The organism is Clostridium thermobutyricum (assembly GCF_000371465.1).
GTDB lineage: Bacteria > Bacillota > Clostridia > Clostridiales > Clostridiaceae > Clostridium > Clostridium thermobutyricum.
Map to the genome: position 1 here is coordinate 2,341,321 of NZ_KB850956.1, position 226,780 is coordinate 2,568,100.

Annotated in this window: 227 protein-coding genes, 9 tRNA genes, 2 riboswitches and 5 other annotated features; of the genes, 30 read left to right on the forward strand and 206 right to left on the reverse strand. The window is 28.6% G+C overall.

The window, feature by feature from the left end; translation table 11 throughout:
• From HMPREF1092_RS10925 to rph, 9 genes are all read right to left on the reverse strand, one after another.
• Positions 1-74, reverse strand: a tRNA-Gly gene (locus tag HMPREF1092_RS10925).
• Positions 75-94: 20 nt separating this feature from the next.
• Positions 95-170, reverse strand: a tRNA-Pro gene (locus tag HMPREF1092_RS10930).
• A gap of 3 nt (positions 171-173) precedes the next feature.
• Positions 174-250: transfer RNA gene (locus HMPREF1092_RS10935), tRNA-Arg, on the reverse strand.
• A gap of 3 nt (positions 251-253) precedes the next feature.
• Positions 254-327 (reverse strand) — tRNA-Gly (locus tag HMPREF1092_RS10940).
• Between the two features lie 45 nt (positions 328-372).
• A tRNA-Gly gene (locus tag HMPREF1092_RS10945) sits at positions 373-446 on the reverse strand.
• 96 nt (positions 447-542) lie between these two features.
• A tRNA-Pro gene (locus tag HMPREF1092_RS10950) sits at positions 543-618 on the reverse strand.
• Positions 619-1,044: 426 nt separating this feature from the next.
• Positions 1,045-1,524: a metallophosphoesterase gene (locus HMPREF1092_RS10955; RefSeq protein WP_002598732.1), complete on the reverse strand. Its 480-nt coding sequence runs from the start codon at positions 1,522-1,524 to the stop codon at positions 1,045-1,047.
• Between the two features lie 50 nt (positions 1,525-1,574).
• Entirely contained in the window at positions 1,575-2,186 is a 612-nt protein-coding gene (locus HMPREF1092_RS10960; RefSeq protein ID WP_002598733.1) for an XTP/dITP diphosphatase, read from the reverse strand.
• Between the two features lie 2 nt (positions 2,187-2,188).
• Positions 2,189-2,932 carry a ribonuclease PH gene (gene rph / locus HMPREF1092_RS10965; RefSeq protein WP_002598734.1) on the reverse strand — a complete coding sequence of 248 codons (744 nt, stop codon included), beginning with the start codon at positions 2,930-2,932 and terminating at the stop codon, positions 2,189-2,191.
• Positions 2,933-3,117: 185 nt separating this feature from the next.
• On the opposite strand from rph, the gene HMPREF1092_RS10970 reads away from it, so the two are divergent.
• Entirely contained in the window at positions 3,118-4,608 is a 1,491-nt protein-coding gene (locus HMPREF1092_RS10970; protein WP_002598735.1) for a hypothetical protein, read from the forward strand.
• 32 nt (positions 4,609-4,640) lie between these two features.
• On the opposite strand, the gene HMPREF1092_RS10975 is transcribed toward HMPREF1092_RS10970, so the two are convergent.
• On the reverse strand, positions 4,641-6,137 hold the full coding sequence (locus tag HMPREF1092_RS10975) for an ABC transporter substrate-binding protein (RefSeq protein WP_002598736.1): 1,497 nt from the start codon (positions 6,135-6,137) through the stop codon (positions 4,641-4,643).
• Between the two features lie 144 nt (positions 6,138-6,281).
• On the opposite strand from HMPREF1092_RS10975, the gene HMPREF1092_RS10980 reads away from it, so the two are divergent.
• Positions 6,282-6,557 carry a hypothetical protein gene (locus tag HMPREF1092_RS10980; RefSeq protein ID WP_002598737.1) on the forward strand — a complete coding sequence of 92 codons (276 nt, stop codon included), beginning with the start codon at positions 6,282-6,284 and terminating at the stop codon, positions 6,555-6,557.
• 21 nt (positions 6,558-6,578) lie between these two features.
• Here the strand turns inward: HMPREF1092_RS10980 and HMPREF1092_RS10985 are convergent, their stop codons facing one another.
• From HMPREF1092_RS10985 to HMPREF1092_RS11005, 5 genes are all read right to left on the reverse strand, one after another.
• The gene (locus HMPREF1092_RS10985) at positions 6,579-6,851 is read right to left on the reverse strand and encodes a hypothetical protein (RefSeq protein ID WP_002598738.1); all 273 of its coding nucleotides are present in this window, start codon (positions 6,849-6,851) and stop codon (positions 6,579-6,581) included.
• Between the two features lie 11 nt (positions 6,852-6,862).
• Positions 6,863-8,830 (reverse strand): NAD-dependent DNA ligase LigA, encoded by a 1,968-nt coding sequence (gene ligA / locus HMPREF1092_RS10990; RefSeq protein WP_186003721.1) that lies wholly within the window; start codon positions 8,828-8,830, stop codon positions 6,863-6,865.
• Between the two features lie 93 nt (positions 8,831-8,923).
• On the reverse strand, positions 8,924-11,200 hold the full coding sequence (pcrA, locus tag HMPREF1092_RS10995; protein WP_002598740.1) for a DNA helicase PcrA: 2,277 nt from the start codon (positions 11,198-11,200) through the stop codon (positions 8,924-8,926).
• A 173-nt stretch (positions 11,201-11,373) separates the two neighbouring features.
• Positions 11,374-12,186 carry an AAC(3) family N-acetyltransferase gene (locus tag HMPREF1092_RS11000; RefSeq protein WP_002598741.1) on the reverse strand — a complete coding sequence of 271 codons (813 nt, stop codon included), beginning with the start codon at positions 12,184-12,186 and terminating at the stop codon, positions 11,374-11,376.
• A gap of 10 nt (positions 12,187-12,196) precedes the next feature.
• Positions 12,197-12,781 carry a pentapeptide repeat-containing protein gene (locus tag HMPREF1092_RS11005; RefSeq protein WP_002598742.1) on the reverse strand — a complete coding sequence of 195 codons (585 nt, stop codon included), beginning with the start codon at positions 12,779-12,781 and terminating at the stop codon, positions 12,197-12,199.
• A 142-nt stretch (positions 12,782-12,923) separates the two neighbouring features.
• On the opposite strand from HMPREF1092_RS11005, the gene HMPREF1092_RS11010 reads away from it, so the two are divergent.
• From HMPREF1092_RS11010 to HMPREF1092_RS17235, 4 genes are all read left to right on the forward strand, one after another.
• Positions 12,924-13,835, forward strand: coding sequence for a radical SAM protein (locus HMPREF1092_RS11010; RefSeq protein WP_002598743.1), 912 nt, complete (start codon positions 12,924-12,926; stop codon positions 13,833-13,835).
• 57 nt (positions 13,836-13,892) lie between these two features.
• A complete protein-coding gene (locus HMPREF1092_RS11015; RefSeq protein WP_002598744.1) occupies positions 13,893-14,516 on the forward strand; it encodes a superoxide dismutase in 624 nt (207 codons plus the stop codon).
• A 186-nt stretch (positions 14,517-14,702) separates the two neighbouring features.
• Positions 14,703-16,367, forward strand: coding sequence for a glutamine--tRNA ligase/YqeY domain fusion protein (locus tag HMPREF1092_RS11020; protein ID WP_002598745.1), 1,665 nt, complete (start codon positions 14,703-14,705; stop codon positions 16,365-16,367).
• Between the two features lie 122 nt (positions 16,368-16,489).
• Positions 16,490-16,639 (forward strand): hypothetical protein, encoded by a 150-nt coding sequence (locus tag HMPREF1092_RS17235; RefSeq protein ID WP_002598746.1) that lies wholly within the window; start codon positions 16,490-16,492, stop codon positions 16,637-16,639.
• A 37-nt stretch (positions 16,640-16,676) separates the two neighbouring features.
• Here the strand turns inward: HMPREF1092_RS17235 and HMPREF1092_RS11025 are convergent, their stop codons facing one another.
• From HMPREF1092_RS11025 to HMPREF1092_RS11160, 29 genes are all read right to left on the reverse strand, one after another.
• Entirely contained in the window at positions 16,677-16,913 is a 237-nt protein-coding gene (locus tag HMPREF1092_RS11025; protein ID WP_002598747.1) for a hypothetical protein, read from the reverse strand.
• Between the two features lie 181 nt (positions 16,914-17,094).
• The gene (gltX, locus tag HMPREF1092_RS11030) at positions 17,095-18,753 is read right to left on the reverse strand and encodes a glutamate--tRNA ligase (RefSeq protein WP_002598748.1); all 1,659 of its coding nucleotides are present in this window, start codon (positions 18,751-18,753) and stop codon (positions 17,095-17,097) included.
• A gap of 86 nt (positions 18,754-18,839) precedes the next feature.
• Positions 18,840-19,069 (reverse strand) — a binding site (T-box leader).
• A gap of 362 nt (positions 19,070-19,431) precedes the next feature.
• Positions 19,432-20,148, reverse strand: a complete 717-nt coding sequence (locus HMPREF1092_RS11035; RefSeq protein ID WP_002598749.1) for a pseudouridine synthase — start codon at positions 20,146-20,148, stop codon at positions 19,432-19,434.
• 122 nt (positions 20,149-20,270) lie between these two features.
• Positions 20,271-21,008, reverse strand: a complete 738-nt coding sequence (locus tag HMPREF1092_RS11040) for a lytic transglycosylase domain-containing protein (protein ID WP_002598750.1) — start codon at positions 21,006-21,008, stop codon at positions 20,271-20,273.
• 17 nt (positions 21,009-21,025) lie between these two features.
• The gene (locus tag HMPREF1092_RS11045) at positions 21,026-23,038 is read right to left on the reverse strand and encodes a triple tyrosine motif-containing protein (RefSeq protein ID WP_002598751.1); all 2,013 of its coding nucleotides are present in this window, start codon (positions 23,036-23,038) and stop codon (positions 21,026-21,028) included.
• Between the two features lie 152 nt (positions 23,039-23,190).
• Complete coding sequence (locus HMPREF1092_RS11050) at positions 23,191-23,634, reverse strand: YaiI/YqxD family protein (protein WP_002598752.1); 444 nt, start codon at positions 23,632-23,634, stop codon at positions 23,191-23,193.
• 8 nt (positions 23,635-23,642) lie between these two features.
• Positions 23,643-24,992, reverse strand: a complete 1,350-nt coding sequence (locus tag HMPREF1092_RS11055; protein ID WP_002598753.1) for a glucose-6-phosphate isomerase — start codon at positions 24,990-24,992, stop codon at positions 23,643-23,645.
• Positions 24,993-25,327: 335 nt separating this feature from the next.
• A complete protein-coding gene (locus HMPREF1092_RS11060; RefSeq protein WP_002598754.1) occupies positions 25,328-25,663 on the reverse strand; it encodes an ATP-binding protein in 336 nt (111 codons plus the stop codon).
• Positions 25,664-26,095: 432 nt separating this feature from the next.
• The gene (locus HMPREF1092_RS11065) at positions 26,096-27,514 is read right to left on the reverse strand and encodes an ApeA N-terminal domain 1-containing protein (protein WP_002598755.1); all 1,419 of its coding nucleotides are present in this window, start codon (positions 27,512-27,514) and stop codon (positions 26,096-26,098) included.
• Positions 27,515-28,033: 519 nt separating this feature from the next.
• Positions 28,034-29,566, reverse strand: coding sequence for a glutamine-hydrolyzing GMP synthase (gene guaA, locus HMPREF1092_RS11070; protein ID WP_002598756.1), 1,533 nt, complete (start codon positions 29,564-29,566; stop codon positions 28,034-28,036).
• Positions 29,567-29,660: 94 nt separating this feature from the next.
• On the reverse strand, positions 29,661-31,115 hold the full coding sequence (gene guaB, locus HMPREF1092_RS11075; protein WP_002598757.1) for an IMP dehydrogenase: 1,455 nt from the start codon (positions 31,113-31,115) through the stop codon (positions 29,661-29,663).
• A 262-nt stretch (positions 31,116-31,377) separates the two neighbouring features.
• Positions 31,378-31,475, reverse strand: a riboswitch (purine riboswitch).
• Positions 31,476-31,704: 229 nt separating this feature from the next.
• Positions 31,705-31,878, reverse strand: coding sequence for a hypothetical protein (locus HMPREF1092_RS17240; protein ID WP_002598758.1), 174 nt, complete (start codon positions 31,876-31,878; stop codon positions 31,705-31,707).
• Between the two features lie 66 nt (positions 31,879-31,944).
• Positions 31,945-33,162, reverse strand: a complete 1,218-nt coding sequence (locus tag HMPREF1092_RS11080) for a hypothetical protein (RefSeq protein WP_002598759.1) — start codon at positions 33,160-33,162, stop codon at positions 31,945-31,947.
• Between the two features lie 18 nt (positions 33,163-33,180).
• Positions 33,181-33,666 (reverse strand): PilW family protein, encoded by a 486-nt coding sequence (locus tag HMPREF1092_RS11085; protein WP_002598760.1) that lies wholly within the window; start codon positions 33,664-33,666, stop codon positions 33,181-33,183.
• An 11-nt stretch (positions 33,667-33,677) separates the two neighbouring features.
• Positions 33,678-34,292 (reverse strand): type II secretion system protein, encoded by a 615-nt coding sequence (locus tag HMPREF1092_RS11090; RefSeq protein WP_002598761.1) that lies wholly within the window; start codon positions 34,290-34,292, stop codon positions 33,678-33,680.
• A gap of 16 nt (positions 34,293-34,308) precedes the next feature.
• The gene (gene pilO, locus HMPREF1092_RS11095; protein ID WP_002598762.1) at positions 34,309-35,295 is read right to left on the reverse strand and encodes a type 4a pilus biogenesis protein PilO; all 987 of its coding nucleotides are present in this window, start codon (positions 35,293-35,295) and stop codon (positions 34,309-34,311) included.
• A gap of 4 nt (positions 35,296-35,299) precedes the next feature.
• Entirely contained in the window at positions 35,300-35,887 is a 588-nt protein-coding gene (locus HMPREF1092_RS11100; protein WP_002598763.1) for a PilN domain-containing protein, read from the reverse strand.
• Between the two features lie 4 nt (positions 35,888-35,891).
• Positions 35,892-36,902, reverse strand: coding sequence for a pilus assembly protein PilM (gene pilM / locus HMPREF1092_RS11105; RefSeq protein ID WP_002598764.1), 1,011 nt, complete (start codon positions 36,900-36,902; stop codon positions 35,892-35,894).
• A gap of 15 nt (positions 36,903-36,917) precedes the next feature.
• Positions 36,918-37,670 (reverse strand): prepilin peptidase, encoded by a 753-nt coding sequence (locus HMPREF1092_RS16560; RefSeq protein ID WP_002598765.1) that lies wholly within the window; start codon positions 37,668-37,670, stop codon positions 36,918-36,920.
• Between the two features lie 62 nt (positions 37,671-37,732).
• Positions 37,733-38,179 carry a type II secretion system protein gene (locus HMPREF1092_RS17695; RefSeq protein WP_002598766.1) on the reverse strand — a complete coding sequence of 149 codons (447 nt, stop codon included), beginning with the start codon at positions 38,177-38,179 and terminating at the stop codon, positions 37,733-37,735.
• Between the two features lie 16 nt (positions 38,180-38,195).
• Positions 38,196-38,672, reverse strand: coding sequence for a type II secretion system protein (locus tag HMPREF1092_RS17700; RefSeq protein ID WP_002598767.1), 477 nt, complete (start codon positions 38,670-38,672; stop codon positions 38,196-38,198).
• A 59-nt stretch (positions 38,673-38,731) separates the two neighbouring features.
• Positions 38,732-39,940: a type II secretion system F family protein gene (locus tag HMPREF1092_RS11125; protein WP_002598768.1), complete on the reverse strand. Its 1,209-nt coding sequence runs from the start codon at positions 39,938-39,940 to the stop codon at positions 38,732-38,734.
• 17 nt (positions 39,941-39,957) lie between these two features.
• Complete coding sequence (locus HMPREF1092_RS11130) at positions 39,958-41,631, reverse strand: GspE/PulE family protein (protein WP_002598769.1); 1,674 nt, start codon at positions 41,629-41,631, stop codon at positions 39,958-39,960.
• 187 nt (positions 41,632-41,818) lie between these two features.
• Positions 41,819-43,441, reverse strand: coding sequence for a chaperonin GroEL (gene groL, locus HMPREF1092_RS11135; RefSeq protein WP_002598770.1), 1,623 nt, complete (start codon positions 43,439-43,441; stop codon positions 41,819-41,821).
• Positions 43,442-43,453: 12 nt separating this feature from the next.
• Complete coding sequence (locus HMPREF1092_RS11140; RefSeq protein ID WP_040413706.1) at positions 43,454-43,726, reverse strand: co-chaperone GroES; 273 nt, start codon at positions 43,724-43,726, stop codon at positions 43,454-43,456.
• A 198-nt stretch (positions 43,727-43,924) separates the two neighbouring features.
• Positions 43,925-45,223: an O-antigen ligase family protein gene (locus HMPREF1092_RS11145; protein ID WP_002598772.1), complete on the reverse strand. Its 1,299-nt coding sequence runs from the start codon at positions 45,221-45,223 to the stop codon at positions 43,925-43,927.
• A 188-nt stretch (positions 45,224-45,411) separates the two neighbouring features.
• Positions 45,412-46,308 carry a DNA-3-methyladenine glycosylase family protein gene (locus HMPREF1092_RS11150; protein WP_002598773.1) on the reverse strand — a complete coding sequence of 299 codons (897 nt, stop codon included), beginning with the start codon at positions 46,306-46,308 and terminating at the stop codon, positions 45,412-45,414.
• 330 nt (positions 46,309-46,638) lie between these two features.
• Positions 46,639-48,033 (reverse strand): NADPH-dependent glutamate synthase, encoded by a 1,395-nt coding sequence (gene gltA / locus HMPREF1092_RS11155; protein WP_002598774.1) that lies wholly within the window; start codon positions 48,031-48,033, stop codon positions 46,639-46,641.
• Positions 48,033-48,923, reverse strand: a complete 891-nt coding sequence (locus tag HMPREF1092_RS11160) for a sulfide/dihydroorotate dehydrogenase-like FAD/NAD-binding protein (RefSeq protein WP_002598775.1) — start codon at positions 48,921-48,923, stop codon at positions 48,033-48,035. The genes gltA and HMPREF1092_RS11160 overlap by 1 nt, the downstream gene beginning before the upstream one ends.
• A gap of 174 nt (positions 48,924-49,097) precedes the next feature.
• Between HMPREF1092_RS11160 and HMPREF1092_RS11165 the strand changes: the two genes are divergently transcribed.
• Positions 49,098-49,556 (forward strand): hypothetical protein, encoded by a 459-nt coding sequence (locus HMPREF1092_RS11165; protein WP_002598776.1) that lies wholly within the window; start codon positions 49,098-49,100, stop codon positions 49,554-49,556.
• 82 nt (positions 49,557-49,638) lie between these two features.
• Here HMPREF1092_RS11165 and HMPREF1092_RS11170 read toward each other — a convergent pair whose 3' ends face one another.
• The 10 genes from HMPREF1092_RS11170 to HMPREF1092_RS11215 all read right to left on the reverse strand — a co-directional run bounded on the left by HMPREF1092_RS11170 (position 49,639) and on the right by HMPREF1092_RS11215 (position 60,526).
• On the reverse strand, positions 49,639-50,487 hold the full coding sequence (locus HMPREF1092_RS11170; RefSeq protein WP_002598777.1) for a 3-hydroxybutyryl-CoA dehydrogenase: 849 nt from the start codon (positions 50,485-50,487) through the stop codon (positions 49,639-49,641).
• A gap of 96 nt (positions 50,488-50,583) precedes the next feature.
• Positions 50,584-51,588 (reverse strand): electron transfer flavoprotein subunit alpha/FixB family protein, encoded by a 1,005-nt coding sequence (locus HMPREF1092_RS11175; RefSeq protein ID WP_002598778.1) that lies wholly within the window; start codon positions 51,586-51,588, stop codon positions 50,584-50,586.
• Positions 51,589-51,611: 23 nt separating this feature from the next.
• Entirely contained in the window at positions 51,612-52,391 is a 780-nt protein-coding gene (locus HMPREF1092_RS11180) for an electron transfer flavoprotein subunit beta/FixA family protein (protein WP_002598779.1), read from the reverse strand.
• Positions 52,392-52,408: 17 nt separating this feature from the next.
• Positions 52,409-53,548 carry an acyl-CoA dehydrogenase gene (locus HMPREF1092_RS11185; RefSeq protein WP_002598780.1) on the reverse strand — a complete coding sequence of 380 codons (1,140 nt, stop codon included), beginning with the start codon at positions 53,546-53,548 and terminating at the stop codon, positions 52,409-52,411.
• 76 nt (positions 53,549-53,624) lie between these two features.
• Entirely contained in the window at positions 53,625-54,407 is a 783-nt protein-coding gene (locus HMPREF1092_RS11190; protein ID WP_002598781.1) for a short-chain-enoyl-CoA hydratase, read from the reverse strand.
• Between the two features lie 251 nt (positions 54,408-54,658).
• On the reverse strand, positions 54,659-55,288 hold the full coding sequence (locus HMPREF1092_RS11195) for a redox-sensing transcriptional repressor Rex (RefSeq protein WP_002598782.1): 630 nt from the start codon (positions 55,286-55,288) through the stop codon (positions 54,659-54,661).
• Positions 55,289-55,642: 354 nt separating this feature from the next.
• Entirely contained in the window at positions 55,643-58,108 is a 2,466-nt protein-coding gene (locus HMPREF1092_RS11200; RefSeq protein WP_002598783.1) for a heavy metal translocating P-type ATPase, read from the reverse strand.
• 11 nt (positions 58,109-58,119) lie between these two features.
• On the reverse strand, positions 58,120-58,485 hold the full coding sequence (locus HMPREF1092_RS11205) for an ArsR/SmtB family transcription factor (protein WP_002598784.1): 366 nt from the start codon (positions 58,483-58,485) through the stop codon (positions 58,120-58,122).
• 230 nt (positions 58,486-58,715) lie between these two features.
• A complete protein-coding gene (locus tag HMPREF1092_RS11210; protein ID WP_040414195.1) occupies positions 58,716-59,303 on the reverse strand; it encodes a zinc dependent phospholipase C family protein in 588 nt (195 codons plus the stop codon).
• A gap of 155 nt (positions 59,304-59,458) precedes the next feature.
• On the reverse strand, positions 59,459-60,526 hold the full coding sequence (locus HMPREF1092_RS11215) for a mannose-1-phosphate guanylyltransferase (RefSeq protein ID WP_002598786.1): 1,068 nt from the start codon (positions 60,524-60,526) through the stop codon (positions 59,459-59,461).
• 378 nt (positions 60,527-60,904) lie between these two features.
• Between HMPREF1092_RS11215 and HMPREF1092_RS11220 the strand changes: the two genes are divergently transcribed.
• Positions 60,905-63,511: a cation-translocating P-type ATPase gene (locus HMPREF1092_RS11220; RefSeq protein ID WP_002598787.1), complete on the forward strand. Its 2,607-nt coding sequence runs from the start codon at positions 60,905-60,907 to the stop codon at positions 63,509-63,511.
• 118 nt (positions 63,512-63,629) lie between these two features.
• On the opposite strand, the gene HMPREF1092_RS11225 is transcribed toward HMPREF1092_RS11220, so the two are convergent.
• The 5 genes from HMPREF1092_RS11225 to HMPREF1092_RS11245 form a co-directional block, all read right to left on the reverse strand.
• Complete coding sequence (locus HMPREF1092_RS11225) at positions 63,630-64,514, reverse strand: ROK family protein (protein ID WP_002598788.1); 885 nt, start codon at positions 64,512-64,514, stop codon at positions 63,630-63,632.
• Positions 64,515-64,534: 20 nt separating this feature from the next.
• Complete coding sequence (locus tag HMPREF1092_RS11230) at positions 64,535-65,911, reverse strand: aldehyde dehydrogenase (RefSeq protein ID WP_002598789.1); 1,377 nt, start codon at positions 65,909-65,911, stop codon at positions 64,535-64,537.
• 22 nt (positions 65,912-65,933) lie between these two features.
• Complete coding sequence (locus HMPREF1092_RS11235) at positions 65,934-66,644, reverse strand: DUF3298 and DUF4163 domain-containing protein (protein WP_002598790.1); 711 nt, start codon at positions 66,642-66,644, stop codon at positions 65,934-65,936.
• 234 nt (positions 66,645-66,878) lie between these two features.
• Positions 66,879-67,685: a 23S rRNA pseudouridine(2604) synthase RluF gene (gene rluF / locus HMPREF1092_RS11240; protein ID WP_002598791.1), complete on the reverse strand. Its 807-nt coding sequence runs from the start codon at positions 67,683-67,685 to the stop codon at positions 66,879-66,881.
• The gene (locus HMPREF1092_RS11245; protein WP_002598792.1) at positions 67,685-68,704 is read right to left on the reverse strand and encodes an anti-sigma-I factor RsgI family protein; all 1,020 of its coding nucleotides are present in this window, start codon (positions 68,702-68,704) and stop codon (positions 67,685-67,687) included. The genes rluF and HMPREF1092_RS11245 overlap by 1 nt, the downstream gene beginning before the upstream one ends.
• A 280-nt stretch (positions 68,705-68,984) precedes the next feature.
• Between HMPREF1092_RS11245 and ispF the strand changes: the two genes are divergently transcribed.
• The 3 genes from ispF (at position 68,985) to thrS (ending at position 72,232) form a co-directional block, all read left to right on the forward strand.
• Complete coding sequence (ispF, locus tag HMPREF1092_RS11250; protein WP_002598793.1) at positions 68,985-69,452, forward strand: 2-C-methyl-D-erythritol 2,4-cyclodiphosphate synthase; 468 nt, start codon at positions 68,985-68,987, stop codon at positions 69,450-69,452.
• A gap of 87 nt (positions 69,453-69,539) precedes the next feature.
• Positions 69,540-69,953 (forward strand): HNH endonuclease signature motif containing protein, encoded by a 414-nt coding sequence (locus HMPREF1092_RS11255; protein WP_002598794.1) that lies wholly within the window; start codon positions 69,540-69,542, stop codon positions 69,951-69,953.
• A 65-nt stretch (positions 69,954-70,018) separates the two neighbouring features.
• Positions 70,019-70,230, forward strand: a binding site (T-box leader).
• A gap of 70 nt (positions 70,231-70,300) precedes the next feature.
• A complete protein-coding gene (gene thrS / locus HMPREF1092_RS11260; RefSeq protein WP_002598795.1) occupies positions 70,301-72,232 on the forward strand; it encodes a threonine--tRNA ligase in 1,932 nt (643 codons plus the stop codon).
• A gap of 127 nt (positions 72,233-72,359) precedes the next feature.
• Here thrS and HMPREF1092_RS11265 read toward each other — a convergent pair whose 3' ends face one another.
• The 9 genes from HMPREF1092_RS11265 to HMPREF1092_RS11300 all read right to left on the reverse strand — a co-directional run bounded on the left by HMPREF1092_RS11265 (position 72,360) and on the right by HMPREF1092_RS11300 (position 79,736).
• Positions 72,360-73,241 carry a hypothetical protein gene (locus HMPREF1092_RS11265; RefSeq protein WP_002598796.1) on the reverse strand — a complete coding sequence of 294 codons (882 nt, stop codon included), beginning with the start codon at positions 73,239-73,241 and terminating at the stop codon, positions 72,360-72,362.
• A 107-nt stretch (positions 73,242-73,348) separates the two neighbouring features.
• Positions 73,349-73,813: a PLP-dependent transferase gene (locus tag HMPREF1092_RS16805; protein ID WP_341349172.1), complete on the reverse strand. Its 465-nt coding sequence runs from the start codon at positions 73,811-73,813 to the stop codon at positions 73,349-73,351.
• Between the two features lie 129 nt (positions 73,814-73,942).
• A complete protein-coding gene (locus HMPREF1092_RS11275) occupies positions 73,943-74,494 on the reverse strand; it encodes a 5-formyltetrahydrofolate cyclo-ligase (protein ID WP_002598798.1) in 552 nt (183 codons plus the stop codon).
• Between the two features lie 153 nt (positions 74,495-74,647).
• Positions 74,648-75,022, reverse strand: a complete 375-nt coding sequence (locus HMPREF1092_RS11280; protein ID WP_002598799.1) for a RidA family protein — start codon at positions 75,020-75,022, stop codon at positions 74,648-74,650.
• A gap of 99 nt (positions 75,023-75,121) precedes the next feature.
• Positions 75,122-75,277 carry a hypothetical protein gene (locus HMPREF1092_RS17250; RefSeq protein WP_002598800.1) on the reverse strand — a complete coding sequence of 52 codons (156 nt, stop codon included), beginning with the start codon at positions 75,275-75,277 and terminating at the stop codon, positions 75,122-75,124.
• A 489-nt stretch (positions 75,278-75,766) separates the two neighbouring features.
• The gene (locus HMPREF1092_RS11285) at positions 75,767-77,167 is read right to left on the reverse strand and encodes an FAD-binding oxidoreductase (protein ID WP_002598801.1); all 1,401 of its coding nucleotides are present in this window, start codon (positions 77,165-77,167) and stop codon (positions 75,767-75,769) included.
• Position 77,168: 1 nt separating this feature from the next.
• Positions 77,169-78,188, reverse strand: coding sequence for an electron transfer flavoprotein subunit alpha/FixB family protein (locus HMPREF1092_RS11290; RefSeq protein WP_002598802.1), 1,020 nt, complete (start codon positions 78,186-78,188; stop codon positions 77,169-77,171).
• 12 nt (positions 78,189-78,200) lie between these two features.
• On the reverse strand, positions 78,201-78,989 hold the full coding sequence (locus HMPREF1092_RS11295; protein WP_002598803.1) for an electron transfer flavoprotein subunit beta/FixA family protein: 789 nt from the start codon (positions 78,987-78,989) through the stop codon (positions 78,201-78,203).
• A gap of 279 nt (positions 78,990-79,268) precedes the next feature.
• Positions 79,269-79,736 (reverse strand): pyridoxamine 5'-phosphate oxidase family protein, encoded by a 468-nt coding sequence (locus HMPREF1092_RS11300; RefSeq protein WP_002598804.1) that lies wholly within the window; start codon positions 79,734-79,736, stop codon positions 79,269-79,271.
• A 119-nt stretch (positions 79,737-79,855) separates the two neighbouring features.
• Here HMPREF1092_RS11300 and HMPREF1092_RS11305 point away from each other — a divergent pair, with 119 nt between their 5' ends.
• Positions 79,856-81,232 carry an APC family permease gene (locus tag HMPREF1092_RS11305; protein WP_002598805.1) on the forward strand — a complete coding sequence of 459 codons (1,377 nt, stop codon included), beginning with the start codon at positions 79,856-79,858 and terminating at the stop codon, positions 81,230-81,232.
• A 201-nt stretch (positions 81,233-81,433) separates the two neighbouring features.
• Here the strand turns inward: HMPREF1092_RS11305 and HMPREF1092_RS11310 are convergent, their stop codons facing one another.
• The 9 genes from HMPREF1092_RS11310 to HMPREF1092_RS11345 all read right to left on the reverse strand — a co-directional run bounded on the left by HMPREF1092_RS11310 (position 81,434) and on the right by HMPREF1092_RS11345 (position 92,335).
• Entirely contained in the window at positions 81,434-81,964 is a 531-nt protein-coding gene (locus tag HMPREF1092_RS11310; protein WP_002598806.1) for a DUF4829 domain-containing protein, read from the reverse strand.
• 229 nt (positions 81,965-82,193) lie between these two features.
• Positions 82,194-83,141 carry a glycyl-radical enzyme activating protein gene (locus HMPREF1092_RS11315; RefSeq protein ID WP_002598807.1) on the reverse strand — a complete coding sequence of 316 codons (948 nt, stop codon included), beginning with the start codon at positions 83,139-83,141 and terminating at the stop codon, positions 82,194-82,196.
• The gene (locus tag HMPREF1092_RS11320) at positions 83,107-85,506 is read right to left on the reverse strand and encodes a glycyl radical protein (protein ID WP_002598808.1); all 2,400 of its coding nucleotides are present in this window, start codon (positions 85,504-85,506) and stop codon (positions 83,107-83,109) included. The genes HMPREF1092_RS11315 and HMPREF1092_RS11320 overlap by 35 nt, the downstream gene beginning before the upstream one ends.
• 101 nt (positions 85,507-85,607) lie before the next feature.
• Positions 85,608-87,008 carry an FAD-binding oxidoreductase gene (locus HMPREF1092_RS11325; RefSeq protein ID WP_002598809.1) on the reverse strand — a complete coding sequence of 467 codons (1,401 nt, stop codon included), beginning with the start codon at positions 87,006-87,008 and terminating at the stop codon, positions 85,608-85,610.
• 2 nt (positions 87,009-87,010) lie between these two features.
• Complete coding sequence (locus HMPREF1092_RS11330; protein WP_002598810.1) at positions 87,011-88,201, reverse strand: electron transfer flavoprotein subunit alpha; 1,191 nt, start codon at positions 88,199-88,201, stop codon at positions 87,011-87,013.
• 12 nt (positions 88,202-88,213) lie between these two features.
• The gene (locus tag HMPREF1092_RS11335) at positions 88,214-89,002 is read right to left on the reverse strand and encodes an electron transfer flavoprotein subunit beta/FixA family protein (RefSeq protein WP_002598811.1); all 789 of its coding nucleotides are present in this window, start codon (positions 89,000-89,002) and stop codon (positions 88,214-88,216) included.
• 625 nt (positions 89,003-89,627) lie between these two features.
• Positions 89,628-89,783: a hypothetical protein gene (locus HMPREF1092_RS17255; protein ID WP_002598812.1), complete on the reverse strand. Its 156-nt coding sequence runs from the start codon at positions 89,781-89,783 to the stop codon at positions 89,628-89,630.
• Positions 89,784-89,829: 46 nt separating this feature from the next.
• Positions 89,830-91,656 carry a glutamine--fructose-6-phosphate transaminase (isomerizing) gene (glmS, locus tag HMPREF1092_RS11340; RefSeq protein ID WP_002598813.1) on the reverse strand — a complete coding sequence of 609 codons (1,827 nt, stop codon included), beginning with the start codon at positions 91,654-91,656 and terminating at the stop codon, positions 89,830-89,832.
• A 433-nt stretch (positions 91,657-92,089) separates the two neighbouring features.
• Positions 92,090-92,335, reverse strand: coding sequence for a GIY-YIG nuclease family protein (locus HMPREF1092_RS11345; RefSeq protein WP_002598814.1), 246 nt, complete (start codon positions 92,333-92,335; stop codon positions 92,090-92,092).
• A 147-nt stretch (positions 92,336-92,482) separates the two neighbouring features.
• On the opposite strand from HMPREF1092_RS11345, the gene HMPREF1092_RS11350 reads away from it, so the two are divergent.
• Genes HMPREF1092_RS11350 through HMPREF1092_RS11360 form a run of 3 tightly spaced genes read left to right on the forward strand, consistent with a single transcriptional unit; the run spans position 92,483 to position 96,520 of the window.
• Positions 92,483-92,938, forward strand: coding sequence for a MarR family winged helix-turn-helix transcriptional regulator (locus HMPREF1092_RS11350; RefSeq protein WP_002598815.1), 456 nt, complete (start codon positions 92,483-92,485; stop codon positions 92,936-92,938).
• Positions 92,932-94,665 carry an ABC transporter ATP-binding protein gene (locus tag HMPREF1092_RS11355; RefSeq protein WP_002598816.1) on the forward strand — a complete coding sequence of 578 codons (1,734 nt, stop codon included), beginning with the start codon at positions 92,932-92,934 and terminating at the stop codon, positions 94,663-94,665. The genes HMPREF1092_RS11350 and HMPREF1092_RS11355 overlap by 7 nt, the downstream gene beginning before the upstream one ends.
• Complete coding sequence (locus HMPREF1092_RS11360; RefSeq protein WP_002598817.1) at positions 94,658-96,520, forward strand: ABC transporter ATP-binding protein; 1,863 nt, start codon at positions 94,658-94,660, stop codon at positions 96,518-96,520. The genes HMPREF1092_RS11355 and HMPREF1092_RS11360 overlap by 8 nt, the downstream gene beginning before the upstream one ends.
• 40 nt (positions 96,521-96,560) lie before the next feature.
• Here the strand turns inward: HMPREF1092_RS11360 and HMPREF1092_RS16580 are convergent, their stop codons facing one another.
• Complete coding sequence (locus tag HMPREF1092_RS16580) at positions 96,561-98,285, reverse strand: collagen-like protein (RefSeq protein WP_002598818.1); 1,725 nt, start codon at positions 98,283-98,285, stop codon at positions 96,561-96,563.
• 239 nt (positions 98,286-98,524) lie between these two features.
• Here HMPREF1092_RS16580 and HMPREF1092_RS11370 point away from each other — a divergent pair, with 239 nt between their 5' ends.
• On the forward strand, positions 98,525-99,322 hold the full coding sequence (locus tag HMPREF1092_RS11370; protein ID WP_051070326.1) for a M15 family metallopeptidase: 798 nt from the start codon (positions 98,525-98,527) through the stop codon (positions 99,320-99,322).
• A gap of 3 nt (positions 99,323-99,325) precedes the next feature.
• Positions 99,326-100,633, forward strand: coding sequence for a CapA family protein (locus HMPREF1092_RS11375; protein ID WP_002598820.1), 1,308 nt, complete (start codon positions 99,326-99,328; stop codon positions 100,631-100,633).
• 88 nt (positions 100,634-100,721) lie between these two features.
• On the opposite strand, the gene HMPREF1092_RS11380 is transcribed toward HMPREF1092_RS11375, so the two are convergent.
• Positions 100,722-101,354: a cyclase family protein gene (locus HMPREF1092_RS11380; RefSeq protein ID WP_002598821.1), complete on the reverse strand. Its 633-nt coding sequence runs from the start codon at positions 101,352-101,354 to the stop codon at positions 100,722-100,724.
• Between the two features lie 168 nt (positions 101,355-101,522).
• Positions 101,523-101,623: riboswitch (TPP riboswitch) on the forward strand.
• Positions 101,624-101,678: 55 nt separating this feature from the next.
• Here HMPREF1092_RS11380 and thiT point away from each other — a divergent pair.
• Entirely contained in the window at positions 101,679-102,377 is a 699-nt protein-coding gene (gene thiT, locus HMPREF1092_RS11385; RefSeq protein WP_002598822.1) for an energy-coupled thiamine transporter ThiT, read from the forward strand.
• 9 nt (positions 102,378-102,386) lie between these two features.
• Here the strand turns inward: thiT and HMPREF1092_RS11390 are convergent, their stop codons facing one another.
• The 21 genes from HMPREF1092_RS11390 to cdaA form a co-directional block, all read right to left on the reverse strand.
• On the reverse strand, positions 102,387-103,049 hold the full coding sequence (locus HMPREF1092_RS11390) for a M48 family metallopeptidase (RefSeq protein ID WP_002598823.1): 663 nt from the start codon (positions 103,047-103,049) through the stop codon (positions 102,387-102,389).
• Between the two features lie 63 nt (positions 103,050-103,112).
• Positions 103,113-103,298, reverse strand: coding sequence for a hypothetical protein (locus HMPREF1092_RS11395; protein WP_040413711.1), 186 nt, complete (start codon positions 103,296-103,298; stop codon positions 103,113-103,115).
• Between the two features lie 127 nt (positions 103,299-103,425).
• A complete protein-coding gene (ilvC, locus tag HMPREF1092_RS11400; RefSeq protein ID WP_002598825.1) occupies positions 103,426-104,430 on the reverse strand; it encodes a ketol-acid reductoisomerase in 1,005 nt (334 codons plus the stop codon).
• Positions 104,431-104,459: 29 nt separating this feature from the next.
• On the reverse strand, positions 104,460-106,115 hold the full coding sequence (gene ilvB / locus HMPREF1092_RS11405) for a biosynthetic-type acetolactate synthase large subunit (protein WP_002598826.1): 1,656 nt from the start codon (positions 106,113-106,115) through the stop codon (positions 104,460-104,462).
• A 31-nt stretch (positions 106,116-106,146) separates the two neighbouring features.
• A complete protein-coding gene (ilvD, locus tag HMPREF1092_RS11410; protein WP_002598827.1) occupies positions 106,147-107,805 on the reverse strand; it encodes a dihydroxy-acid dehydratase in 1,659 nt (552 codons plus the stop codon).
• Between the two features lie 2 nt (positions 107,806-107,807).
• Entirely contained in the window at positions 107,808-108,887 is a 1,080-nt protein-coding gene (gene leuB / locus HMPREF1092_RS11415; protein WP_002598828.1) for a 3-isopropylmalate dehydrogenase, read from the reverse strand.
• Positions 108,888-108,967: 80 nt separating this feature from the next.
• Complete coding sequence (gene leuD, locus HMPREF1092_RS11420) at positions 108,968-109,459, reverse strand: 3-isopropylmalate dehydratase small subunit (RefSeq protein WP_002598829.1); 492 nt, start codon at positions 109,457-109,459, stop codon at positions 108,968-108,970.
• Positions 109,460-109,470: 11 nt separating this feature from the next.
• Positions 109,471-110,730: a 3-isopropylmalate dehydratase large subunit gene (gene leuC / locus HMPREF1092_RS11425; protein ID WP_002598830.1), complete on the reverse strand. Its 1,260-nt coding sequence runs from the start codon at positions 110,728-110,730 to the stop codon at positions 109,471-109,473.
• 22 nt (positions 110,731-110,752) lie between these two features.
• Positions 110,753-111,265, reverse strand: a complete 513-nt coding sequence (ilvN, locus tag HMPREF1092_RS11430) for an acetolactate synthase small subunit (RefSeq protein ID WP_002598831.1) — start codon at positions 111,263-111,265, stop codon at positions 110,753-110,755.
• A 320-nt stretch (positions 111,266-111,585) separates the two neighbouring features.
• Positions 111,586-112,743, reverse strand: coding sequence for a universal stress protein (locus HMPREF1092_RS11435; RefSeq protein WP_002598832.1), 1,158 nt, complete (start codon positions 112,741-112,743; stop codon positions 111,586-111,588).
• A 43-nt stretch (positions 112,744-112,786) separates the two neighbouring features.
• A complete protein-coding gene (locus tag HMPREF1092_RS11440) occupies positions 112,787-113,383 on the reverse strand; it encodes a potassium-transporting ATPase subunit C (RefSeq protein WP_002598833.1) in 597 nt (198 codons plus the stop codon).
• A gap of 10 nt (positions 113,384-113,393) precedes the next feature.
• Positions 113,394-115,463, reverse strand: coding sequence for a potassium-transporting ATPase subunit KdpB (gene kdpB / locus HMPREF1092_RS11445; protein ID WP_002598834.1), 2,070 nt, complete (start codon positions 115,461-115,463; stop codon positions 113,394-113,396).
• Positions 115,464-115,476: 13 nt separating this feature from the next.
• Positions 115,477-117,162 (reverse strand): potassium-transporting ATPase subunit KdpA, encoded by a 1,686-nt coding sequence (gene kdpA, locus HMPREF1092_RS11450; RefSeq protein WP_002598835.1) that lies wholly within the window; start codon positions 117,160-117,162, stop codon positions 115,477-115,479.
• 18 nt (positions 117,163-117,180) lie between these two features.
• Complete coding sequence (kdpF, locus tag HMPREF1092_RS17815) at positions 117,181-117,258, reverse strand: K(+)-transporting ATPase subunit F (RefSeq protein ID WP_080023863.1); 78 nt, start codon at positions 117,256-117,258, stop codon at positions 117,181-117,183.
• Positions 117,259-117,772: 514 nt separating this feature from the next.
• The gene (gene glmM / locus HMPREF1092_RS11455; RefSeq protein ID WP_002598836.1) at positions 117,773-119,119 is read right to left on the reverse strand and encodes a phosphoglucosamine mutase; all 1,347 of its coding nucleotides are present in this window, start codon (positions 119,117-119,119) and stop codon (positions 117,773-117,775) included.
• A 61-nt stretch (positions 119,120-119,180) separates the two neighbouring features.
• A complete protein-coding gene (locus tag HMPREF1092_RS11460) occupies positions 119,181-119,492 on the reverse strand; it encodes a YerC/YecD family TrpR-related protein (RefSeq protein ID WP_002598837.1) in 312 nt (103 codons plus the stop codon).
• 195 nt (positions 119,493-119,687) lie between these two features.
• Positions 119,688-120,755: a butyrate kinase gene (gene buk / locus HMPREF1092_RS11465; RefSeq protein ID WP_002598838.1), complete on the reverse strand. Its 1,068-nt coding sequence runs from the start codon at positions 120,753-120,755 to the stop codon at positions 119,688-119,690.
• Positions 120,756-120,779: 24 nt separating this feature from the next.
• Positions 120,780-121,688 carry a phosphate butyryltransferase gene (gene ptb, locus HMPREF1092_RS11470; RefSeq protein WP_002598839.1) on the reverse strand — a complete coding sequence of 303 codons (909 nt, stop codon included), beginning with the start codon at positions 121,686-121,688 and terminating at the stop codon, positions 120,780-120,782.
• Between the two features lie 294 nt (positions 121,689-121,982).
• Positions 121,983-123,578, reverse strand: coding sequence for an NAD(P)/FAD-dependent oxidoreductase (locus HMPREF1092_RS11475; protein WP_002598840.1), 1,596 nt, complete (start codon positions 123,576-123,578; stop codon positions 121,983-121,985).
• A gap of 15 nt (positions 123,579-123,593) precedes the next feature.
• Positions 123,594-124,952 (reverse strand): CdaR family protein, encoded by a 1,359-nt coding sequence (locus HMPREF1092_RS11480; protein ID WP_002598841.1) that lies wholly within the window; start codon positions 124,950-124,952, stop codon positions 123,594-123,596.
• Positions 124,922-125,773 carry a diadenylate cyclase CdaA gene (gene cdaA / locus HMPREF1092_RS11485; RefSeq protein WP_002598842.1) on the reverse strand — a complete coding sequence of 284 codons (852 nt, stop codon included), beginning with the start codon at positions 125,771-125,773 and terminating at the stop codon, positions 124,922-124,924. Before cdaA ends, HMPREF1092_RS11480 begins: the two co-directional genes overlap by 31 nt.
• A 161-nt stretch (positions 125,774-125,934) precedes the next feature.
• On the opposite strand from cdaA, the gene HMPREF1092_RS11490 reads away from it, so the two are divergent.
• A complete protein-coding gene (locus HMPREF1092_RS11490) occupies positions 125,935-126,924 on the forward strand; it encodes a hypothetical protein (RefSeq protein WP_002598843.1) in 990 nt (329 codons plus the stop codon).
• A 62-nt stretch (positions 126,925-126,986) separates the two neighbouring features.
• Positions 126,987-127,610, forward strand: a complete 624-nt coding sequence (locus HMPREF1092_RS11495; protein ID WP_002598844.1) for a cell wall hydrolase — start codon at positions 126,987-126,989, stop codon at positions 127,608-127,610.
• A 396-nt stretch (positions 127,611-128,006) separates the two neighbouring features.
• On the opposite strand, the gene HMPREF1092_RS11500 is transcribed toward HMPREF1092_RS11495, so the two are convergent.
• The 4 genes from HMPREF1092_RS11500 to pulA form a co-directional block, all read right to left on the reverse strand.
• The gene (locus HMPREF1092_RS11500; protein ID WP_002598845.1) at positions 128,007-129,452 is read right to left on the reverse strand and encodes an NADP-dependent glyceraldehyde-3-phosphate dehydrogenase; all 1,446 of its coding nucleotides are present in this window, start codon (positions 129,450-129,452) and stop codon (positions 128,007-128,009) included.
• Positions 129,453-129,690: 238 nt separating this feature from the next.
• Positions 129,691-131,259: a nitrite/sulfite reductase gene (locus HMPREF1092_RS11505; RefSeq protein ID WP_002598846.1), complete on the reverse strand. Its 1,569-nt coding sequence runs from the start codon at positions 131,257-131,259 to the stop codon at positions 129,691-129,693.
• Between the two features lie 299 nt (positions 131,260-131,558).
• The gene (locus HMPREF1092_RS11510) at positions 131,559-132,539 is read right to left on the reverse strand and encodes an ROK family protein (RefSeq protein ID WP_002598847.1); all 981 of its coding nucleotides are present in this window, start codon (positions 132,537-132,539) and stop codon (positions 131,559-131,561) included.
• A gap of 24 nt (positions 132,540-132,563) precedes the next feature.
• Complete coding sequence (gene pulA, locus HMPREF1092_RS11515; RefSeq protein WP_002598848.1) at positions 132,564-134,543, reverse strand: type I pullulanase; 1,980 nt, start codon at positions 134,541-134,543, stop codon at positions 132,564-132,566.
• A 295-nt stretch (positions 134,544-134,838) separates the two neighbouring features.
• On the opposite strand from pulA, the gene HMPREF1092_RS11520 reads away from it, so the two are divergent.
• Together HMPREF1092_RS11520 and HMPREF1092_RS11525 are read left to right on the forward strand one after the other, a co-directional pair.
• The gene (locus HMPREF1092_RS11520; RefSeq protein WP_002598849.1) at positions 134,839-135,807 is read left to right on the forward strand and encodes a DUF4003 family protein; all 969 of its coding nucleotides are present in this window, start codon (positions 134,839-134,841) and stop codon (positions 135,805-135,807) included.
• A 66-nt stretch (positions 135,808-135,873) separates the two neighbouring features.
• Positions 135,874-136,296, forward strand: a complete 423-nt coding sequence (locus HMPREF1092_RS11525; RefSeq protein ID WP_002598850.1) for a zinc ribbon domain-containing protein — start codon at positions 135,874-135,876, stop codon at positions 136,294-136,296.
• Between the two features lie 54 nt (positions 136,297-136,350).
• On the opposite strand, the gene iadA is transcribed toward HMPREF1092_RS11525, so the two are convergent.
• From iadA to HMPREF1092_RS17260, 11 genes are all read right to left on the reverse strand, one after another.
• Complete coding sequence (gene iadA / locus HMPREF1092_RS11530; protein ID WP_002598851.1) at positions 136,351-137,523, reverse strand: beta-aspartyl-peptidase; 1,173 nt, start codon at positions 137,521-137,523, stop codon at positions 136,351-136,353.
• An 18-nt stretch (positions 137,524-137,541) separates the two neighbouring features.
• Entirely contained in the window at positions 137,542-138,756 is a 1,215-nt protein-coding gene (locus tag HMPREF1092_RS11535) for a tetratricopeptide repeat protein (RefSeq protein WP_002598852.1), read from the reverse strand.
• Between the two features lie 6 nt (positions 138,757-138,762).
• The gene (locus HMPREF1092_RS11540; RefSeq protein WP_002598853.1) at positions 138,763-139,290 is read right to left on the reverse strand and encodes a chromate transporter; all 528 of its coding nucleotides are present in this window, start codon (positions 139,288-139,290) and stop codon (positions 138,763-138,765) included.
• 19 nt (positions 139,291-139,309) lie between these two features.
• Positions 139,310-139,825 (reverse strand): chromate transporter, encoded by a 516-nt coding sequence (locus tag HMPREF1092_RS11545; protein WP_002598854.1) that lies wholly within the window; start codon positions 139,823-139,825, stop codon positions 139,310-139,312.
• Positions 139,826-139,968: 143 nt separating this feature from the next.
• Entirely contained in the window at positions 139,969-141,585 is a 1,617-nt protein-coding gene (gene ptsP, locus HMPREF1092_RS11550) for a phosphoenolpyruvate--protein phosphotransferase (protein ID WP_002598855.1), read from the reverse strand.
• 556 nt (positions 141,586-142,141) lie between these two features.
• Positions 142,142-143,185, reverse strand: a complete 1,044-nt coding sequence (locus HMPREF1092_RS11555) for a ribonucleotide-diphosphate reductase subunit beta (RefSeq protein WP_002598856.1) — start codon at positions 143,183-143,185, stop codon at positions 142,142-142,144.
• 13 nt (positions 143,186-143,198) lie between these two features.
• Positions 143,199-145,421, reverse strand: a complete 2,223-nt coding sequence (locus HMPREF1092_RS11560; RefSeq protein ID WP_002598857.1) for a ribonucleoside-diphosphate reductase subunit alpha — start codon at positions 145,419-145,421, stop codon at positions 143,199-143,201.
• Positions 145,422-145,791: 370 nt separating this feature from the next.
• Positions 145,792-146,148, reverse strand: a complete 357-nt coding sequence (locus HMPREF1092_RS11565) for an arsenate reductase family protein (protein ID WP_002598858.1) — start codon at positions 146,146-146,148, stop codon at positions 145,792-145,794.
• Positions 146,148-148,076 carry a sensor histidine kinase gene (locus HMPREF1092_RS17000; RefSeq protein ID WP_002598859.1) on the reverse strand — a complete coding sequence of 643 codons (1,929 nt, stop codon included), beginning with the start codon at positions 148,074-148,076 and terminating at the stop codon, positions 146,148-146,150. Before HMPREF1092_RS17000 ends, HMPREF1092_RS11565 begins: the two co-directional genes overlap by 1 nt.
• Positions 148,054-148,737, reverse strand: coding sequence for a response regulator transcription factor (locus HMPREF1092_RS11575; RefSeq protein WP_002598860.1), 684 nt, complete (start codon positions 148,735-148,737; stop codon positions 148,054-148,056). Before HMPREF1092_RS11575 ends, HMPREF1092_RS17000 begins: the two co-directional genes overlap by 23 nt.
• Positions 148,738-148,851: 114 nt before the next feature.
• The gene (locus tag HMPREF1092_RS17260; protein ID WP_002598861.1) at positions 148,852-149,016 is read right to left on the reverse strand and encodes a hypothetical protein; all 165 of its coding nucleotides are present in this window, start codon (positions 149,014-149,016) and stop codon (positions 148,852-148,854) included.
• A 221-nt stretch (positions 149,017-149,237) separates the two neighbouring features.
• Here HMPREF1092_RS17260 and HMPREF1092_RS11580 point away from each other — a divergent pair, with 221 nt between their 5' ends.
• Positions 149,238-150,095 (forward strand): YitT family protein, encoded by an 858-nt coding sequence (locus tag HMPREF1092_RS11580; RefSeq protein ID WP_002598862.1) that lies wholly within the window; start codon positions 149,238-149,240, stop codon positions 150,093-150,095.
• Positions 150,096-150,137: 42 nt separating this feature from the next.
• Here HMPREF1092_RS11580 and HMPREF1092_RS11585 read toward each other — a convergent pair whose 3' ends face one another.
• From HMPREF1092_RS11585 to HMPREF1092_RS11905, 65 genes are all read right to left on the reverse strand, one after another.
• Positions 150,138-150,695: a Fe-S-containing hydro-lyase gene (locus tag HMPREF1092_RS11585; RefSeq protein ID WP_002598863.1), complete on the reverse strand. Its 558-nt coding sequence runs from the start codon at positions 150,693-150,695 to the stop codon at positions 150,138-150,140.
• An 11-nt stretch (positions 150,696-150,706) separates the two neighbouring features.
• Positions 150,707-151,549, reverse strand: coding sequence for a fumarate hydratase (locus tag HMPREF1092_RS11590; RefSeq protein WP_002598864.1), 843 nt, complete (start codon positions 151,547-151,549; stop codon positions 150,707-150,709).
• 130 nt (positions 151,550-151,679) lie between these two features.
• Positions 151,680-152,363, reverse strand: coding sequence for an N-acetylmuramoyl-L-alanine amidase (locus HMPREF1092_RS11595; protein WP_002598865.1), 684 nt, complete (start codon positions 152,361-152,363; stop codon positions 151,680-151,682).
• Positions 152,364-152,470: 107 nt separating this feature from the next.
• A complete protein-coding gene (locus HMPREF1092_RS11600) occupies positions 152,471-154,090 on the reverse strand; it encodes a Na/Pi cotransporter family protein (protein ID WP_002598866.1) in 1,620 nt (539 codons plus the stop codon).
• Between the two features lie 302 nt (positions 154,091-154,392).
• Entirely contained in the window at positions 154,393-154,785 is a 393-nt protein-coding gene (gene rpsI / locus HMPREF1092_RS11605) for a 30S ribosomal protein S9 (RefSeq protein ID WP_002598867.1), read from the reverse strand.
• A 30-nt stretch (positions 154,786-154,815) separates the two neighbouring features.
• Entirely contained in the window at positions 154,816-155,250 is a 435-nt protein-coding gene (rplM, locus tag HMPREF1092_RS11610) for a 50S ribosomal protein L13 (RefSeq protein ID WP_002598868.1), read from the reverse strand.
• A gap of 168 nt (positions 155,251-155,418) precedes the next feature.
• Entirely contained in the window at positions 155,419-156,153 is a 735-nt protein-coding gene (gene truA, locus HMPREF1092_RS11615) for a tRNA pseudouridine(38-40) synthase TruA (RefSeq protein WP_002598869.1), read from the reverse strand.
• Entirely contained in the window at positions 156,153-156,953 is an 801-nt protein-coding gene (locus HMPREF1092_RS11620; RefSeq protein ID WP_002598870.1) for an energy-coupling factor transporter transmembrane component T family protein, read from the reverse strand. The genes truA and HMPREF1092_RS11620 overlap by 1 nt, the downstream gene beginning before the upstream one ends.
• Before the next feature lie 15 nt (positions 156,954-156,968).
• Positions 156,969-157,829, reverse strand: coding sequence for an energy-coupling factor transporter ATPase (locus HMPREF1092_RS11625; RefSeq protein WP_002598871.1), 861 nt, complete (start codon positions 157,827-157,829; stop codon positions 156,969-156,971).
• The gene (locus HMPREF1092_RS11630) at positions 157,814-158,668 is read right to left on the reverse strand and encodes an energy-coupling factor transporter ATPase (RefSeq protein WP_002598872.1); all 855 of its coding nucleotides are present in this window, start codon (positions 158,666-158,668) and stop codon (positions 157,814-157,816) included. Before HMPREF1092_RS11630 ends, HMPREF1092_RS11625 begins: the two co-directional genes overlap by 16 nt.
• 292 nt (positions 158,669-158,960) lie before the next feature.
• Complete coding sequence (gene rplQ, locus HMPREF1092_RS11635; RefSeq protein ID WP_002598873.1) at positions 158,961-159,302, reverse strand: 50S ribosomal protein L17; 342 nt, start codon at positions 159,300-159,302, stop codon at positions 158,961-158,963.
• 12 nt (positions 159,303-159,314) lie between these two features.
• Positions 159,315-160,262, reverse strand: coding sequence for a DNA-directed RNA polymerase subunit alpha (locus HMPREF1092_RS11640; protein ID WP_002598874.1), 948 nt, complete (start codon positions 160,260-160,262; stop codon positions 159,315-159,317).
• A 78-nt stretch (positions 160,263-160,340) separates the two neighbouring features.
• Positions 160,341-160,961: a 30S ribosomal protein S4 gene (gene rpsD / locus HMPREF1092_RS11645; RefSeq protein ID WP_002598875.1), complete on the reverse strand. Its 621-nt coding sequence runs from the start codon at positions 160,959-160,961 to the stop codon at positions 160,341-160,343.
• 29 nt (positions 160,962-160,990) lie between these two features.
• A complete protein-coding gene (gene rpsK / locus HMPREF1092_RS11650) occupies positions 160,991-161,380 on the reverse strand; it encodes a 30S ribosomal protein S11 (protein WP_002598876.1) in 390 nt (129 codons plus the stop codon).
• A gap of 16 nt (positions 161,381-161,396) precedes the next feature.
• A complete protein-coding gene (gene rpsM / locus HMPREF1092_RS11655) occupies positions 161,397-161,762 on the reverse strand; it encodes a 30S ribosomal protein S13 (protein ID WP_002598877.1) in 366 nt (121 codons plus the stop codon).
• 224 nt (positions 161,763-161,986) lie between these two features.
• Positions 161,987-162,100, reverse strand: a complete 114-nt coding sequence (gene rpmJ / locus HMPREF1092_RS11660; protein ID WP_003373491.1) for a 50S ribosomal protein L36 — start codon at positions 162,098-162,100, stop codon at positions 161,987-161,989.
• 42 nt (positions 162,101-162,142) lie between these two features.
• A complete protein-coding gene (infA, locus tag HMPREF1092_RS11665) occupies positions 162,143-162,361 on the reverse strand; it encodes a translation initiation factor IF-1 (protein WP_002598878.1) in 219 nt (72 codons plus the stop codon).
• Between the two features lie 7 nt (positions 162,362-162,368).
• A complete protein-coding gene (locus HMPREF1092_RS11670) occupies positions 162,369-162,650 on the reverse strand; it encodes a KOW domain-containing RNA-binding protein (protein WP_002598879.1) in 282 nt (93 codons plus the stop codon).
• Between the two features lie 76 nt (positions 162,651-162,726).
• Positions 162,727-163,473, reverse strand: coding sequence for a type I methionyl aminopeptidase (map, locus tag HMPREF1092_RS11675; RefSeq protein WP_002598880.1), 747 nt, complete (start codon positions 163,471-163,473; stop codon positions 162,727-162,729).
• Between the two features lies 1 nt (position 163,474).
• Entirely contained in the window at positions 163,475-164,119 is a 645-nt protein-coding gene (locus tag HMPREF1092_RS11680) for an adenylate kinase (RefSeq protein WP_002598881.1), read from the reverse strand.
• A gap of 24 nt (positions 164,120-164,143) precedes the next feature.
• Positions 164,144-165,424, reverse strand: coding sequence for a preprotein translocase subunit SecY (gene secY, locus HMPREF1092_RS11685; protein WP_002598882.1), 1,281 nt, complete (start codon positions 165,422-165,424; stop codon positions 164,144-164,146).
• A gap of 2 nt (positions 165,425-165,426) precedes the next feature.
• Complete coding sequence (rplO, locus tag HMPREF1092_RS11690; RefSeq protein ID WP_002598883.1) at positions 165,427-165,867, reverse strand: 50S ribosomal protein L15; 441 nt, start codon at positions 165,865-165,867, stop codon at positions 165,427-165,429.
• Positions 165,868-165,884: 17 nt separating this feature from the next.
• Positions 165,885-166,064: a 50S ribosomal protein L30 gene (gene rpmD / locus HMPREF1092_RS11695; RefSeq protein WP_002598884.1), complete on the reverse strand. Its 180-nt coding sequence runs from the start codon at positions 166,062-166,064 to the stop codon at positions 165,885-165,887.
• A 12-nt stretch (positions 166,065-166,076) separates the two neighbouring features.
• On the reverse strand, positions 166,077-166,574 hold the full coding sequence (gene rpsE, locus HMPREF1092_RS11700) for a 30S ribosomal protein S5 (protein ID WP_002598885.1): 498 nt from the start codon (positions 166,572-166,574) through the stop codon (positions 166,077-166,079).
• Positions 166,575-166,594: 20 nt separating this feature from the next.
• Positions 166,595-166,954 carry a 50S ribosomal protein L18 gene (gene rplR, locus HMPREF1092_RS11705; RefSeq protein WP_002598886.1) on the reverse strand — a complete coding sequence of 120 codons (360 nt, stop codon included), beginning with the start codon at positions 166,952-166,954 and terminating at the stop codon, positions 166,595-166,597.
• 21 nt (positions 166,955-166,975) lie between these two features.
• Complete coding sequence (gene rplF / locus HMPREF1092_RS11710; protein ID WP_002598887.1) at positions 166,976-167,515, reverse strand: 50S ribosomal protein L6; 540 nt, start codon at positions 167,513-167,515, stop codon at positions 166,976-166,978.
• A 61-nt stretch (positions 167,516-167,576) separates the two neighbouring features.
• Complete coding sequence (gene rpsH, locus HMPREF1092_RS11715; RefSeq protein WP_002598888.1) at positions 167,577-167,975, reverse strand: 30S ribosomal protein S8; 399 nt, start codon at positions 167,973-167,975, stop codon at positions 167,577-167,579.
• 32 nt (positions 167,976-168,007) lie between these two features.
• Positions 168,008-168,193 (reverse strand): type Z 30S ribosomal protein S14, encoded by a 186-nt coding sequence (locus HMPREF1092_RS11720; RefSeq protein WP_002598889.1) that lies wholly within the window; start codon positions 168,191-168,193, stop codon positions 168,008-168,010.
• A gap of 15 nt (positions 168,194-168,208) precedes the next feature.
• Entirely contained in the window at positions 168,209-168,748 is a 540-nt protein-coding gene (gene rplE, locus HMPREF1092_RS11725; protein ID WP_002598890.1) for a 50S ribosomal protein L5, read from the reverse strand.
• Positions 168,749-168,770: 22 nt separating this feature from the next.
• Positions 168,771-169,085 (reverse strand): 50S ribosomal protein L24, encoded by a 315-nt coding sequence (rplX, locus tag HMPREF1092_RS11730; protein ID WP_002598891.1) that lies wholly within the window; start codon positions 169,083-169,085, stop codon positions 168,771-168,773.
• A gap of 15 nt (positions 169,086-169,100) precedes the next feature.
• Positions 169,101-169,469 (reverse strand): 50S ribosomal protein L14, encoded by a 369-nt coding sequence (gene rplN / locus HMPREF1092_RS11735; RefSeq protein ID WP_002598892.1) that lies wholly within the window; start codon positions 169,467-169,469, stop codon positions 169,101-169,103.
• Between the two features lie 30 nt (positions 169,470-169,499).
• Complete coding sequence (rpsQ, locus tag HMPREF1092_RS11740; RefSeq protein ID WP_002598893.1) at positions 169,500-169,754, reverse strand: 30S ribosomal protein S17; 255 nt, start codon at positions 169,752-169,754, stop codon at positions 169,500-169,502.
• 23 nt (positions 169,755-169,777) lie between these two features.
• Positions 169,778-169,993 (reverse strand): 50S ribosomal protein L29, encoded by a 216-nt coding sequence (rpmC, locus tag HMPREF1092_RS11745; protein WP_002598894.1) that lies wholly within the window; start codon positions 169,991-169,993, stop codon positions 169,778-169,780.
• Complete coding sequence (rplP, locus tag HMPREF1092_RS11750; RefSeq protein ID WP_002598895.1) at positions 169,993-170,427, reverse strand: 50S ribosomal protein L16; 435 nt, start codon at positions 170,425-170,427, stop codon at positions 169,993-169,995. The genes rpmC and rplP overlap by 1 nt, the downstream gene beginning before the upstream one ends.
• A 26-nt stretch (positions 170,428-170,453) precedes the next feature.
• Positions 170,454-171,122, reverse strand: a complete 669-nt coding sequence (gene rpsC / locus HMPREF1092_RS11755) for a 30S ribosomal protein S3 (protein ID WP_002598896.1) — start codon at positions 171,120-171,122, stop codon at positions 170,454-170,456.
• A gap of 18 nt (positions 171,123-171,140) precedes the next feature.
• The gene (gene rplV / locus HMPREF1092_RS11760; protein WP_002598897.1) at positions 171,141-171,476 is read right to left on the reverse strand and encodes a 50S ribosomal protein L22; all 336 of its coding nucleotides are present in this window, start codon (positions 171,474-171,476) and stop codon (positions 171,141-171,143) included.
• 23 nt (positions 171,477-171,499) lie between these two features.
• The gene (rpsS, locus tag HMPREF1092_RS11765; protein WP_002598898.1) at positions 171,500-171,775 is read right to left on the reverse strand and encodes a 30S ribosomal protein S19; all 276 of its coding nucleotides are present in this window, start codon (positions 171,773-171,775) and stop codon (positions 171,500-171,502) included.
• Positions 171,776-171,841: 66 nt separating this feature from the next.
• Entirely contained in the window at positions 171,842-172,675 is an 834-nt protein-coding gene (gene rplB, locus HMPREF1092_RS11770; protein WP_002598899.1) for a 50S ribosomal protein L2, read from the reverse strand.
• Between the two features lie 64 nt (positions 172,676-172,739).
• The gene (gene rplW, locus HMPREF1092_RS11775; RefSeq protein ID WP_002598900.1) at positions 172,740-173,033 is read right to left on the reverse strand and encodes a 50S ribosomal protein L23; all 294 of its coding nucleotides are present in this window, start codon (positions 173,031-173,033) and stop codon (positions 172,740-172,742) included.
• Positions 173,033-173,653 (reverse strand): 50S ribosomal protein L4, encoded by a 621-nt coding sequence (gene rplD / locus HMPREF1092_RS11780; RefSeq protein WP_002598901.1) that lies wholly within the window; start codon positions 173,651-173,653, stop codon positions 173,033-173,035. Before rplD ends, rplW begins: the two co-directional genes overlap by 1 nt.
• 25 nt (positions 173,654-173,678) lie before the next feature.
• Entirely contained in the window at positions 173,679-174,308 is a 630-nt protein-coding gene (rplC, locus tag HMPREF1092_RS11785) for a 50S ribosomal protein L3 (RefSeq protein ID WP_002598902.1), read from the reverse strand.
• Positions 174,309-174,385: 77 nt separating this feature from the next.
• The gene (gene rpsJ, locus HMPREF1092_RS11790) at positions 174,386-174,694 is read right to left on the reverse strand and encodes a 30S ribosomal protein S10 (protein WP_002598903.1); all 309 of its coding nucleotides are present in this window, start codon (positions 174,692-174,694) and stop codon (positions 174,386-174,388) included.
• Between the two features lie 748 nt (positions 174,695-175,442).
• Positions 175,443-176,636, reverse strand: a complete 1,194-nt coding sequence (gene tuf, locus HMPREF1092_RS11795) for an elongation factor Tu (RefSeq protein ID WP_002598904.1) — start codon at positions 176,634-176,636, stop codon at positions 175,443-175,445.
• A 155-nt stretch (positions 176,637-176,791) separates the two neighbouring features.
• Positions 176,792-178,864: an elongation factor G gene (fusA, locus tag HMPREF1092_RS11800; RefSeq protein WP_002598905.1), complete on the reverse strand. Its 2,073-nt coding sequence runs from the start codon at positions 178,862-178,864 to the stop codon at positions 176,792-176,794.
• Positions 178,865-178,938: 74 nt separating this feature from the next.
• On the reverse strand, positions 178,939-179,409 hold the full coding sequence (rpsG, locus tag HMPREF1092_RS11805; RefSeq protein WP_002598906.1) for a 30S ribosomal protein S7: 471 nt from the start codon (positions 179,407-179,409) through the stop codon (positions 178,939-178,941).
• Between the two features lie 157 nt (positions 179,410-179,566).
• On the reverse strand, positions 179,567-179,941 hold the full coding sequence (gene rpsL / locus HMPREF1092_RS11810) for a 30S ribosomal protein S12 (RefSeq protein WP_002598907.1): 375 nt from the start codon (positions 179,939-179,941) through the stop codon (positions 179,567-179,569).
• 280 nt (positions 179,942-180,221) lie between these two features.
• Positions 180,222-183,758, reverse strand: a complete 3,537-nt coding sequence (gene rpoC / locus HMPREF1092_RS11815; RefSeq protein ID WP_002598908.1) for a DNA-directed RNA polymerase subunit beta' — start codon at positions 183,756-183,758, stop codon at positions 180,222-180,224.
• A gap of 20 nt (positions 183,759-183,778) precedes the next feature.
• Positions 183,779-187,480, reverse strand: coding sequence for a DNA-directed RNA polymerase subunit beta (rpoB, locus tag HMPREF1092_RS11820; RefSeq protein WP_002598909.1), 3,702 nt, complete (start codon positions 187,478-187,480; stop codon positions 183,779-183,781).
• 356 nt (positions 187,481-187,836) lie between these two features.
• Positions 187,837-188,202 (reverse strand): 50S ribosomal protein L7/L12, encoded by a 366-nt coding sequence (rplL, locus tag HMPREF1092_RS11825; RefSeq protein WP_002598910.1) that lies wholly within the window; start codon positions 188,200-188,202, stop codon positions 187,837-187,839.
• Between the two features lie 55 nt (positions 188,203-188,257).
• Complete coding sequence (gene rplJ / locus HMPREF1092_RS11830; RefSeq protein WP_002598911.1) at positions 188,258-188,761, reverse strand: 50S ribosomal protein L10; 504 nt, start codon at positions 188,759-188,761, stop codon at positions 188,258-188,260.
• Between the two features lie 33 nt (positions 188,762-188,794).
• Positions 188,795-188,918: a sequence feature (ribosomal protein L10 leader region), on the reverse strand.
• Between the two features lie 43 nt (positions 188,919-188,961).
• Complete coding sequence (gene rplA, locus HMPREF1092_RS11835; protein WP_002598912.1) at positions 188,962-189,651, reverse strand: 50S ribosomal protein L1; 690 nt, start codon at positions 189,649-189,651, stop codon at positions 188,962-188,964.
• 53 nt (positions 189,652-189,704) lie between these two features.
• Positions 189,705-190,130 carry a 50S ribosomal protein L11 gene (rplK, locus tag HMPREF1092_RS11840; protein ID WP_002598913.1) on the reverse strand — a complete coding sequence of 142 codons (426 nt, stop codon included), beginning with the start codon at positions 190,128-190,130 and terminating at the stop codon, positions 189,705-189,707.
• Positions 190,131-190,212: 82 nt separating this feature from the next.
• Positions 190,213-190,746: a transcription termination/antitermination protein NusG gene (gene nusG / locus HMPREF1092_RS11845; protein ID WP_040414221.1), complete on the reverse strand. Its 534-nt coding sequence runs from the start codon at positions 190,744-190,746 to the stop codon at positions 190,213-190,215.
• A gap of 29 nt (positions 190,747-190,775) precedes the next feature.
• On the reverse strand, positions 190,776-191,000 hold the full coding sequence (secE, locus tag HMPREF1092_RS11850) for a preprotein translocase subunit SecE (protein ID WP_002598915.1): 225 nt from the start codon (positions 190,998-191,000) through the stop codon (positions 190,776-190,778).
• 51 nt (positions 191,001-191,051) lie between these two features.
• A complete protein-coding gene (rpmG, locus tag HMPREF1092_RS11855; protein ID WP_040413720.1) occupies positions 191,052-191,201 on the reverse strand; it encodes a 50S ribosomal protein L33 in 150 nt (49 codons plus the stop codon).
• A gap of 194 nt (positions 191,202-191,395) precedes the next feature.
• Positions 191,396-192,589, reverse strand: coding sequence for an elongation factor Tu (gene tuf, locus HMPREF1092_RS11860; RefSeq protein ID WP_002598904.1), 1,194 nt, complete (start codon positions 192,587-192,589; stop codon positions 191,396-191,398).
• A gap of 60 nt (positions 192,590-192,649) precedes the next feature.
• Positions 192,650-192,725 (reverse strand) — tRNA-Thr (locus HMPREF1092_RS11865).
• Positions 192,726-192,804: 79 nt separating this feature from the next.
• Positions 192,805-193,425 (reverse strand): RNA polymerase sporulation sigma factor SigH, encoded by a 621-nt coding sequence (sigH, locus tag HMPREF1092_RS11870; protein WP_002598916.1) that lies wholly within the window; start codon positions 193,423-193,425, stop codon positions 192,805-192,807.
• Between the two features lie 104 nt (positions 193,426-193,529).
• Complete coding sequence (locus HMPREF1092_RS11875; RefSeq protein WP_002598917.1) at positions 193,530-194,042, reverse strand: NYN domain-containing protein; 513 nt, start codon at positions 194,040-194,042, stop codon at positions 193,530-193,532.
• A 14-nt stretch (positions 194,043-194,056) separates the two neighbouring features.
• Positions 194,057-194,959 carry a 23S rRNA (guanosine(2251)-2'-O)-methyltransferase RlmB gene (rlmB, locus tag HMPREF1092_RS11880; RefSeq protein WP_051070346.1) on the reverse strand — a complete coding sequence of 301 codons (903 nt, stop codon included), beginning with the start codon at positions 194,957-194,959 and terminating at the stop codon, positions 194,057-194,059.
• Positions 194,960-195,046: 87 nt separating this feature from the next.
• Positions 195,047-195,463: a Mini-ribonuclease 3 gene (locus HMPREF1092_RS11885; RefSeq protein WP_002598919.1), complete on the reverse strand. Its 417-nt coding sequence runs from the start codon at positions 195,461-195,463 to the stop codon at positions 195,047-195,049.
• A 71-nt stretch (positions 195,464-195,534) separates the two neighbouring features.
• Positions 195,535-196,938 (reverse strand): cysteine--tRNA ligase, encoded by a 1,404-nt coding sequence (gene cysS / locus HMPREF1092_RS11890; RefSeq protein WP_002598920.1) that lies wholly within the window; start codon positions 196,936-196,938, stop codon positions 195,535-195,537.
• An 18-nt stretch (positions 196,939-196,956) separates the two neighbouring features.
• Complete coding sequence (locus tag HMPREF1092_RS11895; RefSeq protein ID WP_002598921.1) at positions 196,957-198,672, reverse strand: proline--tRNA ligase; 1,716 nt, start codon at positions 198,670-198,672, stop codon at positions 196,957-196,959.
• Between the two features lie 76 nt (positions 198,673-198,748).
• Positions 198,749-198,929 (reverse strand) — a binding site (T-box leader).
• Positions 198,930-198,981: 52 nt separating this feature from the next.
• Positions 198,982-199,662: a 2-C-methyl-D-erythritol 4-phosphate cytidylyltransferase gene (gene ispD / locus HMPREF1092_RS11900; protein ID WP_002598922.1), complete on the reverse strand. Its 681-nt coding sequence runs from the start codon at positions 199,660-199,662 to the stop codon at positions 198,982-198,984.
• 13 nt (positions 199,663-199,675) lie between these two features.
• Positions 199,676-200,794, reverse strand: coding sequence for a PIN/TRAM domain-containing protein (locus HMPREF1092_RS11905; protein WP_002598923.1), 1,119 nt, complete (start codon positions 200,792-200,794; stop codon positions 199,676-199,678).
• Between the two features lie 289 nt (positions 200,795-201,083).
• On the opposite strand from HMPREF1092_RS11905, the gene HMPREF1092_RS11910 reads away from it, so the two are divergent.
• Positions 201,084-201,482 carry a nucleoside triphosphate pyrophosphohydrolase family protein gene (locus HMPREF1092_RS11910; RefSeq protein WP_002598924.1) on the forward strand — a complete coding sequence of 133 codons (399 nt, stop codon included), beginning with the start codon at positions 201,084-201,086 and terminating at the stop codon, positions 201,480-201,482.
• Positions 201,483-201,542: 60 nt separating this feature from the next.
• On the opposite strand, the gene disA is transcribed toward HMPREF1092_RS11910, so the two are convergent.
• From disA to HMPREF1092_RS11930, 4 genes are all read right to left on the reverse strand, one after another.
• Positions 201,543-202,607 carry a DNA integrity scanning diadenylate cyclase DisA gene (gene disA, locus HMPREF1092_RS11915; protein ID WP_002598925.1) on the reverse strand — a complete coding sequence of 355 codons (1,065 nt, stop codon included), beginning with the start codon at positions 202,605-202,607 and terminating at the stop codon, positions 201,543-201,545.
• A gap of 18 nt (positions 202,608-202,625) precedes the next feature.
• On the reverse strand, positions 202,626-203,993 hold the full coding sequence (radA, locus tag HMPREF1092_RS11920) for a DNA repair protein RadA (RefSeq protein WP_002598926.1): 1,368 nt from the start codon (positions 203,991-203,993) through the stop codon (positions 202,626-202,628).
• Between the two features lie 210 nt (positions 203,994-204,203).
• On the reverse strand, positions 204,204-204,932 hold the full coding sequence (gene nagB, locus HMPREF1092_RS11925; protein ID WP_002598927.1) for a glucosamine-6-phosphate deaminase: 729 nt from the start codon (positions 204,930-204,932) through the stop codon (positions 204,204-204,206).
• Entirely contained in the window at positions 204,929-205,651 is a 723-nt protein-coding gene (locus tag HMPREF1092_RS11930) for a GntR family transcriptional regulator (RefSeq protein ID WP_002598928.1), read from the reverse strand. The genes nagB and HMPREF1092_RS11930 overlap by 4 nt, the downstream gene beginning before the upstream one ends.
• A 134-nt stretch (positions 205,652-205,785) precedes the next feature.
• Between HMPREF1092_RS11930 and HMPREF1092_RS17265 the strand changes: the two genes are divergently transcribed.
• The gene (locus tag HMPREF1092_RS17265; protein WP_002598929.1) at positions 205,786-205,956 is read left to right on the forward strand and encodes a hypothetical protein; all 171 of its coding nucleotides are present in this window, start codon (positions 205,786-205,788) and stop codon (positions 205,954-205,956) included.
• Positions 205,957-206,034: 78 nt separating this feature from the next.
• On the forward strand, positions 206,035-206,265 hold the full coding sequence (locus HMPREF1092_RS11935) for a glutaredoxin family protein (protein ID WP_002598930.1): 231 nt from the start codon (positions 206,035-206,037) through the stop codon (positions 206,263-206,265).
• Positions 206,266-206,356: 91 nt separating this feature from the next.
• On the opposite strand, the gene HMPREF1092_RS11940 is transcribed toward HMPREF1092_RS11935, so the two are convergent.
• From HMPREF1092_RS11940 to HMPREF1092_RS11995, 12 genes are all read right to left on the reverse strand, one after another.
• Positions 206,357-207,484, reverse strand: a complete 1,128-nt coding sequence (locus tag HMPREF1092_RS11940) for an SLC13 family permease (protein WP_002598931.1) — start codon at positions 207,482-207,484, stop codon at positions 206,357-206,359.
• Positions 207,485-207,639: 155 nt separating this feature from the next.
• Positions 207,640-208,296, reverse strand: coding sequence for a phosphate signaling complex protein PhoU (gene phoU, locus HMPREF1092_RS11945; RefSeq protein WP_002598932.1), 657 nt, complete (start codon positions 208,294-208,296; stop codon positions 207,640-207,642).
• Positions 208,297-208,310: 14 nt separating this feature from the next.
• Entirely contained in the window at positions 208,311-209,060 is a 750-nt protein-coding gene (gene pstB / locus HMPREF1092_RS11950) for a phosphate ABC transporter ATP-binding protein PstB (RefSeq protein WP_002598933.1), read from the reverse strand.
• Positions 209,061-209,072: 12 nt separating this feature from the next.
• Positions 209,073-209,954 (reverse strand): phosphate ABC transporter permease PstA, encoded by an 882-nt coding sequence (pstA, locus tag HMPREF1092_RS11955; protein WP_040414226.1) that lies wholly within the window; start codon positions 209,952-209,954, stop codon positions 209,073-209,075.
• A complete protein-coding gene (gene pstC / locus HMPREF1092_RS11960) occupies positions 209,954-210,847 on the reverse strand; it encodes a phosphate ABC transporter permease subunit PstC (RefSeq protein WP_002598935.1) in 894 nt (297 codons plus the stop codon). The genes pstA and pstC overlap by 1 nt, the downstream gene beginning before the upstream one ends.
• Positions 210,848-210,873: 26 nt before the next feature.
• Positions 210,874-211,764, reverse strand: coding sequence for a phosphate ABC transporter substrate-binding protein (locus HMPREF1092_RS11965; RefSeq protein WP_002598936.1), 891 nt, complete (start codon positions 211,762-211,764; stop codon positions 210,874-210,876).
• Positions 211,765-212,004: 240 nt separating this feature from the next.
• Positions 212,005-212,232, reverse strand: a complete 228-nt coding sequence (locus HMPREF1092_RS11970) for a glutaredoxin family protein (RefSeq protein ID WP_002598937.1) — start codon at positions 212,230-212,232, stop codon at positions 212,005-212,007.
• Positions 212,233-212,254: 22 nt separating this feature from the next.
• A complete protein-coding gene (trxB, locus tag HMPREF1092_RS11975) occupies positions 212,255-213,190 on the reverse strand; it encodes a thioredoxin-disulfide reductase (RefSeq protein WP_002598938.1) in 936 nt (311 codons plus the stop codon).
• A 155-nt stretch (positions 213,191-213,345) separates the two neighbouring features.
• Positions 213,346-215,775: an ATP-dependent Clp protease ATP-binding subunit gene (locus HMPREF1092_RS11980; RefSeq protein ID WP_002598939.1), complete on the reverse strand. Its 2,430-nt coding sequence runs from the start codon at positions 215,773-215,775 to the stop codon at positions 213,346-213,348.
• 54 nt (positions 215,776-215,829) lie between these two features.
• Entirely contained in the window at positions 215,830-216,834 is a 1,005-nt protein-coding gene (locus HMPREF1092_RS11985; RefSeq protein WP_002598940.1) for a hypothetical protein, read from the reverse strand.
• Position 216,835: 1 nt separating this feature from the next.
• The gene (locus HMPREF1092_RS11990) at positions 216,836-217,366 is read right to left on the reverse strand and encodes a UvrB/UvrC motif-containing protein (RefSeq protein ID WP_002598941.1); all 531 of its coding nucleotides are present in this window, start codon (positions 217,364-217,366) and stop codon (positions 216,836-216,838) included.
• 11 nt (positions 217,367-217,377) lie between these two features.
• On the reverse strand, positions 217,378-217,833 hold the full coding sequence (locus HMPREF1092_RS11995) for a CtsR family transcriptional regulator (RefSeq protein WP_002598942.1): 456 nt from the start codon (positions 217,831-217,833) through the stop codon (positions 217,378-217,380).
• 140 nt (positions 217,834-217,973) lie between these two features.
• On the opposite strand from HMPREF1092_RS11995, the gene HMPREF1092_RS12000 reads away from it, so the two are divergent.
• Positions 217,974-218,651: an MBL fold metallo-hydrolase gene (locus tag HMPREF1092_RS12000; protein WP_002598943.1), complete on the forward strand. Its 678-nt coding sequence runs from the start codon at positions 217,974-217,976 to the stop codon at positions 218,649-218,651.
• 35 nt (positions 218,652-218,686) lie between these two features.
• Here HMPREF1092_RS12000 and HMPREF1092_RS12005 read toward each other — a convergent pair whose 3' ends face one another.
• The 7 genes from HMPREF1092_RS12005 to HMPREF1092_RS16590 all read right to left on the reverse strand — a co-directional run bounded on the left by HMPREF1092_RS12005 (position 218,687) and on the right by HMPREF1092_RS16590 (position 222,277).
• Positions 218,687-218,857, reverse strand: coding sequence for a DUF362 domain-containing protein (locus HMPREF1092_RS12005; protein ID WP_002598944.1), 171 nt, complete (start codon positions 218,855-218,857; stop codon positions 218,687-218,689).
• Positions 218,858-218,956: 99 nt separating this feature from the next.
• Positions 218,957-219,160, reverse strand: a complete 204-nt coding sequence (locus HMPREF1092_RS12010) for a heavy-metal-associated domain-containing protein (protein WP_002598945.1) — start codon at positions 219,158-219,160, stop codon at positions 218,957-218,959.
• Positions 219,161-219,171: 11 nt separating this feature from the next.
• Positions 219,172-220,077, reverse strand: a complete 906-nt coding sequence (locus HMPREF1092_RS12015; protein ID WP_002598946.1) for a PSP1 domain-containing protein — start codon at positions 220,075-220,077, stop codon at positions 219,172-219,174.
• Between the two features lie 3 nt (positions 220,078-220,080).
• On the reverse strand, positions 220,081-221,013 hold the full coding sequence (locus tag HMPREF1092_RS12020; protein WP_002598947.1) for a DNA polymerase III subunit delta': 933 nt from the start codon (positions 221,011-221,013) through the stop codon (positions 220,081-220,083).
• Between the two features lie 13 nt (positions 221,014-221,026).
• Entirely contained in the window at positions 221,027-221,356 is a 330-nt protein-coding gene (locus HMPREF1092_RS12025; protein WP_002598948.1) for a cyclic-di-AMP receptor, read from the reverse strand.
• A 75-nt stretch (positions 221,357-221,431) separates the two neighbouring features.
• Positions 221,432-222,058 (reverse strand): dTMP kinase, encoded by a 627-nt coding sequence (gene tmk, locus HMPREF1092_RS12030; RefSeq protein WP_002598949.1) that lies wholly within the window; start codon positions 222,056-222,058, stop codon positions 221,432-221,434.
• A 12-nt stretch (positions 222,059-222,070) separates the two neighbouring features.
• Positions 222,071-222,277, reverse strand: a complete 207-nt coding sequence (locus tag HMPREF1092_RS16590) for a sigma factor G inhibitor Gin (RefSeq protein ID WP_002598950.1) — start codon at positions 222,275-222,277, stop codon at positions 222,071-222,073.
• A 128-nt stretch (positions 222,278-222,405) separates the two neighbouring features.
• Here HMPREF1092_RS16590 and HMPREF1092_RS12040 point away from each other — a divergent pair, with 128 nt between their 5' ends.
• Positions 222,406-223,569 (forward strand): zinc-binding metallopeptidase family protein, encoded by a 1,164-nt coding sequence (locus tag HMPREF1092_RS12040; protein WP_002598951.1) that lies wholly within the window; start codon positions 222,406-222,408, stop codon positions 223,567-223,569.
• Positions 223,570-223,615: 46 nt separating this feature from the next.
• Here the strand turns inward: HMPREF1092_RS12040 and HMPREF1092_RS12045 are convergent, their stop codons facing one another.
• A complete protein-coding gene (locus tag HMPREF1092_RS12045; protein ID WP_002598952.1) occupies positions 223,616-224,098 on the reverse strand; it encodes a hypothetical protein in 483 nt (160 codons plus the stop codon).
• A 275-nt stretch (positions 224,099-224,373) separates the two neighbouring features.
• Between HMPREF1092_RS12045 and HMPREF1092_RS12050 the strand changes: the two genes are divergently transcribed.
• Positions 224,374-225,321, forward strand: coding sequence for a magnesium transporter CorA family protein (locus HMPREF1092_RS12050; protein ID WP_002598953.1), 948 nt, complete (start codon positions 224,374-224,376; stop codon positions 225,319-225,321).
• 117 nt (positions 225,322-225,438) lie between these two features.
• Positions 225,439-226,344: a S66 peptidase family protein gene (locus HMPREF1092_RS12055; protein WP_002598954.1), complete on the forward strand. Its 906-nt coding sequence runs from the start codon at positions 225,439-225,441 to the stop codon at positions 226,342-226,344.
• 174 nt (positions 226,345-226,518) lie between these two features.
• On the opposite strand, the gene HMPREF1092_RS12060 is transcribed toward HMPREF1092_RS12055, so the two are convergent.
• Both HMPREF1092_RS12060 and HMPREF1092_RS12065 read right to left on the reverse strand, forming a co-directional pair.
• Positions 226,519-226,592: transfer RNA gene (locus tag HMPREF1092_RS12060), tRNA-Cys, on the reverse strand.
• Between the two features lie 6 nt (positions 226,593-226,598).
• A tRNA-Phe gene (locus tag HMPREF1092_RS12065) sits at positions 226,599-226,674 on the reverse strand.
• A gap of 17 nt (positions 226,675-226,691) precedes the next feature.
• Positions 226,692-226,780 (reverse strand) — a sequence feature (5S ribosomal RNA rRNA prediction is too short).

Consider the following 226,780-nt stretch of genomic DNA (forward strand, 5'->3'; position numbering starts at 1 on the left):
TGGAGCGGGTAGTGGGAATCGAACCCACCTTTCCAGCTTGGAAGGCTGGAGTATTACCGATATACGATACCCGCATATTATATTTATTTTTAAATGGTCGGGGTGACAGGTCTCGAACCTGCGACCTCATGGTCCCAAACCATGCGCGCTACCATCTGCGCCACACCCCGAAATGGTGCGTCTTAAGAGATTCGAACTCCTGGCCCACGCCTTAGAAGGGCGTTGCTCTATCCAGCTGAGCTAAAGACGCGTGTGGAGCGGGTAGTGGGAATCGAACCCACCTTTCCAGCTTGGAAGGCTGGAGTATTACCGATATACGATACCCGCATATTATTCTGTTAAGTATATTGTCTTATCAATATTAAATTGATATGGAGCGGGTAGTGGGAATCGAACCCACCTTTCCAGCTTGGAAGGCTGGAGTATTACCGATATACGATACCCGCATATGTCTTTAACAATATAACTTGAAGTTGTCTGCCTTATTAATTATACAACCTTTTATTTTTTTGTCAACCTCTTTTTTAAGAAGTTAATTTAAATGGTCGGGGTGACAGGTCTCGAACCTGCGACCTCATGGTCCCAAACCATGCGCGCTACCATCTGCGCCACACCCCGTTTTCATTTCATCGCTTCGTTCCCTCAACGACAAGGACTATTCTACATTATCATTTGATAAGAGTCAATAGTTTTTTTGCATTTTTTTATATTTTTTATTTTATTTTATTCTTTATCACTTCTTAACTTTTCTTTTTAACAATTTAATCATAATATATTGTAATTAGTTATTAATTTATTAATACAACTTTTGTTTTATATTGTATATAACTTTAGTTTATTCTATATTTATTGAAAATTTTCATAAAAATAAATTATATAGCAAATTAATTAATACTAAATTCTATTATAAATGAATCTATTTTTAATTTATTTAAATAAAAGTCTCTAAATAAATAATAATTTTTTAGAGACTTTTTATCTATTATTTAATTTTTATTTTACTAATAAACTTTATTTTAATATATATAATTATTATGGGTAATTTTATTTTAGCAGGTATTCAATTTTAGCATCTATATTTCCACTATCATCTATTTCTATAAAGCCAATTGAATGACCTTTCCCTTTTGGAATAGATGTACTACCTGGATTCATTATAAGTATATCCTCTACTCTTTCTATGCCCTCTATGTGGCTATGCCCATATAAAACTATATCTGCTCCTACTTCTTTACCTTTATAGAATATATTATTTAATCCACTCTTAACTCCATATAAATCGCCATGAGTTAAAAATATTTTTTTACTATTCACATCTATAATTAATTCTTTAGGATATTCTCCTCTATAATCACAATTTCCATCTACAACATATATTTCTCCATTAAAAACCTTTTCAAATTGTTCTATATCACTAGAATTATCACCTAAATGTATTAATATATCTGCATTCTTTATTTTCTCTGCTGCTAATTGTATGTATTTATTTATACAATGTGTATCACTAACTACTCCTATTAACATCCTTTCCCTTAAAGTATATATACTTTAAGGTTATTCACCTCCTCTACCTCTTATAAAACTTTTTGTATTTCTTCTTTTAATATTTTTAAAGCTTTTCCTCTATGACTTACCTTATTTTTTTCTTCTTTAGTAGCTTCTCCAAAAGTTTTATTTATTTCTTCGTTAAAAAATAATGGATCATATCCAAATCCACCTTTTCCATTTAACTCTTTTATTATTCTTCCATTTACTGTTCCAGCAAAATCTGTAGATTTACCTAAATCATTTATTAATGTTATATGGCAAACAAATCTTGCTCCTCTATCTTTGTCTTCTACTCCTTCTAGTTCTTTTAAAAGCTTTTTATTATTTTTATCATCATTTCCATGTTCTCCTGCATATCTTGCTGAATATACTCCTGGTTCTCCATTTAAATAATCTACTTCTAATCCTGAATCATCTGCCATTACTACAAAATCTTTTTCACCTTTTTTTAATAAATATTCCTTTATTTCATTTGCTTTTTTGAATGAATTTTCTTTAAATGTCTTGCCATCTTCTTCTACTTCTATATTTATACCTTCATCTTTTAAAGATTTAATCTCTAAATTTAAATCTTCTAATATTCCTTTTATTTCTTCTATCTTTTTTTTATTATTACTAGCTAATATTAATTTTTTCATTACTACTCTCCTGTTCCTATCCATAATGCATCCATCTTTAATGCATTTTTTTGTATAGTAATCATTTGCTTTAATCCTTTTTCTCCTAGATTTAAAAGTTCATTTAGTTCTTGTCTTGTCATTGGACTTTCTTCTCCAGTTCCTTGAACTTCAACAAACTCACCATCTTCAGTTCCAATTATATTCATATCAACTTTTGCTGTTGAATCTTCTTCATAACATAGATCAATAACTTTTTCCCCATTAACTATTCCTACACTTGTTGCTGCAACAAAATTTCTTATTGGATAAACTTTAAATGGTTTTTCTTTGTGAATCTTATTTACTGCATCAACTAATGCTATAAAAGCTCCTGAAATTGAAGTAGTTCTTGTTCCTCCATCTGCTTGTATTACATCACAGTCAACCCATAATGTTTTTTCTCCTAGAGCTTTTAAATCTACTACTGATCTTAAAGCTCTTCCTATAAGTCTTTGTATTTCCATTGTTCTTCCATCTACTTTAAGTCTTGCAATATCTCTTACTTTTCTTACTCCTGTAGATCTTGGAAGCATATTATATTCTGCTGTTATCCATCCTTCACCTTTTCCTTTTAAAAATGGTGGAACTTTATCTTCTATTGATACATTACATAATACCTTTGTATCTCCAACTTCTATATATACAGAACCTTCAGCATACTTAGTGTATCCTCTAGTTACTTTTACATTTCTTATTTGCTCATTTTTTCTTCCATCAATTCGCACTAAATTCACCATCCTAATCTATATCTTTTATTATTTTCTGCCTAATATCTTATATGATATCACTTCTACAAAAGATTATGTATATATCTCCTATAATTTAACACTAATTATTTTTTAAATTAATTCACATTTTGAAATTTTATTTCATATTATTAATATGAGAATTATATACGAGGTGAAATGTTTTGAAATATATAGGACCATTTTTTAGAATGAATAGTCTATCCCAAGAAGAAATCTGTGGACAGCTTTTTCATTTTTCTAAAGAATCAATAAAAAGTCTTGTTTTAAATTCTAGATGTGGATGTATATCTCCTCTTAGAAACTCAAAAAAAGATTCTTCTTTAGAAAAATTAGGCATACAAAAGTATTCTCCACTTTTATGTATCTATAAAAAAGCTTCACCAGTTTTTATACACAATAAAGCTTCTCAAGGATTTGATTCTTCTTCTTTTAAAAGAGAAATAAATCCTTCAACTAATGCTTTAATGACTATGTCAGTATTAGAGCTTTCAGATTATTATTCAAGATTTAATGATGACTCAAATGAGAAAGCTTTAGATAAATTCTTTAAAAACATATCTAAAGAACAATTAGAATTCTATTATAACAATCTTAGAAATAATGAAGGTATTTTTGTTACGAAAAAAAATATTTTTTCAGCTAGTAATAAAGATGCAAATTTAATAGATAAAGATAGAAAATTTGTTTTTAGTGACCAAGCATTTATGATGACTGCTTATTATATGCATTCATTGGTTACTTCAGATGATGAAACTAAAAAAGATTACGAAAACTTTTCAAATCAAATATTGCAAATGTTTATTGACTATAAGGATGCTTTATATGATTTATCATTTGATGAAGGTTGTAAAACTTTAATAGCTTTTAATATTTTCTTTTCATACTCTAATAATCAAACTATAATTCCTTTAATAACTGATTTATGTGAGTTTTTAACAAATAAGTTTAATGAAAAAGATTATTATGTTAATTCATTTGATTCTTGCTGTATTTTTGCAATTAATTTAATGTATTCCTATGAACATACTGGATTATTTATGTTTAAAGAAAAATGTGATGAAATAATGGAAAAACTTATATCTCTTTATAATGAAGAAGAAAATATAATCCAAAAGCTTACTGACAAAAAAGAAATAAAATATTCTTCTTTTGATATAACATTTTATTTCTTAGCTATTGTTTTATATTCAACTAAAACTGCCAAGTCAAAAGAATATAAAAATATGATTTCAAACATTTATAAAAAATATATATTAAACTCTGGAATTATAACTAGTTGGCCAAAAGCTCCAACTTTAGATGACAAAGAGCGATATAAGAAATTTACAACTCTTTCTAAGGATATGCTAGATGAAACATTTTTCTCTATGCCAAACTTAACTAGCCCTGAGGAAAATGGAATTGCTTCTATCATTTTAAAAGGAATCACTTACTCTCCTAAAAAAGATAAATTTGAAACACCTAAAAAAACATTTGATAGTAGCAAAAATATGTTTATATTATTCTTATTCTTATTTATGTTAAAAGATAATTTCTATGATTGTTTATCTTTAAATGAAGAAGAAAGCCAAGTATCAAGTGAACCTGTCACTGATGAAGATGAAACTGAATACGTTAATGCTGAAATAGTTACTGAAACTATTCCTAATTAAAAAAACCCACAGTTTTTTCTGTGGGCTTTTTTTTATTTATTTTTTAATTTCGTAAATTGAATATTGCCATAATAGTCAAAGTTGATTTCTTTTACTTTATTTGATATAGCTACATTTTTATTTTCGAAGAATAAAGGTAATATCCTGTAATTCGAAAATAAAGTATTTTCTAACTCTCTAAACTCTGAATTATTTTTGCTATTTTCTTTATCGAATAATTTTTTTTCATTATCATTATACCAATATTCTAAATCACAAAATGTTTTTTCTCTATTATTTGCTGATAAATCTATATCTATTAAAGTTATATCATATCTATCTCTCAAAGCTATATTTTTATATTCATCTTCATTTACTAACGTATATCTTAATGATGTTTTAGTATTATTTTTAAACCATTCTCCTATATATGCACATAAACTTCTATTTTCTTGAGTATCTAATGCTAATAAAGTAACTATTTTAGGTAATTCTTTATTTATCTTTGCGGTTTGAACTTTTCTCTCTTGTATACTATTTAAATTCTTTTTATCTTCTAAAAAGTAACTATATTCTGCTACTTCAATATAATGCTCATTTTCTTTATGATAAGTTTCTATAACATTATTTAAAGTCTTATAAACTGCTTTTCTTGATTCAAAGTCTAATCCTTTATCATTTGAATTTAAATATATATATTTTCCTTTATTAGCATTAAAGGTTTTTAATCTTCCTTCTGCTTCTAACCTATTTAACTGCTTAGATGGTGGATTAACAACAACATCAACTTCTCCTGTTTCAAACTTTGCCATTGAAACCTCTTCACTCATATTCCTTATAACATTAATTTCTTGTGGAATATTCTCATTTAAATAATTTACTCTTTTTAATATTATCTCTTCATCTGAAACAGTATCTATTACATAATCTCCTGAATAAACTATATTATCATGATATGATTTTATATCTTTCCACATATCTAAGTTTTTTCTTAATTTATAAACAGGATTTGTAAGTTTCTCTAAAAAATCTTTATCTTTAGAATTCAATCTAATTATTATAGAGTTGTCTCCTTCAATTAAAGCAAGTTTACTATTATCATTTCCATTAGACTCTCTAAATTCTCTTGCTCCATATATATTTAAAATAGGTTCTATATTTTTTTCTTCTTCTGTTATTAATAACTCCTTAAAAAAATCTATTATTTGAACTGGGAGTATTTGAGTACCATCGCTCCATTTAATATCATCTTTAAGAATAAATTCATACTCAATATTATCATCTTTTATTTTAACTTCTTGTGAAAGTTCATTTTCTATTTTTCCATCACTATTTTTACTTACTAATGATTTACTTGTGGCTGTTATAATATCTTTCTCTCTCATAGAAAGATTTGTAACATCTCTTAAATCATTATTTATATTGCCTAAAGCATATGTAAATGCACTTACTTCTTTTGTATCTTGCTCTTGATATACATCTATAAAACTTAACAAAACTAGTCCTAATATTGTTGACCCTAAAACTGTTAATATTATCTTTTTTATCATAATATCTCCTCACTCTTCTTAATTATTATGATTATTAACATTTTTCTAAAATTGTAAACATATAGGTGAATAATATAGATTTATTTTGTTAAAGTTATATAATATTTATGATATAATTAATTATCACATAGGGGAGGTCTAGCGATGACTTTTTTAGTAGTCACAATTGCAATTATAGGTATAGTGTTTATGCTAACATTTATGTTTATTGGCATTTGGCTTTTCATAGTTGCATTAAAATCATACAATCAATTAAGATATAAAAATTATATACTTGAAAAGATAAATCAAAAATTAAGCATAATTGCTAATTCAAAAAAACATAGAGAAGAAAATGATTTTGTAGAAGATGTATCAGAACTTTTAGATATTTCAGAATTTGAAAACATTCAAGATTTTGAAAAAAGAGAGCCACGTTAATTAAACGTAGCTCTCTTTTATTTATCTAACAGCACTTAATATAAAAAATACTGAAGAAAAACTTATTCCTAAGCAAATAAGTGGATATATATATTTTTTAGTTCCAAGTTCCTCTAGCCAAAATTTTATTGCCCATAATCCCATAGTTATTCCTAGACATACTTGTAATGTAAAGTAGGTAGTAAACATATCTCCTAAGTATATAAATTGATATGAAGTTAAAAATGTGCATATTATTACTACTCCTGATGCTATACTCATAGCAATTCCTAATGCATTAACTAATTTCTTCATTCTTCAATCTCCTAAATCATGTTTTCAAATTCTTCTTCTGAAATAGTTTTTACTCCTAATTCCTCTGCTTTAGTTAATTTTGAACCTGCTTCTGCTCCATAAACAACAAAATCTGTTTTCTTGCTTACGCTTCCAGCAACCTTTGCTCCTAATGACTCTAATTTTTCTTTTATTTCTTTTCTTGAATATTTCTCCATAGTACCTGTAACTACTACAGTCTTTCCGGAGAATGCACTTTCTGTTATTTCTTTCTCTTCAAAATGAGGATTTACACCAAGTGCTAAAAGCTCATCAATTGTTTGAATTACTTTTTCTTCTTTAAAGAAGTCCATAACATTTTGTGCTACTATATCTCCTATATCAGGTACAAGAACTAAATCTTCAAATTTAGCATTTTTTAATCCCTCTATTGATTTAAATGTATTTACTAAATCCCTTGCTGTTTTAGCTCCTACATTTTGTATTCCTAAAGCATATATAAATGCTTCTAATGAACAATCTTTACTATTTTCTATTGCATCTAAAAGATTTTGTGCTTTTTTAGGACCAAACTTTTCTAATCCTATTAAATCTTCTTTATTTAATTTATAAAGGTCACATATTGATTTTATATCTAACTTTTCAAATAATTGTTCTGCTGTTCTTTCTGAAAAGCCTGCTATATTCATTGCTTCTCTTGAACCATAGTGAACTATTGTTTTAACCATTTGAGGTTTACAAGATAATGTATTTTCACAGAAATAATGTGCTCCGATTAAACTTAAATGGCTTCCACAAGCTGGACAAGTTTCAGGTGGTAATATTTCCTTTGATCCATCTATACTCTCTTGAACTGTCCCCATTATTTCAGGAATAACATCATTAGATCTTCTTACAAATACTTTTGAACCAATTCTTACTCCTTTTTTCTTTATGTCATCCATATTATTAAGAGTAGCTCTCTTTACAGTAACTCCTGCAAGTTCTACTGGTTCTAATATTGCAGTAGGTGAAACTCTACCACTTCTTCCAACATTCCATTCAACATCTAATAACTCTGTAGTTGCTTCTTGTGCTTCAAATTTATATGCAATTGCCCATTTAGGAAATTTTACTGTATATCCTAAAAGTTCTCTTGTTCTCATATCATCAATTGCTATTACAAGACCATCAATATCATAGTTTAAAGAAAATCTTATATTTTTTATATAATCAATTTCTTTTTGAATATCTTCAATTTTTGAACATTCAACAACATAATCATCCATTGGAAATCCTTTTTCTCTTATAAAATCTAACATTTCAACATAAGTTTTAAAAGGTTCACCTTCTTTGTAGCCTATATCATAAAAGAATGCTGAAAGATTTCTTCTAGCAGTTTCTTTAACATTAAGATTTCTTAATGCTCCTGCTGCCCCATTTCTAAGATTTTTCAATGGAGTAGTCGCTGTTTCATTATACTTTTCAAAAGCTTCTGTTGTCATAACAGCTTCACCATGGATTTCAAAAACATCATTTGAATTTATTTTTAATGGAATACTTTTTATAGTTTTAACTTGAGCTGTTACATTTTCTCCAACTGCTCCTGTTCCTCTTGTTGCTCCTATTTCTAATATTCCTTCTTCATTATAAGTAAGATTTACTGTAAGTCCATCAAATTTCTTAGTAACTATATATTTTAAATCGGGTAAATCTTCTCCTTTAGCTCTCATTTCATTTACGAATTTTAAATTTCTATTATGCCATTCTACTATACCTTCAATGCTTTGTGCTTTATCTAAACTCCAAAGTTTAGCTTTGTGAGTATATTTTGAAAATCCTTCTAAGATTGTATCTCCTACTCTCACTGTTGGAGAATATGGTAAAACTATTCCTAGCTCTTTTTCAAGACTTACTAATTCATCATATTTTAAATCATATTCTTTATCACTAACAGTTGGATTATCTAAGGAATAGTATTCATATGCATATCTATTTAACTCTTCTACTAGAGCTTCCATTAATTCTCTTTTATCCAAAGCTAATTACCTCCACTTTATAATCCTATAAATTTATTATACATTTTTATATTATTATTTATAAGAATATTTTTATTAAATTAATTCTAATTTAGCCATTGATAACATTAAATTCTTAACCCCTTGTTTATCAAATGCTATAGTAAGTTTTTTATCTCCATTAGATTCAGATACTGAAACTACAGTTCCAGTTCCAAACTTTTCATGTCTAACTTTTTTACCCAATGAAATATTATTAGCATTTGCTAAATTTCCTTTATTATTAGAATTTGAAGTGCTATATGAAATACTTGTTTTTCTTCCAATAGTATTTTGATTTCTTCCCATTATTTGATTTCTTAAACTATGTGGATTTGAATTTAATTTTGTAGGCGAATTATAATAATTTTCCCCTGTACTTCCACCAGTTATACTTCTTCCATTAACAAATTCTTTTAAATCAAATCTTATTTCGTTTATAAAATCTGATTGACTATATGAAGTTATTCTACCAAAAAGAAGTCTTTTTTCAGCTGAAGTCATATAAAGAACTTCTTTTGCTCTTGTTATTCCAACATAACAAAGTCTTCTTGATTCTTCCATTTGGCTTGGATCATTTATATCACTTGCACTTGGGAATAATCCATTTTCCATTCCAACCATAAATACATATGGAAATTCTAATCCCTTTGCACTATGAAGAGTCATTAAAACAACACTATCTGCTTCTTCATCAGCTTTATCTGCATCTTGAACAAGTGCCACTTGCTCTAAGTAATCTGCAAGTGTATTATTTTCTGGATTACTCTTTTCAAAATCAACAGCATCTGATACAAGTTCTTTAAGGTTTTCTATTCTACTCTTATCTTCTATTTCATTTGATTTTTCTAATTCTGCTAAATATCCACTTTCCTTTAATATGTTTTCTATTAACATTGAAGGTGGCATAGTTTCTGCAAGAATCATAAAATTATCCATAAGACTAGTAAACTTTTCAATTGAAGTACAATTTCTAGCTGTTAAAGTACTAATTGTTCTAACTTCACTTAATGCATCCCAAAGATTTAATCCAAACTCCTCAGCAAAAGTTTGCACTTTATCAATTGTTGCTGCTCCTATACTTCTCTTTGGAACATTTATTATTCTCTTTATACTTACATCATCTTGAGGGTTAACTAATACTTTTAAATATGCAAGCATATCCTTAATTTCTTTTCTGTCATAGAATTTAGTTCCCCCAATAATTTTATATGGTATTCCTCTTCTTCTAAAACATTCCTCAAATGTACGTGATTGAGCATTTGTTCTGTAAAGTACTGCAAAATCTCTATAATTTGCATTTTCTTCTTTTGAAATAATATCCTTTATTTCTCTAGCAGCAAAATCTCCTTCTTCTTTATCTGAAAAAGCTCTATATATTTTTATTTTACTTCCTGACTCTTGCTCTGTTCTTAATGCTTTATCTTTTCTTCTAGAGTTATTAACTATAACCTCATTTGCAGCATGTAAAATATTTCCTTTTGAACGATAATTTTGTTCAAGTTTTATAACTTTACAATCTGGATAGTCTTTTTCAAAATCAAGTATATTTTGAATATCTGCACCTCTCCATTGGTAAATACATTGGTCATCATCTCCAACAACACAAATATTCTTATATTTCTTAGCTAACATTTTAACTAATTCATATTGAGCACCATTTGTATCTTGGTACTCATCTACCATAATATATTGGAATTTATTTTGATAAAACTCTAATGTTTCTTCACTTGTTTTAAATAATTCAACTGTTTTAAATATTAAATCATCAAAATCTAAAGAATTATTTTCTTTTAATCTCTTTTGATACATTTGATAAATATCTGCTATTTTCTTTTCTCTAAAATTTTGTTCATGTTCTCTCATAAAGCTTGCAGGTGTTTGCATAGTATCTTTTGCTCTTCCTATTTTACCCATAACCTCTTGAAGTGTTATATCTTTTTCATTTATATTAAGTGCCTTCATACATTCTTTTAAAAGAACTTTTTGATCTGATGTATCATAAATAGTAAAACTTGATTTATAACCTAATTTTTCTATATCTCTTCTTAATATACGAACACAAGTTGAGTGGAAAGTTGATATCCACATTGAATCTGCTTTTTCTCCAATTATTGAACGTACTCTATCTCTCATTTCTTTTGCTGCTTTATTTGTAAATGTAATAGCTAATATCTTCCATGGGAATATTCCTAAATCATCTATCATATGTGCCATTCTATAAGTTAAAACTCTAGTTTTTCCTGAACCCGCTCCTGCAAGAATAAGTACTTGCCCTTCTACTGTACTCGCTCCCTCATATTGCTCTTTATTTAAAAGTGATTTTAAATCCAAATTTAAATCCTCCCTTCAAGGTATCTCTTATAATTAAGAAAGGTAAAAGCCCAGGATAACCTCCTAGACTCATACTAAATAATTTTTTATTATATAAACCTATAATTAATTACAAGCTTTATTTTTCTTATTTTAAAGTATAGCATATTTACTATCTAATACAAACATACATTCTAATAAATATTTACGTTTTTAAAATATTCAACACCAAAATCAACACATTCTCTTGCAGAAAATAATTTTATATTTGAAAGTCCTATTTTATCTTTTACTACATTATATTTTTCTTCAAAGTCTTCACCTGCAAACATAAATAATTCTGTTTTAAATTCAATATCTTCATAAGACTTAAATACTCTTTCTCCATTTTCAATTATTGGAGAAGCATTTATTGTTTTTTTCGCATTTCCTGCTCTATATTCACTTAAATGGAACATAGTATTTACGTCATAATCTACTCCTAATAATAAAATCTTAAAATCTAAATCATACATTTTTCTAAGTGGACTTCCTTCTCCTAAAGAATTCTCTAATGTATGTTCTTTTGTTATTTCTTCTGCTTCTTTTCCCCATGAAGTAAAGGAAACAGTTGGATGATAACTTCTTAAAACATCTAATCTTGTTCTAAAGTTTTCAGCTATTAATCCCATACCATATGTTTTTGTATTTTCTCTATCAAATGCAGGCATTTCTGCTCTTATCTTTTCAAACCATTCTTTTGGTACAGGAGGATTTCCCCAAAATATTGGATCACAAATGTCCCCACTATGAGCTGGCATAGAAATAGTTCCTTCTTTTGTTATAACTTCCATTAATGCTTCTACAACTGTTCTTTCCCCACCGCAAACAAATCCAAAAGAGCTTAATTTTGAATGAACAAGTATTTTATCTCCTGCTTTTAAACCTATTCTTTTAAATTCTTTTACTAAAAATGACTTTGTAACTACATCATTACTCTTATTAATTATCTCTTCTAATCTACTCATAATTTGTTACCTACTTTACTATAATATTAAATTCCTTTAAAAGTCCTAAAACCTCTGGCATAGAAAATTTTGCTTTCTTTATTTTATTTCTTTCTGGATTAATTGTATAATCTATTGCTTCTGAAAAGTCCGCCTTTGTTAAATTAGTATTTTCAAAAATTGATTCCTCTAAAGATGATTTAGTAAATTGTGCTTCTCTTAAATCACAATTCATAAAATCTGAACCTGCAACATTACAGCTTATAAATTTTGTTTTTGGAATTTTAAGACCAGTAAAATTACAACTTTGAACTAAAGAATTTTTAAATTCAAAATCTAATATAAAAGTATCGCATTTAGTAAAATCTACTCCAACTATTTTACAATCATTAAATAAGACTCCTCTAAGCTTTGAATTATCTAATTTAGAAAGTGTAAAATTACATTCTTTAAAAGTACATCCATCAAAAGTTGCTTCTATAAAAATCGCTCCTGTAAAATCACATCTATTAAAAGTGCAATTTTCAAAAACTAAATCACTAAATTCGTTATTTCTGCCTTCTATTTTATTAAAAACTTCACCATTATACTCTAATTCATTAAAATTACTTTCCATAAACTAACCCACTCTCTTTTTATTATTTTATCCTATTATTTTACCTCTTACTCTCATTTTTTTCCACATTTATTATTATAAATTGCTCTATTTTATAATTAGATATATAATTTATAAAAACATATAGAAAGGTCGTAATATAATGGACTATTATAAAGCTTTTGAAAAATGTAATCTTTGTATACGAAGATGTAATATAGATAGAACAAAAGGAAAAATTGGAGCTTGTAACTCTTCTGATAAAATAACTGCTGCTCGAGCTGAATTGCATTTTTGGGAAGAACCTCCTATTTCTTTAGAAACAGGTTCTGGAACAGTTTTCTTTTCTAATTGCAATTTAAAATGTGTTTTTTGTCAAAACTATGAAATAAGTCAAGAACATAAAGGAATTGAAATAACCACAGATAGACTTTCTGAAATATTTTTAGAACTTCAAGACAAAGGAGCTAATAATATAAATCTTGTTACTCCTACTCACTATGTTCCTAAAATAATAGAAGCAATAAAAAAAGCTAAAGCTAATGGTTTAACTCTTCCAATACTTTATAATACAAATGGATATGATTCTTTAGAAACAATAAAAATGTTAAATGGACTTATAGATGTTTATCTTCCTGACTTTAAATATTTTGATGATAAATATGCTATAAAATATTCAAATGCTAAAGGTTATAAAGATAATGTAATTGAAATTTTAAAAGAAATGTTCAAGCAAGTTGGAAAAAATAAATTTGATTCTAATGGAAGAATGATTAAAGGAATTATAGTAAGACATCTCATGCTTCCTGGACTTCTTTTTGATTCAAAAAAAGTAATTGACTGTATATACTCTACATTTGGTGATAATGTTTATATAAGTATTATGAATCAATATACTCCAATGTTTAAAGCTTTAGAATATAAAGAAATTTCTAAGCCTTTAAATCCTAAAATGTATGATTCATTAATTAGTTATGCTGCTGAACTGGGAATTACAAATGCTTTTATTCAAGATAGTGGTTCAAGTACAACTGATTTTGTACCTGATTTTAATTTTCAAGGTCTAAAAAAATAATGTTTTTATGTATCTTTTTATCAATTTATTTATATACTAAATTCTGAGGTGATAAATATGACAGAATTTAAACTTAAACCATTAAAATTTGCTTATGATGCATTAGAACCTGTAATAGATAAGGCAACAGTTACTATTCATCATGATAAACATCAACAAACTTATACTGATAATTTAAATAATGCTTTAAAGGATTATACTGGTCCTTTAAAAAATGCTAGTTTAGTTGATATTTTAAAAAACTTAGACGAACTTCCAGAAGATAAAAGACTTCCTGTTATTAATAATGGTGGTGGAGTTTTTAATCATGAATTTTATTGGGATGGACTTAATAAACCAAATAGTACTTCTCCACACGGAAATGTTTTAGAAGCAATAAATAAACGTTTTGGTTCTTTTGAAAACTTTAAAACTGAATTTACTAAAGCTGGAACAAGTCAATTTGGTTCAGGATGGGCTTGGTTAATACTTGATGAACAAAATGAACTTCAAGTAATTAATACACCAAATCAAATTTGTCCTATATCAGAAAATAATATCCCTCTTCTTACTATGGATGTTTGGGAACATGCTTATTATTTAAAATATCAAAATAAAAGACCTGAATATATAAATAATTACTATGAAATTATTGATTGGAATGTAGTTGAAGATAGATTTAATTCAGCTAAAAATTGTTAGTTAATTTAATAAATAATGTACAATTATGACTCTTAAAAGTGAAATATGCTATTTTTATTAGCTTATTCACCTTTAAGAGTCTTTTTAAATGCCTTTTTTCTCTAGATTTTTTTGTTATATTGGATTAAAATTAAAGGTAATTGTGTATTATATAAACATAAATTTTAACAGGAGGTGTAAGCTTTTATGTCAAATGAAAATATTTCATCTAACTTCATTAGAAATATTATTAAAGAAGACTTAGAAACAGGAAAGCACGATAGTATAATAACAAGATTTCCACCAGAGCCAAACGGATACTTACACATTGGTCATGCGAAATCTATACTTTTAAACTTCGGATTATCAGAAGAGTTTAAAGGTAGAACAAATCTTAGATTTGATGATACAAATCCAACTAAAGAGGATACTGAATACGTTCAGTCTATAGAAGAGGATGTTAAATGGCTTGGCTGTCAGTGGAATGAGCTTCACTTTGCATCAAATTATTTTGATACAATGTATGAAAAAGCTCTACTATTAATAAAAAAAGGCTTAGCATACGTTTGTGATTTAACTCCAGATGAAATTAAAGAATATAGAGGAAGTTTAACAGCTCCTGGTAAGGAAAGTCCTTATAGAAATAGAACTGTTGAAGAAAACCTTGAATTATTCGAAAAAATGAAAAATGGTGAATTTAAAGATGGAGAAAAAGTTCTTAGAGCTAAAATAGATATGGCTTCTCCAAATCTTAATATGAGAGATCCTATAATCTATAGAATTGCTCATTCAACACACCATAATACTGGAGATAAATGGTGCATCTATCCAATGTATGATTTTGCTCATCCATTAGAAGATGCAATTGAACATATAACTCATTCAATTTGTACTCTTGAGTTTGCAGACCACAGACCTCTGTATGATTGGTTTGTTCGTGAATGTGAAATGGAAGCTACTCCAAGACAAATAGAATTTGCTAGACTTAACATGACTAATACAGTTATGAGTAAAAGAAAGCTTAAACAATTAGTTGATGAAGGTGTAGTTGATGGTTGGGATGATCCAAGAATGCCAACTATATCAGGTCTTAGAAGAAGAGGATATACTCCAGAAGCTATTAGAAACTTCTGCTCTGCTATAGGAGTTGCAAAATCAAACTCTACTGTAGATTCTCAAATGCTTGATTACTTCTTAAGAGAAGATCTTCAACCAAAAGTTCCTACAGCTATGGCAGTAATTAATCCATTAAAAGTAGTTATAACAAACTACCCAGAAGGTCAAAGTGAAACACTTTCCCTAGATATTCATCCTAAAGATGAATCATTTGGTAAGAGAGAAATAACTTTCTCAAGAGAAATCTATGTTGAAAGAGATGACTTCATGGAAGTTCCAGCTAAAAAATATTTTAGATTATTCCCTGGTAACGAAGTTAGACTTAGAGGAGCTTACTTCATTAAATGTAATGAAATTATAAAAGATGAAAATGGAGAAGTTATTGAACTTAACTGTACTTATGATCCAGAAACTAAGAGTGGTTCAGGATTTACAGGAAGAAAAGTTAAAGGAACAATTCACTGGGTTGATGCAAATTCTTCAATTCCAGCAGAATTTAGATTATATGAACCTTTAATTTTAGATGATGCTCCTGAAAATGAAGGAAAACATTTCTTAGAACAAATAAATCCACACTCAATGGAAGTTTTCCAAGGATTTATAGAACCAAATGCAGTACCTGGTCTTAAGCCACTAGATAAACTACAATTAGTTAGAAATGGTTTCTTCTCAATAGATACTAAAAATACTACTGATGAAAAATTAGTATTTAATAGAATCGTTCCATTAAAATCATCATTTAAATTACAAAAATAATCCACAAATTTTGTAACTAATACTCCATAATAAATTTTTATTGTGGAGTATTTTTAATCTTTGATAAACAAATAAATTTATTAATATATTTTACTAAAGATAAATAAAAAGGAGTTTTTTTTTTGAGCTGTGATAATACTGTTGAATGTCCATGTAAGAATTTAAAATGTGAAAATAGAGGTATATGTTGTAAATGTGTTGCAAGACACTCTAATACTGATGTTCTTCCTGCTTGCTTAAGACATATTTCAAATATTCCCTTAAATAAATAAAAAATTTAATGCCACCTTATTAATAAGGTGGCTTCAATTATTTTTTAGGTTCCTTTGTAAGATCTTCAATTTTTGAAAGATTATTTTCTTTTTGGTTCAATTCATTTAATTTTGTATTATATGTATTTGTATCTTTATTAATGTTATTTCCAACTTGTACTTTGCTAACAATGCTAAGTCCATCAAAAAGTTTATTCCATTCAAAAATACCAAATGCTATTACTCCTATAACTACTAAACAACTAATTACCAAAATTATAGCTTGTTTTTTCATACTAATATCCTTTCAAAATTTTATTCTTATCTAAATTTTACCCTATAGAATCAAATAATAAATTTCTATATACTTAAAATTTTATTTCAATAAATAATTATTTTTACATATAAAAAATGACTTTTCAAAATTTGAAAAGTCATTTTTGTTTAAATAATAAAATTAATTTATATTACTCTAATTATAAGTTCATAAATTTTTGGAATCTTTCTCTAACTACATCTTCACCTAAAATTTGCATTATTGTATAAAGATCTGGTGTGTTAGCTCTGTGAGTTATTGCTGCTCTAACTGCTCCTGCAACATCTGATACCATTCCTTTGAATTTTTCTGGTTCTGCTTTAAATTCTTTTCTATTTGTAGCATAACCAAGTTCTATTGCTAATGCTTTTAAGTGTTCAAACCAAGCTTCTTGACTTTCTAAATTATGATTATAAGCTTTTGAATAGCTTTCTATAACTTCTTTAGCTGCTTCTAATGTTAAAGTTTTTGGTAACTCTATATCTTCTTTTCCTTCTTTATCAAACTCTTCGTCAAAGAAGTAGAATATTTTAGCTTTAACTTCATTCCATTTACCAAAGTCTTTTCTTGGTTTTGGTCCTTCTTTATCTATGTTAAATACTTCTTTCATCATATCTTCTTTAGCTGTTACTAAAGCGTACATTTCTGGGTCAAATTCTTTAGCCCATTCTGTATATCTTGAATAAACTTCATCAGCTTTCATTTTACAAATTAAGTTTTTACTTACGTCATGTAACTTAACTATATCAAAAAGTGCTCCTGATTTACTCATTTTTTCTAATGATACTTTAAACTCATGATAATCTACATCTGGATTTTCTGCTCTCCACTCTTCAAAGCTTGAATTGATTATGTTTAATAGATATTCTATAACACAAACTTGTGGATATCCTTCTTCTCTATAGTAGCTTACTGCACTTTCAGGGTCTTTTCTTTTTGAAAGTTTTCTTTTTGAACCATTTTCTGATTTCATTATAGTAGGAACATGAGCATAGTTTGGTCTCTTAAATCCTAAAACATCAAATAATTGAAGGTGAATTGGTAATGATGAAAGCCATTCTTCTCCTCTTATTACATCTGTTGTGTGCATTAAAGCATCATCTATAGCATGAGCAAAATGATAAGTTGGAAGTCCATCTGATTTTATTAAAACTATGTCTTGAACATTTTCAGGTAATGATAATTCACCTTTTATTAAATCAACTATTTCTACTCTATTTTCTTCTTTTCCTGGTGATTTTAATCTTAAAATATACTCTTCTCCAGCTTCAATTTTCTTTATAGCTTCTTCATCTGAAAGATTTCTATAAACTGCATATTTTCCATAGTAACCTGGAGTAATTTTTTCTGCCATTTGTTTTTCTCTTATTTCATTTAATTCTTCAGCAGTACAGAAACATGGGTATGCAAGACCTTTTAATATTAAATCTTTTGCAAAAGTATGATATATTTCTTTTCTTAAGCTTTGTCTATATGGTCCATAAGCCCCTTTTGACTCTTCTTCTCCTATCATACCTTCATCAAATTCCATACCAAAATTGTACATAGTTTGAATAGTATCTTCTATTGCACCTTTTACTTCCCTTTTTTGGTCAGTATCTTCTATTCTTAAATAGAAAATTCCTTCACTTTGATGTGCTAATCTTTCATTTATTAAAGCTGCATATACTCCTCCAATATGTTGGAAACCAGTTGGACTTGGAGCATATCTTACAACATGTGCTCCTTCTTTTAAATCTCTTGGCTTATAAGTATTGATGTATTCTTCTACTGTCTTATCCACATTTGGAAATATTAAATTTGCTAATCTTTCTTTCATCTTTAACACCTTTCTTTATATATTATGGGATTAATTATACCCTATTTTTTAGAAATTATTAAAATAAAAAAAGCCCTGTCATCCATATTTAGGACGAAAAGACTAACTTCACGCGGTACCACCTAATTTAGCTAAATTTTTAGCTCTCTTAATATCTCTATAAGGTGAGATTCTACCTAAGATTTACTACTTATAAAATAATTTCAATCTTATACTCCAAAGCTTCTTTCTATGATCTTAAATATTCTTCTCTCAGCAAATGAAGAACTCTCTTTAAAATAAGTTGTCATATACTCTTCTTTTTCATTGCATTTTAATATTAATTTATCTTAGGTAATTATACATCATTAATAATACTATTGTAAATACAGATTTAGTTCTGTTTAAAATAGCTATATAGACAAAAAAGATATTAAATTATTTAATTTAATATCTTTTTTATCATTTAAAATTCAAATAATAAAGCACAACCCTTGGGGCCAGGTTGTGCTAGCAATAAGCAATAAATAAAAAGGGGGCTATATATCCTTTTATTTATCCTCGGATACTATTATATGTTAACAAATTTACATTTGCAATATGTTAACTTATTTATTATTAATTTGCGAAATTTACTTTGATAATTTTTGTTATTTATATTTTTAAACCTTCTTAATATTTACATTTTATTAACAATTGCTAGAATTTTTTAAGATGTTCTATTTCTTCATCTGTTAATTCTCTATACTCTCCTTCTTCTAAATCTCTATCTAAAGGAAGCCCTCCAAATTCTATTCTTTGAAGATAAACAACCTTTTTATCTCTAGCTTCAAACATTCTCTTAACTTGATGGAATTTTCCTTCTTGAATAGTTACATTAATTTCTGAACCTTCATCAGTAGCTGATAAAATTTCAAGCTTTGCTTCTTTACATACATAACCATCATCTAAAGTTATTCCTTCTTTAAAAGCTTTAACATCTTCTTCTGTAACCTTTTTATCTATCTTGGCAAAATATACTTTATCAACATGCCATTTAGGAGATATAAGTCTATGATTTAACTCTCCATCATTTGTTAAAAGTAATAATCCTACTGTATCTTTATCTAATCTTCCAACAGGGAATGGCTCAAATGCTTGATAATCTACATGTAAAAGATCAATTACTGTCATATCTCTATTATCATATGTAGCTGAAATAACTCCATCTGGCTTATTCATCATTAAATAAATATATTCTCTATAATATAATTCTTCTCCATTAACTTTTATAATTGAAGTATCTGGATCAATTTTCATATTACTATCTTTAACTATTTCACCATCTACTTCAACAAACCCCTTTTTTACAAGTGATTTAACTTCTTTTCTACTTCCATACCCTAAATTAGAAATAATTTTATCTAATCTTTCCATTTTAGCACCTCCGTACTTTTTCTCAGTTCATTTTAACCTAAAAGAATTATAGTATCAACTTAATTAAATAAATAAGCTATGTAAAAAACATATATGATAATTTTCTTACATAGCTTTAATAATTATACTTTAAACTCTCTATAATATTTTAAAACCTTTGGAACATAATTTTGAGTTTCCTTAGGCATTTTATAAATGTCAGAAGGTGTTTTTACACCTCTTCTTTGTACTGTTCCATCTCCTGCATTATATCCCATAAGTGCCATTTCAACATTTCCATTATATCTTTTTAAATGCTTTCTAAGCTGTGAAACTCCACCTCTAATATTTTGATCTATATTATAAGGGTCTGTAACACCTTCTTCTTTAGCTGTTACAGGCATAAGCTGCATAACTCCCATTGCTCCTACACTTGAGGTACATTTAGGATTAAAATTAGATTCTGCTTTTATTACTGCAAGAACTAAATTTTTATCTACTCCATACGTTTTTGAATATTTATCAACAGATTTATATATTTCTTTTTTTACATCTGTCATATTACTATAATCAACTTTATTAGTATTTTCAACTTTTGTAGTTTCTTTATTGTTAGAGCTTGTCTCTAACTTTGAATTCCAATATTTATTATTATATGATTCCTTATTATTTAAAACTAATTTTAAATTTTCTAATTTTTCACCAACTGAAGTAGTCATTATTTTATTATTAATTTTGTCATCTTCTACTTTTCCCATAGATTCTAACATTGTTTGAAGCATAATTTGAAATTCAATCCCATCTCCTGATTGCTTTTTAACAATGTTATTCATAAGACCCATTTTCATAATTAGATCTGAATTTATCTCATTTAATTTCACCCTAATATTCCCCCATATTAAACTGTAAATTCAACTTCACAGTAATCTTCATAATTAACTCTTTTATAATAGCTCTTTGCAAGAACTAAAACTCTAAAAGTTCCTTCTGAATAAGGTATAAATGTGTAATAATTTTTCTTACTATAACTTTGTGCTTTAATCCAATTTCCTTTTTCCATTAAATAAAATTCGTAACAAACATCTTTTCCACCTGTACTTCTAGCTTTAAAAGTTATTTCTTTATTGTCACCAATTTTATTTTCACTTATGTTAACCTTTGTTCCTATTACAGGAGTTGCTTCTTCTACAAATATAGTTATTTCTTTTTTACTATCAAATTCTTCTTCACATTTAATATTTTTTGCGTATATTTCAAAACCATATTTTCCTGAACATTTTGGCTTTATGCATATTTTTTTATTAGTCATAAAGTCTGTTTCTTCAACTACATTTCCATTTATCTTAGTTACAATATTTATAAGTGTATTTCTAGTGTCTTGAACTATTGTTTCTATATCAATAGGTTCATTCACAAGATAATGCTCTCTCTTTGGAATTAATATATGCTCAATAGTTCCAGGCATATATTCTCTTACAGTTAAATAATAACTAGTTTGAATATCATATTCAGCTCTAGTATATTTATCTTTTATTTTTATATCTATTTCATATTTTCCCTTTTCTTTTGGAGTAAAGTTTATATAATTAGATTTATTAAATGCTATTTTATCTAAAACTTTACCATCTTTATATATTGTAAAGGCATATAATAAGACTGTTCCACCTTCTGCTATAACTCTCAAATTAACAGGTTTATTTATAACTGTTTCTTTTTTAACATCTGTTATTATATCAGTTATTCTTACTGGTAATTCTCCTTTTTTATCTACTTCAAAGATTATAGTTTTCTTATCTTCAAAATCTCCTCTAAAAGAAGAATCTTTTGCATAAGCTGTTATCTTATATTTTCCTTCCTCTTTAGGTCTCCAAACATATTCATCACTTCTTGTATAACAAGAATCATCACAAACAGGTCCATCTATAATATATCTATAAACCTTTTCTCTTCCACCTTCTACTTCTAACTTAAATGTTATATCTGTTTCTGTTTTTTGTGGAGATTTTACATCAGGCTCAAACTTATTTATTCTTATTTTATTATAAGGTCTAACTTTATAATACATAACAGCTCTGTCATCATATTCTCTATTTGAAAGAATATCTTTCATAAGACAAAGAAGCTTATATTGTCCTGGAGTATTTTCTTGATAAGTTACTATTTGTCTTGATGAAAAATCTTGTAAACAAATAGAATGACCTTCATCATCTATTTTTACAAATTTATAAAGAAGTGTTCTAGTATTACTTTGAGATGATTCAACTTTAAAAACTAATTCTTCATTAATTAATCTTTCTTCAGTTAAACATCTAAATCCTGTAATCTCTAGCTTGCCCATCTTTTTTATATTAAACTTTATAGTTTTATAGTCATCAAAATTTTCTTTTGAATCAATTCTTTTACATTCAATTAAAAGCTCTTCTTGCCCAGCATTAAGTGCTGTATATTCTATTTTATTTTCTTTTCTATAATCTCTTAAAATTTCCCAACCTGCTAGTCCCTTTTTCCAAAATCTAAAAAGAAGATTATCTTCTTCTACAATTCCAGTAACTTCTACTTTATCACCTTCTGTATATTCATTTTTATTTATTTCTATATCTTTTAATAAATTTTCTTCTTTTTTTTCATTTGTTATAACATACTCTTCTCTTTCCAAAACGTCATATGGCTTTTCAGAATTTCTGCTTTTTCCTTGTACCATAACTATGTAATTCCCTTCTTCTTTTGGATTCCAAATACAATCTCCTGCATCTGAAAAATCTTTAACTATATTCCATATCCCATCATTCCCAACTAAAACTTTATAATCCATTATAATATCTGAATCTATATTTATTAATATTTTAGAATCAACCCTTTGAGGGCTTTTTTTACTAAATAAAATATTCATTTTAACTGCACTTTTGACCATTTAATTCACCCTTTTTTCCTAAATAACTATTTATTCAACCATTTATTCTATTATACAGTAAAATGCGCTTACATTTAATACATTTTTTAACAATTATTAATTTAATTTTATCTTAAAGTACACTAAAAAAAATCTAACAGTCTTTTTATATTTTAGTAACTGTTAGATTTATTTATAATTTTCTCTATATTTTCTAAAAGCTTTTTATCATCTGAAGATTTTCTTTTTTTAGGACCTTTCATTCTACCTCCAGCTCTTCGTATTTTTTGAGAAATATGCCTTTTCTCTAAAAGCATATCAATATTATCATTAGTATAAATTTGTCCATTTGTATTAACAACTTTTGCTCCTTTAGGAAGGCAAAGTGCAGCTACACCAAAATCTTGAGTTACAACAATATCATCTTTTTTTGTATTATTTATAACATACATATCAACACTTTGAAAACCACTATCTACGACACTTACTTTCGCATAATCGCTAATTATATAATGATTTATATCACAAAATATCTCTACTAGCATTCCATACTTTTTACCTATTAATTCAATTTTGGAGATGCTTGGGCAAGCATCTCCATCAATTATTATTTTCATATATTTAATTAAAGCCTCTTTTCAAGATCAGCTTTCATGTCTTCATATCCTGGTTTTCCAAGAAGAGCAAACATGTTTTTCTTGTAAGCTTCAACCCCTGGTTGGTTAAATGGATTTACTCCTAAAAGATATCCACTTATACCACATGCTTTTTCAAAGAAGTAAACTAATTGTCCAAAGTAGTATGGAGTTAATTCTGGTACATTAACTATTAAGTTTGGAACTCCTCCATCATTGTGTGCAAGTAAAGTTCCTTCAAATGCTTTGTGGTTAACAAAATCCATATCTTTTCCTGCTAAGAAGTTTAATCCATCAAGATTGTCTTCTGTTGATTCAATTATTACAGATTCTTGTGGAGTTTTTACATTAATTACAGTTTCGAAAAGATCTCTTCTTCCTTCTTGGATGTATTGACCCATTGAGTGAAGATCTGTTGAGAAATCAACAGCTGCTGGGAATAATCCTTTATTATCTTTTCCTTCTGATTCTCCATATAATTGTTTCCACCATTCACCAAAGAAGTGTAATTGTGGTTCGTAGTTAACTAATATTTCTATAGCTTTACCTTTATTGTAAAGAGCATTTCTAGCTGCAGCATATTGATAACAAATGTTTTCTTTTATATTTTCATTTGCAAATTCATCTCTTGCATCAGCTGCACCTTGCATCATTTCATCAATGTTTATTCCAGAAGCTGCAATTGGAAGTAATCCAACTGGAGTTAAAACTGAGAATCTTCCACCAACATCATCAGGAATTACAAAAGTTTCATATCCTTCTGCATCTGCTAATGATTTTAATGCTCCTCTTGCTTTATCAGTAGTTGCATATATTCTCTTTTTAGCTTCTTCTTTTCCATATTTCTTTTCTAATAAATCTTTAAAGATTCTAAATGCTATAGCAGGTTCAGTTGTAGTTCCTGATTTTGATATAACATTTACTGATATTTCTTTATCTTTAACAGCATTTACAAGTTGGTGCATATATGTTGAACTAATATTATTTCCTACATAGAATATTTGTGGTGCTTTTCTTTCTTCTTTTGGTAAAACATTATAGAAATTGTTGTTTAACATTTCTATAGCAGCTCTAGCACCTAAATATGATCCTCCAATTCCTATTACTATTAATACATCAGAATCATTTTTTATTTTTTCAGCTGCTTTTTTAATTCTTGCAAATTCATCTTTATCATAATTAACTGGTAAATCAATCCATCCTAAAAAGTCATTTCCAGCACCTGTTTTTTCATGTAATTTTTTGTGAGCTGAAAGAGTTAAATCTCCTAAGAAATCAATTTCTTCCATGCTTAGATATGGTGCTGCTTTTGATAAGTCTAATGATAATCCTTTGCTCATACTAAACTCCTCCTTTAATTAATCAATTAGTTTAATTAACATAACCTTATATTATGCTATATAATCTGTATTTATAACCTGATATAAATTTTCATTAATAAATTTAAATAATACTTTATTCTTTATTGATAAAAATTTATCCATACAGTTATTGTACAACATTTAACTAACTATTGAAAGGTTTCAAAGAAGGATTTATACTCATAAAAATAAGTAGTTTTATCAAAGTTTTTAAGTATTATATTAAACGTTTTTAAGAAACATATAAATACAATGAAAATTGAATAATTTTAAATTTTTAAAATAAATAAAAAAAGCAGTTATTTCTTTAATAACTACTTTTTATTATATATATCAAATAATATTTTTATTCTAAAAATATTATTTTCTAAACTTGATGATATACTTCCTTCCATTTTTTCTACAAGCATTTTTGAAATACATAATCCTAATCCAGTTGTTTGTCTTGTTTTAGATTTATCTGAAGTAAAAAATCTTTCAAATACCATTTCAACATCTTTTTTCTCTATAGAATTTGTATAATTTGAAAAAGAAATTTCAATAAAATCTCTTTCATCTCTTAACTCTATTTTATAATCTTTTTCTCCATGAATTAATGAATTATATATTATGTTACTAAAAACTCTTTTTAATGCATTTTTATCTCCCATAATATTTATGTTTTATCAGGTATTATTATTTTTGGTTCGGCATCTTTTCCTTTATTTAAGAAATCATAATAATATATAGCAAGTGTACCCCTTAATACTACATCATATACACTTATTTTTTCTTTTTCTAACAGTAATTTTTTTTATTCAAACTATCTTTATATAAATTTATTAACCCTTTAATAAATTTATACAAAATAAAAGTTCTCATGATAAGTTTTATTCTTATCACAAAAACTTTTAATTTATATATTAATTTAAATAACTAAAACTCTATTCCCATTCAATAAATTTATTATTATTTGAACCTACATATAATCAAGACTTACAAAATTTTTCTTATTTTGGTGTGATTTATAGTGGGAAATTCTTAATTATTATAATAATATTTTTCATAAAATATAACAATGCTATTTAACTAATTCTATATCATTATTTTATCTCTTTCTTTATATTTTCATTTGAACATTTAATAATTGAAAGAGTTTCAGAAATTCTCCCCCATCTCTCATTTAATTTTTTTATTATCTTCAATATATCAGTAAAACCTAATTCTACTAAAATATAATATTCTAATATATAAAGTAAACTTCTATTGTATATAGATAGTTCACTTTCTGTTAAAACTCTACTTCTTTCTTTAATTGCTTCATCATAATGTATATAGTAATTTCTAGTATTAGCAATAACCTTTGGAAAATCATAATATTTAATATCTCCTGTATCGAAGTGTATTTGAAATTCAGCTAATAATAAATCTGCTAATCTACTTTCTAACGTAATAAACTTATAAGAATTTGCTATCAAAAAAGTTGTATCATCTTCAATCCATTCTTTAGGTCTATTATTTAAAATTTTTGTTTTTATTCTTTCTTTAAAATCACTTAAATTATTTGTTTTAAATCTAGAATGATATGTCTCTAATGCTTGAACTATATTTAAGAAAACTCGTCTATTAGAAATTGTTTTAGAGTATATAATTTCTAAATATAATTCTATTACTGGTTCAAACATATCGTACTTTAAAAAATACTTTGAAAAACTATCGTTATCAATTAACTCAGAAAGATTAATCCATTTCATAGTTTCTATATAATCTACTTTACTCTCCTCATTATTTAAATCACAACTAATAATTTCAATTGGTCTTTCTACTTTCTTTTTATCATACATATAATAAACGTTATTTGACACTCCTGTTAATTTGCTCGGATATATATTCCTTAATGTAGAAAGTTCCATTAATCTTTTTATCTTATTAAATATTTCTGTAAACTTATCAATTGATTCTTCATTTTTAAAAGTAATCTCTATATTACCACTCTGATTTAAAACTATATTTTCTTTTAAAAGACGATGAGAAACAACTGGTAACCTACTATTACTCACCCAATATTCTATAACAAATTCATCATTTTTATAAACTTCTTTTTTTACATCACTATTATGTGACAATTTAAAATTATCGCTAATTCTATATGCAGAAATTCCTCCCCATGCTAATATATTAGCCACTCTAAAATTCATCCTACTAAGTTCTAACCTTTTATCCGTTTTTTCTCCTAAACCTTTAACCAAATATTTAGAATGATATGTATAAACGCTTCTACCTTCCGATATATTATTACTCATACCTTGTCTTTCACAATTAATTAATGAAAACTTAAATCCTGTACTAAGCTCTCCTACTAAAAAATCAATATTTATAGGTAAATCAAAAAAACTTGCTAATGCTTTTGGTATATTAATATTTATTAATATACCACCTTCATTTTCATTTATATAAAGATCACATCTATACTCTTGGGAATTGAAATATACCTTACCACTTCCCGTATAATTTAATTCCATGTTTACACCTCAATCTTTTCATTAAATTAATTAAAATAATTACCATTAATTAATAACTTTTTAGTCCAATATGGAACTATATTTTTTCCTTTTGATATAGCTTTAACTTTTTCTAAAACATCTTTTTTCAAATATTGTATTTTGATTACTTTATCTAAACTTTTTCTTAAAGTCCCAAATCTCTAATCCCTACTCCTCTATTAATTAAATTTCTCATATCTTCTATTTTAAAATTTATAATACATTCAATAATCCTTTTAATACTACTATCTAATATATTTATATTCTATAATAAACACTTTTTTAAGTATATATTATAGATCAATTTTGCTTTAAACTTTTTAATTTAATGCTTAAAAGCCCCCAAAATTTTATCATCTTTCACTATCACTACTAAATATTTTAAATAAATTTTGATAAGGAATTTAGGGATAATTATATAAAATTAAGCCTATTTTATAGGTTATTAATTAAAATAAACTCTATAAAACAGGCTTTTTTACTTAAATTAATATTTTATTATTCCCATTCAATAGTTGCTGGTGGCTTAGAAGTTATATCATAAACAATTCTGTTTACTCCTGGAACTTCATTAACAATTCTTCTTGATACTAAATCTAATATTTCATAAGGAATTCTTGCCCATTCTGAAGTCATAGCATCACTTGAAGTAACTGCTCTAAGTGCAATTGTATGACAGTAAGTTCTTTCATCTCCCATAACTCCAACTGATTTTATGTTTGGAAGACAAGCGAAGTATTGCCATATAGTTTCATCAAGATTTGCATTAGCAATTTCTTCTCTGAATATTGCATCAGCTTCTCTTGTTATGTGAAGTTTTTCTTCAGTTATTTCTCCAAGAACTCTAATTGCAAGTCCTGGTCCTGGGAATGGCTGTCTCCATACTAATTTATGAGGAATTCCAAGCTCTTCTCCAACTGCTCTAACTTCATCTTTAAATAATTCTCTTAAAGGTTCTATTAAATCAAATTCCATATCTTCTGGAAGTCCTCCAACATTATGGTGTGATTTAATTACTGCTGAAGTATCTGTTCCACTTTCAACGATATCTGGATAAATAGTTCCTTGAACTAAGTAATCTATTTCTCCAACTTTTTTAGCTTCTTCTTCAAATACTCTTATGAATTCTTCACCAATAATTTTTCTCTTAGTTTCTGGATCAGATACACCTTTAAGTTTTCCTAAGAATCTATCTTGAGCATTAACTCTTATAATGTTCATATCAAATTCTTTTTTGAATACTCTTTCAACTGTATCCCCTTCATCTTTTCTTAAAAGACCGTGGTCTACGAATATACAAGTTAAGTTATGTCCTATAGCTTTGTGTACTATCATAGCTGCAACTGATGAATCAACCCCACCTGATAAAGCACAAAGTACTTTTTTATCTCCAACTAAATTTTTAATTTCTTTTATTTTATCTTCTGCAAAGGAAGCCATAGTCCATGTTTTTTCTAATTTACAAACATTATATAAGAAGTTTTGTAACATTTTTTGACCAAATGGTGTATGTTCAACTTCTGGGTGGAATTGAACTCCATAAAGATTTTTATCTGTATTTTCTATAGCTGCAACAGGACAAACTTCTGAATGTGCTATAACTTTAAATCCTTCTGGTGACTCAGATATGTAATCTGTATGACTCATCCAACAAATATCTTTGCTTTCTATACCTTCAAATAATCTTGAAGTATTATCTATGTTTAATTCTGTTTTTCCGTATTCTCTAACTGGTGCAGTTGCAACTTTTCCCCCTAAAAGATGTGACATAAGTTGAACTCCATAACATATTCCAAGTACAGGAACTCCTAATTCAAATATTTCTTTTGAAACCTTTGGAGTATTTTCACCGTAAACACTATTAGGTCCACCTGTAAATATTATTCCTCTTGGATTTTTTTCTTTTATTTTTTCTATTGAATATGAGTAAGGAATTATTTCGCAATATACTCCACATTCTCTAACTCTTCTTGCTATAAGTTGGTTATACTGTCCACCAAAGTCAACAATTAAAACTAAATCTTTTTTCATGGTTTCCTCCTAGATAATTATTCCTTTATTTTACATAATAAATTATAACATACAAAGAGAGGAAAATATCCTCTCTTAATTAAAACTAATCAAACTATTTTGTTATGCTATAGTTTGGAGCTTCTTTAGTTATATTTATATCATGTGGATGACTTTCTCTAAGTCCTGCTGATGTTTGAACAACAAATGTAGCTGTTTCATATAAAGTATCTAAATCTTTTGATCCTAAATATCCCATTCCAGCTCTTATTCCTCCAAGCATTTGGAATATAGTATCTGTAACAGATCCTTTAAATGCAATTCTTCCTTCTACTCCTTCTGGAACTAATTTTTTATTTCCATCTTGGAAGTATCTATCTTTAGAACCATTTGCCATAGCTCCAAGTGAACCCATTCCTCTATATACTTTGTAGCTTCTTCCTTGGAATATTTCTATTTCTCCTGGTGCTTCTTCACATCCTGCAAATAATGAACCCATCATAGCAGCACAAGCCCCAGCAGCTAAAGCTTTAACAACATCTCCTGAATATTTGATTCCTCCATCAGCAATAACAGGAATTCCATATTTTTTACCTATTTCTACACAATCCATAACAGCAGTTAATTGAGGAACCCCAACTCCAGCAACAACTCTTGTAGTACAAATTGAACCAGGTCCTATACCAACTTTAACACAATCTGCTCCAGCTTTTATTAAATCTTCAGTAGCAGCTGCTGTTGCAACATTTCCTGCTATAACTTGAAGTTCTGGATATTTTTCTTTAACTTTTTTAACAGCTTCTAGTACTCCTCTAGAATGTCCGTGCGCTGTATCAATAGTTATTATATCTACTTTTGAGTTCACAAGAGCATCAACTCTTTCCATCATATCAGCAGTTACACCTACTGCTGCTCCACATAAAAGTCTTCCTTTTGAATCTTTTGCAGCATTTGGATAAATTCTTGCTTTTTCTATATCTTTTATAGTTATAAGTCCTTTTAAATTTCCTTCGCTATCAACAAGTGGTAATTTTTCTATTTTGTGAGTTTTTAATAACTCTTTTGCTTCTTCAATTGAAGTATTTTCTGGTGCAGTTACTAAGTTTTCTTTAGTCATTACTTCACCAATTTTCTTTGAATAATCATTTTCAAAAGTAACATCTCTATTAGTTAATATACCAACTAATTTTCCATCAACAGTTATTGGCACACCTGAAATTCTATATTGTCCCATTAACTCTTCAGCATCATTTAAAGTATGTTCTGGTGATAAGAATATTGGATCTGTTATAACACCATTTTCTTGTCTTTTAACTTTATCAACTTCTTTAGCTTGTTGCTCAATAGTCATGTTTTTGTGGATTATTCCAAGTCCGCCTTCTCTTGCCATAGCGATAGCCATTTTAGAATCAGTTACAGTATCCATACTTGCACTGATTAAAGGAATATTTAATTGAATTTTCTTTGTTACATGTGTTTTTAAAGATACCTGATTTGGTAAGATTTCAGATTTGTTTGGAACTAAAAGTACGTCGTCGAATGTATAAGCTTGCTTTAATATTTTTGCCATTTTAAAAATGTCTCCCCTCTTCAAAAAAATTATTATTTATAGATTGTGTAATTATTTGAATATTTATTACTCTACTTGTCCTTTTAATAAATAAAGTAAATTTAATTTATGTATTTTCTATTACAACAAATGTATTATATTGTAAGTTTTATCAGGTAACTCCCATAAAAAAGTACAAAAAAAGCACATTAGCTTCAATAAGTGAAGATAATATGCTTAAATCTACAATAAAAAATACTATAAGTATGTATTTATAGAAATAGTCTATATTATATTCACTCATAGTCAGAAATTTAAGGTTTCCGGTAGATACTCCCTGCCATATTCAGGGGATATACGAGTAATAAATGTGCAAATTCAATTTTAAATTATCATCATTATAAATTACAAAAAAATTATTGTCAATAAAACTTTATCAATACTTTCAAAAAAAAATAATTACATTAATAAAAATAAGACTTAAAAATTTTTAAGTCCTATTATATATCAATTACAATTTATAGTTTTTTTTTAAATAAGTCTCAGTTTTTTTATTTTTTAAGAAATATTTCTATGATTCAAAAGAACATTTTATAATATCTACTCCGTCTTATGATTGATTTGTTACATCATTCCAACTAGTCATTATAGCTTCTATAATTTTATTTAAATTATCTTCTTTTTCATCACTTAATCCATTTTTTAATGATCCTATGACTTCAAAAGAGGTTTTTAAATTTGCTTTTATATCTTCACCATAAACTGTTGAATTTACTAATTTCACTGAACCTGTTCCAGCAAATTATATTAAAAATGTATTCAATTTTATGAATCCATTTTTGTTTTTTATTTAATAATTATTGAATGTATTTTCTATAAATTCTATTTTTTCTGAATTACTCCCTTCTTGTCCACCAGAACTCCAATTTGAAAGCAATGCTCCTAACATGTCATTTATCAAATTCTCTTCATCTTCCTCTAAAAGTCCAAATCCATTATCTTTTGAAGGTTGATAGGCCATATGAATTGATGATCCTTTATCAATTGTAACTTTTTCTCCAAAAATTGTAGAATTAGATAAATGTAAAGCTCCATCATAATAAACTCCATTTGTTGCTTTAGCTCCAGTTACACTTATTTCTCCATCACATATTATTGCAGTATTATTTATCATCATCGATGCTGCTGAGTTTATATTTAGATTATTTGCATTAACTAAATAAATAGTCATTTCATGTTTTATTTTTAATCCTTTTATTTGTATTTTAACAACTGGTCCTTTTTCTAAAATTTTTTTAATATAAGTTTTAACCTCCTCACTGCTACCATCAACTTGAAGTTCATTATTACTAAATGTTAATTCAACATTTGTTATATTAATTTTTTCCCCATTTTCATAGTTACCATTATAAAAATTCCAATCTTCTCTTAAAGTTATAGTATCTTTTTTGTTATTCCAATTTTGAAAGCTCAAAGAACCTATTGTGTTTTCTTCTATAGAACCAAGCTGTGTATTTCCAGTTCCACCATTAACTAATGGTTTCCCAGTAGATATACTAGAAGTTGTTCCATTTAATGCCCCACCATTATTTATAACAACTCCTCCAGAACCTGCAACTAATCCATGATCAAAAATATCAGTATTATGTCCACTAACTATCTTTCTATAATTTATCATAGATAATTCTGTAGTTGTTCCATTTACATGTTTTGCTACACTTTTAATAATGTCTTTACCATTTTTAATATCCATATATATATCTACTTTATCTACTATACCACCTGAATCTTTTGTACTTAATATATTATCTAAATTTTTTTCTTCTTGACTGGCTGAACTTGAATCCCTTGTATCTATAGACATGTTTCCTGATTCAAAATAACTTCTAGCAAGTTCTAACCCTGCTTCAGCTGCATATCTCAAATCTTCAATTTCTTTTTGATTTGTATTTAATTTCATAGTACTTGATATAGATTTTAATATAACCCCACTTAAAGCCATAAATATTAGAGATACTGCAAGAACGGTTACGAGTGTGCTACCTTTCTTTTTCCGATTTTTCACCATAACTCTCTCCTCTCATATTTAATTTCCATTCATAGGATATATACTGTTTTCATAATCATAATTACTTTTTCCATTCTCAAATTTAAATCTTATTTTATATAACCCTTCTTTTTCTGATATTTCGAACTCTTTTACATTTTTTGAAGGTGCAACTATAAAATCATCTGCATTATCAATTCCATTATCAGGCGTATTATCTTTATATTTTTTAAATTCAGTTCCTTCTATTTTATAAACATATCTTGTACCATTTCTAGTTAAAGATAGTACATTCCCTGTACCAGAAGTTCTTGGTTTTATCTTTGAACCATATCTAATATCTTCTTCAAGAACATCTATTATATTTCTACTCTCATTTTGTATAACATTATCATTTTCTGCCATTACAAGCATTGATGTAGATGAAGAAAATAATGAAAATATAAGAGTTGAAAAAATACCTAATATGGCTATTACAGACATCAACTCAACAAGAGTAAATCCTTTTTTCTTTTTATTTTTCATTACTACCTCCTTTATGCTATACTTGATATTGCAAATTTTCTTGTAGTTACTGTTGTTAATCCACCTTTTACATCTATTGTATCTGTATCAAATAAATATACTTTTTCTGTATCCTTTTTTTGAACTGTTATTTTAATCCCATATTTATAATTAATCGCATATGATTCTTTAGATAGTTCTTCGACTTTATCTATTTCATTTAAATAATTTCCATTTTCTTTTGTTTTTCTAATAATATACTTTATTCCATCTCTATTTTTTTCATCTGATGATTTACTATTATCATTTATGAAAGTACTATCCAATAATTTAGTTTTAATTGAATCATTTAAATCATCAATAGTATTAAATCCTATATAATATGTCTTTTTAGGTCCATCAACATTAGATGTTTCTTCATCCCAGGTAGCTGGATAAGGATTGTCTTTCGGTCTTTTATTTTTTATAGCTTCATTAAAAGCTCTAGACATAGAACTCGTATCAAATTGATTTTTATTTTCCGCATTATACTTATTAACATCTAATATCATTTTCATTATTACTGATGATACTATTGCAAACATTGCTAATCCTGCCACTACTTCTATAAGAGTAAATCCTTTTTTCTTTTTTATTTTTTTTCTCATAATTTACCTCTTAAAATTACTTGAATAAATCATTTTTACCATATTTATTATTATTAAATTTATGATTTTCTTGTTTTATTTCTCCTCTAGTGTAGTAATCAAAAGTTATTGTTCCGCCTGTTACAGTATATTTTTCTCCACTTATATTTCCTTCTCTTATATTTTTAATCCTATCTTTCAAGTTTTCTCTCTCAACTTGATATGTTTGAATTTCTCCTTGTAACTCAACTTTTCTTATTGCATCAAGTTCAATTGTTCTTTTTGCTATAAGATCAGTTATCTTATCTGTTATTTTAGCGATTTCTTCATTTAAACTATCAATTTCTTTTTCTTTATCTATTTCTTCAGTTTCTTGTTTCTCACTTAAAGTTATATTCGTTAGCTCTAAAATTTGTTCCTGTCTTTCCATAGCTTTTACAAAATTTAAAGCATGATTATATGCTCCTTCATAATTTACTGTTATTGTATACTTATAAAATCCATCTTTAGCCTGTCTAAGTTTATTATATTTTTCCTCATTATTAACCTTTGCCTCTGAGTTTTCTGTTTTTTCCTCTTCTGAAGTCTGTGATGCATTTGCTTCAGTAGCTTCCCCATAATTTATAACAGTAGGTTGTCCAAATGTTACAGAATTTATTTTTATATTATTGTTTAATGCTAAAGTATGAAGATCCTTAGAAATTTCAGGATATTTATCTGTTTCAGGAATTTTTATCACTACTTGTTTATATTCTTTCTCTTTTTCTGAAAGAATTTTTTTTGTTTCTATTAATTGCTCATCTATATTTTTTCTACTATTTACTGTTGCTTGAAGAGATTTAACTTCTTGTTCTAGAGGCTTAATTTTTTCTGATATAGGTTCAAATAAAAAAGCATAAACTCCATATCCTATAACTCCAGCAGCTACTAATCCTAATAAAATTTTTTCATTTTTGCTTACTTCAAATTTAGGCAAACTTTTTTTAACTTTTAATTTATTATTATCTTTTTTCTTACTAAACATAATATTAATTCTCCTTAACTTTCATAGTTAAATCAAAATTATAAAGACTTGTTCCTGTCTCTTTATCTTCTGTCTTCGTAATGCCTGAAATATGTGATATATAATATCTCTTATCTTCTCTTAAGTTAGCCCAAAATTCTTCTATTTCATTTCTTTTAGTTGAACTACCACTCATAGTTATGCTACCTAAATATCCATCTTTTACATCTTGTTCTGTATTTACAAAATTTAAAGTTTTTAATTTCAATCCACTAGGGAATTTTTTACTAAGATTAGTTAAGACTGCTTTAGTATCTTTTTGTTTTAAAACAGAAAGACTATAAATTTTATTTATTTTAGAATTTAACTCTTGAACTTTAGTATTCATTTCACTATTTTCATTAAATCTTTCTTGTGTCTTTTGTATTTCTTGTTGAAGATGTGCTTTTTGTTTTTCTAAATCTGACACTTTTGTATTTAGATAAATAGCTGCTCCGCCTACTGCACAACAAATAATAACTCCACTTGCTATATATTTAGATAATTTCTCTCTATTCTCTTTTTCATGCTTTATATGTTGAGGTACTAAATTTAATTCTCTAATTTTACTCATACTTCTATTCCCTTCTTAATAACAATCCATATGTGTATAAATAATCTTTTAAATTAATATCTTTTGGTCTTTTAACAACTATCTTTAGATCATCAAAATTTGGAACTTCACCAACTTTAACTTCAAAATTATTTTCTAAATACTCATGAATACCATTTATTCTATTAGCACTTCCAACTAAATAAATTTTATCTAAATTCTTTTTAAGCTTTCCTGTTGAATAAAACTGAATTAAAAGTTTATATTGAGTTACAAGAGATTTAAAAAATCTATCATATTTTCTCTCATTTTCTTCATCAACTTCTCTATTTAAATCTATACTATCAAGAAATTTATTGTACTCATGATCATTTTTAAGTTCTTCCTCATTTGCACCATAAATTCCATATCCTTGATATTTTTCTATAACTACTTTTCCAAGTTCAGTAATAACCATTGAATTAGAATGACCTTCTATACTTAAAACTCCTGCAAGCCTAACACTTTGATTAGTACTTGTTTTTAGCATCTTAAATACTCTTCCAATATTATTTGCAAAAATATCAATAGCTTTAACTTGAAGATTTAATTCTTCAGCCATTTCTAAATACTTATCAATTTTTCCTTTTTTAACTCCAACAACCATTATATTTGCAATATTATTATCTTCTTTATCATAGCCTAGTATTTCAAAATCACTATAATACTCTTCTATTTTTTCTCCTATAAACTGCTTAAGTTCAAAATATACATTTTCTCTCATTAGTTTCTCATCAGTATTAGGTACACTTAAATGTCTAATTATTATGTCCTGACCTCTTATAGAAAACATAATTTCTTTAGCTTTCTTTTTCTTTTTCGTTATATAAGGTTCAATAACATCTAAAATAGCATCTAAGTCAACAATATCATCATTTTTAAAAGAACCTTTTGGAGTCTTAAACGTTGCTCCTTCTCTAATATTATGCTTGTACCCAATTAATATAGTTATGTTTTCTTCATTTATGTCTAATGCAACTGCTTCTTTATCAAACAAAACTATTTCCCCCTTTTAAATAAAATTAATATACCAATTTAAAATTTGTTCCCCCAAAAGAACTGTTACCCCTGTTCCAAGTGCAATATAAGGTCCAAAGGCAATTGATGTTTTCCCCTTTTTTTTCTTAAAAATAATTAAATATATTGAATATAATCCTCCTAAAAGAATCCCCATAAAAAGATTTACTAGAGACATTTTAAAATCTAAAAATAATCCACACATAAATATAATTTCAACATCTCCCCATCCCATTCCACCAGCTAAGGCAAGAGCACCTATAACTAAGCTTGGAATAATACAGGCAGAAAAAATATTTATAAAATTTAGATTTCCTTTTAAGACGAAATATAATAAATAAATACATATCATAGAGACATAAATCCATTTTTCTTCATTAGCTCTAATATCAGAAATACCAATAATAATTATGGAAACAATAAATAAAGTAAAAGATAATATAGTATCTAAACTAATCCCTTTACTTATGAAAAATTCTATTCCTATAAAAATTAATCCTATTAAACATCCAATTATTATATGAAGTGTATAAACATCTTGAGTTTTAAAATCAATCCATCCAATAATAGCTAAAACTAAAGCTAAAATCGAAAATTTTAAAAATTCAATTGATAAACCAAACTTAAAAAATATTCCCGTTGATAAAATTGAAATACCTAAAGCTAAAACTATATTTTTTTCTTTTAATATACATTTATTTACTATATTCATAATGAAAAAACTCATTATAAAAACTAAAAAAATCATTTTTAATACCTCTTGTTTTTAAAAAAGCTCCTATTTAAAGGAGCCTCTCATATTGCTTCATATTACTTACTTACAGTATCTACCACATCACCTTGATAATACCCATCTGAATCTACAGTAAATTCGCCTCCTGCAACTATATCAAAGCAATCTGCTATAGTTGCAATTTTCCCTGTCTTACATAAATTTTTTAATGTTGTTGCTATTGGTGTATTAGAATCATCTAGTAAGCTTAACATTGTTGGATCTGAAATAGCATTTACTGCTGTGCTTGTTTCAATTACTACTTTACCACTTGAGTCCACAGTTTTTCCTTTCATTTCTGCTGTCTCATAAGCTTGTGTAACTTTTCTTGCTTGATCTATAACTGCTGTTTTCTTTGCTTCTTTCATATATCCTGTTATCTTTGGTACTAAAATAGCTGCTAATATTCCTATAATAGCTACTACTGCTACCATTTCAATAAGTGTAAATCCTTTTTTCTTTTTATTCTTTGCTATATCTTTCATAAATTTTCTCCTTTTATTATGGTGTAGCTGGTTTTTCTGGTATTCCTGATGGATCTAAGTTCCCACTTGAGTCAACATTGAATTCTGCTCTATCTTCAACTATTGATTGACACTGTGATATTTTCAATCCTGTATTTTGAGCAACTCCATTTTTAGTATTTAGTAACTTAGGCAATGCATTAGCTAAATTTTTCTTTTTTTCAGCATCATCTGCTCCTTTTACATCTAATAAACTTAACATAGTAGGATCTAATATTTCCGCAACTTCTTTGCTGTTATCTGTTTTAGCTAATTTTCCTTTCATAACTGCTGTTTCAAAAGCTTGTGTTACTTTTCTAGCTTGATCGATAACTCCCGTTTTCTTAGCTTCTTTCATATATCCTGTTATCTTTGGTACTAAAATAGCCGCAAGTATACCTATAATAGCTACTACTGCTACCATTTCAATAAGTGTGAAACCTTTTTTCTTTTTGCTTTTGATTAGATTTCTCATAAATTATCCCCCCTGATTTTTATTATTTATATAAAATTTTATTTTATATCTTTAAATTTCTATACCATAACAGTATCTATCATATTCATAAGTGGTAGCATTATAGCTAAAACTATAAATAATACTACAAATGCTAAACTTATTATAAGAATTGGCTCTATCATTGAAATAAGCTTTTCTATGGCAACTTCTACCTCATTTTCATAAAATTCTGATGTTTTTATCATTATTTCATCAAGGACACCTGTTTCTTCTCCAACTGTTATCATTTGAGTTAACATCAATGGAAATACATTTAATTCTTGAATTGTAGTTCCTATAGGTTGACCTTTTTGAATCTCTTCTCTTCCTTCTGCAAGTTTTTTTTGAACATAATCATTTTCAAGAACTTGTCCTAATATATCTATAGTTTCAATAACACTTACACCTGAAGCCATAAGTATTGAAAATGTACTTGCAAATCTTCCTGCTATTATTTGTTTATTTAGTGGTCCAAAGCCTTTTGCAGTTATAACTAATTTCCCCATAAAAATTCTAAAGTTTTCATTTTTATCTAATACAAATTTCTTTGCTAACACTATTCCTACTACAAAACCTGCAATATAAATAATATTATTTTTTATAAGATCTCCTATAACTACAAGTGCTTTTGTTACAACTGGAATTTCTCCACCACCTGAAATTAAGTTATTAACAAATTCAGGCACAACAAATGCTAATAAGAATGTTACTACTAATATTGAAAATCCAACTAATATTTTTGGATATATCGTTGCTTGTGAAATTTTTTGTTTTTGTTTATATAATTTTTTATAGTATTCAGAAAGCTCTAGCATTACTGTGTCTAATCTTCCCGATATTTCTCCTGCCTTTATAAGATTTATCATAAGCTTTGGAAAATCTTTTTCATCACTTAAGCACTCTGATAAACTTCTTCCTTTATTAACTTCTTCTAAACACTTTGCCAAAATCTCTTTCATTCTTTTATTTTGACTTTGGTCATGTGCAATTTCTAATGATTTTGTTATTGATACCCCAGAGCGCATTAAAAATCCTAACTGTCTAGCAAGTATTGATAGCTCTTTTAAATTTATTTTCTTTTTAAATAAATCTATTTCTATGTCATTGCCTTTTTCTATTTCTATTTTTGTTGGAAAATAACCTTTACTTCTTATATTTTCCATTAATAATTCTTTACTAGCTACTTCAAGAGAACCTTCTATAACATCACCTTGCATATTTTTTGCTTTATATTTGTAGATAGCCATATAAATTTAACCCCTCTTTACTCCCTTAAATATGCCACTCTCATAAATTCATCTATAGTTGTTACTCCTTGTATAACTTTTTCTATACAAGCTTTGTTAAGCGTTTTCATTCCATTTTTTATTCCTACCTCTTTTAATGAATCAGAATCTTCATTATTTATAATACTTTCTCTAAGCTCACGATTTATATTTAATATTTCGTATATTCCTGTACGCCCTTTATAGCCTGTATTATTGCAATATGAACATCCTTCTCCTTTTTTTAATAGTAGTTTTTCTTCTTTTTCTATATTCAATAATTTTTTTTCATAATCACTTGCTTCATATTTTTTTGCACAACGTTTGCAAACTTTTCTTACAAGTCTTTGTGCAATAACTCCAACAAGAGATGTTGATATAAGATATGGTTCTATTCCCATATCTATAAGTCTAACTATTGTTGATGCTGCATCATTTGTATGAAGTGTGCTTAAAACAATATGTCCAGTTATAGCTGCTCTTGCTGCTATTTCTGCTGTTTCTGCATCTCTAATTTCTCCAATCATTATTACGTCAGGATCTTGTCTTAAAATTGACTTAAGCCCTGATGCAAAAGTCATTCCTGCTTTTGGATTTACATTTACTTGATTTATTCCATCTACTGTAAACTCAACTGGATCTTCTACTGTAATTATGTTTTTATCTATACTATTTAATTCTCCTAATACAGAGTAAAGTGTTGTGGATTTTCCACTTCCTGTAGGTCCAGTTACTAAAACTATTCCATATGTATTAGAAAGTATTTTTACAAGCTTATTTATATCTTCTTCATCCATACCTAAAGCACTCTTATCTTTAAGTTCATTTGAAGATTTAAGAATTCTTATAACTACTTTTTCTCCATGTACTGTGGGAAGAGTTGATACTCTTAAATCTACTCTTATTCCATCTACTTCTTGAAGTATTCTTCCATCTTGCGGAACTCTTTTTTCTGCTATATTTAAATTTGCTAAAATCTTTATTCTTGTAATAAGCATTGATTTAGATTGAATTGGTGCAGTAAGCATAGTTGTAAGCTCACCATCAACTCTAACTCTAACTCTTATTTCTTTTTCCATTGGCTCTATGTGAATATCACTAGCTTCCATTCTTATTGCATTTTGTATTATTGTATTAACAAATTTTATTATTGGAGCTTCATCTTCTAAATTTTCAAGTTTATCTTTATCATCTTCTATTATTTGCTCTTTTTCTAAATCCTTTGCAACTTCTTTTGCATACTGAGTTCTATAATATTTAGCTATTGCCGAATCTATTGAAGTCTTTGTATCTAATACCTTTAATACACTTAATCCTGTAACAATGTTTATATCATCATCAGCAAAAAGATCTAAAGGATCTGATGTTACTATACAAATATTGTACTCATCAGCTTGTAAAGGTATTATGTGATGTTTTTTACAAAGTGTTTCCGGAACTTTGTTTATTATATCCATATCTATATCTATAAACTCTAAATTAACTCTTTTTATTCCAAGTTGCATTTCTAGAGTAGTTATTATATCTTCTTCTGTAACATACTTATTTTCTATTAATATTTCTCCAAGTCTTCTTCCTGACATTGCTTGCTTTGCAAGTGCAGTTCTAAGCTGACTTTCTGTAATTTTTCCATTTTGAATTAATAAATCCCCAAGTCTCTTTTTTATCCCCATAGTTTTCCTCCTATATTACATAATAAAATTATACAATATTTACCTTTAATTTAAAATATTGTTTTGTCAAAATTAGTAATTTTCATCAAAAAAAGTTTTGGAATGTTGGTCATATTACTTTATATGAAAAAAATCAGACCTGTATTACTACAAGTCTGATTTTACTATAGAATATTTCTTATTTTTATTAATACATTCCTTCCATTCCTGGTGCACTTGGCATTGGATCAGTTTCTTTCTCTGGAAGGTCAACTACTGCTGCTTCAGTTGTTAAGAAAGTTGATGCAACTGATGCTGCATTTTGAAGAGCTGATCTTGTAACTTTAGTTGGATCTACAATACCTGCTTTTATCATGTTTTTGTATTCTCCTTTTAAAGCATCATAACCAATTAATTCTTCACTATTTCTTACTTTATCTACAATTACTGAAGCTTCAACTCCTGCATTAGTTGCAATTTGTCTCATTGGCTCTTCTAAAGCTCTAACTATTATATCTATTCCAACCTTTATATCATAAACATCTGATGTTAAGTTAGCAACTTTATTTAATATGCTAACATAAGCTGTTCCACCACCTGGAACAATACCTTCTTCTACTGCTGCCTTTGTAGCTGCAAGAGCATCTTCTATTCTAAGTTTTCTTTCTTTAAGCTCTGTTTCTGTTGCTGCTCCAACTTTTACTACTGCTACTCCACCAGCTAATTTAGCAAGTCTTTCTTGAAGTTTTTCTGAATCAAATTCTGAAGTTGTTTCTTCTAATTGAGCTTTTATTTGATTTATTCTTCCTTTTATATCTTCTGCATTTCCTTTACCATTAACAATAGTTGTATTGTCTTTAGTAATTTTTACGCTTTCAGCTTCTCCAAGTTCTTGTAATTGAACTTCTTTTAAATCTCTTCCAAGTTCTTCAGAGATAACTTCTCCACCTGTAAGAACTGCAATATCTTTAAGCATTTCTTTTCTTCTATCACCAAATCCAGGAGCTTTAACTGCAACACAAGTAAATGTTCCTCTTAATTTATTAACTACAAGAGTTCCCATTGCTTCTCCTTCAATATCTTCTGCTATTATAAGAAGCTTTCTTCCTGATTGAACAATTTGCTCTAATATTGGGAGAATTTCTTGGATATTAGATATTTTTTTATCAGTTATAAGTATATATGGATTATCAAGAACTGCTTCCATTTTTTCTGTATCAGTAACCATATAAGCTGAAACATATCCTCTATCAAACTGCATTCCTTCAACTACATCAAGTTCAGTTCCCATAGATTTTGATTCTTCTACAGTTATAACACCTTCATTTCCGACTTTTTCCATAGCATCAGCAATAAGCTTTCCTATGTTTTCATCTGCTGCTGAAATAGCTGCAACTCTTGCTATGTCTTCTTTTCCTTCTACTTGTTTAGAAATATTTTTTATTTCTTCTACTGCTTTATCAACAGCCATATTTATTCCTTGTCTTATAAGCATAGGATTTGTACCAGCTGTTACATTTTTAAGTCCTTCTCTTATAATTGCTTGAGCTAAAAGTGTAGCTGTTGTAGTTCCGTCTCCTGCTACATCATTTGTTTTAGTTGCAACTTCTTTTACAAGTTGTGCTCCCATATTTTCATATGGATCTTCTAATTCTATTTCTCTTGCAATTGATACACCATCATTTGTTATTAAAGGTGAACCAAACTTCTTATCTAATATAACATTTCTTCCTTTTGGTCCTAAAGTTACTTTAACTGTATCAGCAAGCTTATCTACTCCAACTTGCATAGCTCTTCTTGATTCTTCACCAAATTTAATAATTTTAGCCATTTAAATCCCCTCCTACTCAACAATAGCAAGTATATCTTCTTGCTTAACTATAATAAATTCTTCTCCATCTACCTTAACTTCCGTTCCAGTATATTTAGCATAAAGAACTTTGTCTCCTATTTTAACTTCCATTTTCACTTCATTTGTTCCTGGTCCTACTGCTACAACCTCTGCTTCTTGTGGTCTTTCTTTAGCTGTACCTGTTAAAAGAATTCCGCTTTTAGTTTTTTCTTCTGCTTCTAATCTTTTAATTACAACTCTATCACCTAATGGTTTAATCATAATAAAACCCTCCCTTTTAATATTTAATATAAAAATTTAATTTTCTGATTATTAGCACTCTACCTGTTCGAGTGCTAATCCTTAATTATTATAATAGCTTTTCTAAAAATTAAATTCAAATATTTCCTTAAATATTATTGCCTTATTTTTTGTTTTTATAATTAATTATAGTAATATATTTCTATATTACTTTAATTCTCATTACATTATAACATTTTTCTCTTTATCTTCCATTTTTAAATTTTTAATAATTTCTATATTTGATCCTATCCCAAGTATAATCCAAAATAAGGGTGCAACTGGTACTACACTTATATTCAAATTAGCTTGTACTACATATCCAAATAAAATTATTAATATAGTTCTAACTCTATCATCTTCTTTATTCTTCCATAGCCTATAGAAAACTAAAAAAATTAAAATTATATATAATATAGCTGCTGGAACTCCGCTAGTCGCAGCATAATTTAATATTTCATTATGTGCTTTATCAACCATACTCTTTTTAGACTTCCATGAATCTAAAACATCTTTTGGAGCATCTAATTGAAAGCCTTTCCAGAAGCAAGATACTCCTGTTCCTAAAAATGGTCTTTCTTTTATCATATTTATAGCACCTTTATATATTCCTATTCGCCCACTTCCTGAACTAGAATCTTTTATATTTATTGCATCTTCTTTTACAGTTTCTAATCTTTCCATAAACTCTCCACTATTAAATAAATTCACTACAAAAAATATTAGAGTAAACGAAATAACTATTATTGTTGCTCTCTTTAATCTATTTCTATCTTTTATTATGAAATATAAACCTAGTAAACTAAAAATCCCTAAACTTATCCATCCACCTCTTGTCTTAGAATATATAAGAGCTAAAAAATATATTAAAGAATATATAAAGCATTTTTTGTTTTTGTAAAAGATAAAACCACACATTGATAAAGCTAAAAATATAAGTAGATAACTACTTAAAAAGTTTCTATTTCCTATTGTTGAGTTCATTTTTTCCGCATTTTTAAGCAAAAAATTTAAAGGTTCATAACCTAAATTTTGAATTATATAATATATGGCAACTATTAATCCACTAAATAAAAATAAGTTTATCCCTAACTTACTTAACTTAAAATATTTACTTGCAGATATAAAAATAACTCCATACATAAACAAAGTTATTATCCCTTCATATCTCCAAGTTCCTCCTGTTATAGATCTACTTATATCCATAGAATTTATAGTAGATAAAACAAGTAATATAAAAAATAAAATAAATATTTTATCTGTCCTCATATTTAATTTTGTTCTTTCTTTTATCATTAATATAAATATTAAAATTCCTATTCCATACAAAAATAAAGCTTTTGGATAATAATATCTATCATTTCCTTTACTAGACAATATTAAAGGCATTACACATAAAATCATATGTAATAATATATTTATAACCTCATCATTATCAAAATTTCTTTTATTTAACTCTAAAAACTTTTCTTTTATCTCCATAATCTCCCTCATAAAAATTTTCTTCTCTAATTTCTATACTCGTTTAATCATTTATTTACTTAATATTTAACATATAAGTCATTTAGTCACATAAACAATATATTTTCTATTACTACTCATACTAAAAAAATAAAAAGAGCATAATTTTAAAAATCATACTCTAATTTACTATGCTATAACTTATTTTATTATAACTTTATTCCATTTTCTCTAGCATAATAGAATAAATATTGTTGTGCAAATCCAGCATATTGTCCGAATTTTGTTCTACCAAAAATTCTTATTTTATTTAATGAACCTTCTTCTGCATTATAGAAATGCATCATTGCTCTTTTTACCCATACATCAACTGGAAATGCTGATTGTTTTCCCATTGAGAATAACATTATACAATCTGCAACTTTAGCTCCTACTCCTTTAAAAGCTTGAAGTGCAGTATGACATTCATCATCACTTAAACTAATAATTCTTTCTAAATTATAAGTTCCATCTGGATTATTTAAATCATCATTTACATTTTTCACAGTATCAACTATATATTTACTTCTAAAAGAAGCTCCTGTTTCTCTTATTTCATCTTCAGTTGCATCTTTTAACATTTCTGGTGTTGGGAAAGTATAATATATGTTTCCTTTATATTGTATTTCATTTCCCCATCTTTGACTTATTTTAAGTATTGTCTTTTTAATTGAAGGAATACTATTTCTTGCTGATATTATAAAGCTTATTAATAATTCAAAGGCTTCTTGATTTATAAGTCTTATTCCGTAACCATACTCAACACTACTTTTTAATGTATCATCAAAACTTAAAGCTGCTTTTATTGCATCATAATCTCTATCTAAATCAAAATACTTAAACCAAATTTTTTCAAAATCTTCTTTATTAGTATTTAAGAATGTAACTTTATCTTCTTCTTGAAGAATTTCTAAAACTTTTCCAAAAGCAACTATTATATAGTTCATTTCTCCAACTTTATCCCATCTAAAACATTGTCCACACTCTAATATTTGCTTTATGTTAAAATTTTTAACTCCTTCTAAAATTACTTTATCTTCTAAATATTTTATATCTTTGTAATCCATATTTTTTCTCCAATCTATTAAAATATTTTATCATTCTAAAAAACTATTTATTTTAGTTTAACCATATCTTTTTTAATAATGCTTTAGAATAATAATTATTTAATAATGTTTTTTGTTAATTATACCACACTTAATTATTTATAACTATATTCCAACTCTTCTCTTATTATTTTTTTAATTATTCAGTTGTTATTTTTAAATACTAAAACTATTATTTCATATAAATTATTAATTTTACCTATATATTTAAATAACAAAATAAAAACACTCATGAATTATAATTTTCATGAGTGTTTTTATAATAAATCCTATAAAATACCTTTTTAAGTTTTATACTGTTTTTAAATATTCATGTATACCTTTTGCTGCCTTTTTTCCAGCTCCCATTGCAAGAATTACTGTTGCAGCTCCTGTTACTGCATCTCCTCCTGCAAAAACACCATTTCTTGATGTTTCTCCAAACTCTTCTGTAGCAATTATACATCCTCTTTTATTTTTATCTAACCCCTTAGTTGTAGAAGTTATAAGTGGATTTGGTGAAGTACCAAGAGACATTATTACAGTATCTACATCTAATATAAATTCTGAACCTTTTATCTCTACTGGTCTTCTTCTTCCTGATTCATCCGGTTCTCCAAGCTCCATTTTTACACATTTCATTCCTTTAACCCATCCATTTTCATCACTTAATATTTCTGTTGGATTTGTTAAAATATCAAAAATTACTCCTTCTTCTTTTGCATGATGAATTTCTTCTACTCTTGCTGGAAGTTCAGCTTCACTCCTTCTATAAACTATATGAGTTTCTGCTCCAAGCCTTAAAGCGGTTCTCGCTGCATCCATTGCAACATTTCCTCCTCCTACTACCGCAACTTTTGAACCTGCTCTTATAGGAGTTCTATAACCATCTTTAAAAGCTTTCATTAAATTACTTCTAGTCAATATCTCATTTGCTGAGAATACACCATTTGAGTTTTCTCCTTTTATCCCCATAAATCTTGGAAGTCCTGCTCCTGAACCTATAAATACAGCATCAAATTTTTCATCTTCTATAAGCTCATCTATAGTAACAGTCTTACCTACAACTATATTAGTCTCTATTTTAACTCCTAATTTTTTTACATTTTCTACTTCACTTTTAACAACTGTATCTTTAGGAAGTCTGAATTCAGGAATACCATAAACAAGTACTCCACCTGCTTCATGAAGAGCTTCAAATATAGTTACATCATATCCAAGTTTAGCTAAATCTCCAGCACAAGTAAGTCCAGCTGGTCCACTTCCTATAACTGCAACTCTTTTACCATTTAATTCTTCTCTGTCAGAAAGATCTATATTATGCTCTCTTGACCAATCTGCTACGAATCTCTCTAGTTTTCCTATTGAAACAGAATCTCCCTTAATTCCTAAAACACAATTACCTTCACATTGTGTTTCTTGTGGACATACTCTTCCACAAACTGCTGGAAGAGCTGAAGATTCTGCAATAATTTTTGCTGCATCTTCAAAATTTCCTTCTTTTACTTTGCTAATAAAACCAGGTATGTTTATACTTACTGGGCATTTTTGAATACATCTTGCATTTTTACAATTTAAACATCTAATTGCCTCTTTAATTGCTTCTTCTTCATTATATCCAATACAAACTTCATCAAAATTTTTAGCTCTAATACTTGCTTCTTGCTCTCTTACAGGTATTCTCTTCATTCTATCTTCCATATTCATTATTCTTCACCCCCACAATTACCACATCCTCCATGATGTGTATCCCCTTCTTTTTTCTTTAAGAAAGCCCTACCTTCCTCTGTTTTATAAATTTGCTGTCTTCTCATTGCTTCATCAAAATTAACTAAGTGACCATCAAATTCTGGTCCATCAACACAAGCAAATTTAACCTCATCTCCAACAGTTACTCTACAAGCCCCACACATTCCTGTGCCATCAACCATAATAGGATTTAAACTAACTGTTGTAGGAATATTAAGTTCTTTTGTTAACATACACATAAATTTCATCATTATCATAGGCCCTATAACTATTGCATGATCATATTTTTTCCCTTTATTTTTTATTAAATCAGATAAACAATCAGTAACTCTACCATTGAACCCATATGAACCATCATCTGTAGAAACATAATAGTTTTTAGCTACTTTTTTCATTTCTTCTTCAAAAATTAAAAGATCTTTTGTTCTAGTTCCTACTATTACATCAACATCTATTCCATGCTCTTTCATCCATTTAACTTGAGGATAAACTGGTGCTGCTCCAACTCCACCAGCAATAAAAATAAATTTTTTATGTTTAAGTTCATTTATATCTTCTAAAACAAATTCACTTTCTCTTCCTAATGGACCAACAAAGTCTGATACACTTTCTCCCGCATTAAGTTCTGAAAGTTCTTTTGTTCCTTCCCCTACAGTTTGAAATACTATAGTTACAGTTCCTTTTCCTTTATTAAAATCAGCTATTGTTAGTGGAATTCTTTCTCCCTTTTCACCATTTTTTATTATTATAAATTGACCTGGCTTTGCTGATTTTGCAACTCTTGGTGCTTCAATATCCATTAAAAATAAATTATCTGCTAAAACTTTTTTCCCAATAATTTTAAACACAAACATCCCCCTCTTTACCCTTAACCTATTTTTATATATTATACCATTTATTGTAATAAAGATTCAATATTGTGTATATTCTTAAAAATTTTAAATATAACAATATTTATAAAACTTTTATTTTGTATTTATGGTAAAATATTACTATAAAATATCATAAAAGGGGGAATTTTCTTGATAGAGGTTTTAAAAATATTAGTTGATATTATGAATTCAATTCATCATAAATCTGTTGAAATTCTTGGTTCTAATGGATATGGATTTACAGACAAACAATTACATTTTATTTTTATTGGTGCTTTAGGAATAATAATATTTGCTCTATCACATTTTTTATTTAAAATAGTTGCTAAATATTCTCTTACTGCTGTTTCTTTTATTTATACTTTTACTATACTTATTTTTATAACAGTTGCTATAGAAATCCAACAAAAACTAACTGGACAAGGTCAAGCCGAATTTGGTGATGTTTTTTGGGGATTATATGGATTTATATATGTATTCTTTATATATGTAGCAATAAAATTATCTTACATAGGTATAAAAATAGGAATTAAAAAATTTAAAAATAAAAATCGACCACCTAAAAGATTAGCTAAAAAAAGAAAACCACCAAAATCTGTTTACTATTAATAAAAGAGGAGTGAATAAATAAATTCACTCCTCTTTATATAAAAAGAACTGCCAAATTGGCAGTTCTATAAAATCTATAAGATTACTTGCTGTAATCGTAGAAACCTTTACCTGTTTTTCTTCCAAGCCATCCAGCTCTAACATATTTTCTTAATATGTTTGAAGCTCTATATTTATTATCTCCTGTTTCATTGAATAAAACATCCATGATTGCTAAACAAACATCTAATCCTATTAAGTCTCCTAAAGCTAATGGTCCCATTGGGTGGTTAGCTCCATATTTCATAGCTGTGTCAATATCTTCAACTGTAGCTATTCCTTCTTGAAGAATAAATGAAGCTTCATTAATCATTGGAATTAAGATTCTATTTACTACGAATCCTGGAGCTTCTGCAACTTCTACTGGTTCTTTACCAATTGCTACTGATAATTCTTTTACAGCATCAAAAGTTTCTTGGCTTGTAGCTATTCCTCTTATAATTTCAACTAGCTTCATTACTGGAGCTGGGTTAAAGAAATGCATTCCTATAACTTTTTCTGGTCTTGATGTAGCTGAAGCAACTTCAGTTATTGATAATGATGAAGTGTTTGAAGCTAAAATAGTTTCTGGTTTGCAGATTTTATCTAATTCAGCGAAAATTTCTTTTTTGATTTTCATGTTTTCAACTGCTGCTTCTACTACTAAATCACAATCAGCTGCCATATTCATGTCAGTTGTTCCTGAAATTCTTCCTAGTATTTCTTCTTTAACTTCTTCAGTCATTTTTCCTTTAGAAACTAATCTAGTAAGACTTTTATCTATTCCAGCAATTCCTCTTTGAACAAATTCATCTTTTATATCTCTAACAATAACTTCATATCCTTTTTGTGCGAAAGCTTGAACTATACCAGCTCCCATTGTTCCTGCACCTAATACAAATACTTTTTTCATAATGGTCCGCCTCCTAATTTCAATTTAAATTCATTTATACCTATACATTTTTTAAATTCAGGTGATGATTTGTTCATCACCTGACAATTTTAAGTTCTATTCTACTACTGCTTTAAATTGTGCAACTAATTCTGGTAATACTTTATTTACATCACCAACTATTGCATAATCAGCAATTTTCATAATTGGAGCAGATTCATCTTTATTGATTGCTATAATCATATCTGAATCTTGCATACCAGCTGTATGTTGAATAGCTCCTGAAATACCACAAGCAATATAAATACTTGGTCTTACAGTTTTACCAGTTTGACCAACTTGGTAATCTCTTTCTATCCATCCTTTGTCTATAGCACCTCTTGATGCGGCTACTGTTCCACCTAAAACTTCAGCTAATTCTTTTAATTTATTAAAGTTTTCTTGGCTTCCCATTCCTCTTCCACCAGCAACTAAAACTTTAGCTTCACCGATATCTACTACATCTTTGGCATCTTTAACTACTTCTATAACTTTAGTTCTTATATCAGCACTTGTTAAAGCTACTTCAATTTTTTCTATTTCAAATTTTTCATTTTTTTCTTCTACCTTTGAGAATACTCCAGGTCTTACTGTAGCCATTTGTGGTCTATGATCTGGACAAGCAATTGTTGCCATTAAGTTTCCACCAAATGCAGGTCTTGTAGCTAAAAGAGCTCCGTTCTCTTCTGGAACTACATCTAATTGAGTACAATCAGCAGTTAATCCAGTTGTTAATCTAGCTGCAACTCTTGGTCCTAAATCTCTTCCTATGAAAGTTGCTCCTATGAATAATATTCCTGGTTTTCTTTCTGTTGCTAAATCACAAATTACTTTTGTATATCCATCAGTAGTGTAATTAGCTAATTCTTCATGATCTGCTAATATAACTTTATCAGCTCCGTGCTCACCTAAAGTAGTAGCTAATCCTTCTACATTGTGTCCTAATAATAGAGCTGTTAATTCAACTCCTAATTTATCTGCAATTTTTCTACCTTCGCCTAATAATTCTAATGATACTTTTTGTAGTTCTCCGCCTCTTTGTTCAGCGAATACCCATACGCCTTTAAAATCTGCTAAATTCATTTCAAGTTACCTCCCTATTCCTATTAGATGTAGTGCTTTTCTTTTAATTTTCCAACAACATATGCTGCAGCGTCTTTAGGTCCTTCTTTAACTAATTCTCCGGCACCTTTAGCTTCTTTAGTCATTGATTTTTTAACCTTTGTAGGTGAACCTTTTAATCCAAGAACTGCTTTATCTACATCTATGTCATCAGCTGACCAAATAGTGATTTCTTTGTCTTTTGTATCGAAGATTAATCCAACATTCATATATCTTGGAACATTTAATTCTTCAATTGCAGTTAAAAGACATGGAGTTTGAACTTTTATCATTTCGTGTCCGTCTTCTAATGCTCTGTTTACTAATAATCCATCAGCTTCAACTTTAACATCTTGAACATAAGTTACTTGAGGAATATTTAAATGTTCAGCAATTTCTGGTCCTACTTGTGCAGTATCTCCATCAATTGCTTGTCTTCCAGCAAATACAATATCATATTCTAATTTTCTTATAGCTCCTGCTAAAGCGTTTGAAGTAGCTAATGTATCTGCTCCAGCAAATGCTCTATCAGTTATAAGAACTGCTTCATCAGCTCCCATACATAAAGCTTCTCTTAAAGCTTCTTTAGCTTGTGGAGGTCCCATACTTATTACTGTTATTTTTGCTCCACTATTTTCTTTTATTTGTAAAGCTGCTTCTAATGCATGCTTATCTTCTGGGTTAATTATTGATGGAACTCCATCTCTTATAAGTGTTCCTGTTTTAGGATCAATCTTTACTGCTGTTGTATCTGGAACTTGTTTTAAACAAACTACTATATTCATTTTTAAGCCTCCCCTTTTTATCTTAACTTGCTTCCTGCGATAACCATTTTTTGAACTTCTGAAGTACCTTCATAAATTTCAGTTATCTTAGCATCTCTCATCATTCTTTCTACTGGGTACTCTTTAGTGTATCCATATCCACCGAATATTTGTACTGCTTTAGTAGTAACTTCCATTGCTACATCTGCAGCAAAAAGTTTAGCTCTTGCAGCATCTACTGTGTATGGAAGACCTGCTTCTTTTAAGAATGCTGCTTTATATACTAAATGTCTAGCTGCTTCAACTTTAGTATCCATTTCTGCAATCATCCATTGTAATCCTTGGAATGCTGCTAATGGTCTATTAAATTGTTTTCTTTCTTTCATGTATGCTACTGCTTCTTCTAATGCACCTTCTGCAATTCCTAAAGCTTGAGCTGCTATACCAATTCTTCCTCCATCAAGAGTTTTCATTGCTATTGCAAATCCTTTTCCTTCTTTACCAATTAAGTTTTCTTTTGGTACTACACAGTTTTCCATTATAAGTTCTGTAGTTGATGAAGCTCTAATTCCTAATTTATCTTCTACTTTACCTACTGAGAAACCTGGGAATGATTTTTCAACTATGAAAGCTGAAATTCCTTTTGTTCCTTTACTCTTATCTGTCATAGCAAATATAACGAAAGTTTCTGCAACTCCACCATTTGTTATGAATATTTTTGATCCATTTAAGATATAATTATCTCCTTCTAAAACTGCAGTAGTTTGTTGACCTGCTGCATCTGTACCAGCTCCTGGTTCAGTTAATCCAAAAGCACCTATTTTTTTACCTGTTGCAAGGTCTCTTAAGTATTTTTCTTTTTGTGCTGGATTACCAAATTGGTTGATAAGTGAAGCACAAAGAGAAGTGTGAGCTGAAAGTATAACTCCAGTTGTACCACATACTTTTGATAATTCTTCTACTGCTAATATATATGAAAGAGTGTCTCCGCCAGCTCCTCCGAATTCTTTAGGAAATGGAATACCCATCATTCCTAATTTAGCCATTTTTTCAACGTTTTCCATTGGAAATCTTTCTGTTTCATCGATTTCAGCTGCAATTGGCTTTACTTCGTTTATAGCGAATTCTCTAACCATTTGTCTTACTAATTCTTGTTCTCTAGTTAATTGGAAATTCATTTAAATTGCCCTCCTATTCATTACACCCTGATTTTTTATATAAAATAATCTTTGTTTTTATTATCTAATTTACTAATTATTTATTTTGGAAATTCTTTTCTCTTCTCTCCATGAAAGCAGTCATTCCTTCAGTTTGATCTTCTGTTGAGAAACATTTTCCAAAGTCTTCTGCTTCTATCATTATGGCTTCATCCATTCCAACTTGCATTCCTCTGTTAATTGCATCTTTACAAAGTCTAACTGCTATTGGAGCATTAACCATTATTTTATTTGCCATAGCTTTAGCTTCATTCATAAGCTCTTCTAAAGCTACTACTTTATTAACTAATCCTATTCTTAAAGCTTCATCTGCCTTTATAATTTCTCCTGTATAAATAAGTTCTTTAGCTTTTCCAAGACCAACTATTCTAGGTAGTCTTTGAGTTCCACCAAATCCTGGTGTTATTCCAAGTCCTGATTCAGGTTGAGCGAATTTAGCTTTTTCTGATGCTATTCTTATATCACAACTCATTGCAAGTTCGCATCCTCCACCTAAAGCAAATCCTGATATAGCAGCAATTACAGGCTTGTCCAAAGTTTCTAATCTTCTAAAAACTTTATTTCCTAAGATTCCAAATTCTCTTCCTTGTTCTTCATTTAGATCTTTCATTTCTGATATATCTGCACCTGCAACAAATGACTTTTCTCCAGCCCCTGTTAAGATTACAGCATAGATATTATTATCTTTTTCTAAATCATCAATTACTGTATTTAAATCTTTTAAAGTTTCTGAATTTAAAGCATTTAATGCTTTTGGTCTATTGATAGTTACAATAGCTAAGTTTCCTTCCTTTTCAAGAAGTACATTTTTTAATTCCATACTAAAGTCCTCCTTAATACAACCCTCTTTATTTTAAATAGCAAATTTTATACTTTATTGTTTATTGTTAACATTTTATAGTAAATTTTATCTGTTTGTTAATAATATAACAAACAAAAACAAAAAAATAATTGAAGTCTTTCAACTTCAATTACAATTATAATACTTCGTTAAATTTTTTGCAATATCCTTTGTGAAAAATTATACAAATTTTTTACCTTCATCCAATCAATAATTAAATTTATATTTTTTTATTTGTTATGTAAAAGATAAATAAGTGTAAGTAAACTTTCACTTAAATGTACATTTTCAACAATAACATCATCTGGAACTACTAAATCTACAGGTGCAAAGTTCCAAATAGCTTTAATGCCACCTGCTACAAGTACATCACAAACTTTTTGTGCATTTATTCTTGGAACGCAAACAACTCCAATATCTATTTTATTGTTTGCTAAAAATTTATCTAAATCATCAATATCTTCAATTGATATATCTCTTATTTTTATTCCTATAAGCTTTGGATTTGCATCAAAAATCCCCTTTAAATCAAAGCTCATTTTTCCAAATCTAGTATAATTAGCAATTGCTTGACCTATATTCCCAGCTCCAACAATAACTCCATTATGCACATTATCCAATCCTAAAATAGTACTTATTTTACTACTTAATTCTCTTACATTATAGCCGTATCCTTGTTGCCCAAAGTCACCAAAGCAATTTAAATCCTGTCTTATTTGTGATGCAGTGAATCCTATCTTTTCCCCTAATTCTTTTGAAGATATTCTATCAACATCATTTTTTAATAATTCATTTAAATATCTATGATATTTAGGCAATCTTTTTATAACAGCCATAGAAATATTTTTTTTCTTTTCCATCTCTATGTCTCCTTACTCTACTAATTCTCTCCCAAAATCTTGAGATGTGAAATTTTTAACTATTATTTTTTATTCTACCATATTTATATGTATTTAATCCATTTTTTTAAAATTACTTTTTCTATTAACTTTTTACTATGTGTATTTATTATTTAATATGTATTGCTAAATTTAAAGAAAAAATAAAGTTTATGCATAAATATATTTACACATAAACTTCATCCCAGTTTTATAATAAAGCATTAAGCTTTATAAGATGAGAATAAAATTATTCTCTAATGCCTTTTCCCTCTCGCCTGAAAGTTCATTTAGAATTATACTTACTTAATGAACTTTTGTCAATGGAATTAGTTGTTATTTAAGCGCTCTCATTGAATTTAAAACTGCTATTAAAGTAACTCCTACATCAGCAAAAACTGCTTCCCACATATTAGCAAGTCCAAATACTGCCATTAATAAAACTAAAAATTTAACTCCTAATGAAAAAATTATATTTTGCCATAGAATTTTATTTGTTTTTCTTGCAAGTAATATTGCTTCTTTTAATGCTAAAGGATTATCTTTCATTAAAACTACATCCGCTGCTTCTATAGCTGCGTCTGAACCTATTCCTCCCATAGCAACTCCTAAGTCAGCTCTAGCAAGTACTGGAGCATCATTTATTCCATCTCCTATAAATGCTACACGATTAACTTCTTTAGATTCTATTATATTTTCTAGTTTTTCAACTTTATTTACAGGTAAAAGCTCTGAATGTACTTCATCTAATCCAAGTTCTTTACCAACTGCCTCTCCAACCTTTTTATTATCACCAGTTAGCATTACAACTTTCTTAACCCCAATTTCTTTTAGAGCTTCTATTGCTTCTTTTGAATCTTTCTTTATTTTATCTGATATAGTTATATAACCTTTAAAAATATTATTAACTGCTACATATACTATTGTTCCTAAACTTTCTATTTCATTTACTTTTATATTATTTTCTTTCATAAGCTTAAAGTTACCTACTAGCACATTATTACCTTCAATATCTCCGCTTATTCCCATTCCTGAGATTTCTTTATGATTTGTAACTTCTATTTCGTCTATATCTTTTTGTTTGCTTAACTTGTATTCATCAACAATTGATTTTCCTATTGGATGGTTAGAAAACTTCTCACAAGCTGCTGCATATTGAAGAACTTGCTCTTTTTTAAATTCATCAAATGATTCAATTTTAGTAACTCTAAATACACCTTCTGTTAAAGTTCCTGTTTTATCAAAAACAACTGCATCTAGATCTTTTAATATTTCTAAATAATTTCCACCTTTAACTAATATACCTTTTTTAGATGCACTACCTATTCCAGCAAATAGTCCTAATGGAACAGAAATTACTAATGCACATGGACAAGATACTACTAAGAATATAAGTGCTCTTGAAATCCATTGTCTTATATTTGCATCAGGTAATATTAATGATGGTATTACTGCTAAAGCTATAGCTGAAAAAACAACTACTGGAGTATAGTATCTTGAAAATTTAGTTATAAATTTTTCTGTTTTTGCTTTTTTACTACTTGCATTTTGAACTAACTCTAATATTCTAGCAACTGTTGATTCTTCAAATTCGCTTTTTACTCTAATTTTTATTGTACCAGTTATATTTATACTTCCAGCTAAAAGTTCTTCCCCAACTTTCTTTTCCATAGGAATTGATTCCCCAGTTAAAGCTGAAGTATCTACACTTGTATTTCCTTCTATTATTTCTCCATCTAAAGGAACTCTTTCACCTGGTTTAACTAAAATTATTTGATCTATCTTAACTTCTTCTGGACTAACTTTTGTTATATTTCCATTTTCAAATAAATTCGCATATTCAGCTTTTATATCCATAAGAGAACTTATAGATTTTCTTGATTTGTTTACTGCATAACTTTGGAACATTTCTCCTATTTCATAAAATACCATAACTGCAACACCTTCTGGGTATTGTCCAACTGCGAATGCTCCTAAAGTTGCTATAGTCATTAAGAAATTTTCATCAAAAAAGTTTCCTTTAAATATATTTTTAACTGCAATTCCTATTACTTTATATCCTACTAATAAATAAGAAATTATAAAGAAGTATATAGAAATATTACTTTTTTCTCCTAAGAAAATTCCTACAATATATATGAATATTCCTACTATTAATTGTATATTTTCAAGTATCCTATTCATAAATTTATTTTCTTTTTTCTCATCTTCTTTATGACTGTGTCCATGCTCATGTCCTGTACAACAACCATCTTTGCAACCATGTCCACTATCACTTCTTTGCATATCATTTCCACTTGTCATTGAATATTTTTCAACAACTACGTTAGGTTCTAATTTATTTACAGATTCTTTTATTTTATTTATCATTTTCTCTTCATTTAAACCACTATATTCAACTATTAATAATTTAAATGAAAAGTTTAAAGTACAACTTTTTACTTCATCAAATTCTGAAACTATATTTTCAATTTTCCCAGCACAATGTGCACAGTCTAGTCCTTTAAGTGATAATTTAATTTTATTACTGTTCCCATGTCCACTTTCTGTTCTTGGGTTATTTTTTCCACCTGACATTGAATATTTTTCAACAACTACATTAGGTTCTAACTTATTTACAGTTTCTTTTATTTTATTTATCATTTCTTCTTCATTTAAATCACTATATTCAACTATTAGTAATTTAAATGCAAAGTTTAAAGTACAACTTTTTACTTCTTTAAACTCTGAAACTATATTTTCAATTTTTCCTGCACAATGTGCACAATCTAGTCCTTTAAGTGATAATTTAATTTTACTCATAATTTCACCTCCTATTCATTTACGTGGTTAAGACCTTCATTAAATATTCTCATTATGTGTTCATCATCTAGAGAATAATAAACCACTTTTCCTACACGCTTAAACTTAACTAATCTATTTACTTTTAATGTTCTAAGTTGATGTGATATAGCTGATTGTGTCATATTTAAAAGTGCTGCTAAATCACATACACACATCTCTGACTCATATAAAGCGCATATTATCTTTATTCTTGTTGTATCTCCAAATACTTTAAAAAGCTCTGCCAAATCATATAGAGTTTCTTCTTTAGGCAATTTATCTTTAACTTTTGTTATTGTATCCTCATGAATTATTGTACAATTGCATTTATCTATCTTTATTTCATTGGACCCCATCTTTCATCCTCTCTTTCATATGAGTAATTGTTCATATGTTCATTATATGAATGTGAAGTGTTTTTGTCAACTTTATTTTTAAAGTTTGTTTTTTTTAATTTTTATACGTCATTATAAATAAATATGTTACTATACTTAATAAATATTACTGTAAAATAAAAAATATTTTTATAAAGACTAAGAGGCTTGAATTCATGAATTCAAGCCTCTTAGTCTTTTAATTATTTTAATTAATTTACTATTGTTTTATTATTTAAGTTATTTATATTTTCACTGTTAGACATAATTGTTTTCAATATCATATGCACTATACTGTTACATATATAATATGCAAAATTTAAATCATTTAAAAAACTTTCTTTTTTCCTATACATTTCCTGAGTTTTATCTATAAATTCTCTAATATCTTTTACTTCTAGCCTATCAAGTCTCATTAAAGATACATCATAATTCTTTGCAATTTTAGCAAGTTCTCTTTCATAATTAACATGTTGCCTCATTGCATTCTTAAATTCCCATCTTTGAGCATGTGGTATACAATAGTAATCACATAGAAAATGACATATAACTCCAAGTTCTGCACTAAATTTACCAGTTCCATTTTGAATAACCTCATCTGGAGTCATATTTGCTAAATCTTCTATCATCTCTAATATCATATCACTGCTTTCATCAAAATAGTGCTTTGTAAATTTATACTTTGATGCACAATCTGGCTTTATTGTTCCCCATATAAATCTATTCTTACTTATTAAAAATTTCTTATTATCATCTATATTATCGTATAATATGTTAGCTACTAACTTATGAGTATTCATTAACACTTAAGGTCACATCCTTATTTTTTTAATTATATATCTAAACCCTATTAATAATTATACCTCATAATAAAGTATTTTATGTGGAAAAATTTATTAAATTTTTAATTAATTTAAAAAGCTATCTCAAAAATTAGAGATAGCTTAGTTATATTTTATAAGTATTTTTTATATTTTTCTTCTGATTCTAATTTTGTAAGTAAATGTTTTATCTCTTGATCACGTTTTTTATCCATAACTAGTAATACATCTCCGGCATCTACAATAACTAAATCTTTCACACCAAGACCTATAATTAAATTTTTTCCTCCAAAAACTGCACAATTTTCACAATCATCTAAATAAGAATTTTTGGATATAAAATTACTTTCCTTTCTATCTAAAAATCTGCTTAAAGCTGTAAAACTTCCAATATCATCCCAATGGAAATTGCATTTTATAACATAAGCTTTTCTTGTTCTTTGCATTACTCCAAAATCAATAGAAATGCCATTTATACTATCATATTCTTTTAAAATAACTTCATCTTCATCTTCTGCTCCAATGTGTCTATATATTTCCATTAAAGATTTGTATACATTAGGAAGATACTTTTCTATTTCTCTTAAAATTATATCTGCTCTAAATACAAACATCCCTGAATTCCAAAGGTAGTTTCCAGTAAAAATAAATTCTTTCGCTACATCTAGATTTGGCTTTTCTGTAAACCTTGCTACCTTATAAGTGGCTATATCCCCACTAACCTGCTCGCCCATTTCTATATAACCATAGCCAATCTCTGGTCTAGTAGGTTCTATCCCTAAAGTTACTATAGCTTTTCTTCTATTTGCTAATTCTATAGCTTGGGCTAAAGTATTTACATATTCTTTTTCATCTTCAATGTAATGATCTGAAGGCAATACTATCATAACAGCATCTTGATCTTTTTTTAAAAGTTTTACTGCAGACAAGCCTATACATGTTGCAGTTTCTTTATTCATAGGTTCTGTTATAATATTTTCTTTATTGATGTCTTTTAATTCATCTTTTATCTGATCTTCATAATCCTTATTTGTTACAATATACATATTATCCTTTTCTATTAAAGGAGCTATTCTTTCTACAGTATTTACTAGAAAGCTTTTTTCATTTATAACATCTAAGAATTGTTTTGGGCGATTCATCCTTGATAATGGATATAATCTACTTCCTTTTCCTCCAGCTAATATAAGTCCGTATATCATTATTTCCAACTCCATTTAGCGTTATATTTTAGTCTATGTTTTTTAATAAATTTTGTGAATTTAAACATTACTTATATATATTTGACTTCATATTTCGTATCCAATTATTACAATTTAATTTAATATATTTTTCTTTTATTAATAAATCTTGACAATTATATGAATTTAAATTAATATTATACTAATAATAAATTTAATCCAATCTTATTAAGAGGGAGTAGTACTAAATATAGCATCAACAATCTCGACTAAACGTCTGGTGTTATATACCTATATAATTAGGTTACGAGACTTTTAATATAAATTCCGAAATTTTTTCGTAATTTATATTAAAAGTCTTTTTTATTGGAAATATTAATTTTGAAAGGAGTTTTTTTTATGAATAATTTTTTTAACAAGTCTATTGTAGATATCTTAAAATTTTTTAATTCTACAAAAAATGGTCTATCAAAAGATGGATTACACAAAAATTCTGATTTATATGGAAAGAATATTTTAAATGAAAAGAAAAAGAAAAGTACAGTTCAAGTTTTCTTTGAACAATTTAAAGACTTACTTGTAATTATACTTATCATTGCTGGTATTGTTTCTATGTTTGCTAAAAATGTTGAAAGTACTATTGTTATATTTGCAGTTATTATATTAAATGCAATTCTTGGTACTATCCAACATGTAAAAGCTGAACAATCTTTAAATAGTTTAAAGGCACTCTCTGCTCCAAATGCTAAAGTTATGAGAGATGGAGTAAAATTAGAAATTCCATCTTCTGAAGTAGTTCCTGGAGATATTTTAATTCTAGAAGCTGGTGACTTAGTTTGTGCTGATGGTAGAATAATAGAAAATTATTCTTTACAAGTTAATGAAAGTGCATTAACTGGTGAATCTGAAAGTGTTACTAAAATATCTGACTTAATTGATAAAGATGAAGTTGCTCTTGGTGACCAAAAAAATATGGTTTTCTCAAGTTCATTGGTAACTTATGGACGTGCTTTAGTAGTTGTTACTGCTACTGGTATGAATACTGAGCTTGGTAAAATTGCTACCTTAATGGAGCAAACACAAGAGAAGAAAACTCCATTACAAATTACTCTTGATGATTTTTCTAAAAAATTAGCTATTATAATTCTTGTTATATGTGCTATTGTTTTTGGATTAAGTATTTATAGAAAAATGCCAATAATTGAATCTTTAATGTTTGCTGTTGCTCTTGCAGTTGCTGCTATTCCTGAAGCTTTAAGTTCTATTGTTACTATAGTTCTTGCAATAGGAACTCAAAAAATGGCTAAAGAAAATGCTATCATCAAATCTTTAAAAGCTGTTGAAGGTCTTGGTTCTGTATCAATTATATGTTCTGATAAAACTGGTACATTAACTCAAAATAAAATGACTACTAAACAACTTTATGTTGATGGAAAACTTATTAATTCAGAAGATTTAGATTTAACTAATGAAGTACACAATTATTTATTAACTAGCTCTATTCTTTGTAATGATTCTACTTCAGTAGATGGAAATGAAATAGGTGATCCAACTGAAGTTGCTCTTGTAAATCTTGGTCATATATATAACATAAAAGAAATAGAATTTAGAGAAAAAATTGAGCGTTTAAGGGAAATACCATTTGATTCTGATAGAAAGCTTATGAGTACTCTTCACGATTTTAATGATAAAACAACTTTATTTACTAAAGGAGCTTTTGATGTTCTTTTAGATAGATTAAAATATATTAAAACTTCTTCTGGAATTAGAGAAATAACTTCTGAAGATAAGCAAAACATTATAGATGTTAATATGGAACTTTCTCAAAATGGTTTAAGAGTTCTTGCTTTTGCTTATAAAGAACTTCCTTCTGTTAAAGATATTACTATTGAAGATGAATTTGGGTATACATTTATAGGTTTAATTTCAATGATTGACCCACCAAGAGTTGAATCTGCTGAAGCTGTTAAAGATTGTATATCTGCTGGAATTAAACCAATTATGATTACTGGTGACCATAAAATAACAGCATCTGCTATTGCAAAACAAATTGGTATACTTAGAGAAGGTGACATGGCTATTGAAGGTTTAGAGCTTAATAGAATGTCTGAAGATGAACTTATGGAAAAACTTGAACATATTTCAGTTTATGCAAGAGTTTCTCCAGAACACAAAATAAGAATAGTTAATGCATGGCAAAACAAAGGAAAAATTGTAGCTATGACTGGTGATGGTGTAAATGATGCTCCTGCTCTTAAGCAAGCAGATATTGGTATAGCAATGGGTATTACAGGAACTGAAGTTTCTAAAGATGCTTCTTCAATGATATTAACTGATGATAACTTTGCTACAATTGTAAAATCTGTTGCTAATGGTAGAAATGTTTATGCTAATATAAAGAATTCAATTAAATTCCTTTTATCAGGTAACACTTCTGCTATAATTGCTGTACTTTATGCATCTTTAGCTGCTCTTCCAGCTCCATTTGCTCCAGTACACTTATTATTTATCAATCTTGTAACTGATAGTTTACCTGCTATTGCAATTGGAGTTGAAAAAGGAAGAAAAGATATATTAAAAGAAAAACCAAGAGATAGTAAGGAATCTATTCTTACAAAAGGATTTATAAAAGAAATTGCTTTTGAAGGTATTGTAATTACTATATTTACTCTTTTTGCATTTTATATTGGTCTTAAATCTGGAAAAGAAGCTGCTAGCACAATGGCATTCTCAACACTTTGTTTAGCAAGATTATTCCATGGATTTAACTGTAGAGGAAAACAATCTATATTTAAACTTGGATTATTTACTAATAAATATAGTTGGTATGCATTTATAACTGGTGTAGTTTTAGTTAATATTGTTTTATTTGTTCCTGGAGTTACTGACTTATTCGAAGTTGCACCACTTAGTGCTAGTAATGTTGGATTAATATACTTATTTGCTTTCCTACCAACAGTTATAATTCAAATTTCTAAAATGATACGTGAAAGTATAAATAAATAATTTAAAGGACTAATCTTAAAGATTAGTCCTTTCTTTTATAATAATTAATTGTATAGAGTGTAAGTTTTCTATTTTTTATAAAACTCTTATTTAAATTTGTTAATATCAAAATATGTCTTTATAAATTTAAATAATTATATACAGCTCCAATAAGTCCTGCATCATTTTTATGTTTACAAACTTCTATTTTCGCATTAACATCATTCCACCAAAGAATTTTATTTAATGCTTTTTCAATACCTTCTACAAAATTTTCTCTTTCACTTATTCCTCCACCTATAATTATTTTTTCTGGATTAATTATAGCTGATAGATTTGCTATTCCAATTGCTAATGAAGTATACCACTCCTCTATAAGTTCTTTAACTTTAGTATCTCTTTCTCCTTCTAAAAATACCTCTTTACCTTCAATCTCTACATTAGAATCTATTCCTTTATATTTTTTGTATTTATCTATCAATGCTATAGTAGAAGCTTTTTTACTCATAATACTGTCATTTACATCATCTTTTTCTAGCCCTTCACAAACCATAAAACCAAATTCTCCACCTCTAAAGGAGTGTCCACGAACTATTTTTCCATTTACAAATAATCCTCCACCAATTCCTGTTCCAACAGTTATGCAAATAAAATTATCGCATTCTACAGCATTTCCATTAAATTTTTCTGCAAGTGCTACACATTTTCCATCATTCTCTATAGTAGTATTTAATCCTGTCCTATTTTTAATAATTTCAGTTATATTTTTATTTACCATACATTGAATAGCATAACAAGCTGTTGGCATCCCTTTTTCTACATTTATGAATCCAGGCATACTTAAAGCTACACCTTCAATTTCATTTTTCTTTTCTTCAATTATTTCTATTAAACTGTTTATAAAAACTTCTTCTGATTCTACTCTTGTCTTTATTTTCCCTTTTTCTAAAACTTCACCTAATTCATTTAATATTCCAAACTTTATATTAGTCCCTCCAATATCAAATGCTAATATTTTTCTCATATAAACTCCCCCATTTCCTTTTACTTCATAACTTTTTTAAGTAATCTTATTTTATCTTTAAAAGGTGCAAATCTTATATTAAATTCAATAAATGTACCTCTTTTTACAACTGATCTACTATGTGAAAAAGTTTCAAAACTTGCTTTTCCATGATAATCACCCATTCCACTATTTCCTACTCCTCCAAAAGGTAATGATGTTTGTGCTACATGAATAACAGTATCATTTATAGTAACTCCTCCTGAAGTTGTATCTTTTAATACTTTTTCTATATTACTAGAACTTTCTGAAAAGTAATATAAAGCTAATGGTTTTGGTCTACTATTCACAAAATTAATAGCTTCATCAATATCTGAAAATTCTATTACTGGTAATATTGGTCCAAATATTTCATTTTCCATAACAGGGCTATTAGCTTGTACATCTGTAAGTATAGTTGGATGTATAAATCTATCACTTATATCATACTCTCCACCATAATATATTTTCCCATCATTAAAATATTCTTTTAACTTTTCAGTATCACGCTCTCTTATTATTCTTGGATACTCTTCATTATTTTTTATATCTTTTCCATATTGTTTTTCTATCTCTTCAACTAATTTCTTTAAAAGTTCATCTTTTATATCTTTATGAACCATTAAATAATCTGGAGCCACACAAGTTTGTCCAGCATTTAATAGTTTTCCCCAAACTATTCTTTTAGCAGCTAATTCTATTTTACTATCTTTATCAACTATACATGGACTTTTTCCCCCAAGCTCAAGTGTTAATGGAGTTAAATTTTTAGATGCTGCCTCCATAACTATCTTTCCTACACCTACACTTCCAGTAAAGAATATATAATCATAAGGTGTATTTATAAGTTCAGTTACTGCTTCCTTTCCTTCTGTTGGGGCAACTACTTTTATATAATTTCCTTGAAAAGTTTTATTAATTACTTTTTCAAGTAATAAGGCTGTATTAAGAGAACTTTCTGATGGCTTTATAACTGTGCAATTACCAGCACTAATTGCACCTATTAATGGAGCAATAACTAATTGAAATGGATAATTAAATGGTCCTATTATAAGAGCAACTCCATAAGGTTCCTTATAAATATAATTTTTACTTGGAAAATATATAATTGAGCTCTTAACTTTTTTCTTTCTTACCCAATATCTTAAATTTTTTATGTGTATATTTATTTCATCATATACTATACCTATCTCTGTTGCATACCCTTCAAATTTACTTTTCCCTAAATCTTTATTTAAAGCTATCAAAAAATCCTCTTCATTTTCTTTAATTGCTTTTTTTAATTTTTTTAATGCATCTATTCTAAAATCAATATTTTTTGTCTTCCCTGTCTTAAAAAATTCTTTTTGATCTAAAAATACTTTTTTTAAATCCCCCATCTCTTCACCTCATTTACTATCTTTAAATTTTATTATAATTTAAACCATCTTTTAAATCATTTAAATTTATTTTAAATTGAATTATTCCTCCTGCATAAGGAGCTAATTCATATAATCCATAATATATTATTAAGTTTGTAGAACCTAGATAAAAAGCTGTGCTATTATCTATTCCTTTAAACTTTGAACCTTTATCAAAATATTTATCTTTATTGCTTGCTATTTGTTCTCTTATAATATTATCTATTTTACTCTTATAATCATAATTAATGTTAAACAAATCACTTAAATTTAAAATTTGTCCAGTTTTCTTATCTATATTATATGCTTTTCTATATGTCATACCATGAGCTCCACCAAAATATTGATAATAATCTATAAACAAACTTATAATATTTTCTGTTTCTCTTGTTTTAGAATATACTGAACTTAATTCATAATTCGAACAAGTATTACCTCCAGCTTGTGCATCTTCTTCAGCTCTTTTTGCTTCTGCTATATAAACATTTGTATTATTATCTATAATTTCATTTGCAATTATCCCCATACTCCCCTTTATATATGGAATATTCATATTTACATTTAAACATTTAGTTTTTTGATTTATTTTTTTATCAATTATATTCCCATCCTCTAGAGCATATGAAGTTATCCACATACATTGTGTGGAAACTGTTAATAAAATTATTATCCACAAACTCTTTAAGTTAAGTCTATAAGCCCTTTTTACCATACTAATTTTTCTCCTTTTGTATATTTTTTTACATAGAATCTCATATTTTTCACTTATTCTGCATTAAAAAACATTTTATCTACAGGAATATCAACAAACTTGTAACAAGTTATCCACAGGTACCTGTGGACACTGTTAGTAATTTTTTGTATTAACATACTTTTTTTGATAATTGTATAATTTATTAAAAAAATAGCCCACAGATATTATTTATCTGTAGACTATTTATTATTCCTATTTTCTAGAATTTTTTATTAATTCATTTAAATCTCTAAGCTCTTTATAAGTTAAATTTCTCCATTCCCCTATTTTCAAATTACCTAAATTAATATTCATTATTCTAATTCTTTCTAATTTAGTAACTTCATATCCTAAGGCTTCACACATTCTTCTAATTTGTCTATTTAATCCTTGAGTAAGTATTATTCTAAATACTTTCTCACCTTCTTTTTTTACAAAACATTTATTAGTTATAGTATCTAATATCTCAACTCCATTGCTCATTCTATTTATGAATTCTTGAGTTATCTTTTTATTTACAGTTACTATATATTCTTTCTCATGATAGTTGCCAGCTCTAAGTATCTTATTTACTATATCTCCATCATTAGTCATTAATATAAGACCTTGTGAATCTTTATCTAATCGCCCAATATTATATATTCTTTTTTCATGATTTACAAAATCAACTATATTTCCTTTTACTTTTTTTTCTGAAGTACAAGTTATTCCAACTGGTTTATTTAAAGCTATATAAACTAGTTCTTCCTCTTTACTAACAACCTTCCCATTAACTTCTACTTTTTGACCTTTTTTTATTTTCTGACCCATTAATGCTTTTTCACCATCAACGTAAACTTTACCTTCTTCAACTAATTTATCTGCTTCTCTTCTTGAGCAATATCCAGTTTCAGCTATATATTTATTTAATCTAATCTCTTCTGGTCTATCCTCATGAATTATAACCTTTTGATTAACCTTTTTGCTAGTTTCCTTTTCTTTTCCTCTTTTGTTTATATATTTGTATCTAGTTCTATTCATTAATCTTCTTCCTTTTGGTTTTTTATTATTGTGTATAACTTATGTTGTATACCATTATTATTTATATCTACATTTATCTTATTCTTATAAATATATTCACCTGTTTTCTTTAATGTTTTTATATTAACAGATGTTCCATTTATAGTTATTAACAATCCCTTTTCAGGCATCATTTTATTTTTTTCCGCATATTTTATTGTATCCAAAATTGCTGTATCTAAATTTTCTCCATTAGGTTTTATTTCATTTAATAAAGCTTCTCCCTTTTCAGTTTTTGAATATGAATATAAAACTTTATTAAATCTATTTGTTTCCATTTTAATTTGAGATGTTGTGTGAATCATTATAGTTGTTATTTTTTTATTATACTGATAAAAGAACCCTCCTACTAGTACCACAATTATAATAAATCCTAAAAAAAGCTTTAATTTATTCTTTTTAAAAAAGCTTTTACCACTGCTATAATGCTCTTGTCCTATTTCTACATCTACTTTTTTTGTCTTTATAATTTCACCTGTACTAGTTAAAAGATTAATCGAATGCTCATTTTTCTTTATAACTAGTCCTTTACTATTCTGCTCTTCTTCCATAACACTTAAACTTGTTGAAGAATTTGTTTTTTCTAAATCTACTATTCTAAAATAATCCTGAATAAATTTATATTTTGGATTTGAAAATAAAATAGTATAAAAAATTATGTACTTTGACCATTTATCTATAAAATTTTTTCCTATTCTTGTTTTTCTACTAAGAAGACTTATATTAAGTTTTCTTCTTTCATTTAAAATTTCTAAAAGCTCTACATCATTAATTATAAAAAAAGCTAAATTCAAAATTAAATTCCTTACATCATATGTTGGATTTAATTTTGATAATTCTTTTATGTGCACATCATAAAGATATACTTCTTTTCTCAGTAAAGAAAGTTGTTCCCCTCTCTTCTTATCAAATTCTTTTCCTACAGATAATAAACTTGCTGCTTTTGAAAAAGCATATTTATTCCTCTTAAATTTTATCACAATACCCCATCCTCATATTTCTTTTATATATTTACAATTATACCCTAAAAATAAAAAATTTTTAACTAATATAGTTAATAAAAAACTATATGTTATCAATATTATACTTATTTTAATATACTATACTATAAATTATTTTTATCAGGATTAATTATGAGGAGAAAAAACGTGATTTATGTAGATTTTAAATACAAAAAAGCTAAAGTACCATACCCTTTCTTCTTTGTTACAAATATTTATGTTAAAATTAAAGAAGATTTTTTAAAGAGGTGATATTTTTATGCGTATTGGACTTGGATATGATGTTCATCGTTTAGTAAAAGATAGAGATTTAATATTAGGTGGAGTTAAAATAGACCATACTCTTGGACTTTTAGGTCATTCTGATGCTGATGTTTTAATTCATGCAATAATGGATGCTTTATTAGGTGCCTCAGCTCTTGGAGATATTGGTAAGCATTTCCCTGATACTGATCCAAAATATAAAGGTATTTCTAGCATAAAGCTTTTAGAAGCTGTTGGAAAACTTTTATATGATAATGGATTTACAATTGGAAATATTGACTCCACAATAATAGCCCAAAAACCTAAAATGGCTCCTCATATTCAAATTATGAGAGAAAATATATCAAATGCTTTGAATATAAATATAGACCAAATAAATATAAAAGCTACAACTGAAGAAAAACTTGGTTTTACTGGTGAAGAACTTGGAATATCATCACAAGCAATTTGCCTTCTTTTATAATAATTGGATTTGATTCTTCCTGTTTATTAATTTATAATTTTTCTATAAAGTTATTAAACATAATTTTATAATAAAGGAGGATATCTATTGTACTTTTGTGAGATTTGTAAAAAACCAGCTGATATACATCACATAGTTCATCGCTCTGAAGGTGGATTTGATATAGAAATTAACTATATGCACTTATGTAATGAACATCATAGAGGCAAAAATGGACCACATCATAATATTGAAAAAGATATAGAATATAAGATAAATCTTCAAAAGAAACTTTATAAAATATTAAATAAACCTTATTATTCAATTAAAGAATTAATGACTATTTTAAATGCATCTAAAAACATTGTTAAACGAATTACAAAAGATCTTAAACTTTATAAAGAAGGATATAAAAAAGATCATATAATTTTTTCAATAATGGGAAATTCTTATTATCCTGAAGATTTACTTCAAACTTTGGAATTACAAAATATTTGTAATGAAATATACAAAATAGAATAATTATATTTACAGTTTATATGTTGACATATAGAATTGTAATTACTATAATATATACAAAATCAATAATTAACGCATTGACGAGAAAGAGTATGTTATATAACTCACTTCCAGAGAGAAAATACATTAGCTGAAAGTATTTTTATTTGAGCATAACAGAAAACCACCTCCGAGCGACTTTAATACAGTCCGGTTTTATCACGTTACGATAATAAAAGTGATTCATATAATTTTATATGAATAATTAGAGTGGAACCACGGATATTACTTCGTCTCTATAGTTTTCTATAGAGTCGAAGTTTTTTTATTTTGAAATCAATTAAGAATATACAACGAGAGGAGTTTTAAAAATGATAAAAGTTACTTTAAAAGACGGTTCAGTTAAAGAATTTGAAGCTGGAGTTTCTATATTAGACATAGCAAAAGGAATAAGCGAAGGATTAGCAAGAAATGCACTTTGCGGAATGGTTAATGATAAAGTTGTTGACCTTAGATATATTTTAAATGAAGATGCAGAGGTTGCTATCTGCACTTTTGATTCTCAAGAAGGAAAAGATGCTTTAAGACATACAGCTTCACATGTTTTAGCTTATGCTGTTAAAAGACTTTTTCCAGAAGCTAAAATTGCTATAGGACCTGCTATAGAAAATGGATTCTACTATGATTTTGATAAAGAAAATGCTTTCTCTGCAGAAGATTTAGAAAAAATTGAAGCAGAAATGAAAAAAATAGTAAAAGAAAATCCTCAAATTGAAAGATTTGAACTTCCAAGAAATGAAGCTTTAGAGCTTATGAAGGATGAACCTTATAAAGTTGAGCTTATAAATGATTTACCAGAAGGAGAAATAATTTCCTTCTATAAAATAGGTGATTTTACTGATCTTTGTGCTGGTCCACACATAATGGCTTTAAAACCAATTAAGGCTATTAAACTTCTTAGAAGTGCTGGTGCTTACTGGAAAGGTGACGAAAAAAATAAAATGCTTTCAAGAATATATGGAACTGCATTCTTAAAAGCTAAAGACTTAGAAGAACACTTAGAAGCTTTAGAAGAAGCTAAAAAGAGAGACCACAATAAATTAGGAAGAGAATTAAAATTATTTATGACTGATGAAAAAGTAGGTCAAGGTCTTCCATTATTAATGCCAAAAGGAGCTAAAATAGTTCAAGTACTTCAAAGATGGATTGAAGATGAAGAAGAAAAAAGAGGATATATTTTAACTAAAACTCCTCTAATGGCTAAAAGTGACCTTTACAAAGTTTCAGGACACTGGGATCACTATAAAGATGGTATGTTTGTTTTAGGTGATGAAGAAAAAGATGATGAAGTTCTTGCTTTAAGACCTATGACTTGTCCATTCCAATATACAATATACAATGCTGAACAACACAGCTACAGAGATCTTCCATTAAGATATGCTGAAACTTCTACTCTATTTAGAAATGAAGCTTCAGGTGAAATGCATGGTCTTATAAGAGTTAGACAATTTACTCTTGCTGATGGACATTTAGTTGTTACTCCAGAACAATTAGAAGATGAATTTAGAGGAGTTGTCGATCTTATAAACTACGTTATGACTACTCTAGGAATAGAAAAAGATATAACTTACAGATTCTCAAAATGGGATCCAAAAAATAAAGAAAAATATATTGATAATCCAGAAGCTTGGGAATCAACTCAAGATATAATGAGAAATATATTAAATCACTTAGGAATAAACTATGTTGAAGCTGATGATGAAGCTGCATTCTATGGACCAAAACTTGATATCCAATTTAAAAATGTTCACGGAAAAGAAGATACAATAATCACTGTTCAAATAGATTTTGCTCTTGCTGAAAGATTTAATATGACTTATGTAGATAAAAATGGAGATAAAAAATTACCTTATATAATTCACAGATCTTCAATTGGATGTTATGAAAGAACTCTTGCAATGCTTATTGAAAAATATGCTGGAGCACTTCCAACTTGGCTTGCACCAGTACAAGTTAAATTGCTTCCAATCTCAGATAAATATAATGATTATGCTGATGAAGTAATAAGAAGCTTAAGAAATAGTGGTGTTAGAGTTGAAGGTGATTTCAGAGCTGAAAAAATCGGATATAAAATTAGAGAAGCTAGACTTGAAAGAGCTCCTTATATCATAGTTGTTGGTGAAAAGGAAGCTAATGAAAAATCAGTTTCTGTAAGAAGTAGAAAAAATGGTGATGAAGGATCAATGAATTTTGAAGAATTCAAAGCTAGATTATTAAAAGAAATAGAAACTAAAGAAATCTAATAGAAAAAGAAATTTTTCTTTCCACAATATTTTATAAATTTGTGGATTAATTCTCTCATTACTCTAAAGAATGTGTAAATAATTAATATTTTAATATAAAAAGACAGCTTATTTTAAGCTGTCTTTTTTATATTCCAGTTATAATATCTACTTTTTTTATTTTTATGTCTTTTTCTTCTGACACCACACATTTCTTTAAAAACTTTTTAAATATCTTACTTGTATCTTTTATGAAAAACTCATTTAAATCAAACTCAAATTCTTTTGTAGTTCCATTTATAGGACAGAAATAAATAACTTCATCTGAATAATTATCTGACATATATTCAACTATTTTTTCATCTAATACAGGTGAAATAACAACATATCCAGCCTCTAAATTTTTCTTCTTATTAGTTAGTGAATACATAGATATTCCTAAGTCTTTATCCTCAACCTTTTCTTCTTCTAAATTATATTTATTTCCATAGAACTCTAAAATCGATTTTAATTTTGCATCAAAAGAATTCCCATCAAATTTTTCTAATCTAAATTCCACATTTTCATTGTACTCTTTTATTATTCTTAAAATATCATCATATTCTAATTCAGCACCATTTATGCTATTTATATCAAGAGGTTGTTCTTCAATTATTATGTTATTAGCAAAATTTATTTTTTTTGCTTTTGAATCTTTTTTAATAGTTTCATTTTTATTTACTATAGGCTCTTCAATTTCCTTTTCTATCTCTTCTACTTTTTCTTCACTCTCTTTTTTAACTACTTTTTTATTTTCATTAAAATCACCGTTTTCTATATCCTCTATTTTTCTTTTAAGTTCTTCTTCATATATCTCTTCATAAGTTTTTATCCTTACATATTCACCTTCAAATTTAAATTTATTTGATTCTCTTAATACTTTTAAAATCTCTTCTTTATCTAAATGTGGAAACCATAAATTTAACATATTTATATTCATTTTCTGTAACTTAGATAACATAACCTCTAGTTTTCTTGATACATATTCCATTTTAACTTCCTCCTAAAAAATACCCTTGTTTATTATCGTATATATTAAAAAAAATTTTTATACAATACATAAAAATTTTCATAAACTATATTTTTAAAAACTCATTCTCAAAATCTATAATTATGTCGTTTATATCTTCTATTCCACCTTTTATTCCAAAGTTTAATATGCCACTGGTTCCATTTTGCTAAATTTAATGCATTATATAAATGTCTTCCCATTTTTAAATGTAATGTTTCCAATCCTAAATTCGTTAAATAAGCATTACATGGGTTAAGCCCATTTCCTAAATCTCTAATAAGTGTAACTCTAAGTTTGACACTATAAGCTTCCTCTTTAAAAGTCTCTACATATATCATTCCATGATAACTTAGATCTGGCTCTGTAAGTTCAGGAAACTTTCCATTATTCCAATTAAAATTTCCACCATCTATTATAATTCCTCCTATAATTTTGGCATGTCCATCAGAATACTTTATTGTAGAGTGAATAACAATATTTTCTCCATGCTTTATTGGATTACAATGTATTGGAGTTACAACTGTATTATCTACAATTAATGGAACTCCTATGTTTTTTGCTAATTTTTAAAACTTGTCTATATCAAGTATATTTAAACTTGGATTTTCTATAGTTTCTCCATATATAAGACAAACTGTTCCTCCCTCATAATTCCCCATAAATTCCGCCATCATAAAATATTATTTTCTTTTTAAAGCCCTATTTTCTGTAATTAAATAATCGTATTCTATATCATGTTCTTCCATTGGTATTTTATCTATTATCTGAACTTCATAACATAAAGATATTTTTAAAACTTCATTTCTATCCATTAAATATCTATCATAATATCCCCCACCATATCCTATTCTTCCACCATTTAAATCAAATGCTAACCCTGGTAATATCATTAAATCTATTTTATCTGGTTTTTTATTAAAATTATCTTTTGGTTCTAAAATCCCCATTTTATTTTCTTCTAAATCTTCTAATGAATTTATCTTTATAAAATCCATTTTTCTATTTTTCTTAATTCTTGGAACAAAAACACTTTTTCCTTTTTCTAAGCTTATTTTTATTATCTCTTTTGTATTTATTTCTGATTTATAATTAACATAAATACATATATTTTCTGCTTCTTTATATTCTTTTAGATTAATAAATTTTTTAATTATTTTGTTATCTAAGGTTTCTCTTTCTATTAAATTATCTCTTTTTTCTGAAATATTTTTTCTAATTATCTTTTTATCCATATGTATCACCTATTTTTTTTAATGAAATTTATATAATTATACTATAACATAAATTATTTAAATTTTAACATAATTATAATTTTTTCCCAATATTATTATATCAAAAAAAGCAGCCTATAAAAGGTTGCTTTTTATATAGTAATTAAATTAAATTTATAGATATGCAATTACCTCTACTTCACATAGCACATTTTTAGGTAATTCTTTAACAGCTACACATGATCTTGCAGGTGCATTAGTTATGTATTTTCCATACACTTCATTAAAAGCTACAAAATCTCCCATATTAGCTAAAAAACAAGTTGTTTTTATTACATGATCAAAATTTGCTCCAGCTTCTTCTAAAACAGCTTGTAAATTTTTCATTACTCTTTCAGCTTGAATTTTTACATCACCTTCAACAACTTCCATTGTTTCTGGATCTAAAGCTATTTGTCCTGATGTAAACAACATGTTATTAAATTTTATAGCTTGTGAATATGGTCCTATAGCTTGTGGTGCCTTATGTGTGCTTATTTTTTCTATCATTAAATCCTTCCTCCTATGAATACCAAAATTTCTAATTTTACTTATATAATAATTATAAAATCATTCCAATTATTAGTCAATTCATAAGATTTTATCTAACTACTTTATTGATTCTTCTAAATCCATTATTACCATTCTTAAAACTTCTAATTTTGCTCTAGCATTTTGATTTTGTGGTAATTGTTGTAGCCCTAAAGTTAAACATTGTTCTGTATCTTTATACTCATCTATAAGATTTAATATTTTTTCGTTCATCTATATCACCCCTAACTTTTGTTTATATCTTATATTATTAATGAGTTAACTTATTTTATTCATAATATTGTATTTTTTCCAAATACTTAATAAAAATTTAAATCATAATCATAAATTTTAAGAATCAAAAAAATAACACAATCTATAAAATAATATTTTTGAAAACTCAAAATAACATTTATTTAAAAATGACTTCTAAAATATTAAAAGTTCTATTTTTTATAAAATAAAATTAATAAATAAAATATTTAGTCATTTTCTAAATATCTAATCATTGATATTACAGTTAAATAAATTAAAATTAATGCAATTATCCCAATAATAAATGGTGTCTTATTATAAATCATAATATTAAAATTTTCCTTTACATAATTATTTTTCTTAATATATTATCGTAAATTATTTTAAATACTTAAAATAAAAATATAATAAAAAAAATAAGACTTTTCTACTAAAAAGTCTTATTTTATATTAATTATAAAATTATTTTTATTTAACTACTTTTCCCGGATTTAAAATATTTTTAGGATCTAAAGCTAATTTTATAGCCTTCATTGCTTGATAACTAGCTTCTCCTATTGATTCTCTCATGAAATCAATTTTATCATAACCTATTCCATGTTCTCCTGATACTTGACCTTTCATTTCTTTAGCCATAGCATACATATCATTCATAGCTTTTCTCATTCTATCTTCCCATGCTTCTTGATCTAATTCGTCTCTTAATATATAAATATGAAGATTTCCGTCTCCAGCATGTCCAAATGATCTTATTCTTATTTCATATTTTTCTTCTAATTCATGAGTGTAGTTAACAAATTCAGCAATTTTATTTCTTGGAACTACTACATCAACTTCATCCATTTGAGTAGTTGAAGCTTTAATAGCTTCTAAGAAAGCTCCTCTTGCTGACCAAATAGCAACATTTCTTTCAGCAGTATCTGAAACAAGTACATCAAGAGCTCCTTCTTCTAAACATATTTCAGCTACATTTTCAAAGTTCTTTATTATTTCATCTCTTGTATTTCCATCAAAAGATAAAATTAAGTATGCATCTGCTTTACTATCTGGGAATTTCTTTCCTAAAAATTCTTCTGAAGCAGTTATTACGGCTCTTTGCATAAACTCAATAGCAGTTGGAATATTTTTTGATTTTATTATTTTAGGAACTGTTCCAATTGCTTTATCTAAATTAGGAAATGGTACTAAAAGACTAATTGTTTTCTTTGGTAATGGAAGAAGTTTTAATATAGCTTTTGTTACTATTCCTAAAGTTCCTTCTGAGCCTATCATTAAATCTTTTAATGCATATCCTGTACTATTTTTAACTACTTTTCCTCCAAGTTCTACTACTTCACCATTTGGTAAAACAACTTCAAGTCCTCTTACATAGTCTCTTGTAACTCCATACTTAACTGCTCTCATTCCTCCAGCATTTGTACTTATGTTACCACCTATTGTAGCTGTTTTTTCTCCTGGATCTGGTGGATAAAAAAGGTCATGTTCTTCAACATATTTAGTTAAATCCATTAATAAAACTCCCGTTTCAACAGTAACAGTTAAGTTTTCTTCATCAATTTCAACTATTTTATTCATTGTTGAAAGATCTAATAAAATTCCTCCATGAATTGGAACTGCAGCTCCTACAAGTCCTGTTCCTGTTCCTCTTGGAGTTACAGAAATATTATTTTCATTAGCATATTTCATTACTTCTGAAACTTCTCTTGTTTCTTTAATTTTAAGAACAACTTCTGGATACTTTTGAATTCCACATAATTCATCATGGCTATATTCTTCTCTTATATCTCCATCTATAAGAACTCTTTTATCATCATTAATTATTTTATTTAAAAAATTTATATCATTTGTATCTAATACTTTATAACTCATATTATTGTTCCTCTTTTTCCCTCTTTATATTTTCTATTAATCTAGGAATAACCTTATAAAGATCTCCAACTATTCCATAGTTAGCAATTTGGAATATTGGTGCGTCTGGGTCACTATTTATTGCAAATATATAATCTGATTTATCTATTCCCGCTGAGAACTGAACATCTCCTGAAATACCACAAGTTATTATAAGTTTTGGTCTAACCATTCTTCCACTTATTCCAATTTGAAGCTTTTCATCTGCCCATCCTTTTTCAATTAGAGGTCTAGTTACTCCAACTTGTCCTCCTAAAAGATTTGCAAGCTCATTAATCATTTGCATATCTTCTTCGCTTCTAACACCTCTACCAGCAACAACAATAACATCTGCCTCTGTTAAATCATTTGATTTTTCTTCTGTTTTTGTTTCTAATATTTCTATTTTTGATTCTAAATCTTCTTTATCTATAGTACATTTTACTACTTTACCAAAAGCTTCTTCTTTTCTTTCAGCTGGGGTCATTGCTTTATATCTAACTGTTACCATTTGAGGTCTATTATTAGGAGTTAACATATCAGCCATTATGTTTCCTCCAAAAGCTGGTCTAGTTTGAACTAAATCTCCATTTTCATTAATATTAAGAATTGTACAGTTTGCTGTTAAACCTGTTTTAAACTTAGCTGCAACTGTTGGTGCTAATGAAAGTCCTGTTGAAGTTGCTGGAGCTAATATAACTGAAGGTTTAACCCAAGTTACAAAATCCTCAAAAGCTTTTTCATATGGCTCTATTTTAAAATCTTTTAACTCTTCATTATCATAGATATGTACTTCATCTACTCCATAGTGAAGTAATTCTTCTGCTTTTTCTTCTAAATTATGTCCTATCATTAAGCAATATACTTTTTCATTTACTTTATCTGCTAACTCTCTAGCTTTTCCTATAAGTTCAAATGTTATTGGATGTATTTTATCTTCTAAATAATCAACGTAAACTAATATACCTTTCCAAAGGCTTTTATCTAATATTTTTTTATTCATTACTCTTCTCCTCTAAATAAACTTTAGTTCCTTTAGTTTTTCTGAGAACTTGTCCCCAAGTACTTCTCCATCACCAGTCCAAAGTTCTTGTTCTTTTTCACTTGTTGCTTTAAAAATATTTTCAACCTTTGTTGGTGAACCTTGTAAACCATAATTCATTTCATTTGTATCTTCTAAATCGTTCATGCTGAATATTTTTATTTCTCTATCTCTGCTTTCCTTCATTTTTATATAAGAAGGAAGTCTTGGTTCTGAAGCTTCTTTATCTATAGTTAAAAGACAAGGGAACTTAACTTCCACTATTTGTGTTCCATTTTCCATTTCTCTTTCTACTACTATTGAATCTTCTTTACATTCAACAATTTCTTTAACTGCTATTATATGAGGAATGTTTAAAAGAGTTGCAAGTTCTGGTCCTACTTGTGCTGTATCACCATCAACTGTTAATTTTCCACATAAAATAAGATCTAAACCTCCAATTTTCTTAATTCCTTCTGCAAGTGCATGACTTGTTGCAAGAACATCTGCTCCAGCAAATTTTCTATCAGATAAAAGATATCCATTATCTGCTCCAATTGAATAAGCTTCTTTTATAATTTCTGTAGCTTGTGGTGGTCCCATACTTATAACAGAAACTTCCCCACCTACATTTTCTTTTATATTAACACCTACTTCTAATGCATGTAAGTCTAATGGATTCATTTTATTTTCTAAATTATTTCTTATTAAAATACCTTTTTCTGTATCAACATCAACATGTTCACTACTTGGTACTTGTTTTATACATACTGCTATTTTCAAAATTTCTTCCTCCTGAAGTTTTTCTATATCTCATTTAACTAAAGCTAATTATAGTTTCACTTTAAATAATATAAAAGAACCACTTTATAATCTATTTCATTAAACTGTGGTTCTTTTTTATTATTGTAACAATAACTTTATTAAATTTACAATTACAAATTTATTTCAATTTTATAATTTTTATACTTTATATAATATACTAACAGATGTGCAGAAAAAAATATCATAACTATAAAAGTATTAAAATAACTTTTATAGTTATGATATTCTTTAATAGAACTATTCTTTATAAGTTTTACCTGTAACATAGTCAAAGCTTATTTTCATAATTCTAACCTTATCTTGAGCTCTATCTATATATGCCTTTCCTGATTCCACATATTCTGGTGAATACTTATAAACTAATCCTAAAAGCCCATCAATTTTTTCTTTATCAAAAACTTCTTCAGCTTTTCCAAATATAACTACACTTTCATATTCACTATCAAATTTTTCAGATAATACTTTTGAATATGGAACTAATGTAAATGAAACTTTATTATTAAATGAAATATTATCTAGCTTATGTCCTTCTCTAGCACAGTGAAAATAAATATTTCCATTTATATAAGCATAATTTACTGGAACTGCATATGGATAACCATCTTCTCCAACTGTTGATAAAACTCCATATTCTGTTGTTTTTATTAATTCTTCTACTCTCTCTTTTGGTATTTCATAATTTATCTTTCTAAGCTTTCTAAACATAATAAAATTTCCTCCTTTTTTTTCTAATATTAACATAATTATATTAATGCTATATGACTCATTAATGAATATTTTTGTCCTTATCACTAATACTAACTAAAGAGAGGGAGGTTGTTTTAATGAATATTTTCAGAAAGCAAAATGTAAATGATGTAATATCAGACTCTAATAAGAGTAATAAAAAAAGAACTTTAAAAACTCTTGATTTAACACTTATGAGTATTGGTGCAGTAATTGGAACTGGAGTATTAGTTCTTCCTGGTGTTGTTGCTGCTACTCTTGCTGGACCTGGAGAAATTCTATCTTTTATAATTGCAGGTATTGCATCTATATTTGTAGTTTTATGTTATAGCGAATTTGCTTCATCCATTCCAAGTTCTGGTGGTTCTTATACCTATGTATATGTGTCTCTCGGAGAAATTTTTGGATATATAGTTGGAGTTTCAGTTATTTTTGGATATGTATTAGCCTTGGGATTGGTCTCTAATGGTTGGTCTGACTATTTAAATTCTTTCTTGGAAATATTTAATATAAGTTTACCAATCGCTATTTCTAAAATTCCAAGTAATGGTGGAATTATAAATTTACCAGCTGTTTTAATAACTCTTTTTATAATGTACATATTATCTTTAGGCGGAAATGAAAGTAAATTATTTAATAATATAATAGTTATATTAAAAGTTTTAGTAATAGTAATTTTTGTATTAGTTGGTGTGTTTTATATTGATATTGATAATTTAACTCCTTTTTTTCCTATGGGAATCTCTGGCGTAATAAGTGGTGCTTCTGTATTATTTCTCGCTTATACAGGGTTTGATGTTACAGCATCTGCTGCTGAAGAAACTATAAATCCTCAAAAAACTTTACCACGAGCATTAATTTTATCAATAATTGCTTGTGCAATAATATATTGCATAGTTTCCTTTGTATTAACTGGAATGGTTCCATATAAAGATTTAAATCAAGGTGATGCTTTAGCTTATGCATTACTCCAAGTTGGACATCATTTAGCTTCAAGCATATTATCAATAGGAGCTATTTTAGGAATTCTTGCTATAATATTTGCTATTGGATTTGGAAATTCTCGTATTTTATCTGCACTTTCAAGTGATGGATTAATTCCAAAAGTATTTTCTAAACAAAATAAACATGCAGTTCCTAATGTTTCTCTATGGACTATTGGAATAATTGGAGCAATACTATCTGGATTTGTTCAATTAGATAGCCTTGCTAATGCTTCTACTTTAGCATTATTATTTGTATATCTAATGGTTTCTTTATCAGTTATAGTTTTTAGAAAAACTAATCCAGATTTTAAAAGAGGATTTAGAACACCATTCGTTCCTTTAATACCTATTTTAGCTATATTAAGTTGTGGATTTTTGATGGTTAGCTTACCATTTTCAACATGGATTTATTTTATTATCTTTATTGTTTTAGCTATTATATTTTATTTCATATATTCAATAAAAAATTCTAATTTAAATAAAAAATAATGTTTTATCTTAATTCTGATAAATACAAATTAATATTTATACATAATAAAAGTTGATTTTTATTAATATAAAAATCAACTTTTTACTATTTATATAACTTTTTAATTTTACCGTTTAAGCATATTTTTTCTTATATATTCTTCTAATAATAAACTATAGTTTTTCTATTTGACCATCAAAATTAATTTTTATTTATAGATTCTACCATTCTCCAACCTGATGAATTTTCCAATCACCAGTTTCTTCTTTAATAAGTGTGTAATATTTCATATCTTCTCCATTACCAACTGGTTCTTTAAGCTCATCAATATATTGTGCATCATAAGTAACTAAGTAAATTTTTAAATCTTCTATATTTATTTTCTTAACTAATATCCAGTCTTTTATATACTGTTTATACATGTTTATATCATCAATAAACTCAATTTTCTTTAATTTAATACTTTTCAGATTCTCCAATCTAAAGTCGGAGTCTCTATATCTCTCTTCATAATATCTTTTTACTTGTTTTTCATCTTTATTATTTTTAGATTCTATAGCTCTTCTAATAGTATTTTCTGCTTCTATATCACTTTTAAGTTCTCTATTTTCATATAACTCATTTAAAGCTTCATTTATATGATGATATTCATATTCTGTTTTGTCTAAATTTTTATCATTAGTGTTACATTGAGTTAAACTTAAAGGTAATAACATAATTGTAATTAAACCTAAAAAAATATACTTTCTCATAACACTTCTCCTAATCCCTAAATCTTTATTCCATTATATGTTAATAAATTGACTTTCACAATATAATATTAATAGATATCTATATTAATATTCCAAAATTTTATTCATTCTCTTACTCTCTTTATGTTTTTAATTTAAATTTATAATCAAATAATAGTACCTTCTCTAAATACAAATGAAACATTTAAAACTAAAAAGGACACCTCAAATTTTGAGATGCCCTTTTCTGCTAAACTGCTCCTATATTACACATTAATCCTTCTTTTAAAACTTCTTCTCTTAAATCATCCATTAATTTTTCACTTGGTGTTTCTAAATCTAAAAGCTCATAATCTCTTCCTAAACATTCATATTTATTGACACCCATTTTATGATATGGAAGAAGATGAATTTCATCTATTGTTTCTAATGATCTAACAAACTTTGCTATCTCTCTTATACTTTTCTTATCTGCATTAAATCCTTGTATTACAGGAACTCTTATTATTAATTCTTTTGCTAATTCAGCTATTCTCTTTGTATTTTCTAATATAATTTTATTATCTACTCCTGTAAACTTTTTATGTTTTTCAGAATTCAGATTTTTTATATCTAATAAAATTACATCTATTAAAGGAATTATTTCTTCAATAGATTTTTCATTTCCATATCCAGTAGTCTCTATTGCAGTATTTATTCCATTTCTTTTTGCTTCAATTAATAATTGTTTTGTAAACTCCTCTTGCATTAAAGGTTCTCCCCCAGAGATAGTTAAACCACCTTTTGAGCGTCTAAATTGGGCTGAATCTTTTTTAACTTCTTTTATGACTTCTTCTACAGTCATATTTTTTCCTGACATTACAAGTGCTTCAGAATAACACTTTTCAACACACTTTCCACAATCATCACATATATTTCTATTTATTTTTAATTTTTTTCCACTATTATTTTTTTCGATTGCACATTTTCCACATGTTTGTACACACTTATAACATTCAATACAATTTTGATTATTATACATTAATTGAAATTCTTTATTTTGAGACTCTGGATTACTACACCATTTACATCTTAATGGACATCCTTTTAAAAATACAATTGTTCTTATTCCTGGTCCATCATTTACAGAAAATTTTTGTATATTAAAAACTCTTCCTGTAATATTACATTGTTTGTTCTGTTCTCTTGATAATATCATCTTGAACTCCTTTATCTAAACATACAAACTGTGCACTATATCCAGCAACACGAACTATTAAATCTCTATAATCTTCTGGATGTTTTTGTGCCTTTAATAATGTTTCTTTATCAATTACATTAAATTGCATATGCATTCCTTTTTGATCAAAATAACTTCTTATTATAGAACCCAAATTTTCTAAACCATTATCTCCTTTTAAAGAACCAGTATTAAATTTTTGATTAAATAAAGTTCCACTTGGAGCACTGAAATGATCTAATTTTGCAACTGAATTTGCGGCTGCTGTTGGACCATTAACATCAAATCCTCTACTTGGAGAAACTCCATCAGCTAAAGTTGAAAAAGCAAGTCTTCCATCAGGTGTTGCTCCAACTAATTCTCCTAAGTGAACATTATTTGATACTGGATAAAGTCCTGGTATAAATTTACCACCTCTTTGATTTTTATGTTTCATTACCTCTTTACAATATATTAATGCTCCTTCACGAGTAAATTCATCAACTTCATCCAAATCATTTCCATATTTATCTGCTTTATGAATTAGCATATATCTTATTTCTTCATATCTTTCTTTTTTAACTTTATCTTTTTCATATTCTCCAAAATTTGTTTTTAATGCATTATATAATTCTTCTAAAGTTATCTGTTTTTGATCAAATACAAGAGTTTTTATAGCCATTAATGAATCTCCAACATTAGCCACTCCTACTCCTAAAGGACCTGAAAATCTATAATGTCCTCCACCTTGTTGTATTGCTAATCCTTTGCTTATACAATCATCTAAAAGGCATGATAAGAAAGGAAGTGGTGCTCTTTCTGCATGAGCTATATCAACACAATTATCAGCTGATATCATTTTAGAAACAAAGTATTCTGTTTGTTTCTTATAAGCTTCTAATATTTCATCTGTATTTTTAAATTCTGTAAATTTACCTGTTGTAGGACCATATTGAATTCCATTTATATTACCATTATTTATAGTCATTTCTAATACTTTTGCAAGATTAAAGAATGCTGCATCATACCAACCATCAGTTTTTGCTGGAACTTGAGGTTCAACACATCCAACAATTCCATAATCTCTTGCATCTTCAAGAGTTATTCCATTATTAACTAACATAGGAATTATAACTTCATCATTATAATAAGCTGGAAGTCCAAGTCCAATTCTTGTTACTTCACAAGTTCTTATTAAGAATTCATAAGGAGTTTTACTCCATATTCTAACTGATAGAGATGGCTGTGGTGTTTTTAAGCTTCCTGTTGCTTCTAAACACATATAACTTAATTCATTTGTTGCATCTTTTCCTTCTTTTGTTTGTCCACCTACAATTAAATTTTGGAACATTGAATATCCACTAAATGCTTTTGTAGTAACAGCATCCCTAACTTTATTAGGATCATTAAATTTTATCCATAAACAATGTAAAATTTCTCTTTTTTCTTCTTCACTCAATGTATCATTTTTAAAATATGGATACATATATTGATCAAACCTTGATGGTGATATAGCATGTCCATTAGACTCTAAACTGATTATAATTTGAGTAAACCAGAATAACTGACAAGCTTCTTGGAATGTTTTAGCTGGTTCTTCTGAGATTATTTCACAAACTTCTGATATTTGTAACAATTCACCTTTTCTTATACTGTCATTTTCTATTTCTGCCATTCCTCTTGCTAATTCCGCATATCTATGAACAAATTTTTTACTTGCTTCTAATGAAATAATTATAGAATTCCAAAATGCAATTTTTTTAACATTTTCTGCTGCATTCTCATCAACCTCATTAATTTTTAATTTTACTTCTTCTATTATTCCATTAAATCCTTTTTCTAATATTTTTTTATAATCAACTGATAAATGTCCAAGCCCGTTATAATGATAATTAGATACTGTAAATACATCTGATTTCATTGCTTTTTTAGTTTCTTCTGACATGTAAGAAGTAGCAAGTTCACTTACTGTTTTACCTTCCCAATACTTAAAAATTTCTTTTAATTCTTTTTTAGTTTCTTCTGATATATAAAATGCATCTGAGGTTCTACTTGCTAAAGTGTCAAACTCTTGTTCAAGCCATTTGTTTGAAAACTCAGGAAAAACTTGAGAAGATCTTGGATTTACAGTCATACTTCCAACAATAAGTTCTCCTGGTCTTATTGTTATTGGCAAGTTTTCTAAAATGTTTTTTAGCGCTTTAGCTTTTCTTATTAATATTGGTTCATTTTCTGTTTCTTTAAAAGATTCTGTTATTAGTCTAGCTCTATCTACTTCTATAACTGGCTTTGCACTAAAAATTTCATCTTTTAATCTTAGTATCCTTTCTGATGGTTTAACGAAACCTTTTTCTAAAAAACTCATTTTATCACCTTCATTATAAAATTTATATAAAATGAGGCTAGTCTAAATCACCTGTGGTATGATTTAAATTAACCTCATTTATTTTTAATTATCTAAAATTTTTATTCGCAAACTTTTCCTGGATTTAATATATTATTTGGATCAAATACACCTTTAATACCTCTCATTATATCTATACTATCTTTTGGTAAAGATTTTTTAATATAAGGTACTTTTGCAAATCCAATTCCATGTTCACCTGAAACTTGTCCTTCAAGTTCATTTGCTTTTTCATACATATATCCCATAGCTTTCTCTAATTTTTTATGCCATTCTGATTCATTTAAATTATCTCTTAATATATAAACATGTAAGTTACCATCTCCAGCATGTCCAAATGATCTAATTCTTATTCCAACTTTTTCTTGTAATTCATCTGTAAATTTAACAAAAGTTGAAACTTTATTTCTAGGAACAACTACATCAACTTCATCCATTTCTGTAGTAGATGCTTTAATAGCTTCAAGGAATGCACCTCTAGCTGTCCAAATTGATTCTTGTCTTTCATCAGTATCTGAAATTAATACATCTATTGCCCCTTCTTCTAAACAAATCTTAGCAACTCTATCATAAGTTCTTTCTATTTCCTCTTTACTATCTCCGTCAAAAGTTAATAAAAGATATGCATCTGATTGATTGTCTGGGAATTTTTTACCTAGATACTCTTCTGATGATACAATTGCTGCTCTTTGCATAAATTCTATTGCTGTTGGTATTGATTTTGATTTTATTATTTTAGGAACTGTTCCTATAGCCTTATCTAAATCTGGGAAAGGTACTAAAAGACTAATTGCTTTTTTAGGTAAAGGTATAAGTTTTAATATAGCTTTTGTTATTATTCCTAAAGTTCCTTCTGAACCTACCATTAAATCTTTTAATGAATATCCTGAACTATTTTTAACTACTTTTCCACCAAAATTAACTATATCCCCATTTGGTAGAACAACTTCTAGTCCTCTTACATAATCTCTTGTAACTCCATACTTAACTGCTCTCATTCCTCCAGCATTTGTACTTATGTTACCACCTATTGTAGCTGTTTTTTCTCCTGGATCTGGTGGGTAGAAAAGATCATGTTCTTCTACATATTTAGAGATTTCCATTAATAGAACACCTGGTTCAACTGTTAAAGTTAAATTTTCTTCATCAAGTTCTAAAATATGATTCATCAAAGTTAAATCTAAAACTATTCCTCCAAAAACCGGAACTGCAGCACCAACTAAACCTGTTCCTGCTCCTCTTCCTGTAATTACTATATTATGTTCATTTGCATATTTAACTATCTCTGAAACTTCTTCTGTTGATGATACTTTTACTACTAATTCTGGTGATTTATTTACTCCAGAAAGTTCATCATGACTATATTCCTCACTTATATTTTCACCTATTAAAACTCTATCTTCATCTTTTATTATTTCAATTATATTTTTAATATCTTTTGAATCAATAATTTTATAACTCATGATTATGCCCCCTTAGAAACTTTTATTTTCTCAATTAATTTTGGTACTACATCATATATATCTCCTACGACTCCATAGTTCGCAACCTTAAATATAGGAGCTTTTTCATCAGTATTAACTGCGAAAATATAATCTGAATTATCCATTCCAGCTGTAAATTGTACTGCTCCTGATACTCCAAGTGTTATTATAAGTTTTGGTCTTACAGTTCTACCACTTAATCCAACTTGCTTTTTAGCATCTTCCCATCCACATTCTATTAATGGTCTTGTAACTGCTACTTGTCCTCCAAGTAAATCAGCTAATTCTTTAACCATATTCATATCTTTTTCTGCTTTTATTCCTCTACCTGCAACAACAAGTACTTCTGCATCTGCTATTCCTGTTTCTTTTTCTTTAGGAATAACTCCTTTAACTTCCATATTAGAAATTAATTTTGAAGAAGAAATTTCACAATTTATGATTTTTCCACTTTCTTTTTCATTTCTTTCTGGTGCAGACATAACTTTATATCTAACAGTTGCCATTTGAGGTCTTGAATTTGGAGTTACTATTTGCGCCATTATATTACCACCAAATGCTGGTCTTATTTGTATTAAATCTGTATTTTCTTTTATATCTAAAATTGTACAATCTGCTGTTAATCCTGTTCTAAATCTTGCAGCAACTCTTGGTGCAAGTGATCTTCCAACTGTAGTTGCCCCAACTAATAAAACTGCTGGTTTTATTTTATTTGTAAAATCTTCAAATACTGCTGTATATGGTTCTATTCTAAAGTTTCTAAGTTCTTTTTTATCATATACAAAAACTTCATCTACTCCATAATGAAGTAATTCTTTAGCTTTTTCCCCAATATTTTCTCCCATAAATAAACAGTATACTTTTTGATTAACTTTATCAGCTAGTTCTCTTGCCTTTCCTATAAGTTCAAATGTTACAGGATGAATATCTCCTTCTACGTGATCAACATAAACTGTTATTCCATTCCAAAGTGTTTTATCTATTTCAGGAACTTTTTCTTCTATATACTCAACTGCACCTTTTGGTCCTTTTTTAACACAAAGTCTACACATTTTACATGCAGCGCCAATCTCAACTTTTCCATCAACTACTTCCATTGCTCCAAATGGACATATTTTTATAAGTTCTTCTATGTTAATTATTTTATCTTGATTTACAACTAATTTAGCCATCTTTTTAGCCCCCTAAATGAATTTTAATTCTTTCAATTTTGAAGTCATCTTTTCACTTAAATCAATTCCACTACCATTCCACATTTCTCTGTCATCATTAACTTTTGGTGGGAATATTCTTTCAACTTGTGTTGGAGAACCATTTAATCCATATTTCATTTCATTTTTATCTTCAAAATCTTTTAAACTTATCATTGTAATTTCTCTATCTTTTGTGTCCATTTTTTTTCTGTAAGAAGGTAATCTTGGTTGACATATATCTTTTTCTACAGTTAAAAGACATGGGAATTTTACTTCTGCTATCTCTACTGTATCTGGCATATCCATTTCAACTATTATTGATTTATCTTTAACTTCAACAATTTTTCTTACATTAGCTACATGTGGTATATTTAAATACTCTGCCATTTCTGGCCCAACTTGTGCTGTATCTCCATCTGTTGTTTGTTTTCCGCAAAGTATTATGTCAAATTGCCCCATTTTTCTAATACCTTGTGATAATGTATAACTTGTAGCAAGAACATCTGCTCCAGCAAACTTTCTATCTGATACTAAATATCCATTGTCTGCTCCCATAGAGTAAGCTTCTCTTATAACTTCCATAGCTTGTGGTGGTCCCATACTAATTACATTTAATTTTCCACCTTTTGCTTCTCTCATTTTTAATCCTGATTCTAAGGCATATAAATCATAAGGGTTCATTTTAGTGTCTATTCCATCTCTTTTTAAAACTCCAGTAACAGGATCAACTTCTACATTTGAATTTCCTGGTACTTGTTTAATGCATACGAAAATATTCATAAGTATTTCACCTTTCCTCATTAAAGTTATAATAAGCTATAGCGCATTCATTATCTTAAGACTATTTTTTGTTAATATTATTTGAATTTTAAATATAATTTTTTATTAAATTTAGTAACCGGTTTCCTTAAACCAATAATATCACTTTTTTTCCAATAAAACTCAAAATACACCATCTTTTCACAGATTATTTTAGTATCTTTGTATTCGTTTTAAATATTAACATTCAAGTCCATATTTACATATTTTATTTATGTAAAAATTACTATTTATTAACTTTTTTAGTATATTTAATTCATTATTTAATGGTTTACAATATATTTTTGTTAAAAATTTGTACTTTTTCTTATTATAAATATCAAAAATACTACTTAAAAGTTAAAATTTAAAACTTCTTATTTTTAAATGTCTAATCTAATTTAGATTAATAATTTAATAAATAATAAAAAAATTCTCTTTATATAATTTAGCTCTATAATACTTTAATTTATAAGTTTTTAATTGTTAATAACCTAATCTTTTATATAAATTTGTTATATATAATTTATTTTTAGATAAAAAATAAGAGGATTATTTCTAATCCCCTTAAAGAAATAAAAAACCTAGGATAACCTAGGTTTTTTATTTATGCATCTATTTTTTCTAAATCTTCTATTATCATGTTTACTACTTCTAATTTTGCTTTTGCAAAATCATTACTTGGTAACCATTCGATTCCCATTTCTAAACATCTTTTAGTTTCTTTATATTCATTTAATAATTTTTGTAATCTATCGCTCATTTTAATATCTCCTTCACATTCAACTCTCAATTTCTTAAAATAATAATTATTCTACAGTTACTGATTTAGCTAAGTTTCTTGGTTTATCTATATCAAAACCTTTAAGGCTTGCTACATAATACGCTAATAATTGCATTGTTACTGCTGCAACTATAGGTGCTAAAATTTCATGAGTTTCTGGTATAAATAATACTTTATCTAGTACTTGGCAAGCTTTCGCCATATCTTTGAAAGTTACTCCAAATACTTTCGCTCCTCTTGATTTTATTTCTACTACGTTACTTATCATTTTATCTATTAAGTTTTTCTGAGTAAGGATTGATACAACTTTTGTTCCTTCTTCAATTAAAGCAATTGGCCCATGCTTTAATTCTCCACCAGCATATGCTTCTGAATGGATATAAGAAATCTCTTTAAGCTTTAATGATCCTTCAAGCGCTAAGAAGAAGTCCATTCCTCTTCCTAAGAAATAAAGATCTTTTTCATCTTTTATTTCTTCTGCTATAGCTTTTACATCTTCTTTTATATTTAAAACTTCCTCAATTACTTCTGGAAGCATTAACATTTCTTTTTTAATATTATCTAATTCTTCTTTAGAATTTAATTCTCTTAATTCACTAAAGTAAATTGCAATCATATGCATTACTAACACTTGTGTAGTATAAGCTTTAGTTGATGCTACTGAAATTTCTGGTCCTGCCATAGTATATATAACATGATCAGCTTCTCTTGACATAGTACTTCCTACTACATTTGTTACAACTAGAACTCTTGCACCAACATTCTTACAATCTCTAAGTGCCGCTAAAGTATCAGCAGTTTCTCCGGATTGACTAAGAATTATTACTAAAGATTTTTCTGTAACTAATGGGTTTCTATATCTAAATTCTGATGCTATATCTACCTCTACTGGTATTTTTGCTAATCTTTCAATAGATGCTTTTCCCATAAGTCCTGCATGATATGCAGTTCCACAAGCAACTATATAAATTCTATCAATGCTTTCAAGCTCTTCTTTTGAGATTTTAAAATCATCAAAAAAAACACCATGCTCCATTGATATTCTAGAAGTCATCGTGTCTCTAATTGCTTTTGGTTGCTCATGAATTTCTTTTAACATAAATGAATCAAAACCGCCTTTTTCAGCTGCTTTTTCATCCCATGTAACATTGAAAATTTCTTTATCTATCTTATTGCCCTTCTTGTCTAAAAGAGTTACTCCCTCTTTATTCATAAGAACAAATTCTTCATCTTCTAATAGGTATACTTTTCTAGTATAACTTAAAACTGCTGGTATATCTGAAGCAATAAAATTTTCATTTTCTCCTAAACCAACTATTAATGGACTATCTTTTCTAACTCCAATTAAAGTATCTTTATCTTCTTCTGATATTACTCCAATTGCAAAGCTTCCTTCTAATCTTTCTGTAGCTTTAACCACAGCATCAAAAAGATTTCCATCATAGTAATAATCTACAAGATTTGGGATTACTTCTGTATCAGTTTCTGATAGGAACTTGTATCCTTTTTCTCCTAAGAATTTTCTAAGCTCAATGTAATTTTCTATTATACCATTGTGTACAACAGCTATTTTCCCATTATTGCTTAAGTGTGGGTGTGAGTTAGTATCTGATGGTGCTCCATGAGTTGCCCATCTAGTATGTCCTATTCCTACATATCCTTCTAATGAATTCTTTTCAAGCTCTTTCTCAAGATTAGTTAATCTTCCTTTGTGTTTTCTAACTGAAAGACTTTCTCCTTCTTGAACTGCTACTCCTGCTGAATCATATCCTCTATACTCCAGCTTTGATAATCCTTCTACTAAAAAGTTTGTTGCTCTTTTTTCTCCAACATATCCTACTATTCCGCACATAAAAGTTTCTTCCTTCCTTCATATCACTTTAATATTTAATTTTCATCTTCTATAAACTTTTGTCCTAGCTAAAAGAATATTAATAGTAGGTATAATAATCCTAGGAAACTACAAAAGTCTAATATTGAAGGCTTTAACACCAAGCTAGATTTGTCCTACGAATCTCTCCATAGTTTTGCTAGCTGTTAACGGTAGTGCGATACCGTGGGGCACCCGCCGAAGTCTCGATAACTCCCCATCCTCGTCAACTAAGAATTCTTAGTTCTGGCGCTTTACATTGTTTTTTAATTTAATTTTTTTCTATAAAATCACTCCTTTTTCTAATTTATCTTTATACCTTGCAAATATAATAGCATATTTTTATTCTTCTATATATTAATATTATATTAATATTTTTACTTTTTGCAACTTTATTTTTGGAAATTTATCACTTTTATTTCTTCTTTTCTATTAATTTCAGTTTATCCGCTCTCTTCATTTTTTTAATTTCATATTCTCTCTTTAAAGCTAAACTTTTTTCTTCATATTCTTCAAAGTAAACTAATTCTAGAGGTCCCCTTCCTCTAGTATATTTTGCTCCCTTTCCTTCTTTATGAGCTTTAAATCTTTTTTCTAAATCATTTGTCCATCCTGTATATAAAGTTTCATCCTCACATTTTAATATATATACGTAATTCAATTTAAATTTCTCCTATTCGCAAATACAATTTTCATTAAAATAATATCATTTTTTACAAAATTTTTCATTGATTTTATTTAATTTTGGTTGTAAGATTAGTTAGTCGCCTAATTATTAGCCGACTAACTTTTTTGAAAGGAGATTTTTATGGAAGATTTCTATTTTTTAAAAACATTAGGTCAAGTTATGAAAGCTCATTTTTCTCTTAGCCACGGTGAATTAGAAAAAGAAGGACTTTATCCTGGTCAACCTCAACTTCTTTTTGTTCTTAATAAAAAAGATGGAATAAGTCAAAGAGAAATAGCAGATATTCTTAATACTAAACCAGCTACAATAACTGTAATGATTAAACGTCTTGAGAAATCTGGTTTTCTTTATAAAAAGAATGATGAACATGATGGCCGTGTATCTAGAGTTTTTCTTTCTGAAAAAGGAAAAATAGCTTGTAACAATTTAAAATCTGTTATAAATAAAATAGACAAAATCTGTTTAGAAAATTTTTCAGATGATGAAATTGAAACTTTAAATAAATTACTTATTAAAGTAAAAACTAATTTAGATAAGTATAAAAAGACTAAAGATGGGAGTGGTTTAAATTGTTAAAACTTTTCAAAAAATTAAAACCATATAGCTTTCCTCTTATCATAGTAGTTATACTTCTTTTAATTCAAACTGTTACTCAGTTATATCTTCCAACTATGTTATCAAAAATAGTTGATAAAGGTATTGTAGGTAAAGATGTAAGCTACATTGAAAAAATAGGAATGTATATGATTCTATTAACTTTATTAGGAGGTATCGCAACTGCAATTGCAAGCTTTATTTCTTCAAAGATTGCTATGGGATTTGGACGTGATCTTAGAAGATATGTTTTTACTAAAGCAGAAACTTTTTCACTTGCAGAAATGGACAAAGTAGGAACTGCATCTCTTATAACAAGAACTACTAATGACGTAACACAAGTTCAGCAATTATTAATAACTATATTAAATATGATGATAGTTGCACCTCTTACTTGTATAGCTGGTATTTATATGGCTATAAAAACTAATGCTAATCTTTCACTTATATTATTAGTAGCAATGCCTGTTGTTATTTTATCAATATTATTTGTAGGTAAAATTGGTATGCCAAGATTTAAAGCCATGCAAGTTAAGCTTGATAAAATAAATAAAATACTTCGTGAAAATCTTACTGGTATAAGAGTTGTACGTGCTTTCAATAAGCAAAACTTTGAAAAAGAAAGATTTGAAGAAGCAAACTTCGATTTTACTGATAATGCTATAAAAGTTAATAAAATAATTTCTATTTTAATGCCACTTTTAATGCTTCTTTTAAACCTTACTTCAGTTTCTATTATTTGGCTTGGAGCATATAAAATAAATTCTGGTTCAATGGAAGTTGGTAATTTAATGGCATTTATTCAATATGTAATGCAAATTATGTTCTCACTTGTAATGATTAGTATGCTATTTATTATGATTCCTAGAGCAGCTGCTTCTGCTGACAGAATAAATAAAGTTTTAGCTATTGAACCTACCATTGTAGATACTGAAAATTCAATTACTGAATTTAATGATAAAGGTACTCTTGAATTTAAAAATGTTTCATTTGCTTTCCCTGGAGCTGAAAATAATGCGCTTAGCAATATTTCATTTAAAGTTAAGCCTGGAGAAACTACTGCTATTATAGGTGGTACTGGTTCTGGTAAATCAACTATACTTAACCTTGTAAGTAGATTCTATGATTCAACTGAAGGTGAAATTCTTTTAAATGGAACTAATATAAAAAATCTTACTTTAGATTCTTTAAGAAAAAACATTGGATTTGTACCTCAAAAAGCTGTTCTTTTCTCAGGTACTATAGAAGAAAACCTTAAATATGGTAAACCTGATGCTACTATGGATGAAATGATTCATGCTAGTAAAGTTGCTCAATCATATGATTTTATTTTAAATAAAGAAGATGGATTTAAATCAATTGTTGAACAAGGAGGTAGAAACTTCTCTGGTGGACAAAAACAAAGACTTTCTATTGCAAGAGCAATAATAAGAAAGCCTGATGTTTATATGTTTGATGATAGTTTCTCAGCTCTTGATTTCAAAACTGATGCTAAACTTCGTGCAGCTTTAAAAGGAGAAACAGCGAATTCAGCTGTTTTAATAGTTGCTCAAAGAATAAATACTATAAAAGATGCAGATAATATTTTAGTTATAAACGAAGGTAAAATAGTTGGACAAGGAAAACATAAGGAATTACTTGAAACTTGTGACGTTTATAAAGAAATTGCTTCATCTCAACTTTCAAAGGAGGAGCTAGAAAATGAGTAATGCTAAACAAAAACCTTCAGGTGGCATGGGCTTTGGTGGTAAACGCCCTGTTGGAAAACCTGGAGAAAAAGCAAAAAACTTTAAAGGTTCTGGTAAAAGACTTTTAACATATTTAAGTCCTTTTAAAGGTAGACTTATTTTAGTTGTTTTAATGACAATTTTAAGTACAATATTTACTGTTTTTAGCCCTAAAATTCTTGGTGATACACTTAATGTAATTCTAGATGGAATGATAGCTAAATTTAAGCATGTTCCTAATGCTTCTATAGATTTTAGTAAACTTGGACATTATGTAATATTACTTTTAGTACTTTATGTTTTAAGTTCAGCTTTCTTATACTTACAAAAATTTATTATGTCAGATGTTGCACAAAAAACTGTTCAAAGTTTAAGAACTGCTGTAGATAAAAAGCTTCATAACTTACCAATAAACTACTTTGATACACATCCACAAGGAGATGTTCTAAGTAGAGTTACAAATGATATTGATACAATAAGTAGTACACTTCAACAAAGTTTAACTCAACTTATAACTGCCGTAATTACTATAATTGGTATAACTATAATGATGCTTACTATAAGTCCATTACTTACTTTAATTTGTATAATAACTCTTCCAATATGTTTTATTGTTGCTATGCCAATTGTAAAGAAATCTCAAAGATTCTTCTTTAAACAACAACAAGAACTTGGAAAATTAAGCGGACATGTTGAAGAAATTTATTCAGGTCATACTGTTATAAAAGCTTTTGGTAAAGAAAAAGATGCTATTAAAGAATTTGATGAAATAAATAATAGATTATATGCTTCTGCTTGGAAAGCTCAATTTATGGCTGGTATATTAATGCCAATTATGAGACTTATAAGTAATATAGCTTATGTTTTTATTGCAGCTGTTGGTGGAATAATGGTTGTTAATGGAAAACTTCAAGTTGGATATATTCAATCATTTATTCAATACTCAAGACAATTTACTCAACAAATCAGCCAAACTACTAACATTGCTAATGTTCTTCAATCTACAATGGCTGCTGCTGAAAGAGTTTTTGAAATATTAGATGAACCTGATGCTGTTGCTGATCCAATTAATCCAAAAGTTATAGAAAATCCTACTGGAAATGTTAACTTTAATCATGTTAAATTCGGATATTCAGAAGATAAAATTCTTATGCAAGATATGAATGTTAATGTTAAGGCTGGTCAAACTATAGCTATTGTTGGTCCAACTGGAGCTGGTAAAACAACTCTTATAAACTTAATGATGAGATTCTATGAACTTAATGATGGTTCTATTACTTTTGATGGAACTGATATAACAAACTTCAGTCGTGGATATTTAAGAAGTATGTTTGGAATGGTTCTTCAAGATACTTGGTTATTTAATGGAACTATTAAAGATAATATAGCTTATGGTAAAGAAAATGCTACAATGGAAGAAATAATTACTGCTGCTAAAGCTGCACATGCTGACCACTTTATAAGAACTCTTCCTGAAGGATATGATACAGTTCTTAATGAAGAAGCTTCAAATATTTCTCAAGGACAAAAACAACTTTTAACTATTGCTAGAGCTATTTTAGCAAATCCAAAAGTTTTAATTCTTGATGAAGCTACAAGTTCAGTTGATACAAGAACTGAAAGCTATATTCAAAATGCTATGACAAGACTTATGAAAGGTAGAACAAACTTTGTTATTGCACATAGACTTTCAACTATAAAAGATGCGGACTTAATTCTTGTTATGGATCAAGGTAATGTTATTGAGCAAGGTAACCACAATGAACTTATGGAAAAAGGCGGATTCTATTCAACTCTTTACAATAGCCAATTTGCTAATAATGATGAAATAGCTTAAAAAATAAGGTAGAAAACTTTACTGTTTTCTACCTTTAATTTTAATCACATACATTGTATACTATATCCTCACAAATATTCTTTACTTGTGTTATAAAGCATAAACTTATATAGTAATATTTATCTCTTTGTTTTGCTTTGACAATTCCATTATTTACCGATACTATAGTTACTTCTTGTAAATTTAATATACTACCTTGTATTCCTATATCTACTGTATGACCTTTTAACATATAGAACAATCTCTTTAATCCTTTAACACATTTACTACAGTGTTCTTTTTCATATGAATCTCCACAACTACAATTTATATCTAAGTTTTCACATGAAATTATACCTGTTATACTACATAAAGGATAAGCATTATATTTACAATTCTCTTTTAATATTAATAGGCAGTTTTCAGTACATTCGATTCTTCCATTTATAGATCCAATTGGCTCATCTAAATTACCTAATCCAATTTCACATCCTCGTAATGAATCCAATACTTTTTTAATTTTTTCTATACAACATTCATTTGAAGAGCATCCGCAAGGCCCTCTTTTTCCTTGTGGTCCTTGTTCTCCTCTTGGTCCTTTATCTCCTCTTGGGCCTTTACATCCATCTGGCCCCTTGTCTCCTCTTGGTCCTTTGCAACCTTCTGGCCCTTCACAACCTTCTGGTCCTTTGTCACCTCTTGGTCCTTTATCTCCTCTTGGTCCCTTATCTCCTTGTGGTCCTTGTTCTCCTCTAGGTCCTTGTTCTCCCGGATCTCCTTGTTGTCCTTGCTCACCAGGATCTCCTTGTTCTCCTTTATCTCCTCTTTCTCCTTTTTCTCCTGGATCTCCTTGTATACCTTGAATTCCCTGTTCTCCTCTTATTCCTTGTTCTCCAGGATCTCCTCTTTCTCCTTTCTCCCCTCTTTCTCCTTGTTCTCCTGGGTCTCCTTGTATACCTTGAATTCCCTGCTCTCCTCTTATTCCTTGTTCTCCTCTTGGACCTCTTTCCCCTCTTGGTCCTTGTTCTCCTCTTGGTCCTGGAATTCCTGGATCTCCTTGTGGTCCCTGTTCTCCTATTGGTCCTTGTTCTCCCGGATCTCCTTGTGGTCCTTGTTCTCCTCTTGGTCCTTTATCTCCTCTTAGACCTTTACAACCATTTGGTCCCTGTTCTCCTGGATCTCCTTTTTCCCCTTTTTCTCCTTGTTCTCCTTGCTCTCCTGGATCTCCTTGTGGCCCTCTATTTCCTCTTGGGCCTTGCTCTCCTCTTGGTCCTTTATCTCCTCTTGGTCCTTTACATCCTTCTTCACAACAGAACCTTTCTAAAAATAAAAATGGCTTATTTCTACCATTTGTAGATGTAAATACTGCTATTCCTAAATCTCTTCCTTCTATTATAATATTAATTTCACTTACTCTTCTTAAATCTATTGAACTACATCTATCTAAAATATTTAACTCTATATAGTTACAAATTTCTTCTCTACAAACTGTTTTTCTTCTTTCTATATCTTCTAATGTATTTCCATTACAATCTTTTAAATTTATTTTAAAGTTCAAAATTACGCTTGAATTATACAATATATTTTCTAGAAACATAATTAATTTCATATTATTTTTTACAAATATATTATTATAATTATTATCTAATTCGAATCTTAAAACAACCTCCATTCTTTCTGAACAACCTTTGCACTCATCTTCATAATTACCAACAAATAAACTAGATTTTACTTTTTTAAATTTGTCATTTATTATTTGTTTTTCTATACTTGGCAAAATTCTCACAAATATTTCCTCCATTTATTTTTGTTTTCTCATAATAATATATTCCTCAATCCTTGAATTTGATATAAAAATAAAGTGCTAAGGATATATTCTTTAAACTTTAAATCATTAATATTGCATTTATAATTTAATAATTATAATTCTAAACAAATAATTGCATTATTTTCACTTTTATTGTTTATTTTTACTTAATATGGTAATATTAATAATACCCATTTTTTTTAAAAGGAGATTTTATGATGAATAATAAAACAAAATTAGTTATTTCATTTGGTTCTATTATTATAATCGGATGTACAATAAGTTTAAATAAAGTTTTAGCTAATTCAATTGTTAATATAAATGAAGCTGAAAGTCCTAATGTTGAAAAAGAAGATTCAGTTCAAGCTTCAGCTCAAAAAGCTAGTAAAGAGCTTGCATTGCTTATAAGTTATAAAAATGATGAAAACTTAATCCTATGCAATAAAACAACTTTACTTCCTGATGATTATATTCCTAAAAATATAGTTGAATCAAACTTACCATTCCTTTCTTATATAGAAACAACAAAACTTAATAAAACTGTTGCTTCTGAAGCAAAAGTAATGTTTGATGCTGCAAAAAATGATGGAATAAATCTACTTGGCGCTTCTGGATATAGAAGTCATCAAGTTCAAATAAATCTTTTTAATTCTAGAGTAAATGCAGTAGGTAAAGAACAAGCATTAAAGTACTCTGCTCCTCCTGGAGGAAGTGAGCATGAAACTGGATATGCAATAGACATTTTAAGTTCTGATTATTCTAGATTAGATAGTGGATTTGAAAATACTAAAGCTTTTAAATGGTTAAATGAAAATGCCCATAAATATGGTTTTATATTAAGATATCCTAAAGATAAAGAAAAAATAACACAATATAATTATGAGCCTTGGCATTATAGATATGTAGGAAAAAATCATGCAAAATTAATAAAAGAAAATAAACTTACTTTAGAAGAGTATCTAAATGAAATCAATAAAAAAATTGATGTATTACAACTAAGCTTAAATGGAGAATAATCTATGCGAAGAAAAAGATACACTAAGAAATTATTTTCTAAAAACATAAAATTTATTATGATAGGTCTTAGTTTAATTTGCATAGTTTTAGGCTTAACAACTTTTTTTATAAGTAATAAATTAGATACATCTGATTTAAAATATAATAAAACAGAAAGTTCTAAAGATAATTCTGAAAAAAATTCAGAAATTAAAGAGCAAACTAATGATAAAAATCTTCCAGAAAAAGTTTATAAAATAACTTCTCTCGGAAATCTTATAGTTCATGATTCTCAAATAAAAGGTGCAAAAACAAATAATAATTCATATAATTTTGATAAAAGTTTTGAATATATAAATACTAATCTAAAAAATTCTGATCTTGCAATTGGTATAATAGAAGGTTCTTTTAGCGGTGGTAATCCTTCTGGATATCCTTATTTCAATATGCCTGATGAGTTTTTAGATAGTTGTAAAAATTCTGGACTAGATTTAGTAACATTCGCTACTAATCATACTATAGATAAAGGAGCGTCTGGATTTAATAGAAGTTTAGATAAAATAAAAGAAAAAAATTTAATACCTATAGGTGTTAGAAAAGATTCATCTACTCCTAACTATACGGTTTATGAAATAGATGGACACAAAATAGGATTTTTTGCTTATACTTATAAAACTGATGCAAATGGTGGTGAATCTATAAATGGAATCTCTATTCCATCATCTATAAAAAATTTGATAAATACATTTAGTTATAATAGATTAGATAAATTTAACTCAGAAGTTAATTCTATAATTAAAAGTATGAAATCTGAAGGTGTAGAATTCATATTTAGTTCTATTCATTGGGGAGAAGAATATAAAACAACAGAAAATAACTCCCAAAGAGAAATGGCAAAAATTTTAAGTGAAAATGGCGTTGATGTTATTTTAGGAGGTCATCCTCATGTTATACAACCTTATGAAACTATAAAGAATTCTAATGGTAAAGACACTTTAGTCTTTTACTCTCAAGGGAATTCTTTATCAAATCAATGCTATGAAGAACTTAGAAATGCATTAACTGAAGATGGCTTAATGCTTGAATTTGATTTAGGTGTTAAAGATAATAAATTATATTTAAAAAGTTATACTGTTATTCCAACTTGGGTTTATAGAGAAAAAAATTCTAATGGAACTTTAACTCATAGAATAATCCCAGTGGAAAAAGCATTAAAAGACCCAAAAGCTTTTAACCTAACTAATGAATCTGTAACTAGAATTAATCGTTCATTAAATGATACAGAAAAAATATTAGGTAAAGGCAAAATAGGAAGCCAGCAATTCAACTAAATATATAAATCCAAAAAAGGATATTAATTTATATATAAGATAGTTTTTCTACTTAGACTTTCTTATCATATGATTAATATCCTTTTTGCTATTTCTTAATTAAAAATATTCTACTTGGTGAGCCATCAGCTTCTTTTATCTTCAAAGGAGCTATAATTATTTCATATTCTCCAGTTAAATTTTCTAACCCACATAAATTTTCTATTATTATTTTATTCTTTTCTAATAATATCTTATGATTCGTTAAATTATGATTAAAACTCGCATCTACAGATATGCAATCAACTCCTATTCCATAAATTTCTTCAATATTTCCTAGGAAATTTATTGCTTCTTCAGTTAAAAATGAATACCCATTTAAATATTCTTCTTTTTTCCACAATTTTTCTGCTCCAGTTTTAAATATAATATAGTTATATTTCTTTATGTCATCAATATTTTTTAATATATATTCCATACTTATCTGTTTTATGTTTCTACAATCTAAAACAAAAGCACTTCCTATAAATTTTTCTAAACTTATATCCTCTAATCTATTTCCATCTTCAAAAATATGATTAGGTAAATCTATATGAGTCCCTGTGTGATTACTCAAACTAATTTTTTTAACATTATATCCATCACTTTTTATACTAGCTAAATTTTCTATACTTGCTTTTTCTTCTTCAGAATATGCACTCATTCCTTCTTCTATAAAATGTGTTAAATCATATATTTCCATAGTTCTCTCTCCTACTTTAAATTTTATTATTATTCTTATAATAAAAATAAAATATTTACTTTTAATTATAATATTTTATTTATATATCTTTAAATATTTTTCAGAAAATTCTGTTTAATTGACATTTATTTAACGAAATGTTAATATAATACATATATTTAATAATTAAGTTCGTGCTAGGGGTGCCTTTGGCTGAGAGATGATTTTATCATTAACCCTTTAAACCTGATCTAGATAGTACTAGCGTAGGGAAGCTTGAGTGTTTTAATAACTTAAAATTATCCATTCTATAGCCTTCTAGCACAATTAATAGGGGGTTTTTTTATGCAAATTTTTAGTGATTGGGGAGAAAGAGCACAAAAAATGTTTTCTAATCTACCTCAAAAATGGGACGAAATAATTAAAAATCCAATGGTCATTGTAGCTTTAATTGGATTATTAATTATTTTCGTAATTTTATTTAAAGCAAGTAAAGTAAAATTTACTTCAAGAATGCTTACAATGATGGCTATTGCACTTGCTTTATCAACAATATTAAATATTTTTAGACTATATCGTTGGCCACAAGGTGGAGATATAACTCTTGGTTGTATGGTTCCAATTCTTTTAGTAACCTTTGCATATGGTAAGGAAGTTGGATTTATAACTGGATTTATATATGGATTTATTTCTCTAATAACTGATCCTTATATTCTTCAGCCAATTCAAGTTTTATTTGATTACCCTTTACCTGGTATAGCAATGGGACTCGCTGGTTTCTTTAGAGAAAAGAGATTACTCGGAGTATTTGTATCATATTTTGCAAAATTCCTTTCTCACTTTATATCTGGATGGGCATTCTTTGGAAGCTTTGCTCCTGAAGGAATGAATCCTGCATACTACTCACTAGTTGTAAACTTACCATTAGTTGGTATAGAAATGATTATTTGTATGGTAATAATAAAACTATTACCTGTTGATAGATTATTAAAAATAATAAATCCTGATTATAAACCTTTAACTCAAATAAAAAAAGTGGCTTAAGCCACTTTTTTATTTTCCATTTAAATAAATTTCTTCGTCTTTATAATCTGGCATAAATTTTTCTACCAAGTTATAAAAATCTCTTGAGTGATTTGCATGAATAAGATGACAAAGCTCATGTAATATTACATATTCAATAGCTTTATATCTCTTACTTATTAATTCTCCATTTAAATTTATATACTTTTTATTTTTATTACAACTTCCCCATCTAGTTTTCATAAATTTTATAGTTAATTTATTTGCATATAATCCTGTATTTTCTTGCATCTTTTCAAATATATCTACGAATATACTATTCATTTTTTCTCTGTAGAATTTTTTCAAAAGTTCTATTGCATTCTTACTTTTATAGCAATTTATTATAATTTTATCCTTTTGTATAATAACTCCACCATTACTTTTTTCTATTATTTCTATTGTATATTCATTACCTAAGAAAGGAATAACATCTCCATTGTTTATAACCTCTCTATTTAATAAATCTATTATTTTTTCTTCTCTCTTTTTTAATAATTTTTCTTTTATCCAATCCTCTTTAGTTTCTAAAGCCTTCATTATATATTCTTCACTAATGTTTAAAGGAGCTGAAACTAAAATTTTTCCATCTCTTATTCTTATATTTAAATTTTTAACGTTCTTTCTCTCTATAAAAACTTTTTCTTTCCACATATAGTTTTCTCCTTAAATAGGTTATAACTATATTTTAACTTTATATTTATTATTTTTCACTCTTTATTCTTTAAAATCGCCAATATAATTACAGAATAAACTTATAGCAAGGCATAAAACAACTAGTGGCCAATAGTTTCCTTCTTTAAAAATTCCAACTACTGCAAATCCACATGATGCTATAGCTGATAAAACTTCAAAAAATCTTAACCCTTTTTTCTCCTCATTGTTTATATTACTTTTTTTCATCATAATTCACCTAATTTAAAAGTTTTATATTTTATAATATGCAAAAACCCTTGCTATGATAGCAAGGGTTTTCTCTTAACTTATTCTAAAAGTATTAAATCTTTATAATATCAACCTGCATTTTAAATTAATCTAATTTCCTAGTATCAATCCAACTCATCATTCCTCTTAATTCTTTTCCAACTTTCTCAATTTGATGTTCTTTTTCTATTCTTCTAACTGAATTAAAGAAAGGTCTTCCAACAGCATTTTCAGTTAACCAATTTCTCGCAAATGTTCCATCTTGTATTTCTGATAAAACTTTCTTCATTTCTTTTTTAGTTTCTTCAGTTATTATTCTATTTCCTACCACATAATCTCCATATTCTGCAGTATCTGAAATTGAATATCTCATCATTTCCATTCCACCTTGATATAAAAGATCAACTATTAATTTCATTTCATGTAAACATTCAAAATAAGCATTTTCTGGAGCATATCCTCCCTCTACTAAAGTTTCAAAACCTGCTTTTATTAATGCTGTACATCCTCCACATAAAACAGCTTGCTCACCAAAAAGATCTGTTTCAGTTTCATCTTTAAAAGTAGTTTCTAAAACTCCGGCTCTTGCTCCTCCAATTCCATTTGCATATGCTAAAGCTAAATTTTTAGCATTTCCTGTTGCATCTTGATATACTGCAACTAAACATGGAACTCCTGATCCCTCTGTATAAGTTCTTCTTACCATGTGCCCAGGTCCTTTTGGTGCTATCATAAATACATCTACATTTGATGGTGGAACTATTTGAGTATAATGAATATTAAATCCATGGGCAAATACTAAAGCATTTCCAGCTTCTAAATTTGGAGCAATTTCTTCTTTATATAATTTAGCTTGTTTTTCATCTGGAATAAGTATCATTATTATATCAGATTCTTTTGCTGCCTTTTCAACTGTTGAAACTTCTAATCCTGCCTCTTTAACTTTTCCCCATGATTTACTTCCTTCATATAACCCAACTACTACATCTATTCCACTTTCATGTAAATTTAATGCATGAGCATGTCCTTGACTACCATAACCAATTATAGCTACTTTTTTCCCCTTTAATAATTCTAAATTTGTGTCCTTTTCATAAAACATTTTTGCCATATTTATTCCCCCTTTTACTTCTCTATACCCTATTCACTTATTATTTGATTAATTGGAGCACCTGGCGCAACCATTGGTAAAACTTTTTTATCACAATCTATAACATAATCTATAATTACCGGTTTTTTAGAATTTAAAGCTTTATCTAAAACATCTTCAAGTTGATCTCTATCTACAACTCTAAATCCTATTCCTCCAAATGCTTCAGCTAGTTTAACAATATCTGTTTTTCTATTTAAAGTTGTCTGTGAATATCTTCTATCATAAAATAAATTCTGCCATTGCCTTACCATTCCTAAAACATTATTATTCATAACTACTGTTATTATAGGCAAATTATTAGAAACTGCTGTAGCAAACTCATTACAATTAATTGCAAAACTTCCATCTCCAGCTATATTTATAACTTTCATATCTGGTCTTGCTATTTGAGCTCCTATAGCTGCCCCAAGTCCATATCCCATAGTTCCAAGACCACCTGAAGATATAAATGTTCTATCATTCTTAAAATTAAAATATTGAGCTGCCCACATTTGATGCTGTCCTACTTCTGTTGTAATTATTAAATTATCTTTATTTTTTTTATTTAAAATTTTAAAAAAGAATTCTGGAGTTAATCCATCTACTACTTCTTTCTCTTCTAAATTTTTAAAACTATTTACTTCTAAATTCCATTTTTCATGCTTAGCTTCATTTACTAAAGGTATAATTTTTTCTAAAACTTCTTTTAAATCTCCAATTATAGATGCATCAGATTTTATATTTTTATTTATTTCTGCCCCATCAATATCTATATGAATTATTTTTGCATCTTTTATATTTTCTTGATCAGTAATAACTCTATCTGAAAATCTTGCACCTAAAGCTATTATTAAATCACTTTTAGTTGCACTTAAATTTGAAGCTTTTGTTCCATGCATCCCTATCATTCCAATATTTAATGGATGATAACTCTCTATTGAGTTTTTCCCCATTAATGATGTACAAATAGGTGAATTAATTTTTTCTACTAGGTTCTTTAATTCATTTCTCGCATTAGCTGATATTATTCCCCCACCTGCATAAATAAGAGGTTTTTTACATTTATTTATCATTTCAGCTACTTCTTTAATTTTTTCATATTCTACTCTAAATTCTTTATTACTTATTTCTATATCATCCATATTCTTATATTCTGCTTTTGCTGATGTAATATCCTTTGGTATATCTATAAGAACTGGTCCCGGTCTACCTGATATTGCAATATGAAATGCCTCTTTTACTGTCTTTTGCAACTCATTAACATCTTTTACTATATAATTGTGTTTAGTTATTGGCATAGTTATTCCTTGAATATCTACTTCTTGAAAACTATCTTTTCCTAAAAGATTCTTAGGAACATTTCCTGTAATTGCTACTATAGGTATTGAATCCATATAAGCTGTTGCTATTCCAGTAACTAAATTAGTTGCCCCTGGACCTGAAGTTGCAAGACAAACCCCAACTTTTCCTGTTGCCCTTGAATATCCATCTGCTGCATGAGCTGCATTTTGCTCATGACAAGTTAAGATGTGATTTATTTTATCTTTATACATATAAAGTGAATCATATATATTTAATACTGCTCCACCTGGATAACCAAAAAGTGTTTCTACACCTTCATCAATTAAAGATTTTACTAATATTTCTGCCCCAGTTAATAGCATATAACTCCCCCTTCCTCAATATTTTAACCCTTTATTTATATATTGCTCCTTCACTTGCTGAACTTACTAATTTCGCATATCTTGAAAGATATCCATTTTTAATTTTTGGTTCTGGTATAACTAGTTTTTTTCTTCTTTCTTCTAATACCTCATCTGCTACTTTAAGATCTAATTTTCCATTTAAAATATCAATTGAAATTATATCTCCATTTTCTATTAATGCTATTTCTCCTCCTTCAGCAGCTTCTGGAGAAATATGTCCTATAGCAGCACCTCTTGTTGCTCCACTAAATCTTCCATCAGTAATTAAAGCTACTGATTTATCAAGTCCCATACCTGATATTGCAGAAGTTGGAGAAAGCATTTCTCTCATTCCTGGCCCACCTTTTGGCCCTTCATATCTTATTACTACAACATCTCCAGCTTCAATTTTATTTGATAAAATTCCTTCTATTGCTTCTTCTTCAGAATCAAAAACTTTTGCCCTGCCTTCATGTTTTAACATTTCTTCAACTACTGCTGATTTTTTTACTACAGCCCCATCTCTAGCAATATTTCCTCTTAAAACTTGAATTCCTCCAGTTTCACTATAAGGATTTTTTATTTCTTTTATTACTTTATGGTTTTTTACTGTTATTCCTTTAATATTATCTCTTTGAGTTTTACCAGTTACAGTTATACAATCTAAACTTAATAAATTCTTTTTTGAAAGTTCATTCATAACTGCTGTAATTCCTCCATCCCAATATAAATCTTCTATATGAGTATCTGAAGCTGGAGCAAGTTTACAAAGATTTGGAGTTTTACTTGAAACTTCATTTATAATATCTAAATTCATTTTTATATTTGCTTCATTAGCGATTGCAGTTAAATGTAAAACAGAGTTAGTTGAACATCCTAATGCCATATCCACAGTTAAAGCATTTAATATAGCTTTTTCAGTAACTATATCTTTAGGCTTTATATTATTTTCTAAAAGATTCATAACTGCTTTTCCAGCTTCTTTTGCAAGTCTTATTCTTTCTGAATAAACTGCTGGAATAGTTCCATTACCAGGAAGCCCAAGCCCAAGAGCTTCTGTTAAACAATTCATTGAATTTGCAGTAAACATTCCTGAACAAGATCCACAAGTTGGGCAAGATTTATTTTCCATTTCACATAATTTATCTTTGTTTATTTTTCCTGACTCATAAGCTCCTACTGCTTCAAACATTGTAGATAAAGATATATTCTTTTCACCTACTTTTCCTGAAAGCATTGGTCCACCACTTATAAATACTGAAGGAATATTCATTCTTAATGCTCCCATTATCATTCCTGGAACGATTTTGTCACAATTAGGAATAAAAACTAAAGCATCAAATCCATGTGCATTTACCATACATTCTATTGAATCAGCTATTAACTCTCTAGTTGCTAAAGAATATTTCATTCCTATATGTCCCATTGCTATTCCATCACATACTCCTATTGTTGGGAAAACCAATGGTGTTCCTCCATTTGCAAGAACTCCTTTTTTTACTGCTTCAACTATTGTATTTAAATGAATATGACCTGGTATAATATCATTTTGTGATGAAACAATACCTATTAAAGGTTTATCTATTTCTTCATCTGTAAGTCCAGTAGCTTTAAATAATGATCTATGTGGTGCTTTGCTTTCACCTTTTTTTACTACATCACTTCTCATAATTACATTCCCCCAATTTCTTTTATAACCATATCACCCATTTCTTTTGTACAAACTTTTATTTTTCCTTCACTAAGAATATCTAAAGTTCTATATCCTTTTTCTAAAACTTTTGAAACTGCATCTTCTATTACTTTCGATTCTTTTTCTAATCCAAATGTATATTTAAGCATCATACTAACAGAAAGTATTGTTGCTAATGGATTTGCAATTCCTTTTCCCGCAATATCTGGTGCACTTCCATGAATAGGCTCATATAATCCAAAATTATTGCCTCCAAGAGATGCAGAAGGTAACATTCCAATTGAACCAGTTATCATACTTGCCTCATCTGAAAGAATATCTCCAAACATATTATCAGTTAAAATAACATCAAATTGCCTTGGATTTTTTACAAGTTGCATAGCTCCATTATCTATATACAGATGATTTAGCTCTACTTCGCTATATTCTTCAGCAACTTCTTCTACTATTCTTCTCCAAAGTCTTGAAGATTCTAAAACATTTGCTTTATCAATATTAGTAACTTTTCTATTTCTTTTCATTGCAGATTCAAAAGCAATCTTAGCTATTCTTCTTATTTCATTTTCATTATATTTTAAAGTATCATAAGCCTCTTCAACTCCATTTACTACGGCTTTTCCTTTCTCTCCGAAATAAATTCCACCAGTTAATTCTCTAACTACTAAAATATCAATTCCTTCTCCAATAATTGAACTTTTTAATGGTGATACTTCTTTAAGCCATTTGCTTAAAATCGCTGGTCTTAAATTGCAATAAAGATTTAATCCAGCTCTTAACCCCAATATAGCTTGTTCAGGTCTTATCTTTGCTTCAGGATTATCCCATTTAAACCCTCCAATTGCTCCAAGTATTACAGCATCACTTTTTTTACATTCTTTTAAAGTATTTTCCGGAAGTGGAACTCCTTCAGCATCTATTGCACATCCTCCAGCTTGAAGAAAATTATAATTAAATTTATGATTAAACTTTTTAGCAACTTTATTTAAAACTCCTAAACTAACATCTACCACTTCTGGTCCTATTCCATCCCCAGGAATAACTGCTATATTATACTCCATATTTATTCCCCCCAATAATTTAAATACTATAATTTCACACTATAATCTTATATAAGTCTAGTCTTAGAGACTTTACATTATTATTTCTTTTGTTTCTTTATATATCCAATTAGCCCATTGCTATTAATTATTTCTTGCATAAATTCTGGGAAAGCTTCACTTTTATATTCTTCGTTTTTAGTTAAATTTTTTATTATCCCATTACTAAAATCTACTTCAATTTCATTTCCTGATTCTATTTTTTTAGCTACTTCATCACATTCTAGAATTGGTAATCCAATATTTATAGAATTTCTATAAAATATTCTTGCAAAAGTTGAAGCTATAACACAGCTTACTCCAGTAGCTTTAATAGCTATAGGAGCATGCTCTCTAGAAGATCCACACCCAAAGTTTTTATTTGCAACAATAATATCACCAACTCTAACCTTATTTATAAATTCTTTATCTAAATCTTCCATACAATGACTTGCTAGCTCTTTATGATTTGATGTATTTAAATATCTTGCTGGAATAATAACATCAGTATCAACATTATCACCATACTTAAAAACTTTACCTTTTGCCTTCACTTTATTCCCCCCTAAATTAATTCTGGATTATATATTTTCCCTTTTATTGCTGATGCTGCTGCAACTGCTGGACTTGCTAAATATACTTCTGATTCAACATGTCCCATTCTTCCAACAAAGTTTCTATTAGTAGTAGAAATAGCTCTTTCCCCTTTTGCTAAAATCCCCATATGTCCACCTAAGCATGGACCACAAGTTGGTGTAGAAAATACTGCTCCTGCTTCTATTAAATCTGTAACTATTCCCTCTTCTATAGCTTGTAAATATATTTTTTGAGTTCCAGGAAATACAATACATCTAACTCTTTCATGTACTTTATGTCCTTTTAATATATCTCTTGCTGCTCTTAGATCTGATATTCTTCCATTTGTACAAGAACCAATTACAACTTGATCTATTTCTATATCTCCAACCTCATCAATAGTTCTAGTATTATCAGGTAAATGTGGAAAAGCTACTGTAGGTCTTATTTTGCTTAAATCTATTTCATATTCTTTTTCATAAATAGCATCTTTATCTGCTTCATAACTTACCCATTCTCTATTTGTATGTTCTTTTAAATATTCTATTGTTTTTTCATCTACTGGAAATATTCCATTTTTACCTCCAGCCTCAATAGCCATATTTGACATAGTAAATCTATCATCCATTGAAAGATTTTTTATACCATCACCTACAAATTCCATTGATTTATAAAGTGCTCCATCAACTCCTATCATTCCAATAATGTGAAGTATTATATCTTTTCCTGATACCCATTTACTTGGTTTATTTTTTAATGTAAATTTTATTGCTTTAGGAACTTTAAACCAACACTTTCCTGTAGCCATTCCAGCTGCCATATCAGTTGAGCCAATTCCTGTAGAAAATACTCCTAATGCACCATAAGTACATGTATGAGAATCAGCTCCTATAATTACATCACCTGCAACTGCTAATCCTTTTTCAGGAATCAAACAATGCTCTATCCCCATTTGTCCTATTTCAAAATAATTTTTTATATTTTTACTTAACACAAACTGTCTAGTAAACTTACATTGTTCTGCTGCTTTTATATCTTTATTAGGAGTAAAATGGTCTGGAACTATAGCTATTTTTTCTTTATCAAAAACTTTATCAATTGCGAATTTATTAAATTCATTTATTGCAACTGGTGTAGTTATATCATTTCCTAAAACTAAATCTAAATTAACTTCTATAAGTTGTCCTTCTCTTACAAAATCTAATCCAGCATGCTTTGCTAGAATTTTTTGTGTCATTGTCATTCCCATTCTCTCTATCCTCCTTTAACTATCAAATTCTCAAATTATTTCTTTTAATTATTGTTGTATCTCCTCTTTCTAATGCAGTTAAACCTGTTCTAACTAACTCTTCAATACCATATTCACTTAAAAGTTTCATTAAAGCTTCTATTTTGCTTTCATCTCCTGTTAATTCAATAGTTAAAGTATCTTTTGAAACATCTATTATTTTGCTTCTAAAAATTTTGACTATTTCATTTATTTTTCCTCTATTCTCATCTGTAGCATTAACTTTTATTAATACTAATTCTCTATAAACAGATTGCTCTGGTTTTAAATTTTCTACACTTATTACCTCTTGTAATTTAGTTATTTGCTTTTCACATTGCTCTAATATATCATCGTCTCCGTTGAGGCAAATAGTCATCCTTGATATATCTGGATTTTCTGTTTTACCTACTGAAAGACTATCAATATTGTATCCTCTCCTAGAAAAGAGCCCTACTACTCTACTTAAAACTCCTGACGAATTTTTTACTAATAAAGATAGTACATGTCTATTCATAAATTTGCCCCCCTTATGCCATTATCTGCTTATTATATATAAAAAAACCACTTTCACTGATCTAATCATAAAAGTGGTCATTAATATCTTTTTGGTCACTTAATAATTTGCTTATCTGATCTTTTTTAAAATTCTACTACTCATAATTTTCTTTGTCAATTTTTCCCATTATTTTTTTACAAATCTAAATTTTTGTTTTTTTCAAAAATACTTTCAAAAACTCCTTCGATTTTTTCATAAATTAGCTTGATTTCAATAACAAAATTTTATTACTTTATTTTTATAGCAAAAATAAAAAAAATAGGCACTAAGCCTATTTTTTAATCTTGTATTTGAATATATGGTATTACTCTTACTTCAACATTAGGAGCTTCACTTAAAACTTTATTTATTGTAGAGCCTCTAAATAAAGTTTGAATTTTACTTCTTCTACTATGCCCTAATATTATTTGTGTTATGCCTTCTTCATTAGCAAAATCAACAATAGCTTTTGAAACAGATTTACTTTGTTTCTCTACAATTATTGCATCTAATGCTTTTGCAAGTTTTTTATGCTCCTCTAATACCTTATCCATTTCTTTAAATTCTCTTTTTGCTACAACATTTGTACAATCTACTATTAAGACATAAAGATTGCATTTATATCTTCTAGCAACTCTGTATGCATGTCTTATAAGCCTTGAACTTTGTGGATTAGAACTTACACAAACTAAAACTTTTTCATTTATTCTTACATGATTTTTAAATTCTCTATTTCTTTTTAATATAGTTAAATCATCATCAATTTCATTTGCTGCCTCTCTTAATGCTAATTCTCTTAATGCAATAAGATTACTTTTTACAAAGAAATTTTCAAGAGACCTTTGTATATTTTCTTTTTTATATATTTTCCCACTTTTAAGTCTAGTTATAAGACTTTCTGGTGGAAGGTCAATAACCATAATATCATCAGCTATTTGAAGCATCCTATCTGGTATAGTTTCTCTAACTTTTATTCCTGTTATTTCAGAAACCATATCATTTAAACTTTCTATATGCTGAATATTAACTGTAGTTAAAATGTTTATTCCATTATCTAAAAGTTCTAAAACATCTTCATATCTTTTTTTATTCTTTGAAGCTGGTATATTTGTATGTGCAAGTTCATCTACTATAACCCAATTAGGATTTCTTTTAAGAATATTCGATACACTCATCTCTTCAAGATTTATTCCTCGATATTTTATCTTTGTTCTTTCTATTATTTCTAATTTTCCAATTTGTTGTCTAGTTTCTAACCTATCATGATCTTCAACATATCCTATAACTATATCTTCACCATCTTCAAGCATCTTATTTCCTTCTTGAAGCATTCTATATGTTTTTCCTACTCCTGGTGAATATCCTAAGTATATTTTAAATATTCCTTTTCCTTCCCTTTTATTTTCTCTATCTCTATGAAAGGTTTCTATTCTAAAATCAGTACACTTACTATCCATATTCTAACCTCCATAAAAAAAGCAGCCCTAAGACTGCTTTATATTATTTTATTAATTTTGCTTCTTTAGCAACATTTAAGTTAAGTTCTAATACATTTACTAAAGTTGTTCCACTTGGTGAAACACTAATTTCACTTTCTTTTATAAATTGATTTAGTTTCTCTTTACTTATTCCTGTATTTTTAGATACTCTATCAATTTGAACTTCAGCACCTCTAAGAGATATATCTGGATCTAATCCTGAAGCTGAATCTGTAAATAATTCTGCTGGTAAATCTTTAGCTTGAACTCCTGGATTTTGTTTTAAGAATAGTTTAATTTCTTCTTTTACTTGTTCTTGCAATTTTTTAGAATCTGGTGCTAATACTGCTCCACCTGATTTAGGAACATTATCTGTTTTTTCTAAAGTCATATTATAATTTATACTTGATGGTCTACCATGGAAATATTTAGGATCATTATTAAAACTTTGTCCTATATATTTTGAACCAATTGGTTTTCCATCTACATATATTAAACTTCCATTTGCTTGTTTGTTTGCTGCAACTTGGCCTATCCCTGTTAAAACTAGAGGATATATGATTCCACAAACAATTGCAAAGAATATTGTTATTTTTATTCCTATTTTTATGTGTTTCATACTCTTCCTCCTACATTCCTAACATTCTACAAAGTGGAGTTATTAACATATCTATTAATTTAATTCCTATAAAAGGAGTTATTACTCCACCTACACCAAATATTAAAACATTTCTAAGTAATAATAATTCAGCTTTCATTGGTCTATATTTTACACCTTTCATAGCAACTGGTATAAGAATTGGTATTATTATAGCATTGAATATTAATGCTGATAATATTGCTGATGCAGGTGAATATAAATGCATTACGTTTAAAACTTTCATTTGAGGAATTGCTGTTATAAAAATAGCTGGTATTACTGCAAAATATTTTGCAATATCATTTGCTATACTAAATGTTGTTAATGCTCCTCTTGTAATTAAAAGTTGCTTACCAATTTCAACTACCTCAAGAATTTTAGTTGGATTTGAATCAAGGTCTACCATATTTGCAGCTTCTTTAGCTGAAGTTGTACCAGTATTCATTGCAATACCAACATCTGCTTGTGCAAGAGCTGGAGCATCATTTGTTCCATCTCCTGTCATTGCTACTATTTTTCCCTGTTCTTGTTCTTTTTTAATAACTGCTATTTTATCTTCTGGTTTACATTCTGCTACAAAGTCATCAACTCCAGCTTCTTTAGCTATTGTTTCAGCAGTTAATGGATTATCTCCAGTACACATTACAGTTTTTATTCCCATTTCTCTTAGTCTAGCAAATCTTTCAACTAACCCTGGCTTAACTGTATCTTTTAAATATATAACTCCATAAATTTTATTTTCAACACAAACTGTCAATGGAGTTCCACCATATTTTGAAACTTGCTCTACTTTTTCATCTAAATCACTAGGAATTACTCCACCTAAATTTTTAACAAAATCTTTTACAGCAGCACTAGCTCCTTTTCTAACTCTTGTCCCATCTTTTAAATCCATACCACTCATTTTTGTTTGAGCTTGGAATTCTATAAATTGCGCATCTTTATAATTATCTATGCTATCAGTTATTCCTAACTTTTCTGCTAAATCAACTACTGATTTTCCTTCTGGAGTTGTATCTAAAAGAGAAGTTAAAAGAGCTTGCTTTATTAAATCTTCTTTAGAAACATCACCAACTGGTAAAAAGTCAGCTGCTAATCTGTTACCAAAAGTTATTGTTCCTGTTTTATCTAATATCATAACATCTACATCACCACAAGACTCAACTGCTTTACCTGACATAGCTATCATATTAAATCTAGTAACTCTATCCATACCAGCTATACCAATTGCTGATAATAATCCACCAATTGTTGTTGGTATTAAACAAACTAATAATGCAACTAATGTTGCTATAGAAAGTTTAACATTTAAATATCCTGCTAAAGGATAAAGAGTAACTACAACTACTAAGAATATTATTGTTAATGATAATAAAAGTGTACTAAGTGCTATTTCATTTGGAGTTTTCTTTCTTTCAGCTCCTTCAACAAGCTTAATCATTTTATCTAAGAAAGATTCTCCTGGTGTTACTGTTATCTCAACTTTTATCCAGTCTGAAACTACTCTAGTTCCACCTGTAACTGATGCAAAGTCTCCTCCTGATTCCTTAACTACTGGTGCTGATTCTCCTGTAATAGCACTTTCATCAACAGATGCTATACCTTCTATAACTTCACCATCATTTGGAACTAAATCTCCTGATTCTATTAAGATGATATCGCCTTTTTTTAATTCATCAGCATTTACTATTTTAATATTTCCTGCTTCATCTAGTAATTTTGCTTTTGTATTTTGTTTTGTTTGTTTTAATGTACTAGCTTGAGCTTTCCCTCTTCCTTCTGCAATAGCTTCTGCAAAGTTTGCAAAAAGAATTGTTATAAATAATATTATAGCAACTATTAGATTATATACTCTAACATCACCAGTTCCTGTAGTATGCCCAAATAGGTTTGGGAATATGGCTAATATGAATACTATCACACAACCTATTTCAACTAAAAACATTATAGGATTTTTAATCATATTCTTTGGGCTTAGCTTTTTAAAAGAATCCTTAAAAGCTTTTCCTACTATTTCTTTATTTAAAAATTTCTTTTTATCTTGTTCTTTTTCACTCACAATATTCACCTCGCTAAGCTAAGAATCTTAGATGTTCTGTTATAGGTCCAAGTCCTAACACAGGAAGGAATGTTAATGCTCCAATAACTAATATAATAACTATTAACATTACTCCAAAGATTACATTATCTGTTCTAAATGTACCAACAGTCTTAGGCACTGCTTTCTTATTAGCTAAAGAAACTCCTACAGCTAAAAGAAGTATTATAGGTGCATATCTTCCAATTAACATTATAAATCCTGTTAACATATTGAAGAATGTATCATTGTTAATATATCCTCCCATTAATGAACCATTATTTGCACTTGCACTTGTGAATTCATAAAGTATTTGAGTAAATCCATGGAAACCTCCATGAATTCCACTATGAGCAGCAAATCCTCCAAGAAGTGCAATAACTGTAGAAAATAATATTAATATTGGATGTATTAATATTGATACTGCTATAAGTTTAATTTCTTTTGCTTCAACTTTCTTACCATAAAACTCTGGAGTTCTTCCAACCATAAGTCCACAGATAAATACAGTTAATAATACGTACATTATTATATTTAAGAAACCTACACCAGTTCCTCCAAATAATGTATTAAGCATCATTCCCCATAAAGTTGCAAATATAAACATTGGATTCATTGCATTTAAAGCTGCATTTGTACTACCAGTTGTAAATGTAGTGGTTATTGTACTGAATAAACTTGTCCCTAAATGACCAAATCTTAATTCTTGACCTTCTGAACCACTAAAAGCTTTAGATAATCCAAGTTTTTCTAAACTTACATTTCCTTTTGAAATTGAATGATACATAATGAAGAAAGAAACTGCAACTAAAATAAGTAAAGCTATTATAATTACTATACTTTGTTTTTTATTTTTTACTGTATCTCCAAAAGCAACTACAAAAGCTCCTGGTAATATTGTCATTGACATCATTTCTATATAATTTGTTATTAATGTTGGATTTGCAAATGGATGTGCAGAGTTTGCTGCAAAGAATCCTCCTCCATTTGTTCCTAAATGCTTAATAGCTTCTAAAGATGCTATTGGTCCTAACATTAAATTTTGGAATCCACCATTTAAAGTCTTAACTGTTATTATTCCTTTAAGACTTTCTGGAACTCCAAAGAAAACTAATATAATTCCTATGATTACTGAAAAAGGAATTAATACTCTTGTTAAAAATCTAGTAAAATCAACATAAAAATTTCCTAATGATTTCTCTTTACCAGCAACAGTTCTGATAAACCCAGAAGCTATAGCACATCCTGTTGCTGCTGAAGTGAACATTAAAAATGTTATTACTAACATTTGAGTAAAGTTTGATACTGCACTTGCTCCTGCATAATGTTGCAAGTCTGTATTAGTTACAAAAGATGCAGCAGTATTGAAAGCTAATGTAAAACTAAAGTTTTTAGCATGTCTTGCAGAATTAAATATAGGTATTAACCCTTGAATTTTTAAAATTATAAATCCTAGTAGGAACATAAAAAAATTACTTATTAATAATGCTTTAACATATTCCTTAAAGGACATTTCATCTCGACTAATACCACATACTCTATATATACAATTGTCTATCTTATCAAATAACCCACTAGTTTTATAATTTCTAAAATTTATTATATTAGAAATATACTTTCCAACTATAGCTATAATAATTAAAAAGACAATTAAAAATAAAATTAATTGTACTCCAACCAATGTATTCTCCTCCTAAAGTTAAAATTTATCTGGATTAAACAGTGCATAAAACAAATATCCAAATATCAATATAATGATAATACCTAATATAATCATATTTTAATCCTCCAAATCTCTAATGACTTGTCCTAAATTTTCATAATAACTTTACTTAACTTTTAATCTGTTTCTTACTTTAATATTAAAATTTCTATTTATTAAAATTATATATATAATAAATTACTTTTCCATATTTTATTTATTACATTTTATTGAATTTATTTACTCTTATTTCCAAACATCTTTTAACATAATTTTTGCAAGGATTAAATAATTATATTCATATTTTTTAAATCTAATTCTATATTTATTGACTTAAAATATATCTTTTTGCAAGATTTTTAATAAAATATGCAAATTTTCTTGCACTTTTATGTTTTGTTTTTTTATTTTTATTAACATTTTTTGTATTATTTGAATTGTAGATGTCCTACTCTTATATTTATTTACTATTTATACTTTAAAGAAAACCTTTACTAATAATTTATAAAAAAATAAAAACCTACTTAAAGATTCTATAATATAAACTAATTTATACTATACCTTAAGTAGGCTATTATTTTAAAATTTTTTATTTACATTTTTCTAATATCATATTTGCTAAATTATGCGCAAGTTTATCTATTTCTTCTTGGTTTTCACCTTCAAGCATAACTCTAACTAATGGTTCTGTACCAGAAGGTCTTATAAGAACTCTTCCTTTTCCATCCATTAATCTTTCCATTCTTTCTATCTCTGATTTTATTTCTTCATCTATTAAGTATATATTCTTTTTATCATTTGGAACTGTTGCATTAACTAAAACTTGTGGAAGCTCTTTCATAATTGAGCAAAGTTCATTTAGTGTCTTACCACTTTTCTTAACAACTGATGCAACTTGAAGAGCTGTTACTAATCCATCTCCAGTTGTATTATTTTCTAAGAATATTATATGTCCTGATTGCTCTCCACCTAAAGAGTATTTCTCTTTAACCATTTCTTCAAGAACATATCTGTCTCCAACTTTAGTTTTTATAACATTTATTCCAAGATTCTTACATGCTATATCTAATCCTAAGTTACTCATAACTGTAACTACTAAAGTGTCATCTTTTAATCTTCCAATTTCTTTTAAATGTTTTGCACAAATAGCTAATATAAAATCTCCATTAACAAGATTTCCTTTATTATCAACTGCTAAACATCTATCTGCATCTCCATCAAAAGCAAATCCAATATCACATCCTTTTCTTACAACATAGTCCATAAGTTCTTCTGGATGTGTTGAACCACACTTTTCATTTATATTTGTTCCATCTGGATTATCATTTATTACAAATACTTCTGCTCCTAAATCTCTAAAAGCTTGAACTGCTGCTGCATATGCTGCACCATTTGCACAATCTAATGCAATTTTTAATCCTTCTAATTTAAAAGGTGTAGTATTTTTAGCAAATTCTATATAATCTTCTAAAGCTGAAGCTTCTATTCTTTTTCTTCCTATTTGTGAACCTACAGGACTTGGCACTCCTTTGAATCCACCTTCTATTACACTTTGAATTTGATCTTCTAATTCATCTGATAATTTATATCCATTTCCATTAAAGAATTTTATTCCGTTATATTCTACTGGATTATGTGATGCTGAAATCATTACTCCTGCATCTGCTCCATATTCTCTAGCTAAATGAGCTACTGCTGGTGTTGGAATAACTCCTAAAATTATTGCTTCAGCTCCTACAGATAAAATACCTGCTACTAATGCTGATTCAAGCATATCTCCTGATATTCTTGTATCTTTTCCTACTATTATCTTTGGTTTGTGAGCTCCTTCTGTTAATACATAAGCTCCTGCTCTACCTAAATTATATGCAAGCTGAGCTGTAAGTTCAGAGTTTGCTATTCCCCTAACTCCATCCGTTCCGAATATTCTACTCATTTTTCTACCTCTTTCTTATTATTCAAGTTTAATACACTACTATAGTATATAATCTACTCTATTATTTGACAATATTTTGCTCTTTAAGTCTTTCTAATATTATATTATAACCATCACTTCCATAATTAAGAGCTCTATTAACTCGACTAATAGTTGCCGTACTCGCTCCAGTTATTTCTGCAATTTCAGTATAAGTTTTTTTATTTTTTAATAACTTTGCAACATGAAGTCTTTGAGCTAAAGATTTTATTTCATTTATAGTAGCTACATCTTCAAAAAATTTATAGCATTCCTCTATATTTTCTAATTTTAATATAGCATTGAAAAATAGATCCATTTCTTCACTTTTTAACTTTGAATCTAATAAACTCATTTTTGTTCCTCCGCCTTTTATTATATATATTCAATTATACATTTTACTTTCTTAATTCACAACTTTATATAATAAAAGCATTCACTAGACAATCTTTAATATTTTATTACATATATCAAAAACAAATCTTATTTTTAATAATAAAAAGCTCTAGAAAATTATTCTATATTTCTAGAGCTTTAATATCATATTTAATTAATATACTTTTACTACTTCTTCTCCATCAAGAACTCTTATAGCTCCTTGTGCTAGCGCTAATAATTCATCTTCTCCTGGATAAGCTTTAACTTCTGAAATAAATGAAACTTTCTTAGTTATATCATTAACAACTTTTTCTGAATATGCAATTCCACCTGTTAATATTATTTTATCTACGTTTCCTTCTAATACAGTAGCCATTTCTCCAATACTTTTAGCTACTTGATATATAAATGCATCATAAACTAATTTTGCTTCTTTATTTCCTTCTGAAGCTGCATTAATAACATCTCTAGCATCATTAGTATTTAGGTAAGCTACCATACCACCTTTTCCTACTAATTTACTAAATACTTCTTTTTCTGTATATTTTCCTGAGAAACACATTTTAATTAAATCTCCAGCTGGAACTCCTCCTGCTCTTTCTGGTGAGAATGGTCCATCTCCATCCAAAGCATTGTTTACATCAACAACTTTTCCTAACTTATGAGCTCCTACTGAAACTCCACCACCCATGTGAGTTACAATAAGATTTAAATTTTCATATCCTTTTCCACTTTCTTTACCAAATCTTTTAGCAACTGCTTTTTGATTTAAAGCATGGAACTTGCTTTTTCTTGGTAATTCAGGTATTCCTGAAAGTCTAGCAACTTCATCTAATTCATCAACAACAACTGGATCAACTATAAATGCTCTTACTCCAACTTCTTTAGCAATTTCATTTGCTAATATTCCACCTAAGTTTGAAGCATGTTGTCCTTGTACTCCTTCTTTTAAATCTGCTATTAAAGCATCATTAACTTCATAAGTTCCCCCTGGAATTGGTTTAAGCATACCACCTCTACCAACAACAGCACTTAATTCTTTTATATCAAAATTCTTTTCTTTTAGTACATTTAGTATAACATCTTTTCTAAAGCTTAATTGGTCAAATATTGTAGCATATTTTCCTATTTCTTCTGCTGAATGTCTAAGTGTTTCTTCTAATATTTCTTTTTCGTCTTCATATACACCAATTTTAGTTGATGTTGATCCTGGGTTTATTATTAATAATTTATATGACATACTATATTCCTCCAAAACTTTATATTATTTTAATGATTCTGAAACTAATGCTGCTAAAGCTATTGAATTAACTTTTGTAGCAAATGAATCCGCTCTTGATGTTAATATAACTGGTGCTGATGTACCAACTAATAATCCACCATTTCTTGATTTAGCAGTATAAGTTAAACATTTATACATTACGTTTGCAGTTTCAATATTTGGAAGCATTATTATATCCGCTTTCCCAGCAACTGGTCCACCAATTCCTTTATGATGTGCTGCTTCTTCTGATAAAGCATTATCTAAAGCTAAAGGTCCATCAACTATACATCCCTTTATTTGACCTCTTTCATTCATTTTTGATAATAATGCAGCATCCATTGTAGCTTGCATATTTGGATTTACAACTTCAACAGCACAAACTGGTGCTACTCTTGGCATAGCTAGTCCACAAGCATGAGCTACTAAAACTGAGTTTTCGATAATTTGTTTTTTATCTTTTAATTCTGGATAAGTATTAAATGCTGCATCAGTTATATAAAGTAATCTATCAATTCCTTCTATTTCAAAAACAGCAACATGTGACATAAGTTTTCCTGTTCTTAAACCTACTTCTTTATTTAAAACACTTCTTAAAAAAGTAGCTGTATCAACTAATCCTTTCATAACCATATCAGCTCTTCCACTTGAAACAAGTTGAACTGCGAAAAGTGCTGCCTTTTTTATATCTGGTTCATGAATAACTTCATATTGAGTTAAATCCATTCCTATTTTTTCTGCTATTTCTCTTATAGCTTTTTTATCTCCTACTAATATAGCATCTGCTATTCCTTGTTCTTTTGCAGACTTAACTGCTTCTAATACTGGTTCATCTTGTGCAACTGCGACAGATAACTTTTTTAATTTTACACTTTTAACCTTTGATAATAAATCGTCAAAATTCTTACTCATATTACTGCACCTCTTAACATTTATTCATATAATCATTAAATTTAATCATTATAATACATTTTTGGAATTTTATTTCGTTAATTTTATAACAATATCTAAGCTTTATTGTATCAGAAAAATTATCAAAACACCAAATTTTCAGAATATTAAATCATTTTATTATTTTATTAACACATCAATATATATTGAATATTATATTGATATAAGCTTCAGCTTTTTACGAACACCATATTAAATACCTCTTAGCTATAAAAAAATAAATCCTTAGAATTTTTATTCTAAGGATTTATTTTTTTATTTAATTATAAATTCTTTCATTATACTTTCAGCAGCTTTTATTCCATCAACAGCAGCTGATATAATTCCTCCTGCAAAACCTGCCCCTTCTCCTGTTGGATATAACCCTTCTACAGATATACTTTGAAGTTTTTCATTTCTAGATATTCTAACTGGAGCAGAAGTTCTTGTTTCTATTCCTGTTAAAACCCCATCTTCCATTCCATATCCTTTAATTCTTCTATCAAAAACTCCAATTCCTTCTTTTATTGTTTCCACAACATATGAAGGAAGACAATTTTTTAATTCTCTAAATTCAAATCCTGGTTTATAAGTTGGCATAACTTTTCCAAGCTTAGTTGAATTCCTATCTTTTAAGAAATCTCCTATTAATTGAACTGGAGCTTTATAATCTCCTCCTCCAAGTTCATATGCAAGTCTTTCATAATGTCTTTGAAAGTCCATTCCTGCTAAAGGATGATTTCCTTCAAAATCCTCTGATCCAACTGTTACTACTAAAGCTGAATTTGCATTATCTAAGTCTCTAGCATGATAACTCATTCCATTAGAAACTAATCTTTTTTCTTCTGAAGCAGCTCCAACTACTACTCCTCCAGGACACATACAGAAAGAATATACTCCTCTTTTAAACTTTTCACTTTGATAAGTAAGTCTATAGTCAGCTGAATGAAGCCTTGGATGATTTGCGAATTTTCCATATTGAGATACATTTATCATTTCTTGAGGATGTTCTATTCTAACTCCTATTGCAAAAGGTTTTTGCTCCATAAATATATTTTGCCTATGTAGCATTTCATAAGTATCTCTTGAACTATGCCCAATTGCAAGAATTAGTCTTTCGCATTGGATTTCATCTCCATTGACTAATATACTCTTCAGTTTTCCATTTGATATATTAATATCTTGTAGTTTTGAAGTAAAATGAACTTCTCCGCCAAGTCTTTTTATTTCTTCTCTTATATTTTTTACTACTATTTTTAGTATATCAGTTCCTATATGTGGTTTACCAGAATAAATTATCTCTTCTGGTCCTCCATTTCTAACTAACTCTTCTAAAACATAACTACATCTTCTATCTTTTATTCTAGTTGTTAATTTTCCATCTGAGAAAGCTCCTGCTCCTCCTTCTCCAAACTGAACATTTGATTCTAAATTTAAAGTCCCATCACTCCAGAATTTTTCCACAGTTTTAGTTCTTTTATCAACATCTTCTCCTCTTTCAAAAACAATTGGTTTGTACCCATTTTGCGCAAGAGTAAGTGCTGCAAAAATCCCAGCAGGTCCAAATCCTACAACTACTGGTCTAGTTTTCAATTCCTTATTTCCAAAAACTATTTTTTCTTCTTTATAAGAATCAATTACTACATTATTGTCTTTTGCTCTTTTTACTATTTTTTCTTCATTATCACAATTAAGTTCTACACAATAATTAAACTTTATATTGTCTTTTTTTCTAGCATCAATACTCTCTTTTAGTATTTTGAAGCTTTTTATATTACTTTCAGCAACTTTTATCTTTTTGCATGCTTTAGTTTTAATTAAACTCATATCATCATCAATTGATAACGTAATATTATTTATTCTAATTGTCATAAGTTTCTCCTAATTTTATTGTTTTTTTTCTGCATCCTTTTTGTCTAAAGTAATGCTTAAATCGGGAATACTTTCAATTACAACATTTTTACTAGTGGTTATTTTAGGTTCAACTTTATAAGATCCTGGATTTGTATAACTACTCAAATCTACAACTCCCTTAAAATCACTTGGACTTATACTATTGATTAAATCTTGAGAACCAGTAATTTTTATTGTTGCTGTACTAGGATTATTTTTCAATATTAAATTTTGAGGTAATCCAGTATAAGAAATTGGAATATCTAAACTTTTAACCACATTATTATTACTACTATTATTAGTAGTATTATTGTTATTACTGTTGTTATTATTAGCATTATTACTATTATTATTGTTATTATTATTGTTATTGTTATTATTTTCTTGTGTATTTTTATCTACATCACTAGTATTCCCTGATACATTAATATTTACCGTTACAGTATTATTTCCACCTGCAACTTTAACTCCACTTGGAAGAACTATTTGAACTGTTTTCTTTGTATTTCCTGTTATATTAGTTAAGTCTATAGGTTCAGTCTTTAATGTTGAAACCCCCTCTAATGCACTTTTATCCCCTACTATATTTACAGAATTTTGGGATATCTCTGTACTTAATAATGTTATTCCATTTGGCAATTGTCCCTTAAATTCAGCTACAACATTAACTTTTTTACCTGTATTAGTTAATACTGATAATTCTCCTGAACTTTTACTTAATGTTACATCTTTAACTACATTATTGTTAGCATCTAAAGCCTCATATTTAAAACTTCTAACCATTGACTCTGATACATTATCTAATGAACCTACTAAAGCTACTGTTTTAACCTTATTAACTGCACTTTGAGGTCCAGATACTTCAACCTTTTCTGATGTAAAATTTATAGAATCTTTATAAACATTCGGTGCAAAAGTTACATTTACATCTGAAACTGTATCAAAAGTTTTTTGTTCTAGCGGCTCTAACTTAACCTTAACAATTAAATATCCATTATTTTTTATATTTACTTGTTGAGGATAATTTATTATTTGAACTGGTATATTATTTTCTCCATTTTTAAGTGCATATTCACTTAAATCAGCTTGTATAGTAAAATCATTTTGATTAACTGAATATATATATTTCGAAGGCCCTTCTAAATTAAGATTAACTTCAAATTTTTGTCCAGGTGATAATGCTAATCCATAATTTTTTAAAGCTTCAACATTTACCAATTTTACTGGAACATTTTTTAAAGTATATGTCTTTACTGTTGTCTCTACATTATTTACATATATCCAAAGACAAAAAGATAACAAAACACATACAAGTTTAATTATTAATCTTTCTTTTGCAGATCCTTTATCCATGATTTCACCTTCTCACTTGCTGTTTTTCTAGTACTTGATTTTTGCTCCATTATATTCATTAAAGTTGTCTTTAACTTATCTTTATCATAATTTCTTGTTAATCTTCCTCTTATAGCTAATGATATAACTCCTGTTTCTTCTGAAACTATAATTACTAAAGCATCTGAGTTTTCTGATAACCCTATTCCAGCTCTATGTCTAGTTCCTAGTTTCTTATTTATTGTATTATCAGAGGTTAAAGGAAGTACACATCCTGAAGCATGTATTCTATCATTTCTTATAATAGTAGCTCCATCATGAAGCGGAGTATTTACAACAAATATATTTTCTAATAAAGCTGAGCTTATTTCAGCATCAATTATTGTTCCTGATTCTAATATTTCTCCAAGTCCAGTACCTTGTTCAATAGCTATTAATGCTCCTGTTTTAGTTTCTGCTAAATTCTGTACAGCTATAACTATTTGATCAACCATTTTTTCTGTTGTTTCTGAATCTCTTGGACTATACATATCATTAAACGCACTTTGCCCTAAATGCTCTAAAGCACGTCTAATCTCAGGTTGGAATATTATAACTACAGATAAAACTCCAATAGTTAAAGTCTTATTTAAGATAAAATACAACATATTTAATCTTAAAATATAACTTATTGGTATTAATGCTACTATAAGCAAAATACCCTTCAATAATTGTTCTGCTCTTGTCTCTTTTATTAGCATGTATCCTTTATAAAATATATATGAAACTACTAATATATCTATAATGGACCATACAGAAATATTTCTGATTGCATTTAAAGTTCCTAGAAAAAAATCTTGCACAGCTTTCACCTCATATCTTATTCACGTTAATTATACACTAAATATTCTATGTCTTCACACAAATGATACTACTTTTTTTTAAATTTTATAATATTTTAGCTCAAACCTTAATATAATCTTATGAGATTACTTTTATAAGATTATGAAAAGGAGGTTTTTAAATGTCAAGTTTTATAAATAATGCCAAAACTATCATTAGAGAGAATTTTAAAGCATTATCTTTTGCTTCAATAATTGTCCTAATACCTATAATGTTGCTCATTATTACAAAACTTAATCCACAAAATTCAGATATTCGTAATTTGAATAATATTTGCACTGAGATTAATAAGATAAATACTGACCTTGCTAAAGGTATTGAAAATGATAGTGTCAATACTGATGTATCTAAAAATATGCTTCCTCTAGTTACATCTAACTTAGATATTGCAAAGAAAAACTTACTAACTATTGAAACATCTAATAGTAGTCAAAAAGTAAAAGATGCAGTATATCAAGCCTTAGATAAAAATATATCATTAACTAATCAAGCATTATCAATGTACATGTCTCCTGACAGTGATGAACTTAATAAAAAGGTTAATAATTTCAAAAATACATTATCATTATATTTAGATGATTTAGAGACACTAAAAGTATTTGGTATAAATACGCCTATTTCTAATAATTCTTTAAGTTTCTTTAGAAATACTTATAATTATTTTGAAACACTTTCAAATTTAAATGCATTAAATGAAATCTCAAATTCTTCAGAAAAAGATTTTTTACTAAAACTATCAGATATTACTAATAAATTTAATTCAATAAAAGAAGACTTACAACCAGCTATAAAGAATATAAGAGAAAATAATAGGAATTTAGCAACACTTTTATTAGATATAGAAAATAAAAAGAATATTTTTTCAAAAATTGCAGAAGAATACTATATGCTATCTTTTCCTGATTCAGCAAAGGTCATTTCTGAAAGTCTAGAAAGTTGCATAAACTCTTATGATCTTTATATTGATAATTTATTAAATGCTGTTAATGCAGAATTATCTAACAAATCAGATACTCAAAATCTTTATGATTCAGCTTTCAGCAAAAGAAATGACTTTTTACAATTCTACGATGATTTATTAACCAATATTGATAAATTAAAGAATAAATAGTATAAATTTTTTAATTTGGTCAATAATATATTTTGGACTGGGTTGTAAAAAGGAGGTTTTTTATGAAAAAATTTTTCAGTCTTTTTTTACTATCTATATTAATACTTGGAGGTAAATCAATATCAGTTTCAGCTGCTGAATTAAAATTTACTGATATAGAAACTTTAACTTCTAAAGGCTTATATAGTAATGAACCATTTATTAGCAAAATAGCTTTTAATCTTGAAGAGGAAAAAGCAATACCTTCAAGTGTAGCTGTAAAATCTGAAAACAAAAATAATGAAATAGAAGTTTTTAACCATAAAGGTTCTCAACTAATAATAACAAAGTCAGACATAGATTTAATGGCTAAATTAGTTTATGCAGAAAGCAGAGGCGAACCATTTCAAGGTAAAATAGCAGTTGCTTCTGTAGTTTTAAATCGTGTTATGAGTCCAAAATTTCCAAATACAATTGAAGGTGTAATTTTCCAAAAAAATGCGTTTTCATGTGTAGTTAATGGAAAACTAGATACCCAGACAAATGAATCTTGTTATGAAGCTGTTTACGAAGCAATTCGTGGAAAAGATCCAACTAATGAAGCATTATTCTACTATAATCCTTCAATAGCTACTTGTAGTTGGATGAAAGAAACAACAAAAAAAGATTCTAAAGTAATCGGAAATCATACATTTTTTAAACATTAAAAATGTAAAAAAGACCACATACTTAATATTAAGTATGTGGTCTTTAATTTTAAGCAATTTCTTTTAACTTTTTTGTACTAAAAATTTATTCGAAAACATTATAATTAATCCTAATAAAACTATTGTATCAATTATAATCCAATCAAAACTAATATAACATTTATTACTCAAAACATATCAAAATATTGTACCTCAATTTCATTAAACAATTCATTTAAGTGAAATAGAACTTCAAACTAATTATTCTTATAACAAATTATATATTTATTTTATAGTTTATCTATAATTTATTTCAATAAAAAAACACATAGATAATCATTTAAAACTTTTAAGTTCTTAATAAATTATCCATGTGTATTTTAAGTTAAATTATTTATATAAAACACTATAAATTTACTATTTTAGGTTAATAACAGTTGCTTTAACTCTAGACATTGCCTCTATTGAATATCTTATTCCTTGTACTCCCATACCTGATGATTTTACTCCTAAGAATGGGAAGTGGTCTGGTCCTCTTTCAGTTTTATTGTTAACTTGAACAGTTCCAACTTCTAATTTACTTGCAACATAAAATGCTTTATTTATATCTTTTGTAAATATAGATGATTGTAATCCATATTCTGATTCATTTGCTATTTTAATTGCTTCTTCCATATTTCTCACTCTTATTATTGGTAAAACAGGTCCGAAAGGTTCTTCCCATGCAATTCTCATATCTACAGTTACATTATCAAAAAGAGTTGGAGCTATAATGTTTCCTTCTCTTGTTCCTCCTGCAAGAAGAGTTGCACCTTTATCAACTGCATCTTTTATTAATCCTTCTACAAAATCAGCTGATTTTGTATCTATTAATGGTCCTACCGTAAAGTTTCCTTCTAAAGGACTTCCATAAGTAACTTTCTTCATTTCTTCAACTATTTTTTCAACTAAAGTATCACTTACATAATCAGTTACTAAAACTCTTTTTACAGCTGTACATCTTTGTCCTGAATATGAGAATGCACCCGCAACTATATTTTTAGCTGCTAAATCTAAATCAGCATCATCTAAAACTATTGCAGCATCTTTTCCCCCTAATTCCATTAAAATTGGTTTCATTTCAGTTATTCTTGAAATTCTTTTACCAATTTCACTACTTCCAGTAAAGTTAACAAAATCTGTATCTTTATGTGTTACAACATAGTCTCCAATTTCACTACCTCTACCAGTTATAGTATTTATTAATCCATCTGGAAGTCCTGCATCTTTAAATGCTTTTGCTAGATATAAACCTGATATTGCTCCTTGAGTTGCTGGTTTAAATACAACTGAATTTCCTGCCATTAATGCTGGAGCTATTTTGGAAGCTGCTAAGTTTACTGGATAATTGAATGGTGAAATTGCCAGTACTACTCCTAAAGCTTCTCTAGTTACTATAGATATTTTATCATTTTTAAATCCTGGGAATGAATCTCCTGGTAATGATTCTCCTTTTATATTTTCGGCAGTTTCTGCTGTGAATCTAATAAAATCAGCAGTTCTTTTTACTTCTGAAATTGCACTCTTATTATCTTTTGCTATTTCAAGAACCATAATTTTAGCTATTTCTTCTGCTCTTTCTTCTAAAAGATCTGCAACATTATGTAAAATTTTTGATTTTTCATTAGTAGGTACAAGTGCCCATTCTTTTTGAGCTTTCTTTGCTATATTAATTGCTTCATCTACTTCTTCTCTACTCATAGCATGAATAGATCCTACTAGTTCCCCATTTATAGGAGATTTTATATGTATTAAATTTTCTTTATTATGTATCCATTTTCCATTTAAAAGATTTCCATAAATGTTTTCTTCTGTGTTAAACATAATCATTCCTCCTTATGATAATTTGTATTATCTGACTAGATTATATATCACTCTAAAAAAAAAATCTATACTAATCCGATAAGTTTAGTCAACATTAATATTTTTTTATCATTTAGTATATATTTTGTACATTTAATATACATCTTGTACATCTTCATATTTATTTTTACCATTACTAAATTCTTTATACTTAGAAAAAAATAGCTTCATAACCTTAATTGGCTATGAAGCTAAATCATTATACTAAATATTTATTTGCTAATTCTTTAAATGAATCATTATTATCTTTATACCAAGCTTCAAAAGCTTTATTTTCTTTTGCTAACACTTTATATAAATCATATATGAAGTTTGGAATTTCTTCTTCTAACATATCTCCATATATGTCTCCAAGCTCAGTATTACCTAATTCAAATTTTCCTCCAACATGTAATTCGAAACATTTTCTTGGAGCATCATTTACTCTTTTTGTCTTACCTGTAAATCCGATTTGCCCAATCTCATGGACACCACATGAATTTGCACATCCTGATACATGAATAATTGGTAGTAAGTCTTTATCTATTTTTTCTGCTTTTAATTTATCTATTATAGAAGAAACTAATCCTTGGCTATTGCCTATTCCTAATTGGCATATTGGAACTCCTATACATGAAACACTTTGCATAACCTTTAGTTCTCCACCTTTACCTTTTGTGAATTCTAAAACTTTGTCAGCTTCTGCTCCATTTAGGTTTATAATATATAATCCTTCATTCATAGTAATTCTAAAACTTACTTCTTCCATTTCATTAGTAAGTTCTAATAATTCACCTAAAAGTTTTGTTTCTAATATTCCTTTTTCAGGATGGAAATAAACTGCATAAAGTCCTTCTTGCTTTTGCTCTATTAATCTATTATCAATAGTTGAAGTTTTTATTCCAGATTTTGTTATTATTTTTGGTTCAAAAGTAAAGCTTAAATCTTCGCTATCTTTTACTTCTTTTAAGTGTTTTTTATAGCAAGCTATAAATTCTTCTTCTCCCATTCTTTCAACTATATATCTTATTCTAGCTTTACCATGATTTTCATAATCACCTTCAGCTACGAAAAGTCTAACTAATGCTTCAAAGTAATATACAACTTCCATTGGGTCTACAAGTTCTGGGAATTCTACACCTTTTCTTGGGTTTCTACCAAGTCCACCACCAATGAAAAGTTTAAACATATCTTTTTCATTTTCTTTTACAGCTATAAATCCTAAATCTGTTGTTGTACTATGTGGTTCTGCAACTCTATCTGATGACATTGCTACTTTTATTTTTCTTGGTAACTTGTATTGATTAACTCTATTCATTATATATTCATTTACTTTTTCAGCATATGGTCTAACGTCAAAAGCTTCATTTTTTGAAACTCCTGCAAGTGGAGATATGGCTACATTTCTTGGAAAGTTTCCTCCTGAACCTCTACTATATATTCCATAATCTAAAGCTTCTTCCATTAAATCGCATACTTCATCTATTGTCATTCCATGAAATTGGATTGCTTCTCTTGTAGTTGGATGTATCCACTCTCTTTTATATTTAACTGCCCAATCATATATTTGATTAAAGTCTTCTTTTGAAATTACTCCTGAAGGTGTCTTTAATCTGATCATAAATTCTTTACCACCTCTATGTGCATATGATCCCATTCCACCTGATAATGATTTGAATTGTGGTACAGTTAATTCCTTATTTAAAAATTTATGTCCCTTTTCTCTAAAAACTCTAATTTCTTCTCTTAATACTTCTTTAAGTTCATTACTTATTAATTGCTTTTTCAAACTAATCACCTCTATATTAAATTTTATCCCTATTTCCTAAATTAGTAAAATAATTATCTTTTATAATCTTAATATTATTTTACCTATTATACGAATATTAATGATATAACAATAATCACAATATAACAATTTATTTAAATATTATTAAAATTTTAAAATTATATTTTCTATTTCTAACGAAACTTTAATTAATTATATATAACTTATTTTTAACATGTAAAAATAAAATTTTTATTTTTGTATAAAAAATAAGATTAGCTAATGATGCTCATTAGCTAATCTCATTTATAAAATAAATTTTAGTTATAAATTATATATCCATCTTTTTTATTTTTATGTTCAAGTTCAGTTATTGCTAAAGCTGCTGCTCCAAGAACTCCAGCTCTTCCACCTAACTTAGCTTTTTCTATTTTACAATGTTCTCTTATTGGTTTTAATGCTCTTCTATTCATTTCTTCAGCTATTTTTTCAAATACAATGTCTCCACCATTTGAAACTCCACCACCTAATACTATCATATCAGGATCATATGAATTTGCTAAATTAGCGAATAAAATTCCTAAGTATGATAAAGCTTCATCTAATATTTCTTTTGCAACTCTATCACCTTTAGCGGCTTCTATAAATACTTCTTTTGAAGTAACTACATCATAATTTTTAAGTGATGTTGGAACATTACTCTTAACTGCTTCATTAGCTGTTTTAGCTATTGCAGTTCCTGATGATATTCCTTCTACACATCCTCTGTTTCCACATCCACATCTTCTACCATGAATATTTACAGTTGTATGACCTATTTCTACTGCATTTGAAGTGCTTCCTCTAAAAATTCTTCCATTTAGAATAGCTCCTCCACCTACACCAGTACTAGCTGTTACATATACCATATTTGTAGTTAGCATTCCTGCACCAAATACGAATTCTCCTAATGTTGCTGCATTGGCATCGTTATCTAAAAATACTTCTGTATTATATACATCTTTTATAGCTTTAACTATATTAAAGTTTTTGAATGGTAAATTTGGAGTTTCTACTATAAGTCCATTTTTAACATCTAATGGTCCTGGTGATCCTACTCCAATTGCTAATACTTCTTCTATTTTTACATCCCCTAAAACTTCTTTAATTGTATTATTAATATTTTCTACAATTTTTAATTCACCTTTTTCAGCTTCAGTAGGTACTGTAACTTCTTTAAAAACTTTTCCTTCCTCATTTACTAATGCTGTACAGATTTTTGTCCCACCTAAATCTACACCAATATAGTATCCGTTTTGCATGCTTTAATCACCTCATATAAATAATTATTTCTTTTGAACTAAAATTATTGCGGTTCTACCATCAATAGAAATCTTGTTTTTAATTTTAGATATTCCCTGTTCATCTATATCGTTTCCATCTAAAATTAAGTCCCATTCCCCACCTTCAATTTCTAAATCTAAAATCCTCTCATAACCATTATACACTACAATTGATTTTTTAAAATAATCTTTTATGTTTTCTCCATTAATTTCATAGTATATGAAATTGTCACCACAATGCTTAAAGCTTATATTTTCCTCAATTTCAGCCATTTTATCCATTCTAAAAATTTTATGATTTTTTCTAAGATTTATTAGTTTTTTATAATATTCAAATACATCTTTATATTTAATTTTCCTATTCCAGTCCAATTTATTTACATTATCACCAGAATTATAACTATTTTCTATTAGTTTACCATCAGGTGATATTTTAGTTCTTAAAAACTCCTCTCCTGAATGAATAAATGGAATTCCTTGTGATGTAAGAATAATAGTTGCTATTAATTTATTTATTTTTATTTTTTCATCTTCACTAACATAATTCAAGCTTTTTTGTAATTTATCCCAAAGAGTATAATTATCATGTGATGAAGAATAATTTATAGTTTGATAAGGTTCATTTGCCCACCATTTATAATAAACTTCATTATGTCTTGTTGATGCTACTATTCCAGATTTTAATTTTTCACAATACCCTATACCACCACTTGCAAATCCTCTATTATTCTCATCAAATACATTTCCTTTTACAGCATCTCTTATATCATCATTAAAAGCTGCTATTTGCATTTGACCAAACTTATAAATATTATCTTTTATAGATCTATTACTATAATCTAATACGCTTTCTCCTCCAACCCATCCTTCTCCATAAATAATTATACTTTTATCAATTTTATCTAATTCTACTCTTATTTCTTTCATCATATCAATATCATATAATCCCATCAAGTCAAATCTAAATCCATCTATGTGATATTCTTCCGTATAATATAAAATTGAATCTAATATAAATTTTTTTACCATTGATCTTTCTGATGCTGTTTCATTTCCACATCCAGACCCATTTGAAAAACTTCCATCATATTTTTCTCTAAAATAATACATAGGAATAATTTTTTCAAAATTTGAATTTTCAACTTGAAATACATGATTATATACTACATCCATCACAACTCTTATACCAGACTTATGCAAATTTAATATCATTTCTTTAAACTCTTTTATTCTTTCTTCCCCATTATAAGGATTTAATGAATATGAACCTTCTAAACAATTATAATTTAAAGGATCATATCCCCAATTATATTCTCCACTTTCTTTTTCTTCATCAACAGTTTTATAGTCAAATACAGGTAATAAATGAAGATGTGTTATTCCAAGTTCCTTTAGATGTTCTAAACCTGTGGATACACCTTTATATTTTGTATTTTCTTCTATTAATCCTATAAACTTTCCTTTATTTTTAACTCCTGAATTTATATCTATTGTAAAATCTCTAACATGAGTTTCATATATTATTGAATCTACAGGTGATTTTAATTCTGGTTTTATATCATTTATCCAACCTTCTGGATTTGTTTTTTCTAAATCTATTATCATTCCATAAATTCCATTAATAGAAACAGCTTTTGCATATGGATCTACCACTTCTTGAATTTTGTCATTTATATTTACTTCATATCTATAATACTTTCCAGATAAATCTCCTAAAATAATTCCTTCAAAAATTCCATTTAAATCAGAAAGCTTTTTTTCAAATAAAAATCTAAAATTATTTTTTCCTTCTTTCTCATAAATTTTTACTTTAACTTCTTTTGCAACCGGAGTCCATAATCTAAATATAGTTTCTTCTTTTCCATAAATAGCACCTAATATTCCATTAAAATGATATAATTTTTTAAATTCATCAGAAGAAAATATATTTTTAATTTCACTTTTATTATTTTTATATTCAGAATAAATTTCTTTTATATTCATAATATTTCCTCACTTATACTTTTATATAACTTTAAATAAAATATCTAAATCAAAACTTATCTTTTTAAGATTATATTCAAATAAATATTTCTTATTTCTCATATTTAAAAATTTTGATAGAATCTATTATAAATTTTATTCATTTATTTATCTCATATTCCAAATCTTATTTTGACTTAATATTACTTTATTAAACTATATCAATTTATTATATTTAATATCCTTATTTAAAATTATTTTTATTTTATAAGTATAGTTTTCTTTTTATTTAAAAAACTAAAATGAGGTGATTTAAATGGAAGAAAAATATTTAGAGCTATTTTTAAAAAATAATTACTTGCTTGATAAAGCTTTTGGAAATAAAGCCAATAGTGTTACTGTTAAATTTACTGCATTAGCTTATACATTATACAGAGAAATAGTAAATTTAGATAATATTGAAGAAATTCACTCTTTAATTGCAATTAAAACAGATGAACAATCTCCTTTTAGAGAAGAGAATTATTACATATTAACTATGCTTTTAACTTTAACTGAAAATAGTGAGGATTTTTTAGATTGTGTTTTAGATGCTTATAGTAATCTTGAAGTATTTTTTAATGCTAATAACTTTTTATCTCTTACTTCTGAAATTTTATGTTCTTATAATAGTAAGCTAAATATTGATACAGCAATTGAAGATTTAAGACATACTTATTCATTGTTTAAAGAAAGACATTGGTTTTTAACTGGAACTGAAGATATTAGCATTTGTGCTTTAATAAATTCTAACTTTAATAATACTCTTTTAAAAATTAATGAAGCTGAAAGCTGCTATAAATATCTTAAGGATATTAAATTCTTTCCAAATAATAATGTACAATTACTTTCTCAAATACTATCATTTTCTGAAAAACCTTTAAAAGAAAAATGTATGTCAGCTGTTCGTCTTCAAGGATTTTTAGAAAAAGAAGGAATTATAATTAGAGATATTTCATTACCTCTTTTAGGATTTGTAGTTCTTACGTTAGATGACCATGAAACTTTTATAAATACATTTAAAAAGATAGATTTAAAGCTTAAACTTAATGATAAATTTTCTGCCTTTAAAATTAAAGAAGAATTAAGGTTTATAATATCTGGTTGTTTAACAATACTAACTCTAACACATTCAACTTATGACAAAAATACTATGCAATTAATTTTTTGGTTTGTCTTAAATATTTCAACTAAAGCAACAACTGCTTTTTTAGAAACTGCTATAAATAGAATCTTTATAGATTAATCTCTAAATATACATTTTATGAATATTTATGATAAAATGTATATAATAAGTTTTAGAGGTGATTAAATGAATTTTTTCTATGGTAGATATGGTATTGATGTATTATCCTTATTTTTAGTAATAATAAGTGGTTTTTTTAATTTTAATCGTTATACTAATATAATAGGATTAATCCTTTTACTTATTGCAGTTTTCAGAACATTTTCTAAAAATATTTCTAAAAGGACTTCTGAGCTTTATAAGTTTATAGGATTTTTAAATAAAATTTTAAATAGATTTGGTAAAAGTATTCCTTATAACTTACCAGTTGCAAAGCTTGATTCGATTCCAGTAGCTTTTGCACACCTAAAATACAAATTCACACAATATAGAAAATATAAAATAGTTCCATGTCCTAAGTGTGGTCAAAAATTGAGATTACCTAGAGGACAAAAGAAAATTATAGTTACATGTAAAAGATGTTCTCATGAATTTAGAATGAAAACTTGATAAAAAAAGGTTGCCATAGTAGCAACCTTTTTATATATTTAAATATCTTTTTTATTATTCAAAAGTTCCTTTAATTAAAACATTTTTATTTTCAACCATTTTCTTTCCTAATGCAATAACAGTATCTATTTTTAAATCTTCCTTATCTAATAGAACTATATCAGCATCCTTATTAACTTCTATTCTTCCTTTATCCTTAAGTTTTAAAACTTTTGCTGGATTTGATGTTATTGTTTTAAGTGCATCTTCTAATGAAATCTCTTCAATTAAAACTGATTTTCTAACTTCATCAAATAATGTACTTACACTACATATTCCAAGTCCAATTAATTTTCCTTCTTCATCAAACATTGGCATACTTCCATTTCCATCTGAAGTAAAAGTAATATTATCTATTGAAACACCTTTATTTAAAAGATATTTTAATCCTTGTGAAGCTAAAAGCTCTCCTTCTTCTAAATGGTCTGGATCTGAACTTGTTGTTAAATCAACAAATCCTCCAACTTTTGCCCATTCTACTCCTGCTTCTAAAAGTTCTTTTGTTCTAGACATATGTGTTGGAGAAATTTGTGTTGGAGGTATTTCACTTTGTTCTATCATTTTAAATAAATATTCAAGCTTTCTAGCTCCTCCACCAAAATGTACATTAACTATTCCAGCTTTTCCTGATAGAAGTCCTCCTACTCTTGTCTGTGCAACTGTATTTATAAATTGTTCTACTGTTGCTTGAGAACTTCTATGATCTGATAATGCTAACTCTCCAACACCTATTACTTCTTCAACTAAAAGCAAATCTCCTTTTATACTATCTGTCATAGTTTTTACTGGTATATCATATGAACCTGTATAACAGTATGCTGTTATTCCTTCCTCTTTTAAAGCTTTTACTTTAGCTAAAAGACTTCTCATATTTCTACATACTCCATCAGTTCCTAGCACTCCAACTACTGTTGTTATCCCAGCTTTAGTTATTTTACTTAAAGGAAGTTCTGGTGTTCTAGTTTTATATCCCCCTTCTCCCCCTCCTCCAATTAAATGAACATGTGCATCAATAAATCCAGGTACTAATATTTTTCCCTCTGCATCTATAACTTCAACAGATAAAAAATCTTCTGGCACTTTTATATATTCATAAATTCCTTCAATTTTATCACCAACTATGACAATATCTTTTTTTCCTAAAAACTCTGGTGAATAAATTTCTGCATTTTTTATAATTTTTATCAAGACTATCACTTCCTAAATCTATTTTTCTATGATTTTATTTATTTTTTCATTATTATATATAGATTTTGAAAAATTACTTTTTAGCCTTTCTGCATATTTTTTAGCTTCTTCTAAGTTTCCAGATTTATTATTAAGTAAAGCTAAATTATATAAAACTTCTTGAATATACACTCCATTACTAAATTTTGATTCATATTCTTTAAAATATTTTATTGTTTCTGTATCATTTTTAAGACCTATTTCTGAAAGTCCTAAGTAATAAAGTACATGTTCATAAACATATATATCTTTTCCATATTTATTTGCTTTCTTAAGTTCTTCAATTGCTTCTTTATATTTTCTTTCAGAACAAAGAATTTGACCATTATTATAAAACTCTATTGCTCCATCATTTTTAAGTATTTTTAATCCTTTATAATAAGATTCCTTTTCTTTTTCACTGAGTGAATTTTCATCAACATCATCTACTAGATAATATATTTCTTTCATATTTTTATTATTTATAGAGTTATTTAGTTTACTTAAATCTAATGATTTCTTATCATCTTTCCTTTTTTCTTCTGAAGATTCAACTATTTCTTCTTTTACAACAGGCTTTTCATTTTTCAAACTATCATTAGCTTTTCCCTTATCTAAATAATTCATTCCTAAAACTCCTGAGCCTAATAATACACAAATTAAAATAACTATTCCAATAGCTTTTTTATTAGAATTATTTTTAACTTCATCATATAATTCTGATAGTTCTTTTTTTATCTCTTTAGTTTCAATATTATTTTTATCTATACTCAAAACTTTATTTATATGCTCTCTACATAAAGGATACTCACCTTTTTTTAAATAACATAAAGCTAAAGCTGTATTTACTTTTATTGAATTAAAATCACTTTCACTACATCTAATTAAAACTTCTAAAGCTTCTGTTATTTTTAATTCTTTAATATAATCTTCTGCTTTTAAATAAAGTATTACTCTCTCTTCATCTTCTTTTGCATCTTTTATATAATTTTTAGAAAGCATATCATCATTAACTTCTCTATTTATTTTCCATGTTGATATTGCCTCTTCTAAATTCCCTTTTTGATATAAAATAAGTCCTTTTAAATTTATTACAGGTGCAAATTTAAGTGTTCCAGCCATACACTCATTACATACTTTTAATGCTTTATTAATTTCCCCACCTGTATATAATTTTAAAGCTTTCTTATAATTCTCTTTTACCCTATTATCCATATTAATTTATCCCCCATAAAATAAAATTCCCAAAACTCCTGCTACAGCAACACATATCATTGGATTAACTTTTTTATAAAAAATAAGTACTGCTATAATAGCTCCAATTATCACATCAAAAAGACCTTTATATGAAACTGTTGCTAAGTCTATAAATGCTTTAACTACTAAGGCAACTAAAACTGGTCTCATCCCAAGTAATGCTCCCTTTACAAATTTACTTTCTTTAAATTTATCTAATATTTTTGAAATTATTAGAACTAAAATGAATGAACAAGATACAACTCCTAAAGTTGCAAAAATAGAACCTAAGATTCCTCCTACATTATACCCAACAAAAGTTGCTGAATTTATTGCAACAGGACCTGGTGTCATTTGTGATATTCCTATTATATCTAAAAAATCTTGTAGATTTATAAATTGATGTTTCTCTATTACTTCTTTTTGTATAAAAGGAAGCATTGCATATCCGCCTCCAAAACTAAATGCGCCAATCTTAAGAAAAACAAAAAATAATTGAATTATTACTCCCATTAACATTACCCCCTATTTCCTAAAAAAATCCACCATAAATCGCGAATATTATAATTAAATAAATAGGGTTTAATCTTAAAATTAAAAGAATCAAAGCTATAAAAAATATTATAAAATTTCTACAATTCTTTTTTACCCCTTTAGAAATACTAACAACACCTGCTAATACTAAAATAGGAACCCCACTACTAATTCCACTAAAAATTCTATTAACAATTTCATTATGTCGAATACCCATAAAAATACTAGCAACTAAAAGTATTATAAAAAATGAAGGCAATGCTACTCCAAGTAAAGCAATTATACTTCCCAATACTCCACCAATTTTCTTTCCAATAAAAAGTGAGCAATTGACTGATATAGCTCCAGGTAATCCTTGAGAAACAGCTAATATATCTAAAAAATCTTCTTTACTTACCCATTCCCTTTTATGTACAACTTCCTCTTCTATTAGAGGAATCATTGCATATCCTCCTCCAAAGGTAAATGCACCTATTTTAAAAAAGCTCCAAAACATTTGTATTAATTTTTCCATAAAGTCCCCCTAATTTGTCTCTTTAAAAAATATTTTATCACAAAAACCCTCAATATATACAAACTTATCCACAACTTTACCCATAAAAAAATAAAAGACGTGGATAACTTTCCACGTCTTGTTTATATAATAAATATTATATTCTATTCTTGTTCTAATATTATTTTCTTAGCTGTTAATATTGAAGATGCACTCATTGAGAATTCATCTAATCCATATTCAACTAAAGTTGGGATAGCAGCTTCATCTCCTGCCATTTCTCCACACATTCCAACCCATTTACCATGTTTATGAGCACCATCAATAGTCATTTTAACTAATCTTAATACAGCTGGATGCATTGGATTGTAAAGATATGATACCTTTTCACTCATTCTATCTGCAGCTAATGTATATTGAATTAAGTCATTTGTTCCTATTGAGAAGAAATCAACATGTTTAGCTAGTTCATCTGCATAAACTGCTGCTGCTGGAATTTCAACCATTATACCCCATTGAATATCTTCTGAATATTCTTTTCCTTCAGCTTTTAACTCAGCTTTACATTCTTCAACAAGCTCTTTAGCAGCTTGGAATTCTTCTAATCCTGAAATCATTGGGAACATTACTGCAAGTTTTCCATAAACAGAAGCTCTTAATAATGCTCTTAATTGAACTTTAAATATCTCAGTTCTATCTAAGCAAAGTCTTATTGCTCTATACCCTAAGAAAGGATTCATTTCATGTGGTAATGGTAAGTATGGTAATGTTTTATCTCCACCAATATCAAGTGTTCTTATAACTACTTGTTTTTTCATGTTTTCTAAAACATATTTATAACTTTCAAACTGCTCGTCCTCTGTTGGAGCATTATCTCTATCCATATATAAGAATTCGGTTCTGAAAAGACCAACTCCGTCTCCACCATTTTCTATAACAGCTTTAACATCTTCTGGCTTACCAATGTTTCCACAAACTTCTATTCTCTTACCTGATTTAGTAGTAGTTTTAACATTTATAAGTTTTTTTAATTCTTCTTGTTCTGCTTCAAATTTTTCTTTTTTAGCAGTATATTCTTTAATTGTAGCTTCATCTGGATTAACTATTGCTATTCCTTCAATACCATCAACTATAACCATATCTCCAGTTTTAGCAACTTCAGTTATATCTTTTAATCCAACAACTGCAGGAATTTCTAATGTTCTCGCCATAATAGCTGAGTGTGAAGTTCTTCCTCCAATGTTAGTTAAGAATGCTACAACTTTACTTCTATCTAATTGTGCTGTATCTGATGGTGTTAAATCATGAGCAACAACTATTGTATTATTTTCAGTAATTGCAAATGCGTCTCCACCTTTTCCAGCTAAATTTGCTATTATTCTTTTAGAAACATCTTTTATGTCAGCAGCTCTTTCTCTCATGTAAGCATCATCCATTGATTCAAAAATAGAAACAAATGTATTTGTTACAGTTTCAACTGCTTTCATAGCGTTTAATGAATTATTTTCTATTTCCATAGCCATTGCACCAGTAAATTCTGGATCATCTAATAATGTGATATGCGCTTCAAAAACTTCTGCTTTTTCTGCTCCCATTTCTACCATTGCTTTAGCTTTAATTTTTTCTAATTGCTCTCTTGATGCATCTAAAGATACTTGTAATCTCTCTTTTTCAGCAGATACATCTGAAACCTTTTCATCAGTTATAATAATCTCTTCATGCTTTTGTAAGAATACTTGTCCTATTGCGTATCCTTTTGAAGCCGCGATACCTTTAATCATAATAAAATCCTCCTTAATTATGTTACTTTATAAATAAGTACATAAATCCATTATCATATAATGATAACTTTTACATATTAAGTACAACCCATATTCATTATAACACAAATTGTACAATTGTTAACACCGTATTAATTTTTTTTGCTATTTTTTTTATTATTAAATCGTTTTATTCATAATTTAATAATAATTTATTCCTTTTAAAGTATATTTATAAAAAAATTAGTAATTTTCTGCAATATTCTGTTTTGTTAGTTCATTTTATTTTTTTATTTAATTATTCTTTTTTTTAATTATAAAAATAAACCAATTTCATAATTTCATCTGCATTTTTTAGTTTTTTTTGTCTTTTTCTGCATTTACTATTTTTTAATTTTTTTTTAATATAATGCATTTTAATTTAAATTTTCACTTTTTCAATTCATGTATTTGTTTTCATCTTATAATTGATTAATTTAATAGAGAATTACTATGTTATTCTCCCTTATAATTAAATAATTTTATAAAAAAAACTGTACCATAAGATATTTCTTACAATACAGTCTCTCTACTACTCTTATAAATCATCTATAAGAGTAGCTGCTTTTGCATAAGCAGTAGATTTTGCTTCAAAGAAATCCGTTTTTACTGAATTTGCATCTGATTGTCTATCTACCCATTCAGCTGGATTTTCATCATATCCTCTATATAATCTTTGAAGTCCTATAGCTTCTAGTCTCATATTACCAAGATATTTTATATAATCCTCTATAAGTTTTTTATTTATTCCTTGAACTTTATCTCCAATAACATAATGTCCCCATGCTATTTCATGCTCAACACCTGTTTTCATCATTAATCTTAATTCTTCTTTTAATTCATCTGTAAATAATTCTGGCTCTTCTTTTTGAAGTTCTTTTATTATACTTCTAAATAACCAAAGATGAGTATTTTCATCTCTATTTATGTATCTTATTTCTTGAGCTGAACCTGGCATTTTTCCATTTCTCTCAAGATTATAGAAAAACATAAAACCTGAATAAAAATAAATTCCTTCTAAAATATAGTTGGCCATTATTGTTTTCATAAGATTTTGTTTTGTAGGTTTTTCTAAGAAATTATTATAAAGCTCACCTATAAATTTATTTCTTGTTAGAAGTATTTCATCATCTTTCCATTGGTAAAGAATTTCATTTCTTTTTTCTGGTGAACAAATAGTATCTAGCATATAACTGTAACTTTGTGAGTGAACAGATTCTTGGAATGCTTGTATTGTAAGACAAAGATTTACCTCACTTGCAGTTATATAATTATTTATATTTCCTAAGTTCGCTGTTTGTATTGAATCTAAAAATATTAAGAATGAAAGAATTTTATCATATGCTGTTCTTTCTTCTTCCGTTAATATTTTATAATCTTTTAAATCTTGTGATAAATTTATTTCTTCTGGTATCCAAAAATTATTCATTCCTTGTCTATACCAATCGGAAACCCAATTATACTTCATATTATTAAAGTCATTTAGATTAGTTGTATTACCATTTATCATTCTTTTCATTGAAGTTTTTGTATCTCCAAACTCATTGAAAAGTGGCTTTTTATTTATATCAAATTCAGTCATCTTAAAACTCCTCCTAAGCTGAACAGCTTTCACAATCACCAACTGTTAGTGATTTACTTCTAACATAATATATTGATTTAACTCCTCTTTTACAAGCTTCTATATAAAGATTCATAATTTGTCTCATAGTATAATTAGTTGTAATGTAAAGATTAAATGATTGACCTTGGTCTATATGTCTCTGTCTTACTCCATTCATTTGAACACACCAAATTTGGTCTATATTATATGCAGAATTATAATACCAATATGTTTCTTCTGAAAGTCCTGGAGCTGTTTTAGGAACTATACTTCCTTTTTTCTCTTCTAACCAGAATCTTGACATTACAGGATCAACTCCTTCTGATGTTCCAGCAAGAGTTGCTGTTGAACCATTTGGAGCAACTGCCATTAAATATCCATTTCTCATACCATAAGATTTTATTTCTTCTCTTAATAAATTCCATCTCTCTGACTTATAATCTCTTAACTCAAAATATTGTCCATTTTCCCAATCAGAACCTTCAAATTCTTTATATCTTCCTTTTTCTTTTGCAATTTTCATACTCGCTTTTATAGCATAATAATTTATATTTTCATAAACTTTATCTACAAAATCTTTATGCTTTTCATCTGTAAAATGTATTCTATTATTTGCAAGCATATGGTGATATCCTGAAGTTCCAAGCCCAACTGCTCTATATCTCTTATTTGTAACTTCTGCATATGGAACTGAGTAATAATTTAAATCAATAACATTATCCATACCTCTAATTTGAGTTTCAACTACATATTCTATCTCTTCCTCTGAAGTTACATCAATATTTCCTAAAACAACTGATGAAAGATTACAAACAACAAAATCTCCTGCTTTAGTCTTTTCAACTATTATTTTGTCTCCATTTTCATCTATAATTTCTGTTTGTTGTATATCCATAGGACTCATATTTTGCATTATTTCAGTACAAAGATTTGATGAGTATATCATTCCTTTATGTTTATTAGGGTTCATCTTATTTACTGTGTCTCTATAAAAAGCAAAAGGTGTTCCAGTTTCAGCAGCACTTTTTATTATAAGTCTTACTATATCTTTAACTTTCATTACTCTTTTTTCAATTCTGTCATCTTCAACACATTCGTAATATCTCTTTTCCCATTCTTCTCCATAAAAATCTTCTAAAGAATATCCTTTCACATTCTTTATTTCATGAGGACACATCATATTCCAATCTGCATCTATATCATTTTCTGCAAGTCTCCAAAATAAATCTGGATAACAAAGTCCAGGAAATACATCATGAGCTTTTTTTCTATCATCTCCATTATTAGTTCTTATTTGTAAAAATTCTGGTAAATCTTTATGCCAAGCATCAAGCCATATTGCAACTGACCCATTTCTTACTCCAAGTTGATCAACTGCTATTGCTGTATCATTAAATAATTTCACCCAAGGTATTATTCCTCCAGATGCTCCTTTAAATCCTCTTATTGGTGAACCTAATGCTCTTATTTTACCTATATAAATCCCCATTCCTCCACCAAATTTTGAAACCTCTGAAAAGTTATCTAATGACTTATATATTCCTTTTAAACTATCATTTACTGTATCTATAAAACATGAACTTAATTGATAAAATGGCTTTCTTGCATTTGACATTGTGGGAGTAGCCATTGTTGCTTTTAATGAACTTAATACATCATAGAATCTTTTTGCCCAATAAAGTCTATTTTCTTTTTTTTCAGGTATTGCTAAGTGCATTGCAATTCCCATAAACATTTGTTGTGGTAATTCTAAAACTTCTCTATTGAAATTTTCTACTAAATATCTTCCTGATAAAAGTTTTATTCCACTATAAGTGAATAAGAAATCCCTCTCTGGCTTTATAACTTTCTCAAGCTCTTTTATATCCTCTTCTGTATAATTTTCTAATATATATTTTCCATAAAGTTTGTTATCTACTAATTCTCTAACAAATCCATAGAAGTTTTTATATAAATCTTTTGTTGAATCTAATCCTCTATTCTTCTTTACTTCATCATAAAGTTTTTCAACATATAATCTTGCAGCTATCTTTTGCCAATTTGGCTCCATATCTGTTGTTAATTCTAATGAAACTTGTATAAGAGAATCTCTAATTTCCTCGTCCGTCATACCTTCTCTAACTATTAATTCCATTTTTTCTATTAAAACTTCTTCAGTATATGTTCCGTATTCATCTTTAATTTCTTCTACAGCTTTTTTACAAAGTTCTTTCATTGTATGCACTCAAGCCCCTTTCAACAATATATAGTATAATTATATTGCATTTCTTCCAAACCAACACAATATATTGACTAATATATTATAGTTTTAATATTTTATTATGTAAAATTTTAAAACTATCACTATAGACTTAAATATCTAAATTTTATGCTTTAATCTTTAAATATCTCTCTTTTTTAATAATTCTTCTTCTTTGACAATTTAATTTTTCTAATAAAATTTATTTTAAAAACTTCTCTATTAATTCTAAAAAAAATAACTTTCTTTTTTTATTAAAATTAAAATAATTACATAAATAAGTTTATTTTTTATAAATCATAAAAAAGGACCTTACTAAATTTTTTAGCAAAGTCCTCTTCTAAAATTATTTTAATTTTTCTTCCCATTCAGCTTCTTTAAAACCTACTAAAATAGAACTTTCTGTTACTACTATAGGTCTTTTTACCATCATTCCATCTGATGCTAATATATCTAAAAGCTCATCTTCTGACAAAGTTTTAACTTTATCTTTCATTCCTTGTTCTCTATAAAGAACTCCACTTGTATTGAAGAATTTTTTTATTTCTAAACCACTCTTATCTAGCCATCCTTTTAATTCTTCTTTACTTGGATTATTTTCCTTTATACCTCTATCTTCAAAATCTATACCATTTTCAGTTAACCACTTTTTAGCTCTCTTACATGTTGTACATTTTGGATATTCAACAAATAAAACCTTCATTACTTCTCCTCCTTTTTTAGTTTTTTTGCAACTCTTTCTTCGTTTATCTTATTTATAAACTCATCTGTTTCATCTGCAAAAGGTAAGAATACATAAATTTTAAATAAATCTCCATCTCTCTTTATTCTTGTTGTTCCATTATGAAGGTCTACTATACTTTTTGTTATAGCAAGACCAAGCCCTGAACCTTCTATAGTAGATGTTCTTGATTTATCAGCTCTTGCAAATCTTTCAAACATTTCATTTTCATCAAAGTCCATTTCATAATTTGCAACATTTTTAAATGATATTAAGACACCATTATCTTCTTTTATTATAGATGCATAAACTCTAGTACCTTCAAGAGAATATTTTAATGAATTTATTACTATATTTTCTATAACTCTTGATATCATAATTCCATCAAGATCCATTATTATTTCATCTTCTTTACATTCAACTTTAAATTCTATATGTTTTTCTTCATAAAGTGATGAATATTCTCCTATAACTTGATATATAAGAGCTGTTATATCTATTTTTACCTTATCTAATACTATTTTTCCTGAATTTATTTTAGAAACTTCAAAAAGATCTTCTATAAGTCTTTTTAACTTACTAGATTTTCTTTCTAATATCTTTAGATATTCTTCCCTCTCTTCAGGAGAAATCCTTTTATCTTGAAGTATATTTACATAATTTATAATTGAAGTTAAAGGGGTCTTTAAATCATGAGATACATTAGATATAAGTTCTGTCTTTAACTTTTCATTATATAAAGCCTCTTCAACAGCTATATTATATCCATCTTTCATCTTATTTATATTCTTTATAAGCTCCTTTATCTCAACTCCGCCAACTTCTCTAACAGAATGCTCAAAGTTACCATCATTTATTATTTTTAGTGAATCTTTAACCATTCCAATTTCTATATTTCTTTTTACAGAATACATTATCCCTATCATTGGCATTAAAACTAATAATATACTTCCCTTAAAAGGATATGCAGTAAAAAATTTAGCTATTATGTTATTTTGTATTCCACCTATTGCTAATAAATATAAATAAACTATATAAAATATTATACTTGCAATTATACTAGTAATTAATGTTCTTCTAGGTCCTGTATATTTAAATGCATATTTAAATATATAGAACATATCTCCAACAAAGTTTCCACTAATTTCAACTTTTCCTTTTGAATTTGTAAATACAACTATTAATTTTATTAGTAATATAATATTTATCGCTAAACTTATTCCAAAAAATATTAAATCATCAATTGCATTATCAACATTTCCTGCAAAAGTTGATTGTGGAGTATAATAAACTTCTTCAAATTGCTTTAACACTTTTGTTGAGTATGTTACTAATCCTTCTTGAACACTTTTATTATATAAATTCACATTGTTACAACTATATATAACAACTTTTTGTCCTCTGTATTTTTCACTGATTGCATCATACATTTCTTTTTCACTTAACTTATCTGTACCTTGTAGAAATGGATCATTTGAAAAAATTCTTCCATTAGATTTATCTCTAATTACAAAGAATATATTATTTGGGACTGTTTGAATATTATTTTCACTAGTTCCTGTAACATTAGAATTCGGATCTGTATTTGTATAAAAATTATCGCTATAAAGCATTGCTCTCATTGATTCTATTTGTATATTAGAATCTGTTAATAACTTACTTAAACTATCAGTTTTATTGTAAATATCTTGACTAATTATTTTTACATCATTTTTAAGCGAACTTTCATAAAAACTATTTCTATTAACAATTGCATTTATAGCTCCTGTACCATCCTGTGTTGATGGACTTCCTATGTAATTTATAACTATCTCTACATTAACTACTGATAAAATAATAAGTAATACTATTTCTACTAGCCATAATGTTTTAAAATACCTTTTTACGCTATTTTTCAATTTTGTATCCAATTCCCCATACCACCTTTATATACTCTGGTTCTTTGGTATTTATTTCTATCTTCTCTCTGATTCTTCTTATATGAACTGTAACTGTATTTTCACTTTTATAAAATGGCTCTTCCCAAACCTTTTCATATATCTCTTTTATTGAAAAAACTCTTCCAAGATTTGAAGCTAATAGAACTAGAATTTTATATTCTGTTGCTGTAACTTTAATCTCTTCATCTCTTACAGTAATTTTTTTAGCAACTGTATCTATTTCTAAATCTCTTACTTTTATAAAATCTTTACTATCTATTGATAAAGGACTTTCATATCTTCTAAGTTGAGATTTAACTCTTGCAACTAATTCTAAATGATTAAACGGTTTTGTTATATAATCATCTGCACCAACATTTAATCCTAAAATTTTGTCTGAATCCTCACCTTTGGCTGATAACATAATTATTGGTATGTTATGATTTTCTCTAATTCTTTGACAAGTTTCTATACCATCCATTTTAGGCATCATTATGTCTAAAATAACTAGATGTATATTTTTTTCTTCTATTATATCTAAAGCTTCTAGTCCATTACTTGCATTATAAACTTGTAGCTTTTCACCTCTTAGATAAATATTTATAGCATCTCTTATTTCTTTTTCATCATCAACAACTAATATATTAAACATATTATCATCTCCCTCCTTATTTATCTTAACTTAATTTTTTTAAAATTAATATCTAGTTTTGTTACAAAATTCTTAACTATTAATCTTATTTTTATAAAATTTTTATTTATAATGTTATTTAGAATTTATTTGAGTTTCTATGTTAATTTTATTGTTGTTATTTTTATCTTGCTCATTAGTCTTATAAAAATTAAAAAGTATCCCTAATACTATTATCACTAAAATAATTAAAATTATTTTCTTTGTTCTAGGATTTCCAGGTAAATTAAATCTAAACATTTTCTCCTCCATATAATACTAGTTTTTCTTTATTAATTTTAACATGATTATTCATTTAATTCATATCATTTAATAAAACTTGGGAGTTTTATATCTTTAATCCTCTGTATCAATAAAATTTAACTAAATATCGTCAGATTTAGCTATTTTTAAAGTTTAACTTTAATTTACTTTTTCTATATAATTAACTTTGAATTATATGTACATAATAGGAGATTTTTATGAAAACAATATTAAAAAGCAAAACATTCATCTTAGATGTTATTTTTATATTTTTAGGATGTCTAATTGCTTCATTAGGGGTAAATTTATTTTTGACACATGCTAAATTACTTAGTGGAGGAGCTACTGGAATAGCCTTAATAATTCAATATTTATCTAATGTTCCAGCAGGTATTGTAGTATTTTTACTTAATGTTCCATTATTTATTGTTAGTTTTAAAAAACTAAGTCCATCCTTTACTTTATATTCAGGTATAGGAATGCTTTCATTATCTGCTGCACTTATAATAACAAAACCACTATCTAATGTTATTAGAGTAAATGATGTTTTACTTTATTGTCTATATGGTGGTGCATTATGTGGTGCTGGTTATGGAATTGTTTTTTTAAGAAATGGTTCTACTGGTGGAACAGATATAATAACTATGTTAATTAGAAAAAAATATTCAAATTTTGAAATTGGAAAATTAGGATTTATTTTAAATTGTATAATTGTAATTATAGGCGCTGTAATATTTGGTCTTCCAAAAGCCCTATACACTTTACTTTCAATATTCGTACAAGGATTAGTTTTAGATAAAGTTCTAAAAGGACTTAACAGTAAAAAACTGTTACTTATATTGACTGATAAGGATGATGAAATTATAGATTATGTTCTTAAAGATTTAAATAGAGGTGTAACTTCACTTCCTGCTGAAGGTGAATACACTCATAAAAAGAAAAAAATGCTATATTGTATAGTTACAACTAGAGAAATGTTAAACCTTAAAAATAAGATATATGCCGTAGATGAACGTGCTTTTATAACAATTATGGATATATCAGAAGTTAAAGGAAAAGGGTTTAGAAATATATAAATAAAAATGATGAAAAAGTAAATTTACCTTTTCATCATTTTTTTATTTTGAAGAGCTTAAATATTCTTTTCTTCCTATTTCATATAAATTATTTCCCTCTGAATCAATAACAACAGTTAATGGCATATCTTTTATTTCTAATCTTCTAATTGCTTCTGCCCCCAAATCTTCATAAGCAACTATATCACATTTAGTTATACTTCTAGCTATAAGAGCTGCTGCTCCACCTATAGCTCCAAAATAAACTGCTGTATTCTTTATCATAGAATCTATTACATCTTTATTTCTTTTTCCTTTTCCAATCATTCCTTTAAGACCTAAATCTAATAATCTTGGAGAATATGCATCCATTCTATAACTTGTAGTTGGCCCTGCTGAACCAATTGCATATCCTGGTTTAGTTGGAGAAGGTCCTACAAAATATATTATCGAATCTTTTATATCTATTGGTAATTCCTTTCCTGCATCTAAAAGTTCCACTAATCTTTTATGTGCTGCATCTCTTGCTGTATATATAACCCCACTTAATAATATAGAATCCCCTGCTTTTAAATCTCTAACTTTTTCATCAGTTAAAGGTGTACTTATTCTCTTTATCATAATATCCCCTCCTATATTATACAATCCTTATGTCTTGTTGCATGACAATTTATATTAACTGCTACAGGTAATCCTGCTATATGAGTAGGATATACCTCTATATTTATTCCAATAGATGTAGTTAATCCACCAAATCCTTGTGGGCCTATTCCTAACTCATTTATTTTTTCTAGTAATTCTTTTTCTAAATTTGCATAAAACTCATTTTTATTTTCTTCATTTACTGGTCTTAAAAGAGCTTTCTTAGCTAAATAGGCTGCTTTATCAAAAGTTCCTCCTATTCCTACACCTACAACCATTGGCGGACATGGATTAGGTCCTGCCTCTTCTACAACTTTTAATATGAAATCTTTAACCCCTTCTAACCCATCAGAAGGTTTTAACATAGCTAATTTACTCATATTCTCTGAACCAAATCCTTTTGGCGCAACTGTTATTTTAACTCTATCCCCTGGAACTATGTCATAATATATCATAGCAGGTGTATTATCATTTGTATTAACTCTATTTATAGGATCTTTAACTACAGATTTTCTCAAATATCCTTTTTCATATCCCTCTCTAACTCCAGAATTTATTGCTTCTTCTAAATTTCCGTCTATTAAATGAACATCTTGTCCTATTTCTAAAAATACACAAGCAACCCCAGTATCCTGACATATTGGAAGCTGCTCTTCTTTTGCTATCTTTGCATTTTCTATTATATTTCCTAAAATATCTTTGCCTATTTCACTTTTTTCATTATTTTTAAAGTGTATAAGAGAATCTTTTATATCATCTCCCAAAAAATAATTTGCATCTATACATAAATCTCTTATTTTATCCTTAATTAAATTAACACTTATCTCTCTCATTTAATTCACTCCTTATATGTTATAACTATAGTTTAGTAACTTTATCCTATTTTTACAAGTATTTAATCTTTTAGTAAATTAAAAAGAGTTTAAATTTAATCTATAAATTTAAACTCAAACTCTTAAATAATTATTTACTTACCTTAAAATATTCATCTATTCCTTTTATAATTGCTTCTACTAATTTATTTTGATAATCTTCATTTTGTAAATTCTTTTCTTCTTTATAATTTGAAATAAATCCACACTCTAATATTATATTGGCTTCTTTATTTCCATCTCTTAAAATTTTAAAAGCTTTTTTCGCATCTTTAGGTACTCTTTCATTTTTATTTTGTAAACTTTCTTTAATTGAGGATTGAACTTTGTCAGCTAATAATTTACTTTTATCATTGCTTGCATACCATATTTGTGAACCCCAACAACTTTCTTGACCAAATTTATTTTGGTGAATAGAAATAAATACATCACTCTTTACTTCATCTTTCTTTTTACATCTTAACTCTAAATCATATTTCTTTTTAGGAGCTAATTCCATATCACTTTCTCGTGTCAAAAATGATTTATATCCTCTTTCCTCTAATTTCTTTTTTAATTTAAGTGATATTTGTAAATTTATATCTTTTTCTTGAACTCCACTATTAGAACGAGCTCCTCCATCACTTCCTCCATGTCCTGGATCAATTAAAATTACTTTTTGCAAATTACTATCTTCATTCTTTTCAAAATTAATTTCATTTGCAAATACTTTAATACCTAGTGCTAAAGAAATAGTCAATACCAATATAAATATTTTCCCTTTAAAATTATTCATATATTCCTCCTACAACTTTTAATATACTTATTATGTGAAGATATATATTTTTTAATTCAAAAAAGACATATTGACTTTTAGCCAATATGTCTTAAATTTACTCTATTCTATACTGCATTGTTTTCAATAACACTCTCAGCAATATTTGTAGCATGATCACCTATTCTTTCAAAGTTACTTATAGCATCTAGGAATATTGCTCCAGCGTATGCATTACATTTTCCATCATATAATCTTTTTATATGTTTATCTCTATAACTTCTTTGAGCTTTATTTATTTTATCCTCTATAGGTAATATTGTAGTTGCTTTCCTTACATCTCTATTTTCATAACTATCTATTGATATTTGAAGAGCTATATTAGTATAGTCATATATTTCTTTTAAATCTTGAATCGCATCCTCGCTATATTCAATTTTATCATCTATCTTTTGAGCAGCTAACTCAACTAAATTTTTAGCATGATCACCTATTCTCTCTATATCATTTACTATATGGAATGTTGATGCTACTATGCCTTTTTCTTTATCTGATAATTGACATTTAGAAAGTTTAACTAAGTAACTAGTTATTGATTCTTCTAAAACATTTATTATTTGTTCATTTTCATGAACCTTTTTAATTAAATCAGAATCTTCTCTAATAAAAGCATTCATTGAAATTTGTAAATTATCTTTAGCTTTATTAGCCATTCTAATAGTTTCTTTTATAACTTGTCCAGCTGCAATAACTGGAGTTTCTAATAATCTATCATCTATATATTTAGGACCTATTTTTTCTATCTCATCTTCTCCAGGAACTAATTTATTAACTGCAATTATCAAGTAGTTTCTAAGTGGTAACATAACTAAAGTATTTACAATATTGAATACAGTATGTGAGTTTGCGATTTGTCTTTCAACATCTCCAGGGCTCATTTTAGTAACTAAAATTCCTAAAATGTTTAAGAAAGGTAAGAATATTATTGTACCACCAACATTGAATATTAAGTGTAATAATGCTGCTTTATGAGCTGTTTTATTAGTTCCTACTGTAGCTATCATAGCTGTAATACATGTCCCAATATTACATCCAAATAATATTGGAAGCGCCATTCCTATATTAAGTACACCTGAACCTGCAAGAGCTATTAAAATACCAGTTGTAGCTGATGAACTTTGTAAAATAGCTGTAATTGCTGCTCCTGCTATAACCCCTATCCACCAATGCTCTGAAACTTGTGCTAAAATTTGAGCAAATACTGGTGATGAAGCTAAAGGTTTAACGGCTCCACTCATAATTCCCATTCCCATGAATAAGATACCGAATCCTAACACTATGTTTCCAATCTCTTTTCTTTTTTTAGCTTTTGCAAACATTACTAATGCTGTTCCAGCAAAAACAAATATAGGTGCAATAGTATCTAATTTAAATGCAACTAATTGAGCAGTAATAGTTGTCCCAATATTAGCTCCCATTATAATTCCTACTGCTTGTGAAAGATTCATTAATCCTGCATTAACAAAACCAACAACCATTACTGTAGTTGCACTACTACTTTGTACAACCGCTGTTACCGCTGCCCCTACTAATACTGCAACTATAGGATTAGAGGTTACTTTTTCAAGTATCTTTTTTAATCCTTCTCCTGCCGCATTTTCAAGACCATCTCCCATTAATTTCATTCCATAGATGAATAATCCTAATCCACCCATTAAAGTTATTATTGTCATAATTGTAGAATTCACAAATATCTCCTCCAAGATTATATTCCTATTTATTAAAACAATTATTCCTTGTTCATTTAATATACTTAGATTGTACATTATTTATTAACCTTTGTTAATATTTTAGGAATATTTTTAACTTAGATTTAACATAAGGATACTTTATTTTACATTTTTAGATTTATATTCTTGTAAGAATAAGTTTTTTTAGAATTTTACATAATAAACATTACACTTATTTATTAACTATTAATTTATATAATCCCAAACTCATAAAAAAAAGAGCATATATAATATGCTCTCTTTTTCTTGAGTCCAACAAATTATCTTTTTGAGAATTGTGGAGCTCTTCTTGCTTTTTTAAGACCGTATTTCTTTCTTTCAACCATTCTTGGGTCTCTTGTTAAGAATCCAGCTTTCTTTAATTCTGATTTTAAAGCTTCGTCTGATTTAACTAACGCTCTAGCTATTCCGTGTCTGATAGCTCCAGCTTGACCTGTGAATCCACCACCGTGAACGTTAACTAATACGTCAAATTTTTCTTTAGTTCCAGTTAAAACTAATGGTTGGTTAACTATAACTCTTAAAGTTTCTAAACCAAAATAATTTTCACTGTCTCTTTTATTTATAACTACTTTACCATTTCCAGGTACTAGTCTTACTCTTGCAACTGATTTTTTTCTTCTACCAGTTCCCATGTATTGAACTTTTGCCATTATAACTCCTCCTCCCGAGCGTCTTTCAAATTAGTATTTTAACTCAAGTACTTCTGGTTTTTGAGCTGCGTGATTGTGCTCTTCACCTCTGTACACATTTAGTTTCTTTAACATTTTTCTTCCTAAAACACCGCTTGGAAGCATTCTTCTTACAGCTTCTTCAAAAGCGAATTCAGGTTTCTTTTCTAATACTTCTCTGTATGGAGTTTCTTTTAATCCACCAGCGTATAAGCTGTGTTTTCTTAACATTTTTTGATCTAACTTCTTACCAGTTAAAACAACTTTTTCTGCGTTGATAACTATTACGAAATCTCCACAGTCAACATTTGGTGTAAATGTTGGTTTATTTTTTCCTCTTAGTATTGAAGCAACTTGGCTAGCAACTCTTCCTAATGGCTTACCAGCAGCGTCAATAACATACCAATTTCTTTGAACGTCTTGTGCTTTTGCAATGTATGATTTCATCTTCATTTCCCTCCCTGAACTTACATTGTGTGCTTTACTTTTTAAAGTTCCGCATTTATGTCAAGATCCAGGTTTATTGGATCTCTAATACATAAATATTCTAACAAACATACATTATTATAATACACGCTTACGGGCGTGTCAACAAATTTCTATTATTTTTTTTAATTAATAATAAACTTTTTCTAATATTAATCCATTTGGCGGAACACAGTACCCTGCATCTTCTCTATTACAACTATTTATAGCCTTTTTAACAGTTTCAATGCTACGTTTATTTTGGCCAACTTCAATTAAAGTTCCTACTATTATTCTTACCATATTATATAAAAAACCATCAGCTGTTACATAAATTTTTATAAAATCATCTTCTTTTTCTATATGTAAATCACTTATAGTTCTCACAGATGTCTTTACAGAGCTTCCTGCGGTCTTAAAAGCTGAAAAATCATGCTTTCCAATAAACATCTTACAACATTTATTCATAAGCTCCAAATCTAATTTTTCTCTTACATGATGACTATAATTTTTATAAAGAGCTACTTTCTCATATCTGTTAATAATAGTATAACAATATGTTTTCCCTTTACTTAAATATCTCGCATGAAAATCTAAATCTACCTCTTCTGATTTTATTATAGCTATATCATCAGGTAACTTTGTATTTATAGCCTCTCTAAACTTTTCTGCTGGTATTCTAGAATCAGTAAAAAAGTTAGCAACCATTCCTTTTGCATGGACTCCTGAATCTGTTCTAGAACTTCCCGTAATAGAAACTTCAGCCTTAAGTATTTTACTTAAGGCTTTCTCAATAGTTTCTTGTATAGTTTTTGCATTATTTTGCTTCTGCCATCCTGAGTAAAGTGTACCATCATATTCAATAGTTAACTTTATATTTCTCATTATATAAACCTCACACCTATACTTATTACAAATAAAATTATAAATACTATAGTGGCTATAATATCTTTATTAGTAAACATAAGCTTCTTCATTCTAGTTCTTCCACTTCCACCTCTATAACATCTTGCTTCCATTGCCATAGCAAGTTCATCTGCACGTCTAAACGAACTTATGAAAAGCGGAATCAATAAAGGCACGAGGCTTTTTGCTTTCTTTATAATACCACCTGTATCAAAATCAGCGCCTCTTGCTTTTTGTGCTTTCATTATTTTATCAGTTTCATCTATTAATGTAGGAATAAATCTAAGAGCTATTGTCATCATCATGGCAAGCTCATGTGATAATTCCTTTCCTATTGGTCTTAATAAGTATTCCATACCATCAGTTAATTCTATTGGTGATGTTGTTAAAGTTAAAAGAGATGTACCTGCAACTAAGAAAATTAATCTTAATGCCATAAAACCAGCTGTTACAAGTCCTTCTTTATATATACTTATAAACTTAAAATGGAATAATAAACTATTTGGAGTACCTTTTATCATAAAAATATTAAGAACTGATGTCAAAATTACCAAAAATATAACTGGCTTAAGTCCTTTTAATATAAAATTAACTGGTACTTTTGAATTTATTATTATAGCTGCTAAAAAAGCTACTACAAAGATATATCCAACAAATTTATTTATAATAAATAATACTGCAATAAATAATATTGATATTATTATTTTAGTTCTTGGGTCTAATTTATGGACAAAACTCTCTCCAGGAATATATTGTCCTATTGTTATATCCTTTATCACAAATCTTTCTCCCCTCTAAGCATTATTTTCTCTAAAAATTCTAATTAGTTCTTCTTTACATTGCTCTATAGTATAAACATCCTCTCTTATAGGATATCCTTTATCTCTAAGCTTTTTAGCTAAATAAGTAACCTGTGGAACTCCAAGTCCAATAGCTTCTAAAGTATCTATCTCTTTAAAAACTTCTCCTGGTGTACCTTGAAGAGCAACTCTCCCTTTATTCATAACTATTATTCGTTCAGCTATTCTGCCTACATCTTCCATACTATGACTAACTAGTATTATAGTCATTCCATATTGCTTATGCAGTATTTGTATTTGATTTAATATATCATCTCTACCTTTAGGATCTAATCCTGCAGTAGGTTCATCTAATATAAGTGTTTTGGGTTCCATAGCAATAACTCCTGCTATTGCCACTCTTCTTTTTTGTCCACCACTTAAATCAAAAGGTGATTTATCTTTATAAGTATCATAATCTAAACCAACCATTTCCATAGATTTCTTTACTCTTTTAAAGATTTCTTCTTCACTAAGTCCTAAATTTCTTGGTCCATATTGAATATCTTTTTCTATAGTTTCTTCAAATAATTGATATTCAGGATATTGAAATACAAGCCCAACTTTTTTTCTAACATCAGAAAGTTTAGTGCCTTTTGCTGTTATATCCTCTCCATCAATTATTATTTTTCCTTCAGTTGCTTCTAAAAGTCCATTCATATGCTGTATAAGAGTAGACTTTCCTGAGCCAGTATGACCTATTAGAGTTATAAACTCTCCAGTCTTAATATCAAGATTTACATCTTCTAGAGCAGTTTTTTCAAAAGGACTTCCTGGCATATAAACATGTTTTAAATTTTCTATTTTAATTGACATAACGCATCCACCATTTCATCTACATTTAAAATTTCTTTATCTAAATTAAAACCTTTTTTATTAAGTTCATATACAATTTCAGTTACTTGTGGTACATCTAATCCTAAACTTTTCATCTTTTCAACATTTGAAAATACTTGTTTAGGCTTTCCTTCTAATACTACACTCCCACCATCTATAACAACAACTCTATCTGCTTGCGCTGCTTCATCCATATAATGTGTTATAAGAACAACAGTAATTCCATGTTCTTTATTTATTTCTTTTATGTTTTCAAGTACTTCTCTTCTTCCTGATGGATCTAACATAGCTGTTGGTTCATCAAAAATTATACATTCCGGCTGCATAGCTAATATACCAGCTATTGCTACCCTTTGCTTTTGTCCTCCTGACAAAAGATGCGGAGCATGTCTTTTATACTCACTCATTCCGACCTTTTCTAAACTTTCATCTACACGTTTTCTAATCTCTTTAGGATCTATTCCTAAATTCTCTGGTCCAAATGCAACATCCTCTTCAACAATAGTTGCAACCATTTGGTTATCCGGATTTTGAAAAACCATTCCTGCTTTAGATCTAACAGTCCAAACATTTTCCTCATTTTTAGTGTCTAATCCATCAACATAAATAGTACCTGAAGATGGAATAAGCAATGCATTCATATGTTTGGCAACAGTTGATTTTCCTGAACCATTGTGTCCTAATACAACTAAAAATTCTCCTTTTTTAACTGTTAAATCTATATCTTTAATAGCATACTTTTCAACTACTCCATTTTCTTCATCTGTTGTGTATTTAAAAGATAGCTTTTCACATTTAATCATATCTTCTCTAGACATAAATACCTCCAACTAAATTCAATTTAAATTATAAATATATATTAATTTTAATTGATTAAAAATTAAATTTTATTAATGAATTATTTAATTTAATTTATACAAAAATCAATCATAAATAATCTCACTAATAAAATTTAACATTATTTTATTCCAAGTATATAAATAATAATTTATTTCTTAATCACATTATATACTAAAATCTAGCTATTTAAAATTTTTCGAATATTCTTTAATTATTTTTTCATATAAAAAAGGGGGATTAAGTAAAAACTTAATCCCCTTTCTGAAATAATTATACTAATTCAAGTATAACTACTTCAGCTCCGTCTCCTCTTCTAGGACCTTTTTTAATGATTCTAGTATATCCACCGTTTCTTTCAGTGTATTGTGGAGCTATTTTATCAAATAAATTTTTAACTACTAATTCTTCTTGAACAAAAGCTAAAACTTGTCTTCTAGCGTGAAGATCTCCTCTCTTAGCAAGAGTTATCATCTTTTCTGCTATACGTCTAGTTTCTTTTGCTCTAGTTTCAGTTGTTTCAATCTTACCATACTTTAAAAAACTAGTTACAAGACCTCTTAACATAGCTCTTCTTTGATCAGTAGGAAGACCTAACTTACGTTGTTGTGCCATGGATTTACCTCCTTACTCGTCGCTTAATTTTAAACTTAACCCTAATTCTTTAAGTTTCTTTTCAACTTCTTCTAAGGATTTCTTTCCTAGATTTCTAACTTTCATCATATCATCCATAGATCTCTGAGCAAGTTCTTGAACTGTATTAATTCCAGCTCTCTTTAAACAGTTATATGATCTAACTGATAAATCAAGTTCTTCTACAGTCATTTCTAGTACTTTTTCCTTCTTATCTTCTTCTTTTTCTATCATTATCTCAACATCATTAGTGTTGTCAGTTAATGACATGAACAGTTTGAAATGTTCTATTAAAATTTTAGCTGATAAGCTTATAGCCTCATCAATTTTAACAGTTCCATCTGTCCAGATTTCTAAAGTTAACTTATCATAATCAGTAATTTGACCTACTCTAGTATTTTCAACTTTAAAGTTAACTCTTTTTACTGGTGTATATATAGAATCTACAGCGATAGCTGAGATTGGTAATTCATCACTCTTATTTTTATTTTGAGTAACATATCCTCTACCTCTATTAACAGTAAGCTCCATATAAAGTCTTCCATCATTGTCTAAAGTTGCAATATGTAAGTCTTTATTAACAACTTCAACATCTCCGTCAGTTTTTATATCTGCTCCTGTAACAACACCTGGCCCTTTTGCATCTATATAAATAGTTTTTGGACCTTCACCATTCATTCTTAAAGCTAAAGCTTTGATGTTAAGAATTATTTCAGTAACATCTTCTTTAACTCCTTGGATAGTAGAGAACTCATGAAGTACTCCATCAATTTTAACTGAAGTAACTGCTGCACCTGGTAAAGATGATAATAATATTCTTCTAAGAGCATTTCCTAGAGTTATACCATATCCTCTTTCAAGTGGTTCAACACAGTACTTACCATAAGTACCATCTTCACTTGCTTCTACACATTCAATTATTGGCTTTTCGATTTCTAACATACGAACCCTCCTTTATTTTAAAATGGCAACCTTATTTGAGGGCAACTGATTCATATCTGCTTAAAACAAATACTTCAATTATTTGCTATATAACTCAACGATAAGAGTTTCATTAACTGGTACGTCAATGTCTTCTCTTTCTGGCATAGCAACTACTTTGCCTTCGTAGTTTTCAACGTTAGCTTCTAACCATTTTGGTAAAGTCTTTGGATTTTCAACAAAAGTTTTGAACTTTTCGCTTCCTCTGCTCTTTTCGCAAACAGTAATTATGTCATTTACAGCTACTTTGTATGAAGCTATATCAACTTTTTTACCATTTACTAAGAAATGTCCGTGGTTAACTAATTGTCTTGCTTCACTTCTTGAAGCTCCGTAACCTAATCTATATACAACGTTATCTAATCTTAATTCTAATAACTTTAATAAGTTTTCCCCAGTGATACCTTTCATGTGTTCAGCTTTTTCATAGTATGATCTGAATTGACCTTCTAGTACACCGTATATTCTTCTAGCTTTTTGCTTTTCTCTTAGTTGTACACCGTAGTTAGATAATTTCTTTCTAGCTGCTCCGTGTTGTCCTGGTGCATAACTTCTTCTAACAACAGCACATTTATCTGTATAACATCTATCCCCTTTAAGGAATAATTTCATACCTTCTCTTCTACATAATCTACATGTAGCTCCAGTATATCTTGCCATTTAATTACACCTCCTATTTTGAATCGATACTAGACTCTTCTTCTTTTTGGTGGTCTACATCCATTGTGTGGAATTGGAGTAACGTCTTTTATTAATGTTACTTCTAATCCTGCTGCTTGTAATGATCTGATAGCTGCTTCTCTTCCAGCTCCAGGTCCTTTAACATAAACCTCTATGCTCTTTAATCCGTGTTCCATTGCTATTTTAGCTGCAGTTTCTGCTGCCATTTGAGCTGCAAATGGAGTGCTTTTTCTTGATCCTTTGAAGCCTAGAGCTCCAGCACTTGACCATGATAATGCATTTCCAGCTGCATCTGTTAAAGTAACTATTGAGTTATTGAATGTTGACTTTATGTGTGCAGCACCGTGCTCAACATTTTTTCTTTCTTTTCTTCTTCTAGTCTTTTTAACCTTTGCCATTGCCTTCCCTCCTTAACTATTTCTTCTTATTTGCGATAGTCTTCTTAGGACCTTTTCTTGTTCTCGCATTAGTCTTAGTTTTTTGTCCTCTTAATGGAAGACCTTTTCTATGTCTAATTCCTCTATAACAACCAATTTCAACTAATCTCTTGATATTTAGAGCAACTTCTCTTCTTAAGTCACCTTCAATAGTAAGTTCCTTAATGTAAGTTCTTAAAGCATTAACTTCGTCTTCTGTTAAGTCTTTAACTCTTGTATCAGGATTGATTCCTGTTGTTGCTAATATCTTATGTGAAGTAGGTAACCCAATTCCGTAAATGTAAGTTAAACCTATTTCAACTCTTTTTTCTCTTGGTAGGTCAATACCTGCTATTCTTGCCATTAAAATTTACACCTCCTGGTAATTGAAATGCCTATTATCTATATGATAATTTTAAAAATATATATAATAAAATTTTAGGCCAATAGTGAGAATTTGTTCCCCTATTGTCAGCCGCCCTAAAATCTAATTATTGAATTAAATGCCTATATAATCATATTTGACTTTTAATAAAAAGTCAACTAATTTTAAATACTTAAACTGTATTTTTTGCCTAATACTCTATATTAGCCTTGTTTTTGCTTGTGCTTAGGATTTTCACAGATAACCATTACTCTTCCTTTTCTTTTTATTACTTTGCACTTTTCGCAAATAGGCTTAACTGATGGTCTTACTTTCATCGCTAACCCTCCTTGTAGTATTGCATAGGATCCTATCCTATCTTATTTTGCTCTCCAAGTAATTCTACCTTTAGTTAAATCATATGGTGAAAGTTCTACAGTAACTTTATCACCTGGTAAAATTCTTATGAAGTTCATTCTTAATTTTCCTGATATATGTGCTAGAATTTTATGCCCACTTTCAAGTTCAACTTGAAATGTTGCATTTGGTAGTGATTCTAAAACCACACCTTGCATTTCTATAACATCATCTTTTGACATAAGGTAATCAACCCTCCTTAACAATGTATCTTAATTTTAGAAACCTCTTAATCTTTAAGTCAGCATTTTTCTTATTATCTATAATGGTAGTCTTAAGTTCATCATCTATATCATCTATAAAAGATAAATGCTTAATATTTTTCTTTTTTGGATTGCTCACAGTTTTATTCTTTCCGTTTGCTAGTAATAAATTCTCGGCTTTATCAGAATCTATTACTATATATAAATGATCTTTATCTCTACCAGATAAAGAAAGTACCACTTTCCCAATCAAGTCATTGTTTTGCAAATTATTCACCTCGATGATTACCTTAGATATAAACAGCATAACTCTATGCAAATTTATAACTAAGCAACACTTGTTTTTAAATTAGTGTTAGTATTTCGGGTCCATCTGATAATATTGCAACTGTATTTTCGTAATGTGCTGATAGGCTTCCATCACTTGTTACAACCGTCCAACCATCTTTGAGAGTCTTATTTCTAAATGATCCAACATTTATCATTGGTTCTATAGCTAAAACCATACCCTCTCTTAAAATTGGACCTTTACCTGGATTACCGAAATTAGGTACTTCAGGATCTTCATGTAGATCTCTGCCTATCCCGTGCCCTACAAAATTTCTAACCACTGAAAAATTATATTTTTCAGCATAACTCTGTATTGCATGTGATACATCTGACAATCTATTTCCTACTCTAGCGTATTTCACACCTTCAAAGAAAGATTGCTTTGTAACCTCAATAAGTTTTAAAGCTTCTTCGGTTACTTCCCCAACTGGAAATGTCCTAGCCGCATCACTATGAAACCCATCTAAGTAAGCTCCACAATCAATACTTACAATATCTCCATTTTTGAGGATATATTCTCCTGGTATTCCATGAATAATTTCATTATTTACAGAAATACATAGTGCTGCTGGAAATCCGTACAATCCTTTAAAGGAAGGTTTGGCTCCTTGCTTAGTTATGAACTCATCTGCTAACCTATTTAATTCTGCAGTGCTTATACCAGGCTTAATATTTTTCTCTAATAGTAGAAGTGTTTTACCTACTACTATTCCTGCAGCTCTCATTTTAGAAATTTCAGATTCATTCTTTCTGAATATCATCTTATTCTCCTAAAACTTTGCAGATACTTTCAAAAACTGAATTAATAGCTTGAGTTCCATCAACAGTTGAAAGTAAATTTTTGTCTTTATAAAAATCAATTAGTGGTTGTGTTTGTCTTTCATATACATCAAGTCTTTCTTTTACAGTATCTACTGTATCATCTTTTCTTTGTATAACATCACTTCCACAAACATCACATTTTCCTTCTACCGCTGGTGGGTTAAATTTAATGTGATAACTTGCTCCACATGATGGACAAACTCTTCTACCTGTCATTCTTTCAAGTATAAACTCACTAGGTACTTCAATACATAATGCTGTATCTAGTTTTTCATTTCTACTATCTAAGAATTCTTGTAAAGCTTCAGCTTGAGCAACTGTTCTTGGAAATCCATCTAGTAGATATCCTTTTTTACAGTCATCATGTTGAAGTCTATCCTTTACCATGTCTATAGTAACGGAATCTGGAACTAACTGCCCATTATCAATATATTTCTTTGCCTCTACCCCTAATGGAGTGTTTTCAGAAATATTCTTTCTGAAAATATCTCCAGTTGAAATGTGAGGTATTGAATATCTATTACTAATTGATTTTGCCTGTGTTCCCTTACCTGCTCCAGGAGGACCTAATAATATAATCTTCACTGGCATCATCTCCATTATTAATTCTTATTTAAGGAATCCTTTGTAATGTCTCATCACTAATTGAGACTCAAGTCTTCTCATAAAGTCTAATGCAACACTTACTACAATTAAAAGTGCTGTTCCTCCAAATTGAACACCTTTAAGTGAACTATAATTTGAAATCAATATAGGTGTTACAGCTAATATAGCTGCAAATATACCCCCAATAACTGAGACTCTATTTAAAACTTTTTCAAAGTATTCTGTTGTAGGTTCACCAGGTCTTATTCCTGGAATAAATCCAGCAGATTTATGCAGATTTTCTGACATCTCATCTGGCTTAAACGTAACCTGAGTATAGAACCATGTAAAGAAGATTGTTAATATAGCATAAACAACTGGATACATCCAAGTTTGAGTATTAAATATACTCATGCTATTACTTCTTATCCAGATAGACCATGACTTATCTGGGAAAAATCCAGCTATAGTTGGTGGAAATTGCATAACAGACATTGCAAATATGATCGCAATAACTGCAGAACCAACAATACTTAAAGGTATGTGAGTTGATTGAGCTTTTGTCATCTTATTTCCAACAGCTTTTCCTGCATATTGAACAGGAATTCTTCTCTCTGCTAGAGAGAAATATATTACTACAGCTAATGCCACAAGAGCAAAAACTATAAATAATACAACTTCAACTATGCTAATTTCATTTTGGCTTTTTAGCATTAAGATTGAGTTTAATTCCATAGGTAATCTAGAAATAATGTTTATGAAAATCAATATTGAAATACCATTTCCAAAACCTTTTACTGTTATCTGATCACCTAACCACATACAAAAAGTTGACCCAACAATTAATGCAAGTATGACAATAATAATTTGTTCTGTTTTCATACCTGCTGTTGCTCCTGGAACTCTTGATATAGTCATAAACATCCCAATTGCAAGAATTACTGATATAATCATAGATACATATCTAGTTATATTTTGTATCTTTTTTCTTCCTTCTTCCCCTTCTTTTGAAAGTTGTTCAAGAGAAGGTATAGCAATTGTTAACAACTGCATTATGATAGATGCATTGATGTATGGCATTACTCCCAATGCAAAAATACTAAATCTACTGAAGGCTCCTCCAGATATTAAATCGTAGAAGCCAACTAGACTACCAGATTGAGCCATTTGCTTTAAATATTCTGTGCTAATCCCAGGAACAGGAATATGACTTCCTATCCTGAAAATTGCTACTAAAAATATTGTCCAGTAAAATCTTTTTCTCAACTCTGGAACTTTCCAGGCATTACGTAGGGTTGATAGCATTATTATTTCACCTCAACTTTTCCTCCAGCTGCTTCGATCTTCTCTTTAGCAGATTTTGAGAAATTACATCCTACAAGAGTTATACTCTTATCTAAATTTCCGTTACCAAGAATTTTAACTCCATCCATAACTTTTGATATTACTCTTCTCTCAAGTAATAATTCTGGAGTAACTTCTGTTCCGTTTTCAAAAACATTTAATCTATCAACGTTTATGCTAACGATTTTCTTAGCAAAGATGTTAGTGAATCCTCTTTTAGGAAGTCTTCTGTATAAAGGCATTTGACCTCCTTCGAATCCTGGTCTAACTCCACCGCCTGATCTAGCGTTTTGTCCTTTTTCACCTTTACCAGCATTTCTTCCTAACCCTGAACCAGTACCTCTACCAACTCTCTTAGGAGCTTTTCTGCTACCAGCAGCAGGTTTTAATTCATGAAGTTTCATACTAAGTGCACCTCCTCTTATATTTCTTCTACTTTTACTAAGTAGTTTATCTTATTGATCATACCATTTATTTGAGGAGTTCCCTCATGCTCTACTGTTTTACCGATCTTTTTAAGTCCTAGGGCATTAGCAGTAGCAATATGGTCTTTCTTTCTACCGATTAAGCTTTTAACTAATGTAACTCTTAATTTAGCCATTGCAATTTCCCCCTAACCTAATATTTCCTCAACAGATTTTCCTCTTAATTTAGCAATTTCTTCTGCTGTTCTTAAGTTAGCTAATCCGCTGATTGTTGCTTTTACCATGTTATTTGGATTATTTGAACCTAATGATTTAGCTCTAACATCTTTTAATCCTGCTAATTCAAGTACGATTCTTGCTGGTCCACCAGCGATAACTCCTGTACCTTCTTTAGCTGGCATTATTAGAACATCACTTGTTCCAAATTTACCATGTATTTCGTGAGGAATAGTATTTTCAACTATTGCAACTGAAACTAAATTTTTCTTAGCATCTTCTATTCCTTTTTTGATTGCTTCAGGTATTTCGATAGATTTACCCATACCAACTCCAACGTGTCCGTTTTCGTCTCCAACAACAACTAGTGCTGCGAATCTGAAGTTTCTACCACCTTTAACAACCTTAGTAACTCTATTTATATTAACAACCTTTTCTTTAAGGTCTAGTGTACTAGGATCGATTCTCATTGATTTCCCTCCTTGTTTTATTAGAATTTAAGTCCTGCTTCTCTTGCGCCTTCAGCTAATGCTTGAACTCTACCATGGTATACATATCCACCTCTGTCGAATACTACCTCAGTTAATCCTTTTTCAATTGCTTTTTTAGCAACTAATTCACCTACTAATTTAGCGCCTTCTTTATTTCCACCTTTAGCAGAGAAATCTTTTTCTAAGCTTGAAGCTGAAACTAAAGTTATAGCATTTATATCATCAATAATTTGTGCATATATGTTTTTCTCACTTCTATATACTGAAAGTCTTGGTCTTTCAGGAGTACCGAAAACTTTCTTACGTACTCTAAGGTGACGTCTTAGTCTTTTTGATTTTCTGTCTACCTTCTTGAACATAAAAATCACTCCTTTCTTTTATTACTTACCAGTTTTACCTTCTTTACGTCTGATCACTTCGTCTTCGTATCTAATTCCTTTACCTTTGTATGGTTCAGGTTTTCTCCATGATCTGATTTTTGCAGCTGCTTCACCAACTCTTTGCTTGTTGATTCCTTTTACAACTACTTTAGTAGCTTCTGGTATTTCGAATTCTACGCCTTCGATTGCTTCTATTTCAACTGGATGTGAATATCCAAGGTTCATTACAAGTTTGCTTCCTTGTTTTTGAGCTCTATATCCAACACCATTTAATATTAATGTTTTTTGGAATCCTTTTTCAACTCCAATTATCATGTTGTTTATTAAAGCTCTAGTTAATCCATGAAGAGCTCTGTGCTCTTTAACATCGCTATGTCTAGTAACAACTACTTCGTTGTTTTCAACTGCTATATTAATGTCTTTGTGCATAGCTTCAACTAGCTCACCTTTTGGCCCTTTTACTGTAACAACGTTATCTGGTGTTACAGTAACAGTTACGCCAGCAGGTATAGCTATTGGTAATCTACCTACTCTTGACATAATTGCACCTCCTGTATTTTATATATCTATATAAATTTAACTTAATCTCTAAAATTTAGTACTACCAAACGTAGCAAAGAACTTCTCCACCTACTTGGTTCTTTCTAGCTTCTCTATCAACCATTATTCCTTTTGAAGTTGATATAACAGCTATTCCTAAACCATTAAGTACTTTAGGAGTTTCATCTTTTTTGCAGTAAACTCTTAATCCTGGTTTTGATATTCTCTTAAGACCAGTGATTACTTTTTCACCGTTAGCTCCATATTTAAGAGCTATTCTTAACATTGGAACTACACCATCGTTATATTCATCGATTTCTTTGATGTATCCTTCTTGTAATAATATATTTGCAACGGCCTTCTTTACGTTTGAAGAAGGTACCTCAACTATTTCGTGTTTAACAGCATTTGCATTTCTTATACGAGTTAGCAAATCTGCTATTGGATCTGTCATAACCATTTATTGTGCCTCCTTTCGCTATATCTTCAGTATTACCAACTTGCTTTTTTACAACCAGGGATTTGACCTTTGTATGCAAGTTCTCTAAAGCAGATACGGCAAATACCAAATTTCTTTAATACAGAGTGTGGTCTTCCACATATTCTGCATCTAGTATAAGCTCTAGTCTTATACTTAGGTTCTCTGTTCCATTTCTCTATCATTGCTTTACGTGCCATAAGTTTCCCTCCTTATTATTGAGCAAATGGCATTCCAAGGAATCTTAATAATTCTCTTGCTTCTTCGTCAGTCTTAGCTGAAGTAACGAAGATTATATCCATTCCTCTTACTTTATCGATTTTATCATACTCAATTTCTGGGAATATTAATTGCTCTTTAATTCCTAGAGAATAGTTTCCTCTACCATCAAATGACTTACTTGAAACTCCTCTAAAGTCTCTAACTCTTGGTAAAGCAATTGACATTAATTTATCAGCAAATTCATACATATTTGCTTTTCTTAATGTAACTTTACATCCTAATGCCATGTTTTCTCTTATTTTAAAGTTAGCAACTGATTTTTTAGCTCTAGTTAATATTGGCTTTTGACCAGCTATTAAAGTTAAGTCAGATACAGCTGATTCTAAAACTTTTTGGTTTTCTCTAGCTTCTCCAACTCCCATATTAATTACTATCTTCTCAAGTCTTGGAACTTCCATTATGTTTTTATAACCGAACTTTTCCATCATTGCTTGAATTATTTCTTTTTCATACTTTTCTTGAAGTCTTGTCATATCGATGCCCTCCTTTCAGATTCTAGAATGTTTCTCCGCACTTTTTGCACACTCTAACTTTAGCTCCATCTTCTAAGATTTTGTTGCTAATTCTAGTAGTGTTTTTGCATTTTGTACAATATAACATAACTTTTGAGCTGTTTATAGCAGCTTCTTTTTCTATAATAGCACTTTCAGCTTGAGTTCTAGTTGCTTTTTGGTGCTTCTTTACTATATTAACTCCTTGAACTAGTACTTTACCAGTTTTTGGGTATACTTTTAAAACTTCACCTGTTTTACCTTTATCTTTTCCTGATATAACCATAACTGTGTCGTTCTTTTTAACGTGTATTTTCAAATCAGCCACCTCCTCTTATAGAACTTCTGGTGCTAATGATAAAATTTTGTTAAATTCTTTATCTCTTAGCTCTCTTGCAACAGGTCCGAAGATACGAGTTCCTCTTGGTTGCTTATCATCTTTTATTATAACAGCAGCATTTTCATCAAATTTAACATATGAACCGTCTGCTCTTTTCATTCCTTTTACTGATCTAACGATAACAGCTTTAACTACGTCACCTTTTTTAACAACTCCGCCTGGTGTTGCACTTTTAACGCTAGCAACGATTATATCTCCAATGTTACCATACTTTCTTTTAGAACCACCTAAAACTCTGATACACATGATTTCTTTAGCACCTGAGTTATCAGCAACTTTAAGTCTAGTTTGTTGTTGTATCATTGAATTACCCTCCTTTCAGTCCTAAAGCTATTATTTAGCTTTTTCAACTATCTCAACAAGTCTCCATCTTTTATCTTTTGATAATGGTCTTGTTTCCATAATTAATACTCTATCATTAATTCCTGCTTCATTATTTTCATCATGAGCTTTGAACTTAGTAGTTACGTTAACAGTTTTTCCATATAGTGGATGTCTAACTTTAGTTTCTATTGCAACTACAATAGTTTTATCCATTTTATCAGAAACAACTCTTCCGATTCTCTTTTTTCTTAAACCTCTTTCCATTAGGGCATACCTCCTTCCAGTAATTACTGTTGTTCAACAGCCCTTAACTCTTCTTGTCTTAAGATGGTTTTTATTTGGGCTATAGATTTTTTAACTTCTCTTATTCTCATAGGATTTTCTAATTGTCCTGTAGCTAATTGGAATCTTAAGTTGAATAATTCAGCTTTAAGTTCCCCTAATTTAGCTTTTAAATCTTGAGGATTACTTGCTCTTAATTCTTTTAATTCTCTAGCCTTCATTATTCTTCACCACCCATTTCCTCAAAATCTCTTCTTGTAACGAACTTAGTCTTTACAGGAAGTTTGTGTGATGCAAGTCTCATAGCTTCTCTTGCAACTTCTTCATTTACTCCTGATAGTTCGAATAATACTCTACCAGGTTTAACTACTGCTACCCAGTATTCTGGTGAACCTTTACCTGAACCCATTCTTGTTTCAGCTGGCTTTTCAGTAACTGGCTTATCTGGGAAGATCTTTATCCAAAGTTTTCCTCCTCTTTTGATATATCTATTTATAGCAATTCTGGCAGACTCTATTTGATTACTAGTGATCCATCCACAAGTTGTAGCTTGAATTCCATAATCTCCGTAAGCTAAAAAGTTTCCTCTTGTAGCTTTACCTTTCATTCTACCACGTTGTACCTTACGATGCTTAACTCTTTTAGGCATTAACATGATTTATTCCTCCTTTCCAATGCGTCCTATGCGTTAACTTCTTCCTTTTCAACTTTTTTAGTTGGAAGAACTTCTCCATTATAAACCCAAACTTTAACTCCGATTTTTCCATAAGTTGTATCTGCTTCTGCAAATCCATAGTCAATATCAGCTCTTAAAGTTTGTAGTGGAATTGTACCTTCATGATATTGTTCAGTTCTAGCGATTTCAGCTCCACCTAATCTTCCTGAACAAGCTATTTTAACTCCTTTTACTCCATTGTGCTTCATAGCTCTTTGGATAGTTTGTTTCATAGCTCTTCTGAATGAAATTCTCTTTTCTAATTGTGCTGCAACATTTTCAGCCATTAATTGAGAATCTCTTTCTACATTTTTAACTTCAACGATGTTGATTAATAGGTTCTTACCTGAAGTGAATTGAGCTAATTTTTTCTTTAAAGCTTCAATTCCAGCTCCGCCTTTTCCGATTATAACACCAGGCTTAGCAGTGTGTATATTTAATTTAACTCTTTTTGCAGCTCTTTCTATTTCAATTTTTGAAATTCCAGCTGTGAAAAGTTCTTTTTTAACGAAATTTCTGATTTTGTTATCTTCAATTAGGTTGTCAGCAAAATCTTTTTTATTAGCATACCATTTTGCATCCCAGCCTTTGATAACTCCTACTCTAAGTCCGTGAGGATTTACTTTTTGACCCACTTCGTTTCCCTCCTTCTTCTAAGCTCTTTCTTTAACAACTATTGTTATATGGCTTGTTTTTTTGTTGATTCTGAATGCTCTTCCTTGAGCGTGTGGTCTAAATCTTTTTAATGTTGGACCTTGACCTACGTATGCTTCTGATACTACTAATTTATCAGTATCTAATGCAAAATTATTTTCCGCATTTGCAACAGCTGATTTTAACACTTTGTTAATTACTACTGCAGCTTCTCTTGGAGTATATTGTAAGATAGCGAAAGCTTCTTTAACATTCTTTCCTCTTATTAAATCAAGAACAGCTCCTACCTTTATTGGAGACATTCTTACATATTTAGCTATAGCTCTAGCTTCCATTTATGTTCCTCCTTTCCAGGGTACTACTTTCTTTTTGATGTTTTATCATCATGTCCTTTGAATGTTCTAGTTAGTGAGAATTCACCAAGTTTGTGTCCTACCATATCTTCTGATATATATACAGGAACGTGTTTTCTTCCATCATGAACAGCAATTGTGTGTCCAATCATTTGTGGGAATATTGTTGAACTTCTTGACCAAGTTTTAACAACTTTGTGTTCTCCATTAGCGTTCATTTCTTCTATTTGCTTTAATAGTTTAGCGTGAACAAATGGTCCTTTTTTAGTTGATCTACTCATTATATATTGCCTCCCTTCAGAACTTTTACATTCTCAGCCATGAAGAGAATAAGTATTCTCTTCATATTACTTACTATTTCTTCTCTTAATAATAAATTTATCTGAGTATTTCTTAGTTTTTCTAGTTTTGTAACCAAGTGCTGGTTTACCCCATGGAGTAACTGGACTCTTTCTTCCGATTGGAGATCTTCCTTCTCCTCCTCCGTGTGGGTGATCACAAGGGTTCATAACAGATCCTCTTACTGTAGGTCTCCATCCCATGTGTCTTTTTCTACCTGCTTTACCAATCTTAACGATATCGTTAGTTGGATTTGATACAGTACCGATTGTAGCTCTACATTCGATTCTTACATATCTCATTTCTCCTGAAGGTAATCTTAATGTTGCATACTTACCTTCTTTAGCCATTAATTGTGCTGATCCACCAGCAGCTCTTACTAATTGAGCTCCTTTACCAGCTTGTAATTCAACATTGTGTATGAATGTACCAACTGGGATATTAGCTAATTGTAATGCATTTCCTGGTTTGATATCTGCATCAGCACCTGATACTATAACGTCACCAACGTTTAATCCGTTAGGAGCGATTATGTATCTCTTTTCCCCATCTGCATAAACTACAAGAGCAATATATGCTGATCTGTTTGGATCATATTCGATAGTAGCAACTTTTGCTGGAACACCATCTTTATTTCTCTTGAAATCTATTATTCTGTATTTTCTTTTTGCACCACCACCATGGTGTCTAACAGTTATTTTACCTTGTGCATTTCTACCACCTGTTTTCTTTAAAGAAACTAAAAGTGACTTTTCTGGTGAGTTTGTTGTAATCTCATCAAATGTAGCCATTGTCATGTTTCTTCTTGAAGGGGTAGTAGGTCTAAATGTTTTAACTGCCATTTAAATTCCCTCCTTAATTCAGCTTATCTGGCATCTTAATATGCCAATAAATCACCTAATGGGCCTATTGCATTCCTTCGAAGAATTCTATTGAACTTCCTTCAGCTAATGTAACCATAGCTTTTTTGAAGTCCGCTCTCTTTCCTACGTGAACACCCATTCTCTTAGTTTTTCCCATAGTTCTTAATGTTTTAACATCAGCAACTTTTACGTTGAATACTTCTTCAACAGCTCTCTTTATTTGAGATTTGTTAGCATTGATGTGAACTATGAAAGTGTACTTATTTTCTGCCATTGCTGCCATACTTTTCTCAGTAATAACAGGTTTTCTTATGATATCATGGCTTGTTAATTTCATTATGCGTACACCTCCTCAATTTTTGATACGGCATCTTTAGTCATAACTACTTTTTCAAATTTAAGTAAGTCATAAACGTTGATGTTGTTTGCAGGTATAACCGCAACACCTTCAATGTTTCTAGCTGACTTATAAACTACTTCATTTGATTCAGCTGTAATAATTAAAGTTTTCTTAGCTTCTATAGCATTTAAGAAGTTTACAACATTTTTAGTTTTGATTGAATCAAAAGCTAAATCTTCAACTACTAACATTTGTCCTTCTTGAACTTTGCTAGATAAAGCTGAAAGCATTGCTACTCTCTTCATGCTCTTTGGTGTTGCCATTCTATAATCTCTTGGCTTTGGTGCGAATACTATACCACCTTTGATCCATTGTGGAGCTCTGATTGAACCTTGTCTTGCTCTACCAGTTCCTTTTTGTCTCCAAGGCTTAATTCCGCCTCCTCTAACTTCAGCTCTTGTTTTAGCTGATTGAGTTCCTTGTCTCTTGTTAGCTAATAAAGCAACAACTACTTGATGCATTGCGCTTTCATTTATTTCAACTCCGAATATTCCATCATTTAATTGAATATCTTCTATTTTTTTACCTTCTTTATTAAATAATCCTACTGTAGGCATCCTGCTTCCTCCTTTCTTCTAGAAATTAAGCTCTTACTGTATTTCTTATTACTACTGTACCTTTGTTAGGTCCTGGGATACCACCCTTTATTAGTATTAAGTTTTTATCAGCTATTACTTTTACTACTTCTAAGTTTAAAACAGTTTTATTTTCAGCACCCATATGTCCTGGCATTTTCTTATTCTTGAATGTTCTTGAAGGATCTGAAGATGCTCCCATTGAACCTGGTGCTCTGTGGAATTTAGAACCGTGTGACATTGGTCCTCTTTGAGCATTCCATCTCTTAATTGTACCTTGGTATCCCTTACCTTTAGAAACACCTGATACATCTACTTTGTCTCCAGCTGCAAATACGTCAGCAGTAATTTCTTGACCTACTTCATATTCAGCAACGCTTTCTAATCTAAATTCTTTAAGAGTTCTTCTTAATGAAACTCCAGCTTTAGCAAATTGCCCTTTTCTTGGTTTGTTAACTAATTTTTCTCTTATGTCTCCAAAACCAACTTGTATTGCTTCATAACCATCTTTTTCAATAGTTTTCTTTTGAACAACAACACATGGACCAGCTTCAACTACAGTTACAGGAACAACTTTACCATTCTCATCGAATATTTGAGTCATACCTATTTTTTTACCTATTATAGCTTTTTTCATGTATTTACACCTCCCAAACTACTAGCGGATTGTTTCCAATCTTAATAGTTCAATGTCTTAATATTTTTAGCTAATTATTATAGCTTTATTTCGATATCTACACCAGCTGGTAGATTTAATCTCATTAATGCATCTACAGTTTTTGGTGATGGATTAACGATATCTATAAGTCTCTTGTGAGTTCTTATTTCGAATTGCTCTCTAGAGTCTTTATATTTGTGAACTGCTCTTAATATAGTAACAACATCTTTTTCAGTTGGTAATGGAACTGGTCCTACAACTTTAGCACCTGTTGACTTTGCAGTTTCAACGATTTTTTCAGCTGATTGATCTAATATAGTGTGATCAAAAGCTTTTAATCTGATTCTTATTTTTTGTTTTGACATCTCGGTTTCCCTCCTTTTCATGTACGCTTTACTTCTAACGTACAACAGCGGTTATTCTATAAACTGTTCCTGGTGTTTCATATTTTTTAGAAACAAATCAAACTTATAGAATCCCTGTCGTCGGATTCTAGATCCTGACATACTCATCAAGAATTACCCGGAAGTCCGGCAACCTCTTGACTCATCGCCGCATGCTATACAACTCCTATATTATACTATTTTTATATGAGCATTTCAAGCCTTTTGAATAAATAAATTTTATTCTTTTCTCTTTCGCTCTCTATATTCTATATGTATTTAGATAAAATATCAAGCTTTTTTTACATTTTATTTATTGGTATTTATTATCTGTATTTTAGCAATAAAAAAATTTTTAAAATTATATATTTTTAGCTTTTGTACTAATATATAATTTTAAAAATTTTATTTTCCTTATACACCTATGTTATTTTTATATAACTATTACATAATATTGTTTATATTAAGTAATCATAAACTTTAAATATATAATTTACATATTTATTAATCATTATCTTATACTAAAAATTTCAAATTGATTATAATTATTAATCTATTTTCATATCTATTAATAATATCAAATTCGCATTCTAAATTTTTACATTAAATCAATTTTCTAATAATCTTTAATTTTTCTATTGATTACTTACCAAAATTAAATTCTTATTTATAAAAAAATAGTTAGGGACGTCTCCCTAACTATTTATTATATTAAAAAGCTATTTACTAATTATCCTAAAACCTTAGTAACAACTCCTGAACCTACTGTTCTTCCACCTTCTCTGATAGCGAATCTTAATCCTTCATCCATAGCGATAGGAGTAATTAATTCAACTTCCATATCAATGTGGTCTCCAGGCATAACCATTTCCATTCCTTCTGGTAATTTGATTGATCCTGTAACGTCAGTTGTTCTGAAGTAGAATTGTGGTCTGTATCCATCGAAGAATGGAGTATGTCTTCCACCTTCTTCTTTTTTAAGTACGTATACTTGACCTACGAATTTTTTGTGTGGGTTAACTGATCCTGGTTTAGCTAAAACTTGCCCTCTTTCGATTTCAGTTCTTTGAACCCCTCTTAATAATGCTCCGATGTTATCTCCAGCTTGCGCTTCGTCTAATAATTTTCTGAACATTTCTATTCCTGTTATTACAGTTTTTCTTCTTTCTTCTTGTAATCCTACGATTTCAACTTCGTCTCCTACATGAAGTATTCCACTTTCAACTCTTCCTGTAGCAACAGTTCCTCTACCAGTTATTGTGAATACATCTTCTACTGGCATTAAGAATGCTTTATCTGTAGCTCTTTCTGGAGTTGGGATGTAGCTGTCTACAGCTGCCATTAATTCATCTATACATTTAGTAGCTTCTGGATCAGTTGGGTTTTCTAATGCTTTTAAAGCTGATCCTGTTATTACTGGAATATCATCTCCTGGGAAGTTGTATTCGCTTAATAACTCTCTGATTTCCATTTCTACTAATTCTAATAATTCTTCGTCATCAACCATATCTGCTTTGTTTAGGAATACTACTATGTGGTCAACTCCAACTCTTGATGCAAGAAGGATGTGCTCTCTTGTTTGTGGCATTGGTCCATCTGCTGCTGAACAAACTAAGATAGCTCCGTCCATTTGTGCTGCTCCTGTAATCATGTTTTTAACGTAGTCAGCGTGTCCTGGACAGTCAACGTGTGCATAGTGTCTGTTTTCTGTTTCATATTCAACGTGTGCAGTGTTGATTGTGATTCCTCTTTCTTTTTCTTCTGGTGCTTTATCGATTTCGTCATATTTGAATGATTCAGCGAATCCTTTGTTAGCTAGTACTGTAGTAATAGCTGCTGTTAATGTAGTTTTACCGTGGTCAACGTGACCGATAGTTCCGATATTTACGTGTGGTTTACTTCTTTCGAATTTTGCTTTTGACATTGTAAATTCCTCCCTTATGTCCTTTATTTAATAATATCTCAGTCATATTATAACTTATTAAGTCAATATTATGAATAACTTATTTGAAATTCTTAATATTTTTTATGAAGATGACGATTATACGTCATCTTCTATTTATATTTAATTAGGAAATTCTACTTTTCTCTTTTTCCTACTATATCTTCTTGAATACTCTTAGGTACTTCTTCATAATGATCAAATACCATTACATAAGTTCCTCTACCTTGAGTTCTTGATCTTAATGTAGTTGCATATCCAAACATTTCAGATAATGGAACAAATGCTCTTATAACTTGAGCACCATTTCTTGCTTCCATACCTTCAATTCTTCCTCTTCTTGAGTTGATATCACCCATAACATCTCCCATGTATTCTTCTGGTACAACTACTTCAACCTTCATTGATGGTTCAAGTAACACTGGGTTAGCTTTCTTCATAGCATTTTTAAATGCCATTGATCCAGCTATTTTAAATGCCATTTCTGATGAATCGACATCATGATATGAACCGTCATAGCATTTTACTTTAAAGTTTATAGTTGGGTAACCAGCTATAACCCCGCTTTCAGATGCTTCTCTGATTCCGTTATCTACTGCAGGAATATATTCTTTTGGAATAGCTCCTCCAACGATAGCATTTTCAAATTCGTATTCTCCATCATGTGGTATCATTTCAATCCAACAGTGACCATATTGTCCTTTACCACCTGATTGTCTTACAAATTTACCTTCAGCTTTAACAGCTTCTCTGATAGTTTCTTTGTAAGCAACTTGAGGTGCACCAACATTACACTCAACCTTGAATTCTCTTTGAAGTCTATCAACAATGATATCTAAGTGTAATTCACCCATACCAGCTATGATTGTTTGACCTGTTTCTTGATCAGTCCATGTTTTGAAAGTTGGATCTTCCTCTGCTAATTTAGCTAAAGCTAATCCCATCTTTTCTTGCCCAGCTTTAGTTTTTGGTTCAATAGCAATTGATATAACTGGTTCTGGGAATTCCATACTTTCTAGTATGATTGGAGCTGATTCAGTACATAAAGTATCTCCAGTAGTTGTGTTCTTTAATCCAACTATAGCTCCTAAGTCACCAGCTCTTAATTCACTGATTTCTTCTCTTGAGTTAGCGTGCATTTTAACAAGTCTACCGATTCTTTCTTTTTTACCTTTAGTTGAGTTAAGTACATATGTACCGCTCTCCATAACTCCTGAATAAACTCTTGTGAAAGCTAATCTTCCAACAAATGGGTCAGTAGCGATTTTAAATGCTAATGCTGACATTGGTGCATCATCGCTTGCTTCTCTTTCAAGAACTTTTTCTGGATCATCAACTTCTACTCCTTTAACTGGAGGTATATCTAAAGGTGATGGTAAGTAATCAACAACTAAGTCAATCATTTCTTGAACACCTTTGTTTTTGTATGATGAACCACAGATTACAGGAACTATTTCATTAGCTATAGTTGCTTTTCTTAAAGCAGCTTTTAACTCTTCAACAGTTAACTCTTCACCATCTAAATATTTCATCATTAACTCTTCATCAGTTTCAGCTATAGCTTCTATCATGATGTTTCTGTATTCTTCAGCTTTATCTTTTAATTCAGCTGGAATTTCTCCTCTTTCGATGTCTTTTCCTAAGTCATCTTTATGAATAAGTGCTATATTTTCAATTAAATCTATCATTCCTACGAATGTACTTTCAGCACCTATTGGAATTTGTATTGCAATTGCGTTTGATTTCAATCTATCTCTAACTGAATTTATACAGTTATAGAAGTCTGCTCCAGTAGCATCCATTTTATTTACATATATTGCTCTTGGAACTCCATAGTTGTCTGCCTGTCTCCAAACTGTTTCAGTTTGAGGCTCAACTCCACTTTTAGCATCTAATACAGTTATAGCTGAGTCAAGACATCTTAATGATCTTTCAACCTCAACTGTAAAATCTACGTGACCTGGAGTATCAATTATGTTGATAGCGTGACCTTTCCATTGGCAGAAAGTTGCAGCTGAAGTAATTGTTATACCTCTTTCTTGCTCTTGTGCCATCCAGTCCATTTGTGAAGCACCATCGTGTGTTTCACCAATTTTGTGTGTTCTACCAGTGTAGAATAATATACGCTCTGTAGTTGTTGTTTTACCAGCATCTATGTGAGCCATAATCCCTATATTACGAAACTTCTCTAAAGGAAATTCTCTTCCCACAATAATTCCTCCTCTCAATGAGTAATTTTATATTCGACAAAACTGTCCTGGCCAAAGCCAAAACAGTTTTGAAATTAGTATCTGTAGTGAGCGAATGCTTTGTTAGCTTCAGCCATTTTATGAGTGTCTTCTCTTTTCTTAACTGCAGCTCCTGTGTTATTAGCAGCATCTATTAATTCTCCTGCTAATCTTTCACACATTAACTTTTCGCCTCTTTTTCTAGCAGCTAATAATAGCCATCTGATACCTAAAGTCTGTCTTCTTTCAGCTCTAACTTCGATTGGAACTTGGTAAGTAGCTCCACCTATTCTTCTTGCCTTTACTTCTAATAATGGCATGATATTATTCATAGCTTCTTCAAACACCTCTAAGGCATCCTTACCAGTTTTTTCTGCTATAGCTTCAAAAGCTTGATAACAAATCTTTTGAGCTACTCCTCTTTTACCGTCTAACATGATTCCATTTATTAATTTAGTAACAACTTTTGAATTGTACACTGGATCAGGTAAAACGTCTCTTTTTGCGATATGTCCTTTTCTTGGCACTTTTCTTCCCTCCTTAACAATTTAAATTTAAGTTCATTGGTACTCGGTAATAAATTACCGTAAAGTGCTTCTCTCTACATCTATATAAACTAAATAATATACTATTTATAAAATCTATGTAAATGCCGAAGATAAGCACTACATTAGTTTAAGAATCCTATTTCTTAGGTCTCTTAGCACCGTACTTTGATCTTCCTTGCATTCTGTTAGCTACACCAGCACAGTCAAGTGCTCCTCTTACGATGTGGTATCTAACCCCAGGAAGGTCTTTTACTCTTCCACCTCTTATAAGAACAACACTATGTTCTTGTAAGTTGTGACCTACACCACCAATGTATGCAGTAACCTCATATCCGTTTGTTAATCTTACTCTGGCAACCTTTCTTAGGGCTGAGTTAGGTTTCTTTGGAGTTGAAGTTTTAACTACTGTACATACTCCTCTTCTTTGTGGACAGTTTTTAAGTGCTGGTGAGTTTGATTTGCTTACAGCAACTTTTCTTCCTTTTCTTACTAATTGGCTTATAGTTGGCATTTTTTCACCTCCTGAATTTTATTTATCTATATATAAATATTAGATAAATCAAAGTTAATAGTCCTTATATTTGACTACCAATCCAACTTTCAAATACTATAAAAGTATTTTAGCGAACTAATGTAAATTATACAATAAATTTTCAGTAAAATCTACAATTTTTTATAATTTTTACTTGTTATTTCTTGCTTAATTTATAATTAATATATATATGAGTTGTGTGCCTAAAACACACAACTCGTATTGTATCATTTTAGAAATAAGATGTCAATAAAATAAATTACTCAGTCATTCCGACAATTTCTTCCTCAACTGTCTCTTCTTCGATATCTAATCTTACGCCTCTATATTTCATTAAACCAGTTCCAGCAGGGATTAGTTTACCGATAATAACATTTTCTTTTAATCCAACTAATGGATCAATCTTACCTTTAATTGCTGCTTCTGTAAGAACTCTTGTAGTTTCTTGGAATGAAGCTGCTGATAAGAAACTATCAGTTGCCAGAGCAGCTTTAGTGATTCCAAGTAATACTTGCTCACCCTTAGCTTCTTCTCCACCAAACTCTCTAACTCTATCATTTTCTTCATCAAAATCATATATATCTATAGTTGTTCCTGGTAATAAGTTAGTATCTCCAGATTCTGTTACTTTTATTTTTCTAGTCATTTGTTTAACAACTACTTCTAAGTGTTTATCATTGATATCAACCCCTTGAAGTCTATAAACTTTCTGAACTTCTGATAAAAGATATCTTCTAGCTCCATCAACACCTTTTATTGCCATTATATCATGTGGATTAACTGAACCTTCAGTTATTTCGTCTCCAGCTTCTATAACATCATCATTTGAAACTTTTATTCTTGAACCAAATGGAATATCATAACTTACTTCTTCTCCATCTGCGCCAATTACATGAACAGTTCTCTTTTTCTTAGTTTCTTCTATTTTGATTGTTCCATCTATTTCACTTACTATTGCAAGTCCTTTAGGTTTTCTAGCTTCAAATAACTCTTCAACCCTTGGAAGACCTTGTGTAATATCTCCAGCAGAAGCAACTCCTCCTGTATGGAATGTTCTCATTGTAAGTTGTGTTCCTGGCTCTCCGATTGATTGAGCAGCTATTATACCAACAGCTTCACCAATATTAATTTTTTGAGCAGTTGCCATATTCATACCATAACATTTTGAACAAACTCCAATTTTACATTTACAAGTAAATGGTGATTTAATTTTAACTTTTTTAATACCAGCTCTAGTGATTTTTTCAGCTAATGGTTGATCCATATAAGTATCAAATGGAGCTAAAACTTCACCAGTAGTAGGATCTACTACATCTTCAGCTGTGTATCTTCCTGTTAATCTCTCTTCTAATCCTTCTATAACTTCGTTTCCTTCTTTAATTTCAGAAACTACTATACCATTTGTACTTCCACAATCTTCTGATCTTACAATTACATCCTGTGAAACATCAACTAGTCTTCTTGTTAGATATCCTGAGTCAGCAGTCTTAAGTGCTGTATCAGCGTTACCTTTTCTAGCTCCGTGAGTAGACATGAAGTATTCAAGTACATCAAGACCTTCTCTGAATGATGCTCTAATTGGTAACTCAAGAATTTTACCTGATGGACTCGCCATAAGTCCTCTCATACCAGCTAATTGCTTAATCTGAGATTTAGATCCTCTGGCTCCTGAATCTGCCATCATGAATATTGGGTTAAATTTATCCAAACTATCCATAAGTACATTGGCAACATCTTCAGTTGTTTTAGTCCATTTTTCTATAACTCTTTCATATCTTTCATCTTCTGATATAAATCCTCTTTTATACATTTTTTCTATTTTTTCTACTGTTTCATCAGCATCTTTTAATAAATCGTATTTTTCATGAGGTACTATCATATCTGAAGCAGCAACTGTTATTGCTCCTATTGATGAATAGTGATATCCTAATGCTTTTATTTTATCTAGCATTATTGAAGTTTTAGTTGCTCCATGTTTCATGTAGCATTTATTTATTAAAGTTCCTAAAGATTTTTTAGTTATTAAGAAATCTACTTCTAAGTTAAACATTTCTTCTGGATTTTCTCTATCAACAAATCCTAAATCTTGAGGAATTGATTCATTGAATATTAATTTACCTACAGTAGTTTTAATTATTCCTGATTTCATTTCCCCATTTACTTCTCTATACATTCTTACGAATATGTCAGCATGAATTTCAATTGCTTTTACTTGATAAGCCATTATAGCTTCATCTTTAGAAGTAAAGTATTTTCCGCTACCTTTAGCGCCTTCTTTATCCATAGTAATGTAATATGATCCAAGTACCATATCCTGTGTTGGTACTGATACCGGCTTACCATCAGATGGTTTCATAATGTTTCCCGCTGCAAGCATTAAAAATCTTGCTTCTGCTTGAGCTTCAACTGATAAAGGTACGTGAACAGCCATTTGGTCTCCATCAAAATCCGCATTATATGCTGTACATACTAGTGGATGTAACTTTATTGCTCTTCCTTCTACTAAAACAGGTTGGAATGCTTGAATTCCTAATCTGTGTAGAGTAGGGGCACGGTTAAGTAAAACTGGATGATCAGTAATTACTTCTTCTAGAATATCCCAAACTTGTGGACTTACTCTTTCAACCATTCTTTTAGCACTTTTAATATTGTGCGCAACACCATCAGCAACTAATTTTTTCATTACAAATGGCTTAAATAGTTCTAATGCCATTTCTTTTGGTAATCCACATTGATACATTTGTAATTCAGGTCCAACAACAATAACAGATCTTCCTGAATAGTCAACCCTCTTACCAAGCAAGTTTTGTCTAAATCTTCCTTGTTTACCTTTAAGCATATCTGAAAGAGATTTTAATGGTCTATTACCTGGTCCTGTTACTGGTCTTCCCCTTCTACCATTATCAATAAGAGCATCCACTGCTTCTTGAAGCATTCTTTTTTCGTTTCTAACAATTATATCTGGAGCTCCTAAATCTAATAGCTTTTTAAGTCTGTTATTTCTGTTAATAACTCTTCTATATAAATCATTTAAATCAGAAGTCGCAAATCTTCCCCCATCTAATTGAACCATTGGTCTTAAATCTGGTGGAATTACTGGTATAACATTTATAATCATCCATCTTGGATCATTACCTGAAGCTTTGAATGATTCGATTACTTCTAATCTTCTAATTATTCTTACTTTTTTCTGACCAGTACTTTGCTTTAATTCTTCTTTTAATTCTTTAGCTTGAGTTTCTAAGTCTATTTCACCTAGTAACTCTTGAATTGCTTCAGCTCCCATTCCCGCAATGAAGCTTTCTTCTCCATATTTATCTACAGCTTCTCTATATTCTTTTTCATTAAGAAGTTGTTTCTTTAATAATGGAGTTTCTTTTGGATCAATAACAACATATGAAGCAAAATAAAGTATCTTTTCTAAAGATCTTGGTGACATATCTAAAATTAATCCCATTCTTGATGGAATTCCTTTAAAATACCAGATGTGAGAAACTGGAGCAGCAAGCTCAATGTGCCCCATTCTTTCTCTTCTCACTTTAGCTTTTGTAACTTCAACACCACATCTGTCACAAACTATACCTTTATATCTTACTCTCTTGTATTTTCCACAATGACATTCCCAGTCTTTTATTGGTCCGAAAATTCTTTCACAGAATAAACCATCTCTTTCTGGTTTTAAAGTTCTGTAGTTAATTGTTTCTGGTTTCTTTACTTCTCCCCTTGACCATGCTCTTATTTGCTCAGGAGATGCTAAACCTATTTGTATTGCATCAAAATTATTTAATTCAAACAAGGGTAATCCTCCCTTCAAAATTAGTGTTCATCGTTAAAATCATCAAGCTCTAAATTATCTTCTAAATCTTCAAGTTGGAATCCGTCAAACTCTTCTTCCTCAACTTCATCTTCAGAAGTATAACTATCTTCTGTATCAATAACAGTTTCTCCAGGAACAAATTCTTCTGTTCCTTCAATATTAACTTCTAAATCAGCTGAATCCTCTTCACTTGATTCTTTTAGTCTAACTTCCTCATTTTCATCATTTAAAACTTTAACATCTAAGCAAAGTGCTTGTAATTCTTTAATAAGAACTTTGAATGATTCTGGAACTCCTGGTTCTGGAATATTCTCACCTTTAACAATTGCTTCATAAGTTTTAACTCTTCCTACAACGTCATCAGACTTAACAGTTAATATTTCTTGTAATGTATGAGCAGCACCGTATGCTTCTAGTGCCCAAACTTCCATTTCCCCAAATCTTTGACCACCAAATTGAGCCTTACCTCCAAGTGGTTGTTGAGTTACTAGTGAGTATGGACCAGTTGATCTTGCATGTATCTTATCATCTACTAAGTGAGCAAGTTTTAAGATATACATTATACCAACTGTTACTTCGTTATCAAATGCTTCTCCAGTTCTTCCATCATAAAGAACTGTTTTACCATGTGCATTGTATCCCGCTTTAACTAAGCATTCTTCTATATCACTTTCAGTTGCTCCATCAAATACAGGAGTAGCTATATGCCATCCTAATTGACTTGCAGCCCAACCTAAGTGAACTTCTAATACCTGCCCTATATTCATACGTGATGGAACCCCTAATGGGTTTAAGCATATTTGAAGTGGTCTTCCATCTGGTAAGAATGGCATATCTTCTTCTGGAAGGACTCTTGAAATAACCCCTTTGTTACCGTGACGTCCAGCCATTTTATCCCCAACAGAAATTTTTCTCTTTTGAGCAATATAGCATCTAACTAATTCGTTAACTCCTGGATTTAATTCATCTCCATTTTCTCTTGTAAATACTTTAATATCTACAATTATACCAGCTTCTCCATGAGGTACTCTTAATGAAGTATCTCTAACTTCTCTAGCTTTTTCACCGAATATAGCTCTTAATAATCTTTCTTCTGCAGTTAATTCAGTTTCACCTTTTGGTGTTACTTTACCAACAAGTATGTCTCCTGATCTAACCTCAGCACCGATTCTGATTATTCCTCTTTCATCTATATCTTTTAATGTATCTTCACTTACATTAGGTATATCTCTAGTTATTTCTTCTGGTCCTAATTTAGTATCTCTAGCCTCACATTCATATTCTTCTATATGAATAGATGTGAATACATCTTCTCTAACTAATTCTTCAGAAATAAGCATAGCATCTTCATAGTTATAACCTTCCCAAGTTATGAATCCCATTCTGATATTTTTACCTAATGCTATTTCTCCTAAATCTGTTGATGGTCCATCTGCAAGAACTTGATTCTTAAATACCATTTCTCCAAGATTAACTAAAGGTCTTTGATTTATACAAGTTCCTTGGTTACTTCTCTTGAATTTTAATAATTTATAAGTATCTGTTCCACCATCTACATCTCTCTTAACTCTTATCTCGCTAGCACTTACATAAGTTACTATTCCTGCATTTTTAGCTTTTGGTAAAACCCCTGAGTCTGCAGCCGCTCTATATTCTATTCCTGTTCCTACTATAGGTGCTTGTGGCTTTAATAGTGGTACTGCTTGACGTTGCATGTTTGAACCCATAAGTGCTCTTGTAGCATCGTCATTTTCCAGGAATGGAATCATTGCTGTCGCAACTGATACGATTTGTCTAGGTGAAACATCCATTAAATCAACTTCACTTGCAGGAACAACCATTACCTCTTCTAAATATCTAACAGTTACTTTATCATGTGTAAAGTATCCATTTTCATCCATAGGTTCATTTGCTTGTGCTACTAGATATTGATCTTCTTCATCAGCGGTAAAATATCTAATTTCATCTGTAGCTCTCTTATTTGCTTTATCTACAATTCTATATGGAGTTTCTATAAATCCATATTCGTTAACTCTAGCATAAGTAGCTAATGAGTTTATAAGCCCTATATTTGGTCCTTCTGGAGTTTCTATAGGACACATTCTACCATAATGTGAATGGTGAACGTCTCTAACCTCGAAACCAGCTCTTTCTCTTGAAAGTCCTCCTGGTCCTAAAGCTGATAATCTTCTCTTATGAGTTAATTCTGATAAAGGATTTGTTTGATCCATGAATTGTGATAATTGTGAACTACCAAAAAATTCTTTGATAGCTGCAGCAACTGGTCTTATATTTATAAGCATTTGTGGAGTTATTGCTTCTTGATCTTGAATAGTCATTCTTTCTTTAACTACTCTCTCCATTCTTGATAAACCAATTCTAAATTGATTTTGTAATAACTCTCCAACTGATCTAAGTCTTCTGTTACCTAAGTGATCAATATCATCAACATATCCTATTCCATATGCTAATCCTAATTCATAACTAATAGTTGAGAATATATCATCTCTTATTATATGTTTAGGTATTAGCCTATTAATATTTTTCTTTATTTCTTCTTTAATACTTTCTTCATCACTAAAGTTATCAAGAATTTCTTTTAAAGTAGGATAGTGAACTAACTCTTTAATATTTAAATCACTTATATCAAATGAAATATGTTTTGTAATATCTACAAAGTTATTACCAATAACTCTAATAATTTTGTCTTCTACTAAAACATCTACAACATTGATACCAACATTTTGGATATCTTGAGACATTTCTCTAGTTATTTTTTGACCTTGCTCTACCATTATTTCACCAGTTGATGGGTTAACAATATCAGTAGCAGCAACTTGATTTGCTATTCTTAAGTTTATAGCAAGTTTTTTATTAAACTTGTATCTACCAACTCTTGATAGGTCATATCTCTTTGCATCAAAGAATAAAGAATCAATTAAAGAAACAGCACTATCAACTGTTGGTGGTTCACCTGGTCTTAATCTCTTATAGATTTCTAAAAGAGCTTCTTCTTTAGTCTTTGTATTATCTTTTTCTATACTCGCTTGGAATCTTTCTTCCTCACCAAAATATTCTAGAAGTTCCTGATCACTTCCCATGCCCATAGCTCTTGCTAAAATACTTATAGGAAGCTTTCTTGTTTTATCAATTCTAACATATATTATATCATTAGAATCTGTTTCATACTCTAACCAAGCCCCTCTGTTAGGAATAACAGTAGATGAGAATAACTTTTTACCATGCTTATCACGGCTTTGGCTATAGTATACTCCTGGAGATCTAACTAATTGGCTTACTATAACTCTTTCAGCTCCATTAATTATAAAAGTTCCTTGTTCAGTCATTAATGGGAAATCACCCATAAACACTTCTTGCTCTTTTATTTCTCCAGTTTCAGTATTAGTAAGTCTTACTGATACTTTTAGTGGTGCAGCATAAGTAGCATCTCTTTCCTTACACTCTTCCACTGAATATTTGATATTATCCATATCAAGTTTGTAATCTACAAACTCAAGTACTAGATTTCCTGTAAAATTTCCAATAGGATTTATGTCATCAAACACTTCATGAAGACCTTCCTTTAGAAACCATTCATATGAATCTAATTGTACTTCTATAAGATTCGGCATATCCGCAGCGGCTTTAACTTTACCGAAACTCATTCTTGTTCTTTTTCCAGATTGGACAGGATGTACCATGAATTTTCACCCCTTGTATAAACTAAAATAACCAAAAGCGTAATTTCCCTAAGGACTTTCGCTTTCGGACAGCATCTTTTTTAGTATATCTATCTCATATTCTAGACATACTCATTTTCAACTAAATATACTTATCCATTATGAATAGTACATTAAATAATAGTATCATATTATACTTTCATTGTCAATAAAATAAGCTTATTTTTTATTTTATATAGTAATATTTTTAAATAATTATAAATAAAACTATATAAAATTATCCATATTTAGTTAGGGATATTTTATATAGTTTCTTTGTGAATATAAAAAGGTGCTTTAAAAGCACCTTTCCATATATAGTTATCAGTTAAAGTAAATTATTTTACTTCTACTTCAGCTCCAACTTCAGCTAATTTAGCTTTCATATCTTCAGCTTCTTCTTTTGATACTGCTTCTTTAAGAGTCTTAGGAGCTCCATCAACTATTTCTTTAGCTTCTTTTAATCCTAATCCAGTTATTTCTCTAACTGCTTTTATAACTTTGATTTTGTTTGCTCCAGCGTTAGCTAGGATTACATCAAATTCAGTTTTTTCTTCAGCAGCAGCTCCACCTGCAACTGCACCTGCAACTGCAACTGGTGCTGCAGCGCTTACTCCAAATTCCTCTTCACAAGCTGTTACTAATTCGTTTAATTCTAAAACGCTCATTTCTTTTATTGCTTGAATTATATCTTCTCTTGTCATTTTAATTGCACCTCCAAAAATTTTAAAACACTAACTATTCTCTTATAGTTATAAATTATTCAGCTGATTCAGCTTCTTTTTTATCTTTTATTGCACTTAATAAGTATGCAAGGTTTGATAATGGAGCCTTGATACTTCCAAGAAGTTTTGCAATAAGAACTTCTTTTGATGGTATTGTAGCGATTTTTGCGATCATGTCTTTATCGTAAACCACTTTATCAACTATACCAGCTTTTAACTCAAGTTTTTTATGATCTTTAGCAAAATCATTTAATATTCTTGCTGGAGCAGTAGCGTCTTCATATCCGAATGCTATTGATACTGGTCCTTCAAGATATTTAGTAACATCTCCTAAACCTAACTCTTCAGCAGCTCTTGCTACTAATTTGTTTTTGTATACCTTATATTCTACACCAGCTTCTCTTAAGCTCTTTCTTAGTTGAGTATCTTCTTCAACTGTAAGACCTTGGTAATCAGCTAAAACAACTCCTTGAGCTTTTTCTAACTTTTCTTTAATTTCAGCAACTTTTGCTTCTTTTAATTCTCTGTTCTTGTTCACTGTGTGTCCACCTCCTCACAGTATTAACTGCTTTATCGTATTAAAAAAGATCTTCCCGTAGACAGAGGAAGATCTTAAACATTCTAATCACCCTCGGTAGGTTGTATACGTTACGCTTATCAGCACCTACTGTCTACGGAATATTTTTAACTTTTCACAACGTATTAGATTATATCACTTAATTTTATATAAGTCAATAACTAATCAATAACTTTTGCTGGATTTATTTTTGCTCCTGGTCCCATTGTGCTTGATACACTAATTGACTTAATATATTGACCTTTAGCTGCAGCTGGTTTAGCTTTAACTATAGCATCAACTAAAGTATTGTAGTTGTCTTTTAATTTATCAGCACCAAATGACTTTTTACCAATTGGGCAGTGGATTATAGCAGTTTTATCAACTCTATATTCAACTTTACCAGCTTTGATATCAGCAATTGCTTTAGCAACATCAAATGTTACAGTACCTGATTTAGGGTTTGGCATTAAACCTTTTGGTCCTAAAACTCTACCAATTCTACCAACTACACCCATCATATCTGGAGTAGCAACTACTACATCATAATCAAACCAGTTTTCTGATTGGATCTTTTGAACTAATTCTTCAGCTCCAACAAAATCTGCACCCGCTTCTTGAGCTTCTTTAGCTTTATCTCCTTTAGCGAAAACTAAAACTCTAACTTTTTTACCAGTTCCGTGTGGTAAAACTACTGCTCCTCTAACTTGTTGGTCTGCATGTCTTGGATCTACTCCAAGTCTTACATGTAATTCGATTGTTTCATCGAAGTTAGCTTTTGCAGTTTTAACAGCAAGCTCTAACGCTTCTGTTACATTATATAAAGCACTTTTATCTATTAATTTTGCACTTTCAACATATTTCTTTCCCATAATAAGCCTCCTTTGTGGTATTAGCGGTTTTTACCTCCCACTATTTTTGTGAATTACTCTTCAATAGTTACGCCCATGCTTCTAGCTGTTCCAGCGATCATTTTCATAGCGCTTTCAATGTTAGCTGCATTTAAATCTGGCATTTTCATTTCTGCGATCTTTCTTACTTGATCTTTAGTTAATTTACCAACCTTAGTTCTGTTTGGTACTCCTGATCCGCTTTCAAGTCCTAATTCTTTTTTAATTAGTACTGCAGCTGGAGGAGTTTTTAAGATAAAACTAAAAGATCTATCTTGGTATACTGTAATTACTACTGGTATTATTAATCCAGCTTTGTCAGCAGTTTTCGCATTGAACTCCTTACAGAATCCCATAATATTTACACCATGTTGTCCTAGTGCTGGTCCAACTGGTGGTGCTGGAGTTGCCTTTCCTGCAGCAAGTTGAAGTTTGATCATTCCAGTTACTTTCTTAGCCATTTTTTTATTCCTCCTATACTGTGGTAATACGGGCTTCTGCCCTCCCACTTAATTAAAACATTAGCCTTAGTTTAGACTAAAATTAAACTAATTTTTCTACTTGGTTAAAATCTAGTTCAGCAAGAGTCTCTCTGCCAAACATATCAACTGAAGCTTTAATTTTTAGCTTCTCAAGATTGATTTCTTGAATAGTTCCAACGAATTCTCTCAGTGGTCCTGAGGTAACTCTTATGCTTTCACCAACTTCAAGATCTATGTCTTTTGGAAGCTCTATTACTCCCATAGACTCAATCTCCATTTCAGTAAGAGGCACTGGTTTAGAACCAGGTCCTACGAATCCTGTTACACCTCTTGTGTTTCTAACAACATACCATGATTCGTCTGTCATTAGCATTTTTACTATTACGTATCCAGGAAACTTCTTTTTATAAGTAATTTTTGGATTACCATCTTTATCTTTTTTACCTTCTTCAATTACTTCTTCCATAGGTATTTGTATATCTTGAATTAAGTGGTGAAGGTTCCTATTTTCAATAGTTTTTTCGATGTTAACTTTTACCTTATTTTCATATCCAGAATACGTATGTACTACGTACCATCTTGCTATTTCACTCATATTAATCGGCGTTACCACCTAAACCTCCTTTATTTCAGTTTCAAAACTACTTCGAAGAGGTTTTGAAAAATATAATCAAATCCACCAACCATAACTACGTATATTATGGTGAATCCTAGAACAGCAATCAATGCTTTTTTTGTTTCTTCTTTAGATGGCCAAACAATTCTTTTGAATTCATTTTTAACCCCTTTTAAGAAACTTATTAACCCTCCTTTATTAGAAGGAGCATTTTTCACTTTATTACCAGTCATAATTTCACATCCTTAAGCTTATTTAAGTCTGTGTCTGTTTCAAATCGCTAATTACTTAGTTTCTCTATGAAGAGTGTGCTTTTTGCAGAATTTGCAGTATTTTTGCATTTCAATTCTATCTGGGTTGTTTTTCTTATTCTTCATTGAGTTATAGTTTCTTTGTTTACACTCTGTGCATGCTAAAGTTATTTTTACTCTCACGATGTGCACCTCCAGTTTTTGATATATATTCTAAGAGACGTATTGTCCTCTTACTGTCTTATTGTTTGTAATTGATGAATTACCTTCACACATTATCACAAATTTTTAAAACTGTCAATATTCCATTCTTTTTAAAGGACTAGGATTCAATATAAAACCTAGCCCTTTATTTAAATTTAGAAATTATTTACTAATTATCCTAAAACCTTAGTAACAACTCCTGAACCTACTGTTCTTCCACCTTCTCTGATAGCGAATCTTAATCCTTCATCCATAGCGATAGGAGTAATTAATTCAACTTCCATATCAATGTGGTCTCCAGGCATAACCATTTCCATTCCTTCTGGTAATTTGATTGATCCTGTAACGTCAGTTGTTCTGAAGTAGAATTGTGGTCTGTATCCATCGAAGAATGGAGTATGTCTTCCACCTTCTTCTTTTTTAAGTACGTATACTTGACCTACGAATTTTTTGTGTGGGTTAACTGATCCTGGTTTAGCTAAAACTTGCCCTCTTTCGATTTCAGTTCTTTGAACCCCTCTTAATAATGCTCCGATGTTATCTCCAGCTTGCGCTTCGTCTAATAATTTTCTGAACATTTCTATTCCTGTTATTACAGTTTTTCTTCTTTCTTCTTGTAATCCTACGATTTCAACTTCGTCTCCTACATGAAGTATTCCACTTTCAACTCTTCCTGTAGCAACAGTTCCTCTACCAGTTATTGTGAATACATCTTCTACTGGCATTAAGAATGCTTTATCTGTAGCTCTTTCTGGAGTTGGGATGTAGCTGTCTACAGCTGCCATTAATTCATCTATACATTTAGTAGCTTCTGGATCAGTTGGGTTTTCTAATGCTTTTAAAGCTGATCCTGTTATTACTGGAATATCATCTCCTGGGAAGTTGTATTCGCTTAATAACTCTCTGATTTCCATTTCTACTAATTCTAATAATTCTTCGTCATCAACCATATCTGCTTTGTTTAGGAATACTACTATGTGGTCAACTCCAACTCTTGATGCAAGAAGGATGTGCTCTCTTGTTTGTGGCATTGGTCCATCTGCTGCTGAACAAACTAAGATAGCTCCGTCCATTTGTGCTGCTCCTGTAATCATGTTTTTAACGTAGTCAGCGTGTCCTGGACAGTCAACGTGTGCATAGTGTCTGTTTTCTGTTTCATATTCAACGTGTGCAGTGTTGATTGTGATTCCTCTTTCTTTTTCTTCTGGTGCTTTATCGATTTCGTCATATTTGAATGATTCAGCGAATCCTTTGTTAGCTAGTACTGTAGTAATAGCTGCTGTTAATGTAGTTTTACCGTGGTCAACGTGACCGATAGTTCCGATATTTACGTGTGGTTTACTTCTTTCGAATTTTGCTTTTGACATTGTAAATTCCTCCTTTAATTCTAAATAAACCTTGCCTAGCGTTTTGTCTTTTTTGACAGTTGGAGCTCATGATCGGGATTGAACCGACGACCTCCGCCTTACCAAGGCGACGCTCTGCCTACTGAGCTACATGAGCAACTCTCTAGTATACTTATTTTTTCAATATACCAATTATAAAGTTTACTATTATTCTTTTTATTTGTCAATATAAATAGTTACTTTATATCCAAGCATTTTTCAAGCTTTCTTTTTACTCTCTGTAATGCATTATCTATTGATTTAGCTTGCCTATCTAAATCACATGCTATTTCCTGATAAGATTTACCATCTAAATAAGAATTAAGAACTTTAAGTTCTAAACTTGAAAGAGCCGCTTGAATTTTTCCTTCCATTCTTACCAATTCTTCTTGACTAACTACAAGTTCTTCAGGATCTGTAATTTTAAGCCCTGCTAAAACATCTAATAATGTTCTTTCAGATTCCTCTTCATATATAGGTTTATTTAATGATACATAAGTATTAAGTGGTATATGTTTTTGTCTAGTTGCTGTTTTTATTGCAGTTATTATTTGTCTTGTAACGCACAATTCTGCAAAAGCCCTAAAACTAGTAAGTTTTTCTGGATTAAAATCTCTTATAGCTTTATAAAGCCCAATCATTCCTTCTTGATATATATCTTCTTTGTCAGCTCCTATTAGAAAATATGATTTTGATTTTGACTTTACAAAATTCTCATACTTATTTATTAAATATTCTTGAGCATAAAAATTACCATTTTTTGCATATAAGACCACTTCTTCATCTGATTTCTTATCAAATAACATGTCTTTATTCATATATCCCCACCATTTTCTCCACTTTTTCTCCTCCGAACTAGACCTTACATTTAAATTTAATTATACATTAAATTACAATTTTTAGTCAACTTTTGGATTTTAATCTACTCACTTCTTCTAATTGCTTCTAATTTTGCTAGAGTATCATAATCTATGTTATCTGAAAGATTATTTTTATGGCTAATTTTATTTTTTTCAGTTTCTATTTTTATCTTATGTTCAGCCATTAAAACTTCTTTATAGAATTCAGGTGAAGATTTTCTTGAAGCACCTCTTTGGAATATTGTTTGTTGCTCTAGATTATCTGATGTTACTACACACACTTCATATTTTCTACCTATAGCATCAACTTCTCTTTCTATAAATGCATCTGCAGTTTCTCCTGCTTTTGTAAATACAATAGTAAGAAGTTTTGTTATTTTCTCTTGCTTCTCTATGCTACCTGGAACCATATGTGCATCAAAAACAATTATTATTTTATCGTTTTTATATGTTCCATAGTTTTCCATTATTCTTATGAGTTTTTGTCTAGCTCCTTCAAATCCCTCTTCTTTATCTATTTTAAGATTAGGCCAACTATTTATAACATTATATCCATCTACAAAGATTATCTTCACCTTTCATCCCTCTTTTATTTATTATTTAGTCTTCCTTTTAAGACCTCATACATCATTATTCCACCTGCAACAGATGCATTTAATGAATTTATTCTACCTATCATTGGTATTCTAACTAACTTATCACACTTTTTAAGAGTTAATTTTGATATTCCTCTTCCTTCACTTCCAATAACAATTCCGCATGGTCCACTAAAGTTTACTTCATGACTATATTCTTTACCTTCAATATCAGCTCCATAAATCCAAACTCCAGCTTCTTTTAATTCATCAATTGCTTTATTTATATTTGTTACTTTTGCAATTCTAACATGCTCTACAGCTCCAACTGAAGATTTATAAACTGTAGGAGTAACTCCAACATTTCTTCTCTTTGGTATTATTATACCATGAACTCCACAAGTTTCTGCAGTTCTTATTATTGAACCTAAATTATGAGGATCTTCTATTTCATCTAATATAATTATAAATGGATCTTGACCCTTTCTTTCGGCTCTCTTTAATATATCTGAAACCTCACAATAGTTATAAGGAGTTATTTTGGCAACTACTCCTTGATGAACTATTCCATTCACCATAGAATCTAATGCTCTTTTTTCCACTTCTTTTATTACTATTTTTTTATCTTTAGCTAATCCAATTATAGCATTTATAGATCCTTCTCTTGAACCATTAGTTATGTAAAGCGCTTCTATAGTTTTATCACTTTTTAAAGCTTCCATAACTGCATTTCTTCCTATAACTAAATCTTCTCTTACTTCTATAAACTCTTCTCTTTCAATTCTCTCTACTTTAACAGGTTTTTCTTCTGCTCTTGCACTTTTTCTAGCCTTATTTCTTTCTCCTCTTATAAGTCTAGTATTGTTATCGCTTCTAGAATCTCTTTTTTTAATTCTATCTTCTCTTTCTTCTCTCATTTTTTTCAGTTCTCTATAACTTTTTTTAGGTTTTTTCATATTTTAATTCTCCTTAAATAAATAATTACATTTAATATATCATGTATTTTATTTTTTGCACACTTCTATAGATTTATTAAATATATATTCAAGTCTCTCCACATCATTTATTAAATATAAGTATCCTACTAATGCTTCAAATCCTGTTGCCATTCTATAGTCTCTAACATCTGCATTTTTAGGAACTGTAGCTGATTTTGTATTTCTTCCTCTTTTATAAATATGTAGCTCTTCTTCTGTAAGAGTATCTTCTATTTCATACATTATATTTGCTTGACTTTTGGCTTTTACAAACTTTATTGCTTCTCTATGCATTTTATTTGCTAATAAACTTGTATTATTAGATAGTATATAATTTCTAATAAAAATTTCATATGCTCCATCTCCAATTAAAGCCAATTGAAGAGGATTCAACTGTCTAGCTTCATCTTTAGAAAATTCTCTTACTCTTAAATTTTCTATCATTTTTATCTCCTTTAAATAAAGGGGCTACCTCAAAACTTTAATAATCCTATTTTGAAGCATCCCCTAATGTTTTAATTAACTTTTTTCCATCTAACACCTTGTGGTGTATCCTCTAAAATTATTCCTCTAGTTTTTAAATCATCTCTAATTTTATCAGCTAAAGCAAAATCTCTATTTTTTCTAGCTTCTTGTCTTTGTTCTATTAATCCTTCAACTTCTTCTGCAAGTTCTGCATCTTTAGTTGATTTCTGTAATATTCCAAGTGGTGCTCCTAACTCTCTTATTAGAGCCAAAGCATTTTCAGCTAATTCTTTTGATGAATTTATTCCAATGTTTGTATTTGTATCCTTTATTAAATCAAATATAGCAGTTATTGCATCCGCAGTATTAAAATCATCATCCATTTTTTCTATATACTTTTCTCTATATTTGTTTAAACTTTCTAAATATGTTTTTTCCTCATCAGTCATTTTTTCTACTTTGACTTCTTCTATTAAATTTTCTAAATTACCTATCGCATTATATAGTCTTTCAACTGAAGCTTTCGCTGAATCTAGTAAATCTTTAGAATAATTTAATTGTACTCTATAATGACATGATAACATTAAAAATCTTATAACATCTGAATCATAATCTTTTAAAACTTCTCTTGCTGTAAAGAAATTATTTAATGATTTAGACATTTTTTTATTATCTACATTAACATAAGCAGAATGCATCCAATAATTTGCAAATGGTTTTCCTGTTAATGATTCACTTTGAGCTATTTCATTTTCATGATGTGGGAACGATAAATCCATCCCTCCTGCATGTATATCTATTGTATCTCCTAATATATTTTTTGCCATACAAGAACATTCAATATGCCATCCTGGTCTTCCTTCTCCCCATGGACATTTCCAAGCAGGTTCTCCTTCTTTTTTTGCTTTCCAAATTGCGAAATCCATTGGATCTTTTTTTCTTTCATCTACACTTACTCTATTACCTAAATTTAACTCATCAAGGTTTTGTTTTGATAATTTACCATAATCACTAAATTTCTTTGTGCTAAAGTAAACATCTCCATCTACTTCATAAGCATATCCTTTTTCTATCAATTCTTTTACGAATTTTATTATTTGCCCAATATATTCAGTTGCTCTTGGATTCACAGTTGCTCTTTCTATATTTAAAGCATCTGCATCAGTATAATATTCTTTTATATACTTATCTCCTATTTCTTTAACAGTACTGCCTTCTTCATTTGCTCTCTTTATCATTTTGTCATCAATATCTGTGAAGTTTTGTACAAATTTAACATTATACCCTCTATACTCAAAATATCTTCTTATTGTGTCAAAAACAATAAAAGTTCTACCATTACCTATATGGAAAAAGTTATATACTGTAGGACCACAAACATACATTTTAATTTCACCAGGTTTAATTGGTTTAAATTCTTCTTTTTGTCTCGTTAACGTATTATATAGTCTCATAACTAGCCTCCTAAAATATTATCTTAATTTTAGTCCATTCTTTTCGAATTCAGTTCTTATTCTTCCTTCTACTTCATCAATTTTTATTATTTCATTATCTGAGCTAGTTCTTAATCTAAATTCCACTTCTCCATCAGTAATTTTCTTACCAACTACAACTCTCATTGGAATTCCCATTAATTCTGCGTCTTTAAATTTAACACCAGCTCTTTCTTTTCTATCATCAAATAATACATCTAATCCTAAACTTCTTAAATTATTGTATATTTCTTCTGCGATTTTCATTTGTTCTTCATCTTTTGAGTTTACAGCTATAACTGAAACTTTATATGGAGCTACTTCCAATGGCCAAATTATACCATTTTCATCATGATGCTGTTCTATTATTGATGCAACAGTTCTTGTTACACCTATACCATAACACCCCATTATAAATGGTTGCTCTTTTCCGTTTTCATCTATAAATTTAGCATTCATAGATTCTGAATACTTAGTTCCTAATTTAAAAATATGTCCTACTTCTGTTCCTTTTGCAATAGTTATTTTTCCACCACATTTTGGACATTTTTCTCCTTCTTCGACATTTCTAAAGTCTCCTACAACACCTTCGAAATCTCTTCCATAATTAACACCAGTTAAATGATATCCTGTTTCATTAGCACCTACTATAATGTTATGCATATTTTTAACTTCTTCATCTACTAATAATAAGTCTACTTTTATTCCTACTGGTCCTGCAAATCCTGTTTGTGCATTTGTAGCTTCCATAACTTGTTCATGACTAGCTAATTCTATGTCTCCAGTTGCATTTGAAGCATTTGCTACTTTAACTTCATTTACTTCTCTATCTCCTCTAACTAAAACAGCTACTGTTTTTCCATCTACATTATATAATAATGTTTTTACTGTCTTTTTAGTGTCAACATTTAAAAATTCTGAAACTTCTTCTATAGTTCTACTATTTGGAGTTTCTACTTTTTTCATTTCTTGTAATGCTTCTTCTTCGGCTTTTTCAGCTATAGCTTCTGCTTTTTCTATATTTGCAGCATAATCACAAGCTGTACAGAATACTATATCATCTTCTCCAACTTCTGATTTAACCATAAATTCAGCTGAATTTGATCCTCCAATAGCACCTGAATCTGCTTCAACACATTTTGCATCTAATCCACATCTATTAAATATATTAACATATGCATCATGCATTTTATTGAATGCTATATCTAATCCTTCTTGGTCTTTATCAAAACTATAAGCATCTTTCATTATGAATTCTCTTGATCTCATAACTCCAAATCTTGGTCTTCTTTCATCTCTATATTTTGTTTGTATTTGATAAAGGTTTATTGGTAATTGTTTATATGATTTTATTTCATTTTTAACAGTGCTTGTGAACACCTCTTCATGAGTTGGCCCTAAGCAATAGTCTCTATTCCCTCTATCTTTAACTCTGAACATTTCAGCTCCATAAGCATCCCATCTTCCTGATTCTTGCCATAATTCTGCAGGAATAATCGCTGAGCAAAGTAGTTCTTGAGCTCCTTTAGCTTCCATTTCTTCTCTTATTATTTCTTCTACATTTTTAAGTACTTTAACCCCTAATGGTAGATGATTATAAATACCTGAAGACATTTTTCTTATTAATCCTGCTCTAAGCATTAATTGATGACTTGCAATTTCTGCTTCAGCTGGAACTTCTCTTAATGTTGCTATTAACATATTTGACATTCTCATGTTAAAAATTCCTCCTAGAATATATGATTATTTTAATTTTATTATTTACTTGAATAAAAAAAAGCCCCCCTATGTTATATAGGGCGACTTAAATCGCGGTACCACCTAAATTTATTTCTTTAATAATGATAACGGTATTAAACCGATAGTTTTTCTATAAACTCCAAAGCTGGTTCAAAATCTATTTGAAAATCTTACAGCCTATGGATTTTCTCTCTGAAAAGACGATTTCTACTATTCTTCTTCAACGTAATAATATGAAGTTATGATTTTTAATTATATCTTTTTAAAAATTCAATGTCAATAAGTCTACAAATTAGTTTCAGCTAAATATCTAGCAAGAACTAAATCTTCAGGTGTAGTAATTTTTATATTAGTGTATTCACCTTCATATAAAAAGACTTTATTTCCATAAAGTTCTGCTACTGAAGTATCATCAGTAACTATTGCTTTATCTTCTTTCACTTTTTTATGACATTCAAAAATCAAGTTATAATCAAATATTTGTGGTGTTTGAACTGCTACAAGACTTGACCTATTTAAAGTTTCTTTTGAAAATGAATTTTCATCTTTTACTTTTATTGTATCCTTAGGCATAATTCCTGGTGCAACTGATTTATGAATTTTTACAAGTTCTATTCCTTTTTCAATTAGCTCTTTGCTTAAAAAAGGTCTTGCACCATCATGAATTAAAACTATATCAGCATTTTTTATAGCTTTTAATCCGTTAAATACAGAATCTTGCCTTTCTGTACCTCCTGCAACAATTAAATCTACTTTTAAATCATATTTAATTACTATTTCTTTCTCAAAATATTCTATTTCGTCTTTTGGAACAACAACTACGATATTATCTATGCTGTCACAATCCATAAATTTTTTTATAGTGTAATATAAAATTGGTTTACCATTTATATCAATATATTGTTTACTAACTTTAGAGTTCATTCTTTTACCTCTTCCGCCAGCTAATATAATTGCACTATTCATTTTTTATATTCTCCTATTCCTTAGGCTTTGCAAATATCATTCTACCAGCAGCTGTTTGAAGTACTGAAGTAACTATAACACCTATTGTTTTAGTCATATGTTTTCTACCATCTTCAACTACTATCATAGTTCCATCATCTAAATATGCAACTCCTTGAGTTTGCTCTTTACCTTCTTTAACAACTTCAACTACCATTTCTTCACCTGGTATTACAACTGCTTTTATTGCATTAGAAAGCTCATTTATATTTAATACAGGAACACCTTGTACCTCTGCTACTTTATTTAAGTTATAGTCATTTGTTATTACTTTTCCTTCTAAAGTTTGAGCTAATTTTAAAAGTTTAGCATCTACTTCTTGAATTTTAGGAAAATCACCTTCCCAAATTTGAGTTTCTATTTCAACTTCTTTTTGTATTTTATTAAGTATATCTAGTCCTCTTCTTCCTCTAACTCTTTTTAAAGAATCTGATGAATCAGAAATATGTCTTAATTCGTCTAATACAAAGCTTGGTATAACTAAAGGTCCTTCTATAAACCCTGTTTGACAAATATCATATATTCTCCCATCAATAATAACAGATGTATCTAAAACTTTTGGTATTTCTTTATATCCTTTTTGTCCTTTTTGAACTTTTTCTTTCTTTTCCTTTATTGGCTTTTCTCTATTTATTCCAGCTTTTTTTATTGACATAAATAAATTATTTAAGTCATCTTTTTTACTTATCATAATTTTCATACCAAGTACGGCACCAATTATATTTAATAAAACATACAATATGGGTCCTATAAGATAGATATTGCTTAAAGGTTTTCCTAAAAAGTACATTATGATAAGCACCACCAATGCTCCTATAGCTCCATATGTTATTTCTGCTATAGAAACACTTCTCATATTTCCCTCTGCATACTCCATAAGATTAAAAATTAAATTGTATATAATAGGTGAAACTGCAAATAAAATAACACCAAATAATAAAGAAATAAAAATAAGAAATAATACCGAACCTAAAGTTGTTGAAAGATAACTAATCTCTCTAACAGCCTCAATTTTTAGCACAGCTTCTCCAACTATATACCCTAAAAGTACTCCAATTAGAGTAAAGATTCCTCTCATTAATTTTTTTAACATCTTGTCACCTCCTCATTTTAATTATTGCCATAATAAATATATTAATACTTGTAATTTATTTGTTAATAAATTCATTATTAATTCAAGTATAACATATTAAATTATGTTCTTGAATTAAGTTTTTATTAAAAAAATATATAAATCTATTTTAATTTTATTAGACAATACCCCCTATTTTTTTTAATTGTCCTAGTATATTATACAACTAAGAGAAACAAACTTTCTCTTTAGCACTATTGCCTCTACCTTTTATATTAATTATTTATTTTCAATCAAAGGAGTTGATTTTATGAAAGATGTAATATTTGATGAATTTCAGGATATTGTGATGGACTCATTAATTAGACATAAAAGCATATTAGATATAACTAGTAAGTTTTCTGAATCAAGCGCAAGAGTAAATAGAGCTATTGTTAAAGCTGTAACTGATTGTGGATGCATAAAAATAAATGCTCATAAGCAATGTGTTCCAACTGAAGAACAAACTTTAACTGAGTTGGCTAATTGTTTTAAAAGTCACTTAGATGGTAAAATATGCGATAATTGCCGAGAAGTAATTGAACGAGAAATGGGGAATCATATTTTTTATTTGACTTCACTTTGTAATAGTTTAGACATTAACCTTTATGATGTTCTTTTAAAAGAACACCAAAAAGTTAATGCTTTGGGTAAATTTGATTTTAGATAATAAAAGTCGATATCTAGAATGACATCTAGATATCGACTTTATTATTCTCACTTTTTATTTTTATAATTCAGCTTTTAAAGAAATTTGCTCATTTATTCTTCTTAATCCATTTCTTATTGCCCTTGCTCTTGCCTCACCTATTCCTTCGACCTTATCTAAATCTTCAATTTCAGCAGTTATTATTTTATTAAAACTTCCAAAATGTTTTATTAGATTTTCTATTACTGTTGAAGGTATTCTTGGAATTTTACTTAATATTCTATATCCTTTTGGAGATATTAATGTATCTGCAAGAACTGTATATCCATGTCCTAATGTTCTAGCTATTGCCTCTAGATCTATTAACTCTTCTGATGTTAATTTTTGAATTGCATCATAAATATCATTAAACTCATTCTCATAATAACAATAATCTCTTATCAATAAGATACCATCTCTTTCTACATATCTTATAAGCTCATTTAATTGCATTGAAATAAGTCTACCTTCATTTCCTAACTCAAGTATATACACTCTAATTTCTTCAACTATTCTCATAACCATTTCTGTTCTTTGAATAGCTGTAACAACATCAAAAAGTGTTGTTAAATCTTGAAATTCTAATAGATTTAGATTATTTATAACTCTGTCAAGAACTGATACATATTTCTCTAATGTTTGAATAGCCTGATTTGATCTTGCTAAAATTACGCTACTTTCTCTAAGAACATATTTTATATCACCTTTATAAACAGTTATTATATTTCTTCTTTGAGATATTGCTATAACTATTTTGTTAGTTTGTCTAGCCACTCTTTGAGCTGTTCTATGTCTAGTACCTGTTTCTACTGTTGGAATATCAGCACTTGGTACTAATTGTGTATTCGCACATACTATTCTTTTTAAATCTTTACTTAAAACTATTGCTCCATCCATTTTGGCAAGTTCATAAACATATGCTGGTGAATAATCTGCATTTATTTTAAATCCACCATCTACTAGTTCCATAACATCTTCACTATCACCTAGAACTATAAGACCTCCTGTTTTTGCTCTAAGTATATTTTCCAATCCCTCTCTTAAAGCTGTTCCTGGGCACATTATTTTAAGTATTTTTTTTATTTCTACATCTCTTTCTAACCTCATAATGCTTACTCACCTATTTTAAAATATCTTTTTTATTGCTTCTCTAATATTATTTACCCCTATTATATTTGCCTTTTTTCCCATTAGTTTATCTTTATTTCTCCATGGAATTATTATATTTTCAAATCCCATCTTTTCAGCTTCATTAACTAATCTTTCCGCTGATATTATTGGTCTTATTTCTCCTGTAAGGCCTACTTCTCCTACTACCAATACTTTTGGTAAATTTATTCCTTGATTTTTCAAACTTGAAATAAGTGCTATTGATAATCCTAAATCAGCTGTTGTTCCATCTATGTTTAAACCACCAACAACATTAACATAAACATCGCAATTATAAAAAGGTACTTTTAATTTTTTTTCTAAAACAGCTAGTATAAGACTCAATCTTTGATTATCTATTCCTACTGCTGTTCTTCTTGGCATAACTGCCTTAGTTTCTGTAACAAGTGCTTGAATTTCTACAAGTATTGGTCTCGAACCTTCCATTACACCAATAACTACAGAACCTTCTTGATTAAAATTTGTATCTTCTAAAAATATACTCGATGGGTCATAAACTTCAGTTAACCCTTCTTGTCTCATTTCGAAAACTCCAATTTCACTTGTAGTTCCAAACCTATTTTTCATTGTTCTAAGAATTCTAAATTCTTCTGTTCTCTCTCCTGAGAAATGTAAAACCGTATCAACCATATGCTCTAATACTCTTGGCCCAGCAAGTTCTCCTTGCTTAGTTACATGAGCAACTATAAATAATGGAACATTTTTCTTTTTTCCTATTCTCATCAATTGATTTGAACATTCTTTTACTTGAGATACACTTCCTGGAGCTGATGTAACAGTTTCTTTATATATTGTTTGTATAGAGTCAATTATAACAAACTTCGGCTCTATCTCATCTATATAAACTTCAATTTTATCTAAGTTAGTTTCAGATACTATATAAAGCTCATTACATTTAACTCCTAGTCTATCTCCCCTTATTTTTATTTGCTCTTCTGATTCTTCCCCCGAAACATAAAGAACTTTTCCATATTTATTTGAGATATTATGAGCAGTTTGAAGTAAAAGTGTTGACTTACCTATTCCAGGATCTCCTGATATAAGAGTTAAAGAACCTTTTACAAGACCGCCACCTAAAACTCTATTTAAATCATTTAAACCAGTGTCTAATCTTTCTCTTTCTCCAGATTTTATATCTTTTATGCTTTTTGGCATATTATCTATTGTTATAGATTTAGCTATTTGGTTTTTTACTATTGTTTTTTCATCTTTAACTTCTTCTACAAATGTATTCCATTCATTACAGTCTGGACATTTCCCTAACCATTTTGGACTTTCATATCCACATTTTTGACAAGTGAATATAGATTTTATTTTCGCCATAAAAACACCCTTTACTATCTTATTTTTATGTACAAAATATAATTTTTCTTATATTGAATACCATACTTTTAATTATATCTTATTTATAGAATATAATAAATTTAATTTAATAATATCTTTATTATTTTTTTCAGGAAATTTTAAACATCTTATATGTAAAAAAAGATATCCTAGATTTAGCTAGAATATCTTTTTATTATCTTAAGTTAATTATTTTAATAAACTTGCTGCTGCTTCATCTAAAATAACTGTTACATCTTTATGCATTTGAAGCATTGTTACAGGACAGCTTGTTGAAATTTTTCCACTAAATAATTCTTTCATAGCCTCTGCTTTATTTTCTCCACTAGCTATTAAAAGTATTTTCTTTGATTTCATTATTTGTCCAAGTCCCATAGTTACTGCTGTTTTTGGAACATCATCTTCTGAATCAAAATATCTTGAATTTGACTCAATAGTACTTTTAGTTAATCCTGTTAAATGAGTTCCTGCTACTAATTCTCCATCTGGTTCATTAAATGCAATATGTCCATTAGTACCTACACCTAATAATTGCATATCTATTCCACCTAGATCATCAATCATTTGATCATATTTTCTACCTTCTTCATTAACATCTTCTGCTAATCCATTTGGTACGAAAGTTCTAGATTTATCTATGTTTATATGATCTAATAAATGATTATTCATGAAATATCTGTAACTTTGAGGATGATCTCCTCCTAGTCCTACATACTCATCTAAATTTACTGAAGTAACATCTTTAAAATCAATTTCCCCTGCTTTATTCATTCTTATTAATTCTTTGTACATTCCTTCTGGAGTTCCTCCAGTTGCTAACCCTAATATAGCTTTTGGATTTGAATTAACTACTGCCGCCATTTCCTTTGCAGCTGCTTTACTCATTTCATCATAGTCTTTAACAACAATTAATCTCATTTTAAAATCCCCTCTCGTCTTGAAATATTTACTTCTAAAATATATTTATCTGATCTATATATTGACTCTTCAATAAAGAGTATATTTTTTTTGTCATCTAATGTTTTTCCATATGTTCTTATAAGTGGTGCAACTTCTGATAAATTAAATATTTTTTTATAATAATCATCCATAATTAACGCTGTTATTTCTGATTCTGAATGATCTATAACATATCCATTTTCTTCTATTATTTTAAATAAAGATCCTTTTAATTTTTCTTTACTTAAATTTTTACAAGTTTTCTCTGGGATATGTACTATTTCATTTGCAATACATTCGTTATTTACTTTTCTCATACGATTAATTCTATAAACTTTTTTTGACTTTAAAACATCAATAAGTTCTTCTGGTGTATCTATTAGGTCAAACTCTAAAACTTCTGTTTCCAATTCTCCACCAGATTTTTTAATTATATCTGTAAAGCTCATAACATCTTTTTGTTTCACTTTAGGTTCACATACAAAAGTTCCTTTTCCTTTTTCTCTAACAAGAATTCCTTCTTGGACTAATTCTCCTAAAGCTTGTCTCACAGTCATTCTGCTTACTTCATATTGCTCTACAAGCTCTCTTTCACTTGCTATACATTCATTTACCTTCCAGATTCCTTTTGATATTTTTTCTTTTATTTCTTCTTTTACTTGATAATAAACAGGTATTGGACTATTTTTATCTATCATAAGTTTTCCTCCTAATTAAATTATATATAAGATTTATATAGTTGTCTAGACCACTATACAATTTATTTTTATTATTTGAATAAATTATTTTTTTATACAAATAATAATTATACAACTATTTAGGAGGTGCTACTATGTTTAATAAATTAAACTTATTAAATCCCAAAAACTCTATTGTTGAAAATCCACTTAAATCACCAGTTCAAACTATTATCAGTCAAAATTTTGATGTAAATCAAGATAAAGATGAAGCTGAAAATTTAATAATCAATTCTAATTTGAGTAATGATCATAATATTGAATAAACATTTATTTCCTTGAACAAGATTTTGTTTTGGAGTAAAATTTATAATTATAATTAACAATACATAGGAGGTAGACAAATGGTTAAAGTTTATACAACTGAATCTTGTCCTTGGTGTGTTAAAGCCAAAAATTACTTAAAGAGTAAAGGTGTAGAATTCACTGAGTTAAATGTACAAGAAGATATGGAAGCTAGAGAAGAAATGGTTAGAGGAACTAAGCAAATGGGTGTACCTGTTCTTGATATAAACGGTAAATTCATTGTAGGTTTCGATAAACCTAAAATAGATGAAGCTTTATCACAAGCTTAATATAAAAGCACACAAAGATTTCTTTGTGTGCTTTTATTTATAAAAAAACAGACTAAAGTTTTTCTTTAATCTGTAAATACTCTAATTCTAATTATATAACTTTAATAAGTATAATAGATGCAGGTATAAGTACTATTAATATCATTAAACTATAAAATGCAAATGTCTTTATATAATCAAAAGATTTTATTTCACCATTTGCTATAGCAAATTTATAAGATATTATACTTGCCATTGATCCTATTAAAGAGAATAATCCTCCATTATTTACTCCATATATAAGTGCTTTATAATTATGTGTAAATGGTGCTAATAAGAGCGTTGCTGGAACATTACTTATAAATTGACTAATTCCCAGTGCTATAAAATAGGTATGCAAGTCGCTTACTAAAAAACCTGATATTAATCTTTTTACTTCTGGAATTGCTGATATATTTCCTATAAATATAAAGAATGCAGTGAATGTTATTATTAAAGAATAATCTATATGTAGAAATAGTTTTCTATCTATAATTAATGTCACTATTATTACTATTGCAAATGCAATTTTATAGTTTACTAAATGGAAAACTGATCCTAGAACTATTAAGAATAATATTATATAAATCACTATCATACTTTTCTTTTCAACTTTAACCTCATGTATAGTAACACTTAGCTTTCTGTTTTTTTGCGTACATGTTAACATTAATAAAACTATAAATGCGATTATAGTTATTGGTATTGTAACCCCAAAAAACTGCTTATCAGTTAAATTGAAGTGCGTATAAATGTATAAGTTTTGAGAACTACCCATTGGAGTTAATGAACATCCTAATATTGCCGATATAGTTTGTAATACTATAAGCTTCATAGGATTAAAATTTGCTTTTTTAGCTAATATCAAACTAATTGGTACAAATGTTATTAATGCAACATCATCTGTAATTAACATAGAACTAAAGAATGTCAAACATATCATTATAAGATATATACTTCTCAAACTTTTATCCTTATGTAATAAACTTGTCCCAATATAATCTAAAAACTTAAAACTTTTTAATGCTGTAACCACCACCATTAAATTAAATAATAATATTAACACCTTAAAGTTAATGTAGCTTAATTTAGGATGAGATATAAAAGAAGTAATTATTGATAATACAACTGCTATTAGCAATATTATTTCTTTTTTACAAAAATCTTTCACCCTTTGTTTATCTAGCGTGTTTAAATTCATGACGTCTCCTTCTCAATGTAGAATTTAAAATAAGGTTAACAATTTTATTTTAACTTGCATAAAAATATATATCAATAAACAATAAATATATTTATTATTAACATTTTTAACGCAATTCATAGAGTGCCAAAAATTTTAACACTCTATAATTGAAACTATTCGTTTAAATCTACATATTCACCTGTTTTACTAAAAATAATCCATTCACATATATTTGTTATATGATCTCCTATCCGTTCTAAATATTTACTTATAAATAATATTTGAGTACCTAAAGTTATTTTATTTTCATTGTTTTTTACATATTTCAATGTATTTTTAAACACTTCCTTATAGTATAAATCTATGTTATCATCAAGCTTACATATGTCATATGCTGATCTTGTATCTCTCTCTAGATAAGCTTCCATAGATAAGTGTAACATATTTTTTATTTCCTTTTCCATTTCCCATACACTGTTAGCCTCTTCTATAAACTCTTTGAAGTCATTGTTGCTAATTATCTTACATATATCAACTGTAAGGTCTGCCATTCGCTCTAAATCTGTTACTATCTTTGATGCTGTAAATACCCTTCTTAGATCTTTAGCTAAAGGTTGTTCAGTAGCTATAAACTTTATACATTCCTCTTCTATTTCTTTTTGAAGATTATCTATTTCATTATCTTTTTCCATAATTTCTTCTGCAAGATTTTGATTATTTTCACTTAAAGCAATCATAGCTGCTTCTAATTGATTACTTACTAATTCAGACATATACTTTAATTTACTATTTATAGCATTTATCTTTATAGTATGAATCTCTCTTTTCATATTTTCACTCTCCTTTATCCGAATCTTCCTGTTATATAATCTTCAGTTCTTTTATCTCTAGGTTTATAGAAAATATCTTCTGTCTTTCCATATTCAATTACTTCTCCACTTAAAAAGAATGCTGTCTTATCTGCGATTCTTCCAGCTTGTTGCATATTATGTGTAACTATTATTACTGTATAATCTTTCTTTAAATTTTCTATAAGTTCTTCTACTTTGCCTGTAGATATAGGATCCAAAGCTGATGTTGGCTCATCCATAAGAATTATTTCTGGTGAAATAGCAAGAGTTCTTGCTATACAAAGTCTCTGTTGCTGTCCTCCTGAAAGTCCCATTGCACTTTTTTTAAGTCTATCTTTTGTTTCATCCCAAAGTGCTGCTCCTTTTAAACTTTTCTCTACTATTTCATCTAATTTCTTTTTATCTCTTATTCCATGTATCCTAGGCCCATAAGCTACATTATCATATATACTCATAGGAAATGGATTTGGCTTTTGAAATACCATACCAATTCTTTTCCTTAATGTTATTTCATCATAATCTTCAAATATATTTTCACCTTCAAATAAAACTTTACCTTCTATTCTAACTCCATCTATTAAGTCATTCATTCTATTTATAGTTCTTAAAAAAGTTGATTTACCACATCCCGAAGGTCCTATTAATGCAGTTACTTCATTTTTCTCAAAACTTATATTTATATTTTTTAATGCTTTATGTGTTCCATAGTACAAATTTAAATTCTTAGTTTCTATCACTTTCATTAGTATCTCCTCCTATAACCCCGTTGATTTTTCTAATTTTCTACTCACTATCTTAGCTAAAATATTAAATAATAAAACCATTATTACCAGTACTGCTGCTGTCCCATTAGCTATCTGTGTTGCATCAGGAACTATTCCATCTGAGTTTAATTTCCATATATGCACTGCTAAAGTTTCTGCTGGTCTAAAAAGTGAGAAAGCTGATGTTTGCCCTACAAAACTCACATCTTTAAAATTTAATCCACTTGAACTTAATCCTGCTGTATATAAAAGTGCTGCTGCTTCTCCAAATATTCTTCCAGCAGCTAATATTATTCCTGTTAAAATTTCTTTTCCAGCTGTAGGTAAAATTACATTTTCTATTGTTTGCCATTTTGTAGCTCCTAAACCTAAAGAGGCTTCTTTTACTTTTTTAGATGCATTTCTAATTGCTGTTTCTGATATTCTAGTCATTATTGGAATATTTAAAATACTTACTGATAATGCACCAGCTAAAATTGAATATCCAAACCTAGCCATATTAACAAATACTAATAATCCAAACATTCCTATTACTATTGAAGGAAGAGAAGCCATTGCTTCTAAGCAAAGTCTTATTATTCTTATTACTGGTCCCTCTTTTGCATATTCTGCTAAATATATTCCTGCTCCAACTCCAATTGGTACAGTTATTATTAAAGATATAATAAGCATGTAAATTGAATTAAATATTTGAGGACCTATTCCCCCTCCTTCTCCAATAATGCTAGGTTTACTAAATATAAAATGTGGTGTTAGCATTTTTCCACCTTTATAAAATATATAAATTATAAATGAAGCTAATATAAAAACTATAAAAATACTAATTAGATATAAAATACCTGTTGCTATCTTATCTGCTTTTCTAGGATTTATCATTTAAGTGTACCTCTTCTTTCTACTAATCTTACAATTAATATAAATATAAAAGATATTATAAGAAGTATAAAAGCCATACTCCATAAAGCGTTATTCCATGCACTTCCACTTACTGTATTAGTTATATCCATAGTAAGAATACTTGTTAATGTAGAGGTGGAATCTATTATTCCATTTGGAATCTTCACTGTATTTCCTATAACCATTTGAACTGCTAATGCTTCACCAAATGCTCTAGCAAGACCTAAAATTACTCCAGTTAAAATTCCAGTTTTAGCTTCCGGAACTAATACATTCTTTATAGTTTGCCATCTAGTTGCTCCAAGCCCATAAGATGCTTCTATATGCATTTTAGGAACTGCATTTATTGCATCTATAGATAAAGTAGCTATTGTTGGTAATATCATTAATGAAAGTACTAATATACCTGCTAATAATGAAAATCCAACTCCCCCAAAATGATTTTTTATAAATGGTACTAAAACCATTAATCCTACCCATCCATATACTACAGATGGTATTCCCACTAATATCTCTAATGATGGCTTTATTAACTTTTCACCAAACTTAGTAGAAATTATATTTGTAAAAACTGCTAAAGCTACTGCAATAGGTGCGCTAATTATTAATGCTCCTACTGAAACAAAAGTTGAACCTAAAACAAATGCTAATACTCCATATGTAGCTGGTCTTCCAGCTGGATTCCAATTATCACTAAAAACAAATGTAAAAAAATTTAATCCACTTTTAGTAAAAGATTGAATTCCTTTTGAACCAATAAAAAATATTATAGATAAAGTTACAACTATTATTAATAAACCACATAATGTTGAAAATCCTTTCCCAACATATTCAGTAACAAGTTTTTCTTTCAAACTCCTCTTTTTCATATTTCCCTTCCTTTACATCTTTTGTTTTATAAAATTGGCTGTACTTTTATATTATGCACAGGTATAAACCCTAACTTTTCAACTTCTTTAGCATTTTCTTTACTCATTACATAATCAATAAATTCTTTTGCTAATCCTGTTGCTTTTCCTTTTGTGTACATATGCCCCCATGACCAAAATTTATAATTACCATCTTCTATATTTTTTATAGTTGGACTCATTCCATCTATTTTTATTATTTGTAAATTTTCCTTTGCTTCTTTATTATTCATATATGTTAAAGCCATATAACTTATGGCACCTTTACTTCTTTTCATAGCTTGAAGCACTGCTCCATTACTATCTTGAACTGCACCAATCCCATCATTTTCTAAATCTTTGTTTCCACCTAAAATAGTATTAGTAAATGTATCTCTTGTCCCTGATGATGCGGGTCTATGTATTACTAAAATTGGTTCATTATTTCCACCAAGCTCTTTCCAATTTTTTATCTTTCCCGAAAATATTTCTCTTATTTGTTTTGTAGTAAGATTTGTAATTCTGCATCCTTTGCTCGCTACTATACAAAATCCTTCCCCAACTACTTTATGATCTACTAATTCATCTGATTGTTCTTTTGTAAGTTTTTGATTTGCAAACATATCAGAATTTCCTATATTAACTGTCCCATCCAAAACTTGAGTTAATCCTGTTCCTGATCCCCCTGCTTGAACATTTATAATGTCTCCATAATGTGTTTTGTTAAAATTATTAACTGATACCTCCATAAGTGGTAGTAAAGCAGTTGAACCACTAATAGTAATAGATCTAGTATTTCCATCATCTTTAAATTTTTTTGCATTAAAACCAAGATATATGATCCCTATTATAGCTATAAATAAGAATCCAATTAAAAATTTCATTTTTCTATTACCCATATAAAAGCCATTCCTCCTTATAACTCTATATTTATACAATAATCTACTCAAATTAACCGTATATTAGCTTTAAGTTAAATAGTATTATACTTTTATTAAAAATTTTTAACATAACTTTAATTCAGCTAAATTTTCAAAATAAAAAAGTGTATTATGCCAAGATTCAAAACTTATTGTTTCCAATCTAAATGCGTAATACACCTTATAAAATAAAATTTTATTATATATACTTTTATTTAATTATTTTTGGATTAATTCATCAATTCTTTTTTTATCAAAACCAACTACAATTTCTCCATTATAATCTAAAACTGGCACTGTTTTTTGACCTGAAACTTTAATTACTTCTAATCTTTCTTCTTGAGCATCTGCTACATTTACTGTGGCATATTCAATACCTTTCATATCTAAGTATTTTTTTAATTTTATACATCCTGGACACCAAGATGTTGAATAAACTTTTACCATAATTATTCTCCTTTTCTTTTTATTATTTTTCTAAATCTTTTACATATTTTTCTGAACCTAAAGCTGCTATTGTTCCATCTGATACAGCTGTTGTTATTTGTCTAAATTCTTTTACTCTAACATCACCAGCAGCATAGACTCCTTTTACATTAGTTCTCATTTGTTCATCAGTTTTTATATAACCATAACTATCCATTTCTATATAATCTTTAAACAAATCTGTTTTTGGTTCTGTTCCTATATACCCAAATACAGCTTCTAATTCTAATTCTCTTTCAATACCTGTTTTTGTATTTTTAATTATTGCTTTCTCTACAAAATCTGAGCCTTCAACAGCTAAAATATCTTCATTATAAAGAATTTCTATTTTTTCATTGTTTATAGCTTCATCTATTACTGATTGCTCACCTTTAAAGTAATCATGCCTTCTTATTATATATACTTTCTTAGCAAATGTTGTTAGAAAAATTGCTTCTTCTAATGCGGCTTTTCCGCCTCCTACAACTCCTACAATTTTATCTTCATACATTGCACCATCACAAACTGCACAATAATGAACTCCTTTCCCTAAAAACTCTTGTTCTCCTCTTATTGGTAATTTTTTTGGTGATGCTCCAGTTGCTATTATTACAGCTTTTGGCTTATATATATAACTCTCAGTTTCAATTATTTTTTCATTGTCCATAAATTTAACTTTTTCTATTACATCAAATTCATCAATGACAGCTCCACATTCCTCTGCTTGACTTTGTATGGCATCAGAAAGTTCAGCACCTGAAATTTTTTTAAATCCTGGATAATTTTCTACTAAATAGCTGTTTCTTATTTGTCCTCCAACTATTTCATTTTCTAATAATAACATATTCATTTTTGCTCTTGATGCGTATATTCCAGCTGTTAATCCTGCTGGACCCCCACCAATTATTATCAAATTAATATCTTTAATTTCTTTTTCCATATACCCAGCTCCTTTACCCCCTAGGGGTATCTTTTAAAATTATTATAACATTATTTTTTATCTTTTCAATAGTATTTTTATCAAAAAAGCTATCTCTTACCTTTGATTATTCTTTCCAATAATTCAAAAGTTATTTGAGATAGCTTAAAATTTAATTATACAAAAACTAAAGTATCTTCTTTTATTTTAGCTTCATATCCTTCTAACCTTTTTATTTTTCCATTTAAAAGTTCTTCACTTATTTTATCTTCAATTTCTTTTGTTATAACTCTTCTTAAAGGTCTTGCCCCAAATTCTTTAACATCACATTTATTTATTATATAATCTTTACTCTCGTCAGTAAATTCTATATAAATTTCATTTTCATCTAATCTTCTTTTTACTTCTTTAAGCATTATATTAGTTATCTTAAGCATATCCTCTTTTCTAAGCTTATGAAAAACTATGGTATCATCTATTCTATTTAAAAATTCTGGTTTAAAAGTTGCTCTAAGTTCTTCTAAAATAGATTCTTTCATACTATCATATTCTTTATCCCAATTATCATCTGTAAAAAACCCAACATTCTTTTGCTTTTTAATATTATGTGCACCTACATTAGACGTCATTATTATTATTGTATTTTTGAAATTTACAACTTTACCTTTTCCATCAGTAAGTCTTCCATCTTCTAATATTTGAAGTAGTATATTAAATACATCAGGATGTGCTTTTTCAATTTCATCTAATAATACAACACTATATGGTTTTCTTCTAACTGCCTCAGTAAGCTGACCTCCTTCATCATATCCTACATATCCCGGAGGTGCACCTATAAGTTTTGATACTGAATGCTTTTCCATATATTCTGACATATCTATCCTTATCATATTATTTTCATGAGAAAATATAGATTCTGCTAGTGCTTTACTAAGTTCTGTTTTCCCTACTCCAGTAGGTCCTAAGAATATAAAACTTCCTATAGGTCTATTAGGATTTTTAAGTCCAACTCTCGCTCTTCTAACTGCTTTGGCAACAAGTTCTATAGCCTCATTCTGACCAATTACTCTTTTATGAAGATTTTCTTCTAAATTCAAAAGTTTATTACTTTCTTCTTCAGTTAATTTTTCAACAGGAATATTAGTCCAACTTGAAACAACTTTTGCTATATTTTCTTTTTTAACTATAAGAATTTTTTCAGAATTATTTTTTGCCCATTCATTTGAAAATTCTTCTAATTCATTTTTTAATTTTCTTTCCTCATCTCTCAAAGATGCAGCTTTCTCGAATTCTTGAATCTGAATACAATTTTCTTTTTCTCTTTTAATTCTTGATATTTTATCATTTAGTTCTTTTAAATCAGGCGGATCTACAAGTGTTTCAATCCTAATTTTTGAAGATGCTTCATCAATTAAATCTATTGCTTTATCTGGCATAAATCTATCACAAACATATCTGTCAGACATATTCACTGCTGCTTCTAATGCTTCATCAGTTATTTTAACTTTATGATGATCTTCATATTTACCTCTAATTCCCCTTAGAATTTCTAAAGTTTCGTCATTAGTTGGCTCTTCAACTAATACAGGTTGGAATCTTCTTTCTAAAGCTGAATCTTTTTCTATATGTTTTCTATATTCTTCTATAGTTGTGGCTCCAATACATTGTATATCTCCTCTAGCTAGTGATGGTTTTAATATATTTGAGGCATCTATTGCACCCTCTGCCCCACCAGCTCCTATTATAGAATGTATTTCATCTATAAAAATTATTATATTCTTATTATCTTTTATCTCTGCCATAACTTTTTTAAGCCTATCTTCAAATTCACCTCTATATTTAGCTCCAGCTATTAAACTCGTTAAATCCAAAGAATAAATTTGTTTTCCTTTTAATATTTCTGGTATATTACCATCAATTATTCTCTGTGCTAATCCTTCAATTACAGCAGTTTTTCCTACTCCTGGTTCTCCTATTAAGCAAGGATTATTTTTAATCCTTCTACACAAAATTTCTAATACTCTTTGATTTTCTTTACTTCTTCCTATTACAGGATCTAATTTTCCTTGTCTTGCAAGTCTAGTTAAGTTTGAACTATACTTTGTTAACATTGGCATTTTTTCATCTAAATCATCTTCCTCGATCTCTTGAGAATTATCTTTTGCCACATCACTTTCTAAAAAATCTTTTATATCATTTTTTAATTTATCTAAATTAATTTTTGTAAAAGTAAGCATAGTGTATGCTACTCCGTCATTTTCATTTAATATAGATAACAATAAATGCTCTGGATTTATTTTTTTATGAGATAATTTTTTTGCTTCTTTAAAAGCTTCATCAAATAGCACTTTAGTTCTTGGAGTAAATAATAATTCAGATTTTGGAATAACTATTTCCCCTTTACCAAGATATTTGTCTACAGTTTTATTTATTTTTGAATAATCAACACCATTTTTTTCTAATATTCCCTTTGCATAGCCATCTTCTTTAAGTATACCTAGTAATATATGTTCTGTACCTATATACCCATGTCTAAAATTTAAGGATTCTTTTTTTGCTTCTAAAAGAACAGTTTCTGTCCTTTCTGAGAATCTATTTTCGCTCATATATTCTTTTTATCCTCCTATACATAATTTATATGGTTTTATTATTTATGTTCTCTAATAAACCTTTTGTTTCAAAATATCTCTTATAATATCTGCTCTTTTCAAATTTAGTTTTTCTAAATTGTTTTCTCCTTGCAGTGCTTCTTTAACAAATGGATTTCTAGAAAATAAAACAGCCTTCTCTATCTCATCTATAGATATATTCAGTATTCCTTCTTCTGCTCCAAATCTAACATATGATAATAATTCTAAAGTTTCTATTGATTCTAAAATTATGGCTTCTTTAAGTACTCCATATGCCCTATGAATTTTATCTGAAATTTCATTTTTATATTTTTCGAAAGCCTTTTCTCTTTCCTTTTTTTCTTCATTTAAAACATATAATATAAGTTCGTTTAATTCTTCTATTAATTCTTTTTCAGATATTCCAGTAGTTGCTGTATTCCTTATTATATATATACTTCCATATGCCTTACCTTTTTCTCCATATTTTCCTTCTAATTCAAACATAGATTTATCTTTATGAGAAAATAATTTGCTTATCTTATCATTTAGAGTTAACATAGGCAAATGCACCATTACCTCTAATATAAGTCCAGTTCCAATATGATTTGGATTAGAAGTTAAATATCCCATAGTTTCATCAAAGAGATAATCTATTTTTCTTTCCAAATCTATATCGAATTCTTTAACACAATTGTATATTTCTTCTATATTATATCCACTTTGAGTACATTGTAATCTTATATGTTCTTCTTCATTTAAAATAATTTTAAAATTATTTTTTTTACTTTCTAAATAAGCTACCATTTCTTTATTTTTGAGAGTTTTATTTCTTAAAACTCTCGTTTCTTTTAATTTCTCAAATTTTATTTCATCATTCCAAAGTCTGAAAACTTTCATATCATCTTTAATTTCTAATATTTTCTCAATTATTTTTTCTGAAAACAACTTTCCTTCTTCCGCTTTCATAGTTATAGGGAAGTTTATGCCTTTTACATTTCTAAATAAAATCACACTACTACTTATCAAGTTTTTATTATTTAATAAGCTTTCCAATTTATTTCTCCCCCTCAAAATTTCTCATTTCACCTTTTAATCTTTTTATTTCATCTCTAAGTTTAGCTGCTTTTTCATAAGCTTCTATAGCTATAGCTATTTCTAACTCTTTTTCTAGCTCTCTAATTATTCTCTTATTCTTTATTTTTTCACCTAATCTATTAGGTATCTCACCTTTATGCTCATTATAAGTATTATTTTTTTCAACCATTTTTGTTATATCTTTTTCAAAAATTTTATAACATTCCTCGCATCCTATAAGTCTCCTATTTTCAATATCTTTAAGCGTAGTTCCACATTTACTACATTGTATTTTAGCTTTTTCTTTTTTCTTTCCTATATCCTCAAAAATAATACTTAACAAATTATTGAAAGAAGCATAATTCTCTCTATCTCCAGTAATATCGTTAAAAATAGTTCTTCCAAATTTTTTAACACATTTTTCGCACAACCAAATATCAGTAATTTCCCCATCAATCATTTGGCTCAAATTTAATACAGCCTCTCTTTCTTTACACTTCTCACATATCATAAAAGTACCCCCTATTCCATTATTACCATAACCATTCCTTTCAAAATATCTGATCTTAATTTATTTTTATTATCAGAAACAGTAAGAGTATTATCATTTATAGCTATTTTTATGATTTCATATTCTCTTTTATTAATAAGTTCTATTTCTAATAAATTATCTAAAAGTGCTATTGCATTATGATATGTTATACTATTGCCAATTGACTCTTTTATTAATCTTTTTATATCACTAGAACATGAATGAGTTATTCTTTTTATTATTATATATCCCCCTCCACCTCTTCTACTTTCTACTACATATCCTTTTGCATAAGTAAATCTTGTTGTTAAAACATAGTTTATTTGAGATGGTGCACATCTAAATTGATCTGCTAATTCATTTCTTTGTATTAAAGCTTGATGATTATCATCATTAACAATCATATCTTTTATAAATTTTTCTATAACATCTGTTAGTCTTGCCATATATATCTTCTCCTTTGCTTTTGACTTACTTTGACCTTTATCCATATATTAATATTAAATTTAATTCTTATCAAGTTTATTTTTTATTTTTAGAATTATTTTCATTTTTTTGGGAAACATATTAATGTTATCTATTGGAGGTGATTACTATTTTTATATCTTGGCTTGGTAATTCTAGTTTTTTAATTAAAACTTCTATAGGAAAAAGAATTTTAATAGACCCAATAAATAAATTTCACAGTTGTAAAATAGAAGATTTTAATCCAAATATAATTACTTTAAGCTCTAATGATTTTAAATGTGACTGTATTACTAATTTATCTCAAGATATTAAACTAATATCTGAAAAAGGAGAATTTAACACTGATTTAGGAATTATACAAGGAATATCATCATTCAATGATAATTTAAATGGATTGAAAAGAGGTAAAAATACAATATTTATTTATAATATTGATGGTCTTAAAATATGTCATTTAGGATATTTAGGACACACATTAGATTACGATACATTAGAATTATTAAAAAACTGCCATATCTTATTTCTTCCAATAGGAAGTAATATCACTTTAAATGGAAAAACCGCATTTAAATTAGCAAAAAAAATAAATCCTAAAATAATTATACCTATGAATTATAAATATAATTCATATTCTTTTATATTTAAAGGACCAGAAGAATTTTTACTTTTATCTCAAAATATAACTAGAATAGAAAATGATAGCTTTTTTATAAATAAAGACAAATTAGAAAAACATTTCTCTGAAAATATGAATACGGTGCTTATATCTCCAATTAAAGTAAATAATATTATATAAAAAAAAGATCGCAGACACGATCTTTTTTTAGTATACTATTCTTGAACTGGTGCTCCTACTGGACAAACATTAGCACAGTTTCCACAATCAATACAAGTATCAGCATCGATTACGAATATAGTATCTCCTTGGCTTATAGCGTTAACTGGACACTCAGCAGCACATGCTCCACAGCTTACGCATGAATCTTGAATTACAAATGCCATATAAAACACCTCCTAATTTTTATGGTAGTTATACCTTCTTAATTTTAACACGTTTTTTTTTAGTTTTAAAGTTATTTTGATAAATTTATAATTTTCTAATTATATTATGATGTAACCTAATGCTTCAATTGAATCAATAATATCATCTAATTTTACATAGCTTTCATTATAAATTATAGTAACTTCTTTCTTAGAAACACTGATTTCACTTGCAATTACTCCAGTATTACTTGATATAGCTTGTTGAGCTTTTCTCACATCAGTAGAATTATTTATTCCTACTATTTTTAATACCGCCTTCATTACACTTCCTCCTACTTTTCTTTTATAAGCTGTTTTATAAGCTTTTTATCTTCTGGTGAGTCTACTTCTAATCTTATGTCAGATTCATCAATTACATCCTCGTAATCACCTTTTATCATCTTTACATTATTTATATTAAATTGTTCTATAAATTCTTCTTCGCCATTTCTTAACTTAACTTTTACAGATTCTTTTACAATATTATTTTGTACTACTTCTCCAGTTCCAAGTTCAGTTTCAACAATTGATCCAACTCTTGGCAATCTCTTTCTTATATCCTCATAAGTACTTTGCTCATAATTAAGACAACACATAAGTCTTCCGCAAATACCAGAAATTTTAGTTGGGTTAAGAGATAAATTTTGCTCCTTAGCCATTTTTATTGAAACAGAAGTAAAATCACCTAAAAATGAAGAGCAACACATAGTTCTTCCGCAAGGACCAAGTCCACCTATCATTTTAGCTTCATCTCTAACTCCAATTTGTCTAAGTTCTATTCTTGTTTTAAAAATAGTTGCTAAATCTTTTACAAGCTCTCTAAAATCAACTCTTCCATCAGCTGTAAAATAAAAAATTACTTTATTATTGTCAAAAGTATATTCAACATCTATAAGCTTCATATCAAGCTTGTGATCCCATATCTTTTCTGTGCATATTCTTAGTGCTTCTTCTTCTTTTTCTTTATTTTCTTTATGCTTAGATATATCATTTTCATCTGCAACTCTTATAACTGTTTTTAAAGGTGCAATTATCTCGCTTTCATCTATCATTTTTTCTCCAATTACGCATTGTCCAAACTCTATTCCTCTAGCAGTTTCGACTATAACATAACTGTCTTTTTCTACATTTAGGTCTTGAGGATCAAAATAATATATTTTTCCCGCTTTTTTAAACCTAACTCCTATAACTTTTAACATTAATTATCCCTCCAAAAAGCTCATAAGCATAATGTTTATATTAATTGAAAAATTAGAATTTGATTCCAAATTTTTTCTTAATTCCTTAACTGCATCTATCATACTATTAAGTTTTTTATAAGACATTAAATTAACTAATTCCTCTATTTCTTTTCTCTTGTCTGAATTTATTATAAACTTTTTATCACTAACCTCTTTATATACTATTATGTCTCTAATAAATCCTTCAATTATACCTAATAGCTCTTCTTTTTCATCTTTATATTTTAATAACTTCTTTTCATATTTTAAAATGCTCTCAACATTCTTATCATTTATTTCTCTTATAAGTTCTAAAACTACTTTCCTAGCTTCTTGTAACTCTTCATCATCAATAAATTTTTCTAGTCTTCCAGGTATTCCACCTGCATAAGAAAGTGCTGGTGAAAAATCAATAGTTTCTATATTTCCATATTTCTTTAATATGTACGATTGAATCTCTTCATTTGATAACGGCGTTAATTTGTATATTTGGCATCTAGATTTTATTGTTTCTAATATAATTTCTATAGAAGTAGTTAGTATTATTATAAATACTCCTTTTGGTGGTTCCTCTATAGTTTTTAAAAGCGCATTTTGAGCTTGAATAGTTAATTTTTCACCAGAAAATATAGTGATAACTTTTTTATCTCCTTCATAAGGCTTCTTATTAACTTCTTCAATAATTTCTCTTACATCATCTACTCCAATACTTGCTTTTTTAGGTCTATATTCGATAGAATCTACATTAGCCTTAAACAATTCTTTATTTAATATTAATGATGAAAATATATCTGCAACCTTACTTTTTCCTATTCCATTAGCTCCAACTATTAAATGAGCATGTGATAAAGTATTAGATTCAGCTCTCTTTTTAAATCCATCAATTATTTTCTTATGTCCAATGTATTCTTCCAATACGAGTCTCTCCTTATATTTTTATAAATTGCTCTACATCTATTATAAATACAGTAGCCCCTCCAACTTTAACTTCAATAGGATATTGAATATAAATTTCAGGACTTTCAGTAATAGGTATGGGAGATGGAATTATCTCATCTCTTTCCTTACAAATATCTCTTATTATACTTATAACTTCTTCAGTTTTAGTATCCTCTACCCCCATCATCAAAGTTGTATTCCCAGCTTTTAAAAAGCCTCCTGATGTAGCAAGTTTTGTAACTCTAAAGTCCTTTTCTGTTAATGTATCTATTAAATCATCCGAATCATCATCATTTACAATAGCAATTAATAACTTCATATAAATACCTCCATAAATTAACCCCTACCCTATTTTACCATAAACTTCTAAACTTAAATATAATTAATTTTTTTATTAAAGTAAGTCTAAAAATATTCTTTTTACCTCTTCAAAAACTTGGTCAATAGATTGTTCAGCATTAATTTTTATCATTCTATCTTTATTATTTTCATAAATTTTAGTATACCCTTCTCTTACTTTATTATGAAAATCGATTTTTTCTAAATCTAATCTATTAACTTCTCTTGAAGAATTTTTTCTTATTCTTTCAAGTCCAATCTCTGGATCTATATCAAATAATATTGAAACATTTGGCATACAATCATTAATAGCAAATTTATTTATTTCAAAAACCTCATCTATGCCAAGCCCTCTAGCATATCCTTGATAGGCTAAAGATGAATCAACAAATCTATCACATAAAACTATTTTTCCAGAATTTATAGCTGGAATAACTTTTTCTACTAAATGTTGTCTTCTTGCAGCTGCATATAAAAGTGCTTCTGTTCTACCATCCATTTCAGTATTTTCTTTATCTAAAATAACTTCTCTTATTTTTTCAGATATTTTTATTCCACCTGGCTCTCTAGTTAAAACACATTCATGTCCACTTTCTCTAAGCCAAATATATATCTTTTCAATAATTGTTGATTTTCCTGATCCTTCTCCACCTTCAAATACAACAAACAAACCTTTTTTCATGTATATTCCCCTTTATTTATATATGACTACCTTTATTTTATCTACATAATCATCATATTTATTTTCTTCTACGCTGGTTTCTATAATCTCTTTTTCGCAATGTCTACAGATATATTCACCATTTACAATTATACCATCAATGTAGTTATCAGATAAATAACTTTCATTTTCCATATTACAAATTACACAAACTCTTTTTTCTATTTCTTTATTAATCATACTTGTCCACCCTCCAAATCTTTTATTTTAATTGTTGCCATCTATATTTTTCTTAATCTATAAAAAATAAATATTTTTAAGTTTTTAGGTAAAAATATTAATAAATATTTATTTTGGAGGAGAGCTTTATGAAACATGATGTTAAAAAATATCTTAGTGTTTGTGAAAATGATATAGAAAACATTTGTAAATTTCTTTATAGTCACCCTGAAGAAAGCTATAAAGAAGAAAAATCATCAGAGTTTATTTGTGAAGTTTTAAATAAACATGGTTTTAAAGTTGAGAAAAATATTTTAGATATAAAAAATTCTTTTTATGCTTATAAAGGTAACGGTCACCCTAAAATTTGTTTTCTTTGTGAATATGACTCAATTCCAAATGAAGGCCATATAACAGGACATAATATGTTATCTGCAATTTCTACTCTTGCAGGACTGTGTTTAGGTAATGCTGTAGATAATCTAGATTATGGTTCATCTATAATAATAGGATGTCCAGGTGAGTACTTAGGAGGTACAAAAGGAGTAATGGCTAAGCAAGGAGTATTTGATGATATTGACTCTGTCATGGTTATTCATCCTGATGTAGTCACTTGTGAAAGTGGTACTTCATCAGCAGTTATTCCACTTAGCATTAAATTTACAGGAAAAAATGAATTAAGTTTCTTAAGTGAATCAAAATATACAGCATTAGATGCTATATTACTTACATTTAATATTCTAAATACATTATCAAAAGGATTTTGCAATGATTTAGAAATACATTCAATACTATCTGAAGGTGGAAAAACTCCTCTATTAGTACCTGGAACTGTTGAGGGAAAATTCTATATTAGAGCAAAGGATATGTGCCTTGCTTCTAAAGGTGAAGAAAAAATAAAAATAATTGCTAAAACAGTAGGAGATTTAATGAATATGCCTCCTAAATTTTCTTTATACGAACCACCAAATGAAGAGTTATTATCAAATTCTACTTTAAACAGACTTTTAAATAATAATCTAAAAGAATCTGGAATAATAAATATTTGTGAATCTAGAAATATAAATGCCTCTCTTGGTATAGGTTGTATAAGTAAAAAAGTTCCTTGCATACATTCATATATAAAAATAATAGAAGATGATAATATAAAATATGGTACTAAAGAATTTGCAAAAGCAACAGTTGAACCTTTTGCTTTAGAACAATGTAAGAAAGCTGGAATTTCATTAGCTTTAACAGGATTGGATTTAATAACTAACAAAGAACTTTTATCAGAAGCTAAACAAGAATTTTTTAAAAATATTTCTAAATAAAATTAAAGCCTATAGTATTAATTAAATATACCATAGGCTTTAAAATTTAAATTAATTTTTCATTTATTCTACAAATAAATTTACTACTAGGTTCAAATGAAAATCTGTAATATTGATTATCTCTTTTATATATGCAAGTGCAAGTGCTTTTTCCAAATAGATTACAAGCAAAAGAACCTACTGATTTACATCTAATGCCTTTAGGCGCATCCGATTTAGGTCCTATATATTCTATATCTGATATCTTTACACTAGCTAAATTCCTTTCATTAGATCTACATATCTTGTTTACTATAAGCTTGTCTGCTATAACAGCATACTTATAAGAAATGCTACATGAAAGTATTTCTCTTAATAAAATTAAAATAGTAAAAGCTATTATAATAATATTACAAAGCTTTAAAGTATTAATACTTTCAAACTTTATAAATTTTAGTCCTTCATGAATATAAAGCATACAAGTTATAATTACTAAACTAATAGCTATAACAGGTGCCTTTTTTCTGACGACTATCTCCCTATGCATCATAATAAAAAATCCCCCGAAAATTACATGCAAATTTAAATGTCATATTGAGATTATACTAACATTTAAAACATTATTCCATAGTAAATATATTCTATTTTCTATATTTAAAGGCTATATAATAAGAAATTCTCATATTTTCTTATTATATCTTAATTTATTTCTCTTTTTCTTAATAGAACGCTAAGTCATAATCCTAAAATTTAGTATTTTTTTAAAACTGTAATTTTATTAATTTATATTGTAAAATATATAATATAAAGATTTAGGAGGACGGCATGATACAGATATTTAAAACATTTGATGATAAGCCATTAAAATTAGTTCCTTTAGATAATATTGAACCTGGATGTTGGATTAATATAGTTGCCCCATCAGAAGAAGAACTTATTTTAATATCTAAGAAAGCTTCAGTTCCATTAGAGTTATTAAATGCTTCATTAGATGATGAAGAAACATCTCGTATAGATATTGAAGACGATATATTGTCTATAATAGTGGATATACCATTCACAGAAATGGAAGATAATTCTTTAACTTATGATACATATCCTCTATCAATAATTCATTCTGAAAATATACTTATTACAGTTTGTCTTAAAAACAGTAAAATACTAACTGATTTTATAAATGGAAAAGTTAAAACTTTCTTCACTTATAAAAAATCTAGATTTACTCTACAGATATTAAGCAGAGTTTCTACTTATTTTTTATTATATTTAAGACAAATAGATAAGAAGAGTCTTATGATAGAAAAAAGACTTCATAAATCAATGAAAAATAGAGAACTTATACAATTACACTCATTAGAAAAATCTCTTGTTTATTTCTCTACTTCTCTTAAAGCAAATGAAATTACTTTAGAAAAAATGCTTAAACTAGATATAATTCAAAAATATGAAGAAGATAAAGATGTTTTAGAGGATGTTATTATTGAAAATAAACAAGCAATTGAAATGACAGAAATATATAGCAATATACTTGCAAGTACTATGGATTTTTTTGCATCTGTAATTTCAAATAATCTTAATATAGTTATGAAAGTACTTGCTTCTGTTACTATTCTAATGTCAATTCCAACTATGATTAGTGGAATTATGGGTATGAATATAGTATTTCCATTCAATACAGATAGCATTAATACCTTTTATGTAATAACTTTATTAACTCTATTAATTTGTGGAACAGTTGCATGGATTCTTCACAAAAAAGATATGTTCAGATAAAATTTTAATATTTATAAAAAAATTTAACTATTATGAAAAATTAAGCATATTATTATAATAAACAAAAGAGAGCTCATTTATGAAGCTCTTTTTTTAATAATTATAAGGAGATTTTTTATGCGTGGCAAAAGGCTTACTTTAGATTCTACAATTGGTATATTAGCACCTTCTGGATGTAGTGATATTAAAATAATTGATCGATTTATTCAAAATTTTAAAAATATTGGGTTTAAAGTTAAATATACAAACGCTATTTATGATAAGTATGGATATTTAGCAGGAAATGATTATTCAAGAGCTTATGATTTAATGAATATGTTTTTAGATAAAGATGTTGAAGGAATTATTTGCTTTAGAGGAGGATTTGGAGCAATTCGCATGCTTCCTTATCTTGATTTATCTATAATAAAAAAAAATGTAAAGTTTTTTTGTGGTTATAGCGATATAACAGTATTATTAAATTATTTTGCCCAAAACAAAATACCTACTTTTCATGGACCATTAATAAAATCTGATTTTACAAAAGATTCTTTAACATTATCTACTTTAAAGCATTTTATGTTAAATCCTTCTAAAGGCTATATTTATGACTTTAAAAATAATTTAGTTATAAATAATAAAGATATGCAAGGGAATTTAATAGGAGGAAATCTATCTATTATTTGCTCTATGATGGGAACCCCTTATGAGATAAATTTTAAAAATTCTATTTTATTATTAGAAGAAATCAATGAAGAACCTTATGTAATTGATCGCTTATTATCTCAATTATTACTATCGAAAACTATTAATAATTGTAAAGGCATACTATTAGGACATTTTACAAATTGTACTTCTAATTCAGATTTTAGCTTTGCTACTTCTGAATTATTACTGTCAAAATTAAACAAATTAGGAATACCAATAATATTTAATGTTCCTTTTGGTCACGATTATCCTAATTTAACTTTTCCTCTAGGAGTAAGTGCACATTACTCTAGCAAATCTAAAAAACTAATTATAACAGAAAACGCTCTTATTTAATTCATATAAAATATCCACAAATTAATATAATAATATGATTAGTTATTCACAATTTTATATTTTTTGTTGATAACTCTAAATTATATTTTAATTTTTGTGGATTCATTTTTAATTTATTTTCCATATATATTTTTTGAAAATAAAAAACCTGTAAACAGTGTTTACAGGTTTTAATGGAGGCGCCACCCAGATTCGAACTGGGGATCAAGGTTTTGCAGACCACTGCCTTACCACTTGGCTATAGCGCCATAATATGGTGGCTCGAGCTGGAATCGAACCAGCGACACGAGGATTTTCAGTCCTCTGCTCTACCGACTGAGCTATCGAGCCACACTTACCTAGCAACTTCCTACTCTCCCACACAGTCTCCCATGCAGTACCATCGGCGTTATAGAGCTTAACTTTCCTGTTCGGAATGGGAAGGAGTGTTTCCTCT

What these genes read in the sequence shown, in the direction of transcription:
- HMPREF1092_RS11640 (WP_002598874.1), bottom strand. Translation starts at nt 160,262, where the DNA reads ATGTTAGAAATCGAAAAGCCAATAATTGAATGTGTAGAAGCAAGTGAA.
- HMPREF1092_RS11440 (WP_002598833.1), bottom strand. Translation starts at nt 113,383, where the DNA reads ATGAAACACATAAAAATAGGAATAAAAATAACAATATTCTTTGCAATT.
- HMPREF1092_RS11990 (WP_002598941.1), bottom strand. Translation starts at nt 217,366, where the DNA reads ATGATATGTGAGAAGTGTAAAGAAAGAGAGGCTGTATTAAATTTGAGC.
- HMPREF1092_RS11185 (WP_002598780.1), bottom strand. Translation starts at nt 53,548, where the DNA reads ATGAATTTCCAATTAACTAGAGAACAAGAATTAGTAAGACAAATGGTT.
- HMPREF1092_RS11480 (WP_002598841.1), bottom strand. Translation starts at nt 124,952, where the DNA reads ATGGATAAAGGATCTGCAAAAGAAAGATTAATAATTAAACTTGTATGT.
- HMPREF1092_RS11230 (WP_002598789.1), bottom strand. Translation starts at nt 65,911, where the DNA reads ATGGGGGATTTAAAAAAAGTATTTTTAGATCAAAAAGAATTTTTTAAG.
- HMPREF1092_RS11310 (WP_002598806.1), bottom strand. Translation starts at nt 81,964, where the DNA reads ATGAGAAAGTATATTTTTTTAGGTTTAATTACAATTATGTTATTACCT.
- HMPREF1092_RS11080 (WP_002598759.1), bottom strand. Translation starts at nt 33,162, where the DNA reads ATGGTGAAAAATCGGAAAAAGAAAGGTAGCACACTCGTAACCGTTCTT.
- truA (WP_002598869.1), bottom strand. Translation starts at nt 156,153, where the DNA reads ATGAGAAATATAAAGTTAACTATTGAATATGATGGTACACTTTACTCA.
- HMPREF1092_RS11290 (WP_002598802.1), bottom strand. Translation starts at nt 78,188, where the DNA reads ATGAATAAAAAAATATTAGATAAAAGCCTTTGGAAAGGTATATTAGTT.
- HMPREF1092_RS11500 (WP_002598845.1), bottom strand. Translation starts at nt 129,452, where the DNA reads ATGTTTAACACAGAAGAAAACATTTATGGAAATCTTTTAAATGGAAAA.
- rpsL (WP_002598907.1), bottom strand. Translation starts at nt 179,941, where the DNA reads ATGCCAACTATAAGCCAATTAGTAAGAAAAGGAAGAAAAGTTGCTGTA.
- HMPREF1092_RS11050 (WP_002598752.1), bottom strand. Translation starts at nt 23,634, where the DNA reads ATGAAAATAATAATTGATGGAGATGCTTGCCCAAGCATCTCCAAAATT.
- rplD (WP_002598901.1), bottom strand. Translation starts at nt 173,653, where the DNA reads ATGCCTACAGTAGGATTATTTAATAAAGAAGGTAAAAAAATAGAAGAT.
- radA (WP_002598926.1), bottom strand. Translation starts at nt 203,993, where the DNA reads ATGGCGAAAATAAAATCTATATTCACTTGTCAAAAATGTGGATATGAA.
- ilvB (WP_002598826.1), bottom strand. Translation starts at nt 106,115, where the DNA reads ATGCTATTAACTGGGGCAGAAATATTAGTAAAATCTTTAATTGATGAA.
- HMPREF1092_RS11555 (WP_002598856.1), bottom strand. Translation starts at nt 143,185, where the DNA reads ATGACTGAATTTGATATAAATAAAAAGCCACTTTTCAATGAGTTTGGA.
- HMPREF1092_RS11145 (WP_002598772.1), bottom strand. Translation starts at nt 45,223, where the DNA reads ATGGAGATAAAAGAAAAGTTTTTAGAGTTAAATAAAAGAAATTTTGAT.
- HMPREF1092_RS17255 (WP_002598812.1), bottom strand. Translation starts at nt 89,783, where the DNA reads ATGAGCGATAGATTACAAAAATTATTAAATGAATATAAAGAAACTAAA.
- rplL (WP_002598910.1), bottom strand. Translation starts at nt 188,202, where the DNA reads ATGACAAGAGAAGATATAATTCAAGCAATAAAAGAAATGAGCGTTTTA.
- rplV (WP_002598897.1), bottom strand. Translation starts at nt 171,476, where the DNA reads ATGGAAGCTAGAGCTATAGCTAAATATGTAAGAATGTCTCCAATAAAG.
- HMPREF1092_RS11595 (WP_002598865.1), bottom strand. Translation starts at nt 152,363, where the DNA reads ATGAATAATTTTAAAGGGAAAATATTTATATTGGTATTGACTATTTCT.
- rpoB (WP_002598909.1), bottom strand. Translation starts at nt 187,480, where the DNA reads ATGGTACATCCTGTCCAATCTGGAAAAAGAACAAGAATGAGTTTCGGT.
- HMPREF1092_RS10960 (WP_002598733.1), bottom strand. Translation starts at nt 2,186, where the DNA reads ATGAAAAAATTAATATTAGCTAGTAATAATAAAAAAAAGATAGAAGAA.
- pstB (WP_002598933.1), bottom strand. Translation starts at nt 209,060, where the DNA reads ATGAAAGTGATAGAAACTAAGAATTTAAATTTGTACTATGGAACACAT.
- HMPREF1092_RS11190 (WP_002598781.1), bottom strand. Translation starts at nt 54,407, where the DNA reads ATGGAATTAAAAAATGTACTTCTTGAAAAGGAAGGAAACTTAGCTATT.
- HMPREF1092_RS11940 (WP_002598931.1), bottom strand. Translation starts at nt 207,484, where the DNA reads ATGAATTTAAACACGCTAGATAAACAAAGGGTGAAAGATTTTTGTAAA.
- HMPREF1092_RS11065 (WP_002598755.1), bottom strand. Translation starts at nt 27,514, where the DNA reads ATGGAATTAAATTATACGGGAAGTGGTAAGGTATATTTCAATTCCCAA.
- rpmJ (WP_003373491.1), bottom strand. Translation starts at nt 162,100, where the DNA reads ATGAAAGTAAGACCATCAGTTAAGCCTATTTGCGAAAAGTGCAAAGTA.
- HMPREF1092_RS11905 (WP_002598923.1), bottom strand. Translation starts at nt 200,794, where the DNA reads ATGTTAAAAAAATTAATGAGAGGAATCTTTACTCTAATTGGAGTACTT.
- rpmD (WP_002598884.1), bottom strand. Translation starts at nt 166,064, where the DNA reads ATGGCTAAATTAAGAGTTACATTAGTTAAAAGCTTAATCGGTAGAAAG.
- HMPREF1092_RS11215 (WP_002598786.1), bottom strand. Translation starts at nt 60,526, where the DNA reads ATGATATACGGACTTATATTAGCTGGAGGAAAAGGAAGTAGATTATAT.
- HMPREF1092_RS11935 (WP_002598930.1), top strand. Translation starts at nt 206,035, where the DNA reads ATGGTTAAAGTTTATACAACTGAATCTTGTCCTTGGTGTGTTAAAGCC.
- rpsQ (WP_002598893.1), bottom strand. Translation starts at nt 169,754, where the DNA reads ATGGAAAGAGGTTTAAGAAAAAAGAGAATCGGAAGAGTTGTTTCTGAT.
- HMPREF1092_RS11235 (WP_002598790.1), bottom strand. Translation starts at nt 66,644, where the DNA reads ATGGTAAAAAGGGCTTATAGACTTAACTTAAAGAGTTTGTGGATAATA.
- trxB (WP_002598938.1), bottom strand. Translation starts at nt 213,190, where the DNA reads ATGGAAAAAGAAATTAAAGATATTAATTTGATAATAATTGGTGGGGGT.
- HMPREF1092_RS11285 (WP_002598801.1), bottom strand. Translation starts at nt 77,167, where the DNA reads ATGAGTTATAAAGTATTAGATACAAATGATATAAATTTTTTAAATAAA.
- HMPREF1092_RS16590 (WP_002598950.1), bottom strand. Translation starts at nt 222,277, where the DNA reads ATGATTAATAAAGAAATAGAAAAAAGAGTTTGTGTAATTTGTAATATG.
- guaA (WP_002598756.1), bottom strand. Translation starts at nt 29,566, where the DNA reads ATGAAAAAAGATTTAGTTTTAATTGTTGACTTTGGTGGACAGTATAAC.
- HMPREF1092_RS11010 (WP_002598743.1), top strand. Translation starts at nt 12,924, where the DNA reads ATGGACTATTATAAAGCTTTTGAAAAATGTAATCTTTGTATACGAAGA.
- HMPREF1092_RS11970 (WP_002598937.1), bottom strand. Translation starts at nt 212,232, where the DNA reads ATGGTAAAAGTTTATTCAACATCTTGGTGTCCAGGATGTATAAAATTA.
- ilvD (WP_002598827.1), bottom strand. Translation starts at nt 107,805, where the DNA reads ATGAGAAGTGATGTAGTAAAAAAAGGTGAAAGCAAAGCACCACATAGA.
- HMPREF1092_RS11335 (WP_002598811.1), bottom strand. Translation starts at nt 89,002, where the DNA reads ATGAATATTTTCGTATGCATTAAACAAGTACCAGGAAATTCAAATGTA.
- HMPREF1092_RS11220 (WP_002598787.1), top strand. Translation starts at nt 60,905, where the DNA reads ATGAATAATTTTTTTAACAAGTCTATTGTAGATATCTTAAAATTTTTT.
- cysS (WP_002598920.1), bottom strand. Translation starts at nt 196,938, where the DNA reads ATGAGACTATATAATACGTTAACGAGACAAAAAGAAGAATTTAAACCA.
- HMPREF1092_RS11315 (WP_002598807.1), bottom strand. Translation starts at nt 83,141, where the DNA reads ATGATATTATCAAGAGAACAGAACAAACAATGTAATATTACAGGAAGA.
- HMPREF1092_RS11100 (WP_002598763.1), bottom strand. Translation starts at nt 35,887, where the DNA reads ATGAGTAAAATTAGAGAATTAAATTTAGTACCTCAACATATAAAGCAT.
- ptsP (WP_002598855.1), bottom strand. Translation starts at nt 141,585, where the DNA reads ATGATTAAAGGTATCGCGGCTTCAAAAGGATACGCAATAGGACAAGTA.
- HMPREF1092_RS12045 (WP_002598952.1), bottom strand. Translation starts at nt 224,098, where the DNA reads ATGATGCATAGGGAGATAGTCGTCAGAAAAAAGGCACCTGTTATAGCT.
- HMPREF1092_RS11510 (WP_002598847.1), bottom strand. Translation starts at nt 132,539, where the DNA reads ATGCAAAACGGATACTATATTGGTGTAGATTTAGGTGGGACAAAAATC.
- HMPREF1092_RS11210 (WP_040414195.1), bottom strand. Translation starts at nt 59,303, where the DNA reads ATGAATACTCATAAGTTAGTAGCTAACATATTATACGATAATATAGAT.
- HMPREF1092_RS11910 (WP_002598924.1), top strand. Translation starts at nt 201,084, where the DNA reads ATGAAAGATGTAATATTTGATGAATTTCAGGATATTGTGATGGACTCA.
- HMPREF1092_RS17700 (WP_002598767.1), bottom strand. Translation starts at nt 38,672, where the DNA reads ATGAGAAATCTAATCAAAAGCAAAAAGAAAAAAGGTTTCACACTTATT.
- tmk (WP_002598949.1), bottom strand. Translation starts at nt 222,058, where the DNA reads ATGAAAAAAGGTTTGTTTGTTGTATTTGAAGGTGGAGAAGGATCAGGA.
- rpsH (WP_002598888.1), bottom strand. Translation starts at nt 167,975, where the DNA reads ATGGTTATGACAGATCCAATAGCAGATTTGCTAACTCGTATAAGAAAT.
- HMPREF1092_RS12010 (WP_002598945.1), bottom strand. Translation starts at nt 219,160, where the DNA reads ATGAAGGCGGTATTAAAAATAGTAGGAATAAATAATTCTACTGATGTG.
- infA (WP_002598878.1), bottom strand. Translation starts at nt 162,361, where the DNA reads ATGTCAAAAGATGATGTTATAGAAATGCAAGGTGTGGTTTTAGAATCA.
- HMPREF1092_RS11540 (WP_002598853.1), bottom strand. Translation starts at nt 139,290, where the DNA reads ATGGGAGTAATAATTCAATTATTTTTTGTTTTTCTTAAGATTGGCGCA.
- HMPREF1092_RS11930 (WP_002598928.1), bottom strand. Translation starts at nt 205,651, where the DNA reads ATGATAGATAAAAATAGTCCAATACCTGTTTATTATCAAGTAAAAGAA.
- HMPREF1092_RS11460 (WP_002598837.1), bottom strand. Translation starts at nt 119,492, where the DNA reads ATGAGTTTATTAGATTCAAAGTTAAAAAGTGAAGAAATGGATCTATTT.
- rplO (WP_002598883.1), bottom strand. Translation starts at nt 165,867, where the DNA reads ATGAAACTTCATGAATTAAAACCTGCTGCTGGTAGCAGAAAAGCTCCT.
- rpsI (WP_002598867.1), bottom strand. Translation starts at nt 154,785, where the DNA reads ATGGCAAAAGTTCAATACATGGGAACTGGTAGAAGAAAAAAATCAGTT.
- leuC (WP_002598830.1), bottom strand. Translation starts at nt 110,730, where the DNA reads ATGGGAATGACAATGACACAAAAAATTCTAGCAAAGCATGCTGGATTA.
- rlmB (WP_051070346.1), bottom strand. Translation starts at nt 194,959, where the DNA reads ATGAGAGAAGAAAGAGAAGATAGAATTAAAAAAAGAGATTCTAGAAGC.
- HMPREF1092_RS11330 (WP_002598810.1), bottom strand. Translation starts at nt 88,201, where the DNA reads ATGGCTAAATTAGTTGTAAATCAAGATAAAATAATTAACATAGAAGAA.
- HMPREF1092_RS12005 (WP_002598944.1), bottom strand. Translation starts at nt 218,857, where the DNA reads ATGGCATTTGTAATTCAAGATTCATGCGTAAGCTGTGGAGCATGTGCT.
- HMPREF1092_RS11580 (WP_002598862.1), top strand. Translation starts at nt 149,238, where the DNA reads ATGAAAACAATATTAAAAAGCAAAACATTCATCTTAGATGTTATTTTT.
- rplE (WP_002598890.1), bottom strand. Translation starts at nt 168,748, where the DNA reads ATGACAAGACTTCAAGAAAAGTATGAAAAAGAAATAATTCAAGCAATG.
- HMPREF1092_RS11490 (WP_002598843.1), top strand. Translation starts at nt 125,935, where the DNA reads ATGTCAAGTTTTATAAATAATGCCAAAACTATCATTAGAGAGAATTTT.
- rplN (WP_002598892.1), bottom strand. Translation starts at nt 169,469, where the DNA reads ATGATACAACAACAAACTAGACTTAAAGTTGCTGATAACTCAGGTGCT.
- phoU (WP_002598932.1), bottom strand. Translation starts at nt 208,296, where the DNA reads ATGAAAAGAGAGATTCATACTATAAAGATAAATGCTATAAATAGTAAA.
- rpsJ (WP_002598903.1), bottom strand. Translation starts at nt 174,694, where the DNA reads ATGTCAAAACAAAAAATAAGAATCAGATTAAAAGCTTTTGATCACACT.
- HMPREF1092_RS11005 (WP_002598742.1), bottom strand. Translation starts at nt 12,781, where the DNA reads ATGGAAAGTAATTTTAATGAATTAGAGTATAATGGTGAAGTTTTTAAT.
- HMPREF1092_RS11965 (WP_002598936.1), bottom strand. Translation starts at nt 211,764, where the DNA reads ATGGGTAATAGAAAAATGAAATTTTTAATTGGATTCTTATTTATAGCT.
- HMPREF1092_RS12015 (WP_002598946.1), bottom strand. Translation starts at nt 220,077, where the DNA reads ATGTTAAAAGTTATAGGAGTTAGGTTTAAAAAAGCGGGAAAAATATAT.
- HMPREF1092_RS10955 (WP_002598732.1), bottom strand. Translation starts at nt 1,524, where the DNA reads ATGTTAATAGGAGTAGTTAGTGATACACATTGTATAAATAAATACATA.
- rpsD (WP_002598875.1), bottom strand. Translation starts at nt 160,961, where the DNA reads ATGGCAAGATATACTGGAGCTACATGTAGATTATGTAGAAGAGAAGGT.
- HMPREF1092_RS11200 (WP_002598783.1), bottom strand. Translation starts at nt 58,108, where the DNA reads ATGAGTAAAATTAAATTATCACTTAAAGGACTAGATTGTGCACATTGT.
- tuf (WP_002598904.1), bottom strand. Translation starts at nt 176,636, where the DNA reads ATGTCAAAAGCAAAATTCGAAAGAAGTAAACCACACGTAAATATCGGA.
- kdpF (WP_080023863.1), bottom strand. Translation starts at nt 117,258, where the DNA reads ATGATTATATTAGGTATTATCATTATATTGATATTTGGATATTTGTTT.
- HMPREF1092_RS11035 (WP_002598749.1), bottom strand. Translation starts at nt 20,148, where the DNA reads ATGGAAAGATTAGATAAAATTATTTCTAATTTAGGGTATGGAAGTAGA.
- leuB (WP_002598828.1), bottom strand. Translation starts at nt 108,887, where the DNA reads ATGGAGTATAATATAGCAGTTATTCCTGGGGATGGAATAGGACCAGAA.
- HMPREF1092_RS11575 (WP_002598860.1), bottom strand. Translation starts at nt 148,737, where the DNA reads ATGTTTAATATATTAGTTGTTGATGATGAAAAAGAAATAAGAGATGCT.
- HMPREF1092_RS11395 (WP_040413711.1), bottom strand. Translation starts at nt 103,298, where the DNA reads ATGAAAAAAAGTAATATAAACAATGAGGAGAAAAAAGGGTTAAGATTT.
- HMPREF1092_RS11625 (WP_002598871.1), bottom strand. Translation starts at nt 157,829, where the DNA reads ATGTCAATTAAAATAGAAAATTTAAAACATGTTTATATGCCAGGAAGT.
- pilO (WP_002598762.1), bottom strand. Translation starts at nt 35,295, where the DNA reads ATGTTTAGTAAGAAAAAAGATAATAATAAATTAAAAGTTAAAAAAAGT.
- HMPREF1092_RS11520 (WP_002598849.1), top strand. Translation starts at nt 134,839, where the DNA reads ATGGAAGAAAAATATTTAGAGCTATTTTTAAAAAATAATTACTTGCTT.
- HMPREF1092_RS11025 (WP_002598747.1), bottom strand. Translation starts at nt 16,913, where the DNA reads ATGAAAAAACAAGCTATAATTTTGGTAATTAGTTGTTTAGTAGTTATA.
- HMPREF1092_RS11995 (WP_002598942.1), bottom strand. Translation starts at nt 217,833, where the DNA reads ATGGCAAGACTAACAGATGTTATAGAAAAATTTATAAAAGATATGATT.
- HMPREF1092_RS11125 (WP_002598768.1), bottom strand. Translation starts at nt 39,940, where the DNA reads ATGGCTATCTACAAATATAAAGCAAAAAATATGCAAGGTGATGTTATA.
- HMPREF1092_RS11325 (WP_002598809.1), bottom strand. Translation starts at nt 87,008, where the DNA reads ATGAGTTATAAAATTATTGATTCAAAAGATATTAAAAATATAATTGAA.
- rpsE (WP_002598885.1), bottom strand. Translation starts at nt 166,574, where the DNA reads ATGAGAATCGATCCTAGTACACTAGACCTTAAAGAAAAGGTTGTTAAT.
- HMPREF1092_RS10980 (WP_002598737.1), top strand. Translation starts at nt 6,282, where the DNA reads ATGACTTTTTTAGTAGTCACAATTGCAATTATAGGTATAGTGTTTATG.
- HMPREF1092_RS11305 (WP_002598805.1), top strand. Translation starts at nt 79,856, where the DNA reads ATGAATATTTTCAGAAAGCAAAATGTAAATGATGTAATATCAGACTCT.
- map (WP_002598880.1), bottom strand. Translation starts at nt 163,473, where the DNA reads ATGATATTCAGAAAGAATGAATCTGAAATTTCTAAAATGAGAGCTGCA.
- HMPREF1092_RS11225 (WP_002598788.1), bottom strand. Translation starts at nt 64,514, where the DNA reads ATGAGAAAAATATTAGCATTTGATATTGGAGGGACTAATATAAAGTTT.
- thrS (WP_002598795.1), top strand. Translation starts at nt 70,301, where the DNA reads ATGATAAAAGTTACTTTAAAAGACGGTTCAGTTAAAGAATTTGAAGCT.
- HMPREF1092_RS11280 (WP_002598799.1), bottom strand. Translation starts at nt 75,022, where the DNA reads ATGATAGAAAAAATAAGCACACATAAGGCACCACAAGCTATAGGACCA.
- glmM (WP_002598836.1), bottom strand. Translation starts at nt 119,119, where the DNA reads ATGAGTAGAATATTCGGAACGGATGGAGTTAGGGGAATAGCAAACTCT.
- HMPREF1092_RS11170 (WP_002598777.1), bottom strand. Translation starts at nt 50,487, where the DNA reads ATGAAAAAAGTATTTGTATTAGGTGCAGGAACAATGGGAGCTGGTATA.
- HMPREF1092_RS11980 (WP_002598939.1), bottom strand. Translation starts at nt 215,775, where the DNA reads ATGAGCGAAAATAGATTCTCAGAAAGGACAGAAACTGTTCTTTTAGAA.
- nusG (WP_040414221.1), bottom strand. Translation starts at nt 190,746, where the DNA reads ATGAGTGAAATAGCAAGATGGTACGTAGTACATACGTATTCTGGATAT.
- rplB (WP_002598899.1), bottom strand. Translation starts at nt 172,675, where the DNA reads ATGGCAGTTAAAACATTTAGACCTACTACCCCTTCAAGAAGAAACATG.
- HMPREF1092_RS11090 (WP_002598761.1), bottom strand. Translation starts at nt 34,292, where the DNA reads ATGAGAAAAAAAATAAAAAAGAAAAAAGGATTTACTCTTATAGAAGTA.
- ptb (WP_002598839.1), bottom strand. Translation starts at nt 121,688, where the DNA reads ATGAGTAAGAATTTTGACGATTTATTATCAAAGGTTAAAAGTGTAAAA.
- HMPREF1092_RS12025 (WP_002598948.1), bottom strand. Translation starts at nt 221,356, where the DNA reads ATGAAGTTATTAATTGCTATTGTAAATGATGATGATTCGGATGATTTA.
- HMPREF1092_RS11545 (WP_002598854.1), bottom strand. Translation starts at nt 139,825, where the DNA reads ATGGAAAAATTAATACAAATGTTTTGGAGCTTTTTTAAAATAGGTGCA.
- secE (WP_002598915.1), bottom strand. Translation starts at nt 191,000, where the DNA reads ATGACTGGTAATAAAGTGAAAAATGCTCCTTCTAATAAAGGAGGGTTA.
- gltX (WP_002598748.1), bottom strand. Translation starts at nt 18,753, where the DNA reads ATGAAAGAAAGATTAGCAAATTTAATATTTCCAAATGTGGATAAGACA.
- HMPREF1092_RS11055 (WP_002598753.1), bottom strand. Translation starts at nt 24,992, where the DNA reads ATGAGCAAAGGATTATCATTAGACTTATCAAAAGCAGCACCATATCTA.
- rluF (WP_002598791.1), bottom strand. Translation starts at nt 67,685, where the DNA reads ATGAATAGAACTAGATACAAATATATAAACAAAAGAGGAAAAGAAAAG.
- HMPREF1092_RS17265 (WP_002598929.1), top strand. Translation starts at nt 205,786, where the DNA reads ATGTTTAATAAATTAAACTTATTAAATCCCAAAAACTCTATTGTTGAA.
- HMPREF1092_RS11495 (WP_002598844.1), top strand. Translation starts at nt 126,987, where the DNA reads ATGAAAAAATTTTTCAGTCTTTTTTTACTATCTATATTAATACTTGGA.
- rplC (WP_002598902.1), bottom strand. Translation starts at nt 174,308, where the DNA reads ATGAAAAAAGCTATAATAGGTAAAAAAATAGGTATGACTCAAATATTC.
- HMPREF1092_RS11390 (WP_002598823.1), bottom strand. Translation starts at nt 103,049, where the DNA reads ATGTGGAAAGAAAAAGTTTTTATAGAGAGAAAGAACGTTAAAAATTTA.
- HMPREF1092_RS11375 (WP_002598820.1), top strand. Translation starts at nt 99,326, where the DNA reads ATGCGAAGAAAAAGATACACTAAGAAATTATTTTCTAAAAACATAAAA.
- ligA (WP_186003721.1), bottom strand. Translation starts at nt 8,830, where the DNA reads ATGGAAGCTCTAGTAGAAGAGTTAAATAGATATGCATATGAATACTAT.
- rplA (WP_002598912.1), bottom strand. Translation starts at nt 189,651, where the DNA reads ATGGGAAAGAAATATGTTGAAAGTGCAAAATTAATAGATAAAAGTGCT.
- HMPREF1092_RS11130 (WP_002598769.1), bottom strand. Translation starts at nt 41,631, where the DNA reads ATGGGGATAAAAAAGAGACTTGGGGATTTATTAATTCAAAATGGAAAA.
- HMPREF1092_RS11045 (WP_002598751.1), bottom strand. Translation starts at nt 23,038, where the DNA reads ATGGTCAAAAGTGCAGTTAAAATGAATATTTTATTTAGTAAAAAAAGC.
- HMPREF1092_RS11630 (WP_002598872.1), bottom strand. Translation starts at nt 158,668, where the DNA reads ATGTCTAGAGAAGATATGATTAAATGTGAAAAGCTATCTTTTAAATAC.
- thiT (WP_002598822.1), top strand. Translation starts at nt 101,679, where the DNA reads ATGCAAATTTTTAGTGATTGGGGAGAAAGAGCACAAAAAATGTTTTCT.
- buk (WP_002598838.1), bottom strand. Translation starts at nt 120,755, where the DNA reads ATGTCATATAAATTATTAATAATAAACCCAGGATCAACATCAACTAAA.
- HMPREF1092_RS11020 (WP_002598745.1), top strand. Translation starts at nt 14,703, where the DNA reads ATGTCAAATGAAAATATTTCATCTAACTTCATTAGAAATATTATTAAA.
- rplR (WP_002598886.1), bottom strand. Translation starts at nt 166,954, where the DNA reads ATGTTCAAGAAGGTAGACAGAAAATCAAAAAGACTAAGACGTCACCTT.
- HMPREF1092_RS11275 (WP_002598798.1), bottom strand. Translation starts at nt 74,494, where the DNA reads ATGGATAAAAAGATAATTAGAAAAAATATTTCAGAAAAAAGAGATAAT.
- HMPREF1092_RS11720 (WP_002598889.1), bottom strand. Translation starts at nt 168,193, where the DNA reads ATGGCACGTAAAGCAATGATAGAGAAATGGAACAGAGAACCTAAGTAT.
- HMPREF1092_RS10985 (WP_002598738.1), bottom strand. Translation starts at nt 6,851, where the DNA reads ATGAAGAAATTAGTTAATGCATTAGGAATTGCTATGAGTATAGCATCA.
- gltA (WP_002598774.1), bottom strand. Translation starts at nt 48,033, where the DNA reads ATGAATATGGAAGATAGAATGAAGAGAATACCTGTAAGAGAGCAAGAA.
- ilvN (WP_002598831.1), bottom strand. Translation starts at nt 111,265, where the DNA reads ATGAATAGACATGTACTATCTTTATTAGTAAAAAATTCGTCAGGAGTT.
- glmS (WP_002598813.1), bottom strand. Translation starts at nt 91,656, where the DNA reads ATGTGCGGAATAGTAGGATATGTTGGAGAAAAAAGAGCAACAAACTTT.
- HMPREF1092_RS12040 (WP_002598951.1), top strand. Translation starts at nt 222,406, where the DNA reads ATGAAACATGATGTTAAAAAATATCTTAGTGTTTGTGAAAATGATATA.
- HMPREF1092_RS12055 (WP_002598954.1), top strand. Translation starts at nt 225,439, where the DNA reads ATGCGTGGCAAAAGGCTTACTTTAGATTCTACAATTGGTATATTAGCA.
- disA (WP_002598925.1), bottom strand. Translation starts at nt 202,607, where the DNA reads ATGAGGTTAGAAAGAGATGTAGAAATAAAAAAAATACTTAAAATAATG.
- rpsK (WP_002598876.1), bottom strand. Translation starts at nt 161,380, where the DNA reads ATGGCAAAGGTTAAAAAGACTAGAAGAAGAAAAGAAAGAAAAAATGTT.
- HMPREF1092_RS11195 (WP_002598782.1), bottom strand. Translation starts at nt 55,288, where the DNA reads ATGGAAAAGAAAAAAAATATTTCTATGGCTGTTATAAAAAGATTGCCT.
- HMPREF1092_RS11895 (WP_002598921.1), bottom strand. Translation starts at nt 198,672, where the DNA reads ATGAGAATGTCAAATATGTTAATAGCAACATTAAGAGAAGTTCCAGCT.
- HMPREF1092_RS11535 (WP_002598852.1), bottom strand. Translation starts at nt 138,756, where the DNA reads ATGGATAATAGGGTAAAAGAGAATTATAAGAAAGCTTTAAAATTATAT.
- HMPREF1092_RS11885 (WP_002598919.1), bottom strand. Translation starts at nt 195,463, where the DNA reads ATGATAGAAAATTTAAGAGTAAGAGAATTTTCTAAAGATGAAGCTAGA.
- rplK (WP_002598913.1), bottom strand. Translation starts at nt 190,130, where the DNA reads ATGGCTAAGAAAGTAACTGGAATGATCAAACTTCAACTTGCTGCAGGA.
- HMPREF1092_RS11380 (WP_002598821.1), bottom strand. Translation starts at nt 101,354, where the DNA reads ATGGAAATATATGATTTAACACATTTTATAGAAGAAGGAATGAGTGCA.
- rplP (WP_002598895.1), bottom strand. Translation starts at nt 170,427, where the DNA reads ATGTTAATGCCTAAAAGAGTTAAGCATCGTAAGGTACAACGTGGTAGA.
- HMPREF1092_RS11180 (WP_002598779.1), bottom strand. Translation starts at nt 52,391, where the DNA reads ATGAATATAGTAGTTTGTTTAAAACAAGTTCCAGATACAACAGCAGTA.
- guaB (WP_002598757.1), bottom strand. Translation starts at nt 31,115, where the DNA reads ATGGCAAAAATATTAAAGCAAGCTTATACATTCGACGACGTACTTTTA.
- HMPREF1092_RS11060 (WP_002598754.1), bottom strand. Translation starts at nt 25,663, where the DNA reads ATGGGAGATAAAAATGCATTAAAAAGAGTTTTTAGTAACATAATATAT.
- HMPREF1092_RS17260 (WP_002598861.1), bottom strand. Translation starts at nt 149,016, where the DNA reads ATGTTTAGATTTAATTTACCTGGAAATCCTAGAACAAAGAAAATAATT.
- HMPREF1092_RS11000 (WP_002598741.1), bottom strand. Translation starts at nt 12,186, where the DNA reads ATGAGTAGATTAGAAGAGATAATTAATAAGAGTAATGATGTAGTTACA.
- HMPREF1092_RS10975 (WP_002598736.1), bottom strand. Translation starts at nt 6,137, where the DNA reads ATGATAAAAAAGATAATATTAACAGTTTTAGGGTCAACAATATTAGGA.
- HMPREF1092_RS11370 (WP_051070326.1), top strand. Translation starts at nt 98,525, where the DNA reads ATGAATAATAAAACAAAATTAGTTATTTCATTTGGTTCTATTATTATA.
- HMPREF1092_RS11475 (WP_002598840.1), bottom strand. Translation starts at nt 123,578, where the DNA reads ATGACAATTAGAATAAATAATATTACGTTATCAATTGATGATGATATG.
- HMPREF1092_RS17695 (WP_002598766.1), bottom strand. Translation starts at nt 38,179, where the DNA reads ATGAAAGATATAGCAAAGAATAAAAAGAAAAAAGGATTTACACTTATT.
- ispF (WP_002598793.1), top strand. Translation starts at nt 68,985, where the DNA reads ATGCGTATTGGACTTGGATATGATGTTCATCGTTTAGTAAAAGATAGA.
- HMPREF1092_RS11590 (WP_002598864.1), bottom strand. Translation starts at nt 151,549, where the DNA reads ATGAGAGAGATAAGTGTTAATTTAATTAAGGATAAAATAAGAGATTTA.
- HMPREF1092_RS11085 (WP_002598760.1), bottom strand. Translation starts at nt 33,666, where the DNA reads ATGAAAAATAAAAAGAAAAAAGGATTTACTCTTGTTGAGTTGATGTCT.
- HMPREF1092_RS11300 (WP_002598804.1), bottom strand. Translation starts at nt 79,736, where the DNA reads ATGTTTAGAAAGCTTAGAAAGATAAATTATGAAATACCAAAAGAGAGA.
- HMPREF1092_RS11525 (WP_002598850.1), top strand. Translation starts at nt 135,874, where the DNA reads ATGAATTTTTTCTATGGTAGATATGGTATTGATGTATTATCCTTATTT.
- HMPREF1092_RS11350 (WP_002598815.1), top strand. Translation starts at nt 92,483, where the DNA reads ATGGAAGATTTCTATTTTTTAAAAACATTAGGTCAAGTTATGAAAGCT.
- HMPREF1092_RS17250 (WP_002598800.1), bottom strand. Translation starts at nt 75,277, where the DNA reads ATGAACGAAAAAATATTAAATCTTATAGATGAGTATAAAGATACAGAA.
- ispD (WP_002598922.1), bottom strand. Translation starts at nt 199,662, where the DNA reads ATGAATAGTGCAATTATATTAGCTGGCGGAAGAGGTAAAAGAATGAAC.
- nagB (WP_002598927.1), bottom strand. Translation starts at nt 204,932, where the DNA reads ATGAGATTAATTGTTGTTAAAGACTATGATGAAATGAGTAAAGCAGCT.
- HMPREF1092_RS12050 (WP_002598953.1), top strand. Translation starts at nt 224,374, where the DNA reads ATGATACAGATATTTAAAACATTTGATGATAAGCCATTAAAATTAGTT.
- HMPREF1092_RS11560 (WP_002598857.1), bottom strand. Translation starts at nt 145,421, where the DNA reads ATGAAAGAACTTTGTAAAAAAGCTGTAGAAGAAATTAAAGATGAATAC.
- rplM (WP_002598868.1), bottom strand. Translation starts at nt 155,250, where the DNA reads ATGAAATCATACATTGCAAAAGCACAAGACGTTCAAAGAAATTGGTAT.
- HMPREF1092_RS11435 (WP_002598832.1), bottom strand. Translation starts at nt 112,743, where the DNA reads ATGGATAGTAAGTGTACTGATTTTAGAATAGAAACCTTTCATAGAGAT.
- rpsM (WP_002598877.1), bottom strand. Translation starts at nt 161,762, where the DNA reads ATGGCAAGAATAGCAGGTATTGACCTACCAAGAGAAAAAAGAGTTGAA.
- rplQ (WP_002598873.1), bottom strand. Translation starts at nt 159,302, where the DNA reads ATGGCACAACAACGTAAGTTAGGTCTTCCTACTGATCAAAGAAGAGCT.
- HMPREF1092_RS11320 (WP_002598808.1), bottom strand. Translation starts at nt 85,506, where the DNA reads ATGAGTTTTTTAGAAAAAGGTTTCGTTAAACCATCAGAAAGGATACTA.
- pstC (WP_002598935.1), bottom strand. Translation starts at nt 210,847, where the DNA reads ATGAAAAAGAGGAGTTTGAAAGAAAAACTTGTTACTGAATATGTTGGG.
- HMPREF1092_RS11585 (WP_002598863.1), bottom strand. Translation starts at nt 150,695, where the DNA reads ATGATAAAGAGAATAAGTACACCTTTAACTGATGAAAAAGTTAGAGAT.
- tuf (WP_002598904.1), bottom strand. Translation starts at nt 192,589, where the DNA reads ATGTCAAAAGCAAAATTCGAAAGAAGTAAACCACACGTAAATATCGGA.
- pulA (WP_002598848.1), bottom strand. Translation starts at nt 134,543, where the DNA reads ATGAATATAAAAGAAATTTATTCTGAATATAAAAATAATAAAAGTGAA.
- ilvC (WP_002598825.1), bottom strand. Translation starts at nt 104,430, where the DNA reads ATGGCAAAAATGTTTTATGAAAAGGACACAAATTTAGAATTATTAAAG.
- HMPREF1092_RS11015 (WP_002598744.1), top strand. Translation starts at nt 13,893, where the DNA reads ATGACAGAATTTAAACTTAAACCATTAAAATTTGCTTATGATGCATTA.
- HMPREF1092_RS11360 (WP_002598817.1), top strand. Translation starts at nt 94,658, where the DNA reads ATGAGTAATGCTAAACAAAAACCTTCAGGTGGCATGGGCTTTGGTGGT.
- HMPREF1092_RS11175 (WP_002598778.1), bottom strand. Translation starts at nt 51,588, where the DNA reads ATGAATTTAGCAGATTTTAAAGGCGTATGGGTATTCGCTGAACAAAGA.
- groL (WP_002598770.1), bottom strand. Translation starts at nt 43,441, where the DNA reads ATGGCTAAAATTATTAAATTTGGTGAAGAATCAAGAAGAGCTATGCAA.
- rpmC (WP_002598894.1), bottom strand. Translation starts at nt 169,993, where the DNA reads ATGAAGGCTAGAGAATTAAAAGAATTAAGAGCAAGTAATCCTCAAGAT.
- HMPREF1092_RS11150 (WP_002598773.1), bottom strand. Translation starts at nt 46,308, where the DNA reads ATGGATTACAAAGATATAAAATATTTAGAAGATAAAGTAATTTTAGAA.
- rplF (WP_002598887.1), bottom strand. Translation starts at nt 167,515, where the DNA reads ATGTCAAGAGTAGGTAGATTACCAATAGCTATACCTGCTGGCGTAACT.
- HMPREF1092_RS16560 (WP_002598765.1), bottom strand. Translation starts at nt 37,670, where the DNA reads ATGATTTTTTTAGTTTTTATAATGAGTTTTTTCATTATGAATATAGTA.
- rpsS (WP_002598898.1), bottom strand. Translation starts at nt 171,775, where the DNA reads ATGAGTAGATCAACTAAAAAAGGACCATTTGTTCACGCTAAACTATTA.
- rplW (WP_002598900.1), bottom strand. Translation starts at nt 173,033, where the DNA reads ATGAAATTAACAAGCCATGATATCATAAGAAAACCTGTTATTACTGAG.
- HMPREF1092_RS11205 (WP_002598784.1), bottom strand. Translation starts at nt 58,485, where the DNA reads ATGGGGTCCAATGAAATAAAGATAGATAAATGCAATTGTACAATAATT.
- sigH (WP_002598916.1), bottom strand. Translation starts at nt 193,425, where the DNA reads ATGAATAAAGACATGTTATTTGATAAGAAATCAGATGAAGAAGTGGTC.
- HMPREF1092_RS11265 (WP_002598796.1), bottom strand. Translation starts at nt 73,241, where the DNA reads ATGGAATATGTATCAAGAAAACTAGAGGTTATGTTATCTAAGTTACAG.
- secY (WP_002598882.1), bottom strand. Translation starts at nt 165,424, where the DNA reads ATGCTATCAACCCTACGTAATGCCTGGAAAGTTCCAGAGTTGAGAAAA.
- HMPREF1092_RS11565 (WP_002598858.1), bottom strand. Translation starts at nt 146,148, where the DNA reads ATGAAGGTTTTATTTGTTGAATATCCAAAATGTACAACATGTAAGAGA.